This window comes from Acidimicrobiales bacterium, assembly GCA_041394265.1.
Taxonomy (GTDB): domain Bacteria; phylum Actinomycetota; class Acidimicrobiia; order Acidimicrobiales; family SZUA-35; genus JBBQUN01.
The window spans coordinates 230,687-461,372 of sequence record JAWKIO010000006.1; the positions used below are offsets into that span (position 1 = coordinate 230,687).

A 230,686-nucleotide genomic window follows, 5' to 3' on the forward strand; every position below is an offset into this window, starting at 1 on the left:
ACGATCATCGCCGAGACGCCGAGGCCTTGCTCGACGAGCTGCTGCCCCACACCGGCGGGGCCTGGCGGATCGGCATCTCGGGAACTCCCGGCGTCGGCAAGTCCACCTTCATCGAGGCCTTCGGACTCCACCTCGTGTCGCAGGGCCACCGCGTTGCGGTCCTCGCCGTCGATCCCACGTCGGCTCGCACCGGCGGCTCGATCCTTGGCGACAAGACCCGAATGTCGGAACTCAATCGACAGCCGAACGCCTACATCCGCCCGTCGCCCGCTGGCGGCTCCCTCGGAGGAATCACCCGCAAGACTCGCGAAGCCGTGCTGCTGTGCGAGGCGGCGGGCTATGACGTGGTGCTGGTCGAGACCGTCGGTGTCGGCCAATCCGAGATCGCCGTCGCCGACGTCACCGATCTGTTCCTGCTGCTGCTGGCACCCGGGGGTGGCGATGACCTCCAGGGCATCAAGCGCGGTGTGATGGAGCTGGCCGACCTGGTGGTGATCAACAAGGCCGACGGCAGGAACGAAGCGTTGGCCAGGCATACCGCTGCCGACTACCGCCAGGCCCTCCACATGGTCCGCTCGAAGTGGCCGGGACATCCGACCGACGTGGTGATGTGCTCGGCATTGCACGGCACCGGTGTACCCGAGATCTGGACCGCCCTGACTGATCTCCACGAGCGCCTCGCCGACGACGGCCACATCGATCGCTTGCGCAGCGAGCAAGCGGTGAAGGCATTCTGGGCCGAGGTCCAGGAGCGGCTGATCGATCAGCTCCTGCGTACCAGCGCCGGGTCCGGGGCTGCGGAGACGCTCGAGGCAGAGGTCTCGGCAGGCAGACGGAACGCGTCATCGGCAGCGCGCTCGCTCATTCCGTAGTCGACCGGCTCACCGGTACGGTGGCAGCCAATGAGCAAGCACATGATCCAGGTGTTCATCGGCACCAAGGCCCAGTACATCAAGACGGCGCCTCTCCTTCGGCTGATGGACGAGCGCGGCGTCGACTACACCCTCATCGACTCGGGTCAACACGCCGACATCGCCAGGACCATGCGCCAGGAGCTCGGCGTCCGTGAGCCGGACGTCATCATCGCCGACGATGGCGACATCTCGACGATTCCGGATGCGATTCGTTGGGCGGCCAGACTGAGTACCCGCCTCGTCCGGGCCAGCAAGCTTCGTGACGAGGTCTTTGGCGGCGCCGGCGGCATTTGCGTGGTGCACGGCGACACCCCGTCGACACTGCTGTCGGCACTCATGGCCTGGCGTGCCGGGCTCCGGGTCGCTCACATGGAGGCCGGGCTGCGGTCGCGCAATCTGCTCCACCCTTTCCCCGAGGAACTGATCCGGATCTTCGTGATGCGGTTCGCCGACATCTGCTTCGCTCCGACACCCGACGCGGTCGAGAATCTGCTCAGCACTCGGCACCGGGGCGAGATCATCGCCCTCGACGGCAACACGTCGATCGAGGCGGTCAGCCATGCGACGGCCACCGGGGACACCGTCACCAGCGGTCCGGCGGTCGTCACGATGCATCGCGTCGAGAACCTTCGGAACGCCAAGCGGGTCGAGGGCTGGTTGTCTGCCGTCGAGAAGGTGGCCGACCGCTATGACGTGCGCTTCGTGATGCACGAGCCGACCCGCAAGGTGCTCGAGCCCATCGGTGGCCTCGACCGGCTCCGTAAGGCGGGAGTCGAGGTCTCACCGCTCATCAGCCACACCGAGTTCGTCGGGCTGCTCAGCGCAGCGCCGTTGGCGATCATCGACGGAGGCTCGATCCAGGAAGAGTGTGGCTACCTCGGACTGCCCACCCTGTTGTGGCGGGACCACACCGAGCGTGAGCATGGCATCGGCAGGAACGTCGTGTTGTCACACTTCGACCAAGACGTTGTCGACCGCTTCCTCGACGAACTCGAAGAACTCCGACAGCCGGCGCAGCTGCCCGATGTCACGCCGAGCGTGCAGATCCTCGACGAGCTCCTCGCTCGATTGGGTTGAACCTCCCGAAGATCACGAGCCGGATCCGTCGAACAGCGCGACGACTTGTTCCGCTCGATCCTGGATGTTCCATCGGCGCAGGACATCATCACGAGCCGCCGTGCCGAGTGCCCGTCGGCGCTCGTCGTCATCGAGGACCGCTCGAAGCAGCTCACCGAGACCATCGACCGGCCCGAGGAGCCCAGTGACGTCATGCTCCACTGCTTCGGCTAGCGGAGCAACGTCGCTGCCGATCACGACATTGCCGGCCGCCATGACCTCGAGCGCCGTCTGCGAGATGCCGAGAACCGACACGCCGGTACGAAACGGGAGGAGCATGATGTCGCAATCCCCGAGCGTCTCCAGCAAATCGACCTCATCGAGGAATCCTTTGACCGTCACCCGCTCATCGCCTTCGAACCTGTGTCGAGCCTCCTCCTCGAACTCGCCGGTACCAGCGATGATGGCTGTGAGACGGGGTTCTCGATCGAGAGCGTCACGGATCAGGTCGAGAGCGATGTCGGCGCCCTTCACGCGATTGAGGTGATTGACGAATCCGATCGTGAGACCTTCTGACTCGGTTGCCTGATCGGGAACATCGACGCCTGGCAGGAGCAGACCAACAGGTCGACCGAGCTGCCCTGCGAGCTGATCACGGAGCGATGTCGACGTGGCGAGTACCGATTCGAATCGCGAGAGCGCACGCACGAAGAACCGGTTGCCCCTCCCGTCCACATGAGTGGCCTGGAGGAAGATACGACGAGCCGAGCTCCGGCGCAGAGCGAGCGAGAAGGCCTCGACATAGGGCGCCGCCTTGCGCTGGTCGTAGATTCCCGACACGAAAACGATCCCGTCGAGGTCGAGACTCCGAGCCTTGTGACCGGCGGCCACCGGAAAGATGCCAGCGCACCGATGAACTGCGTGACCGTCGAGCGTGAGGAACTTGTCGTCGCCCCACGAGCGGGAGGTGATGACGTGCAGCTCGCACCGACCAGCGAGTGCCCGGTCGAGGACTCGAAGGAACCCGATGATTCCCGAGACCCGCTCGAGCGGCGGGTAGTACTTGACGACGACGCCGACGCGCCTCATCAGCCAACGTCGGGCCGGAGGGTCACCAGAAGATAGCCACCGAACCGGCGGGCAATTCCGGAGTCTGCCAATCGGCGATCGAGGAACCGGATCAGCGAACCGAGCACCGGAGCGGTGTAGAACTGCCCGGTTGCCGCAAGCACGCGGATCCCCCGCACCGCCTCGATGTGCCAGCCGGCCGGAACGTAGCCCTCGATGTCTCGTACCGTGTCGTGGCGGACGAAGACCGGCTCATGACCACGTTTGCGGGTCATGATCCGATAGGTCAGCCCTTTGAAGCTGAGCGGGTTGTAGAACTCGACCAACATGGTCCCCCCGGGTCGCACGACCCGGGCCAGTTCCTCCAGGCCACCAACGATGTCGGGAACGTGCGGCAGAACCTTGCACGAGTACGCGACGTCGAACGAGTCGTCGGGAAACGGCAGATCGTTCACGCTCGCGTTCGCAACGTCGAGCCCTTTGGCCTTGCTCACCCCGGCCATTCCCAGCGAGAGGTCGATGCCCACGGCCCGAGTCGCGACTCGTGAGGTGCGCTCGAGGATCAAGCCGGTGCCCACGCCGATCTCGAGGATGTCGCCACCCCGGGCGTAGGTCTGAATCCGCTCGACCTCGAGGTCGTTGATCAGCGAGTAGTACCCCTCTCGCCGCTCACCTTCGTACCAAGTCGAGTAGTCGTCGTAGTAGCCGGCAATTTTCGATCGCTTGTGGTCGTCGGTCAACGTGCTCCCTTTCCGGGATCGAACCTTACCCAGCCTCATTGCGTGTGGTGGGGACGGCGGCCATCCGATCTCGCACGACAATTGCGAGATTCGCCGCGAACAGCACGACGAGCCCAGCGACACGGTCTGCCGCTGCCGCGCCTACGCCAACCGCAGCGTCGAGATCGACGAGGGTCGCAACGGCACCCGAGAGCGCCTCTCGAAGCCCGATCCCCGCTGGAAACACACCGGCCGCACTGGCGATCGCACCCGAGACTGCGAGAGCGAGGCCCTGCGATGGGCGAACAGCCACCGACAGTGCGACGAGAACACCGTAGGCCCGAAGCCCGGCAACGATGGTGAGCGTCGCCTCGATTGCCGACATCCGAGCGATGTGCGCTCGGGTTGCGCCGTGCCTGATCCCTGTCACGACACCCAGGGCCCAGACGCCCAGGCCGACACCGGCGCTCACGCCAGCGAGGACCCATGATCCGAGCAGTCCGAACCCGGCGCCGGAAACGATGCCGGAGAGTCCGAGCCAGATCAGTCCACTCGCGGCGTTGATCTTCGCTGCTCTGCCATAACCAGCACCACCGGCAGCGAGCGCCTGGGTTCGAACGAGCACCGCTCCGGGGACCGGAAGGAGGTTGGCCACGGTTCCGAGCACACTGATGCGCAGTGCCTCTGCAATCGTGACGTCTTGATCGCTGATCAGAGCCTGCGTCTGGAACTCCTTTGCATTCAGCCAGATCGTGAAGCTGGGAGCACAGATCCCAATGCCGATCATTAGCGGCCAGCGCACTCCTCCGGTATCGGGGAAGTTGCGGATGGCATAGACGACGGCCACGACCAAGAGCGCCAGCGAGAGCACAGAAGCGACCGTCTTCATCCGTCCCGTGGGCCGACGCAGCGCGGCCAGGGCGAGGATCAGGCGTCGCATGTCGTCACGAGCAGCGATCAACGAGATCTTCGCTCACGAGCGACGCCCGGCAGAGCTGATCAGCGGCCAGGAGCTGGTCCTGCAATTCGCCGGGCATGACCCAGATCGTCTCGTTCACACGTGTCTCAGATGCATACGGCAGCGCACGCCAGCGCTCGGCATCCGCCCAGTCCGTTCTCGAAATCACGACCTCGGTCGGGACTTGATCTGCTGAGCTGTCGAACTGGTGCAAATCGTACTCGTGAAGCCAGTAGGCGTACCCATTGTTCCCATAGAGCGTCAACCGGTGAACGTCATAGGAGATCGATGCCGGGTCGAGGTCTTCGACGGCTGACTGCATCTCGATCGTCCGCTGCCATGGGCGATCGAGAGGCCGCATCGTGTGCATCTCTGCCCGCCAGGCCATCAGAGTGAAGGCGGCACCGACCAGCAGGAGTCGGGCCATCCACCACCGCGCTGGAGGGAAGAGCAAGATGACGAGCGACACGACGGCGGTGGCCGTCGCTTCCCACAGCGGAATTCGCTGATCTGATGGGTCGATCCATGGTGCGATCCCACCAACCGATATGGCAGCGATGGGGAGACCGCTGAGATAACCAGGTAGTGCGACGGTCTTGAGCGCCGCAGCGGCCACCGCAGTGACTGTCCCGCCGCTGATCAGCCAGCGAGCAAGTTCTCTCCGATTGGTGACCGTCACGACGACCGTCGCACCGGCAAGGACGCAGAACGAGAGAACGGCATCCCAATGCCGACCATAGATCACGTAGTCGAGACGACGATCCCCTCCGGCCACCGACACAGAGAAACCAGGCACGATGACAACCCCGAGGAAAACCAAGGCTGCGATGTACCACTGCTCGACAACGATCTCCTTCGCACGAGCCGCTCGCCATGACCGTCCGGCCAAGACGAGAACACCGATCGCAGCCAAGCCCAAAGAGCTCACCGTCATGTACCAGATCGGCCCGACGGTCGATGAAGCCAGCGACCTGGGTTGCAGCTCGCCAAAGTACCCAGCGCCTTTCGAGAATCGACTGAACCCAAGCGTGTAGAGGTTGGACTTGAGCCAACGATGAACGACTTCAGCAAGAAGGACGGTGGGCACCATCGACACGAAAACACCGAGAGGTCGCCAGGTGCGCCAGACCGCAACTGCAGCGAGTGCCATCAACGAAGCAGCCGCGATCATCGCCAGACCTCGGCCGTGAATCCAGAACATGCTCCCACTCGCAAGACCTACAACGAGGGCTGAAGCGAAGTTTCGTCGCTCGACCCATCGAACGACGGCGACAGCGGCCGTGAGACCCACCAGCGAATAGAACGACTCCGAGTAGGCGTAGCCCGCCATGATGGATCGCCCCGGATACAGCGCTGCGATGGTGGCGACGGCGATGCTCGCTGGATGATCCAGATCGAAGACCCTGCGTGCCAGCCAAGCCAATGGCAGCACCTGCAGCGCCCCGAGCACTGCGATGAAAACCATCACCGAGCGGTAGAGCGTTCCTGGGTCGCTGATGAGTGCAGTCAACGGAACGAGCGCCAACGACCAGCCGGAGTAGTAGAAACCCATCGGCCCGATTCGCACGCTCGAGCCCTGCTCGACGATGGCCCGGCTGTTCATCAGGTAGCCGATCTCGTCCTCGAACACCATCGGCCCCGCTGCATCCCTCGACGCGATCAGGTGAACGGCGAAGACGACTGTCAGTCCGGTCAGCAAGAGAGCCGCCCGTTGGGCATCGACTCGTCGCGTTGGATTGACGTGGTGATCCTGCAAATCAGCTCTCGGTCCCTCGGGGTTCGACAGAGGCTATAGCGGCGGCCCGCCCGCTTTGCGGGACCCTCGCCCTCGAGGTGCGTCGATTGATTGACGATCTGGGCCATGATGGTCGGATGTCAATCATTCGCAAGGGTCTCGCAGCGGGGCGACGCGCTGTAACCGACCAAAATGGCGAGCTCGTCACACTGATCCATGCCATCAAGAACGAGATCGTTGAACGCCTCGATGCGATGGCCGGGCAGTCGGATGCGCTGCAGCGCTCGGTCAACGACCAGCTCGCGCTCCAGGCCACGCAGCTGTCGCACCTGGAGGCCCAGGTGCATGCCGCCCGTGACGAGGTGGGGTTCGCCCGGACCGCCATCGAAGCCCAGATCGAGCGGGTCGCACCCTCGGTGCGGCTCCACGAGCTGATCGGCGCGCCGTTGCCCCAGATCGACCAGACCGCCAGTGCCTTCCTCAACTACGCCAACTCGCATCGCGGACCGCTCGCCGATGCCGGGGTGTGGCTCAACAACCCCGTCGTGATCGAATGGAAGGAGGCCGACGCCGTCATCGGTGCCGTCAACGAACGGATCGTCGAGCAGCCGTTCACCTTCGCCGCACTCGGGCAGCTCCAGCCAGGTTCGAAGATCCTCGACATCGGTGGCGGTGAGAGCACGGTTGCCTTCTCGCTGGCATCGATGGGACATGAGGTCACCGTCATCGAGCCACAGGGTTACCCCTTCAGTCATCCGAACCTGACCGTGTTCGAGCGGCCGTTCGAAGAGTTCGAGCGTGCAAGCGACTTCGATGCCGTTGTGCTGCTCTCGACGATCGAACACTTCGGGATCGGCGCCTACCGGGGCAACCCCGCAGCGGCCGAGACCGCCGACCTCGACACCATGAGGCTGTTGAAGGAGGTCGTGCGCCCTGACGGACTCCTCGTGCTGACCACCCCGTACGGCCCGGCCGCAGTGAACGATCTGGAACGAACCTACGACCTCGATCGGCTGCAAAGGCTGCTCGACGGATGGTCGATCGATCAGGTCAGCATCGCCCGCCGAGACGACGCGTGCACGTGGAGTGTCGAGGCAACGGCGCTCGAGCCGCCACGGGGACCGGGCCGAGTGGTCATGCTCACCGCACACCCCGAGGCATGACCGTCGTCTTCGATCTGATCGGCTTCCAGAACCGGGAGCACGGTGAACGAGGGATCGCGCGATATGTCCAGAATCTGGCGCTGGGACTGGAGCGAGTCGATCCGGAATTCGTGGACCACTACCTCGTGCATCCGCATGTGCCGCTGCCGCAGGGAATCGAGCCCCTGATCACCTCGGGCAAGCTGCTTCGCTCCGACCGATTGCTCGACTGCGTCGATCACGCTGCGGGCGGTCTGTTCATCGCCGGGTCGGTCTTCGAGCTGCAGGAGCCGCTGTCGACCATCTTGCCGGCGTGGGCTCGTGCGCCGCAGTGGCGTACGGCTGCGGTGCTCTACGACCTCATTCCGTTGCGCTTCGCCGACTGGTATCTCTCGAATCCGGTGGTTCGCTACGAGTACGACACGAGGGTCGCCGCCCTGCGGCATTTCGACCACCTCCTCACGATCTCGGAGGCGACGGGACGCGACGCTGTCGAGTTCCTCGGGATCGGCGCTCATCGGATCACCACGATCTGGGCCGGGGCCGACGCTCAGTTCCGTCCGCCCACCAGCAGCCATGTCGAGGTGGCCCGCGACCTCGCCCGCCGGATCGAAGGGCTCCGTCCTTCCTATCTGATGTTCCCGAGCGGCATCGAGCGTCGCAAGAACATCGACCGCTTGCTCGAGGCCTACGCCGGCCTCCCGAGCGAACTCCGCCGCAAGAACCAATTGGTCTTGGTGTGCCGCACGACCGACCACGAACGTGTCGAACTCAGCCGCACCGCCGAACGCCTCGGTATTGCCGACGATCTCCTCGTCACCGGGTTCGTGAGCGACGACGACCTGGTCTCGCTCTACCAGGGCGCGGAACTCGTGGTCTTCCCCGCGATCTACGAGGGATTCGGCCTACCAGTCCTCGAGGCGATGCAGTGCGGCGCCCCGGTCATCTGCTCCGACTCGTCATCACTCGTCGAGGTGCAGACCGACCCGGCCGCCCGGTTCGATCCGAACTCGGTGGATGCCATCGAGCGAGCCCTCGTGGGAGCCCTCGGCGACCCCGTCGAGCGCGAGCGGCTGCGGTCGCTGCCACCACCCGACTTCAGCTGGGAGCGTTCGGCCCGGGCCACGATCGACGGTCTCACCACACTTACAGCGCCGACCCACCTCCCGGAGCGACGGCCGTCGCTCGCGTTGGTGACGCCCCTCCCCCGCCAGCGCTCCGGGATCGCCACCTATGCTGCTCGGCTGATCGAGCACCTTCGCGACGATCTCGACATCACCGTGTTCGTCGAGGGCGAACTTGACGACGTCGACGCGATCGATGGCGTCGCCATCCAACCGCTCCGGTTGCTGCCCGCATTCATCGAGCGCGGTGCAACCTTCGACGAAACGCTGTACTTCATGGGCAACTCGTCATTCCACGTCGATGCGCTCGAGATGCTCGAACGAGTGCCCGGCGACGTGCTCCTGCACGACGTCAGACTGTCCGGTCTCTACTCCGAGGTCAGAAGGCTCGCTCCCGAGCGGTTGCCGTACGCCTCCATGGGCGCCGCACTCGAGGAGATGTATCCCGAGCGTTATCGACGCTCGGTCGTGGCGAGCCCCGACCTGTGGCCCGAGACGGCCGCCCGATTCGGCATTCTCATGTCGGCTGCCGTCGCACGCCGGGCGAAGCGCCTGTTCGTGCACTCGCGCTACGCCGCGACACTCGTCGAGCTCGACGCCGGCCGTCGCCCCGAGCATCTCTTCGACATTCCGTGTCCAACGATCGATCCTGTCGACACGCCTCGTGCGTCCGCACCGCTCATTGCGAGCTTCGGCATCGTGGCCCCGGTCAAGCAACCGGTGCTGCTGATCGAGGCCCTTGCGCTCGTTCGGGCGTCGGTCCCGGCGGCGCAACTGGTCTTCGCCGGAGGCTGCGATCCTGCCTACCAGGAAGAACTCGCCACGTTCGCCGCCGACCGAGGAGTCGCTGAGGCCGTGCGATTCCTGGGGCACGTCGACGATGATGAGTTCCAGGCCCTGCAGCAGGAGGCAGCGGTGGCAGTGCAGCTTCGGGCATTCACCAACGGTGAGTCGTCGGCTGCGATCACCGAAACCTTGGCGGTCGGGCTCCCGACGATCGTCTCCGACCTCGGTTCGATGGCGGAGCTCCCACGTGATGTGGTCGCCCATCTCGATCCCCAGGCCGACGCCGCCGAGCTCGCATCGCTGATCGCCGCGCTTCTGGAAGATGCCGAGCAACGTGCATCGCTCGGTCGCCGCTCACTGGAGTACGCCGCGGCTCACTCGTTCGAAGCGGCTGCCGAGGTCGTTCGCCAGCTGGTGGTCGGCACTCAGCGATCCTGAGAGCCGAGCACCCGGTTCAACTCCTCTTCGAGCCGGTTGATACGGTCGACGATCGGCTGCAGCTGCCAGCCCGTGACCATGCGAACCGCTCGTTTGGCGTAGGCGGCCGCCGGGCGATGTGAGGTAGCCGGGGGCAGCGACAGCCGCTCGCCGAGATCGAGGGCCTGCGACCGATCCGTGCCCATCGCCGTTCGCACGTGGCGTTCGATGGCCTCGGTGGTCGGGTCGATCCTGGCGACCGGTGCGGCAGTTGGATCGTTGTCTGATGCCCCTGCCATGCCCGCACGCGACCGCATCACCGCTGCGAGTTCATGGTCGTCTCCGAAGGTCTGTGAGCCTTTACGGAGCTGACCCTCGAGCCCTCCGACCTGTGAGGCGATCACGGGACGGCCGATCAGGTTGGCTCGCTCCAGGACTCCCGACGAGAAGATCTCGCGATAGGGCAGCACGACGGTATCAGCAGCGCGGATCCACAGATCGAACTCTGCGTCACTGACGAATCGTTCGTGGAAGGTCGCTCCCGGCACCGCGTCGATCTGCCGGCGCAGCGAACGTGCATAGGCAACGAACTCGGGAACGTCGACGCGAACCGAACCCACGACGTGCAGTTCGGCTCTCCCCTCTAGCCCCGCCTCGGCGAACGCTCGAACCGCTCGGTCGAATCCCTTGTGGGCCTGCAGGAAACCAATGGCAAGGAAGACGTGCCCCGTGGTCGACAGGCCCAGCTCGATCCGGGCGTCATCCTGGGTGGCATTGGCATGCGATGCGAAGTACCGCCCATGATCGACCAGGACCACCTCGGAGACATCCAGACCGAATGTTGCGCAGAGTTTCTGGCGCTCGGGCTCGGTGTGGACACTCACGACCTCGGCCGCTCGAAGCGCCCGAGCACCCGCACGTCGCTCGAGCGGATTGCGCTCAGCCGGTCCGTACTCCACTTCGTGGACACGCAGCTCCGTCGGCCGCCGACGGCAGACGGCTTCAAGGGTCGACCACGCGGCTACTCGCTCGATCGGGTTCCGGCAAGCCCCATGGAGCAGCTCCGGGAAGAGTTGGATGACGATCTGATCGATCCCGTCGAGCTGTCGCAGCAGGCGCGTCCAGCCCTTCGGCCCGCCGAGCACGAGGTGACGGTGCGCGGCGCTCGGCGTTGGTGACAGGACCTCGATGTCTTCCCCCGCCCGCATACGGGCGACGACTTCCTGCGCCGTGTAGGTGGCGATGCCGTCGCGCGACGGCGGATACGGCGAGATCATCAGGGTGGTCATGACGGCGCCCCCGTCCACTCGAACAGCGTCTGTTCGACACGATCGAGTACATCCTCCCAGCGATAGTGGGCCAACACGTATGCCCGACCGGTTCGAGCCAGATCGCCGGCCAGCTGAGCGTCGGACCCCAGCACCTCGAGGAAGCCCAGCAGTTCGTCGAGCGAGCGGTAACGAACACCCGCCCCACTCCGCTCGACATGCCAGGAGACGACGTCGCTGGCCGCGTTCGCGATCACGGGCGTGCCGGCGAGCCATGCTTCCAACACCGTGAGCGAGAAACTCTCGAGTGCTGAAGGCTGGACGTAGGCCCGCGCTCCGGCCATGGCTGCGTTGCGCCCGTCTTCGCTGAGCAAGCCGACATCGTGCACCCGACCGGCGAGGTGCGCAGGGTGTCCGGTATCGCCGACACCGGACGTGACGAGATCGAGCTGTCCGCCCGCCCCGACGTAGTGCTCGAACGTGGCGAGCAGATCGGTCCAGCCCTTGCCCCACTCCCGACGACCGGCGTAATAGAAGAAGTCGCGCTCGAGTCCGTGGGACGACCGGAACCCGTCGACGTCATAGTGCTCGGGCACAGCAACGCCAGCGCCGATCTCGGCACGACGCCGCGGCAGCGTGAACAACTGCTCGGCGAGCTCCTGTTCCGGACGGGTCAGGAACCACAGGCCGCGTGCCCCGCCGAACAACGGAGCGAAGATCTCCTGCCTTGCCGGTGGTTCGTCGTGCAGACAGGGCATCAGGATGGTCTTCTCAGGCGCAATCTGACCGACGGCGAACGTGGTCCAGAACATGTACGGGGCGAAGACCAGTGCCCGGTAGTCGGCGCGGTGCACCGCCACGTGGTGCCACAGGCCGCTGACTCGGAGACTGTCGTTGATCCACAACTGCTGGTCGACCAGCGACACCCGTTCGCCGCTCAGGATCGCGTTGCCGATGTGCTGCCGGTGCCGTCCATCGGTGTCGGTTTGTGTCGGGAACCGTCGAACGGTCATGCCATCGACCGAGCTGACCCCCTCGGGATACTCGTTGGCCCACGTGAAGTGATCGCGAGCACAGGTCGTGAGGATCTCGACGTCCCAGCCCCGCTTGGCCAGGCCGCGGCCGATGTCGGCCACGACCGCCTCGGCACCACCGATCACCTCGCGGCCGAACCGAGGCGGGACGAGACCGATGCGCCCCGATCGTTCGCTCACGACGTGTGCTCCTCGACATGGATCTTCAGCTTGACGCGTCCGGTGATGGGGCCGCCGCTGTCGACGTCGAAGGCAGTCTGCTGTTCACTGCGTGCGTACTCGAACGTCTCGGTCTGATCCTGCAGCACGAAGCTGACCAAGTAGCGACCATCCATCAGCGGGAGATCGTCGATCACGAACTCGATCATGGCGTCGCCGTCGGCATGGACCACGTCGCCGCCCCGAATGTCGTGCGTCGATGCGTTGTAGAGCAGCACTCCATCGTGGCTATGCATGATCATCCGCCCCCGAATACCGCCGACGGGGCCGGCCGTTCGGTAGTGGACCTGCAGGCGGACCTGATCGCCCGGACGGAACGCGTCACGCCCATCCGACGGGGGAACAACGACGGTTCGGGTGATCACGACGCCCTCGTTGACCGGGACGTCCTCCTGCTCATCAGGCTGGTCGGGCAGGACGATGCCCTTGTTGGCCAATGAGCGACGATAGATCGTGACCGCCTTGCCGACATCGCCGACATGCAGCACGCGTCCGTGGTCCAGGACCACCGAGCTGGAGCACACCTGCCGCACTTGTTCGGGCGAGTGCGTCACCAGCAGGATCGTTCGACCGTCGTTCTGGAATCCACGCACCCGTTCCATGCATTTGCGTTGGAAAGCTTCGTCGCCAACGGCGAGCACCTCGTCGACGAGCAGCACATCGGGTTCGAGGTTCACCGCGACACCGAACCCGAGACGTGCGTACATCCCCGACGAGTAGTGCTTGACCTGCGAGTCGATGAAGTCGTGCAGCTCGGAGAACTCCACGATGTCGTCGAAGATCTGGTCGATTCGTTGGCGGCTGAAACCCAGAATCGAACCGTTCAGGTACACGTTCTCGCGGCCGGTGAGATCAGGATGGAACCCAGCACCCAATTCGAGCAGGGCCGAGAGCCGACCGCGAACGGCCACCGAGCCCTCGGTCGGACGGAGTGTGCCGGCAATGCACTTCAACAACGTCGACTTGCCCGAACCGTTGTGGCCGAGGATGCCGATGGTCTCACCTGCCTCGACCTCGAAACTGACATCGTCGAGCGCATTGAACGACTCGACCGAGTTGTCACGCAGCGTGAGCAGCCGATCCTTGAGTGTCTTCGCCGGCTCGGAGTTGCGCTTGAAGGTCTTGGTGACGTGTCGGACCTCGACCGCGAATTCGGCCACTAGAGCTCCTCGCCGAAGTTGGCCTCGAGGCGTCGAAAGACCCGGAATCCCAGCATCAGGACGACGAGGCCGACACCGATCTCGATGACGAGGTTCTGGAGGAACCACCAGCCGTCGTGCATGAGGAAACCGAACGTGTCGGTCTGCACCTGGGGGTCGAAATTCTCGGGGTTGTAGAGGACCCGCTGGAAGGTCGTGACGACGGGGATCATCGGGTTGAGAAGCGTCAGACGTTCCGCACCGAGCCCCCAGCGGTCGGTCACGGCGCGTGCGACGAAGTCGTACTGGTAGACGATCGGCGTGAACCAGAACCAGGTCAGCACGCCGAGCTCGAGGAAATGCTGGACGTCGCGGAAGTAGACGTTGACCGCCGAGAGCAACAGACCGAGGCCGGTGCCCAGCAGCAGCGCCACCAGCAGCGCCGGGATCAGGAGCGGTAGCAGATCCCACGCCGGTGCCTGCCGGAAGGCGCTCAGCCCGATGAGCAGCACGATCATCTGGAACCAGAAGGTGACGAATGAGGCTCCGACCGCGGAGAGCGGGAGGATCTCGCGCGGGAACCACACCTTCTGCACGAGTGTTGCGTTGCCGGTGATGGAGGTGGTGGCCGCTGTCATCCCCATCGAGAACAAGTTCCAGGCCTGGAGGCCCGACAACAGCAACAACCCGTAGCGCGGGGCGCCGCTCGGCAGGATCACGCCGAAGACGAGGCTGAAGACCGCGAGGTACAGCAACGGGTTGAGAAAGGTCCACACGATGCCGAGCACGCTGTTCTTGTACTTGACCTTGATCTCACGCATCGTGAGGTTGACCAGGAGTTCGCGATAGCGCCAAATGTCGCCCAACCGCGAACTCAGCCCGACGTCGTCGGCGCTGTTCTCGAGGACCGTCTTGGCGCCCGAGGTATCAGGAGTTGTCATAGACCGTGGAGTGCCTGACCGTTCGCGAAGCGCCGGACGGGGGCTCGCTCGATGATGTTGTTGGGGTGGTGGTCGTGGTGGTCACGGTACCGGGCTCATAGTGCGACGGGGGCACGCCCAGTTGCAGCTCCACTCGGCGAACTCGTTCCAGGATCCGCTGCGACACCATCCGATGACTCGAGATCAGGTCGGCAACGACAGCAAGTACGGCGACCTGCAGCGAGCCGAGCACGAGCACGGCACCCAGCACGATCGATTGGAGGTGTCCGGATGAATCGCCATTGAGCAGCCAATCTGCTGCGAACGGGATGAACGCCACCAACCCCATCACGAAGAGCACGGCAGCGATGGTGGAGAAGAACTTGAGCGGTTCGTAGGCCGCGAAGACTCGACCGATCGTCAAGATGTTGCGACGGATGTAGCCCCACATCGATCCGAACAGCCGGGACTCTCGCATCTTGGCGTTGGTGTCGACCGGGATGGAGGCAACGGCGGCGTTCATCTTCCCCGCCTGGATGAGCGACTCGATCGTGTAGGTGTATCGATTGACGACGGTCAGCTGGATGGCCGCTTCGCGGTCGTAAGCCCGGAACCCCGACGTTGCGTCAGGCACCTCGGTCTCCGACGCTCGGCGCACCACCCAACTACCAAGCAGTTGGAGCCGGATCTTGAGCCGCGAGAACTCCTCGACACCCCGCACGTTGCGGTCGCCGACAACGAGGTCGGCGCGTCCCTGCAGGATCGGCGCCACCAGCATCGGGATGTAGCTGGCGTCGTACTGGTTGTCGGCGTCGGTGTTGACGATCACATCGGCGCCCAGCTTGAGACTGGCATCGAGCCCAGCTTGGAACGCAGCGGCAAGCCCCCGGTTCTGGGGCATTCGAACGATGTGGTCGACACCGTGTTCCTTGGCGACTTCGATCGTTCGGTCGTCACTGCCGTCATCGATCACCAACCACTCGACGACATCGAATCCAGGCACTGCTCTCGGAAGGGCCCCCAGTGAGGTGGGAAGCTGCGACTCTTCGTTGAGACAGGGAATCTGGATGATCAGTTTCAACGGCCGGTCCCTCCATTGGCGACGCCTCAGCCTAGCCCGGGGGCATCAGCCAGAGGCGGAACGCTCAGCGAGTGGGTGCACCGTGTCGCCGAGGCACGACGTGCTGGCTGAGCGCCCACGTGGATTCGTCGCCGGTGTAGATGCCGGCAGGGGTCCGGTCGACGATCGAGGACACCTTTCGCGCAACCACGAAGAGTGAGTCGCCGCGCATCCGCTGGTCGTACCCACCGTCGATGATCAATTCGGTGACCTCGGGTTCGTCGGGGAACCACACGTCGACCGTGGTGAGAAGGTCGAGATGGAATCCGGCGCGGCGGACCATCGTGGCCAACATCGAAGGGGTGAACTCCTGGTGATGGCGATCCATCGAACCCTCCCGCTCGAAGAGCGGGTAGTTGAACGGATGCCGTCCGTTCAGGGCCTGAGCGATCGAGTGACGGCTGATGATGTTCGGTGTGGTCAGGACGAGGAGCCCACCGGTGCGCAAGACACGGTTGAAATCCACGAGCAGCTGTACCGGATCGGTCGGCATGTGTTCGATGATCTCACCGGCGAGCACGAGGTCGAACATCTCGTCGTCGCACGGGAGCCGGTGCCGCTCGGCGTCGTACCAGACCTCGGCCTTGGCACCCGCGTCAACCCAGAAACCCGAGGCAGGCCGGGCGTCGGCGTCACGATCCTCGGCGAACAGTGTGCCGGCGACCCAATAGCCGAGATCGGTCAGGTAGCGGATCGTGAGCGGGAAGGCCGATGCGTCGAGGGCCCGCGCACCGAGTGGGGCCTGCGGCACCAGCGACAGTGTCTCGACGAATCGTTTGCCGTGGGCTGCGACATAGCCGTCCCAGCTCTCGGGAACGATCGGTTTGGCGGCATCGAGCCGACGCGCCACCTCATCGTTCGACAGGCACTCGCCGTCGAGCGTGGTGTGGCGCCGACCATCGGAGCCGGTGCTCAGATGACCATCGACGATGGTCGGCGCACCGACCGTCGACCAGTCGGCCACCAGCTGCTCGGCCTCGGAGCGGCTCGCGACCACCAGCCCCCGATGACCGCTTGCCGACAGGCGTTCGGCCATCTGGCCGTCGGCGACGACCACCGCAGCCGAGAGGCAGAGCCTGGCCAGATCGGCGAGCGAACGGTCGAGGTGTCCTTCATCGAGCTCGACGATCTCGGGGACCCGTTGCGACATCAGGCAGTCGGTGTCGAGGGCGGGCCGAGCCGATCGATGAACGCCAGGGAGAAGGACAGCTCCTCGCGGAGCTGGGCGATCTCGGCGCGCAGTTCGGCGATCTCGGAACGCAACTCCACCACCTCGGGGCTCGGGCGCGAGTCGCCGGCAGCAGTGAGATGCACCACCGCTGCGTCGGGCCGACCGGCGACGAGTGCGGCGAGAGGGAGGAAGCGGGAAGGGATGTGGTCAGCAAGTGGGTTCGACATCAGGTGGCTCGTTCGGCAGGGATCAGCTCTGGGTGGACTGGTAGAACTCGTCGGAGGTGCCGAGCTCGGCGGCCACGACGAGATCGTCGGTGAGGGCGATCCGCTCGGCGGCGGCGTCTCGTCCGGCCGCGTCGGCCGGGCGGCCGAGCACCCGGAGGTAGAGACGGTCGGCGCGATCTCGGCGGGACTCGATCGAGACGTAGAAGCCCGAGGCGACGTCGGGTGGTGACACCGTGGGCTTCGCCATCTGCTGGACCCAGTACGCAAGGCCCGCAGCGTCGGGTTCGCGGTGCAGGAGGTCTCGATACAGCGCCCGAACGAACGGCTCGGGACTCCCACCGGTGCGCTGGTAGTACTCCTGCGAACCGTAGAAGTAGATGCCGAGTTCGGCATACGGCGTCTTCTTCCCGACCATGATGTCGAGCCAGTACGCGCTACCGATCTCGTCGGGTGCCCGACCGAGTGAGGTTTCGTAGAGCTCGTCGACCATCACGCCCGCGAACTGGGGTGTCTTCGACAGCGCCGAGGTAAGTTCGGCCCGGCTGGCACCGTTCTGGAGTCGGTCGTACCACACCGACAGCTCGGCGCTGCTCGGCGGGCCACCGGTGTAGACCTGATAGGCCCCCTCGATGAACTTGGCGGTCGGTGTTCCCACCAGGTCGGACCGGTACACCACACCGGGGGTGAACCAGTCCGACTTCAGCTGATAGTTGAAGGCTGCTCGGACTTCTTGCCCGCTGAGAAGCTTCGAACCATTCTCGAAAATGGCCTTGGCCTGCAGCACACGACCCCCGTCGCCGTGAGGGTCGAGGCCGTTGCGTTGGGTGACATCGAGCGACAGGAGGCGGCCAAGGCCGTAGCGAGCCTCGATGGTGGAGGTCGACAATCGAGCGGTCCAGGTGCTGTTCGGATTGGCCGGAATCGAGTCGCCCTCGTCGATCACGGCGGTGAAGTCACCACCTGCGGTGTAGCCGCCGGTGCTGGAGGAGAACTCGGTTCGGGCGATCGTGCCGAGCGGCGTCAGCCGGACCATGCCGTCGGTGGCGGCGATGGCGGCATCGGTGGACGGCGCCGTGACGGCTACGCCGTTGCGATAACGCCCCGCATAGACCTGACAGGTGGTGGTGTCGCAGGTGTCGGCATACTCCTGCTGACGAGTGTCGCCGGCCATGGCATACGAGCGAGCAGCAACCGCCTGCGCTTCGAGTGCCGGAGCGAGCCACGAGGCCGACACCTCCTTCGGCACCACGCCCCGCAGGTACTCCTGCATCGTGGTGGTGTTGACCGTGGCCAGACCGGTGAGGCGATTGGCGGAGGCGACGCCTCGATCGAGGATCGTCAGCGTGCCGCTGTAGGAGGTCCAGTTGGCGCCGTCACAGATGGCGAGCAGACCGCTGCTGGTGTCGGCCGGGTTGGTATCGCCGACGGTGAACGACGTGCCGGCGGGCAGCGGGACGGACTCGCTCCATGGGCCAGCGCACGAGGTGGCGGTCTGGAACGTGAACCCACCGTTGCCGTTGGCGGCGACGAGCAGGGCCTGGGTTGCCGGAATCGGGAGCGGGGTCCCTACGGCATCGCTCAGTGTGAGCGTGCCCTCGGGAACGAACACATACAGCGACTTGTTCCGGCGAGAGACCAGGTCGACTCGCACCGCCGCGGCGTTGACGGGCGCACCGGCGGGGATGGTGCCGGCGGTGGTGCCGCCGTAGTAGTGGTCGAGGATCTGGGCCGAGGTCCAGCCCTGCTGGGCGTACCCCAGCGCACCCCACTGCCCCATGCCGCGGCCGTGTCCCCAGCCGCGGCCGGTGAACTCGATCTCGGCCTGGGCCGATGCGGCAGAAGCGGGGTTGGCCGGCACGACGAGCGTCAGCAACACCGTGAGGGCGGCGAGCAGGCCGAGGCGTCGTCGAAGCAGACCGGAAGCAAACATTGTCGTCACGATAATCGTCCTAGTTGGTTGCTCGGGCGATGTACTCCTCGGAGCCCGCCAGGATCGCCGCAAGATCGATGTCGTCGCCGGTGCTCAGCCACTCGGCCCAGTAGTCGAGCCCGGCGGGGTCGGTGTCTCGCCCGAGGACCTTCTCGAAGAGGCCCGACACCCGATCGCGACGCGACTCCAACGATGCATAGAAGCCGGCGGAGACGTCGGCCGGTCGCGCTCGGCGACGCTCGATCTGATCGATCCAGAACGCCCGACCCGTCGGGTCGGCGTCTCGGTGCAGGAGTTCGCGGTAGAGCGCATCGACGTAGGCACCGGCCGAACCCGCCTGGGCGAAGTACTCACTCGAGCCGTAGAAGTAGGTACCGAGCTCCTGCATCTTCATGCCGAGGCGGAGCTGCTCGACCCAGTAGGCCCGCCCGGCCGCATCCGGCGCCCGCCCGAGCGCCGTGGTGTAGATCTGGCTGACCACTGCTCCGGCCCATGCGTCAGACGCTGCGAGCATGTTCGCGACATCGGCTGCGCCGTCGTCATCGACCAGCCGGGTCCAGTGGTCGAGCTGAGGCCCGGCCAACGTGTCGCCGACGAATGTTCGGTAGAGCGCCAGCGCCAACTTCGAGTCGTCGCTCGTTCCGAGATCGGGACGGAGCTTGTAGCCGACCGCAGACGCGTCGACGGCGATCGGCTGACCGACCGTGGTCGAGATCGGACCGGCATACGGCACATCACCGAATGGGAGCAGCCGCCCCTCGGCGTCGAGGACGTAGCCGCCGTAGCCGGTGGCCGAGGCCAGGATGGCTCGGGCGTCGGAGCGGGTGCCGCTCTTGACGGCGAGGCTCGGGGCACCGCCGAACGGTTTCAGCGACATGTCGGCACCGAGTACCCAGCCGCTCGTTCCATCGGGCCGCATGGCAACGCCGATGGCGTTCGTGACCGATGGCGAAGTGACCGACGGAGCGGATCCCACCGGCGAGAGGTGGCCGTTGCTGGCAACGACGTAGCCGTTGCCGGCGGTGTCGAGCGCCATCGCCCGTGCAGTCCCGTTGGCCGGCTTGTCGCTGACCGAGCGACCCGATGCCCCACCGAAGGCGACGATGTCGCCGTTGTTCGTCAGGATCCAGCCACCACCGCCGGATGCGACGGCCAGGTCGACCACGGTGGCGCCGCCGGCCGGCGCGCCGCTGATCGCCGGTGCGCCACCGTAGGGGCGGAGCGTGCCGGCCGAGGTGAGGACGTAGCCGTGGTCGCCGCTACCGGCGATGGCGACTGCTCCGCTGCCGATGGTCGGCATCGGATCGGGAACGTTGGCCCCCATGGCCGGACGCACCCCGCCGGCAGTGTCGACGACCACGACCGAGACACCGGACTCGGCCCCTTCCCAGGCGGGGAAGACGTAGGGGGCCGTGCCGATCTGCTGTCCGGTGACGCCGACCGTTGTGCGGAAGCCCGAAACCAGCGGGTAGGCGCGCGAGCCCGGACACGAAGACTCGCCGAGATCCCGGTGGCCAAGAATCGTCGGCACCTCGACCCACTGCTTCGCCGCGAACTTCATGCCGGGGCCGCTCGACCGATTCTGCAACCACGCTCGACCCAACGGGTCGACGCCGTACAGCCCGAGCTTCCAGGCGGCGAGCCGCTGGACCGAGGCGGCCGTGGCGGCAGAGACATCGACGGCGGCCGGACTTCCGCCCTGCTGGTGCTGCCCGAGGATCGCGATGCCGCTCGTCCAGGTGTTGAAGCCTCGGGTGTGGCCACCGATCACCGGCTCGTCGGTGCCGCCGCTGCGGGCCTCCCAGATGATGCCGAAGCGATCGACCACGAAGTTGTAGGCGATGTCGCACCAGCCGCGAGTGCCCACGTGATAGCGATAGATCCCTCGCAGGAGGTCGTCGACCTGGTCGGCGCCGTAGTCGTTCGTGTTGACCGTGTGGTGCACGACGACGGCCCGGACACTGTCGGCGTAGTAGGGACCGAACTCGCATCCCTCGTTCTGCGCCGCCCAACCGGCAGTGGCCCAATCCGAGCGAGGACGAATGGTGGGGCGAGCGGCGGCGAGGTTGCCGACGATCGGTTCACTGATCGACGGATCATCCGCAACGGCAAGGTTGGCCGCTGCCGGAACGTCGAGCGAGGTCAACGCCTCGACCCGGACCGTGCGGAGTCCCCCGCTCGGATCGCTGAGTTGGATCGCGGTTGCGCCGTCACCGATCCAGACCGGGCCGACCGATCCAGCGGCCGCCGGAACCGAGCCTTCGCCACCGGCGATGCCGTCGGGAGCGTCGTCGCTCTCGACTTCGATCTCGATCCACTCCCCCCAGACGCCGTCGTTTCGGCTCCGGAGCTCGAGCGTGGATGCCCCCTCGATGCGATCGAGGATCAGCATCTGCGGGGCGCCGGCAAGGTCGACCTCGACGGTTGCCGCTGTACGCAGCGCCGCGTTGCCCTCGGGGGCAGTTCCGGCATCGATCGAGACCTCGTAGTGCCGGATGTCGAACGATCCATCGCTCGCGACCCCGTCGACGGCGTTCACCGTGACCGCCGGTGTCAACGCTCCTGCGCTGGGGCTTGCGACCAACGACGACGAACACAGCCCGATGACCGCCGCGATCGACATCGCCCGCCGGGCGCGCCGAGGCAGACCTGGCGTGCGACGCAGGCGAGCAGTGTGACGTTGACGCACGAGGGGCGGACTCGAGATCGGGGTCGTCGATGAAGTCATAGGCGGCAAGCGGCGACTGTAGGCCACCGGGTTTGGCGGACGGCGTCGGCTCCCAAGACCGTGAGCAAATCCACCCACCGGCAGATCACCGTACGCGAGAACGCCCCACCCAACGGGGTGAGGCGTCTCGTGCTCCGAGGCGGAGGCGACAGGACAGACGGTGGCCGGTCGCCGTGTCGATCAGACGCCCGCCGGCTCTTTGACCTTCGGCATGCAGAGGCCGTCGAGCTCGACCACCTCGATGAGCTCCCGGTTGGCGTAGGTGACCGGGTTCTCGGGGTCGATGTTGAGCTTGTACTCGCGGAACGACATCTCGAGCGCATCGAACGCAAGGAGACGACCACGCAGCGAGTCACCAAGTCCAAGGATGAGCTTGATCGCCTCGAGCGCCTGGATCGAGCCGACGATGCCCGGCAGTACGCCCACCACGCCGGCTTCGGCACAGCTGGGTGCCAGCTCGGCGGGAGGAGGTTCGGGGAGCAGATCGCGATAGGTCGGGCCATTCAGCGGATCGAATACCGTGACCTGGCCCTCGAACCGGAAGATCGAGCCGTGCACCACCGGGATGCCGAGCTTCACCGACGCATCGTTGAGGATGTAGCGGCTCGGGAAGTTGTCGGCTCCGTCGATCACCACGTCGTAGCCGCTGAGGATCTCCTCGATGTTGTCGGCCGACAGTCGGGTGTCGTAGGTGTTGACCACGATGTCGGGGTTCATGCCCTCGATGGTCATGCGAGCGGAGTCGACCTTGCGCACGCCGACGCGATCGAGGTTGTGGAGGATCTGGCGCTGCAAGTTCGACTCGTCGACGACGTCCATGTCGACGATGCCGATCGTGCCGACACCGGCGGCGGCGAGGTACAGCGCCGCCGGCGACCCCAGGCCACCGGCCCCGAGCAGGAGCACCTTGGCTTCGAGCAACTTGATCTGACCGGCTTCGCCCACCTCCGGCAGGAGCAGGTGACGGGAGTAGCGGTTGCGCTGGTCGGCGTTGAGCGAGGTGGGCACGTACCAATCACGCCCCTCGTCCTTCCACTTGTTGAAGCCGCCGTCCATCGAGACGACGTTGGTGTAGCCGAGCTCGGCCAGCGACTTGGCGGCGAACGCGGAGCGCACACCACCTGCGCAGTGGATCACGATGGAGGCGGACTTGTCGGGAAGCCGGTTCTCGACCTGGGCTTCGAGATTGCCCCGCACGATGGTGACGGCGCCGGGGATGATGCCTTGCGCCACCTCGTCGGGTTCGCGGATGTCGAGCATGATCGATCCGTCGGCCCGCATCGCCTCGCCCTTGGCCGTGTCGACCTCGACGATCTCGGCCTTGGTCTTGGCAAGCAACTCACGGAAGGTTGGCATGGGCGGTCCTCTCGATGAAGGGGGAAGTGAATACCCTAGCAAGTCACTCAACAATTGCATGACCCGGCGCATTCCCGCTCGGGCCGACGAGATTTCAGCCGAACAGTTGCGGAAGCACGTCGGAGATCGACCCTCGCACCACGACATCGGCGAGGTCGTCCATCTCGGTCGGCCCCCCGTTGACGATCACGATCGACGCGCCGCGGCTACGGGCAATTGGTACCACGTTCGCGATGGGATACACCGACAGCGTCGACCCGATCGCCAACATCAGATCGCATTCACGTGCCGCTCGGTCGGCTCGCTCGAGATCCTCGACCACCAGGCTCTGGCCGAAGCTGATGGTCGACGACTTCAAGATGCCGCCACACGTCGGGCAGTCGGGATCGGTCTCACCCAACCGCACGCGATCGAGCGCCACCTGCATCGGGTCGCGGTAGTCGCACCCCAGGCACACCACCTCGCGAATCGAGCCATGGACCTCGACGATCCGCTCCGGGTCGCTCCCCGCTTGATGATGGAGCCCGTCGATGTTCTGGGTGATGAGGAGATGCAGCTTGCGACGGGCTTCGAGCCGCAGGAGGGCCAGGTGGCCGGGGTTCGGCTCGGCGGCCCACACGGGCGAATCGAGGCGCCCCATCCACGATCGACGCCGCACCTCGGGGTCGGCGATGTAGTTCTGGATCGTCGCCTGCTTCTCCGCTCCAGGGTTCTTGGTCCATACCCCTTGAGGACCCCGGAAATCCGGGATGCGGGAGTCGGTGGAGATACCCGCTCCCGTCAGCACGACGACCCGTTCGGCGGCGTCGATCAACGCGGCGGCCTCGGCAGCTGCGGTGGGATCGGCGGCCAGCGCTTCGGTGTAGGGGTCGAAGTCCATGGCGCGAACGTACCCCAGGCACGACCCTGACGACGGACCGTTCCCTCACCGCACACGGGAGCAAGCCCCCACAGCATCGATCGCGCCGCATACGATCGTCGGCGTGGAACTGCCCGCATCGCAAGCCGAGATCGAAACCGCCAAGACGCTGACCGCCATCGACGAACTCGGCCGCCGGGCCCGTGGCGAAGACACCGGCCTCCCCCACCCGTTCGAGACCGACCGGAACCTTGTCACCTACCTCTCGGCCGCCGAGCTGGCGTCGACCGGCGGCGGTGTCGCAGGACCCGTCGGCCGCATCGGACGCCGCATGCTCGCCTGGCTGCTGCCCAGCCAAATCGCCTACAACCAAGCGCTGGTCGATGTCATCCACCAGCTCGACCACCGCGATCGTCAGCAGCGCGAAGAGATCGCGAACCTCCAGCAGAAGGTGGCCGCGCTCGCCGACGCGATCGACGCCAACGACCGGTGAGCTCGTCCCGGCCGCCGCAACGGATCGGCGTTCTCAAGCCCGACTTCGGCTCGTCGGGAGGCTTCGAGCGCCATCTCGACGGGCTGCTTCGTGCGTTGGCGAGCGACGAGTGGCGCTTCGAGATCGTCACGATCCCGGTCGAGCGCACGATGCGCCTCTACGGACTCCTGCTCGATCAACCCATCCGTGACCGCCACGACGAGTTCTTCCTGTGGGCCGCCCTCGCGGAACGGGTCCAGCGCCTCGACCTGTCGGCCTACGACGCCGTGCTCACCACGCAGCCGCCGACCTATCTCGCGAACCACCCTCGCAAGGTGGCGCTCTTCTACCATCACCCACGCCAGTTCTACGACCAGGCCGACCTGTTCGCCGACAGCGGGTTCGTCGATCCCGAGATCCACGCAGCTGCGGTCGCCGCGGTGCGATCGGTCGAGGCAACGGCGCCCAACACCGTCGCCCACTGGCTGGCGGGGTCGAACGAGGTCGCCGGTCGCTTGCGATCGTTCTGGCACGTGCCCGACGACCGGATCACGATCCACTCGGCGCCTCCCACGTCGGTCCCGAACTCCATCGCGCCGTATGACGCCGGAGGACCGGCCATCGTCGTCGGACGACTCGAGTGGCCCAAGCGCCAGGAGCTGGCCATCGCCGCCGCCTGGGTCCGCCCGCACGACTGGCCGCTCGAGATCGTCGGCGATGGCAGCCGACTCGGTTTCGCCCGCCGCCTCGACGCCACCCTCGCCGCCGACCCGACCCTGGCCACCCGCCTCGACGATCGAGCACTGTGGATGAACACGGCAGGCGGCTCGCTTCCTATCGATGCCGCTCAGGGGGTTGCAGCCGACGCATGTTCGGAGGCGACTGCGTCGCCCGTCACCTTCCTGGGATCGGTCGATGACGAGGAGCTGACTGCGGCCTATGCCCGGGCGTCGGTCGTGATCACGCCGACATCCCACGAGGACTATGGCCTCACCGTTCTCGAAGCGATGGCCCACGCTCGACCGGTGATCGTGTGCCGCGACGGGGGCGGCCTCACCGAGTTCGTCGTCCACGGCGAGAACGGTCTCATCGTCGACCCAACGGCCGAAGCGATCGCCGCCGCCGCCAGCGAATTGCGGGCCGACCCACAGCGTGCGGAGGCGATGGGTCGTCACGGTCGAGATACCGTCGCTGGCGTGACCTGGGAACGAGCCGTCGAAACCGTCGCCGCTGCCCTTCGCTCCACCCTCGACGGTGGGCACAGCAGCGATCCGTCCGACGCGGGGGTGGATCACCCATGACGACGGCGACGGACGGGCCCGCCATCTCGGTCGAAGAACTCACGGTCGCCTACGACGGACCCGATGTCCTGCGATCGATCACCCTCTCGGTCGGACAGGGTGAGCAACTTGCACTCCTCGGTCCGTCGGGCTGCGGCAAGACCACGCTGCTGCGCGCCATCGCCGGGCTCGAGCGGCCGAGCGGCGGCACGATCAGCTTGCGCAGCACCCCCGTCGCCGGTCCGGGTCGCCATGTCGCCCCCGAGCAGCGACGCGTCGGGCTCGTCTTCCAGGACTGGGCGCTGTTCCCACATCTGTCGGTCGGCCAGAACGTCGCCTACGGGCTGCCCCGGAGTCGTCGCCCCCGACGCGGCTCACGATCGGCCGACGTCGACGAAGCACTGGAGATGGTGGGCCTGGCCGGCTTCGCCGATCGTGCACCACACACGTTGTCGGGCGGCCAGCAGCAACGCGTCGCTCTGGCTCGAGCACTTGCTCCTCGGCCCGATGCCCTGCTGCTCGATGAGCCGTTCTCGAACCTCGATGCGGCAATGCGAAGCGAGGTGCGCACCGAAGTGCATCGCCTCCTCGTCGAGCTCGGGATGACCACCGTCCTCGTGACGCACGACCAGGACGAGGCGTTCGTCCTCGGAGATCGTGTCGCCGTGATGCACGACGGCGCCATCATTCAACTCGGGACACCGACCGAGATCTACGCCCGCCCCGCCAACCGGTGGGTTGCCGGCTTCGTCGGCGAGGCCAACTTCGTTCCCGGACAACTCGCGGGGACGGTGGTGAGCACCTGCATCGGATCACTGCCCGCGCCCACGACCACCCTGGTCGAGGGCGAGGTCGACGTCCTCGTCCGCCCCGAGGACTTCTCGATCACGCACGGCGGTGATCACATCGTCGAACTGGTCGAGTACTACGGGCACGACACGGTCTACGACGTGATGATCGACCACCACCTTCGGGTGAGGATTCGTCAACCCTCGACCCCTCGTCACGAACGAGGCGAGCGAGTCACGGTGGGCACGCTTGGACGCCCGGCCTGCGTCTACCCTCGGTGAGGTGCCGCTCGCTCCAGGACCTCTCTCCACAAGCCCTCACACCAAAAGGTCCCTCCCCGCAACTTGTTAGGCGAGGTTGACACTTTCATTGAAGTGCTGCCTACAGTACCGCCACATGCAGAAGCGTTTCGTCATCGCCGCCGCTCTCGCGGCCTCCCTCACCGCCGCCGCCTGTGGAAGTGGCGACTCCGAGCCGACTGCCGACAGCGGCGCACCCGCCGCCGACGGCTCCTTGACCGGCACGACCATCACGGTCTATTCCGGTCGAGGCGAGGACCTGATCGGCGAGGTGCTCGCCGAGTTCGAGCGGGAGACCGGGGCCACCGTCGAAGTCCGCTACGGCGACTCCGCCCAGATGGCGCTCCAGATCGACGCCGAAGGCGATCAGTCGCCGGCCGACGTCTTCATCTCACAGAGCCCTGGCGCCGTCGGCTTCCTCGACGACGCCGGCCGCCTCTCACCGCTGGGCGAAGCGACGCTCGACCGCGTGCCTGCCGAGTACCGAGCGAGTGACGGGAACTGGGTCGGCATCACCGGTCGAGTCCGCGTGCTCGTCTACAACACCGAGCTGGTCGACCCCGCCGACCTGCCGGCGTCGGTACTCGACCTGACCGATCCGTCCTACGCCGGACGCGTCGGCGTTGCCCCGTCGAACGGATCGTTCCAGGACTTCGTCACGGCGATGCGCTCCGAGCTCGGTGACGAAGCAACGGCGGAGTGGCTGGCCGGCATGGCAGCGAACAACTCCCCGAACTACGCCAAGAACTCGGCGATCCTCGACGCCGTCGCCCGAGGCGAGGTCGAGATGGGCCTGGTCAACCACTACTACCTCTTCGCCGCACTCGATGAAGACCCGACCATCCCGGCTGCCAATCACAGCTTCGAGGCCGGCGACCTCGGCTCCCTGCTCATCGTCACCGCCACCGGCGTGGTCGACACCACCGACCAACCCGAAGCGGCCGAGGCGCTGATCGCCTTCTTGTTGTCCGACGATGCCCAGCGGATGTCCTCCGACGCCGAACGCGAATACCCCCTGGTTCCCGGCGTCGCCCCATCCGAGGGCCTGCCGCCGCTCGCCGACCTCGTCAGCTCGACCTTCGATCTCGGCACGCTCGCCGACGGCCTCGCCGGCACCCAGCAGCTGATCGATGACAGCGGCATCACCCAGTAGGCCACGCCGCCAGCGCATGCGTACCCGGCCGCCATCCCACGGCTGGCTACCGGCCGTGAGCCTGGCGATCGGCGTGCTCTTCGCCGGTCCGCTGGCCTATGTGGCCTGGTCCAACATCCGTCTCGGCTCCGACCTCACCACTCTTCTTCGGTCGGGCCGAACCCTCGAACCCTTGGGCCGATCGGTCCTCCTCGCCACGGCGGTGTCGGCGACCTCCACGGTCGCCGGCACCGTGCTCGCGTGGACCATCCACCGCACCGACCTGGTCGGGCGACGAGTGTGGGCGGTGCTGGCTCCACTTCCGCTCGTGTTCCCGTCATTCGTGGGTGCGACGGCGCTGATCAGTGGCTTTGCCACCGGCGGGCTCGTCGAGCGAATCACCGACCCGATCGGCCTCGGCCCGCTCCCACCGCTCGCCGGCTTCAGCGGCGCGTGGCTCGTCCTCACCATCTTCACCTACCCGTACGTCTACCTCCCGGTCGCCGCCCGACTCCGTCGGCTACCGACGTCGCTCGAGGAGAGCGCTCGCCTCTTGGGCCGGAGACCGATCGGCGTGTTCACCTCGATCGTGCTGCCGCAAACGGCGTCGGCGATGTCGGCCGGCACCCTGCTCGTCTTCCTCTACACGATCAGCGACTTCGGCGCCGTCCAACTCCTGCGCTACGACACGCTCACCCGGGCGATCTTCACCAATCAGCTGGCTGACCGCGCCACCTCGATGGCGATGGCCCTGATCCTCGGCGCCGTGGCCCTCGCCGTCGTTGCGGCCGAGCGCCGGCTCGTTCGATCGACCCCGGCCACCTCGAGTCGAGCGGGCTCGGGCGGCCTTCGGTACCCACTCGGGCCGTGGCGAGCACCGGTCACCGCGACCGTCGTTGTGTTCTTCGCCGCCACCCTCGTCGGGCCGATTGCCTCGCTACTCCATTGGCTCATCCGAGGACTCCAGCGACAACGGACGACGGGAGCCACCGCCGTCGACGTCGACGGCCTCGCCACCGCCGTCACCAACACGGTCACCGTCAGCGTGGTCGCCGCCATCGCCACGGTGCTCGCCGTCCTGCCCATCGCCTACCTCACGGCCCGCCACCGGTCACGCATCGGCAGCGTCGCCAACGCGCTCGTCGTTGCCGGGTTTGCACTCCCAGGGATCGTCATCGCCCTCGCCATCATCTTCTGGGTCCTCAACGCCCCGCTGCTCGCCCGGTTCTACCAAACCCTGCCGCTCCTGGTCTTGGCCTACGTCATCCACTTCGGCGCCCAGGCCACCCGAGCCTCGGCCGTGGCCGTGGCGAGCGTGCCCGAAGTCCTCGATGAGGCGGCACGCATGCTGGCCGCCGGGCGCTGGCGTCGGCTCGCCACCATCGACCTTCCGCTGATGGCACCCGGGCTCCTCGCCGCGGGCGGCCTCGTGCTGCTGTCGACCATGAAGGAACTGCCGGCCACGTTGCTGCTGAGTCCCACCGGCTATGACACCGTCGCCACCCGCATCTGGGCGTCGATGGAAACCGTGTCGTACGCCCAGGCTGGCCTCGACTCGTTGGTCCTGCTCGCCGTGTCTGCGGTGCTGACTTGGCTCCTGGTGATCCGTTCGAGCGACCGCTTCGATTGAGGGTTGACACCGTTTATCTCGTCAAACTACGTTTATCTACGTTCATCTGGTGGTGAACGCATCGGGTAGCGACTACCCCTCCTTCTTCTCACATCCTTGGCGGGACCATCATGACCAACGAACGCACCACATCGGCGACTCCACCATCCTCCACTCCACCATCCTCCACGCCCCCTCCCCCACCCACGACCCGAGCCGGCGAGCCGTCATCCTCGACGCCACCGCCGAGTGCGGTCGGCGAGGGCACCGAGCGCACCACTCCGAGCCATCCCTTCGACACCCTGGTGATCCGGCCTTGGGACGATCCGCTGGTCGAACAGCTGGGGTTCGATCCGCGGTCGAGCTATGTCGAGCGGTACTGGACGTCGATCCTCGGTCCTTCCGCCACCCTGCTCCTTCGCCGACTCGCCACCGGGCTCGAGATCGCCCCTGACGGCTTCGAACTCGACACCGTCGCCTGGGCCCAAGAACTCGGCATCGGCATCCGTGGCGGCAAGAACGGCCCCTTCTGGCGCTCGCTCGACCGATTGGCCCGCTTCGGCGCCACCCAGCGCAACGGGGCCCTGGTGGTCGTCCGCCGCAAGCTGCCGCCGCTGAATCTGCGCCAGATCGAGCGACTGCCGCCCCACCTCCAGCAAGCGCACCACGCCTGGACCGCCCGCCAGAACGTGCGCCGCGACCCAGGCACCCCCAGCGAAGCCGCCTGACGCCGCAAAGCTCAGGGCGTCTCAACAACCCCGGCAAACCTCGGGGGCTCCCAGCACCTCGCTGCGGGGAGCCCCTGAGCTTTCTGGATCTAAGGGGAGGCTCTTCGCTTTGGACGGCGGTCGACGACTCACCCCCACGCCGATCTGGGGGATGTCCTGGGTGTGTGACGGGTCTCATCGAGCCGATCATCGAGACATGATCGCCCCGTCCGACCCACCGCCGCCGTCGCCTTCGAACCGGCTCCCAGATCGACCGCTGCCGCCGGCGCGGCCCAACGATGCCGCACTGGCGGCGAAGCTGATCGGCCTGCCACTGCTGTGGCTGGTCGGCGGTGCCATCGCGCTGATCATGTACGACCAGCACGTCTGCGACCCGAGCTCGTTCATGTGCGTCCGGCTGTCGTCCACCGAACTGGCGCTGTGGTTCGCCGGCTCGCTCGGCGTTCCGGCACTCACCACCACCGCAGCGCTCACCTCGGGCTCGACCCGCGAGCGCCTGGTTCGAGGCCTGATCGTGGCCGGCATCGTGACCGCTGTCGCATCCGCCGTGGCGTTGGTCCTCGCCGCCTGACCCCGCGCCGACCCGAGAGCGTCGAGCGAGTTCACGACCCTCCGACGCCGCAAAGCTCGACTTCGGGGTCACACGCGTTCGTAGCCGGGCTCCGGAGGGAAGGAGCCCGGCCACGAGATGCGCAGGCCGGGACCGATCCGTTCGACGCCGGAGGGAAGGAAGTCGAACGAGGCGGCCACGGTGCTTGTCCCAAAGGACCAGCGCCTGGTGAACCATCCACCGCCCAGGCGGGGTCGGTTCGTGGTTGTGACGCCGCAGGTTTCCGAGAAGTCGCGAGATTCTCGAGATTCTTTTCGAGGCTCAGTACGCCCCGTCTTGGCGCAGCACGGCCGGGATCGTCCGCAACAGGATCGACAGATCAATGACCAGCGACCAGTTGTCGACGTAGTAGAGGTCGAGGCGGGTGTACTCCTCGAAACCGGTCGAGCTCCGGCCCGACACCTGCCACATGCCGGTGATCCCGGGGCTGACACGAAGACGGCCGTAGAGGTCGTCCTCCCACGAATCCATCTCCGACCACAGGGCGGGCCGCGGGCCGACCAGGCTCATCTCGCCACGGACCACATTCCACAGCTGGGGCAGCTCGTCGAGCGAGGTCTTGCGGATGAACTTGCCGACGCTCGTGATCCGGGGATCGTCCTTCATCTTGAACAGGGCGGTGTCGCCGGTGTCCATCGTGGCCCGGATAGCCTCCGCGTCGACCACCATGCTGCGCAGTTTGAGCATGTCGAAGGGGACGCCGTCGCGGCCGACTCGGCTCTGGCGGAACAGCACCGGACCACCGTCGTTGCGGCGGATCAGGAACGCCAGGACCGCCAGCACGGGGGCGGCGCACACCAGGACCCCGAGCGACACCACGATGTCGAACGTGCGCTTGGCGACCGCACGCCAGCCTCGCCGCATGACCGGCTCGACGTACACCACGGGGAACCGACCGAGCGGACGCACCGTGAGTCGACCGGGATCGATGTCGATCAGCGTCGAGCTGAGTTCGACGTGGATGCCGTGTTCGACGAGATCTCGCACCAGGCGGTTGCTCGCCCGTGTCTCGATCGACGAGGCAGCAACGACGGCACCGAGCGCATCGTTGGAGCGGGCTTCGGCCAGCACTCGAGTGGTCAGCTCGGTCCGGTCACTGATCTTGCGGGGATCGACGCTGGACACCACCTGATAGCCGAGCTCGGGCTCGGCTTCGAACATGGCCGTGAGCTGGCGGGCCTCTTCGTTGGCGCCCACCATCACCACGCGACGGCACAGCTCTCCGGCTCGTCGTCGTCGATCGAACCCCGAACGGGCCACTTCGCGCTCGATGCCGATGGCAATGCCACCGAGCAGTGCCGAACCGGCGAGCCAGCCTCGGGAGACGTCGAGACCGAAACCGAACGCCACGACGGCGACGGTTGCGGCGGTGGCGACCGACGCGTCGAGGATCCGTCGAATCTCATCGGCTCGGCGGGTGATGAACCGGGAGCTGTACAGCTTGGCCTTGGCCAGCCACAGCCACCACGAACCGAGCATGACGAGCATCGCGATCCAGCGGTCGCTGCCAGGAGCCACGACGAACGTCATCGCCGAACCGCTCGCCGCGGCGGCGAGGAGATCGACCACGAACAGCCGGCTCTTGGTGCTGACGATCGAGAACGAGGCGCGCTCGACGTCAGCCGATGCTCCCGCTCCGATGCGTTGCTCCACTGATGCCACTGCGACCCATTTCCACGCGTGCTCTACGTGGTGGAAGGTCGGCAGGATCGGCAGCGCCTTGAGCAGCCGCTCCGAATTTGAGGCGTTCGACCGGAGCGGTCGCTAACAGCGGGTGCAGGCGCTACCAGTTCGAGACGGTCTCGGCCAACAGTCGGACGCCGAAGCCGGTGGCACCCTTGGTGATGACGCCGTCGTCGGCCTCGGTCATGGCCGATAGTCCGAGGTCGACGTGGGCCCAGGGGATGTCGGCGATGAATTCTTGGAGGAAGAGGCCGGCGACCAGCGCCCCGCCGTAGGGCCCACTCCCGATGTTCTTGAGGTCGGCGACGTTCGACTCGAGCTGGGGGCGGTACTCCTTCGGCAGCGGGAGACGCCAGACTTTCTCGCCGGTGCTGGCCGACGCGGCCAGCACGCGATCACACACGGCGTCGTCGTTGGCCATCACGCCCGCGTAGCCGGCGCCGAGCGCAGCCGATACGGCCCCGGTCAGCGTGGCGATATCGATGATTGCGTCGGGTGTGGACTCCGCTGCGTATGACAGGGCATCGGCGAGGACGAGCCGGCCCTCGGCGTCGGTGTTGAGCACCTCGACGGTCTTGCCGTTCCGAGCTCGGAAGACATCGCCGGGGCGGAAGGCGTCGCCGTTCACCATGTTGTCGGTGAGCGGCACATACGCCGTCACGGCCGCCTTGCAGCCGTAGGTGCCGAGCAGGCTCATGGCGCCGACGACGGCGGCACCGCCGGCCATGTCGACCTTCATGGTCATCATTCCCGCGCCCGTCTTGATCGACAGGCCACCGGAATCGAACGTGATGCCCTTCCCGACGAGCGCCAACTTCGCCGTGGGCTTGGTCTTCGGGGTGTAGGACAGGATCAGGAAGCGGGGCGGGTGGGTGGAGCCCTGGTTGACGGCGAGGATGCCGCCCATCTTCTCCTTGACGATGCGCTTCTCATCCCACACCGTGGCCTTCAACCCCGATGCCGCCGCCACCTCCTTGGCCTTGGCCACGAAGGCGGTGGGCAACATGGTGCCGCCCGGTTCGTTGACGAGATCGCGAACCATACGTACGGCCTCGACCGTGGCCAGCCCGATCTCGAACGCCGCCTTGGCGCCGCGACCGGACGCCACCACGGTGATGCGATCGAGCACCCGATTGTCGGCACTCTTGAGCGCCACATACCGATACGTCGCAAGACCGGCGCCCTCGACGACCGGGGCCACTCCCGCCAGCGGCTCGTCGTCGGTTGCGAGTTCGGTCGCCATGGTGATCGCCACGTGCTTGTGGGACGAGACGGCCCGGACGTAGGCGGCGGCCGCTCGCCGCAACACATCGGCGTCGACGGCCGAGCGTTCACCGAGACCGACCAGCACCTCGACGGCCGGTCCCTCCTGGCCGTGCAAGACCAGCGTCTGCCCCACCTTTGCTTCGAAGCCGGCCAGCTTGGCGGCCGTGGCGATCGGCTCGGTCAACCCCGAAATGGCGTCGGCGGTGAGGGGGCGATCGATCGCCGTGGCGGTCTTGGGCGTGGCGGTGGCATGGCGGAGGGTGGACATACTCACAGACTCTACGTTCTCGCCGACTATGATGGAGGCATCGCCGTGTTCCGAAGGGCTGCGTCCCGAGGTGCACGGCGGGTCCTTTGCCAGAGGGTGTGGGACCGACGATTGCGCATCAGTCGAGACTGCACGATCCGACGACGCCGAACAATCGTGGCTCCCGCTGGGCGCCTCCTTTCGAAACGAGCATCACCCATGGTTGACCGAAGCCCGAGCGCGCTGCCGCTCAGCGACCGCAGCGAAGCATTCCTCACCGCGATCAGCGAACGTGTCGTCATCTACGACGGAGCGCTGGGCACCGGCGTCCAGCGTCGTGGTTTGACCGCTGCCGACTTCGGAGGCGAGGAACTCGAGGGCTGCAACGAGTACCTGGTCGTCACTCGGCCCGACGTGATCGCCGACCTGCACCGCGGCTTCCTGTCGATCGGCTGCGACGTCATCGAGACCGACACCTTCGGCGGGTTGGCGATGACCCTCGCCGAGTATGGGCTGGCGGACCGGGCCGACGAGCTCAACACCGCAGCCGCCCGCCTGGCTCGTGAGGTCGCCGACGAGTTCTCGACCCCCGACCGGGTTCGCTGGGTCGCCGGTTCCATGGGTCCGGGCACGAAGTTCCCGAGCCTCGGCCAGGTCCGCTACGACGAGATGAAGGACGGCTTCGAGCAGCAGGCCGCCGCACTCCTCGAGGGTGGCGTCGACCTCCTCATCATCGAGACGATGTTCGACCTGCTCACGATCAAGGCGGCGATGAACGGCTCGCGCCGGGCCATGGCCAAGGTCGGCCGCCAGGTCCCGCTCCAGGTCCAGGTCACCATCGAGCTCACCGGGCGCATGCTTCCGGGCACCGAGATGCAGGCCGCCCTTGCTGCGATCGAGCCGCTCGCTCCCGACGTGTTCGGGCTGAACTGCGCCACCGGACCGGCCGAGATGTACGAACACATCCGAGTCCTGTCGCAGAACTCGAGCGTGCCGATCTCCGTGATTCCCAACGCCGGTCTGCCGTCGGTGGTCGACGGCGAGATGCACTACGACCTCACCGAGGAACAGTTGGCCGAGCACCTCGCCGGCTTCGTGACCGACCTCGGTGCCAACATCATCGGCGGATGCTGTGGCACCGGACCCGAGCACCTCCAAGCCGTGATCGATCGCTGCGCCGATCTCACACCCGCCGAGCGCACCCCCACCCGGCTCGCCGGCGCCACCTCGATCTACTCGTTCGTCCCGTTCCAACAGGACACCTCGTTCCTCATCATCGGCGAGCGGACCAATGCGAACGGGTCGAAGAAGTTCCGCGAGGCCATGCTCGAGGGCGACACCGAGACCATCGACAAGATGGGCAAGGACCAGATCGCCGAGGGTGCGCACGTGCTCGATGTCTGCGTCGACTACGTCGGACGCGATGGCACCCTCGACATGGACGAGACGGCCAAGCGGTTTGCCACCGGTGTGGCGGCCCCACTGGTGCTCGACTCGACCGAACCCCAGGTGATGGAGGCCGGCCTCAAGTGGCTCGGCGGCCGCGCCATCTTGAACTCGGCCAACCTCGAAGACGGCGAGGGTGAGGGCTCGCGCTTCGATCGCGTGATGCGCCTGGCCAAGGAGTACGGCGCTGCCGTGGTCTGCCTGCTCATCGACGAGGAGGGCCAGGCGCGCGATGTCGAGTGGAAGATGCGCATCGCGCATCGGATCCACGATCTCGCCGTCGACCGCTACGGCCTGTCGCCGAGCGATCTGATCTTCGATGCGCTCACCTTCCCGCTGTCCACCGGCGACGATGACCTCCGCCGCGACGGGATCGCCACCATGGACGCCATCGCCCGGATCAAGGCCGAGCTGCCGGGCACCTTCACCACCCTCGGACTGTCGAACATCAGCTTCGGCCTGAACCCGGCGGCCCGGCAGGTGCTGAACTCGGTCTTCCTCCATGAGTGTCTGGCCATCGGCCTCGACTCGGCGATCATCCACGCCGGCCGCATCCTTCCGCTGTCGAAGATCGACGAAGACCGCAAGCGGGCAACGCTCGACCTCATCTACGACCGCCGGGGAACCGCAGGCGGCGACGGAACCGACCCGAAGTACGACCCGCTCGCCACCTTGCTCGAACTGTTCGCGGACGCCACGGCGATCAAGGCCGAGGTGGTCGACAAGACCGGCTGGACCGTCGAGCAGCGCCTGCATCAGCGCATCATCGATGGCGACCGCGACGGGCTGACCGGCGATCTCGACGAAGCGCTCGAGACGATGAAGGCGCTCGAGATCGTCAACGATCACCTGCTCGGCGGGATGAAGGTCGTCGGTGAGCTCTTCGGCAACGGCGACATGCAGCTGCCGTTCGTGCTCCAGTCGGCCGAGACCATGAAGGCGGCCGTCGCCTACCTCGAGCCACACATGGAGCGCATCGAGGGCGAGCACTCGGCCAAGGGACGAGTGGTGCTCGCCACCGTCAAGGGCGATGTGCATGACATCGGGAAGAACCTCGTCGACATCATCCTCACCAACAACGGCTACGAGGTGCACAACCTCGGCATCAAGATCTCGGTCACCGAGATGATCGACAAGGCGCTCGAGATCGGCGCCGACGCCATCGGCATGTCGGGCCTCCTCGTGAAGAGCACACTGATCATGCGGGAGAACCTCGAAGAGCTCAACCGGCGCGGCCTGTCGAACATCCCCGTGCTGCTCGGCGGCGCTGCCCTCACCCGCAGCTACGTCGAGCGCGACCTGCGCGAGGTCTACGACGGTCGGGTCTTCTACGGTCGTGACGCCTTCGAAGGCATGCACACTCTCGACAAGCTGGCCGAGATGAAGGCGTCGGGCATCGACGATCCCGACTTCGGCACCGTGCCGGCCGGGCTGCTGCTCGAGAACTTCCGGACCACGAAGGAAGCAGTCGACCCGTCGCTCCTCCCCGCTCGGTCGCCCGAGGTCGAGGCCGACAACGAGGTCTTCACTCCCCCGTTCCTCGGCTCACGAATCGTGAAGGGATTGTCCGTCGACGAGATCGCCACCTGGGTCAACGAGACGGCCTTGTTCCGCCATCAGTGGCAGTTCCGTCCCGAGAACGGTGAGTCCGACGCCGAGTTCAAGGACCGCATCCGCCCGCTCTTCCGCCAGCAGCTGGCCGACGCCAAGGCATCAGGGATCCTGAACCCGGCGGTCGTCTACGGCTACTTCCCGGCGAACGCCGACGGCAACGACGTGATCATCTGGACCGACGAGACCCGAACGGTCGAGCGGGCCCGGTTCTCGTACCCCCGGCAGAGCGAGGCGCCGCACAAGTGCATCGCCGACTTCTTCCGACCGGTCGGCCATGGTGGCGCCACGACCGAGGGCGACTACGCCGCCTTCCACATCGTCACCATGGGACGCACGGTGTCCGATGTCGCCGCCGAGCTCTTCGCCGCCGACAAGTACCAGGACTACCTCTTCCTCCACGGCCTCGGTGTCGAGATGGCCGAGGCGCTGGCCGAGATGTGGCACGCCCGCATTCGGGCCGAGTGGGGCTTCGGCGACGAGGACGAAGACGGCCTGCTCGGACTCTTCCGCCAGAGGTTCCGCGGCGGTCGCTACTCGTGGGGGTACCCGGCATGTCCCGACCTCGAGGACAACGCGCTCGTTGCCGATCTGCTCGAGGCGAGCCGGATCGACGTCGAGTGCAACGAGGACACCGCCTGGCAGTACCAGCCCGAGCAGACGACCAGCGCCATCATCTGCCACCACCCCAAGGCCAAGTACTTCGTCGCCCGCTGACCGGACGGGCGGACGGGGTCAGGACCCGGGGAGGGTTTGCTCGAGGGTGAGCGTCGGGGCGAACAGGTCGCCGAGGTGGTGGATGCGATCGAGGACCTCGAAGGCGGTGAACGTGAGCGGTGCGCCGTCGGCACCCTCGGTGACCTCGTCCCAACTGATCGGGGTCGAGACCGTGGGCTCGGGCCGAGCCCGTAGCGAGTAGGGGGCGATCGTGGTCTTGTGTCGCGAGTTCTGCGACCAGTCGATCAGCACCTTGCCCGGACGCTCGCTGCGTTTCATGTTCGTGAGGACTTCGGTCGGCCGCTGCTTCTCCAGCAACTGGCCGACCGCGAGCGCGAACGACGACACATGGTCGTGGGTGTGGGGCGTGTTGAGCGGTACGTAGAGCTGCATGCCCTTCGAGCCTGAGGTCTTCGCGAAGGCTTCGAGGCCGACGGCGCCGAGCACGTCACGAATGGCGAGGGCGATGGCGCAGCACTGGGTGATGGTGGCGGGGGCACCGGGATCGAGGTCGAAGACCAGCATCGTGGGTGTCTCGAGATCGCTGCACCGAGCCATCGGCGAATGCAGCTCGATCGCGGCCAGGTTGGCGGTCCACACGAGCGCGGCGGTCTCGTCGAGCCGGCAGTACTCGATGGTGCCATTGCGATCGCCCGGCCCGATCGCCACCGACACCCAGTCGGGCCGATGCGAGGGGCACCGCTTCTCGAAGAACGACTTGCCCTCGACCCCATCGGGGTAGCGCCGCAACGTGAGCGCGCGATCCCCGATGTGCGGCAGCATCACCGGCGCAATGCGGGTGTAGTACTCGATCACCTGGGCCTTGGTGAACCCCGTGCGCGGGTACAGCACCTTGTCGAGGTTCGACAGCGTGAGCGTCCGATCCCCGACCTCGACGGTGACCTTGGCGGCCATCGATGATCAGCTTCAGGCCGACTCGGCCTGGTCCTCGCCGCTCTCGCGCTTGGCCTTCGCCGCCGCCACGCTCGCCTCGAGCGCCGCCATGAGATCGACGATCTCGGCCGTTGGGCCGCTGTCGACGGCCTCGACCTTGGTGATGTCGCCCTCGGCCTTGGCCTGGATGAGCTCCATGACCTTCATGCGGTAGGTGTCTTCGTAGGCCGACGGGTCAAAGTCGGCGGCCAGCGACTCGACCAGTTGGGCGGCCATCTGCTTCTCGGCGTCTTTGACCTCGACCTCGTCGAGATCATCGAGCCCGGGGATCTCGGCCGGATCGACCAGCTCGTCGGCGTAGAGCATCGTCGACAGCATGAGGCGACCGTCGACCGGCCGGATGGCGGCGAGATGCTGCTTCGAGCGCATCACGAACGTGGCGATCCCGACTCGGCCGGAAGCCTCGAGTGCCTCGACCAGCAGTGCGTAGGGCTTGCGCGCCATCTCGTCGGGAGCGAGGAAGTAGCCGCTCTCATAGAAGATCGGATCGATGTCGGCTTCTTCGACGAAGTCCACCAGGTCGATACTGCGTGACGCCTTCGGAGCGATCGACTCCATCTCCTCGTCGGTGAGGATCACGTAGTTGTCGTCGCCGAGGTCGTAACCCTTCACGATGTCGGCGTAGGCCACCTCTTCGCCGGTCTTGGCCGAGGTGCGCACCATCTTGACCCGTGAACCGGTCTTCGAATCGATCTGGTTGAACCGGACCGTTTGATGGCTGACCGCGCTGAACAGCTTCACCGGGATCGAGATGAGACCGAAGCTGATCGCTCCGCTCCAGACGGTTCTCGGCATGGTGGGGTCCTTTGGTTGGGCCGTCGGTGGTCGTTCGAGCGCTAGATCGACAGGATGGCACGGGCCACGAGGTCGGTGCCGAACGCAGTCAGAATGGCAAGGTACAGCAATCCCGTCGCTGCCATCACTGCGGAATATTGCCGTTCCTTGAGGGCCAGGTGGGTCACATAGACCAGGCCGATCGTGGTGACGGCGCTCGCCACCCAGAACCAACCGAGCATCCCGCCGTAGCCGTCGTCGATCGTGCCGTTCAGCGCCGAGATCATGCCGGTGGGTACCAAGAGCAGGACGACCTCGGGCAGCCACCAGATGGCGGTCCACTTCACGAGTTCGAGAAGTGGTCCCCGACTCAAGCCGGGCTGCACCAGATACCAGTGACCGAGAAGCATGGCGTCGCTGACCGCCCCGAGGAACAGTGCGCCAACGATCATGCGAGCCACCTGGAGCCACGCCGGTTCACCAGCGGCAATGCCGGCCGCCACCAGTCCGACCATGCCGATGGCCGGTGCCACCAGGTCGAGCCGGGGATCGAACTCGGGTCCGTCGGCCGTCTTGGCCTTCGCCTCACGATCGATCCCGGTCATCGCTGCCACCCGAGCCGACCGTTCCTCGGCCAGCTCGCGTTGGCCGGCCACGCCCACCGCACGGCGGCGATACGACTGGACGAAGGCGACGGCAGTGGCCAGCACAACCCCGGCCGATGACAGCTCACGCACCGGGCGCAGCCCGTAGATCACGCCGAGGAGAAAGGCGCCCAGCGCCATCAGGCCGAACGTGATCCGCATGGTCCAGCCGTAGCCGAGGCCGACCTCGCGACGACGGGTGGTCACCCAGGTGAAGAGAAGGCCGCCGGTTGCCCACTGCAGGAGCACCGACGCGCCATGGAGGTCGAACAACGGGTCAGGCCTCGACCACGACGAGAGACCGCTCGGCGTTGTTCAGCGATCGAGGACCGTCTTCAGTTGCCACCACGATGTCTTCGAGCCGGGCGCCCCAGCGTCCAGGCACATAGAACCCGGGCTCGATCGAGAACGCGTTGCCAGCGAGCAAGGTCTCGGTGTTGCCTTCGACCAGGTACGGATCTTCGTGGGCTTCCACGCCGATGCCGTGGCCGATGCGGTGAGCGAAGTACTTGGCGAGATCGTTGTCGGCCAAGCGATCACGAGCCACTCGGTCCGGGGTCTGTGCCTCGGTACCGACGACCGCGGCGGCGGTCGCCTCGGCCTGCGCCTGCTGCAACAGGGCGTAGGACTCGGCGAACTCAGGATCGGGCGTCCCGGTGTAGACGCAGCGTGTGATGTCGGAGCAGTAGCCGGGCTGCCCGTGGGGCTCGGCGGTGGTGCCGCCGAAATCGCAGAGCACGACCTCGTTCGGTTGGATGACTCGATCACCAGCGTGATGGTGAGGGCTCGAGGCGTTCGGACCGGACGCCACGATGGCGAAGTTCACCCGGTCATGCCCCTCGGCGATGATGCGCCGGCCGAGCTCGGCCGAGACATCGGCTTCGGTTCGGCCGATCAGCGGGATCTCGCCAGCCTGCAACGCGGCGGCAATACGGTCGACCCCGCTGGCGGCCCGTTGCAGCGCCTCGATCTCGGCCGCGTCTTTCACCCGCCGCAACGCGCCGACCACGTCGGTGGCTCGCCGCCATGATGCTCCGGGGAGGGCGTGCTGGAGGTCGACCGTGAACCGGCTCCACGTATGGTCGCCGATGGCGACGGTGGAGCGCCGGCCGACGAAGTCGGCGACACGCTGAATGGGGTCGTCAGTCTCACCCCAGCCGTCGATGTCGAACAGGTCGGGGTGCTCGACGACGCGAGCGGTTTCGAACGAGGGGATCACCAGCCGGGGGCGATCGTCGACCGGCACCACCAGCATCGTGAGGCGCTCGAGCGGCATGGCCTCGTAGCCGATCAACCAGGGCAGATCCGGCCCGACCGACAGCAGCAGGACGTCGACGCCCTGCTGCTCCATGGCCGCCCGAACCCGTGACATTCGCTCAGCAAACATGTCCAGAGGGTAACGGCTGGTCGTGCTCGACGGTGGGTTCGCAACCGCCGGAGGCGGCCTGAGACAAACCTGACGATTGTTGGGCCGAACGGCCCTTCAAGGCGACCGACAGCAACCGATGGACATAGCGAAGCGGGAACCTGAAGCGGAGTAGGAGTGAGTACGGGACATCCATCTGGGGCAACCCACGTGACGTTGGACGAACGCGCCGGTAGCCGGGCCAACAACAGCACCGACTACGACCGGGTCAGGGCGAGACTGACCCAACGCGCCGACGTCATCAGCACTCGTGCGAATGAACGGCTCGACGCCGTTCGCCGTTCGTACGAGATCGATGACCGTGCGCTCCTGCAGACGCAACGCGAAGTAGGGCGCCAGACCAACGACGGTCTGGCGCCCTCCACCGCCGAGTTCTGGCGATCCGTCGCCAGCCCCCTTGCTGATCGTCTGGCGGACGCGGCCAAGGCCGTGATCGACGAGGAATTCGAGGAGTTCGCCGCCGCATCGGTCCGCTTCCGACGCAGTGTGCGCTCGCTCGGTCCGACCGGGCCGGGAGTCTTCGCGTTGGCCGAGGCCGACGTGTCACTTGCACTCGACGTGATGGGATCGATCATGCTCGACCCGTCACCACTCGACGAGGTTGGGGAACGGTTCCAGCGCCGACTCCGTCGGACTGCATCACGTCGGTTGCTGCCACGCTCGTTCCTGATCTCGCCATCGGAAACCGAGCGGATCATCGATCGGGTGGAACTCGAACTGCTCGACCATCCGCCCTACTCGCACTGCGACAAGCTGCTCGTCGCCTTCGAACTGGCCCATGCCGACGTTCGGGCGTACGTCCGTGACCACATCGCCCGCCTCCGGCTCATCTCCGGTCGCAAGCTCCACGGCGAACTCGAATAGCCGGGCTGCCGCCCGATCGGCGGACCGAGCCTCAGGCCGTCGCTGGCGGCGCCGGCCACGATGCCGCCAACAGGCGGGCTGCTTCGTCGGCGGTCACGCCGAGCCGCTGGAGTTGCTCGGCCGCCGCAGCGATGACCGCACCGACTCGATCGTCTCGCCGCTCGGGCGCACGCAGTACGAACGAACCGTGGCGCCCGCGGGTCTCGATCACCCCGGTGGCCTCCAACTCCCGATACGAGCGAGCGACCGTGCCCGGTGCAAGGTCGAGGTCGCGGGCCAGCTGCCGAATGGCAGGGAGACGATGGCCGATCGGCATCGTCCCACCGGCGATCAGATCACCGATCTGGTCGACCAGTTGCTGCCACGGCGGCACCGGGCTGGTGTCGTCGAGATGGACGATCACGCCGGCACCTCGGTGGTGACGACCTCATCTGGCTGTCGGCCCGACGCCGGTCGCAGGCGGTGCCGGTAGATCACGACCCCGTTGTCGAGGCGGCCGAAACCGAGTAGGGCGCCAGCGCCGACCATGATCACGACCCACGAGATCACCACGATCCCGAGCATCACGATGCCGGCCGGGTCGTGCACCACGGTGAGTTGCCAGAACAGCGTGCCGATCACGAGCAGCGGCACGCCGTAGCCGATGCCGGTGAGGGCCGAGACATCGGTGGCGCGCAACGCGTCATCGGCGCGGACCATGTCGAGCGAACCGAACGACTGTCGGCGAGCCACGACGAGCCGTTGGGCGATCAGCACAACGGCCATCACGGCAGCAGCAGGGACGACTCGCCCCAGCGCGACCAGACCGTCGATTCGCTGGCCATCGTTGGTTCCCGGGAAGAGAGCGGAGGCGATGGTGAGCAGCACCATGACGGCAACAAGGATTTCGCGGTCGAATCGGCTGAACGCCGGCCGATAGTCGTCGACGCGTCGCTCAGCGAGGGAGGCGTTGGTGGTCGGCGATGTTTGCGGCCACAACGCAGCAACGACCACAGCGAGGGTCCAACCTGCGATCAGGAGGGTCAAGAAGGGCAACTCATTGCTGCGGTGGGCATCGCGGGTATACCCCATCCAAGCCATCTGGGGCACCGAGTACGCAACGACGAACCCGATCGTGCGAATCGTCTTTCTTCGCGCCAACGAGCGGGTCACCAGGTTGACCGCCTCCGGCGTCGGTTCGAGGTCGTAGTGCTCGAACCACCTAGCGATGAAGGCAGAGGTCGGGAACCGCCACCTTCGCACCACGGCCACGATGGCCGGGATGATCGCGACCAAGAGGAAGAACACGACACCGTTGGTGTCGTAGCCGGAGATCCATGAGTCCATGCGGCGAGCATGCGCCTTTTGTATCGATGTGTCAATACATCGATACAAAGTTCGTGATCTGTCTCGTCCAGTCGTTCAGGTCCGCCGCCGTCGATGCGACCGAGAGGGTCGAGCCGGGAATGAGCCGGTGCAACTCCTCGGCGGTCGACATCGGATGGCCGGGGTCACCGGTCCAGGCCAGGATCAACGTGGGGACGGCGATGCTCGCGATTGCGTCACGACTTGGGAGGTCGGCGCTAGCGGCACCCCGAAGGGCCACGGCCAGGCGGGCGGTGTCCCACGCCCGTAACACCTCGTCGCGCCGGTCGTGGTACGCCTCGTCGCCGACATAGGGGTCGGGCGGTGCCATCGCCCGCCGGGCGCTGATCATCGGTTCGACGCCCTTGTGTTCCACGACCTCGGCGCTCGTCAGGTACTGGGCGGTTTGGGCCGCTCGGGTCTCCCACCCGGTTGGCGGGATCATCAGGATCAGCCCGGCGATCCGACCGGGCTTGGCGACGGCGGCGTGGAGCGCCGTGGCGCAGCCCATCGACGCGCCGCCGCTCAGGTAGGTCTCGATGCCGAGTTGCTCGGTCAGCTCGAGCTGATCCTGGGCGAGTGCGTCCCAGCCGTAGTCGGACAGCTCGGGGGTCGTGGTGGACTCACCGTGTCCACGGGCGTCGTATCGCACGAGGTCGGCGGGTACCTGACCCCAGTCGATGGTGCCGGCGAGATCATCGGCCGCTCGGCTCATGGTGAGGCCGTGCCCCCATACCAGTCGGGGTCCGGTGCCGACCCGATCGAGGGCGATCTCGGCGCCGCGCACGTGGTGGATGCTCATCAGTGGCCTCCGTCGTGGTGATGGTCGCGACCATGGTGGCGGTCGTGATCATGGTGATGGTCGTGATCGTGGCCGGGCGGTCGAGCCGCCAACTCGTGGATCCGCTCTTGCCACTGGTCGGCGGTTGCGATGCCCGACGCCGAGCAGACGTCGCCCAGTGCGTCGCTCCAGCATCCCCAGTAGTCGTCGACGCCGGCCGCATCGGCGGCCCCGATGCGGCCGATCAGCGCTTGCTGGAAGTCGGCCCAGGTCACGTGGTCCGCCTCGACGAGCGCGGCCGTGACGCCGAAGACCCGACTCTGCCATGGCGCATCGAAGACGAGTTCACCATTCGACCTGGGTGGTGCCGTCGGTCCGTCGAGGGCGAGGACGAGCTCAGACACTGGTCGGTTCCCCGCCCTCGACGCCGGCGAGGCGAACACCGATCATCGCGTCTCGGTGCACCAAGGCCGCCAACTCCTCCTCGCCGTAGGTCTCGGTGTTTGCAGGGCGTTCGGGCAGCACCAGGTAGCGGATTTCGGCCGAAGAATCCCACACGCGGATCTCGGTCGATTCGGGCAGGACGGTGCCGAACTCCGCGAGTACCGCTCGGGGCTCTCGCACCACGCGGGCCCGGTACTCCGGCGACTTGTACCACGCCGGCGGCAATCCCAGCACCGGCCAGGGATAGCACGAGCACAGGGTGCAGACGACAACGTTGTGCACCCCATCGCCGTTGGGGACGACGACCATCATCTCCCCCTGTGCCCCACCGAACCCGAGTTCGGCGATCGCCGAGGTGCCATCGGCGAGGAGCCGCTCGCGGTAGTCGGGATCGGTCCACGCCCGAGCGACCACCTTGGCCCCGTTCATGGGACCGATCTCGGTCTCGTAGCGAGCGATCAGGGCGTCGATCCGCTCCGGCTGCACGAGTCCGGCATCGACCAGGAGCGATTCGATGGCCTCGATTCGCAGTGCTGGGTCGGACGAGGGTTCGGTCATGTGCGCTCCAGGTAGGGCTCGAAAAGGTCGATTCGAACTCGATGCGTACCGGCGTCGGGCCACAGGTCAGCAGCCGCGAAGTCGACGGCATAAACCCATTGCGGGTCGGGTCCCTCACCGTGGGCGTGGCGATCGGGAAAGATCCACCCGCCGCGACACGCCACCACCTCACCGATGCGCTGCTCGGCATAGGCCGGGAGCCGGGTGTGGCGACCGTCGGTGCGCTTCGGAAGGACGCGGACCCACTCGCCGACGCCGAACCGGGGCGGGTGTTCGGGTGAAGCTTCGCTCCCCCGTTGGGCCGGCGGCACCGCGTCGGTGGTTCGCTCCGTTTGACCCACCGGAACTCGCCCGCCGAGGGCAGCGTCGACCGCATCGGTGGCAATCACTCCGCCCTCGATCAACATCCGCTCGGCATTGCGGACCCACTTGGCCCAGTAGTCGAGCTCGAGGTAGCGATCGGGGTCCTCGCGTTCGATCCCGTGGCGGAAGGCGTCGGTGTTGAATCCGGACACGGCCTGCGCGAACTGGGTCACGGCGAACGCTCGACCCTGCCAGGACTCGTGAAACGGACCCCGATCGTCGATCGGCACCGGACCGAATCCCGACGTCCCGCCGAGATCGTGCACACCGCTTGCTCGCTGCCTGTGCTCCATCGAGGGCGAGTCTGTCACGTTTGACGGCATCCTGGCAGGGTGCACCCCCTGAGCACCGTGCTCCTCCTCCTCGGCTACGGCCTGTCGATCCCGATCGTGGCGCGCCTGACCCAACTGAAGGCCACCCGAAACCGTCTCGCCATCGTTGGCCACCAGGTCGGGATGACGCTGGCCCTCATCGGGTGGGCCACCCGCGGCCGGGTCGCGATGGCGATCCTCCACCTGCTCTGGATGATCGGGGTCCGCATCTGGTTCGGCAACGGCCGGGCCCCTCGCTCCTGACACGACCTCGGGCCGGCAACCGACGCACACGAATCAGACAAATTCTGCGAACTCCGGCTCATGGCCTTCGGGCTCGCGACGAAACTCCGACCAGGAGGTCTTCACTCGTGCGAGTTCTCAGTGTGCAAACCGAAGGCGGAAGCGGGCTCCCTGCCCTCGAGCTGCCCGGACATCGAGATGATTGGTACGTCGACCACGCGCTCTCGCTGCGTCAGGCGATCGAGCGGCTCAAGTCGGCCAAGTACGAGCTGATGGTGATCGACTTCCGCCAACCGGTCCGCCAGGGCGTGGAGTTCCTCACCAAGGTGCGCACGCACATGCCGAGCGTTGCTCGCATCGCCGTGGTATCGCTCGGCGACTCGAACAGTGCGGAAGAGGTCTCGTCGGTCTGCCACGACGTTGTCGCGCTCCCCGGCCTGGCATCGACCATCCGCGACGCCGGTGAACGAGCCGTCGCCGTCCTGGCCAGCGACAACCCCGGCGCCCTCACCCACATCATGCAGCGCCTCGACCGGTTGCCGTCTCGGCCCGGCCTCTACAGCGAGCTGCGACAAGCGGCCCAGAACGGGAGCTCGCTGTTCGAGATCGGACGCATGCTCGAGCAAGACGTCTCCATCACCGCCCAGCTGATCAACATGGCCAACTCGGCGTTCTTCGCCTTCAACTCGCCGGCCCGCTCGGCCAGCGAAGCGGTGACCCGTCTCGGCCTGAACTGCACCACCGGTGTCGTCCTCGCCACCGAGGGCGCCAGCAACCTCGGACCCGAACACCGTCGGCTCGTCGAGAAGACCAACCAACACTCGATCGAGCTCGCGAACCTCGCCCGAACCGTGGCCGGCGAAGACGACCGCCTGTTCCTCGCTGCCGTCCTCCACGACATCGGCCAGGTGGCCATGCTCGTGTTGTTCCCCGACAGTGCGTACGACCTCTACCGACAGGTGAGCGACGAGTCCGAGCAGACCTGGCGCGAGCGTGCCTTCGCCGGCGTCGATCACGCCTCACTCGGCGGCTACCTCCTCCGGCTCTGGAAGATCGACCCGATGGTCGCTCGCATCATCGAGCTCCACCACGAACCGTGGAAGGCTCGCGACGACGACCCGCCGGAAGTGGTCGACTACGCCACACTCTTGGCCTGCCTCCATCTCCTCGACGAGGACGCCGTGATTCCCGAAGCGGGCGACGACGAGTTCGTCCAGCTGGTGCACGACCTGCGCGAGGCGTTGGCACCGATGCTCAACCACTGAGCGTCCCGCCGTCCGGGCATCACCCGACCGCTTTCGGAAATCGATCGTCGACATTGGCCGATGGCCAGACGGTGCGGCTATGACATGCGCATGGACGTCACCACCGCTGTCAACACTCGCGCCTCGATCCGTTCGTTCCTGCCGACGCCCGTCGCCGACGAGCAGATCGCCGACCTCCTCCGCACCGCCTCTCGGGCCCCGTCAGGCGGCAACGTACAGCCATGGCGCATCTACGTGGTTAACGGTGACGCGACGAAGCGACTCGTCGAGCGGGTGGCCGCGGCCGAACCCGAGAAGCCGCTGTACGACGTGTATCCAGCGAACCTCTGGGAGCCGTACCGCACCAACCGCTACAGCCTCGGCGAGGCGATGTACGAGACCATGCAGATCGGGCGAGACGACAAGGCCGCACGCTATGCCCACCTCGCCCGCAACTACGAGTTCTTCGGCGCCCCCGCGGCGATCTTCTGTTTCCTCGACACCAAGATGGGGCCGCCGCAGTGGTCCGATGCCGGCATGTTCCTGCAGACGTTCATGCTGCTCGCCACCGAGGCCGGGCTCGACACCTGTGCCCAGGAGGCGTGGGCCAACTGGCCGCAGACGGTGAAGGACTTCGTGGGCGCCCCCGACGACGAGATGCTGTTCTGCGCCGTCGCCATCGGCCACGCCGACCATGACGCCCCCGTCAACTCACTACGGTCCGAGCGGATGCCGATCGAGGAGTTCGTCACCTTCGTCGGCTGATCGGGATGATCCTGTCAGGCGGACGCTGACACACCAGCTGATGCCCTCACACCAGCTGACGCTGACACACCAGCTGACGCTGACACACCAGCTGACGCTGCGGCCTCGGCGGCATGATGCGACGACCGTGTGAGCGGGCTCGACTCCACGTGGGCGAAACCAAGCACCGTTTCGCCGTAGGCCTTCAGCTCGTCGAACTCGTCGGGCGTCCACCACCGGTGCACCGGCAGGTGGTGCGTGGTGGGGCGCAGGTACTGACCGATCGTGACGATGTCGACGCCGGCGGCTCGAAGATCGACCAGGGTCGCCCGCACCTCGTCGGGAGTCTCGCCCATCCCGACGATCATCCCCGATTTGGTGGTCATGCCGTGCTGCTTGGCCCGAGCCAGAAGCGCCAGACTCCGGGCGTACCCGGCCGATGGCCGCACGGCGCGCTGCAGGCGTGGCACCGTTTCGATGTTGTGGTTCAACACCTCGGGATGAGCGTCACAGATGGTCGCCAGATCGTCGGCCGAACCCTTCAGATCCGAGATCAACACCTCGACCCCGACGCCCGGCGTTCGCCCATGGATCGCCCGGACGGTCTCGGCCACGATCTGCGCGCCGCCGTCATCGAGGTCGTCTCGGGCCACCATGGTCAGGACGGCAAAGTCGAGACCGAGGTCTTCGATGGTGGCGGCGATTCGCTCCGGCTCGTCGTGATCGACCGCCGCAGGCTTCTGGGTATCGACCAGGCAGAAGCCACATGCCCGGGTGCAGCGCTCGCCCAGGAGCATGAACGTTGCCGTGCCCTCGTTCCAGCATTCGAAGATGTTGGGGCATCCCGCCTCCTCGCACACGGTGACCAGACCCCGCTCGCGCGACACCTTCGACAGCCGACGGAAGTCGTCGCCGGTCGAGAGCTTGACCCGCATCCACTCGGGCTTGCGGGTGCTGACGTCGAGTCCATCGGCGACCCCGGCGGCATCCAGACGACGGCCCAACTGCACCGGCACCCCGGCACGTTCCGGCCGGATCGCCTCACCCGGACCTTCGCCTCGGGTGAACGGTGCGAGGTCGCTGGTCGAGACCCGATGAGCGACTTCGTGGCGCTCTACTGGACGGCCGGGAGCGAAGTGGTGAGCGGCGTGTCGGCCGACGACCTCGACCACCTCGCTCATGGCGACATCGATCCCCTCCGCCGCAAGCGAGGTGACCCCACGATCGGCGATGCCACAGGGAACGATGTGGTCGAACCAGGTCATGTCGACATCGACGTTGAGCGCGAACCCGTGCATCGAACGTCCCCGAACCAGTCGCACACCGATCGCAGCGATCTTGCGAGCGTCGGGCCCGTCGGGATCGACCCACACGCCGGCGCAGCCCCGAATCCGTCCGGTCTCGAGCCCGAGCTCAGCCAACGCGTCGATGATGGTCTGCTCGACACTGGTCACGTACGCAACCGTGTCGGCCATGCCACCGCCTCGTCGCCCGGCCACGGTCAGGATCGGGTAGCCGACGAGCTGACCGGGCCCGTGGAACGTGACATCACCACCACGGTTCGCCTCGACCACCTCGGCCCCGTAGTGGGTCGGGTCGACAAGGAGATGCTCGGGCTTGGTGCGGACTCCCAGCGTGTAGACCGGCGGATGTTCGAGTAGCAGGAGATGATCGGCGGTGCCGCCGACCATCTGCTGCTGGAGATCGAGCGCCTCGGCGTAGCCGATCTTGCCGAGCCACCGCAGGTGCAGTGGCTCGGCGTTCGCCGACCGGTCGTGCTCAGAGGCGGAGGGGTGCGACATCGAACTGCTTTCCGATTCGGAGATGACCATGATGGCGCACCGGGCGGCAACGGCCGTGATCGGCCGTCGGCTAGGCCAGTTCGGCGGCCCAGTCTCGGGTTTCGATGATCTCGGACACCCGTGCGAGGAAGGCCGCAGCGTAGGCGCCGTCGATCGCTCGGTGATCCCAGGCCATGGCCAGGACGCCAACCGAGTGGATCCCGATGCTCTCGTTGCCGAAGGCGTCTTCGATCACGACCGGCTTCCGCTTCACCGCGTCGGTCGACATGATGGCGACCTGGGGCTGGTTGATGATCGGGAACTGCATCATCGTCCCGTAGCTTCCGGCGTTGGTGATGGTGAAGGTGCCACCCTGGAGATCGTCGGGCGACAGCTGCTTCGACCGGGCACGACGGGCGACATCGGAGATGTCACGGGCGATGGCGCGGAGCCGCTTGCCGTCGGCCTGCCGCACGACCGGAGCCAGGAGCCCCTGGAAGTCGAGGTCAACCGCAATCCCCATGTTGATGTCTTGGTGGACGATCAACTCGCCATCGCCGACCGATGCGTTGAGGTGGGGGTATTCACGAAGCGCGTCGATGATGGCCCGCGAGATGAACGGCAGGTAGGTGAGGCTGAAGCCCTCTTGTTCCTTGAACGCCTTACCCTGCGCCTTGCGGACCTGGTCGACGTTCTCGTAGTCGACTTCGATCGCGGTGAGGGTGTGGGGCGCAACCGCCTTGGACATCACCATGTGTTCGCCGGTGCGCAGGCGGATGTTGGTGAGCGGCACCACGGTGTCGCGAGCGGACGCCTGGACGGCCGGTGCCTGCGGGGCAGGGGCGGGAGCCGGTGCAGGTGCAGGAGCGGGAGCCGGTGTCGGGGCGGGGGCGGCTGCCGGGGCCTGCGGTGCCGGAGCGGGGGCCGGAGCCGGAGCGGGGGCCGGAGCCGGCGCGGGCGCTGCCGCCGGAGCGGCTTGGGCCTTGGTCGCCTCGATGTGGCGCTGCACGTCGTCGCGGCTGATCCGACCGCCGAGGCCGGTGCCGGTGATCTGATTGACGTCGAGGTTGTACTCGTTGATGAGGTGACGCACGACCGGCGAGAGGACCCGACGGGTGGCGTCGTCGCCCGCCGGAGCGGGCGCAGCGGCGGCAGGCGCAGGAGCGGGGGCCGGAGCGGGTGCTGGCGCCGGAGCTGGTGGCGGCGCGGGCGCCTCGGCAACAGGTGCGGGGGCCGGCGCCGGCTCGGGAGCCGGCGCAGGAGCGGGAGCCTCGGCCGCTGCAGCCGGTGCGGGCGCCTCGGCAGCCGGAGCCGGTGCTGCGGCACCGTCGCCGACGACGGCGAGGACGGTGCCGACGTCGACGGTGTCACCTTCGGGCACGCGGATCTCGGTGATCGTGCCGGCGATTGGCGACGGGACCTCGGTGTCGACCTTGTCGGTCGACACCTCGAACAGCACTTCGTCGACGGCGATGGTTTCGCCGACCTGCTTGAACCAGCGGGTGATGGTGCCCTCGGTCACGGTCTCGCCCAGCTGGGGCATTTCGATATCGGCCACGTCGGGTTGGCTCCTGTTGTTGATGAGTGCGTGCGGGTGTGAGTGTCGGCGGGTGATCGGCGGCGATCAGCCGTGGAGTGATCGCCCGGTGAGTGCGAGTACGGACTCACCGTAGAGCTCGCTCATGGTCGGGTGTGGCTGGATGAACTGAGCGACCTCGTCGACGGTGGCTTCCCAGTTGACGGCCATGTAGCCCTGGCCGAGTTGTTCGGTGACCCATGGACCGACCATGTGCACACCGAGGATCTTGCCGCCCGTGCCGTCGGGCTGCTTCTCGGCGATGATCTTCACCAAGCCGTCGGTCTCACCGACGATCATGGCCCGACCGTTGCCGGCATAGCGATGCTTGGAGACGACGATGTCGTAGCCGGCCTCGCGGGCCTGTGACTCGCTCATACCTGCGAAGGCGACCTCGGGCTGGCAGTAGATGCACCACGGCAACTTGGAGTAGTCGACCGGGATGGCCTGCTCGCCGAGGATGTCGGTGATGGCGACGATGCCCTCCATGAACCCGACGTGGGCCAGTTGCGCCGTGTTGATGACGTCGCCGACCGCCCACACGCCGTCGACGGTGGTGCGGCAGTACTCGTCGGCGATGATGAAGCCACGCTGGTCGACGCCGACCTGGGTGACGTCGAGGCCGAGCGACTCCGACAGCGGCCGGCGGCCGATCGACACCACGACGGTGTCGGCCTCGATCGTCTGGCCCTCGCCGAAGGTGACGGTGACCCCGGTGTCGGTGGTGGTCTGGCCGGTGACGCCGACACCGGCGAAGACGTCGATGCCACGTTTGGCGAAGTTGCGCTCGACGACTCGGACGATGTCGTCGTCGCAGTTCAGCAGGATCTTGGGTGCGGCTTCGATGATCGTGACCTTCGAACCGAGATCGGCCATCATCGACGCGAATTCACAGCCGATGGCACCGCCGCCGATGACGACCGCCCGCTTGGGCAGCTCCTTGATCGAGAGCATCTCGTCGGAGGTGACGATGTGCTGGGCGTCGATCGGGAAGCCAGGAATGGTGCGGGGAACCGAGCCGGAGGCCAAGATGATGGCCGATCCGGAGATCGAGACGTCGCCCGATGCGCCCCCGCTGATGGTGACGGTGGAGTGGTCGGCGCCGAGGGTGCCCTTACCGTCGAACAAGGTGACCTTGCGGTTCTTGAGCAGCCCGGTGACACCGCCGACGAGCTTGTCGATGATGGCCTGCTTGCGCTGCATCGTGGTGTCCCAGTCGAGGCCCTTCGCCTTGGCCAGCACGCCGAACTCGGCGGCGTGGTTGACCGTGCGCTGCACCGCTGCCGTTTCGAGCAGCTCCTTGGCCGGGATACAGCCGACGTTGAGACAGGTGCCGCCCATCTTGTTCATCTCGACGAGGGCGATGTTCAGCCCGGCCGAGGCCCCGTAGAGGGCCGAGGCGTACCCACCGGGGCCACCTCCGATGACAACGACGTCGAAATGTTGGCTGGTCAGGGGAACCACCTCCGGAAGGATGCGAGCATGCCGAGCCTAGCCCGCACGACCCCGACTTCGTTTGATCATCTGGCCCGGGCGTAGTAGGGCCGAAACGGGCTCACTGCCACCGCCCGGGACGGGCCCGTTGCCACCGCCCGGAACGGGCGTCATTGCCACCGCCCGGAACGGGCGTCATTGCCACCGCCCGGAACGGGCGTCATTGCCACCGCCCGGAACGGGCGTCATTGCCAGAGCACGACCTGAGCGGCGAAGGCCACGAGGATCATGATGCCGGTGATGAGCGAGAGCCCGAGGAGTAACCGTGTACTCATGGCGGTCAGGCTAATCGGGTGCCGTGCGATTGATCGCCCCGGTACCACAAGCCCGCCGACCCTCGTTCTACGCTGAGCTGCCGATGGACGTGCGAGTCGCCGCGCATCCACCACGGATCTTCGGACGGAGAAGCTCACATGGACGTCGTCATCACCGGATCGAGCGGTCTCATCGGCTCCGCTCTCCTCCCCGCACTCGAAGCCGCCGGCCATCGGCCGATTCGTCTGGTTCGGCGGATTCCCGCCCGCGGTGCCGACGAGATCCAGTGGGATCCGGCCAACGGCGAACTCGACGCCGAGTCGCTCGAAGGCATCGACGCCGTGATCCACCTGGCCGGCGCCGGCATCGGCGACAAGCGCTGGACCGAGAGCTACAAGCAAACACTGGTCGAGAGCCGAACCGGAGGCACCTCGCTCCTCGCATCGGCGTTGGCAGGGCTGACCACGCCACCCAAGGTCTTTCTGTCGGGATCGGCCATCGGCTACTACGGCGACCAGGGCGACACGGTGCTCACCGAGGCCAGTCCACCGGCCGACGACTTCCTCGCCGACCTGTGCGTTCAGTGGGAGGCGGCTGCGCAATCCGCCATCGATGCCGGGATTACCACCACGTTCCTGCGAACCGGCATCGTGCAGTCACCGAAGGGCGGCGCGCTGGCGAAGACCCTGCCGCTGTTCAAGTTCTTCCTCGGCGGCAAGTTCGGCAGTGGGCGGCAGTACTCCTCGTGGATCCACATCGATGACATCGTGGCGGCGCTGATCTTCCTCCTCGACGCCGAGGTGGCGGGCCCGGTCAATCTCACGGCGCCGAACCCGGTCACCAATACGGCCTACACCGAAGCACTCGGCAAGGTGCTCGGTCGGCCCACGCTGCTCACCGTTCCGGCGTTCGGCCCGAAGCTGCTGCTCGGCGGCGAGATGGCCGACGCCCTGCTGTTCGACAGCATGCGAGTCATGCCGACGGCCCTTGCCGACGCCGGCTTCGAGTTCCGTTTCACCGACGTCGAGGCCGCGCTGCGCGACCTCCTCGCCTGAGCCAGCCCAGCCGACCGTCCCAACGAAAGGACCCCCGATGACTGCCAGCTCGACACCCACGGGTGACAAGATCGTGTCGGCCACCCGCCGCATCGATGCCCCTGCGAACGTCATCTTCGACCTCCTCGCCAATCCGGCTCGCCACAGCGAGATCGACGGTTCGGGCACGGTCCGCGAGGGCCACGCCGACAATCCCAAGCGACTGGCACTCGGCGACCGGTTCGGCATGGACATGAAGATGGGCGTCCCGTATCGCATCTCCAACGAGGTGGTCGCGTTCGAGGAGAACCGGGTGATCGCGTGGCGCCACTTCGGCCACCACGTTTGGCGCTATGACCTCGAACCGGATGGCGATGCCACCATCGTGACCGAGTCGTTCAACTGGGGCGTCGCTCGTTTCCCGCCGTTCTACGAATGGATGGGTTATCCGGCCAAGCACGAGAAGAACATGGCCGCCACGCTCGAGCGCCTCGAGGCCGTGGTGACCGCGAGCCGCTGATTTCGCGCAACGAGCGCTCAGATTCGGCCGGTGAGGTGCCGATAGGAGTACCCGATGGGACTCTTCAACCTCAAGAAGTCAAAGAACAAAGAGGACGATTTCGAGGCGTCGGATGCATGGCTGATGGGCCTGGCCGGCGACGATGAGTACGACAACGACGGCGATTCGAGCATCCATGCCGGGCTGGCCTCACTGGCGCCGCTCGATGACGACCTCGACGCCGAGGAGCGGCTCCAGGCCGGCGCCGTCGAGGGGCACGCGCCACAAGCGCACGGCCTCGCGCCGCAAGCGCACGGCCTCGCGCCGCAAGCACACGGCCTCGCGCCGCAACCGCAGAGCCGCCCGACGACGGCGCAGGATCTGCTCGACGCCGACGACGTCGACCTGTCGAGCTGGCATTTCCCCGATCTCGCCGAAGAACCCCCATCGAGCGACGAGACGATGCTGCCGCCCGACCTGGGTCAGGATCCGCTCGCCTCGGGTCCGGCCGGCGGGACCACCCTGTTCGATGAGCGCCATACCAACAGGGCGAGCTTCTCACCCTACGGCGATGACGAGGAAGTGGCCGACGCGATCCTCGAGAGCGCAGATGGCGACCATGATCAACCCGATGACGGCTTCCTGGTGAAGTCCGGCGGTACTGCCAAGGGCTTCGGCGCCGATCTCCTCGACGGCGCCGACGCGGCGACCGAGCCGGTATCTCACGCCAGTCACGATCTCCACCACCTCGTCCATGACGACATCGAAGACGCGATCATCGACGACGAACCACACGGTCACACCGCCGAGACCATCGAGTCCACCGCCCCGCGTGGCCGCGAAGCCGATCTGCTCTGCGAAATTCTCGGGGTCGAGCCCGGCGCCACGTGGGCCGAGTTGCGTGCCGCGCACGCAGCCGCGATGTCGGAGTACGACCCACGGCTCGAATCCGACGAGGATCGCATCGCCCTTGCCTGGGCGATTCGGCGGGAGATGAACTCGACCTACGCCACGCTTCGCCTGTTGGCCGCGGCGTAGGTCACTCGATCACGATCACACTCGAGCCGGCGTCGTCGAGGGACGCTGCCAAGGTCGGGTCACCGACCACGATCGCTCCCGCGACCACCGATCGCAGCCACGCGTTGCGTTGCTCGACCGCCTTGCCCGGCTGCGTTGGATCGCCGTCGAGCGTGACCACCCACTCGGCGTGGTCGACGAGGGCGTTGAACCGGTTGCGATCGGCGGGTGGCCACTTGTGCGCCGGATCCTCGAACGGGAGCACGACCCCGAGCCGCACACCTTGAGCCCGTGCTCGCTCGGCACCCACCAGTTCGACGCCCCGACGGAGTCCTGACACCGCAACGTCGCGTCGCGGATCGAGTCCACCGATCGCATGGAGCAGCGCGTCGGTCTGGTCGCGGTCGAGGTCGGTCGATCCGACGATCCAGACCGCTTCGTTCGGGTTCCACGGCGCCTCGGGTTGGTCGACCGCTCGACTGGCGTCGCCCGAACTCTCCGTAGCGGCGCCGTTGCCGTCGCGTACGGCGGCACACGCCTCGACGGCGAGCTGATCGACGAGATCGTTCATCCGGTCGCCCGAGTGGCCCTTCACCCAGGTGAACGAGATCTCGTCCTTCCGATCGAGGTAGGCGGCGATGAGCGGCTCCCAGAGGTCTCGGTTGGCGACCGGCTTCTTGGCGGTGTTCCGCCACCCTCGCTTGATCCACCCCTCGTACCAGCGATCACGGAAGCAGTTCACGACATAGGTCGAGTCGGACACGATCTCGAGCGGACCCTCGTTGGCCGTGATGGCCTCGAGCACCGCCTGGAGTTCCATGCGCTGGTTCGTCGTCTGCGCTTCCGCGCCGCTGGCGTGCGTCCGCTCCGGTGCTGCCCGATCGCCGAGCGCGGCACCATCGACGGCCCAGGCCCAGCCTCCCGGACCCGGGTTCCCCGAACAAGCACCGTCGGTGTAGACACGCATCGCGACAGGGTGCCACGGTGGCGGCACGAGGTGCTACGCCGGCCGAGTCGATCCACCATCACCCGGTGAATCGACAACCAGGTCGAAGGACGAGACGCAGCGTTCATAGCCGGAATCGTCCGATGACACCAATCGACTGCCCGGCGAGGCACAATGGTCGACATGACCATCGACGGTTTCTTGAACCAGCTCCCCGACATCGATCCCCAGGAGACGGCGGAGTGGCTCGAGTCGCTCGACGCCGTCAACGCCGAACGGGGCAAGACCCGCGCCCGGTACCTGCTCGGCCGCATGAACGAGCGGGCTCGCGGCCTCCAGCTCGGCAACTCCGAGGCGGTCTCGACCGACTACATCAACACCATCCCCACCGAGCAGCAGCCGTTCTTCCCCGGCGACGAACACCTCGAGCGGCGCATCCGAGCGTTCATCCGCTGGAATGCCGCCGCCATGGTGGTGCGAGCCAACAAGACCGCCGACGGCATCGGCGGTCACCTGTCCACGTTCGCCTCGTCGGCTTCGCTCTACGAGGTCGGCTTCAACCACTTCTTCCGGGGCAAGGAAGACGGCCTCGCCGGCGACGCCGTCTACTTCCAGGGTCACGCCGCTCCTGGGGTCTATGCCCGTGCCTTCCTCGAAGGGCGCCTCGACGCCGACCAGCTCGACCACTTCCGCATGGAGGTCGGCGGCCAGGGGCTGTCCAGCTATCCCCATCCCCGACTCATGCCCGACTTCTGGGAGTATCCCACGGTGTCGATGGGCCTCGGCCCGATCAACTCGCTGTATCACGCTCGCTTCCTCAAGTACCTCAACAACCGCAAGATCGAAGACACGACCAAGAGCCGGGTCTGGTGTTTCATCGGCGACGGCGAGACCGACGAACCCGAAACCCTTGGCTCCATTTCACTCGCCGGGCGTCAGGGCCTCGACAACCTCACGTGGGTCATCAACTGCAACCTGCAGCGTCTCGACGGCCCGGTGCGTGGCAACGAAAAGGTCATCCAGGAACTCGAAGGCGTCTTCCGCGGCGCCGGCTGGAACGTGATCAAGGTGGTGTGGGGCTCCAAGTGGGACGAGCTCCTCCAGCGCGACGTCGACGGTGTCCTCGTCAACAAGATGAACACCACGGTCGACGGTGAATTCCAGCGCTACGCCGTCGAATCCGGCGCCTACATCCGCGAGAACTTCTTCGGCCCCGATCCCCGCCTCCGTCGTATGGTCGAGCATCTGTCCGACGAGGACCTGCGGGCCCTTCCCCGCGGCGGCCACGACTACCAGAAGGTCTACGCCGCGTACAAGGCCGCCACCGAGCACACGGGCCAGCCCACGGTCATCCTGGCCAAGACGGTCAAGGGTTGGACCCTCGGCCAGGGCTTCGAAGGTCGCAACTCGACCCACCAGATCAAGAAGATGACCAAGAAGCAGCTGCTCGAGCTGCGTGACCGCCTCTACCTGCACGACGAGATCCCCGAGGACTCACTGGCCGACGGCGTACCGCCGTACTTCCGACCGGCCGAGGGTTCCGCCGAGCATCAGTACATGATGCAGCGTCGCACCGCACTCGACGGCTCCGTCCCGGTGCGTTCCACGGTCGTGCGTCGCCCGCTCACACTTCCCGACTCCGCACCGTTCGAGACGTTCCACGCCGGGTCGGGTGGTCGTGAGGTCAGCACCACGATGGTGCTCACGTCCTTGCTGCGTGAGCTCATGCGCGACGAGAACTTCGGACGTCGTGTGGTCCCGATCGTTCCCGACGAGGCCCGCACGTTCGGCATGGACTCGATGTTCCGTGAGTTCGAGATCTACGCCCCGTTCGGCCAGCAGTACGAACCGGTCGACCACGAGCTGCTGCTGTCCTACTCCGAGTCGGCGCAAGGCCAGATCCTCGAAGAGGGCATCACCGAGGCGGGTTCTACCGCCTCGTGGATCGCCGCCGCCACGAGCTATGCGCACCAGGGCGTACCGATGGTGCCGTTCTACACGTTCTATTCGATGTTCGGCTTCCAGCGCGTGGGCGACCTCATCTGGTCCGCCGCCGACTCCCGAGCCCGGGGCTTCCTTGCCGGAGCCACGGCCGGGCGCACCACCTTGATGGGTGAGGGCCTCCAGCACCAGGACGGCCACAGTCTCGTGCTGGCCTCCACCGTGCCGGCGTGCCAGGCCTATGACGCCGCCTTCGCCTACGAGCTGGCGGTCATCATCGAAGACGGCCTGAAGCGGATGTACGTCGACAACGAGGACATCTTCTACTACCTCACCGTCTACAACGAGAACTACGACCAGCCGGCCATGCCCGAGGGTTCGCGTGACGGCATCCTCGCCGGTCTGTACCCGTGGGCGCCGGCACCGGCCGACCTCGGCATCCGAGCCAGCCTCATCTTCTCGGGCACGGCGCAGGGTGCGGTGCGCCACGCCCAGACCGAGCTGGCCGAGCAGTGGGGTGTCGGTGTCGACCTGTGGAGCGCCACGTCCTACAAGCGTCTCCGCGAGGAAGCGCTCGAGGCCGAGCGCTGGAACCGCCTGCATCCCACCGCCGAGCCCCGGATCCCCTACGTGACGCAGCTACTCGGGCAGGGGCAGGGTCCGGTCGTCGCCGTCACCGACTTCATGCGGGCCGTGCCCGAGTCGGTTTCCCGCTTCGTTCCCCGCCGGTTCACGGCGCTCGGCACCGACGGCATGGGCCGCAGCGACACCCGCGAGGCCCTGCGCTCGTTCTTCGAGACCGACATGCCGAGCGTGGTCGTCACCGTGCTGGAGCAGCTCGCGCTCGACGGTGTGGTGGATCGCCAACTCGTCGCCGACGCCATCGCCCACTACGGCGTACCGACCGAGGATGACGCGCCCTGGAACCGTTGAGTGTCACTGGGCTCTGACACACTCTTGGGATGAACGATCCCGCACATCGACTCGAGACCATCGATCAGCTCCAGGCGCTCTACCGAGCACCCAACGAGCGGGTCAAGGCAAAGAAGACTTCCGTCATCGATCCGGCAGCGGCCGCGATCATCTCGACCACCCCGTTCTTCCTCGTCGCGACCGCCGATGCGGCCGGCAATTGTGACGTGTCCCCTCGGGGTGGCCCGTCGGGCCAGCTCCGCATCCTCGACGACTCGACCGTGGCGTTTCCCGATCTGTCGGGCAACAACCTGATCGACACGCTGCGCAATATCATCGACAACCCGCACTGTGGGCTGCTCATCCTCACGCCGGGGACCGACGAGACGCTCCGCCTGAACGGCCGGGCCCACATCTCGACCGACCCGGAGCTGCTGGCCCGGTGGGACGAACTCGTGCGCAGGCCGAAGTGTGCCGTCGTGATCGAGCTCGACGACATGTTCCTGCATTGCGCCAAGGCGTTCCGGCGAGGCGAGGTGTGGCAACCCGAGAGCTGGGCCAAGTATGCCTCGCTCCCCGACCACGCCGAATCGTTCCTCGCCGCCACCGGCATGAGCGCCGACATCGCCGACGTGCGGGCCGGTCTCGAGGCCTCCTACGCCGACGACCTCGCCAACGAACGCCCCATCTGACCGGGTGCGCTACTCGGCCCGGTCGGCGAACACGTGGATCACGCCGGAATAGCAGGCGACCCACACCTCGTCGTTGAACGAGTCGTAGGTGATCCCGATCGGGTGATGGGCGGTGTCGAGGTTCTGCAGGATCTCGAAGTCCGAGGTGCGCACCTTCGACATCGTGTTCGACTCGTAGTTCACGACATACAACGCCGTGCCATCAGCAGAGATCGCCATGCTGCGCGGTGCAATCCCGGTGGACACCCGGTCGACGACTTGGCGGCTGGCGAGGTCGATCTTGATCACACGCCCTTCACCGTTGAGCGTGGCGTAGAGCGTGGTGTCGTCGGGGCTCAACACGAGGTGCCTCGGTGACTGTCCGACACCCTTCATCCAGTCGAGCTCGAACGTGGCCAGGTCGACGATGGCGATGTCGCTGCCGCCCATCACGGTGACATAGGCACGGGCCGAGTCCGACGTGATGGCGATCCCCCGAGGGTGACGGCCGAGCTCGATGGTGGCCACGGTGGTCTCGGTGGTCAGATCGATCACGCTCAGGTCGAACGTGCACCAGTTGGTCACCAGCAGCAACCGATCGTCGGGACTGACCGCCACATACTTCGGCACCGACCCCACCAGATAGGCCCGATCGATGACGGCGCTCGGGTCGGCGACCTTCGACAGGTCGAGGCGATAGACGTAGCTCGGATCGCCCTCGTCGTTGTTGCAGCTGTCACCCGGATCGGCGTTGAACCCCTGCCCGTACATCCGGTAGTTCGACACGTACGCGAACTGGCCGGTCGAGCCGAACGCCGCTTCGACCGGCGCGCCCTGATAGCTGCCGGACGGCACGTCATGGCCGAACGCGGCGAGGTCGACCGAGTCGGGCACCGTGGCGACCAGTGACTTGTCCGCGTCGAAGACCGAGATCGTGTGGCGATACATCATGTTCTGCGCGATGTAGAGGCCGGTCTGCGACGCGACAACCGATTTCGAACTGAGGTCTCCGGTGAGATCGGCGACCTTCTCGAGCGTCCGCTGATCACTCGGGACCGGTGGGGTGGTCGTGGTCGTCTCGACGGTGGTCGTCGTGGTCTCGACCGTCGTCGCGGTGGTCGTCGTGGTTGCCGCCTCGGTGGTTGCGACCACGGTCTCGGTGACTGCGGTCGTCGCCTGTGCCACCGTGAGTTCATCGGCGCCGGCGCCGACACAGCCGGCGGCAGCGAGTCCGGCGAGCATGATGACGCCGAGCGGCTGGCGACGGTGCCGACGACGATGCACAGGTGGTGAGTCCTCCACCCCTCCATCGTGCCCGCCCCCGAGTGATTTGGGACGGATCGGGTCGCTGGAAGTGGAAGATCCGGCGGCGTCGGGCACCGTGTCGAGATGCCCGTTCGCTTCACCGATCCGCCCGGCCCTGAAGACCTCGTCAATCGAGATCCGCTGGCGCTGCTGATCGCGATGCTCCTCGATCAACAGGTCCCGATCACGTGGGCGTTCGCCGGGCCTGCCCGTCTGGCCGAACGCCTGGACGGCGGACTGTCGGCCGAGGTCATCGCCGAGATGGATCCCGGCGACTTCGTCGCGCTGGCCGCGGCCAAGCCCGCCATGCATCGCTACCCCAAAGCGATGGCCATCCGCATCCAGGCACTGTGTCGCACGATCGTCGACGACTACGGCGGTGACGCCGGTCGGGTGTGGCACGACATCCCCGACGCACGCGAGGTGCGGGAACGGCTCGAGTCGTTGCCGGGCTTCGGCACCGAGAAGGCGCAGATCACCGTGGCGGTGCTGGCCAAACGATTCGATCTTGCGTTGGTCGATCTTCCGGCCGGCGCCGGCCCCTTCGCCGACGATCAGCCTCGGTCGGTCGCCGACATCGACGGGCCGGCCTCCCTTGCGCTGGTGAAGGAGTGGAAGAAGGCACAGCGGGCGGCCGGGCGATCCAAGGCCGACCCCACCGTCTGAGGTCTACTCGAGCGCGTTGCGAGTCCGCTCGAGCCAGCCGAGCAGGATCGCCAGCGCCCGTGGGTCGTGGCGGAGCTGGTGGCCGGCACCCTGGATGACCCGGAGCTCGGCCGCACCGTGGGCTTCGGCCACCATGCGGGCGTCGAGTTGGGGCACCAGTTCGTCCTCGGAGCCGTGCAGCACGGCGAGGTCTCGCGGCGAGTACTTCTCCGCTCCGAGGGTGGCCCGGATCTGGGCCAGCTGTTTCTTCCACGCCACGAAGTCGGGCGGATAGGCCGCCGTCTTGATGACGCCGATCTCGTGGGCATGGGCGAGGAGCCGCTCGGGGCGGCTGGCCCAGTCGTCGAAGTCCGCCGGCGAACCGCACACCGCCACCCCCGACACGTGCTCGTCGGTCGATGCTGCGACCAGACCGACGGCACCCCCAGTCCCGAATCCGCAGACGAAGACCGGGCGAGTCGGAGCGAGTCCGCGCAGATGATCGAGCCCGGCGTGGACGTCGTCGACCCAACCGGCGAGGCTGAAGTCACCGGTCGACGAGCCACAACCCCGAAACCTGAGTGACAACGCCGTCCACCCCATCTCGGTGGCGATGCGGTCGGCCAGCTCCGGCAGGTCGTTGGCGAGATCGGAAGCCGCTACCGCCCCCGACGGAAAGCCGTGGAGCAGCAGGACCGACGCCAGTCCGCCACCGCCGCCGACACCGGGACGGGCCAGATGTGCTTCGAGTACCGCCCCTTCGGTGGAAGGGATCGAGATCTGCTCAGTCAGCGCCGGTGCCTCGGTACGGCGTGAAACCGCGGTTGCGAGCTTCGGCGAGCGTGTCCGGGCCGAAGCACAGGTAGGTGCCGGCCGCCATCAGCTCGTCGATGAGCGTGGTATCGGTCATGGCATCGATGTCGTAGACGACCAGGTTGCGCTTGTCGCCGACCCACTGGTGATGCTCGAACTTGATTGGGCGTTCCATCGGCTCGCACTCTAGCCGGTCGTGTTGCGGCGAGCGGCCCTCGACGTGGAGCCTGCACCGCCGGAAAAACTGCGAGCGTCGGAGCCAGCGGGCGCTGACTCCGACGCTCATCTATCCCGGTGACGTCGACCGAATCGGTCGACTTCGTCGTTGGAATTCACTGGAACCACATGACCACTTCACGACGAGTGGGACCGGCTCGCCAGATCATGTGCCGGTGACCGAGTTGGATTGACCAACCCCCAGTGGACGAGCTAGCGCTCGGCCACCTCCAAGGTCCCCTTGCTTTGTTCAGACAGTTGGACCACCTCCTTCCTCTTGGTCCGGTCAGTGTGACACACCGGACCGCACTCGGAAAAGGCATTAACGCGCCATGACGACGAGTCCTACGGGTGGCTCGTCGTTTCGTCGTCGTCGGCCGCCGAGGGCAGCATCGGGAGTTCGGCGAGGTCGGCCTGGACTTTGACCGGGTCTTCGATGTGGATGGCCCCCATGACCTGCAGATAATCGCTGTGGGCCTGGATGATGGCGGCGACCTGCTCTGGGGTGACGGCGAGGTGGTTGACGTCGGCTCGCTCCAGCACGTAGCCGATGGCGTCGAACTGCTCGAACACGATCGGCCCTTCGGCAACACCCTCGGGCGAGAAGTCATACGCCTGGATCCACTCGAGGTGCATGCGGAGCACTCGGCGCAGGTCGTCGTAGGAGATCTCGGCCGTGATGTGGTCCGGAAGGGCCTGAGCGCAGAACTCGATGGCCTCATGGGCGTCGACCACGATCTGGTCAGGCATGGTCTCGGTCTTGCCGACCGCCCAGCCGGTGAACGCGAACCCGAGGGCGACGATCAACACGGCGGCGACGATGAGAAGTGCGATGGCCACGCCCCAACGCTAATTGCTCGGGATGCCAACGCGTGGATCGACCGAGTCGGCTCCAAAACAAGGCGTTCCCCGCCCACCGAAGTGAGCGGGGAACGAAGCAGAAACTCGGATCGGCGAAGCCGAACCGGGATCAGAGCCCGATGCGCTGGGCCAGCTGCTCCCGGTGATAGGCCGGATCACCGAACATGAGCTCGGAGCTCTTGGCCCGCTTGAAGTAGAGGTGCGCCGGGTGCTCCCAGGTGAAGCCGATGCCACCGTGGATCTGGATGTTCTCGGCCGCAGCGTGGAAGTACGCCTCCGAGCAGTAGGCCTTGGCCAGCGAGGCAACCGACGGCAGTTCGTCGTTGCGCTCGGCGGCGCACCACAGGCCGTAGTAGGCAGCCGACTTCGCCGACTCGACCTCGAGGAGCATGTCGGCGCACTTGTGCTTGATGGCCTGGAACGAGCCGATCGGGCGACCGAACTGGACGCGGTCCTTGGCGTACTGCACGGCCATCTCGAGCACGAACTGGGCACCACCGACCTGCTCGGCGGCAAGCGCGATGGCCGCGAGGTCGAGGGTCTTGACCAGGGTGTCCCAGCCGCCACCATCGGTGCCGATGAGCTTGCCCTGGGCACCGTTGAGCTCGATCTTGGCCTGCTTGCGGGTCTGGTCCATGGTGGACAGCGCCGTGGCGGTCACGCCGGGATCGGACGAATCGACGGCGTAGAGGCTGATGCCGGCGTCGGACTTGGCGGCAACGACCAGCAGCGAGGCGGTGGCGCCGTCGATCACGAAGCTCTTGGTACCGGTGATCTTGCCGGAGGCGTCGGCCGTGGCGGTGACGGCGGAGTCGTCCCACTTGCCGTTCTCTTCGGTGTAGGCCAGCGTGGCGATGGTCTCACCGGAAGCGATGCCAGGCAGGTATTCGGCCTTGGCGGCATCGTCACCCGACTCGAGGATGGCGAGGCTGGCGAGCACGCCGGAGAAGAACGGGGCGCACAGCAGGGCACGGCCCATTTCCTCGAGCACCACGCCGAGTTCGACGAAGGTGTAGCCCTGGCCGCCGAACTCCTCGGGGATGATCAGGCTGGGTAGACCCATCTGCTCGGCCATCTGGCTCCAGACCTTGGGGTCGTAGCCCGAGTCGGTCTCCATCATTTCGCGCACGGCAGCTTCAGAGGACTTCTCCTCCATGAACTGACGGACGAACTGGCGGAGCTGTTCTTGTTCTTCTGTGAAAGCGAAATTCATGCGGGGTACTGAAGCACACGGTTCGTACCGTTTCCAAATGGGATTGTGTACACACGTGCTACACGTCGGCGAGTCGGAGTAGGGTGAGCGGCATGATCGAACGAGTCGGGGTCCGAGAGCTCCGCAATCAGGTGGCCGCGCTCGTGCGTCGAGCCGGTGATGGTGAGCGGCTGATCGTCACGGTCGACGGTCGCCCGCTGGCCCAGCTCGGCCCCATCGAACCACCGGCCGGACAGGCCACGCTCTGGGACCTCGCCGGGGCCGGACTGATCGAGCCGCCCCGGCGCCATGACCGCCCCGCCGCTCCCCCGCCCATGCCCGTGCCCGCCGATGTCCGGGCCGATCGCCTGCTCGACCAGGTGCGAGGGCGATGACCGACACCCAAACGATCGATGCTGCGCCAAGCGTGCTCGTCCTCGACACATCTGCCCTGCTCCGTCGCTACATCGCCGACGCCCATCGCCCACTCGTCGTCGATGCCATGAACGAGGCCGAAGCGTGGGCGGCCTCGGCCGTCGCCCGGACCGAGCTCCAGCTCGGACTGTTCGCGGCCGCGGTGAGCCCTCGATCCCGAGACGAGCTGTGGGCTGCGGTGCGCAACGATTGGGAAGCCATGTGGGAGATCCCACTCGACCGTCGCTGCCTGGCCCGGGCCACCGAGATCGGCGCCCGCTACGGACTCTCGCTCGTCGATGCCCTCCACCTGGCCGCCGCCGACCGCCTCCCACGCCCGGTGCGCTACTGCACATTCGAGCGCCAGCAGATCCCGGCCGCCGCCGAGCTCGGCTTCGAGGTCATCAGCCCCTACGGCTGAGCACACTCCGCCGTCGCCTGCGACCCCATCACCCGTCGGGACAGTGAAATGGGACGAAATCGACCATTCATGGTCGGTTTCGTCCTCTTTGGTCCGACCCCGAGTGGTTCGGGCCCGACTACCGTCGACTCAGGCGTTGGCCAGTTCGTCGGCCAGGAGGGACGCAAACAGCTGCTCGTCGTCGCCGACGGCGGGCCGTGCGCCGCGAACCATGCTCGCACGAAGCGTTCCGGTCGCCGTCGTCGCCACGTCGGTGATGTCGATCGCCGTCACCGGCCGTGTCGAGGTGAACCAGGCACCCGAGCGGCGAGGCCGAGCGACATCGGCGAGCGAGCGGTCGGAAGTCGGCACATCGGTGACCGGGACATTGGCAACCGGGACGCTCGTGGCCGGGACATTGGCGACGGGGACGCCGGCGACCGAGAAGTTGGTCGGCGGATGGGCGTCGATCAAGGCCTCGGGTGCTGCCGCCAGGGCGATCTCGTAGGCGGAGCGCAGCTCGACGAACGCATCGGCCGAGTCCGCCGATGACGACGAGACCCCGAACGCGTCAGGATGAGCCCCTTTCACCAGGGCTCGAAAAGTGGTCTTGATCTGCTGCTTGGTCGCGCCCGGCTCGAGGCCGAGCACGGCAAGGGCCGTGCTTCCATCCATGGAATGCCGTCCTCCGTGACGGATCTGCACCCCGACATCCTGCGGGGCGTACTGCTGCACCCTGCAACGTGCGGGGCGTACTGCTGCTGAAGCGAGATCCTTCTCACCTCACTCGCAGTATCGACCCGTCACCCTCCGTCGTGAGACACGCGTCAAAGAGATCACGAACTGTCGGGCGTTCGAGCTCAGACTGGTGAACCGTCGACACTGGAGCCCGGTTCCGGGCTTCAGTGTCGACAGTTGGGCAAAGTGGGCTTCAGCGTCGACGGTTGGCTGCGGTGGTGGCCTGGTTGCGGAGCGGGGGACTCAGACCTTGGGGGCGATGGCGTCGCCGGGGAGGGGGCCGTCGGGGTAGAGCGAGGCCTGGAAGCGGCGCATGCCGGCGAGCCAACGGTCGATGTCGGTCGCCTTGCGCTCGACATAGGTGGCGACGCCGGGATGGGGCAGCACCCAGAACGTCTCGTCGCGCATCGCCTCGATGCACTTCTGCGCCACCTCCTCCGAGGTGACCACACCATCGGCAGCGGCCACGCCGGTCTCGAGGCCGTCGTCGCCCATCGCCGCGTTGCCACGATCGGGGCTGTTGATCACGATGTTGGTGGCCACCGCCTGTGGGCACAGCACCGACACTCGGATGCCCTGGTGGTGATGGGTGATCGACAGCCACTCGGCCAACGCCACCGCCGCGTGCTTGGTGATCGAATACGAGAGCGATCCGATCTGGGTGAGCAGGCCGGCAGCCGACGCCGTGTTGAGCAGGTACCCCTCACCTCGGGCGATCATCGATGGCAGCACGGCCCGAGCGGCGTAGATGTGGGCCATGACGTGCACGTCCATCATCTTCTGAATGCGCTCGTTGGTGTCTTCGACGCCACCCGAGGTCACGAACCCGGCGTTCGAGACGAACACGTCGATCGGGCCCTGGGCCGACTCGACGGCCTCGACCATGGCGACGATCGCCGCCTCGTCGGACACATCGATGGCGAAGGCCGTGCCGCCTACCTCGGCGGCCACTCGCGCGGCCTGTTCCTGGCTCAGGTCGGCGACCACGACATGTCGGGCCCCCTCGGCCTTGGCGGCGCGAGCCAGGGCCTCCCCGATACCCGATCCTCCACCAGTGATGACGACGACTCGATCCTTGAGCTCCATGACGCCGCACGGTAGAGAACAACCTCGGTCGACACCAACACCGTCGCGCTCTGCCGGTCGCCGACCCTTGGCTGTCGTCCCGCCCACCCTCGACCGCCCGTGCCCTCGGATCGTTCCTACCCTCGACCATGCGTGCTCATCGCTGTGCTTCACTCGGCCGATGACCGCTCGCTGCGCCATCGCGTTCGTCCTGGCGCTCGTCATGTCGCTGGCTCCTGCCTGCAGCTCATCATCGACAGTCGAGGAGCCGGCCGCGCCGACGGGGTCGTTCTCGGCGGCGACCTCCGACGAGTCCGACTCCTCCTCCGCCGCGACGCCGGCCACAACGACGACCTCGTCGATGGCGCCGACCTCGACGACCGACGAGCCCGCACCGACGAGCGTCGACTTCCGCACCGGCGCCGAGGTGCTGGCCGACCGTCGGTTCGACATTCTTCGTGGACAGCGGGTCGGGCTCATCGTGAATCAGACCTCGCTCGTCGACGGCCGGCGCCTGATCGATGTCGTCGCCGAGCAGGACGACATCGAACTCGTGCGCCTCTTTGCTCCCGAACACGGGATCGACGGCTCGCTCGCCGCCGGCGTGTCGCTAGCGGATTCGATCGACGATACGACGGGCGTCCCGATCGCCAGCCTCTATGGCGACACGAGGCAACCGACCATCGAGATGTTCGCCGATCTCGACGTGGTCGTCTTCGACCTCCAAGATGTCGGCTCACGGTCGTACACCTACATCTCGACCATGGGCCTGGCCATGCAGACGGCGGCGGCAACGCAAACCGCGTTCGTCGTCCTCGACCGACCGAACCCGGCAGGCGGTGAGCGAATCGGCGGGGCGATTCTCGACCCGTCGCTCTCGTCGTTCATCGGCATGTACCCGCTGCCCAACGTTCATGGACTCACGGTCGGCGAGATCGCAACGCTGATCGTCGAGCAGGCGTGGCTGGATGGCCTGGACGGTCTCGACCTGACAGTGGTGCCGATGCAAGGCTGGACTCGCGATCAGATGTGGAGCGATCTGGAACGGGACTGGGTTGCCCCGAGTCCGCGGCTGCCCACCGCCGACAGCGCCCTCCTCTACGGCGGGACCGTGTTGCTCGCCGGCACCTCGATCTCGGACGGGTCGGGGACGCCCACCCCGTTCGAACTGGTCGGCGCTCCGTTCATCGAGTCGGGCGACGAGCTCGCCGCCTTGCTCGATGCCCGCTCCCTTCCTGGCATCCGATTCGAGGCGGTCACCTTCACCCCCGAGGCGATCCCGGGGGTGTCGCCCAAGCCGCTCCACCAGGGCGTGGAGCTGGACGGCGTACGACTCGTCGTCACCGACGTGCATGCCGTCGACCCGGTCCGGGTGGCGATCGAGGTCCTCGTCGCCATGCAGGCACTGGCGAGCCCCGGCTCATCGATCATCATCGACCCGGCATCGTTCGACCTCGTGGCCGGCACGACCGATCTCCGACAGTGGATCGAGCGCGGCGACACGGCCGACGACATTCTTACTCGACTCCAGCCGGCGCTCGACGACTTCGAGCGGCTCCGATCGTCCGCTCTGCTCTACGACTGAGCAAGCGGGAACGCGAACGTCAGCGCCCGTACTACGTCAGCCGCACTCTTCGAAGTTGTTCGGCGGTGACGGGATGCCTTCGGTCTCGACCTGGGTGCGGAACTGGACCAATTCCGGGAACTGTTCGAAGAAGTCGAGCTTGGGTTGCACGCTCGGCGCGACGTCGAGGTCGAATACGAAAGCACTGAAGCTCTCGGCGAAGTCCTCCTCCGGGTGGCTGGCGGCGTACGGCCCGAGATAGGTGGGATTCAGCGAGCACCGATCGTCGGCGCCGTCTTCGTCGGCCATCGTCGGATCGGGGATCGATGACAGCTCCTCGCCGGTCCAGAACGAGTCGATCCAGCGCATCACATAGGAGTCGGCCAGCAAGCAGCCGTTGCCGTTGAAGAAGGTGTCGCATGCATCCTCGGCGACATCGACATCGAGTTGGTCCGGTGTCTGGGCGAACACATGCGCCACCTCGTGGGCCAGCGTGAGTCGCAGTTCCTCGGGGTCGTTCTCGGCCAGCGGCAGATTGATGGCTACCACGAACTCTTCGTTCGACGCCCCGATCATCGAGGCGAACGCAAGGGTGTCACCATCAGCCTGATCGAAGCCGGCAACGAGGTCGATATCGGCCAGTTCCTCGGCGGGTGTGATCGCGACCAGCTCGTCCCATGCCCGTTCGAGTCGGGGATCGTCCGAACCAAAGCACAGCCCCACGATCTCGCCGTCATCGACCGCCAGTGCCGAAACGAGCGCACCGTCCTGCTCACCGATGGTTTCGCGGTCGCAACCCAACGCATCGACCTTTTCGAGGTCGGCCGATGCACTATCGCTCGATCCGGTGTCGGTCACCCCGCTGTCGAATTCGTCAGTACCGAGCTCGTCGTCGGCCGAACCGGTACACGCCGAAGCAACGACGGCCAGACCGACCACCATCGACATGAGGCGAACAACGAGGTGAGCGCCGTGTGACCGGCCACGTACCAGCGACAACTGCATGGTCGAGGAGGCTACGGTCTCGGTGATGGAGAACGTCGACATCGTGGTCATCGGGGGCGGCATCGCCGGCGTGAGCGCCGCCTACGCCCTGGCTCGAGCCAACATCGGATCGGTTCGCCTGGTCGAGACCGAACCAACGCTCGCCTTTCACACCACCGGGCGCTCGGCCGCCCAGCTCATCGAGAACTATGGGGCTGCGCCGATCCGCCAGCTCACGATCGCCAGCCTCGGGTTCTTCCACGACACGCCCGACGGCCTCGTCGATACACCGCTGCTGACCACGCGGGGCATCCTCACCGTCGGCGCACCGGGCACCTCGGACCGCATCCAATCCGAACTCGAGGCCGGCCAGGCCATGAACCCAACGATCGTCGAGGTCACGCCCGACGTCGCCATCAATCTGGTGCCCGTCCTCCGACGGAGCGAGATCGAGCGAGTCATCTGGGAGCCGCAGTCGGCCGACATCGATGTGGCCGGGCTGCACCAATCCTTCGTGCGAGGCATGCGAGCCGCCGGCGCCACAGTCGCCACCGCCACCAAGGTCGACTGTGCCTCGCCCGACGGCGGGCACTGGCGGGTGGAGACCACCGACGGCGCGTTTGCCGCCGGGCACGTCGTCAACGCCGCCGGCGCCTGGGGCGACCTCGTCGCCGCATCGTGCGGGGTCGAGCCCGTGGGCCTCGAACCCAAGCGACGCACCGCCTTCATGATCAAGAGCGGCTACCGGGACTCGGCGCACTGGCCACTGTTCGGCGATGCCAACAACTCGTGGTACGTGAAGCCCGACGGCCCGCAGTTCATGTGCTCACCGTCCGACGAGGTGCCCTCAGAACCCGTCGACGCCAAGCCCGACGAGCTCGACATCGCCATGGCGATCGACCGGATCAACCAGTACACCACGCTCGAGATCCGCTCGATCGCCTCGTCGTGGGCGGGGCTGCGCACCTTCTCACCCGACCGCTCGATGGTCATGGGCCCCGACCCCGACCACCCCACCTTCCACTGGTGTGTCGGGCAGGGCGGCACCGGCATCCAGAGCTCGCCGGCTGCCGGTCAGCTCATCGCCGACCTCCTCGCCACCGGCGCACCGGGCCCGCTCTTCGACTCGCTGACCAAGCCCCTCGATCTCGCCGGCCTCACTCCCGCCCGCCTCCGCCCGTAACCCCCGCAACTTTGGAGAGTTGATGCCGCTGAGAGGTGTCAACTCTCCAAAGTTGCGCCCGAGGGGGTGGGTCAGCGGTTGACCTTGACCTCGCGGAAGGGGATGTCGGCGTCGACCGACGGCTCCTTCGGCAAACCGAGGGTGCGCTCACCGACGATGTTGTGCTGGATCTCGTCGGTACCGCCGGCAATCGAGGCCGCCGGGGTCGATACCAGGATCTCGGACACCACCGGGTCGTCGGCGTCGGCGGCCGCCAGCATCCCCTGGGCGCCGGCGATGGCGGCGTGGGTGGCATTCGAGCGACGGGCGATCTCGGACCCCAGGAGTTTGGCGATCGACCCTTCAGGTCCGGGTCGATGCCCGGCGGCACGAGCAGCCGCCGCTCGGGCGACGGTCCACGACGCCACCCGGTCGAGCGAGGTGAGCCCGGCGACGCGCTGGCGGATGATCGGGTCGTCGGCCACGCCATTGGCTTGCGCGCTCGGTAGCGCCTTGTCGACGCGCCCGGCTCGCTGGGGGTACCAGATGTAGGTGCGGTTGTAGGCCTCGTGCTCGGCGGCCGCTTCCTGCCTCGTTCGACCGACTCGGCTGCTGCCGATCGTGGCTCGAGCGCCCAGGCCTCGTTCGTACGAGAGCGTCGTGAGCGCGCCCCGCCAGCCGTCACCGACCTCGCCGACCACACTGGCGTGATCAACCCGAGCGTCGGTCAGGAAGACCTCGTTGAACGAGGTGTGCCGGTTCATCTGATGGACACCTCGGACCTCGACGCCGTCCTGGCGCATCGGAAAGGCGAAGTACGTGATGCCTCGGTGCTTGGGCTGATCCCAATCGGTACGGGCGAGCAGCATCCCGTAGTCGGCGGTGTGCGCCCCCGTGGTCCACAGCTTCTGGCCGTTGACCACCCACTCGTCGCCATCGCGCTCGGCCCGAGTGGTGAGACCGGCGAGATCGGAGCCGTTGCCCGGCTCGCTGAAGAGCTGACACCAGGTGATGCGGCCGGTCACCATGTCGCGGAGTAACCGACCCAGCAGGTCCTCCGACGCCAGCGCCAGCAGCGTCGGAGCTGCCAACGTCATTGCCGAACCACCGGCGGTGCCGACGATGTCTCGCTCCCGCATCCGTGCTCGCACCGCCGAGCCGGTGGTTTCGTCGAGCCCGCGGCCGAACCACTGGGTGGGCCAGGTGGGACAACCCCAACCGCTGTCGGCGAGGAGGTCACGCCATTCCATGAGGGGGCGGTCGTCGTCCCAGTGTCCGTCGATCCAGTCGTCGAGTTCGGCGACCGTTGCCTCGATCGTCATGGCGAGACTGGTCCGAGCGAGAACGTCCTCATCCGGCCGACGCTATGGCACGACCACCGCACCGTCCAGATCGACCGAAACCGCCTCGACCGCGCCCGACCCGGACAATGCGTCGGTGACCGCCTCGACCCGAGCCTCGTCGCACAACACGCCGACCGATGGCCCCGACCCCGAGAGCCAGGTGGCGAGGGCACCGGCGGACTGTGCCGTCGCGATGGCGTTGGCCGAACCGGGCAGGCCGGCGAGACGCTGCGCCTGATGCAGTCGATCATCGACTGCCCGAGCGAAGAGCGCGGCGTCGCGCTCGTAGAGGGCGGCCACCAGCAGTGCAGTCTGGCCGATGTTGAACACGGCGTCGGCCCGGGCGACCTCGCTCGGCAGACCCGAGCGGCTGGCATCGGTCGAGGACTCGGTGTCGGGCACCCACAGCAGCAGACGGCCGGGGAACGAGCCGTCGATGCGATGATGCGTGTCGTCGCCCACGATGTGAATGCCGCCGAAGACGGACGGGGCGGCGTTGTCACCGTGGCCCTCGAGCTCGCTCACTACCTCATAGGCCCGGCGACGGGCCTCGTCGATCGGCCGTCGGGCTTGCACCCCGGCGAGCACTGCGGCAGCCGCACGCGCCGCGCCGGAGAACCCCATGCCTCGCCCCGGTCGCAGGTCGAAGGCGAACCACACCGGTCCGCTGCCTCCGGCGGCCCGATGCGCAATCGTCACGAGGTGGTCATCACCGCACGCCGAGTCGGTCTGATTGGCGAGTCCGGTCAGCGGTCCGGCGTCGCTCACCCACGCATGACGGTCGATTGCCGCGCCGAGCACATCGAAGCCGGGTCCGAGGTTGGCCGAGGAACCGGGAGCGCGAACGGTGGTCATTCGTGCAGGTTAGACACCATCGAGGCGGCGGGCTCGCACGCCGGTCAGACGAGCAGGAGGAGCGCGCCCACGACGAGTGATGCCAGCACCAACCCGTCGAACACCGCAGCCGACACCCGGGTCACGAACCACTTGCCGATCACGATGCCGGGTGGGATCAGGAAGGCCACCGGCCACAGTTGCCGAATCAGCTCGACATCGAAGAGCCCGGCGGCAAGGTAGCCGGGCACCTTGGTCCAGTTGATCACCGTGAACACCATGGCCGACGTGGCCACGAACTCACGGGGTTCGAGCCGTCGACCGAGCAGGTAGACCTGGATCGGAGGGCCGCCGACGTGAGCGATCGTCGAGGTGATCCCCGCAGTGACACCGGCCGCGACACCGTGCACCGGCCGGATCTCGAGCGGCACTGTCCGGATACGTGGCTCCAGTAACCGGTAGGCCGCGAACGCGAGCGAGATGGCGACGATGAACAACTCGAGCAATCGCTCCGACATGGATCGCAGGAACAGACTCGCGACCGCCACACCGACGAGGCCACCCGGGAGCAGGGCGACCACCGACGGTCGGTGCCACTTGCCCCAGTGCGCCCAGAGGGCGCTGACATCGCCCAACATCAGCAGCGGAAGCAGCAATCCGACGGCGATCTTCGTTGGCAAGGCGGTGGCGACCAGCAACGTCACGACGGGTCCGAGGCCGCCGACGCCGCCCTTCATCAGCCCGATCAACAGGGCGGCCGCAGCCACGGCGACCACGACCCCGACCGTGACCTCGGGCGACGCCCCCGTCGCCGCATCGGTGCTGGCCAGGAGCCACGGTGGGAGCAGAACGGTGGCCATCGCGGTGCCACGGTACTGGGCGGGACCAACCGACGGATACAAGCACGCGGCAAGACCTGAGGCTCGGGCCGCGGGTTGTCCCGCATCTGTCCTTCGCTCTGACAGCTGTGACCGTCGACACTACTGTCACCGCCATGGAACTCAACGGTGCACACGTCCTCATCACCGGTGCCTCCCGTGGCATCGGCGCCGCCCTGGCCCGGGCCTACGCAAAGGAGGGGGCAAAGGTCTCCCTCGTGGCCCGTAGCACCGACGCCTTGAAGTCGTTGGCCGACGAGCTCGACGGCTTTGCGTTCACCGCCGACCTCCTCGATCCCGACCAGGTCGACGAGCTGATCGCTCGGGTCGAACTCGAAGCCGGACCGATCGATGTGCTGGTCAACAACGCCGGCCTCGAAACGTCCGAGCCGTTTGAAGGCATCGGCACCGAGACCATCCGAGATGTCGCCCGCCTCAATTTCGAAGCGCCGATGGTCCTCACCCGCCAGGTCCTTCCCGGGATGCTCGCCCGGCGCAAGGGCCACATCGTGTTCCTCTCCTCGCTCGCCGGTACCGGCGGGTTCCCGGGGCTCGCTGTCTACGCCGGCACCAAGGCCGGCGTCAGCAACTTCGTCGCCAGCCTGCGGATGGAGATGCGCGACACCCCCATCACCACCACGGTGGTCGCACCCGGGCCGGTCGACACCGAGATGTGGGATCACATCGAAGACGCCGGCGAGTATGCCGACATGCTCAAAAGGCTCCGGCTGTTCCAGCTGATCCCGAAGAAGTCGCCCGAGCTGATCGCCAAGCGCACCGTGGCGGCGACCAAGGCCGAGCGGCGCCATGTCCGCACACCTCGGCGACTGCTGGTGAACCACCTCCTGCGCGAGGCACCCACGCGAATCACCGAGTCGCTGTTGAGCGGGGTGAAGGTCGGCCCCGTCGTCGATGCCCTCGAGGCCGACCCAGCCACCTCGGCGAAGGGCTGACCCCGATGCACATCGACGTGATGACCGGCGGCGGCCAGTGGAAGCCGATGGCCGACTACGCCCGCTCGCTCCAAGACGCCGGGTTCTCCGGCATGTTGTTCACCGAGACCTCCAAGACCCCGTGGATGGCGATCACCGCAGCTGCCATGGCCGCCGAGGAACTCACCTTCACCACCGGCATCGCCGTTGCGTTCCCCCGCTCCCCCATGGTGTCGGCGGCCCTCGCGTGGGAACTGGCCGAGAACACCGGCGGGCGGTTCCGCCTGGGGCTCGGGTCGCAGGTGAAGGCCCACGTCGAGCGCCGATATGGCGTCGAGTTCGCCCCGCCCGGTCCTCGCATGCGTGACTACCTCCTCGCCGTGCAGGCCTGCCTGTCGGCCTTCCGCCGGGAGTCCAAGCTCGACTACCAGGGCGACTACTACCAGCTCTCGCTGCTGCCCGAGGCGTGGACACCGCCCAACCACGATTTCGGCGACATCAAGGTCGACGTCTCGGCCGTCGGGCCCTACATGACCCGCATGGCCGGCGAGGTCGCCGACGGGATCCACGTGCACCCGCTGCACTCGGTCCCCTACCTCAACGATGTCCTGCTCCCGAAGGTCGCCGAGGGTGCCGAGCGGGCCGGGCGCCCTGCCTCCGCCGTCGACTTGATCATCCCGGTGTTCACCGTTGTCGGCGACACACCCGAGGAACAGGCCGCCACTCGGGCCCAGGCGAAGTCGCAGATCGCGTTCTACGGCTCCACGAAGAACTACGGCTTCCAGTTCGACATGCTCGGGTTCGAGGGGACCAGCGCCAAGCTCAACGAACGGTTGAAGGCAGGCGACATCGCCGGCATGGCCGATCTCATCACCGACGACATGCTCGAGTACTTCGCCGTGACTGCGTCGTGGGCCGACCTCGGCCCGAAGCTGGTGGAGCGATATGAGGGCCTGTCCGAGCGGCTCGTGATGTACCAGGCCGAGGCCACGATCAAGGCCGACCCGAGCACACTGCCCAAGTGGGCCAAGGTCGCCGAAGCGGTCCGTGCCGCCTGACTCCGCCGTAAACATCTCCGATGCCTGAGTGCCGTCTGCGGCACCCAGTAGGAGGAATCACCGGCGGAGCGGGGACCGAGCGGTACCGGTGCGGCGGACGAGGCGTCAGCCGCCGTCGGTGGACCAGTGCCAGGGCTCGGAGGGCAGATTGAAGTAGCCGAAGCGTTCGGCGTTCTCGGCCAGCCAGCGGAACTGGACCGAGTCACGGCCGATGGCGACGGTGTCGACGTGGAAGTCGATGGCGGTGCCGAACTCGTGGCGGGAGGTGCCGGGAATGGCGGTTGGCGGGCTGCATGCCGACGCCGGCGTGGTCCAGATGTCGGCACAGTGGGCACGGCGCAACTCGATCTGCGCCTCGTGACTCCGCCACCCCCACCCGTCGAGGCTGACCCCGTCGGCCGCGGCCGCCGCCAGCATCGCACTGGTCTGCTCGACCATCGACTGCTCCACCACGATGCCGCCGACCTTCCACAGATCGAGCTCGGTGCCGTCGAACGCCGTGACACCCTTCCATGGCGCTTCGTCGCCGAGGGTCAGTGCCGCCACCGGCGCCGGACCGACGACGATCTCGTCGTCGGGACCCAGCGGTCCGAGGTCGGCGGTGTCGATGACGTTGCCTCCACGATCGAACCGGGTGACCACGACCCCGTCGGCGTCGGCCACCAGCAGCGCCAGATCGTCGATGCCGTCGCCATCCCACTCGCCGACCACGAGGCCGCCGACGGCACCGGGCGCCGACAGGGCCGCTGAGACATCGATGGCTCGACCGTACGGTCGGCCGAGGGCGTCGATCCGCCGGACCATCGCTCGTTGTCCGCCGACCTCGAGCGTCGCCTCGTCGGGCGTCCCGTCACCGTTCCAATCACCACTGACTGTGGTGTCGCCTCGTGCCGCTGTCACCAACTGGCCAGTTGCGCTCGGCGCCGGCGGACCGATCAGCACGGGCGCCGGTTGACTCCCCGGCACCTGCTCGACCCCTGCCACATCAACGCCGGCAGCACTGTCGTCGGCAGTAACGCCGCCGGCGGTGTCCTCGCCAGCAGTATCGCCGCCGGCCGCATCATCGCCCGCCAGACCGCCGACGGGCTCCGCAGACGCACCACCGTCGACCGTCGCCTCGGTGGGAGTGATGGCAAGACCGACCACGTCGAGTTCACGACGCTCGGGCGCCGGCCGCTGGGCGAGTTGCCACGCTGCGGCGGCATCGATCGATTCGATCACCCAATCGTTGTAGTCCTCGGTGCCGAAGTAGGCCGTGAGCGCGCCCTCCAGATCGGTGTCGACCGACGCCGCACACAGACGGTTGGCAGCGCTCGCCGCCGCATCCCACAGGTTGTTGGGGTCGGTGGTCCCGTCACCGTTGCCGTCGACACCGAACTGGACCCAGGTTGCCGGCAGGAACTGCATGGGTCCGACCGTGATGTCGGCGTCGGCGACGCCGTCGATTGCGCCGGCATCGGTGTCGGGCAACCGCCCACTCGGGGCCGTCGGGGCGAGCTGTTCGTAGACGATCGTCGGCTCGCTCGCTCCGTCGGACAGCAGCCGGGAATCGCCGCCGACGCGGGTGTGGTCTGAGGTGACCGCACCGATCCCGGCGACCACCGAGAAGGGCACCGGACAGGGAGCAGTGGCGGCGGCGTAGTCGTAGACCTCGGCCACGTGCTCGGGAATCGCGTCGGCGTCGGACGGATCGAATGCGGCGGCCCCGGCAACGTCGACGACGAGCACGCCGCACACCGTGAGGATCATGCCCGCAACCGCGAGACCCGCCGGTCTGACCATGGCGTGATGCTACTGCCGTCGGTCGAGACTGGGGGGTAGCCCCCATTCCGTCCGGTGGTACCGGGCACTACAACGTTGGTGACCAGGTGCACGCATGGCGAGCGAAGCCGACTCGCTTGCTAGTGTTCGCCCACGGAGGGAATGCAATGGCGAGGGAACGACGACACATCGGGAGCTACCGCGACGCGGAACTGATCGGTCGAGGAGGCTTCGGTTCGGTGTACCGGGCCGACGATCCCGATCACGGGCGGCAGGTCGCCATCAAGGTGCTCGACGTCGAATTGGGCGACACCGAACGGCGCCGGTTCGACCGCGAACGCCGGTTGATGGGCCAGCTCGCCTCCCACCCGAACATCATCTCGGTCTACGACTCGGGCTACACCGACAACGACGAGGCGTACATCGTCATGGAGCTGGCAGCCGAGGGCTCGCTCCGTGCCGAGCTCGAGCGACGAGGCACCTTCACCTGGCAAGATGCCGTGGAGCTGATGAGTCCGGTTGCGTCGGCCGTGGCCGCAGCCCACGACCGTGGCATCGTCCATCGTGACATCAAGCCCGACAACATCTTGATCGACGACTATCGCAATCCTCGTCTCACCGACTTCGGCATCGCGGCACTCACCAGTGGCGCAACGTCGACACAGGCGGCATCGGCCACCCTTGCGCACGCGGCACCGGAGGTCCTGGACGGCAAGCAGGGCAGCGAGGCCACCGACGTCTACGCTCTGGCCTCCACCCTTCACACGCTGATCTCGGGCTCGCCGCCGTTCATGCGCTCGAGCGACGAGGGGCTCGGTGTCATGATGCGCCGCATCATGGCCGAGCCACCGCCTGATCTGCGCCCGCTCGGCGTGCCCGACGCCGTCGCCGAGGCGATCGAGTCATCGCTCACCAAGGATCCCGAGGCTCGGCCGCTGACCGCCGCCCAGTTCGCCGAGGCCATCATGGCGCCACTGCGCCCGGCCGCAGCACCCGATCAGACGTCGTCGCACACCACGACACCCGACGCAGCGACAGGCGCCGGCCTGGGTGATCATCCAACCATCACCGAACCACCGGCAGCGTTCGCCGCACCATCGGCGCCTTCGTCGGGTGCCACGATGGCCGTCGGCGATTTCGGTCCCGCCGGTCACTCACCGGTCGAACCGCCGGCCGATGCCATCCCGGTGCTGGTGGCGGATGCACCCAAACGACGAGGTTGGCTCCTGGCCACGATCGGCGCCATCGCCATCCTCGGAATCGTCGGAGCTGCGTTCGCGCTGCGAGGCGGAGACGACGGAGGTGCCGACGACGAGGGCACCACCCTTGCCGCCGACGCGTCGACCACCACCTCGACGACCTCCACCACTTCCACGACCGAAGCGACGACCACGACCACGACCACGGCGGACGACGGCGCTCGAGCGACGGGAGCCCAGGCGTTGGGGAAGCCCTCGATCTCGATCGACTGCCCGATCGAGATCGAGTTGGGGTCGACCCTGATCTGCAGCATCACGACCGCCGGCGTCACCGGTGGCGAGTGGCGCCTCCCGGGCTTCTTGTCCGAACCGCTGCCGCTGCAGACCATCAACGGGGTCAACGACATCTTCCTCGAGCCCACCAACGGTGAAGCCGCCGGGCGGCGCTACACCATCACCGCCACCGCCACCACCGACGCCGGCGACGAGATCAAGGCGACTCGAACCTTCCTGATCAACGTGCCGACGGTGAGCATCGATTGTCCTGACAAGATCGCTCCCGGCGACTCGGTCGTGTGCGAGATCATCTCCGAACACGCGGTGCGTGGCTCGTGGGAGATCCCCGGCTTCGGCGGTGATGTGCTGGAAACCATTCCGGGTTCGAACGCGATCTTCATCAATCCGAACGAGAGCGTGATCGGCCAGACCTTCACCGCAACGGCGACCGTCGAAGACGACTACGGCCTGACGGCCACCGCCAGCTCGGACTTCACGGTGACGGCGTCGGCCGGCTGACGACGAGCGCGGCGGCAGCGCCTTCGCCCAGCGTTGCCGGCACCTCCACGACCGAGCGCCCGGCGGCCGACGCGACCTCGATCGAGGCCGACGCAGGGTCGAGTGCGATCCGTTGATCTGCGGCGGGCCACGCCGCCGGCGGATCGTGAAGCCACAACGTCCCGCCCTGCCCACGGCCCGATGACCGCAGGGCCAGCAGCTCATCGGGGCCGAAACCTTCGGGCAGCACCACGAGCACGCCGTGCTCGAGCACCTCGGAGGGAACGTCGCTCGGCGAGCCATAGATGGTCAACCCGCCGACCGCGAGCGGAGCGGCGTTGGTCGACAGCACCGCCAGTGGGAGTGTCCGATCGAGCACCAGCAACTCGACGATGATCGAGCGGAGGAGATCCTCGCCGAGGCGCCCCGAGATCGCGAGATCAGTGGTGAGACGGGCCAACTGGACGTGGACCGGTCCCAAGGGGTCCCCGCCGAATCCGAGCGTGGCCCAGCCGTGGCCGGGGCGGCCGCCGGTCACGGGGGTGGCAGCCTCGGCGAGATCGATGACGACGGCACCCGGCGTGGCGACCCGACGCATCGGGTCGTCGACGAACAGCCAGGTCGACCCCATCTCGATCAACGAACCGCTGGTCACCTCGACCGTCCCGTCGACCGGCACCCGATCGACCTTGGTTCCCGTCGTCGAACCGAGGTCGGTCAGTCGAAGCTCGTTGCCGTTACGGTCGATGCGCAGGTGGACACGTGAGGCCGCAGGGTCGGGAACGACGACATCGACTCGATCACCCGATCGACCGACCGTGGTCGAGCCCTCGTCGAGTGCCGACGCGGTTCCGGCGTTGGGTCCGCTCACGACGACGAGGCGTGGTGCTGCCATCGATGCGACGATGGCGGAGATGTCGACCGTGACGTTCGGCATCAAGAACGGTTCGACGTCCGTCGCCGACTGATCGGAGGGTCCACTCTCGCTCGCCTCGGTGGCCGCTCGATCGTCGGACAACACGGCGCCCTTGGCGACGGCGTACTTCGGGTGGGTGTCGACGACCACGGAGATCCCTAGTGCGTTGAACAACCGTTCGGCCACCATCGGCACTCGCGACGACCCGCCGACGAGCAGCACGGCGTCGAGGTCGTCGTTCGCCAGGTCGGCGGTGTGGATCGTCTCCGCGAGTGTGGCGATCGTGCTCGTGACGTAGGGCTCGATGCGTTCTTCGAAGTCGGACCGCGAGATGAGGACGTCGGTCGCTACGCCAGGCAGCACGACGGGCACCGTGGTTCTGGCGTCGAAGGACAGGCCGATCTTTGCTCGGGTGCACTCCTCACGCAGGCGGGCCACCGCCCGCTGCACGCCGACGTCGTCGGGATCGAGCTCGTCGAAGACCGAAGGCATCGTCTCCATCACGAGATCGAACACCACCTGATCGAAGTCCAGGCCCCCGAGCTGATCGAGACCGGTCGGTCGCCCAAGGATTTCGTAGCCGGTCTCCGAGCGGCGGATGACGGTTGCGTCGAACGTGCCCCCGCCGAGGTCATAGACGCCGATGGTCGCGCCCGGCTCCATCCGTGCCCGTTCGTGGTAGTGGACGGCAGCCGCCGATGGTTCGGGCAGGAATCCGACGGGGGCTGACCGCCTGCTCGTGGCCTCCCGCAGCAGCCCCAGGCGGTGGGCCGACCACGTGGCTGGGTGCGTGACCACGACACGCGAGGGCTCCTCTCCCTCGATCTGGGACACCCGGTCGACGACCCATTCGTACAACAGCCCGGTCAACTCCGACGCCGTCCACCGATCGTCGCCGATGATGAACGGGGTGTCGTCACCGAATCGTCGTTTGAACTCTCGAGCGACGAGCCATGGGCGGGTCGCCGCCACCGACAGGGCCTCGGCGCCGACGGCGATGCCGTCGCTCGTCCTGGTCAGCACCGAGGGAATGGCGACACTGTCGTGAGTCAGATCGGCCATGCGAACACCGGCGCCGTCGGCAATCGCCGCCGCCGTGAAGGTGGTCCCCAGGTCGATCCCCAGCTGGTAGCTCATCGGCGCGCTCCATCATCGAGTTGGGCCAGGGCCGCGAGATCGCGAGCGTCGACCATCGACGCCGCAAGGGCGTGCTCGACGAGCCGCAGCCGCCGGTCCTTGGCCTCGACGCCGACATTGCCACGAAGCCCGGGCACACCGAGCTCGCTCAGGCGGCCGCACAGATAGTCGAGCTTGCGTTCGAGCTTCTTCAACGACCATCCCAGCCGTTGGGCGATTTCGGCGTTCGCCGCGATTGACGGTGCATCGAGTGGCGGGGTGACCAGCCACGGTTCGGCCAGTGCGGTCAGCAGCAAACGCTGGTCGTCATTGAGTCGCAGGGCGCCGAACGGCTGGGTGTCGAGTGCGCCCGACGCCGCGGCGGGCGGGGGCGGGGGGATCACCGGGTCATGGAGGTGGAACTCGAGTTCGTAGTTCGAGGCGCCGGCTCGGAACCGAACGATCCCACCGCTGCCGACGAGCGGTTCGGCTGCCCCGGGCGGGACCCGGCTTGATCGGCCGTCGGCATAGTTGATCCCGAGATCGACCGTCGCACCGTCGTTGCGCAACCACCAGCCGCGCTCGTGATGGACGAACGAGCCGACGATCCGATGCATGTAGAGGTTCGCCTCGTCGATCACCACCGAGGCATTGCGTCCGAAGGTGAGCACGTCGTCGGGAGCGACGTCGAACCGCTCATCGATGAACTCCACGACCAGGCCCTGTCCCACTCGCATCCCTCCCCGACTCATTGTGCACAACACCAGCCCACCGTGCACGAACTGGCGGCAGTGAGATGACCTTTGGGTGTTGGCCCCCAGTTCCCTGTCGGCGGATCTCTGCTACAACATCACCACGGAGGGTGAGGTCGTGAGCATGGCCGATGTCGATCTTGGCATTGAGGGAATCGAGGGTGCGACCGAGATCGGTCGAGGCGGGTTCGGTGTGGTGTATCGGGCGGTCGAGACCGAACTCGACCGCACGGTCGCCATCAAGGTGCTGACGGGCGACTTCGACGACCGGGCACGAGTCCGGTTCGATCGCGAGCGCCGGGCGATGGGGTCGCTGTCCGGGCACGCCAACATCGTGACCGTGTACCGGTCCGGGTTCACCCAACGTGACCAGCCGTTCATCCTGATGGAGTACCTGGCCGGCGGCACGATCGCCGACCGGCTCCGTCGTGAAGGCCGGCTGCCCTGGCCCGACGTCGTCCAGCTCGGTATCGAGATCGCCCGGGCACTCGGAGCAGCGCACCGCCTGGGCGTCCTCCATCGCGACGTGAAGCCTGGAAACATCCTGCTCGGCGCAACTGGGTTGGCCAAGCTCGGGGACTTCGGCATCGCCCGCCTCCACGGGGCGCCCGAGACCAAGAGTGCCGTGATCACCGCCAGCGTCGCCCACGCCCCGCCCGAAGTGCTGGGCGGGGCTCGCCCCGACGAGCGAGCCGACATCTACTCGCTCGCATCGACGTTGTTCGAGCTTGCCTGGGGTGCGCCGGCATTCGTCCGTCCCGACGACGAATCGCTCGTGCCGATGATGAGCCGCATCGTGATGGAGCCGCCTCCCGACCTGCGTGCCGTCGGTGTCCCCGACGCCGTCGCCCGGGTGATCGACACCGCGATGGCCAAGAACGCCGAACAGCGGATCCCGACCGCCGACGGTTTCGCCGAGGCACTCGAACGTGCCCGAGCCAGCGACGCAGCGCCGGCCGCCGCGCCGCCGAGCGGTGGACAGCCCACGATGGCGGTAGCGCCCCCGAGCGACGGCGCCCAACCGTCGACCGGCGTGCCGCCCTTCGCTCCGTTCGCCAGCCAGCCCGCGCCCGGTCGGTCGTCGCGGACTCCGTGGATCATCGCTGCGGCCGCCGCCGTGCTGGCGGTGCTGGTGGGCGTGGTCGTCGTCGCCACCCGACCCGGCGACGACACCGGCAGCAACCTGGCCCAGCTTCGCACCTCCACCGACGCGACCGACCCCGACGCCACCGCCCCCGACACCGACACCGGCGACGCAACGCCGAACTCGACCGACGCCGAGCCGACACCAACGTCGACGCCGACAACGGCATCGCCACCGTCGACGCCGCCGTCATCGGCACCGGCGGCCACCGCTCCTCCCGCCCAACCCGGGACACCGGCGGCCACTCGCCATGTCGTCAACGACAGCGGTGCGATCAGCGTGCTCGTCCCGGCGGCGTGGGACGAACAGACCGGCGACGCCAGCACGTTGTTGGTCACTCCCGACCTGGACGCGGCGCTGAACGACGAGTGGGTCAAGGGAGTGCTCCTCCAAGCCGTCCGCAACACCCCGGAGCTGAACCCTGGCGGCTTCGCCCCCGACGTCACCCTGAATCAGCTCATCGCCGACAGCGAGTGCGTGACACGCGAGCGCGGTCCCTACGCCGACGCCAACTTCATCGGCTCGTACGCCGTGGTCGACCAGTGCGGCAACTCAGGACTGTCGAACTACTACCTCGTCGCCGCCCCGTCCGATCTCAGCATGGTCGTCCTCGTGGCGGTGGCCTTCGAGTCGCCCGCCGAGGATGCCATCGTCCAGCAGATCTTGGACAGCGCCGTCTGGAGCATCGGAGCCCTGCCATGAACCCTCCCCCTGCGAACGACGCCGAACCCACACGATCTGGCCAGCTCACCGATCAACTGGTCGGCACCACCCTCTGGACCGACCAGTTGCTGCACTCGGCCGGCATCGACATCGTCGACCGCCCGATCGTCAGCATCGGTGGCGGGCTCGGTTCGTTCGCCCTCGCCGACACCCTACGGATCGCCGGCCTACCGGCCCCGCACATCGCCGTGCTCGGTCCGGGAGCCATCCCGAGCCGCACCTACCGCTACCTCGCGGCCAACTCCCAGATTCCCGACCACGAACGCCTGCGTTCCGATGCCGGCTCGACCATGGACAACATCTGGGGGTTCCCGAGCTACGCGTTCCGCGAAGCGGCCTCCGCACGGGGCCTGAAGGACAAACTCGCGCCACTGTGGTCGGTCTTCAGCGAACCGTTCGGGGCTGACTACTACACACCACGGGCCGGCGACGTCTATCGCTCGATCGACCGCGAGGCCGAACGAATCGGTTGGGACTCGATGCTGCACACCGGCGTCGTCCGTATGGTTCGGCGCCGCCACGGCGGTGGCTACTTCTCGATCCTCACCCAGCAGCGCTCCGACGGCACTGCCGTCCGCACGGCATATCGCAGCCAACATGTGCACGTGGCCGTCGGCTACCCGGGCGTCAAGTTCCTCCCGGACCTGCAGGCCTATCGCGAGCAACATCGCGACTTCAGCCGCGTGGTCAACGCCTACGAGCCCCACGAGCACGTCTACGCCGAACTGCGCCGCCGACCGAGCACCGTCGTCGTCCGCGGCAGCGGGATCGTCGCTTCTCGCATCCTGCAACGCCTCCTCGACGATCGTGAGGCGGGCCTGGCCAACACCACCGTGGTCCACCTGTTCCGCAACTACGTGAACGGGCCGCAGGGTGAGCGCATCACCTTCCGTCGCCCGGGTGAGAACGGCTGGGCGTACCAGGGGTTCAACTTCCCCAAAGCAGCGTGGGGCGGACAGCTCAAGGAGCGGCTCGAGCGACTCGACGGACCAGGCCGGGCGGCCCTGATCGCCGAGATGGGCGGCACCAACACACCACCACGCCAGTCGTGGAAGGACCAGCTCCAGCGAGGACGAGAGGGGCGCTGGTATCTCGAGCACGTCGGCCAGGTTCGCTCGGTCGAGCCCGGCCCCGACCAGACCGTCGTGACCACGATCGAAGCCGATGGACACCGCTACTCGATCGCCGCCAACTTCGTCATCGATGCCACTGGACTCGAGTCCGACATTGGCGAGCATCGCCTGCTCGCCGACCTGCTCGAGCACGGAGGCGCCAGACGCTCCGCCTACGGACGGCTCGAGGTATTGCCCTCGTTCGAGGTCGACGGCACTCGCAGCGACCCCGGGCGGTTGTATGCGAGCGGTTCGATCACGCTCGGTGGCTACTACGCCGGGGTCGACTCGTTCCTCGGCCTCCAATACGCCGCGCTGGCGATCGCCGACGATCTGGCCAAGCACGGATCGGTTCGCCGGATCGGCGCCGGCCGGTCGCTGGCCCAGTGGTGGCGCTGGTTCCGCCACCTTCCCCCGACCGACGACAGCGGAGCAACACGATGACACCGACCCTCTGGGGACGCCTCCAGACCCGCATCATCCTGCTCCTGACCGTTGGCCTGGGCTGGACCATCATCGTCACGCCCTTCCTCCCTTCGGGGGGAGCGCCACTCGGTGAGGTGTACCGAACGACGCTGTCGGCACTCGCCGTGGTGCTCGTGGTGGGTGTCATCTTCTGGGAGCCGATCTACCACGGGCTGCAACAGCTGCGGTGGGAAAAGGACTGGCCCACGGGCATCGGCCTGGTGACCGGCATCAGCGAAGGCGTGTCCACCCTGGTCGTGCTTTCCGTCCTCCGCGACGTTCCCACCACGGCGTTCTGGCTTCACTTCCTCAGCACCTGGTTCCTGGTCTGGATCACCCTGCACGGTCCGTTGCGAATCGTCGCCCTTCGCTGGAGGTATCGCGGTGGCCGCTTCGTCTGATGGGCAACGCTGGGATCAGGCCGCCATCGACGCTGCCCTGGCCGACGGGCAGCGGGCTCGCCATGCCCACACGAAGCGTCGGTTCGTGACCAGCCTCGCCTTCTCGGGTGCGGTCACGCTGATCTGGTTGCTCTCGGTGACGCTCGCCCAACAATGGGGACGGGTCGCCGATCACTGGGTCTCGGCGCTGACCATGGTCTTCGGCAGCTTCGTCGCCGGTGCCACCCCACAGGGTGGCGGCGCCGTCGCCTTTCCTGTCTTCACCAAGGTGCTCGACGTCCCCGCCGAGGCGGCGCGCAGCTTCTCACTGTGCATCCAGACGGTGGGCATGGGCTGTGCGTCGGCGTCGATCCTGATCAACCGGAGAACCATCGAATGGCGCTCCGCCCTCACCGGTGCGGGAGTCGGCGCGTCGACCATGCTCGCCACGCTGCTGCTCCTCGGCGATCGCACCAAACCGTTCTGGCCGGTCGACCTCCCCGGCCCGTACGTCAAGGTCACGTTCACCATCGTCTTGTTGTCGATGGCATGGGTCGTGATCCTGTCGCGCCGGGTGCCGGTGCGATCCGTGACCGACCGATTGCCAGATCTCCACCTCCGGCTCCGTATCGCCCTGGTCGTGGCGGGAGCGATCGGTGGCGTCGCTGCCGCACTCGTCGGCTCGGGCGTCGACCTCATGATCTACCTGTTCGTCGTGGTGCTCTTCGGAGTTCGTGCCGGCGTCGGCGTGCCGACCAGCGTCGTCGCGATGGCCCTGGTCTCGATGGTCGGATTCGTCGTGCTCGGCCTGCTCGACGGCCAGTTCGCAACGGAGATCAGCCGTGACGGTCTGGTCGCGGCCATCGGTGGCGAACAGCTCACCACGCCGCTCACCGTGCGCCAGGGCGACCTGTTCGGCATGTGGCTGGCGGCGGCGCCGATCGTCGCCTGGGGTGCACCGGTCGGCTCGATCGTGGCCTCTCGGATGACCCCCACTGCGCTCGTCCGCCTCGTCGTCACGCTTTCCGCAGGCGAAACACTCAGCACGATCATCTTCCTCGACGACTTGCGCACCGATCGAGGGCTGCTGATCTACGGACTCGTCGGCTCGTTGGTTGCGCTCGGCGGTCTCACCTTCGTCGCAAGCCGTCGCCAGCGGCTCTTCGGCCTGCCACCGCTCGAGGGCACGAGCCTGCTCACCCGCAACAACGTCGAGGTCGATTCGAGCTATGTCGAGGACCTGCGATGAGGATCGAGGAATCATGAACGCCACGGGCATTGCCGACTACGTCTTCGTCCAACATCTCGGAGCAGGCAACCACGGCGAGTTCTGGCTCGCCACGCCGCCCGCCCGACTCGGGCGCCCGCCCGGCGAACACGTTGCGGTGAAGACCCTCGCCCAGCGGGCCAGCGACAACGATTTCGCCCGTATGGCCAACGAGCTGCGGGTGTATGCCAGCATCACCTCGCCGTTCCTTCTCCCTGTCCTCGACGCCGGCCATCAGAACGGGCGGTTGTTCTACGCCACGCCCTACTGTCCCGACGGCTCGCTCGGCCAACCCGCCCGCCCGCACGGGCGGGGCGAGGTGCGCCAAGCCGCTGCCGATGCCGGCCGAGCGGCCCACGAACTCCACCAGGCCGGCGTCGCCCACCGAGACATCAAGCCCTCCAACATCCTGCTCGCCGGAGGCCGAGGACACCTCTCCGACCTCGGCCTCGCCCAGGTGATCAATCCGGGGCAGACCGTCACGGGCATCGGCCCGGTCGGCACCATCGAGTACCTGTCCCCCGAGGTCGTACGGGGCGATCGGGCCTCCCGGGCGTCCGACATCTGGGCCCTCGGGGTCACCCTGCATCGGGTCCTCACGGGCCGCCCGATCTACCAGGATCTGCCCACATCGTCGCTGCGCGACGCGCTGCGCCAGGTGCTGCAGGATCGCCCGCTGATCGATGCGGGGTTGTCCGAGGCCGAGCGGGCGGTGATCGCCCGATGCCTTGCCCTCGAGCCGGCTGATCGCTACCCCACCGCCGAGGCCTTCGCCGACGACGTCGAGAGGATTGCCGACTGATGACCCCGCCACCACATCGCACCATCGTCGTGCCCGGCACCGGCGTAATCGTCCGATGGCCCGGTGCCGTCGTCGTGATCGGCGGCGGCGAGCAGGCCGCAGCGAAAGGACTCGCCCATCTGACCGAGGGACATCCCGAGACGCCAGCCGCCGGCATTCTGATCGAACGCATCCGATCGCTCCACTCGCACGATCTGGCCGCGGCGATCGTCACCCCGGCCGGCATCCGCCTCCTCCGCCATGGAGCGGGCTCGGTCGGCCTGCTCGACGCCACCACCGTCGCCGGATCGAGCGACAGCAATCACCCCGTCGAATTCGACGTCGAAGCCACCGCCACGCCCCTCTGGGTCGGGCTCGGTGACCAGCCCGAAGTCGACTCGATCGGCCGGCACCTGTTCGATCTGGAGCACGGCATCGTTCCCGGTCGTGGTGTGATCCTCGATGCGCAGGCGCCGGTGGTCGACCCGACGCCGGCCCCGGCATCGTTCGAGCTGGTCGATCTCTCGGGCGCCGCCAACCACGAGCGAGCGCCGCTTCCCGAGGCCGACAGCGGTCCCGCATCGAGCGACGACGCTGCCCACGTCGACACCGCACCCGACGAGGTCATGGGGATCGAGTGCAGTCGGGGTCACTTCAACAACCCAATCGCCGCCTACTGCCAGGTATGCGGCATCTCGATGGTGCATCTCACCCACTATCTGGTTCCCGGTCCCCGGCCCACACTCGGCTACATCGTGTTCGACAGTGGCGCGACCTATGCGCTCGACCAGCCCTATCTGCTCGGCCGCGAACCCTCACCCGACCCGGCCTCGGGTCTTCGGCCGCTCGTCGTCGACGACGTCGATCACACGGTGTCGCGGGAGCACGCCGAGCTGACCTTCGACGGTTGGGACGTGGTCCTCGCCGACCTCGGTTCCACCAACGGGACGTTCCGCTGGGATCCGGCGACGGCTCGGTGGGAACGAGTCGTTCCCAACCATCCGGTGGTGATCGCGCCGGGCGCCTCGATCGCTGTCGGTCGCACGACCTTCGTCTACGAAACGGTGGCCCGTTCGGTCTGACCAGGACCAATCGATCGAGCTACCCTCGGCCCACATGGCGGAGGTCGATCTCGGCATTCCCGGATACGAATGGCGATCGACGCTCGGTCGAGGCGGCTCGGGAACCGTGCACGAGGCCTTCGACACGGTGCACGGACGCACCGTTGCGGTGAAGGTGCTCGACACCATGATCGACGACACGATCCGACGCCGCTTCGATCGAGAGCGCCGGGCGATGGGCTCGCTCGGATCCCACCCGAACGTCGTGACCGTTCTCACCTCCGGCTACTCCGCTCACGACCAGCCGTATCTCGTGATGGAGCGTCTCGAAGGCGGTTCACTGGCCGACGTGCTGCGATCCGGGCCGCTCACGGTCGACCAGGTGGTCACCATCGGCGTTCAGCTCGCCGATGCGCTCGCAGCTGCCCATCGGTCCGGCATCGTGCACTGCGACGTGAAACCGGCCAACGTGCTGTTGACCGACGACCACCGGCCGCAGCTCACCGATTTCGGGATCGCTTCGATCGCCACCGACCGTTCGATGCGCATGACCGTCTCGGCCACACCGAGCTATGCAGCACCCGAGATCTTGCAGGGACGCGATCCCGATCAGCGGGCCGACATCTACTCGCTGGCCGCGACGTTGTTCGCCTGCCTCGATGGCTACCCGCCGTACGGCAATACCAGCGAGACCATGCTCGGTGTGCTGTACCAGATCATCAATGCGCCCGTGCCAACGCTCGAGCGGGCAGGCGTTCCGGCCCACGTCGGCGCCGCATTGCGGCAGGCGATGGCGAAGGATCCTGAAGATCGCCCGGCCACGATGGCCGAGTTCGCCGACCTCCTGACCGGCACCACCGCAGCATCGGCGTCGACGCCGGTACCAGCGGTGACAAGTGTGGTCGGTCCCGACGTGGGTGTCGCGCCGTCGAGCGGGCGACGCCGTCGGACGCTGATCCTCGGCACGGCGGTGGCGGTCGTGGCGGCAGTGACCGCGGCACTCGTCGTTCGAGCGGCCACGCGGGGCCCGGATCAGGTGGCCATTCCCGATGTCGGCGGCATGCCGTTGGTGGAGGCGACCGGCGCACTCGAACAGGTCGGCCTGGAACCCGACCACGACCCTGCGTGCGACTCGGCGATCGCCCGAGCCACCACACCGGCGGCCGGGAGCGAGGTCGACACCGGCGCCAGTGTTGCCGTCGACATCGATGCCTGCATCGTGCCCGACTTCGTCGGCATGCGGCTGCCCGAGGCCATCGACCTCATCATGACGATCGATGGCCTGTCGATCTCGTGGGACGACTACTGCGATGATCTCGTGCTCGGCCAGGACCCGGCGCCGGGTACGGCGCTCGACTTCGGCTCCAGCATCGCCATCGAGCTGCGTCCCTGTTGACCTTCGAGCATCGACATGCGGCGATCGACGGCAGCTCAGTCGATCCGGAACAGGTCGAGTGCTTCGGGATTGGCCAGTGCCTCGAGGTTCTTGACTGGTCGCCCGTGCACGACCTCGGTGACGGCCAGTTCGACGATCTTGCCCGAACGGGTGCGCGGGATGTCGGTGACCGGCAGGATCAGCGCAGGAACGTGACGGGGCGAGCACTGGGTGCGCAGCGCCATCTTGATGTTCCGCTGGAGGTCGTCGTCGAGGGCTTCTCCTTCGGCCAGCCGGACAAAGAGCACGATGCGGGTGTCGTTGTCGTACTCCTGACCGATGGCAATCGACTCGATCACCTGGGGGAACTGCTCGACCACTCGATAGATCTCGGCAGTGCCGATCCGAACACCCGACGCGTTGAGGGTGGCATCGGAGCGTCCGTGGATCACCATGCCACCCTCGGGGGTCCACGAGGCGAAGTCGCCGTGAGCCCACACATTGGGGAATCGGTCGAAATAGGCGGCGTGGTACCTGCTGCCGTCGGTGTCGCCCCAGAACTCGAGCGGGGTGGATGGGAAGGGAGTGGAGCACACCAGCTCGCCCTTCTCCCCCACGCCGACCGGCTGCCCGGCGTCGTCGAAGACCTCGATCCGCAAGCCGAAGGCCGGCCGCTGGATCGCTCCGGAGTACACCGGCTTGGTGGGATCGCCGGCGACGAGACAGCCGCAGAGATCGGTGCCGCCCGACATCGACTGGAGGTGGACGTCGGACTTCACCGAGTCGTAGATCCAGGCGAAGCCCTCGGGGCTCAACGGCGAGCCGGTGGAGTTGATGGTGCGAACGTGCTCCAGGCGATGCGACCTCATGGGATCGAGGCCCGCCTTGAGCGAGGAGTCGATGAACTTGGCCGAGACACCGAAAAGGGTGACCTCGTCGGCGTCGGCCAGGTCGTAGAGCGCCTCTGGCCCCGGGTGGAACGGGCTGCCGTCGAACAGCACGATCGACGCCCCGGTGGCAAGCACACCCACGAGCCAGTTCCACATCATCCAGCCGCACGTCGTGAAGTAGAAGACGCGATCGCCGGGACGGATGTCGCAGTGGAGCAGGTGCTCGCTCAGCAGCTTCAGCAGGGCGCCGCCGCAGCGGTGGACGATGCACTTCGGCTTCCCGGTGGTGCCGGACGAATACAGGATGAAGATCGGATGGTCGGCGGGGAGACGAACGAACTCGAGTTCAGCACCGCGATGCTCGGCGATGGCGGCCGACCACGCCGTTGCCCGAGGCACGCCCGACAGGTCGGGTCGTTCACCGAGCGCGCCGACCACGAGGACGTGTTCCACCGACGGGAGCCGGTCGACGATCTCGGGGAGACGAGCAAGACAGTCGAAGGTCTTCCCGCCGTATTCGTAGCCGTCGGCGGCAACCAGCACCTTGGGCGTGGTCTGTCCGAACCGGTCGACGACACCCTCGGGACCGAAGTCGGCCGAGGTCGAGGTGAAGACGGCGCCGACCGCGTTGGCCGCAAGGAAGGCGACCACCGTTTCGGTCACGTGCGGCATCCATGCAGCCACGCGGTCGCCCGGCTCGACCCCGACCGAGCGGAAGAAGGCCGCCATCGCTGCCACCTCGGCTCGGAGCTCGGCCCGATCGACGAACCGCTCCTTGCCGGACTCGGTGCGAGCGATGATGACCGGATCGGTCGCCCCCTCGCGTTCGGCCAGAAGGTTCTCGGCCACGTTCAACACGGCGTCGGGGAGGAATCGCCAGTCAGCGAAGCGATCGGCTTCGGCGACGAGGCGCTCGCCGGGATCACCGATTACGCCGGCAGCATCCCACATCGCTCGCCAGAATGGGCCGGGCTCGTCGACCGACCACTGCCACAGCTCGTCGGAGTCGGCGGCCTCCGGGCGGAACCGTCGGCGGAACGCATCGAGGTTCGACCCGGCGATGCGTTCCGGGGTCGGGGTCCACAGCGGTGCAGCTGCGGGCTCGGGAGTGGCAGCGGTCGTGGTCATGTGTCGCTCGTCGATTGGTCGAAGTTGGATCGCTCCGCATTCAGTCGGTCGATGACGGCATCGAGGGCGTGCGATGGGTCGTGCAGGCGGGGGCTGATCTCGGTGACCGACGCAAACGGTGGCGGTTCGGAGAACCCGAACCCTGTCGCTTCCGTCGGTGACCCCACCTCACCGAGGTCTCGACCGGCGACGATTCCCCACCCGCTCAGGATGCGGCGCAACTTCTTGGTGCGATACCACTCGTAGACCCCGGTCGGGCTGACGCCGTAGGTGTCGACGTTCATGGTCTTCTTGGCGATCGGGGCCTCGATGCGGCGAGTCACCCACGTGGGTCGGGGCGGGAACGGGGCCGCCCGTCCGACGCTGAACTCGAGCTGGGCCCGAGGCCACGCCGCCTCGAGCAGCGGGTGCTCGGTTTCGGGCGAGTACCGCACGGCGAGGCTCGGGGCGACGATCACGGAATCGAACTGGTACACCGAGGTGATGAAGCACTTCGAGCGCTCGTCGGCGACGAAGAGCGTTCGCCAGCCATCGGGCTCGGCCCACATGATGTCGTTGAAGGGTCCGATCGGTGACTCGTACCAATGGCCGATGACCACCCGATCGCCGCTGGCGAACCCCGCTGCTCCGATGACCCCGTCGAGGTCGAAGTAGCGATCGGTCGCCGAGGTGTTGCTGTCGCTCGTCACGAGATTCATTGTGCCCGGTCACACACCCGCGGTCGTTGATGGCGCGGACTCGACCGAGCGAGGTCCGTGCGTCGCCACTCGTCCCGGGAGATCGTGGCCGACCATCCCACGAAGGAGCCGAGCCGTTTCGAGCAACTCGCCCAGATCGATGCCGCTGTCGATGCCGGCGTCGTCGAGGAGATGGACGAGATCTTCGGTGGCCAGGTTGCCGCCGGCACCGGCGGCGAACGGCGACCCACCCAGCCCGCCCACGGCGGTGTCGAATCGGCGTACGCCCAGCGACATGGCCGTCCACGCATTCACGAGGGCGGTGCCCCGGGTGTCGTGGAGGTGCAGCCCGACGTCGGGTCCGGTGGCTGCAATGACTGCCTCGACGCGGGTCGGTGTGGCCATGCCGGTCGTGTCGGCCAGCGTGACCCGGTTGACACCCTGGTCGGCAAGCCGGGCGATGATGCGCGGCACGTCCTTGGTCGGCTCGTCACCGGTGTAGGGCGAACCGAAGACGCACGAGATGACACAATCGACCACCCGACCATCGGCCACGGCGACGATGTCGGAGATGGCGGCAAGGGAGTCGTCGACGCTCTGGCGGATGTTCTTCTCGTTGTAGACCGGGCAGGCCGAGATGGTGACGGTGAGCGCATCGGCCCCGGCGTCGACGGCCAATTCGGCACCCTTGCGATTCGGCACCAGCGCCCAGTAGGTGACCCCGGCTCGACGCTCGATCGAGGCCATCACCTCGCCCGCCCCTGCCATCTGCGGGACCGCCTTGGGAGAGACGAAGCTGACCGCTTCGATGTCGGACAGACCGGCGTGGCTCAGGGCGTCGACCAGCTCGACTCGACGCTCGATCGCGACGGGTTCCTCGGACTGCAGACCGTCGCGTGGGCCGACGTCACGGAGCTCGATGCGGGACATGCCGCGACCCTACCGCGCCGCCCGGGTACGGGCGCATGACCACCGCCCGGGTACGGGCGCATGACCACCGCCTGGGAACGGGCGCAGAACTCGGCGGTCGACTCAGTCGTCGGCTCGATACACCAGCTCGCCGCCGATGATCGTTGCCGCCACGCGGCCATCGTCGTCGAGCACCACGGCATCGGCGCGCAAGCCGGGCCACAGCTCGCCCCGGGTCTGGTCGACGAGCACGTCGGCCGGTCGGGCCGACGCGGCCCGGTGGGCGGCGCCCGTGGAGCAGCCGGTGAAGGCCGCGAGGTTGCGGACGCCGGCGTCGAGACCCGCCACAGCCCCGGCAAGGGTGCCGTCGTCGAGGCGGTGCACTCGTTGCTCGGTCATCCCAAGCGGAGCGACGGCGTCGCTGACCAGCACGAGGCGGTCGGGCGCCAACCGCCAGGCGATGTCGACCAGTGGCGGCGCAACGTGCTCGCCGTCGACGATCAGCCCGAAGAACGCTGAACACCGTTCGCTCAACAGGGTGGCAGCGAGCCCGGGATCACGGTGGTGCAAACCGACCATGGCGTTGAACAGATGAGTCCCCATGGTGGCGCCCCAGCCGTACGCCAGATCGGCGAACGGTTGCGCGGCCGCCGTGTGCCCGAAGGACACGACCACGCCGCGGTCGACCAGCGTGGCCACCGCACGCTCGGCCCCTGGCAGTTCCGGATCCAACGTCACCAGTGCCACTCCGTGTTCCGGTGCGTACCAGTCCGGCAACTCGTCGGGGATCGGCTCGAGCTTGGAGCGGGCATGCGCGCCTCGCTTCGCCTCGCTCAGCCAAGGACCCTCGAGGTGCCAACCCAGTGGCTCAGCACCGACGTAGTCGACCGGGCGCCGTTCGAGTGCCGCCAGCGCCTCGGCGACGTGGGCGTGGCCGTTGGTCGTGAGCGTTGGTAGGAACGCCGTGACACCGATCGACGGCAGCCGCTCACCCAGCTGCCACACCGCCGCCGGGTCGGATTGGAGGTCGATCCCGAAGCCGCCGTTGATCTGGAGATCGATGAAACCGGGACCGACCCGGTTGCCCTCGGCATCGAGCACGATGTCGGTGTCGTCGGCAATGAGCGCCTCGACATCGGGCCCCTCGGTGATGCGGACGACCTCACCATCGTTGATGGTGAGGTCGCCGTAGACCCACTGGTCGGCGGGATCGAGGAAGCGCCCGTTGCGGATGAACGAGACCATCAGGCTGGGCCCTCGACGAATCAGTCGAACAGGTCGGGCTCTTCGCGACTGATCCAGTCGTAGAGCGGCTGGAAGTTGAACCAACCGGCGTCGTGCGAACCGACCTGGCCTGCGGTCTTCTCCGCCTGGTCGGCGTCGATGAGCACCGGCTTGTGACCGGTGGCCTCGGCCAGGAGCTGAGCCTGACAGGTGCGCTCCATGGTGATGAACCACCAGGTGGCCTCATCGACCGTATGACCGACGGTGAGATTGCCGTGGTTCGACAAGATGGCAGCCTTGGCCCCGCCGAGGGCCGCGCCGATCCGATCGCCTTCGGACGTGTCGAGCACGACGCCGGTGTAGTCGTCGAACACCACGTGGTCCTGGTAGAAGGCGCACGAATCCTGGGTCAGCGGGTCGAGCGGGCGACGCAGCGACGACCACGCCTTGCCGTAGACCGAGTGGGAGTGCGCGGCGGCAACGACGTCGGGTCGGGCGGCATGCACTCGGGAGTGAATGGCGAACGCGGCACGGTTGACCGGATTGGAGCCGACGACGACGTCGCCGTGATGGTCGACGCAGATGAGGTCGGACACGCTGATGTGCTTGAAGTTCATGCCGAAGGGGTTGACCCAGAAGCGATCGTTGAACTCGGGGTCTCGCACGGTGATGTGGCCGGCAACGCCCTCGTCGAAGCCGAATCGCCCGAACAGGCGGAACGACGCCGCCAGTCGTTCGAGTCGATGCCGGCGCGTCTCCTCGACACTGTCGAAGGTGGGTGCGGACATCCGGGTCGAGAACCCGCCACTGGCGAACTCCTCGACGGTCGATGGTGCCTCGGTTGCAGTCATGGCGCCGAGCCTACGTCAGGTCGCCGCCACCCACCCAGCCGCGTACAACTCGCAGAGGTCAGGCGGTCTCGGTGATATGGCTCGACAGATCGAGGTGCTCGATGGCGTCGTCGCGCAGCTTGAACTTCTGGATCTTGCCGGTGACGGTCATCGGGAACTCGTTGGTGGTCATGACATAGCGCGGCACCTTGTAGTGCGCGATCTTGCCCTTGCAGTACTCCTTGACCTCGTCGAGGGTCATCTCACTGCCGTCCTCGGTCTGGATCCACGCCATGATCTCCTCGCCGTACTTGCGGTCGGGGACGCCGACCACCTGCACGTCGCGCACATTGGGATGGGTGTAGAGGAACTCCTCGACCTCGCGGGGATAGACGTTCTCGCCGCCGCGGATGATGAGGTCCTTGATGCGGCCGACGATATTGACGTAGCCCTCGTCGTCCATGACAGCGAGGTCGCCGGTGTGCATCCAGCCGTCGGCATCGATGGCCTCGGCGGTCTTGTCGGGGTCGTTCCAATAGCCGACCATGACCGAGTACCCCTTGGTGCAGAACTCGCCCGAGGTGCCACGCGGAACGGTCTCGCCCGTTTCCGGGTCGACCACCTTCACCTCGATGTGGGGCTGAACTCGCCCGACGGTGCCGACCTTCTTGTCGATCGGGTCGTCGGTAGCGGTCTGCGTGCTGACGGGCGCCGTCTCGGTCATGCCGTAGGCGATGGTCACGTCGGTCATGTGCATCTTGTCGATCGTCTGGCGCATGACCTCGATCGGGCACGGTGAACCGGCCATGATCCCGGTGCGGAGCGAGCTGACGTCGTAGCCATCGAAACCGGATTCGGCCAGCTGAGCAATGAACATCGTGGGAACGCCATACAGGCTGGTGCAGCGCTCGTCCTGCACCGCTTCGAGGGTGGCGACCGGTTCGAACGACGGAGCAGGAACGATGATCGCCGCGCCATGTGTGGTGCAACCCAGCGTGCCCATCACCATGCCGAAGCAGTGGTAGAACGGCACCGGCACGCACACTCGGTCCTGCTCGGTGTAGTCGCAGGCCTCGCCGACGTTGTAGCCATTGTTGAGGATGCTGCGATGGCTGAGGGTGGCGCCCTTCGGGAAGCCGGTGGTGCCCGAGGTGTACTGGATGTTGATCGGTTCGTCGGGGCTGAGGGTGGCTTCGACCGCCTCGACGTCGGCCGAGGTCTTCTGATCCGCAAGCGCCATCAGCTCGTCCCAGCTCGGATCGCCGATGAAGATCACATGCTCGAGCTCGGGCAGGTCACCCCGCACCTCGTCGATCATCGCCCGGTAGTTGCTGGTCTTGAAATCGGTGACGGCAACGAGACCACGACAGCCCGACTGGGCGAGCGCGTACTGGACCTCGTGGGTGCGGTACGCCGGGTTGATGTTGACCTGGATGATGCCGAGCCTCGCCGTGGCGAACTGCGTGAGCACCCATTCGGTGACGTTCGGCGCCCACACACCGATGCGGTCGCCCTTGACGAAACCCTTCGCCAGCAGCGCCCGGGCGAGGAGATCGACTTCGGCCCACAGCTGGTCGTAGGTGTACCGAGTGCCGGGCGTGTCGCCGTGGGGGCGAACGATCAGGGCATCGCGACTGCCGTGATCCGCCACGGTCTGGCGGAGGTTGTCACCGATGGTCGTGGTGAGCAGCGGCGGCTCCGAGGCGCCGATGGTGTGGCTGAGGCTGGTGTCGATCGCGGTCATGGGCGTGATGGTAGTCACACCGTCAGTGACCCGTCAGCCGTCGGTGCCGGTGGTGGCGGTCAGCCCGAGGGTGCGGACAGCGCGCCGATCGCGGCCAGGGACGAGATGAAGGCGTTCGCCCTGGGCCATCGGGCAGGGAGGCGCAGTGTTGGTCGTCCGGACCGGTTCGCTATCCAAGACACTGAAGCAATCACCCCGTTTCCCGACGATTCGCCAACCTCGCCACCGCTCGAGCGTTCGTCGACCAGTTCATGGAGCACTACAACCATCAACACCGGCACTCCGGTATCGGCTACCACACCCCATCCGATGTCCACACCGGACGAGCCGCTGCCGTCCAAGCAGCACGACAAGCCGTCCTCGACGCCGCCTACCGCGAGCACCCCGCACGCCTCCATCGGCCACCCCGAGCACCCCAGGTCCCCGACATCGCCTGGATCAACAAACCCAAGGAGACCAACCCAGACAACTGAACAACCAGATGTCTCATCACGACGGACACCCACCGACTCTCCGATGGCTGTCATACCCCGTGGTCATACTGTTTTCATGGGATTCGGGTCGGCGAAGGATGCGGGGAGGAGGGGGCGGATCACTGCTGATCCGTCGACGCCGTATGTCGCCCAGTTGGCGAATCAGCTCCTCACGTTCTCCTCGATGCACGATGTGGAGGATTTGTCGGCCGATGAGATGGCTGAGCTGTTGTTGGTGATGGCCAACGCCGCGGAGCATCTGGAGACCCAGACCGGCCAGTTGGCGTTGGCCGCGCATCGGCGTGGTGTGGGCCGCCATCTCGGTTCGAGGTCGACCGGGGCGTGGCTGGCGCATCGGGCCAAGGTCACCCCAGCGCATGCCCATCGGATGATCCGCCGGTCAGAGACCGAGTGTGCCCTTCGGGCACCCCGAGTTGTTCGCCTGAGGCTCACAACGTCGCGCCGCTGCAAGCTCGCAACGTCCAGCGGCGCGATGTTTCGAGCGCAGCGAGAAACTCGGTAAGAGAGGAGCGAAGCGACGAACGGCGCCGATCCGGATGGGGCGTACGAGAAGTATTTGTTGAATCTGGAGCGGCGGTTCTATCAGTCGTCGAAAGACCTGGACGGGAACTTCCATTTGGCCGGGCGTTTGGATCCGGTGAATGGTGAGATCTTCGATCAGCTGGTGTCGAAGCGGGCAGCGGAGTTCTTCGACGCCGATTGGGCGAAAGCGGTGGCGGAGGCAGCGCCGGGTGAAGTGATCACCAAGTCGATGCTGCGCCGGAGTGACCGGCAACGTCGCCTCGATGCGCTGGTGTCGTTGGTGGTCGACGGGTCATCCACGCCGGAGGGGGCACAGCGTCCCGAGCCGTCGATCATCTTCGGTTTGGATGTGTTGAGTCTGTCGGAGTTCATCGCCCAGATGCTGCATGCCGATCTCGGCGACTGGGCACCCGACACCGACACCGCCGGCGCGGCCGCTGCGGATGCGAACGCGGCTGGACACGCCGACGCTGCCGCCGGCGAACGCACCGCAGCGTCGGCGGCTGCCGGCGAAGCGAGCGGCGACACGGCCCCGCCCGCCGACAACGGCACCGAGGAGAGTGGCGGCTCGGCGAAGTCGGCGTCCGACCTGAACGACGACGCCGCCACTGGCAACGCAGGCAACGGGTCCGACGCTGCCGCCAACGGCCGTGCCGCTGACAACGAGCCCGCCACCAACCCCACGGCCGCCAGCCCGTCCGGCGGGCTGTATCTACCGGATCCGCCGTACCCGGTGCCTTCCGGCCCGTCCACAGCGGCCGCGGTCGATCCGATGCGACGCTGCGAGACCTTGCGGGGCACACCGATCCCGTTCCGGATCATGCTCCAACACCTGTTCGAAGCCCGCATCCGCCGGATCGTCTACACCGCACCCAACATCATCATCAACGCCGGCCAGTCCCGCCGCCTGTTCACCACCACCCAGAAACAACTCATCAAGTTCCGCGACCGGTGCTGCACGTTCCCCGGCTGTCACCGCGACGCCATCTACTGCGAAGCCGACCACCTCCGAGCCTTCGTCGACGGCGGCCCCACCGACCTCACCAACGGCCAATGCCTGTGCCGCTACCACCACAACCTCAAAACCCGGGCCAAGTTCTACTGCGAACCCCTGCCCGACGGGACGGTCGGGTTCTTCCTCCCCACCGGCATCAAACTCGAGTAACCCCCAGCGAGCACTCTCGAGCACGCCAACTGCACCATCCGCACCACGCACCGACCCGAACCGGCGTTCGAGGTCGGCACCGCCGCGCTCCAACTGGCGTTCGACCTACCCTCCATCCACCGATCGGCTTCTGAAGGGTTTCCTCGGCGGTCTTGGGCGGCTCGTGGGCGTGAGGACGGGCTGGACCGGTGGTCGGAGCGCGTCGATGCAGGCGTTGGCGTAGCGGGCGGTGGTCGACGCTCGGCATGTCACCGCCGGCTGCCCGCTGATCATGCTCGCCCAGATCCCGATGTTGTGGCCTAGGACCGAACACCCGAGCCAGGCGGCGTTGGCGTGGAAGTGCTCGGACGGGATGTGCTCGAGCTCGGCGTCTTCTTTCAGATCCCGGATCGCGAGTTCGGCCACGGCATGCTCACGATGGAATCGGTCGGCCTCGACCATGCCGATGTCATGGTCGGATGTGATGAACGCGTGGTGGCGCCAATCAGTCCACAGGCTGGCCTGAGCTCTATCGGTGAGCCGAGTCCGACGCACGATCGGCCGGACCGTGCGTTGCCTGCGGCTTTGCCAGTGGAGTCGTCCGTTTCGGTGACCTGGGCCCGACCGCCGAGTGTGTCGTCGTTGCATTGCGACGCCCCATCGTCGACGCTCGAGATCGCTCGGCGCATCGCCTCGTGGAGCCGGACCGTGACCGACCAGCCAACCTCATGGGCGTCGAGACGGTCACAAACGGTGGATCGCAGGCGCTCACTGCGCGAGCGAGTACGCCTGACGTTGTACGTCGGCCAGCCGTTCGGCCAACGTCTCGGTGAAGATCCTCATGGCGTCGCGGTCGGCTCGCTTGCCGTCGGGACGGACCGGAGGGTCGAGCGGTTCACCCACCACGACCCGCACGTGGGCCCGGCGGATCCACTTGGCACCTGCTCCCATCGCCGTGTCGGTGCCCGCAATGCCGATGGGGATGACCCGAGCGCCGGTGCGGGCCGACAACCAGGCCGCGCCGTCGAACAGTTCGCCGAGTTCGACACCGGAATCCTGCCGGGTGCCTTCGGGGAACACGATCATCGACTCGCCCCGGTCGAGCAGCGACTTCGCTGCCGCCAGCGCCTCACGGTCGGCCTGGCCCCGCCGCACCGGGATCGCGCCCAGGGCGGCACAGAAGTACTTGACGACCGGGACGACGAACAACGACTCCTTGCCCAGCGCACGAATGCGCCGCTTGCTGAAACACGCGACCACGACCGAGTCGAGATTCGAGCGGTGCACCGGCGCCAGGATCATCGGGCCCTCGAGGTCGAGTCGCTCCGAGCCGACGCACTCGGCCCTCAGCCACGGGAACAGCAAGGTCTGCACCGTCCACCGCACAGCGGCGTAGACCCGCAGCGACGACGCACGGTCACCCACATCGAAGGCCCAAGCCCGCACGGCCTTCGAGTCGATCGTCTTCTTGGTCGGTGTTCCAGCCTCAGCCACGCACGACATCATGCCTGGCAACGGCGTTGTACGGTGGCACCGATGCCAGGAACGTCGCCACCAACCGCCGCGACGGTCCTGCGGTCACTGGTGATGCCCATCTATCTGCCGGCGCTGGCGGTGCAGACCGGCACGGCGATGCTGCTGCCGATCCTTCCGCTCTATCTCCGTTCGATCGAGCTGTCCTACAGCTCGATCGCGTGGGTCCTCGCCGCAGCTGGGGTTGGGGCGATGGTGGCCCAACTCCCCTTCGGCCACCTCCTGGCCCGACGGCCCGAACAGGTCGTCATGCTCGCCTCGGTGGCGGTGATGGCCGCCACGACCGGGGTGTTCGGCTGGATCGAGATCACGGCCGTGCTGTTGATCGCCCGGCTGCTGTGGGGTGTCGGGTCGACGGGATGGTTGTTGTCGCGTCAGACGGTCATGACCCGGGCGACCAGCAGCAGCGTGCGTGGCCGAGCAATGTCGCTCTTCGGCGGCACCACCCGCCTGGGCTTCTTCATCGGCCCGGTCCTCGGCGGTTTCGCTGTCGAAGCCCTAGGCTATCCCGCAGCGTTCCTGGCCGCCGGCCTGGTCACGGCGCTCGGCATGCTTCCCCTGCTGACGAGTCGCCAACCGCTGCCCTCGACGGTCTCGCCGGCGACAAGCGAAACCGAGCGCAACGACCTCGAGGTTCCCGATGCGGTCGAGGACCCGATCGAACGCACTTCGCATTGGCCGATCCTCGTCCCGATGGGAATCGCCCAGATTCTCGTCATCGCTGCTCGGCAGGGCCGCCAGATCGTGATCCCACTGATCGGTGAAGGACTCGGACTAGACCCGGGCGACATCGGCTTGCTCGTCGGCATCGGCACGTTCACCGACTTCCTCCTGTTCCCGATTGCCGGCTACGTGATGGACCGATTCGGGCGGCTCGCCGCCGTGGTGCCTGCTTTCTCGTTGGTCGGCATCGGTCTGATCTGGCTGGCCACCGTCGACACCTACGCCGGCGTGGCGGGTGCTGCCGCGTTGATTGGTGTCGGCAACAGCTTCGGATCGGGCACCATGCTCACCCTGTCGAGCGACATCGCTCCACCCCAAGCGACCAGCCAGTTCTTGGGCACGCTCGGAGCGATCCGCGACTTCGGCAAGATCGTCGGGCCGATCGTGGTCGGGGTCCTGGCCGACACGTTCGGACTCGGCGCATCATCGGCGGCGCTGGGTGTCGGGTCGTTCATCGCCGTTGCCATCTTCGTGTTCGGCGTCGGCGAGACCTCCCAGCACCGGGCGCCGAAGACCACCCCTCGTCCGGTGGCGTGACGGGGTCGCCTCTCGGCTGACCCACGAACCGGGTCGGCAGGGCCCGCCGGGCGTGCTACACCGTGCAGCCGGGCGTGCTACACCGTGCGCATGCCCTTCATCGACGTCGACGGCCTGCAGATGTACTACGAGATGCACGGCGACCCCGAAGCACCGCCGGTCCTGATGATCAGTGGCACCGGCAACGACTTGCGATGGTCGCAGCCCGACCGGAACCCGATCAACAAGGCGGGCTACGTGTGCCACTTCGACCAACGCGGCCTCGGCCAGACCGACAAGCCCGACGGTCCCTACACGATGGCCCAGTACGCCGATGACGCCGCCGGTCTCGCCGCAGCGCTCGGCTGGTCACGGTGCCACGTGGTCGGGACCAGCTTCGGGGGCATGGTGGCGCTCAATCTCGTGCAGCGCCATCCCGACCTCGTCGACCGATTGGTCTTGAACTGCACCTCACCGGGTGGCGACCATGCCTCGTTCCCTCTGCACACCCTGACCGACCTCCCACCCGACGAGCTCCTCGATCGGCGCATGCGACTGACCGACGGTCGCTACGACCCCGACGCCGACGAGCCGCTGCCCGGGATCCCGCGAGTGGTCTACGACGCCATGCTGGCACGAGGCGCCAACCCGCCGTCCGGTGAGGCGGCCGCCGGAGCCCGCCGCCAGCTCGAGGCCCGGGCCGGCCACGACGTCAACGCAGCCCTGCCCGCCATCGCCTCGCCGACCCTCGTGTGCGCCGGGCGCTACGACCACATCGCTCCACTGTCCAACGCCGAAAAGCTGGCCAACGACATTCCCGACGCGGTCCTCCGAGTCTTCGAGGGTGGCCACCTGTTCATGATGCAGGACCGCGACGCGTTCGCCGCGATCACCACGTTCGTGCAGACGGGTCAGCGCTGAGCGTGGGATCGACGATCGAGCTCGATGATCGGCTGGGCGCGCTGATCACCGAGTTGACCGATCGTTGGGTCGCCGAGCACCACCTGCCCGGTGTCGTTGTCTCCGTCTTCGATCGCACCGACCACCTCCCCACCGTCGCTCGAGGATCGATCGATCACCGCACGTCGGTCGCTCCGACCGAGCGATCCAGGTTCCGGATCGCGTCGATGACCAAGAGCTTCACCGCAGCGGCGGTGCTCGCACTACGCGACGACGAAGTGCTCGATCTCGATGCGCCGATCGCCCGGCTCGCTCCCAGCCTCGCTGGCGTCGTCGGCCCGACGAGCGACGCACCGCCCGTCACGCTTCGATTGCTCCTCACCATGTCGGCCGGCTTCGCCACCGACGACCCGTGGGCCGACCGCCTGCTGGACGCCGAGCCCACGGTCATGGACGACCTGTTCGAGCGGGGCGCCCACCATGCGCACCCGACCGCCACGGCCTTCCAATACTCCAACTATGGGTTCGCCATGGCCGGCCGTGTCGTCGAGGAGGTCACGGGCGCACCGCTGCGCGACCACGTCAGCGCGCGACTGTTGGAACCGTTGGGCATGACCGACACCGGCTGGGACCCGCCCGACGTTGGTGCAGCGACCGGGCACCGATGGCTTGCTCCGATCCATGACGGTGACGAGGGTGCGTGGCAGGCCGAGCTCCCTCCGCTCGCCGACGGCGGAGTGGCACCAATGGGCGGCCTGTGGAGCTCGATCGAGGATCTCCGTCGCTGGGTGCGATTCATGCTCGACGCCTACCCGGCGCGCAACGATCCCGACGATGGGCCGCTCCGCCGATCGTCGCGCCGCGAGCAACAACAGATCCATCGGTCCCACGGCAATCCCGGCATGGCGAGCGGCTACGGCATGGGGTTGCAGGTCGTCCACGATGAACAACTCGGCACCGTGGTCACCCACAGCGGCGGCTTGCCGGGGTTCGGGTCGAACATGCGCTGGCTGGTCGACCACGGGCTCGGCATCGTCGCCCTCTCGAACCTGACCTACGCCCCGATGGCGCAGCTCAACATGGCAATCTTCGACCGTCTCCCCTCGCTCGCCGGAAACGCTCCGCTCACCGTGCCGCCACCGTCGGCGCCGCAGGTCGAGGCCGCCCACCGGTTCCTCATCCGAGTGCTCGAGCCGATACTTGGCGACGAGCCGCCCGACTGGTCCGTCGATTCGTCCGACTCGGGTTGGGCGATCAATGTCGAGCTCGATGAACCATTCGATCGTCGGGCGGCCCTCATCGCCCGAGACCTGGCCCGGCTCCGCCGCGGTCTCGACACCCTCTCGGGCAACGAGGTGACGTTTCGCTTCGGCCCGCTCTCGATCCAGCACGGCGCCGCCGGCTCGTTCACGATCGAGCCCGTCGAACGCGTGGTACCGACGGCGGCTCGCGGCCACCGCTCGAAGATCGGTGCGCCACCCACGCACCTCACGGTGGCCTTCACCCTCAGCGCCGAGTCCCCACCCAAAGTGCAATCCCTCACCATCAGCTAGGCCCACGGCGAGGCTGCCTACTCCCCTGCTCGCCACGCGCCCAGTGATTCGGGCGGTCGACGAGTCGGGTCACCAGGTGTCGATCATGGGCCGCTTCTTGCCCTGACGCTTGGGTGGGGAGCCGGCGGCGGTGAGGGTGGCGGCGATGATGCGGCGGGAGTCGGCGGGATCGATGACGTCGTCGATCTCGTGGTGGTCGGCCATGCTCACACCCTTGCCGACTTCGTACATGCGGTCGACCCGTTCCTGGTAGGCGGCGGCCCGTGCTTCGGGATCCTCGATGGCGGCCAGTTCGTTGCGGTAGCCGAGCTTGACCGCACCCTCGAGCCCCATCCCGCCGAACTCCGAGGTCGGCCAGCCCACGGTCATGATGGGAAACTTGAAGCCGCCGCCGGCCATCGCCTGCGCCCCCAATCCGTAGCCCTTGCGCAACACGATCGTGGTGAACGGCACCGTGAGGCTGGCGCCGGTGACGAACATGCGTGAGGCGTGGCGCACCAGCGCCGACTTCTCGACCTCGGGGCCGACCATGATCCCCGGCGTGTCGCAGAGGAACACGATCGGTAGGTCGTGGGCGTCGCACAGCTGCATGAATCGCGACGCCTTGTCGGCACCGTTCGGGTCGATGGCCCCGGCCAGATGGGTCGGGTTGTTGGCGATGACGCCGACCGGCTTGCCCTCGATCCGGGCGAGTGAGGTGATCATGCCGACCCCGAAGTCTTGACGGAGTTCGAGCACCGAGTCGGTATCGAACATCTTCTCGATCACCTCGCGCACGTCGTAGATCCGCAGCCGGTTCTCGGGAATGATGTGGCGCAGTTCTCGCTGGTCGGTGCACGACCACTCCTCGAGCGGCCCCTGGAAGTACGACAGGTACTGCTTGGCGACCCGTACGGCCTCGGCTTCGTCGTCGACCACGATGTCGATGACCCCGTTGCGGCTCTGGACATCGATCGGGCCGATCTCGCTCGGATGGAACACGCCGAGCCCGCCGCCCTCGATCATCGCCGGGCCGCCCATCCCAATGTTGGAGTCACGGGTGGCGATGACCACATCGGCGCACCCGAGCAGCGCGGCGTTGCCGGCGAAGCAATAGCCCCGATTGATGGCGACGGTAGGCACGAGACCCGACAGTTCGGCCCACAGACCGAAGGCGAGGCAGTCGAGTCCGGCAACACCGGTGCCGTCGGTGTCGCCGGGACGACCGCCACCACCCTCGGTGAACATCACGAACGGCAGCTGGAGCTTCTTCGCCGTTTCGAACAGACGGTCCTTCTTGGCGTGGTTCATGTGCCCCTGGGTCCCGGCGAGCACCATGTAGTCGTACGACGCCACGGCGCACTGGGCCTCCTCACCGGGGAACAGGTCGCCGTTGATGCGGGCTAGGCCGCCAACGAGACCGTCGCCGGGCGTCTTCTCGATCAGCTCTTGGACCGAGCGGCGCTTGCGCTGCGCTGCGAGCACGAGGGCGCCGTACTCGACGAAGGTGTCGGGATCGACCAGATCGGCGACGTTCTCCCGGGCGGTGCGACCGCCTCGCTCGTGGCGTTTGGCCACGGCCTCGACGCGTCGGGCATCGAGGCCGATCTCGTGGCGCTCGATCACCTCGGCCAGGTCGGGCCGAATGTGGTCGAGATCGATCTCGGACGAGGCTGTGACGGCCTCACCGGCGACATCGCCCTCCTCGATGGCGATCAACTGGTGGCCCTCGAAGATGGCGTCACCCACGCTCACGTTGACGACCCGGACGACGCCCGAGACGTCGGCCTCGATGACGTGCTCCATCTTCATGGCTTCCATCACGAGCAGCGGCGAACCCTTGGTGACCTCGGCGCCGACCTCGACCCCGATTGACACGATCGTGCCTTGCAGCGGCGCGCCGATGGCGTGCATCCCCTCGGCCAACGGCGCTGCCGTCGCCGAGGTGGCGGTGTCGCTGCGCGCCGTGCGGCCAAGATCCAACACCGCCAGCGGATCGGCACTCGCCAGGTGGCGACCGGCGTGGCCCGGCGTCGGGGCACCAGCGTCGTCGCCGGCGCCACGGGCGGACGTCAGCTCTTCCGCAGCGGCGATCACCTCGGGGGCGATCGCGTCGATCAGTCGGGTCGAGATGGTGTTGGCGGCCACGTCGGGCCGCTGCACCAACGCCCGACAGAAGTCGAGGTTGGTGGCGATCCCTCCGAGGGTGAACTCGCCGAGGGCGCGATCAGCACGACGCAGGGCGGCTGCCAAGCCTGCGGGGTGGTGCACGATCACCTTGGCCAGCAACGAGTCGAACGACGGCGAGGTGGTATAGCCCGGATAGCCGTGGGTCTCGGTGCGGATCCCGAGGCCCGACGGGATGGCAAAGGCCGAGAGCGTTCCGCCGGTGGGACGCGACGTGCCGTCTGGCTGCATCGTCTCGGTGTTCACCCGCACCTGGATGGCCTGGCCCCGAGGTTCGATCGGCTGGTCCAGACCGACATCGGTGAGCGTCGCCCCACCTGCCAGCTCGAGCTGGGTCTGCACGAGGTCGATCCCGGTGACCTCTTCGGTGACGGTGTGCTCCACCTGGAGACGAGGGTTGGCTTCGATGAAGTACCAGTTGCCGGTGTCGTTGTCGACGAGGAACTCGAACGTCCCGAGGCTGCGATAGCCGACCCGCTCGGCCATGGCGACGGCAGCCGAGCACAGCGCAGAACGGATGCCAGGATCGAGCCCGGGAGCGGGCGCCATCTCGATCAGCTTCTGGTGCTGGCGCTGCAGGGTGCACTCCCGTTCGCCCAGGTGGGTGACGTTGCCGTGCCCATCGGCGACCACCTGGACCTCGATGTGCCGGGCGGTGCGAACCAGCTGCTCGGCGAACACGTCGGCACGACCGAAGGCAGACGCTGCCTCGGACCGGCACCGCTCGAGCGACTCCGAGATCGACCCACGATCCTCGATCACACGCAGACCACGGCCCCCGCCTCCACCCACCGCCTTCAGCAGGATCGCACCATCGTCGCCGAGCGAGTCGAGAAACGCCTCGGCCTCGCCGGCGTCGGCGAGCGGCGCCGTACCGGCCAACACCGGCACGTGGCAGGCGACAGCCAGCAGCCGGGCCGCCGACTTGTCGCCGAACGCTTCCAGGACGTCGGCGCCGGGGCCGACGAACACGATGCCCGCCTCGTCACACGCCCGGGCGAAGTCGGCGTTCTCGCTGAGGAAGCCGTACCCGGGATGGATGGCGTCGACGCCCTCGGCGACGGCAACGGCGATGATCGCCTCGATGTCGAGATACGCCGCCGCTCCCCGCGCTGCCAGCGGGACCGAGCGCGTGGCCTTGCGTCGGTGGAGCGACTCGGCGTCGTCGGTCGAGTACACCGCGACGGTGTCGATACCGAGCTCGTCGGCGGCACGCATGATGCGGCAGGCGATCTCGCCTCGGTTGGCGATCAGGAGCGTTGAGAAGGTCACCGTCGGAGTCTGGCCGTTGGCCCGACGCACGATCAAGACGGTGCCGTGGGGGTCGGCGGCGACTCGGGCCGGAGCGCGAAGAGGGTGGTCACTGGGGGAGGGAATCCCAGCGACCACCCGGTCCGTCAATGTAGCGCACAACTCGCTCGTGAGCGTCGGCAGGACCCATCACATCTTCTCCGGGTCCTCGAGGCACCAGGGAACGTCCTGGTCCCACGGTCGCGCCCCCGAAATCGGCCGACCGCCCCGCACCGCCACTCATAGCTGTTGACGGCGCGCCGAACCTTCGATCGTTCTGTCAAGAAGGCGAAAGGGATGCCGTGGACGATCTCGAAGGCGATGGCGAACTCATCGAAGCGTTTGTCGTCGAGTCGCGCGAGTCACTCGATGCGATCGATGATGCGCTGCTGGACCTCGAGTCCAAGCCCAACGATCTGGAACTCGTCCGCGAGATCTTCCGTCGAATCCACTCCGTGAAGGGCGCCAGCGGCTTCCTCGGCCTGGTGACGGTCGAGAGCGTGAGCCACTCGGGCGAGCACCTCCTGTCGAAGGTCCGTGACGGCGAGATTGCGTTCAACGAGGAGATCGCTTCTGCGCTTCTCGAGACCGTCGACACCCTGCGCACGATCTTCGACCAGCTCGAGAGCGACGGCACCGAAGGCAGTGCCACCTATCAACCGCTCCTCGACCGGCTGGCCCAGCTCCGCGACGGTGACGCCGCCGAAGTCGGAAGCCTCGATGACGCGAATGAGCCGGCGACCGTCGACGAGGAGCCGACCTCCGCTGTCGGCGACGGCGTCGAACCGGCTGACAACGATCTGCCGCCCATTCCCAACCCGCCGCACGCCCCCAATCCCATCGGCGGCAGGTCGCCGGTCGGACGGGTGCTCGTCGAGGGCGGGCTCATCACCGAGGCTCAACTCAACGAAGCGCTCGACTTCCAGCGCGCCGGTGATCATCGCCGCCTCGGCGAACTGGTCGCCGCTCTCGGCTACACCACCATGGGTGAGGTCGAAGCACTGATCAACGCCTTCCTCGACAACTTCGGTGCCGAGATCTCCGATCCGGAGACCCAGCAGCGGACGAAGGCGAACGCCGATTCGAGCATCCGAGTCGATCTCGAAGTGCTCGATGGCATCGTCGGTCTCGTCGGCGAGCTGGTGCTCGCCAGGAACCAGATCGTCCAGGCCACCGACTCCGGCGCGACCGACATCGGCCGCATGGCCTCGGAACTGGCCTACATCACCTCGTCGCTGCAGGAGCAGGCGCTGCGTACCCGAATGCAGCGGATCGAGAGCGCATGGCGCTCGCTGCCCCGTGTGGTTCGCGACGTCTCGAAGGCCACCGGCAAGGGCGCCCAGCTCGTCATGAGCGGCGAAGGCATCGAACTCGACCGCACGATCATCGAGGCCATCCGAGACCCGCTGGTGCACCTGGTCCGCAACGCGGTCGACCACGGTCTCGAATCCCCCGAGGTGCGGGCCGAAGCCGGCAAGCCCGCTCAGGGCACGATCCGCCTCTCGGCCATCCAGGATGGTGGCCACGTCATCATCGAGGTCGCCGACGACGGTGGCGGCATCGACCCCTACCGCATCGCCCAGTCCGCCCTCGAGAAACGCCTGATCACCCAGAGCGAACTCGACACGATGACCGACACCGAACGGGTCGAGCTCATCCTTCGCCCGGGCTTCTCGACCGCCACCGAGGTCACCAAGATCTCCGGCCGGGGCGTCGGCATGGACGTGGTGGCCTCCAACCTCAAGGAGATCCGCGGGACACTCGAGATCCGATCGGAGCTGGGCAAGGGAACCGCCATTCGTCTGGCGATCCCGCTCACCCTGGCCATCGTGCCGGCGCTCGTGGTGTCGAACGGCGACCAGATCTTCGCCATCCCGCAAGCCAGCGTCGTCGAGCTCGTCCGTCTTCAGGGGGACGACCTTCATGAGCGGATCGAGTGGATCCACTCCGCACCGATCCTGCGCCTCCGCGAGCAACTGTTGCCGCTGATCGAACTCGCCGACGTCCTCCAGATGCCGGTGCCGCAGGACCGGAACACGCTCACCGTGATCGTCGTCCAGTCCGGCGACCAGCCCTTCGGCCTGATCGTCGATTCGGTCACCAAGGCCGAGGAGATCGTCGTCAAACCGGTGTCCCGCCAGGTCCAGCAACTGGGTGTCTACGCCGGCGCCACGGTGATGGGCGACGGATCGGCAGCCTTGATCCTCGACATCACCGCCATTGCCCGCGAGTGCAACCTCGCCTCCTCGACCGGTAGCACCACCGCCACCGGTCCGGAAGAAGTCAGCGACAAGCAGTCCGTTCTGACCGTCATGGTCGGCGAGCGTCGCATCGGTCTGCCGACCGCCGACCTCGAGCGTCTCGAGAAGATCGCTCCGACGGCGGTCGAGTGGAGCGGCGACCAGATGGTCGTGCAGTACCGCGGCCGGCTGCTGCCTGTGGTCTACCTCAGCGAGTTCAGTGACCGATCCGGTCGCCGCAGCAGTGACCAGCCGCTGCGGGTCGTGGTCACGAGCGAACGAGCGGCCATGTCGGTCGGCCTCGTCGTCGACTCGGTCCTCGATGTCGTCGCCATCGACCCCCAGGTTGCCGACGAGATCGGCACCGAGGGTCGCACCGGTGCCGCCGGATCGATCATCCACAACGACGAACTCGTAGAGCTGTTGGACATCCCGACGCTCATTGCGCACTTGTTCCCCAACCTCGATCGGCAGATGACGACCGAGCACTCTCCCATCCCCCAACTCGATCAACTGGCCGGCTCGGCCGTCTGAAGCACCAGGAGCACACCCCGAACATGGAACGTCTACAGAACCTGCGAACCGATCGCGCCGTCCTCGGCGTGCTGATCGTGGGCCTTGCGCTCGTCACCTTCATGACGATCACCGGCCGCAGCGCGATCAACAAGGCGACCGAAAACGTCGACTTCATCAACGGCAAGATCATCACGCCAATGCGCGACTTCAAGGTGCTCAGCGACCTCTACGCGGTCGAGGTCATCGACACGGTCAACCGTGGCTCGGCCGGTATCTACACCGCCGAAGAGGTCGTCAGCCATCTCGAGACGGCTCGGACCGATGGCACCGCCACATGGGAGGAGTACCACACGTTCCTCCTGGAGAACCACGCCCCCGACGCCGATCTCTGGGAGGAGCTCGATGCCAATGTCGCGGCGGTCAATGCAGCCCTCGACACCGCCATCGCCGACATTTCGGCCAATGGCGAGTCGGCGATCGAGCGCTATGACGGCGAACTCTACGACACGGTCGACCCGCTCACGGCGAAAATCGACGAGGCGCTCGCGATGTTCGACGAGGACGCCCACGCCCTCGCCGAGGAGGTCGTCGACCACGGCAACGGGGTCAGCAAGGAACTGTGGTTCGGGCTGATCGCCAGCTTCTTCCTGGTCGGTGGCGGCGGTACCGTCCTCGTCCTCGCCATCCGCAAGGGCATCTTCGCCCGTGAGGAAGCGGCCAGGGAGTCCACTCGCCTGGCGCAGATGGTCGAATCGTCCTCGCTCGGCATGATGTTCGCCGACGCCGACATGATCGTGCGCTACATGAACCCGGCCCAGACCGCCCTGATGCGAAAGGTCGAGTCGCACCTCCCGATGCGAGTCGACGAGATCGTCGGCGGATCGATCGACCGGTTCCACAAGAACCCGGCCCACAACCGCTCGATGCTGGCTGGACCACTGCCCATCGACGCTTCGCTGGACATGGGCGACACGTCGCTGTCGCTCGTCGTCTCCGAAATCAAGACGCCCAGCGGCGAGCTGCTCGGCTACCTGACCTCGTGGTCCGACGTCACCGAGCAGAAGCACGCCGCTCGTGCCGAGCGCGAAGCGTTCGAGCGCACCGCCGAACTCCTCACCGAGGTACGGGCCAAGGCCGCCGAGCTGTCGAACAGCTCCGACATGTTCACCCAGATCAGCGTCGAGCTGGCGTCGGGGGCGACCGAAACGGCCGCTCAGGCCTCCAGCGTGTCCGCCGCTTCCGAAGAGGCATCGGCCATCGCCCACTCCGTCGCCGCCGCCGTCGAGCAGCTGCAGGAGAGCATCGGCGAGATTGCGCGAGGCGCCAGCGCCGCCACCAAGACGGCGACCGAGGCCGCCGACGTCGCCAACCAGACCCGACTCACCATCGAGCAGCTCGGCACGTCCTCCGAGGAAATCGGCAAGGTCGTCGAACTGATTTCGTCGATCGCCGAGGACACCAACGTGCTGGCCCTGAACGCCACGATCGAGGCGGCACGAGCCGGCGAGGCAGGCAAGGGATTCGCCGTGGTGGCCAACGAGGTCAAGGCGCTCGCCGGCGAGACCGGCAAGGCGACCGAGGACATCAAGGCCCGGGTCATGCGGATCCAGTCCGACACCCAGGCTGCGGTCGACGCCATCATCAAGGTCGCCACCGTGGTCGACCAGATCAGCTCGACGCAGCAGTCCATTGCAGCGTCGGTCGAGGAACAGACGGCGACCACCAACGAGATCTCGGCTGCGGTGTCCGACGTGGCCACCACCAGCGCCGAGATCACCGAGAACATCTCGAGCGTTGCCGGTGCGTCGACCCAGACCTCGAACAGCGCAGCACAGACCCAGGAGGCCGCTCGCGGTCTCGGCGAGCTGGCCGCTGCCCTCGCTGCCCTGTCGAACAACTCGAGCCGATGAAGACCGTGGCTGCGGCGACGTCGACCCTGACTCAGCATCGGGTCTGCACCTTCTACGTGGGTGAGCAGATCTACGGGCTCGACGTCCACGCCGTGCGGGAGATCCTCAAGACGCAGGCGACCACCCCTGTCCCCAACGCCACCGCGGCGCTGTCGGGGCTGATCAACCTGCGGGGCGAGATCGTCACCTCGATCGACCTCCGCAAGCGCCTCGAGCTCCCCCCAAAGGAGGTCGACGAGGCGACCATGAGCGTCGTCGTCAGCCTGGCGGACGAGGTCATCAGCCTCATCGTCGACCGGGTCGGCGAGGTGGTGGAGTTGGCCAACGTTCGACTCGAGCCGGTGCCGGCCACCGTCCCCGCGGTGATCCGTGACATGGCGCTCGGCGTCTGCCGAACGCCGGCCGGACTCGTGCAGTTGCTCGACGCGTCAAAGCTCGTCATGAGCGAAACCGACTTCTAGAGGACGACGGAGACCAGCCCGCCATGATCTGCGCCGCACTCCAGCGAGCAACCGCCCGAGCTTCGCTCCGGGCCGCTGCCACCACCGCCGGTGTCCCCACCGGCACCATCACTGCCACGGTGTCGGCGTTCGCCGGTCGATCGGTCGAGCAACTCGGCCAGTTGCTCGTCATCGACGCCACGCTGGACGGTGCTGCGGCCTTCGTTGCCGGACTCGTCACCAAGCCCGGCTGTCCGGACCTCCTGATCTTGACCGAACGGTCCGACCCCAAGCCGGGTTGGGCGGGTGTTCGAGCAAGCCAGTTCGTCCCGATGCCCGACGACGCCGATGCGGTCGGCAACGTGGTCGTCGCCCGCCTCACCAAGGCGAATGGCACGGCCAAGCCGACGGGTCCTCTGGCATCCAGCACCCCGCCGGCCTCGCCGGCAGGCTCATCGAAGCCGCTCGCAGCGACAGCTGCTGGGGCCGCACCCGTTGCTGCTGCGCCGGGCGGGTCCTCGTCGTCGTCCGACGGCACGTTTCGGCGTCGCGAACTCCTCGCCATCGGATGCTCGACGGGTGGGCCGAAGGCGCTCGGGGTGCTGCTGCGGGGATTGCCTGCCGACTTCCCCGCGCCGATCGTGATCGTGCAGCACATGCCGACCGGCTTCACCCGCATGCTTGCCGAGCAACTCGATGCCGAGTGCTCACTCACGGTTCGTGAAGTCGAAGGACCGACCGTCGCAAAGCGCGGCGAAGTGTGGATCGCGCCCGGTGATCACCACATCCGCCTCATCAACACCAACGGGTCGATCGTCCTCGACGACGGGCCCGAGGAGAACAACTGCCGTCCCGCCGTCGACGTGCTGTTCCGCAGCGTCGCCGAGACGTACGGCCGCCGAGCCGTCGGCGTGATCCTCACCGGCATGGGTGACGACGGCAAGAGGGGCGCCGAGGCCATGGCTGCCAAGGGCGCCCACATCATTGCGCAAGACCAGGCGACCAGCGTCGTCTGGGGCATGGCAGGAGCCGTCGTTCGCGCCGGTGTCGCCTCGAGCGTCCTGCCAATCGATCAGATCGCCGAGGAGACCCTGATGAACTTCCGACCCAAGCAGACGGCGGTGGCATCGTGAGCGGTGTTGTGAGCCCCGAGAGCTTCCGCCTCCTCCAGCGCACCCTCGCCGACAACGGCGGCATGGTGCTCGACGAATCCAAGGCCTACCTTGTCTCGATGCGCCTCGGCCCCGTCGCCAAGGAACTCGGCTACGACGACGAAGAGGCGCTCGTTCGCGCCGTCGGCATCGGCCAGCCCGGCACCAAGACCCGAGTGGTCGAAGCCATGACCATCAACGAGACGTCATGGTTCCGTGACCCCTCGTTGTGGGAGCAGATCGAACGCAGCCTCATCCCGCAGCTTCTCGAGAGCGCCCGCACCCTGCGGCGGCTGGACATCTGGGTGGCCGCGTCCTCAACCGGTCAAGAGGTGTACAGCGTTGCGATGCTGCTGGCCGAGATCCTCGGCAGCGACTTCGACAAGTGGCGGATTCGCCTCGTCGCCTCCGACCTGTCGTCGGAAATGGTCGAGCGAACCCAGCAAGGAACGTTCAGCGGCCTCGAGATGAGCCGGGGACTGTCACCCGCCCGCCGCAAGCAGTTCTTCGACCCGGTCGGCTCGGGCTATCAGATCAAGAGCGAACTGCGTGCGCTGGTGAGCGCCCGTCAGAACAATCTCGTCGATCCCAGTCAGGTCGTGCGCGGGCCGTTCGATCTGATCCTGATGCGCAATGTGCTGATCTACTTCACGCCACAGGCCCGCCAGGAGATCCTCGGTCGACAGGCCGAACTGCTGCGGCCCCATGGCAAGTTGATCCTCGGCGCATCGGAAGGCGCGCTCGGCGTGCCCGATTCGCTGCGGGTCTCCCGCTTCGGCCGGCTCGTGACCTACGAACGTTCCGACGAACCGGAACAACCGACACGAGCAGCTGCGCCCGCGTCGACGCTGGCCAGCTCGACCATTCCTGCTGCGACGGCGACGGCCGCCGCCCGCCCGGGAACCACCCGGCTCGCCGCGGCACCGGCCCCAGCCGAACGTCGGCCCCTCAGCACGCTGACGCCACCTGCGACCACGCCGAACGAGCCCTCAACACCAGCCAAACCAAAGGCCGACGAGGACGACGGACTCACGCCGATCGAGCGGCTACGCGCACTACGCAAGAGCTACAACCTCGACAAGTGATCGATCGGCGGGCTCCGCCCGCCGATCTCCACTACCGCCGACGCCGCTGGCGCTCCACTACCGCCGACGCCGTTGGCGCTCCACTACCGCCGACGCCGTTGGCGCTGTGCCGTGCGATACAGGATTAGGTAGTAGGTGCCGATCAGCGTCGAAGCGGCGAAGCGCAGGAGCGAGCCCGCCACATTGCCGTCCATGATCGCCTGCGCCGTCATCCAGGTGCCATAGCCGATCGACGTGACGACGATCATCGCCGACACGAACACGGTCACGTCCCACCGGGGCGAGACCGCCCGTGGGGCGTTCGGCATCGGTGGCGTCCACACTCGCTCGTTCACACCTGACTCGGGCATTCCGCACCTCTCTCGGAGATCCATTCGGCACTGTGTTTCTCACGCGGCGCCGTCTTCGCCAACCTACGACCAGCCGTATCGAGCGGCCCAGTGGAAGGTTGCCCGGCGGGGCAGAGCCAATTCACCCGGACCCGCCCGGCGGGTGCCGAGCGGCTAACGTCGCCGCCATGCGCTACGTCGTCTTCGCCCTGGACAAACCCAACTCCCTCGAGCTCCGCAAGAGCACGCGTGAGGCCCACCTCGCCTACCTCTCGCAGTTCAACGTCGCCGCCGGCGGACCCCTGCTCGACGACGATGGCAACATGTGTGGATCGATGGTCGTCTACGAGGCCGATTCGAAGGCCGACGTCGAGGCGGCGGCCGCCGGCGACCCGTACGCCCAAGCCGGGTTGTTCGAGTCCGTCACGATCCGCGAGATCAACACCGTGATGTGGCCGTCATGATCGACCTCACCCAGACCCTGCACTGGAACGACACCGACGTCGAGGTCCACAAGGTCGTGGTCGGCCCCTACGACAACAACGTGTTCGTCGTTCGATGTCGTCACACCGGCGACGCCGTCCTCCTCGACGCCGCCAACGAGCACGACCTCCTGCTCGAGCTCGCCCGTGAACTCGGTGTGCGCACCATCCTCGAGACCCATGGCCACTGGGACCACATCCAGGCCGTGCCGGCGATCCGCGACGCCGGCTTCGAGGTGGGCGTCACTGCCGCCGACGCTGCCATGCTCCCGAGCTACGACTACCTCCTCGAAGACGACACCATGATCGAGGTCGGCCGGGCTCGCCTCCACACCGTCACCACCCCGGGTCACACCCCGGGTTCGATCTGCTTCAAGCTCGTCGACAAGCCGCTGCTTTTCACCGGCGACACCCTTTTTCCCGGTGGGCCCGGCAACACTCAGGGCAACGCCGAGCACTTTGCCGAGATCATCCAATCGATCGACGACCGACTGTTCCCCTACGCCCCCGACACCATCATCCTCCCCGGTCACGGCGACAACTCGACCATCGGTGCCGAACGCCCCCACCTCCAGGAGTGGATCGACCGGGGCTGGTGACCCCACCGGGCACGACGATCCGATGACGGCGAGATCCCGACGTTGGAAAAGTCTTTCACCTGGTGAATAATCCGGCGATGACGAGAACCCCGGATGCGACGGTCGATTCCGCTACCCCGGTCCGGCAGGGCACCGCCCGAGACGTTCTCGCCATCGCCTCGTTCCGCCGTATCTTCCTCGCGTCGGTGGCCTCGAGTACCGGCCGGTGGATGCAGAACGTCGCCCTCGGCATCTTCGCCTACAACCTCGACGGCTCGAAGAGCTTCACGACCCTCGTCGTCGGCGTCCAGATGTTTCCGCTCCTCGCGCTGTCGCTGCCCAGCGGCTCCCTCGCCGACACCGTCGACCGCCGCAAGCTCCTGATCGTCACCCAGGCCTGGCAGGCCGTGTTCGGCGTCATCCTCGCCTGGCAGGTGTGGGACGGCGAGATCGCGCCGTGGGTCCTGCTCTCGATCGTGTTCGCCATCGGCGTCGGCCAGGCCCTCTACGCTCCGACCTTCACCGCCGTGATCCCGACCTTGGTCGGTCGCGAGAACCTGGCGTCGGCCATCGCGCTCAACTCGATGATGATCAACGGCAGCCGCATCCTCGGACCGATCCTCGGGTCGGCGACGCTCGGCATCATCAAGATCTCCGGCATCTTCCTGGTCAACTCCGCCACCTATCTCATCATCATCTTCGTGCTGGCGATCACTCCCATTCCCACCGTCGTCCGTGACCACCGACTCTCGGTGTCCGACCGACTCTTCGGCGGCTTGCGAGTGGCCTTCCGCTCGCCTCAGGTGGGTGGATCGCTGCTGGTGATGGTCACGTTCTCCCTCCTGTGCCTGCCGTTCATCGGCCTGCTCCCCGCCATCGCCGAGGAGAGCTGGGGCGTCGACTCCGAAAGTGCCACCTACGGCATGATCTACGCCGTGTTCGGCGCCGGGGCCCTGGCCGGAGTGACCGCCGTTGCCTCCGGGCTCGGCCGTTTCGATCGAGCGCTCGTGGTGCGCTGCACCCTCGCGCTGTTCGCGCTCGCCCTGGGCGCCATGTCGTTCGTGACGACGGCCGCCCTTGCGTTCCCCGCCATGTTCTTCGTCGGTCTGTTCTACTTCACCATGCCGACCGTGCTCAGCACGTTCCTGCAGGAGCACCTGAGTGACGAGGTCCGGGGCCGGGTGATGGCCCTGTGGATCGTCTCCTTTGGCGGGATCATCTCGATCACCAACCTGTTCGCCGGCCGGATTGCCGACGCCACCTCGCTGCACGCCGTTCTGCTCTTCGGCGCCGGCGTCGCCATGGCGCTCGCCGTGCTCGCTCGGCTCCGCCCCGGCCCCATCGCCGGCGAGGAACTGCTGCGCTGAGCAGACGCCCAGCCAAACCCTCGCCTGGTGAGGCCGCGAAAATCTGAGAAATCTCGCGGTGCGGACATTTCTCCTACGCGGATAGTGCAATTACACTCGAACCCATGTCCGCCCCACTGTTCGAGATCGTCGACCTCCACGTTTCCACCGTCGCCGACGGCGTCAATCCGGCCACCGAGATCCTCAAAGGAGTCTCGCTCACGGTGAACGAGGGCGAGATCCACGCCCTGATGGGCCCGAACGGTTCCGGCAAGTCCACCCTCGCCTCGGCCCTGCTCGGCTCCCCCGAGTACGAGGTCACGAGCGGATCCATCCTCTTCCGAGGCGACGACATCACCACCTGGGACACCGATGTGCGGGCCAAGGCCGGCATCTTCCTCGCCTTCCAGTACCCCCAGGAGATCGCTGGGGTCAGCGTGCTGAACTTCCTGCGACAGGCGCTCAGCGCCCGCACCGGCATCGAGATGAGCGTGCTCGAACTCCGCCTCGCCCTGATGGACTGGATGGGTCGACTCCAGATGGACGACTCGTTCATGAATCGTTACGTCAACGAGGGGTTCTCCGGTGGTGAGAAGAAGCGCAACGAGATCCTCCAGATGGCCATTCTCGAACCCGAGATGGCCATCCTCGACGAAACCGACTCCGGTCTCGACATCGACGCCCTGCGGGTGGTCGCCACCGGTGTGCAGGAAGTCCGCAAGGAGCGCCCGAAACTCGGTACCTTGGCCATCACCCACTACCAGCGTCTCCTCGACCATCTCCAGCCCGACGTCGTCCACGTGTTGATCGACGGCACGGTCGTCGCCACCGGCGGTCCGGAACTGGCGATGCAACTCGAGACCGAGGGCTACGAGAGCTTCCGATGACCCCCACCTCCAGCGTCGACCCGAGCGAGCAGATCACCGAGGCCACCGGTTTCGACGTCGCCGCTATTCGGGCCGATTTCCCGATCCTGGCCCAGCAGCAAGACGGCAAACGGTTGGTGTTCCTCGACTCCGGGGCGTCCTCGCAGCGGCCCCGCCAGGTCATCGAGGCCATGTCGACCCTCTACGAGACCAACTATGCCAACGTGCACCGTGGCGTTTACCAGCTGGCCGAGCGTTCCACCAGCGCGTATGAAGCCGCCCGTGCCTCGGTGGCCCGCTTCATCGGTGGCCATACCAACGAGGTCGTGTTCACCAAGAACGCCACGGAGGCAATCAACCTCGTCGCTCGTTCGTGGGGCGGCGCCAACCTCGGCCCGGGCGACGCCGTGGTCCTCACCCTGCTCGAGCACCACGCCAACATCGTGCCCTGGCAGATGCTGGCGCAGGAGAAGGGCTTCGAGATCCGCTGGATCGGCCTCACCGACGACGGCCAGCTCGACCTCTCCAACCTCGATCTGCTGCTCGACGGCGCGAAACTCCTGGCCTTCACCGCCATGTCGAACGTGCTGGGCACGCTCACGCCGGTGCGTCATCTGGCCGACGCCGCCCACGCGGCCGGCGCCGTGGTCCTGGTCGACGCCTGCCAGTCGGTCCCCCACCAGCCGACCGACGTGATCGCCATGGGCGCCGACTTCATGGCCTTCAGCGGCCACAAGATGCTCGGCCCCAGCGGCATCGGTGTGCTGTGGGCCCGAGCCGAGCTGCTCGACGCCATGCCACCCTTCCTCGGCGGGGGCGGCATGATCCTCAACGTCACCACCGAGGGCTTCACCACTGACGCAGCACCCCAGAAGTTCGAAGCCGGCACGCCGCCGATCGCCGAGGCCGTCGGGCTCGCCGCTGCCGTCGCCTACCTCGAGAACATCGGCATGGCCGCCATCCGCCGCCACGAGGTCGAACTCACCGCCTACGCCTTGCGCACCCTGCGTGAACGCCTCGGCGACGACCTATCGATGCCGGGCCCGACCGAACCAGCAGCGCGGGGCGGCGTCCTCAGCCTGGCGCTCGCCGACGTCCACGCCCACGACGTCAGCCAGATCCTCGACGAAGCGGCGGTCTGTGTCCGCCCCGGGCATCACTGTGCCAAGCCGCTCATGAAACACCTCGGCGTGGCCGCCACCGCACGAGCCAGCCTCTACCTCTACAACGACACCGACGACATCGACGCCCTCGCCGACGCGCTCGTCACCGCCCGCGACTTCTTCGCCCTCTGATCACTCGCTCAGGAGACTCCCCCATGGCCGGACTCGAAGATCTGTACCGCGAGATCATTCTCGACCACTACCGCTCGCCCCGAAACAAGGGCGAACTCGAGAGCCCGCCCGCCCACCGGGCCGAAGGCTTCAACCCGCTGTGCGGCGACGAGATCGTGCTCTACGTCGATGTCGACGACGCCGGTGTGATCACCGACATCAAGATCGGCGGGCAGGGTTGCTCGATCTCGCAGTCGGCCGCCTCGATGATGTCGGCGTCGGTCAAGGGCAAGACCATCACCGAGGCCCGAGCCCTCATCCGTTCGTTCAAGGCGATGATGTCGATCCACGAGACCGAGATCGGTGGCGACGGCAGCGAATCCGAGGCCGAGCACACCGAGGTCGCACCACCCGAGGAACTGAAGCTCGGCGATCTCGAGGCGTTGCGCGGTGTGGTCAAGTTCCCTGCTCGCATCAAGTGCGCCACGCTGTCGTTCAACACCCTGGCCCAGGCCATGGACGATGCCGAGGCCGCCGGCTGACGAGGGTTTTTCGCGCCAGGTCGGGCATGCTCTCGTGATGGCCGACGACACCTCGAACGCAGCACCCGAACGCCGACCCTCACCGATCGACCGGGCGTTCCTGTCCGCGGGCGACGAGATCGGCCACCTGATCCTCGTTCGTCACGGCCAGCAGCAGTGGCCCGATCCGAAGTCCTCGGTGTCGGGCGACTGGGTGGATCCGCCGCTCTCCGAGATCGGACGGGCCCAGGCCGAATGTGTGGCCGATCATCTGGCCGGTGAGTCGATCGCCGCCGTCTACAGCTCGGCACTCCTGCGGGCGAACGACACCGGCAAGGCCATCGCCTCCCGCCACGGGCTCGACGTCGAGGTCATCACCGAACTCGAGGAGATCCACATCTTCCGAGATCTTCCCCAGGATCGGCAGGCGGTCGACACCCTCGGCGAGAAGGCCATGGCGGGGATCGGCGAGCGGTTCGTCCAGACCCAGAAATGGGACGCCTATCCCGCCACCGAATCGTCGAACGACTTTCGCCGCCGGGTCAGCCTGGCCGTGGAATCAGCGGTGGTCAGCCACCCGGGCGAGACCGTGGTGGTCGCCTGCCACGGTGGGGTGATCAACGCCTACCTCGCCGAAGTCCTCGGCCTCGGCATCGACATGTTCTACCGACCGGTGCATGCCTCGTCGCACCGGGTGCGGTGTGCCAATGGTCGCCGCATCATCGACGTGTTGAACGAGCAGCACTACCTGGCGGCGGCCGGGCTCGTCACCCACTGAGGCTGTTCACACCTCAGGCGAACGGGTCGGCGAAGGGATCGTCGGCCAGCGCCGGGCCACCGGCGGCCACCGGTTCTTCGGCGTAGCCGGCATAGCCCGTCTCTTCGAGTTCGTCGGCCAGCTCGGGGCCACCGGACGCAAGGATCTGGCCCTTGGCGAGCACGTGGACCACGTCGGGACGCAGTTCCTGCAGCAGCCGGGCATAGTGGGTGATGACGAGTACGCCGAGTCCGCTCTCCTCGGTCATGGCTTCGACCCGGCGTGAGACGTCGCGTAGGGCATCGACGTCGAGGCCTGAGTCGATCTCGTCGAGGATGGCGAACTTGGGCTCGAGCACCCCTAGTTGGAGGGTCTCGTTGCGCTTCTTCTCGCCCCCTGAGAGGTCGACGTTGAGCGGGCGGGAGAGGAACTTGTGGTCGAACCCGATGCGATCGGCTTCCGCTCGAATGCGGGCGTCGAGGCCGGCAACATCACGGTCGGCGGCGGCGAAGGAGTTGGCGAGCAGATCGCGCAGCGAGACCCCTGGCACTTCGGTGGGGTATTGCATACCGAGGAACAGGCCAGCTCGAGCCCGCTGCCAGGTGGGCAGGGCGAGCAGGTCGACACCGTCGAGCGTGACCGAACCGCCGGTGACCTCGTAGCCGGGCTTGCCCATCAGCACATGGGAAAGCGTGGACTTGCCGGCGCCGTTCGGACCCATGACGGCGTGGACCTCGCCCGATTCCACCGTCAGATCGATACCACGCAGGATCTCGTTGCCGGCGACCGTCGCGTGCAACCCCTTGATCACCAGTTCGCTCATGCTTCGTTCGCTCCCATAGCTCCACCACTTCCGGTTGTCGTCGTTGCTTCGACGGGGATCACTTGATCGTCACCATCACATCGCCGTCCACGACCGACACTCGGTAGGTCGGCACCGGTTTGGTGGCCGGCAGGCTTTGTGGCTCGCCGGTCTCGATGCTGAAGACGGCGCCGTGGCGCCAGCATTCGATCGTGCGGGCATCGGAGTCGATTTCGCCCTCCGCCAACGAGACGTCGGCGTGGGTGCATCGATCACCGATCACGAACACCTCGTCGCCGAGGCGAATGAGTGCGAGTCGTCGATCCTCGACGTCGAAGCGGCGAGCTGCTTGCGGGGCGATGTCGTCGAGTGCGCAGAGACGAATGGTCTTGCCGCTCATGCCGGCGACGCCCCGGCGTCGGCCCGGGTGTGCTCGGCATCGCGAGCGTCGAGCTTCTCACCGATCAAGCGATGGACCTCTGCCGTGACGGCCTCGGACCGGAACCGGCCCATGACCTCCTCGAAGAAGCCGGCAACGACCAGCCGGTCGGCGGCTCCCGGCTTCACGCCCCGGGCGTGGAGGTAGAAGAGCTGGTCCTCGTCGATCGGGCTGACGGTGGAAGCGTGGCTGCACCGTACGTCGTTGTTCTCGATCTCGAGGTTGGGTACCGACCAGGCCCAGGCGTTGTCGCTGAGCTTGATGTTGCGGTTCGTCTGGTGAGCGTTCGAGCCGGCGCCTTCTTCATGAATGTGGATCAGGCCGGTGTAGATCGAGCTCGCCGTGTCATCGGACGCCCCCTTGAACAGCAGATCGCTGGAGGTGTTGGGAGCACGATGATGCTGGAAGGTGCGGAAGTCGAGGGTCTGGTCGCCGTCGGCGTAGTACACCGCCGCCAGGTCGCCGTGCGCGCCCCGCCCGATCAGGTCGGTATCGGTGCGAACTCGGGTATAGGCACCGCCGAACGCTGCAATGGCCGCCCGGGACGTGGCCTGCTCGCCCACCGTGGTCATCATGCGCTGGGACTGCCACAGTTGATCGCCGAGGTCTTGCACGACGGCGTACTCGACGATCGACGCGTTGCCGACCTCGATCTCGCTCCACGCGATGGCGAGTCCCGGACCATCGCCCGAGGTCTGATGTTCGACAATGCTCACCGAGGCCGAGTCACCGACGGTGACGACGATGTGAGGGAAGGCGGCCATCCCGTCGCCGAGATGGTGATTCCGCACGACGATCGGCCCGTCGACGTACAGGCCGTCGGGCACGGTGATCCGCAGGGCCTGGTGAGCGAACGCAAGGTGCAGGGCGTCGAGCTTGGTGTCGGATGCCGTCGGCTCACGGCGTTCACCGTCGAGGACAGCGACAGACAGGCCCTTGGCCGACCAGCCGGGATCGACGCTCACCTCGTTCACCCGACCGTTGATGATCACGATGGTGGCGACGGCATCGTCGAAGTCGAGCGGCGACGCAGGCGCCGTACCGATGGCCTGGTGAAGTTGCGGGCGGTAGGCGTCGACGTCGAGATCACCGATGGGGCTGTAGCGCCATTCCTCGGTCTCGGCCGACGGCATGTCGAGCTCGGCTGCGGCAGCGGCCGCTCGCTGACGGCGCTCGGCAAATGGCCCAGTGGCTCCGAAGACGGGAGTCAGGACGTCGGGGGCGAAGTGCTCGGTCACGGGGATTAACACTATCGGCTTAGGAGAAATAGATGCGACCTCAGGAAGGTGCTAACGACCCGAGCGTTTGCCGAAGGGCCAGATCTTCGACCAGACCGAACGCTCGGAGGCCCGACGGCGGGCATCTTCCGCTTCGACCTCGGCCTTGATGGCTGGGCCGGCGGCGTTGATGATGTCTTCGGCGCTGTCGAGCAACGCCCCGATCGAGGGATCCTGCCCGAGACTGTCGGGCGCATCGGGCGTTGCGGGCGTGATGAGCGACCCGTGGCGCCAGTTGACATCGGCCAGTCGGGGTTCGAAGCCAGAGCAGTCGGCGGGGCAGGCCCATGGCGCCTCGGGCGCGAGGTCGATCGCACACTTGCGCACCGTGTCGCCGCTCGGATAGCTCCGGCTCTGAAAATGCTTGCAGTTCTGGCGCATCCCCATCCCGCCAGTGTGCCAGCTCGCTCGCCGCTGGTGGTCGCACCCGTCGCCCCACGCCGGCGACGAGCGGGCCGACCGAGCCTGCGGTCTACGATGACGCCATGCCCACGCCCCACATCAGCGCTCATGCCGGCGACTACGCCCCCACCGTTCTCATGCCGGGCGACCCACTCCGGGCTCGCTACATCGCCGAACACTTCCTCGACGAGCCCCGGCTGGTCACCGAGGTCCGCAACATGCTCGGCTACACGGGAACCTTCCAGGGCATGCCGGTGTCGGTGCAGGGTTCGGGCATGGGTGTGCCCTCGTTCCAGATCTACGCCACCGAGCTCATCAAGGACTACGGGGTCGAGCAGATCATCCGCGTCGGCTCCTGTGGCGCCCTCGCCGACTCGCTGCAACTCGGCGACGTGGTCTTGGGGATCGGCGCCGGCACCGACTCGACCGTCAACCGCATGCGCCTGGGTGGGCGGGACTTCGCCGCGGTGGCCGACTACACGCTGCTGTCCAACGCCGTCGCCAGTGCGGAACGGCTCGGTCTGCATCCCGTCGTCGGCACGATCTTCACCTCCGACTTCTTCTACGACCCCAACGACGACACCTTCGCCCTCCTCGAACGCTACGGCTTCCTGGCCGTCGAGATGGAGGCTGCCGGCCTCTACGGGCTGGCCGCCGAATACGGGATCCGTTCTCTCGCCATCTGCACGGTCAGCGACCACATCAAGCGGGGAGAGGCGATGTCGAGCGAGGATCGTCAGCACTCCTTCGACGACATGATTCGCTGCACCCTGGAGTCGCTGCTCCCCTGACTCGGGAACCCTCCCCGGAATTCTTCGAGGTTTTTCGCGACCTTTGCGAGCGCCCGACGTCACACTGTCTGCCACGTTTTTGAACGGCCATGCCGTTCGACCGACCAAGCAGAAGGAGTCACATCATGGGCATGTTCGACAAGGCGAAGGAACTGGCCGATCAGGCCGAGAAAGCCGTCGAAGAGCACGGTGACAAGTTGCCGGGCGGACTCGGCGACAAGGCGAAGTACGCGCTCGACAAGGTCGACAGCATCACCGACAAGATCCCCGGCCAGAAGGACTGAGGTTCTCGGCCACCAGTTCCCCCGGCCGGACGCAGGGCGACGGCTCCGGCCGGGGAACACGGTGCGATGCGTCGGGCGACCCATCGCACCGGGCGACACCAGGGCGACCAGGAAGCGGAACCTTCGGGTTCCGCTTCTCTGTGCTTGGTCAAAGCCACGGGGAGTTCGGAGCGCAGCGAGGAACTCCAAGAAACTCCCGAAGCCCGCCAGGGCTGAAGAGTTTCAGCCGACTGATCCTTCCATCTGGAGCTCGATGAGGCGGCTCCATTCCACGGCGTATTCCATGGGAAGCGTGCGGGTGACCGGCTCGATGAAGCCGTTGACCACCATGCCGATGGCCTGCTCCTCGGAGAGGCCTCGGCTCTTGAGATAGAACAGCTGCTCGTCGGCCACCTTCGACACCGTGGCCTCGTGGCCGATCTGGGCGTCGTGTGATCCGATCTCCATGTAGGGGTAGGTGTCGGACACCGATTCGTCGTCGAGGATCAGGGCGTCGCACTGGACGTGGGACTTGCACCCGTAGGCGCCGTCTTCGACCCGCACCAGGCCTCGGTAGCTGGATCGGCCGCCGTCCTTGGAGATCGACTTCGACACGATCTTCGACGTGGTCTCGGGAGCCAGGTGCACCATCTTTGCGCCAGTGTCCTGATGCTGGCTGCGCCCGGCGTAGGCGACGGACAGGACCTCGCCGGTGGCCTTCGGACCGGCCAGCCAAACGGCCGGGTACTTCATGGTGAGTCGGCTTCCGATGTTGCCGTCGATCCACTCCATGTGACCTTCGGCCTCGACATAGGCCCGCTTGGTCACCAGATTGAAGACGTTCGACGACCAGTTCTGGATCGTGGTGTAGGTGACGTGGGCGTTGGGCTTGACCACGATCTCGACCACGGCCGAGTGCAGCGAATCCGAGGTGTACACCGGAGCCGAGCAGCCTTCGATGTAGTGCACCTTTGCGCCCTCGTCAGCGATGATCAGGGTGCGCTCGAACTGGCCCATGTTCTCGGCGTTGATCCGGAAGTACGCCTGGAGCGGCATCTCGACCTCGACGCCCGGCGGGACGTAGATGAACGATCCACCGGACCACACCGAGGAGTTGAGGGCCGAGAACTTGTTGTCGTTCGGCGGGATGATCTTGCCGAAGTATGGCTTCACGATCTCGGGGTACTCACGCAGCGCGGTATCCATGTCGGTGAACAGCACGCCCTGGGCCTCGAGGTCGGCCCGATTGCGGTGGAACACCACCTCGGACTCGTACTGGGCGGTGACGCCGGCGAGGTACTTGCGCTCAGCCTCAGGAATCCCCAGCTTCTCGTAGGTGTCCTTGATCGCGTCGGGGAGGTCGTCCCAGCTGTCGACCTGCCCGTCGGTCGGCTTGATGTAGTAGTAGATGTCGTCGAAGTAGATCTCCGACATGTCGCCGCCCCAGTTGGGCATCGGACGCTTCTCGAACTGCCGGAACGACTTGAGCCGGAAGTCGAGCATCCAGTCGGGCTCGCCCTTCATCCACGACATCTCGCGGATGATCGCCTCGTTGAGCCCCTTCTTGGGCTTGAACACGTAGTCCTCGGCGTCGCTCCAGCCGAGCTTGTACTTGCCGAGGTCAAGGGTGTCTGGCGTGATGGTCATCGTGCCTCCAACGGATTTCTACTACGCAGATAGTAACAAACCCGATGCAGCACACCACGAGTCGGGCCACATCGGACGCGGCCGCGGGCGCAACGCCAGGATCTGACGCTTGTGTGACCGCATTTTGAATCACGGCGTTCGAAATACCTCACGCAGCGTTCGGTCCGTCCGAGGCTGTGCCCATGCCAGACGCGCCGCTCGCGCCCTCTCCAGCCGGCGCCATGCCGTCGAATCTCGGCTCCGACGTGCTGTTGTCGTCCATGGACGTCGCCAGCATCGCCATGGGCATCGTGTCGCTCGACGAGTCCGTCTTCCTCACACTGAATCAGTCGATGGCCGACCTGCTCGAACTTTCCATCGCACAGACGCTCGGTCGGAAACTGACCGATTTCCGTCCTGGCCCAGCGGGTCGTTTTCGCAGCCAGCTGGAACGATCCGGGGGACGCCCGGCGCAGTTCCGCAACATCGAGGTCACGACGGCACTCGGCAACACCCTGCATGTCGACGCCACCCTGGCCCACTACGGCAACTACGACGGCGTGCCCGCGCTCCTGGTCGTACTGGCCGACGCCAGCGTCAGGGTCGCAGCTCAGAACCAGGCTCGCCGCCTCATCCGCGCCGCCGACAGGGTCAGCGACCTCGTGTCGATCCACGACCTGCAGAACGGCACGCTGTTGTACTGCAACGATGCCTTCACGGCCGCCACGGGTGTGCGGCCCGGCGACCGTGACAACCCGGTCGAGGGGATGAGTCCCTCTCAGCTCGACATCCTCGACGCCGAGGTGATTCCGGCGATCGAACGTGATGGCTCCTGGACCGGCACGCTGGAGATGGACCTCGGCGACGGCGTGCATTGGCTCGCCGGCACGATCGTCGGCGAGAGCTCGCGACCCGGGGCGACCGGTCTGCGGTTTCTCACGAGTGTGCTCACCGATGTCACGAGCGATCACTTGCGAGCCGAGGTCCTCGAGTTCGAAGCCACGCACGATCGGCTCACCGGCTTGTTCAACCGGTCTGGCGTCGTGGAGTGGCTCAACGCCCAGCGCCCCGACCGCGGCGACTCGATGGCGATCTGCCACCTCGATCTCGATCGATTCCAGGAGATCAACGACGTGCTCGGTCACGAGATCGGTGACCAGGTCATCTGCGAGGTCGGTCGCCGCCTCGACGCCTCGACGAGGCCGAACGATCTGGTCGGTCGGCTCAACGGCGACGAGTTCGTCGTGGTCTTTGCCGACGTGGAAGGCCCCCAACACGCCTGCCTGCTGGCCGAGCGGCTCAAGTCCGACGTGTTCGGCCGACCGATCGTCGTCGATGGACACCCGATCTCGACCACCGCGTCGTTCGGGCTGTCGGTGTCGGGAACCGGCTTCGTTGGCGAGAGCTTGTTACGAGCCGCCGACGTTGCGCTCTACCGGGCCAAGAACCTGGGCCGGTCCCACATCGAGGTCTATACCGCCGAACTGCAGGTCGAAGCGGCGCGCCGCAGCACGATGATCGAAGACCTCCGCGAAGCGCTCGACGCCAACGAGCTGACGGTGTGGTACCAGCCGATCATCAGCTTCGCCACGGGGCGCATCGTCTCGGTCGAGGCGCTCGTACGCTGGCCGCGGGCGGACGGCACGTTCATCTCCCCCGAGGAATTCATTCCGGTCGCCGAGAGTGTCGGCCTCGTCCGCGACGTCGACCGGTTCGTGCTCGACCGCGCACTCGGCGAGATCGGCGGACTGATCGCGAGCGGTCACCGTCTGGAGCTGCACGCCAACCTCTCCGCCACCCGGCTGGCCGACGCGACATTGCCCCACGAGGTCGGCCGGATGCTTGCCAACCATCGATTCCCGGCCGACCGCCTGTGCCTCGAGCTCACCGAGACGGCGCTGGCGTTCGATCCGAACAAAGCAGAGACCATCGTTGCCGAGCTTGCCGAGAGTGGGCTGCGCCTGGCGATCGACGACTTCGGGACCGGGTACTCGTCGCTGGCTTCGCTCCACCGCTTCCGACTGCATGTGCTGAAGGTGGATCGCAGCTTCGTCCAACTGCTCGACGAGGACTCCGAACGAGCCAATCCCATCATCGCCACGATCCTCCACCTCGCGGAGTCCCTGGGACTCGATGTCGTGGCCGAGGGCATCGAGACCGAGCGGCAGCGCGCCTACTTCGCGGACAGCACCGCTACGTACGGCCAGGGCTACCTGTTCCACCGGCCGATGCCGTTCGACGCGCTGCGCTCGTTCGTCACGGCGCAGCCCAGCGAGAACGTGGCGGTCGGCCCATGACGCCGACACGGCACCATCGAGCCGGAGCGTTGGTGCGAGCCACCAAGGCGGAGCCGGCGATCAGTCGAGTCGACGAAGCTTGGTCGGATAGGTGCGGGCCCGCTGGAGGTAGGAGTTCATGCCCTGCGAGATCATGGCCGGGTCGACGCAGTCGAGTCGGATCTTGGCAGGGATGCCGAGCGCCATGGCTCCCGACGGGACCTCGGTGTCGTTGGTGACAACGGCGTTCGAACCCACGAGCGCACCGGAGCGCACGATGGCCCGGTGCAACACCACCGACCCATTGCCGACGAGCGAGTTGTCCTCGATGGTGCAACCCTCGAGGTGGACGATGTGGCCGATCACACAGCCGTTGCCGACGGTGGTGGGCCACTCGGGGGTGGTGTGCAGCACCGAACCGTCCTGGATCGAGGTCTGCGATCCGATCTGGATGTAGCCCTCGTCGCCCCGCAGGACGGCACACGGCCAGACCGACGATTCCTCGCCGATGCGCACATCACCGATGATCACCGCCTCGGGATGGATGAAGGCGGAGGTGGCGATGGTGGGCTCGGCGTCACCGAGGGCGTAGATGGGCACGCCAGGGGTTATAGACCGCGCACGTCCTGGATGTCCATGACGAGGGCGGACACCGACAGCGTCACGAGTACGGCGATCGTGAGGTACGCGACTGGCTCGAGCCGACGGACGTCGAACCGCACGCTGGGGTCACGTCGAACGATCTGCCCCAGTTTCTCTCCGGCGGCGACGATGGCGTGTGCGCCGTCGAGCGGCGGCAGCGGCACGAGGTTGATGGCACCGATGGCGCAGCTCAAGATGGCGAACCACCGCAGCGACATGGCGACGCCGCTCTCGACCACGTGGCCGGTGAGTTCGGCCTGGGAGACGGGCGACATGAACCGCACCGGCGCTTCGGCGTCGGTGTTGAACGTGGCACCGACGTAGCCCCCGACGTTGGTGGCGAAGAGCCACAGCGACTGTGCCGTTCCGGCGATGACCTCCCAGGTCATGCCGAACCCGGTACCGATCGCGGCGGCGACGGTCGCACCGTCGAGGATCTCGGCGGCGGCGAACGCAGCGATTGCCATGGCGATGTTGACCAGCGGGCCGGCCAAGATCGTGGCGAGGCGACCGGCGTGGCTCGCCGCACGGTAGGTGTCGGCCTCCTCGATGCCGTCGGGGAGCGCCGAGGTCGGGGTCATGCCCCAGATCTTGACGTAGCCGCCGAGGAACAGTGCCTTGACCCCGTAGCGGCAGCCGTTCCGCTCGATCGCCACGACCTCGGGTCCGAATCCCCAGAAGAACTCGGTGGGCTTCATGCCGGCGCGCCGGGCGAGGAGGAGATGTCCGAGTTCGTGGACGAACACGATGACCGCGATGAAGGCCAGGAGCAACAGACCGGTCGGGGCCCAGAACCAAAGACACACCAACGACAGCACGGCCGCCACCGCCCACAGGGGTGAGGCGGAGACCGTCCACCCACCGGATCCTGCAGAGGTGGGGACGTTGGTAGCAGCAGTGGTCACGGAGCACCCTTTGCAAGGTCAGGCCGAGCGCATCGCACACGTCTCGGCGACGAGAACGCAGCTCACCAACCGCCGTTGGTGGGTCGCGGGGCCCATCGAAGCACGAGCGCTACGGCGTCCACACGGGCGACTTGACCAGTCAGGAATCTTTACCCACACTCCCGAAGGTGCCGTAGCGGCCCTTGTGGAAGACCATCGGACCGCTCTCGCCCTCGACGGTGTCGAGGTGTTCGACTCGGCCCACGATCAGCTCGTGATCGCCGAGGAGCACGACCTGGTCGAGTCGGCAGTCGATCACGGCATGGATATCGGGCAGGACCGGGCAGCCGCTGGCCATCGACGGGGTCCAGGAGACGCCGGAGAACTTGTCATCGGCCTTCGATGCCATCACGCCGCACAGGTCGAGCTGGTCGGCGTTGAGGACGTTGACACAGAACGCGCCCGTCTCCTTGATGACGGCGCCTGACGACGAGTTGGTGCCGAGGAAGAAGCCGACCAGCGGCGGGTCGAGGGAGATCGAGGCGAACGAACCGATGGCCACGCCGACCGGCGACGAGGAGGTACCCGAGGTCACCACGGTGACGCCCGTGGGGAAGTGCCCGAGGACCCGCCGGAACTCGGCCGGGTCGATGATGGGATCGTGGTCGCTTTGGGTGGTGGTCTCGTCCGTCATGGCGCACACCATAGAAGCGCGCGTGTCAGGCGGCGAGTCGATGCCCCGATCGCAGTTGTAGTCCCTCGGATGCGGCCATCACCTCGGTGCCGGCACCCACCCACCCCTGTGCGTCTCGGACCGCCTGGGCGATCCATGCATCGTTGTGGGAAGGATCGTGGTGGAACAGCACGAGGCGCCGAACCCCGGCGAGCTTTGCGACCTCGGCGGCATAGCGCACCGTGGAGTGTCCCCAGGTCGCCTTCGACGCGAATTCGTCGGCGTCGTACTGGGCGTCGTGGATCAGCAGGTCGGCACCCCGGCAGAACTCGACCACCGACGCCGGGACGTCGAGCGAGCCATCGACGGGCTGCTGGTGATCGGGGATGTACACCACCGAGGCGTCGCCGTTGTCGATGCGGTAGCCGTTGGTTGGGCCGACGTGCTCGATCGAGGCGACGGTGACCGTCGAGGAACCGATGTCGATGCGTCCGCTGCTCATCTCGATGAACTCGATCTCGCAGGGGAGGATCGACAGGTCGACGGGGAACAGCGGTGGGCGGATGAACGACGAGATCTCGGACTTGAGGTCGGACCCCGGCTGCTCGGGCCCGATGAGGCGAAGGTTCGCGTTCTCACGCAGCAGCGGCACGAAGAAGGGAATGCCCTGCACGTGATCCCAGTGGAGGTGGGTGACCAGCGCCGTGCCGGCGAAGGTGGTGTGGTCGGGGCCGGCCATGAGTTCGTTGCCCAGATACCGAAGCCCGGTGCCGAGGTCGAGCACGATCGGATCGTCACCTTCGGGTCCGCGCACCAGGACACAGGACGTGTTGCCACCAATGTTGTTGGTGGTGTCACACGAACACGGGGTGGACCCGCGAACGCCGTAGAAGGTCACGTCGAGCATGTGTGGAATCGTCCCCCGATCCATCCCTTCGAGCCGGCAATCCCGAAGGCTGGCAGTGACGGTAGACCAACTGATTGCGTCGGGGAAGACCGTGTGAAGAAGGTCTCACCATTGGGTTACGTTTGCCTGATGTCGATCTCACAGCCGCCATTGCTCCCTGAGGGCCTCGTCGCGTTCGTCAAGCGCGACTGCCCCACCTGTGAACTCGTGATCCCGGCGCTCACCCAGCTCGATACCGGGCCCGGCGTCACCGTGATCACCCAGGACGACCCGGCCTTCCCCGCCGGACTCGATCCGATCGACGACACCGATCTGACGCTGTCGTGGCATCACGACGTCGAGACCGTCCCCACCCTGATCTCGATCGTCGACGGGGCCGAGACCGATCGGACCGTGGGGTGGTCGCGGGCCGAATGGGAGCGGCTCAGCGGCGTTGCGGAACTCGCCCCCGATCTCCCCGAGCATCGCCCTGGTTGCGGCTCGCTCTCGGTCGACCCACTCCGAGTCGACGACCTCATGGTGCGCTTCACCGGCTCGAAGCTGCGGAGTCGCCGCATCGAGTTGGCATCGATGGAGGACGAGATGGAAGCCGGCTTCGACCGTGGCTGGTCCGACGGACTCCCCGTGGTCCCGCCGACCGAGGCTCGGGTGCTCCGGATGCTGGAGGGAACGACTCGCGCTCCCGACGAGATCGTGGCCACGATCCCACCCGACCTCAACGAGGTGACCGTCGAGCAGATCGCCATCAACGCGGTGATGGCCGGGTGCAAGCCGGAATATCTCCCGGTGGTGTTGGGCGCCGTCGAAGCGGCCTGCAGCGACGAGTTCAACATGCATGGCCTGCTCGCCACCACCTACTTCTCGGGTCCGATCATCGTCGTCAACGGACCGATTGCGCAGCGGATCGGCATGAACGCAGCCGGCAACGTCCTCGGTCAGGGCAATCGCGCCAACATGACCATCGGCCGAGCACTCCAACTCGTGGTACGCAACCTCGGTGGTGGTCGACCTGGCGGTGTCGACATGGCAATGCACGGTTCACCGAGCAAGCTCGGTCTGGCGTTCGCCGAACTCGAAGACGGCTCACCCTTCGAGTCGCTGGCGGTCGAGCGAGGTATTGCACCCGGACGCGACGCCGTCACCCTGTTCGCCGGCCAAGGCCCCACGCCGATCGTCGACCAGCTGTCGCGTGATCCCGACTCCCTCGCCCGTTCGATCGCTGCCGTGCTCCGCAGCTGTCACCACCACAAGCTGGCGATCGGCATGGACGCCCTCCTCCTGATCTCGCCTGAGCACGCCCGGGTGTTCGCCGACGCCGGTTGGGACAAGGCTCGGCTCCGCTCCGAGCTCGAGGCCCTCCTCATGCTCGACGCCGACCCGATGCTGCGTGGAGTCGGCGGCATCACCGAGGGGCTGCCGCCGACAATGGCGGGAGCGACGGTGCCGAAGTTCCGGCCGGGCGGCCTGCTGATCGCCCACGCCGGCGGCGACGCCGGGCTGTTCTCGTCGGTCCTCACCGGCTGGGTCGGCGGCCCGATGGGATCGGAACCGGTCACCCGGGAGATCAGCACATGACCGACGATCGCCACCTCGAATGGGTCGTCACGCATGGAGTCTGGCAGACTCGCATGCACCAGGGGGTACAGCCATGAGTTCACGAACCGTCCTCGATCCCACAGCGGGCAAGGTGGCCCAGGCCGTCGAGCCGGCGATGCGCCTGGCCACGCTCGAGGGCAAGACCGTCGCGCTGCTCAACATCTCGAAGCCCCGCGGCGACAAGTTCCTCGACCGCATCGAGCAGCGCCTGACCGAAGCCGGTGCGACGGTGAAGCGCTATTCGAAACCGACCTTCACCAAGCCGGCGCCGGTCGATCTCCGCCACGAGATCGCCACCAACTGTGATGCGGTGATCGAAGCGCTTGCTGATTGAGGCAGCTGCACGTCGTGCAGTGTGCACGACATCGCCGACCTCGAGCGCCGCGGCGTTCCCGGGGTCTTCGTTGCCAGCTCGGTCTTCGTCGATGCCGCGCAAACGCAAGGTGCCGCGATCGGGTTCCAGCCCGAGCGGTTCTTCGTGCCCCATCCGATCCAGGACCGCACCGACGACGAGATGGCGGCCATGGCCGACGATGCGGTCGACGCCCTCGTCGCCCGGATCACGCTGCTGGGCAGCTGATCGGTCGTCACGGCCGGCTGCTCCTCAGGGCAGTCGAAACTGATCACCCACCACGACCGCCAGGCCGTCGGCGACCACCGTGCCGGCGACGGCCGTGGCCCGTTCGGGCTGGTCAGGCCAGCCCATGATGCGGGCCAGGTCGCGGCGTTGCACCGGACCGACGCGGAGCGCGTCGACGAGCCGCCCCCTCCCCTGCCGGTCGGATCCGTCGAATGCCGACTGGCGTTTCGAGACCGATGCTGACGCCGACGCTGGATCCGGAGCAGCGAGATCGGCGGCGAACCAGGAGCATTCGTGGCGCAGCGGGCAGGCCTCGCAGCGCGGGCGGGGGCGGCAGCACAGCGCCCCGACCTCCATCAGCGCCTGGTTCCACGCCCAGCCTTCGCCGGTGGGCACGAGGTCGTCGGCCAGTCGTTGGACCTCGGCCGGCCGGAGCGTTCGGCCGCTGACTCGGGCGAGCACGCGACCGATGTTCGTGTCAAGCACCCCGTCGTCGCACTCGTAGGCGAACACCCGGATGGCCCGGGCGGTGTAGGGGCCGATGCCGGGAAGGTGCAGCAGCGCCGCGAGGTCAGCGGGGACGACGCCGTCGTGTTGCTCGGTAATCACCGTGGCTGCCCGGTGCAGGTTCAGCGCCCGGCGGTTGTAACCGAGCCCCTGCCATTCATCGATCACGTCGCCTGGCGATGCGTCGGCGCAGGCCGCCGGTGTGGGGAATCGCTCGATGAAGCGGGCCAGCCGATCGATCACCCGAGCGACCTGGGTCTGCTGCAGCATCAGCTCCGACACCATGATCGTCCATGGGTCGCGAGTGGTTCGCCATGGGAGATCTCGGCCCTGCTCGCCGAACCAGGTGAGCAGGGCCGGAGTCGACCGCTCGATCAGTCGGCCCAGATCTCGTCGCCGTACGGGCGCTGCCGGACGGGGCCGGCCTCGCGCTTCCAGACCATCACCTTGCGCTTGAAGTAGCAGACCTCTTCACCGCGCTGGTTGATGCCCTTGGTCTCGACGGTGACGATGCCGCGGTCGCCCTTGGACGACTCCCGCTTGTCGAGCACCCGGGTCTCGGCGTAGATGGTGTCGCCGTGGAAGGTGGGCATCGAGTGCTTGAGGGTCTCGATCTCGAGGTTGGCGATCGCCGCTCCGGAGACATCGGGCACGCTCATGCCGAGCACGAGCGAGTACACCAGGTTGCCGACCACGACGTTCTTGCCGTGCACGGTCTCCTTCTCGGCGAACCACTGATTGGTGTGCAACGGATGGTGGTTCATCGTGATCATGCAGAAGAGGTGATCGTCGGCTTCGGTGATGGTCTTGCCCGGCCAATGCTTGTAGATGTCGCCGACCTCGAAATCCTCGAGGTAGCGGCCGAAGGGGCGGTCGTGCACGGTCATGGAGTCTCCTGAGATCACGGTTGTGCGTTGCGTGGCAACGGCCGTGCAGCGTAGGTGCGAGTCGCCCCTCGGCGCCACCCTCGTGCGTGGCAGGCGCTCGACGCGGGCAACGTCGCTGCTTGGACGAGCGCCACGTCATCCATCCGTGGACTCCCCACCCGGCTGGATCGGTTCGACCCCGGTGAGCAGGAGGAACTGCTGTCGGAGCGTGTCCTCGTCGGGCGAGCCGATCGAGGGCATCGGAATGGCGACGTCGAGCAGGCCCCAGGCAATCGTCTCGGCGGCGTGCTCCCGGGCTTGGAGATGCCAGGGGGTGTCGGGGTCGGCCCAGACGTCGAGTCCGACGAGCTCGAGAAACGCCGCCTGCGTCTCGGCGTCGATGTTGTCCTCGATCCAGGGATGCGCCAGCTCGTGGAGAATGACCCGCTTGGGGACGACCTTGTAGTACTCACAGGCGTCGGACGAGCAGGCCTCCTCCTCGTGGAAACACAGGTACACCCGCCACTCGTCGCCCTGGTGGATCGCTCGTCCGCGCACATCGCTGCAGAAGTCGATGTACTGGGTGAACGTGATCGCTCCCAGTTCGTGCGCCGGTTCCAACCCGGCCTCTCGGAATCGGCCGATCGCCCACTCGACCAAGTGGTCGAGGTGTTCGGTGCTGTTGTAGAGCTCGATGCCGTCGCCGTCATAGAGGATGAACCCCGTCACCGTCTCGAGGTCCTCCGCCGGGAAGAACGGTTCGTCGAAGTTCAGGTTCTGACGCGACCACCAGCCATCGGGAAGGTCGTGGGCGGCCAGGCAACGCCGGGCATCCTCGACCTCTCGATAGCGAACCTCGGTCGACACCTTGCCTTCGACGAGGTCGAGCCGCACGGCCACTCGGCTGGGGCAGCCAACGCCGTCGTCGCCGCTCACCAGCATGAGGACACCCTCGAGCTCGAATCGCCTGGCCAGCAGCGGATACACCTCGAGACCTCTCGCCCCGAGTTCGTCCATCGTCCACTCGGTGCTCGCCTGGGCACCGGCCCGGGCAGCGACCTCGTCGAAGCCGCTGAGAATGGTCTGGTCGATCGAGTCGATGAGCTGCACGTCGTCTCGATACATCGACGGCGAGAGCTCACCGCTCGTCCAGTCCTCCACCCACTGTCGGGCGAGCGCTTCGGCCCCGCTCGGTATCTCCTCGTGGTCGTACCGTTCGCGCCAGGTATCGACCGAGAACGCAGCAAGCATGCGCTCCGCCCCGTTCAACCCGATCGGTTCGAGGATGTTCACGATGTCGGCCGGGTGTTCCAACAGGCCCACGTCCATGCCGGACGGCGCCCAGTCGAGCCGCCCCAGCGTGAGCGTGCCGGAAGTCGAGACGTAGGCAACGTTCCGTTGATCGAACGCCAGCTGACCCTCCGGGAGGAGCCGGTACATGAACGCGAAGGCGAAGGCCGCGTGGTACACGCCCGCACCGGGGATCATCGGCTGGTAGTCGAACTTCACATCGGGATCCCAGAAGTATTCCCAGGCCACGCCACCCTGCTCGACGAGCATCTCGTCCATCGCCCGATGCCAGATCAGGGCCTCTTCGGCCCACGGAAGCGGTTCCGTGGTCGACGACTCGCCGCCGCTCTCGACGATCGGATCATCGGGTGCACATGCCGCGACGAGGAACACACACAGCAGTGGGATGAAGAGCACGTTGCGGGCCCGAGTCCTCATGTCCTCATCGTCGGGCGCACCGCGTCCTCTGACCAGGGTCGACCGGCTCTCGACCGCCACACGAGGTGGTTCCACCCGACCATTCGCCGCTCGGCGCCGGATCGCTCTACCATCCTCCGCCATGACGACTCCAGATCTCCAGGACGCCGCCAACGCCATCACCGTGGCCAGCGACGTGATCACGACCGCCGTTCGCACACTTGCCGAGACCTCCTCGATCGACGCCGACCAGGTACTGGCCTACGACATCGCGCATGCAACGGCAGCGATCCAGACCGCCAAGGCGATGCTCGACTACGGCGCCAAGGGCGAGATCGAAGCCAAGCTCACCTGCGTGTTCGCGGCCGACGCCATCGCCGACCTCGGCGGCAAGTTGTGGGGCCGGGAGAAGGCCTGGGGCGTGGAGCCGACCGCCCTCGACGCCACCCGGCCGTTCGTGTCGACCTGGCGAGACGCTGCCACTCTGGCCGCGCTCGCCGGCGAACGGGGGCCCCGCCACCTCGATCAGGACTTCGAACTGGTGCAGGACACCTTCCGCCGGTTCGGCGCCGAGGTGATCGCTCCCAAGGCCGAGCACATCCATCGCCACAACGAGGACATCCCCGAGGAGATCATCTCCGGGCTGGCCGAGATGGGAGTGTTCGGACTCTCGATCCCCGAGGAGTACGGCGGCTTCGCCAGCGGCGGCGAGTCGGACTACTACGGCATGGTCATCGCCACCGAGGAACTCAGCCGGGCGTCACTCGGTGCCGGGGGCTCACTGATCACCCGCCCCGAGATCCTCGCCCGTGCCCTCGAGGCCGGTGGTACCGACGAGCAGAAGAACACCTGGCTTCCCCGCCTCGCCAGCGGCGAGATCATGAACGCCGTCGCCGTGACCGAGCCCGACTACGGGTCGGATGTCGCCGGTGTGAAGGTCACCGCGACTCGGGGCACCGGGCCGGGCGGCGAAGACGGCTGGCACATCAACGGGGTCAAGACCTGGTGCACCTTCGGGGCCCGGGCCGACGTGCTGATGGTGCTCGCCCGCACCAACCCCGACCGCAGCCTCGGCCACCGCGGCCTGTCGATCCTCATCGTCCCCAAGGAACGAGCCGACGGCCACGGCTTCACCCAGACCCAAGAGGGCGGAGGCAAGATGGAGGGCAGCCCCATCGACACCATCGGCTACCGGGGCATGCACTCCTACGAGATCGCCTTCGACAACTGGTTCGTGCCGGCGGAAAACCTGATCGGCATGGAGAACGGTGAGGGCCGGGGCTTCTACTACCAGATGGCCGGGTTCGAGAACGGCCGACTCCAGACCGCGGCCCGGGCCGTCGGTGTCATGCAGGCGGCCTACGAGGCGGCGCTCGACTACGCCGAGAACCGCAAGGTGTTCGGCAGCCCGATCATCGACTACCAACTCACCCAGGCCAAGCTCACCCGAATGGCGGCCATCATCCAGGCGTCACGCCAGTTCGCCTACGGCGTCGGCGAACTCATGGCCAAGGGCGAGGGCAAGATGGAGGCCACCCTGATCAAGGCCTACGTGTGCAAAGCCGCCGAGTGGGTCACCCGCGAAGCGCTGCAGATCCACGGTGGCATGGGCTACGCCGAGGAGTACGACGTGAGCCGCTACTTCGTCGACGCCCGCGTGCTGTCGATCTTCGAAGGCGCCGATGAGACCCTCTGCCTGAAGGTCATCGCCCGCTCACTCGTCGCCGACGTCGCAACCTGAGTGTCAGAGCGACACCCCACCCCGAACTCGAGACCCATGGCGGCAGAACTGTCGCTCTGAGCCTCGAGAACGGGTGGAGGTGTCGTGATAGGTCTCAGGTTGCAGCGCAGCTCGGCTCGTAGGGTCAGCCCAGGACGCTGTGGAGGGCGTCGAGCGTGCGCTGCCAGGCCAGCGCCGAGTGCTCGGCCGAGTAGACCTCGGGGCGAGTGTCGTTGAAGAAAGCGTGCTCGCCACCGGCGTAGATGTGGAATGTGGCGTCCTTGCCGAGGCCCTCGAGGGTCGTGGCCAGTTCGGCCGCCGCCTCGGGGCCGAAGAAGCCGTCGTTCTCGGCGATGTGGGCAACCACCTTCGCCTGCAGCGCCGACCACTCGGGCTGGGCGTTCTCCCACGGGATCACGCCGTACCACGGCACGGCAACCGCCACGGCGTCGGGCCGCTGGCAGGCGAGCGTGAGCGTGAGACCGCCACCCATACAGAAGCCGGTCACACCGATCGAGTCATGACCCGACTCGGACTTCACGAACTCGACGGCGCCCGACAGATCGTTGGCGGCCCGACCGAGTTCGAGCGCCATCATCTCCTTGCCGGCCTCGTCGGGCTCGGACACCACCGTCCCGTGGTAGAGATCGGGGGCGAGAGCGACGAAACCCTCGGCAGCGAAGCGGTCGGTCACCTCCTTGATGTGATCGTTGAGTCCCCACCATTCCTGGATGACGACGAGTCCGGGGCCGCTGCCACCTTCGGGCCGTGCGAGGTACCCGGTTGCGGTGCTGCCATTGCTTGCGAATTCGACCATTGCTCCCATGGCATGGAGACTAGGCGCCATGACCAACCGAATGCCTGCCGTGTCGCTGGCCGCTGTCCCCGGCCGCCGTCTGTCCACCATCGAACTCGTGAAGGACATCGAACAGCGCGGGTTCTCCGGCATCTACTGCCCGAGCTTCGGTGACGCGATGGGCCTGTGCCTGAGCATCGCCCATGTCACCGAACGGCTGCATTTCGGCACGTCGATCCAGCCGATCTATCTCCAGCATCCCGTCGCCCTCGCCACGAGCGCGGCGTACCTGCACGAGGTGTCCGAGGGCCGGTTCCATCTCGGTATCGGTGTGACTCATGGTCCGGTCATCGAGCGGCTCGACGTCACCACGGGACGGCCGCTGGCCGATATGCGCAACTATGTCGGCACCATGCGCAAGGTCAGCGATGGCATGGGCGGGCTCCCTCCGATCACGCTCGCCACGCTTCGTGACAAGATGGTCCAGCTTTCTGTCGAGATCGGCGACGGTGCCGTGTGGGCCAACGCGTCACGGTCGGCCATGGCCCACTCGCTGTCGCTGATTCCCACCGAGCGCCGCTCCCCTGCCGATGGCGACACCGCGCCGTTCTTCGTCGGCAACATGATTCCCACCGTCATCGACGACGACATCGACGCCTGCCGGGCCCGCAACCGCAAGACCCTGCGGAGCTACGTCGCCCTCCCGAACTACCGGAACTACTGGAAGGCGGCGGGCTACGAGGAAGAGATGACGGCCGCCGAAGTGGCCATGGCAAACAACGACAGCGACGCGCTGACGGCAGCGATGACCGATCGCTGGCTCGACGACTGCACGTTGTCCGGCCCGGCCGGCCGGATCCGCGACGAGATCGAGGCCTGGTTCGACGCCGGCGTCACCACGCCGATCATCGTCCCGTCGTCGGTCAACGGCGGCCAGAACGTCGCGTTCGCCGAGTTCTTCGCCCTCTACGCCTGACCGTCTGCACAACGGCGGGGCCAGGGAACATTCCCGAACAAGCTCAGGGCCTTCCAGCAGCGGGCTGCTGGGAACCCCTGAGCCCTTCGGGGTTCGCTGGCAGGCCCTTGGATTTGGGGCGCTACGAGGTCAGATGCCGAGTTGGCGGGAGGCGAGATCGCGCATGATCTCCTCGGAGCCGCCGCCGATGGCCTGGACCCGGACTTCTCGGTAGAGGCGCTCGACGGTGTCGCCACGCAGGTAGCTGGCGCCGCCGAGGATCTGGGCCGCCTCCCGAGCGCAGAACTCGAAGCCGAGCGTGGCCGCGACCTTCGCTTCGGCGATCTCGGCCACCGGATCGTCGCCCTGGTTGAGCCGCCACGACAGCAGTTCGATCCACGCATGGTTGGCATTGATGGTGCGGTCCATCTCGACCAACTTGTGCCGGATGACCTGGTGCTGGGACAGCGACTTGCCGAACGTCTCCCGCTCACGAGCCCAGGCCAACGCCTCGTTGTAACAGCACCTGGAGAACGCCACGGACTGGGTGGCCAGATCGATGCGCTCAGCGTTGAAGTTGTTCACGATCATCGAGAAGCCGGCGTTCTCCTCGCCCAGCAGGTAGCGCTGTGGGACGCGCACGTCATCGAAGTAGAGGGTGGCCGTATCGGAGGCCAGCCACCCCATCTTGTCGAGTTTGGTGCGCTCCAGGCCCGGCGTGTCGCCCGGGATCACGACGAGCGAGATGCCTCCGGGCCCGTCGACGCCGGTCCGCACGGCGGTCGTGAAGTAGTCGGCTCGCATGCCCGACGTGATGAAGGTCTTCGACCCGTTGATGACGTAGTCGTCGCCGTCTCGTCGTGCGGTGGTCTTGATCCGGGCCACGTCGGAACCGCCCGACGGCTCGGTGATCGCCAGCGCTGCGATCTTGTCGCCTGACTGGCACGGCGTGATCACCTCGGCCTTCACCTCATCGCTGCCGAACTTCTGGATGGGCGGGAGGCCGATGTAGTTCGAGAACAGGGCGGCGACGACGCCGCCCGAACCCGCCATGCACAGCTCCTCCATCAGCACGAGGCGCATGAGGGCATCTCGCTGGCCGTGGCCGCCGTACTCGGCATCGAACCCGTCGCCGAAGATCCCGATCGCTCCGGCCTGGCGATAGAGCTCCCGCGGCACCTCACCGGCCAGGTCCCACTCGTGCACGTTCGGGGTCACCTCGTTGGCGGTGAACTGCCGCACGACCTCTCGATAGGCGGCGTGGTCATCGGTGTAGAACGGGCTCGAAGCTGACATGCGCCGATCATGGCAGAGCCTCGCCGTCGGCTCTACTCGATCGGACTCAGCGAGCCAAGATCACTTCACCGGACGCAGCAACTCGGTGGCGAGCGGGGTCGTGCTCGACGGCAGCTCGGCCACCAGCTGCACCCCGTGTTCGGTGACCACTCGATCGACCATTCCGAGCCCGATCACCTCGGTCGGCGCCAACCACTCCGGCAGGTCGGGATCGGTGGTGCGCTCGACAATGCACTGGAAGTACGCCTCGGGCAGATGCCGCCCGCGACCGCTCACGAGCCAGATGGGGGTCGCAGTGGCTCGAGCGACGGCGGCCGCGGTGAACGATCCGGTCTCGACGATCGCCGCAGCCTCGCCGACGGCGACCGCTTCGATGATGACGAGATCACTCGCTCCTATGGCTCCGGCGATGCGCTCGGGATCGATCGACTCGGCGAGGACGTCGGCCCGATCGAAGCGATGGACGACCGACCGAGCCTGACCATCGACATCGACCGCCAGGACCTCGACGTCGCCCCGGCGCAGCAAGCCCGACACGGTCTGGTCGGGCCACCCGACGATCACGACCCGAGCACCGTCGCCGATCGCCCCGGCCACCTCACGCGGCGTGGGGTCGTCGCGGTGTCCGAGGATGGCGTCGCGGGCAGCAGCACGAGGATCGGTGGCGGTCGCCATTCTCGCCGCCAGATCCCAAAGGGGTCCGATGCCGGGTTGGCGGCTGAGCAAACGGCGGGCCGCGGTGAGCAGACCAGCCGAGTCGTTGGCGAAGAATCCCAGGGCAGAGGCAGATTCCTGCACCAGGAGCGAGGCATCGGCGCCACTGGCCCGGGCGACGTAGCGCAGCTGTTCGATCGGGTGCACGGGGCGATGCTAGTCCCCGCCACGAGTCACCTCCTGACCGAACGTTGCAGCAAAGTTCGGAGTCGGCTCCAAGGTGCGCTAGCCTCGCTCGCCGTGGCTGATGGTTCCGTGACAACCCCACTGAGCGACATCGAACTCGATTCGATCCAAGGCAAGGGCTATCCCATCCGGGATTGGCTCACCTCGTACCCCCTGCTGGTGGTTGCGCTCGACCCGTACACGCACGAGAGCGCGTGGATCCTCGAGACCGCCGCGGCGTTCCTCCGTCACTACACCCCAGCCGACATCCGGGTCGGCTGGCTGGTCGCCGCCGACGACGACGACTGCCGCCGCTTCATGGGTCCGCTTGCCGAGGAGTTCATCACCTTCGCCGACCCCGACCGCACCGCCATCACGGCCCTCGGTGTCGAGCGGCTCCCGGCGCTCGTGCACGTGCGCAACGATCTGACCGTGCGAGTGGCCAATGGTTGGGATCCCGATGTCTGGCGCGGCATCGCCGAGTTGCTCTCGGTCGAGCTGTCGTGGAGCCGTCCGATGATTCCGGCGCCGGGCGACCCCATGCCCTACAGCGGCACGCCTGCCGCCGGCTGATCCGTTCTCGGTGGCCGGCCGCCAGCTCGATCGCCTGATCGACGTCTTCCGACGGCGACGACCCACATCGGGCACAGCACTCGCCCTCACGACTCGAGACCTGTCGAGCGAATCCGACCGGGAGCAGCTGCGTTCCTGGATCGACCACAGCATTGCCGGCCGCGGCGGTGAGGCTGCGGCACGACGACGTGCCGGCGACGTGGTGGCGGCGTTCCTCGACCTCGACACCGCAGGCCAGCACCGGTTCCTGGCGCTCCTCGCCGACGAGTACGGCCACGACCGCCACGAGGTGGATACGGCGATGGCCGAGGTCGCAGCGGCCACCGACGGCCAGCGCCATCACGCCGAGCAGCGACTCCGCCAAGCACTTCGTCCTCGTCGTTCGACGCTGCTGCGACGCATTCTCGGTCTCAACGGCGGCCTGGCGTTCACCATCGAACTACGCGAGTCGCTGATCGACATCCGCAACGAACGCCCAGAACTCCGCCAGCTCGACGAGGAGCTTCGGACACTCCTCAACGACTTCTTCGACCTCACCACCCTCGAGCTCGAGCATCTCGACTGGGACACACCCGCCAGCCTGCTCGAGAAGCTCATCGAGTACGAGGCGGTGCACACGATCGAGTCGTGGGACGACCTCAAGCGCCGGCTCGGACCGGGCCGCCGCTGCTACGCCTTCACCCATCACTCTCTGCCGGGCGAGCCGCTGATCTTCGTCGAGGTGGCGCTGACCCGCGGCCTGGCATCGAACATCACCGACCTGCTCGATCCGACCACCGAGCGAGTCGCCGCTGCCTCGGCCAACACCGCCATCTTCTACTCGATCTCGAACTGCCACCCCGGCCTCGCCGGCGTGTCACTTGGCGACCTTCTGATCAAACGGGTGGCCACCCTGCTCAAGGCGGAGCTGAGCGGCATCGAGACCTTCGCCACGCTGTCGCCGATCCCTGGCCTTCGCCGCTGGCTCGCCGTCAACGAGCCCGAACTCATCGCCGAGCTCGACGCCGTCTCGCTCGATGATCGAATGCGGTCCATCGAGCCGTGGCGTGACACGCTGCTCGAGATGACCGCCCGCTACCTGCTCGAAGCCAAGCGCCCCAACGGGGCAGTCTCGGATCCCGTCGCCAACTTCCATCTCTCCAACGGAGCGATCGTCGAACGACTCAACTGGCTCGGCAACCCCACGACCACGGGCTGGGAGCGGAGCCTCGGCATGATGGTCAACTACCGCTACGACCTGGCCGCTATCGAGACCAATCACGATCGATACGACGCCGAATACATCGTGGCGGCCTCCGATGCGGTGCGTCGGCTGGCGGCGAGCACGACCACCGACCGATCGAACTGACGCCGATGTCGGAACGACGTGGCCTCCAGGCAGCGTGGGTCGTGGTCTCGCTGGTCATGGCCAGCGCAGCGACCGCCCAATCCTTCGGCCGGTTCACCTACGGCGTGGTGCTGCCCGACATTCGCGCCGATCTCCTCGACGGATCGAACAGCATCGCCGGGGCCCTCGGCACCGTCAACGTGGCGGCCTACTTGATCGGCACGTTCGCCGTGTCCGCAGTGTCCTCTCGGCTGAATCAGGTCGATCTGATCCGAATCGGCATGGTGCTCTCCACCGGTGGCCTCTTCGTGGCGTCGTTCGCCACGAATGCGTGGCTGCTCGGGCTCACCCTCTTCTCCATGGGGTTCGGTGGTGCCATGATCTGGATCCCCTCGCCCCGGGTTGGGGCCATGGCGCTGTCGGAGAAGCGGCGAGGGCTCGGGGTTGGCCTCGTCGGCTCCGGGATCGGCATGGGCATCGTGGCGGCCGGCTGGCTCGCCACCCTGATGGGCAACCGCTACGGCACCGACAGCTGGCGGATGGTGTACCGGGTCGAGGCCATCTTCGGCCTGGTGGTGCTGGCCCTCGGGTCGGTGGTGTTCCGCACCGGCGAGTCGACCACGGGGACATCGGGCGGCTTCGGCGGCTTCGGTGCGCTCGCCACGATTCCCGGCTGGAAGGCGTTGACCGGCGCGTATGCCTGCTACGGCTTCTTCTACCTGCTGGTCATCGGCTACCTGGTCGCACGACTCGAGGACGACGTCGGCTTCAGCGAGGCGCGGGCGTCGGCGATGTTCTCGCTGATCGGACTCGGGGCGACGTTCGGCGGTCTCCTGCTCGGTCCGTTGTCCGACCGGATCGGACGACGCCAGACGATGATGTGGGGGTTTGCGACGTTCGCCGGCGCGATCGGTGCGATTCTCACCGGGCAGGAGCTGATCGTCGCCGTTGGTTCGCTGGTGGTCGGGCTGATGTTTGCCGGTGTGCCGTCGACCATTGCTGCCTACATCGTCGACACCACATCACCCGAGCGCTACGGCCAGGCGTATGCCGCCGCCACCTTGGCGTTCGGCGGCGCCCAAGCCATCTCGCCCCAGATCGGCGGCCTGATCGCCGACCTGTCCGGCTCGTTCACGCTCGTCTTCGTGGTTGCCCTGGTGATGGCGATGCTTGCCGCCGGCGTGTCGAGCCTGCTGCCGACCGACCCGCCCCGCCCGGCCGACGCCCGCCCGTAGCGCGCCGCCCGAACGGTTCGTGCCCGCCAGCATCTCCTCTGCGTGGGTACCGCGAACGGCATCCGGGCGTCACCGATCCCATCGGCGCGGCCCACAGCTCGCATCTCCTCTCCGTGGGTACCGCGAACGCCACCCAGACGTCGCAGATCGAGGCGGCCCGAGCCCGGGACCGCCGACTCCTCTCCCTGAGCGCCGTCCACGGCACCCAGACATCGCAGACCCTCCGCAATCCGAGCGACGCCCGAAGACCTTTCGGGGACGATCATCGGCCTCGTCGATCGGCTGCCGGAAAGCGGGGCTCGCTATCGTCGCGGTCGTGGCTACCTCGTTCGACCCCGACGACCCCGGACCCGCCTTCGATCGCTTCATGGCGGCGCGCCATCTGGCCACGCTCACCGTGCTCCGACCCGATGGGTCGCCTCAAGTCACACCCGTCGGCTTCACCTACGATCCATCGCGCCGTCTCGGCCGAGTCATCACCTGGGCCGACTCCTACAAGGCGAAACACGCCGGCTCCGGCGGTCACGTGGCGATCTGCCACGTCGACGGAGGTCAATGGCTGACGTTCTATGGCACTGCCACCGTGAGCAACGAGCCCGACGAGGTCGCAGAGGCGGTCGAGCGCTACGCCAACCGCTACCGCCAGCCCAAGGAGCGAGACGACCGGGTGGTCATCGTGGTCGAGGTCGACCGAATCATCGGCCGTCTCGCCGACTGACCTCGCTACCGTCAGACCGGCTGACGCCTGGTCGCACCATGCGACGCCGAGAGCCTCCGGCCCCGCTTCGGCGCGCACCCTGACGAACGCGGGACGTGTTAGCGCAATGACTGGCAGCCACTGCGACGAGGACACCGACGCTTCCGGGACCTCGCCGGTGGCCCCTTGAAAGTGGCGCATGCCGGCTCCGACGAGCTGACGCAGACCCCGGCATCGACCCCTCTCGAATGGCGGTAACGAGTCGGTCAACGAGAACGGGGCCTTGAGTCGTCGGCAGGCACAGCCCACCGGCTCGTGCCCAACGCCATGGCCATACAAGACGACAGTGCGTGCGGCCCATCGACCCGACTCCTGCCCTTCCACGCCCGGGATTGACGATCGTGCTGACGGACTGACCGATCGTCCGCTTTGCCCGGAAAGCGGCCGCTCGGTGCCCCAAGGGCGGTGATCGAGTGGCCGACTGCTCCCTCGGATCGCTGGTGCACGAACCGGCACTCATTCACCTTTGAGTCAAGTCAATACACATATAATTCTTGACGAATAATTGCTTCGGTGTTGTTTACGGTACACATGTTCGTTATCCTTGGCCCATGATCCTCGGCGGGACCAACAACACGGCGGACGGATCCGGCGACCTCACCGGGCTCTCACGCGCCGAACTCCATGAACGGATGCTGGCCGCCGAAATAGCGGCCCGGCAGGCCAAGGCCGACTACTACGAGCTCTGCGCCGAAGCCAAACGCCGCAAGAGCCCGTCGATCCACCAGCACCGCAACGAAGCACTCTGGCTCGCCGACTCACTCCGCATGGCCAAAGGCGCTGCCGGCGCAACGCTCAACCGAGGCTCGCTCATGTTCACCACGCACCCCGAACTCGGGCACGCGTTCCGCGACGGACGCATCGGGGAACACCACCTCGACCTGTTCTGGCGAATCTGGAACAAGCCATGCCTACGGCCGTTCCTCGCCCGCGACATCGACGGGCTACTCAGATTCGCCAGCTACCCGTGGTACGAGTGCCGGGAACTGTTCGCCACATGGGAAGAACTGGTCGACCCGATCGACCCCAACGACCACGCCGCCAAGGCCTACGCGGATCGGTCCATGGTCACCACCGACCCCTTCCAACAACAAGTCCTGTTGGAGGTCCTCACCACGACTGCGGTGTACGCCACCGTCGAACCCGCACTCAAGGTCCTGGTCGACGAACTGTTCGAAGCCGACTGGGCCGAAGCACGAGCACGCGTCGGCGACGACGCCACCATGGACGACCTCCTCCGCACCGACACCCAACGGCGACACGACGCCCTCTTCCGACTCATCCGCAACGGCATCGGTGCCGACCCATCCACTACCAACGTGTGCGCCGACATCGTCGCCGACCACCAGACCTTGGCCGACGAAGCCGAACAACGCGACGCCGCAGCCAGAGGCGAAGAGCCTGTGCGTCGGCCCCTCACGTCCGAAGAAGTGATGGAACGGGTCACGACCCGCCGCTGCCACACCACCCACGGACGCTCGATCGCACCGGCCGATGCGCTCGATTTCGCCATCGCCGGACGCGTCCAACTCTTCGTCATGAACACCGCCACCCGCGACTTCACACGATCCGAGAAACAACGACTCTTCGGCCGGGACCAACGCATCGGGGCCCTCATCCGAGACCGGCACTGCCAGAGTCCAGGCTGCGACACCTCAGCCGTGCACTGCCAAGCCGACCACACCATCCGACACACCGACGGCGGCCCCACCGTCCCCACCAACCTCACCACCGTCTGCGCCCCATGCCATCGACACAAAACCCGGCTCGAAAACCTCGGACTCTGGCACCCGAGTACCTGACCCAACTGAACCACCCGGCACCCCGCCCCAGGCGGGGCCACCGCCGCGCCACGGCGGACCGATGCTACATCTGGCCCGAGCCGTGGGGCGCTCTGCCGAGGTTGTCGCCGTGGGCTCGATCGATACGGCCACCCGATCCGTCGTCGGCAACGACCCGGCGCACTCGGGAAACGAGGGTGGGTATGGCCCGCCGCAACACTCTGAACATTGGCCAACGGTAGTCGGCCGCCCGTCACTGAAGTGGTCGACGTGCGCCCCAGGCGGGGCCACCGCCGCGCCCGGCAAGCCCTTGAGCAGGGGGACTGGGCCGAATGGACCAGATTGGGCGATTCTTCCCTCCGACTTGTCAAGTCCGCAGGATTTCGTACCGTAGGGATCCTCAGTCGCTCAACGGTGCGCGACGAGAGGAAAGAGATACATCATGCAGTCCCCGATCGATCCTGTTCGTCTGCTCGGCCGCCAGTCGACGGTCCAGACCTCCACCACGAACCTTGTCGGGACCATCGTCGCCGCCGGCAACCGCGGTGTCGACATCGCCGCACGGGGCGTGGTGACGCACGTGCCCGCCAGCGAAGTGCTCGCCATCACCGTTCCGTGATCTGACTCGACGTCGACTCGCATGATGAACCGGCCTGGTGCCGGTTCATCGTCGCGTCCGGAGGTCGGAGCCGGGGGTGGATTTGCCCACGGTGCGACCCTTCCGCTCACGATCGTCGCTGCCGATAGAAAGGGCGTGAGCGTTTCCACCGAGCGAGCGGACACCCTGGTTGATGCCAGCCGTCTCATCGCCGCGTCGCGCTCAACCGGCGAGATCATCACCCTGGCGACGACCGCACTCTGCGACTTCACCGATGCGCTCCACGCCCAGTTCATCGATCCCACGGTCCCCACGACGGCACCGGCGACGGGTGCAGTGACGCATGACGTTCGCGGCCACGGACGCACCCTGGGGCGCTTCGAGCTGGTCTTCCCGACGGACGCTGCTGATCCGTCTCCCGAAGACCACGAAACGATCGGGCTGATCGCCATGGTGACCGGCACAGCGCTGGCGCTCGCCGGGACCGCGCTTGCGGCCTCGGCTCCCGCGCCCGATCGCCGGACCACATCGCGGGGCGACCGGCGACGGATGGATCGAGATTTCATCGACCACACCCGCAACGGCCAGGTCGGCTTCATCGTGCTCCGCCTGCGGTGTCCGCTCGATGAGTCGATGTCCGGTGAGGCCGTCGCACTGGCTGCGGCGACCATCATCGACGAGGCGATCCGCCAGAACGACGTCACCTATGTCTCGGGCCCGTCCGAGGTGTCGATTCTGCTTCCCGGCGCCACCAAGCCGGAGTCGGCGATGGCGGCCGATCGGATCCGGGCCCACCTGATGACTGCGTGGGGCCAGCGTGCTCCGCTCGAGCTGATCGGTGGCGTCAGCGCCGGGCGGCACGAGGATCCGCAGCGGCTGGCAGAACGGGCACTCGACGCGCTCGATGAGGCGGCAACCATCGGCGTCAACGCGATCGTGACCGATCTCGGCACCTGAGCGATCCCGCTCACACCCGATGGTCAGCAACCGAACCTGAGGTGGACCCTTCGGCGGCGACCGTATGGACTGAGCGCTCACCACCAATGCGACCCTTCGACTTCGAACAGATCTTCCGGCAGGCGCCGACGGCCTTCTCCGTCGTGGACCTCGACGGGCATCAACTCGATGGCAGCGACCACTACTGGGAGCTCTTCGGGATCGACCCGTCGTCGGTCGACCCCGACGACGCCGTCATCAACCGATTCACCGACTCGAACGACGCCGAACTGACGCGCCAATACTTCGAGCAGCTGGCAACGGGTGCACTCCGCGATGTGGATCTGGAGAAGCGCTATCGACGGGCCAACGGCGAGCGATTCTGGGGGAGGTTGCGTGCGAACCCGATCCTCGACGACGACGGCAACATGGTGGCCATCGCCGGGGTCATCACCGACATCACCGCCGAGCGCGAGGCACGCGACGCCCTCGTCGCCTCCGAGGTCGAACGATCCAAGTCCGACCAACGGGTGGTCGCCAACGCCATCCGTTCGTTCGTCGGCAGCGTCGAACACCAAGCCCGCTCCCCACTGCATTCGATCCTCGGCCTCACAGAACTCCTGACCCAAGGCAGCGTGTTGAGCGAGAACCAATGCCAGGCACTGCATCAAGAGGCGCTCCGGCTCCAGCAGATCATCGAGGAGGTCTCGGCCTTCTCACATCACGAGCTCGAGACCACCGTCTCGCCGGCCGATCCACGACGCCGCCGCCTCGACATCCAGTGGAACGCCGCGCTCGAAGCGGCAGCAGCGGAACAGCGCCGAGTCGACGCTGCGGCACGTGCGGCGGCAACACCGTCACCCCACGTACTCGTGGTCGACGACGGCGAGGTGAATCGGCTGCTCGCCGTCAGCCAGCTCCATCGCCTCGGCTACCGAGCCTCGACGGCCAACAATGGGCTGGAGGCCGTCGCTCGCGCCGGCCAGGAGGCCTTCGATGCGATCCTGATGGATTGGCACATGCCCGTGCTCGACGGCGTCGAGGCGGCGCGGCGGATTCGTGAGCAGGAGCCGGCGGGGACGAACGTACCGATCATCGCGATCACCGCATCGGTGGTGGCCGGCGACCAGCACGATTGTCTCGACGCCGGGATGGACGAAGTGCTGGTCAAGCCGGTGCCGATCGAGGCCCTACGTGCCGCACTCGCTCGCCATGTGTCACTCGCACCGACGCCTACCACCCCAGTCCCGTCGCCGTCGCGACGGATCAACCAGGCACCCACCAGCATCGACCGGCGGGCACTCGACGAACTCGAACTCGAGACCGGCGATCGCAGTGTTGTGGGTGTCATCATCGACACCTACCTCGACGAGCTCGAGCCACGACTGTCCACCATCGGCGCTGCCGCCGACGTGATGGTGAGCGGGGATCAGGCGGCTGCGAAGGAGCTGATGCGCTCGTCGCACACGCTCAAGTCGACCGCCGCCCTGGTCGGCGCCACTCGCCTGTCGCACCTGTGCGAGCAGCTCCAGGTGTTGGCGAGCGATCGTCCCGGCCCCGAGGCCGTTCGGCTGGCAGAGCTGGTCGTTGCCGAGGCCCGTCGGACCGCCATCGATCTGCAAACGGTGCGCTCGACGCTCTGATCAGATCAGATCAGGCGGCCTCGACGGATCGGGCGGCCTCGACGACAGATCAGGTGGCCTCGACGGCCATGCGGTAGCCGATACCCCGAACCGTCTTGATGTGGCGGATGCCCGAGCGGTCGATCTTCTTGCGCAGGTTCGCGATGTGGACGTCGACGAGGTGGTCGTCGCCGACCCAGTTCGGCCCCCACACGATCTCGATGAGCTGGGACCGGGAGAACACCATGCCCGGCCGTTCGGAGAGCGCCGCCAGGATTTCGAACTCGATGCGAGTGAGGCCGACGTCGAGCCCGTCGAATCGGACCTCGCGAGCGGCGGGGTCGATCACGAGGGCGCCGAACCGGCGCTGGGCGCCGTCGTAGAGCGGGATGCCCATCCGAGGCCGACGGAGCATGGCCCCGATGCGGGCGACGAGCTCGGCGGCGGAGAACGGCTTCGTGAGATAGTCGTCGGCACCGACGGCAAGACCCACGACCTTGTCGAGTTCGGTGGCCTTGGCCGTCACCATGATGATGTACACGTCGCTGATCGCACGGATTCGACGGCAGACCTCGAGGCCGTCCATGCCCGGGAGCACGAGGTCGAGCAGCACCACGTCGGGCTGCACCTCGTCGAGCAGTTCGAGCGCCTCGCTGCCGTTGCCGGCCAGATGCACGCGATACCCATCGTGTCGAACAGCACCCGCCAGCAACTGCTGGAACTCCGGGGTGTCGTCGACGACGAGCACGTCGATCAGGCGACTTCCCGCGACGGGAGATTCGTGTGACAGAGCCATGTCGTGCAGTGTCGGCACCGACGTCGCAGTTATTCGGTTCGTTCTTGACCTGCTGTTGATCGAACCAGCCCGACCGGTGGTGCCTGTTCAGAGGTCCTCGGGGTCGTCGAGCCCGCCCGACTCGAGCACCCAGCCCAGCCGCTGGTCGGCCCGGAAGCGCCACCACCGACCATCGGGATCGAGCCGGAGCTGGGCATCGCCGCCGAACACCACGTTGGCCGATGTCCGGGTCTTGCCGCCGAGCGCTCGCTGGCCCGGTTCGAGGTCGGGCGCTGGGGCCGGCCAGGAACGATCGCTCACGTGGAGCCCGGCGACACCACCGACGTTCCAGGCAATGGCCCGGGCCTCGAGCGCGTCGGGATCGTGGCCGATACTGGCGGCCAGGCGTTCGAGCGCCGGCTGATCCTCGAGATGCAGGGCCGCTCGTCGGGCGATGTCTTCGTCGAGGTCGAGGTGGAGCCCGGTGACCGCACCCGTGGCGAGCGTCGCCGTTGCCCGCTGGGCGGCGTCGCCGATCAGCGCTTCGATGTCGCTGCGATCGATCCCGGCATCGGCGGGGGCGAGAGGCAGTGAGCGAGTGGTGCCCGGGCGTCGTGGCACCGGGCGGAGCGCCGGTAGCGGGGCTGGGCTCCGAGCGAAGCGTCGCTCGGCGTCGACGCCGGGGTCGTCGCCACGCGGCTGTTCGGATCGCACATAGTCGACACCGGTCGCATCGGCTCGCGCTCGGCGCAGCGCATCGACGAAGGGCTCACGACCCCAGCTCCGCAGCGTGAGCAGCAGATAGGGGTCGTCGCCGAGCACCTCGGCGATCATCTCGCCGAGTGCGGCCAGGTGACGGCAGCGTTCGCCCCAATCGTCGCAACTGCAATCGAGCGACAGCTCGGCGGCGCTCGGCACGAGCGAGACCCCGGCCTCGACCCAGTGGGCGTCGTAGGCCGCAGGCAGCTCGCCGACCAGCACGCCGGCCAACAGCGCCGGCTTGGCAGCAGCGATCGCCACCATCTCGCGACGCTGATCGGCGCCGAGTGCCGCTGCGGTGATCCGTGCCGAGTGTGCGCCCCGGTCGGCGAAACGCACGATCACGGAACCCGGGCCGAACTCCATGGCGTCGACCGGCGTGGTGCGAGCGAGCGACCGAGCACCCCGGAGCGTGGCGGGGTCGAACCCCATCTCGAGATGCAGCACCGATCGCCAGCGATCGACCCACCACGAGCTCACATCCCCTCCAATCGGACCAGGGTGGCCAAGGCGTCGTCGTCGAGCTTGGCGAACCACGATGAGCCGTTGCCGATCACCCGATCGGCCAGCTCCCGTTTGGCCTCGAGCAGGGCGGCCACACGGTCTTCGACCGTGCCTTCGGTGATGAGGCGATGCACCGTGACGGCCCGATCTTGGCCGATGCGATAGGCACGGTCGGTTGCCTGATCCTCGACCGCAGGATTCCACCACCGGTCGTAGTGGATCACCTGGGTGGCCCGGGTGAGGTTGAGTCCGGTGCCGCCAGCTCGCAACGAGAGCAGCAAGACGCCGAGATCGCCGGCCTGGAATCGATCGACGAGGCATTGGCGGGCCACGGGCGACAGGCCACCGTGGAGCAGCCCGGCCTCGATGCCCCGATCATCGAGATGCGCGGCGAGGAGCTCGGCCATGGCAACGTATTGGGTGAACACCAGCGTGGCCTCACCATTGGTTGCCGCCGCATCGAGCAGGTTGTCGAGTGCGTCGAGCTTGCCGGACCGGTCGACGAGCGGCCCGGACTGTCCGAGGTAGTGGGCGGGGTGGTTGGTGATCTGCTTCAGCGCCGTCAACAACTTCAGCACCATCCCCTGCCGTACCAGCCCTTCGTTGGCCTGCACATCGGCGAGGACCTCTTCGGTGGTGGCTCGGTAGAGCGAAGCCTGCTCGGCGGTCAGCGGCACGATCACGTTCCGCTCGATCTTCGCCGGCAGTTCGGGCGCGATCCCCGGGTCGGTCTTGCGCCGGCGCAACAGGAACGGTGCCGTCGCCTTGGCGAGGCGCACGGTGGCGGATCGATCGTTGTCGCGCTCGATCGGCAGCGCGACGTCTCGACGGAACCGGTCGAGTGGCCCGAGGAGACCGGGGATCGCGAAGTCGATCAGCGCCCACAGCTCGGTCAGCTGATTCTCGATGGGCGTGCCGGTGACAGCGAACCGTACGTTCGACCGCAGCATCCGCATCGCCCGTGCCGAGCGGGAACGGGCGTTCTTGATCTGCTGTGCCTCGTCGGCCACCACGAGGTCGAAGGGCAGCGTCGCGAGGTGCTCGGCGTCGGATCGCACCACCCCGTAGGTGGTGATGACGATGTCGCCCGGCTGCAACGAGCGGAGCCGCCGGCCGGCCCCGTGGTAGCGGCGCACCCGGCACGATGGAACGAACCGGCGAGCTTCTCGCTCCCAGTTCGCCATGAGCGAGGTGGGGCACACGACGAGGGTCGGCCCGCCGCGCTGGGCGTGGAGGGCGAGGATCTGCACGGTCTTGCCCAGACCCATGTCGTCGGCCAGCACACCGCCGAGGTGGTTGGCGGCGAGGTTGGACATCCAGGCCAGGCCCTGACGCTGATATGGCCGCAGGGTGGCACACAGTCCCGGTGGCTCGCCTGCCTCGGCCATTGCACCCACCCCGGAGGGCGACAGCGACGCCAGCACCTCGGCGAGATCGCCCTCGATGCGCAGCTCGACCGGCTCGGCGGCGTCGCCGGCGTCGGGGTCGTTCCAGCTTCCGGCGAGCCCGGCCGCCATGGTCTCGCCGATCGTGAGTTGCGGCGGTGGCTGACGGAGCCGCTGGCGCAGGGCAGCGTCGATCCGGACCCACCGGCCCCGGATCGGCACCACGCTGCGCTTGGCGAACGACAACACCTCGAGCTCGTCGGCGGTGAGCGCCAGGCCGTCGAGCAGGTACTCCCAGTTGACGGTGAGGAGGTCGTCGAGACTGCCGATCGCCGGACCGCCACCCTTGGCGGCGCTGGTGGCGACGAGGCGTCGATCGAGCGACGGCGCAACGAGGCTGGCCGGCCATCGCACCTCGATACCGGCCTCGGCCAACGCGTCGAGGGAGTCGAGGAAGTCATCGAGGTCGTCGTCGCCGAAGTCGACCTCGGTGGGGCGGGCGTCGTCGATCGAGGTGGCGAACAGTGGCGAGATGGCCGCCGCCCGGCGGAGCCCGGCCAGCAGGTCGATCTCGGCCTGGTCTCCCAGGAGGCGGAGCACCTCGGCCGGGGTGTTCCACAGGTTCGCGGCATCGACGAGCAGCGACGGATCCTGGCGGCTACGGAGCTGGAACCGCAGGGTCCAATGCTGCCGGCCCGGATCGATGGGCTCCGGCGGCGGCACAGGCGGCGCCGTCGGGTCGAGCGGCGAGTCCTGATCGATGTTGGCTTCGGTGATGACCAGCTCGTCGGGCGGATCGACCGTGACGGTGAACACCGCCGCCGCACAGTGCTCGGTGGCGATGTCGGACACCCATGGACGCAGGTGAGGAACGCGGGTGGGTTCCAGCTGGGCGAACAGTGGTGACGACGCAACGGCCGCCGCGCCGGAGGAGCGCACCATCCGGTCGGCGATGGCGTCGTAGCAAGCCCGGATGGCGAACGACGGATCGACGATGGTCTCGCGCCCGGCGACCGGCCCCACCGCCGACGGCACACAGTGGCCGATCGCCGGAAGGGCGTCGGCGAGTTGGGCGACGAGCTGGTGATCGGCCGGGTCGAGCGGGTCGACTCGCCAGGCATCCCAGCCGTTGGCGCTCACCCACGGCAACAGACGACCGCGAGCCACCAGACCGAGGCCTGAGCGCAGAATGGCGCCCCACACCGTGACCGAGCGGGTGGACTCCTGTCGCACCGAACGGCCGCCCAGCACTTCGATCGCGTCTCGGATGGGGAGACGCCGGGCGGCGACCGCCGTGCGCAGCGGGCCCGAACCGAACGGCACCACGAGTGCAACGTCGATCGGCTTGTAGCGCGAGTCGGAGCGCGCCATCGGCAAGCCACCGACGTCGGCAGGATCCCACAACGCAAAGTAGGAGGCTCGGGGAGGATCGAGCGGGACGAACGTGGCCTCCCACGACGGCTCGATGGTGTCGATGTCCTCCACGACTCCACAGCGTAGGGGAACATTCGTTCGCTTCTACCGATGGTCGACCGAACTTCGTGTATGCTCGCCCGTCGACGGCGACGCAACTGCCCGCCGCCAAATCGAACTCGACCGGGGTTCGCAACTCATGGAGGGAAACATGAAGATCAACCGAGCCATTGCTCTCGCGTGTGCCTGCGCCATTGCGCCGTTCACCGTCGCCGCTTGTGGCGATTCCTACGACCGGACCGAGTTCATCGACGAACTCGTCCAGACCGGCGCCACCGAGGAGCAGGCGACCTGCATCACCGACCGGGTCGAGGCCGAGATCGGCATCGACCGGCTCAACTCCCGAGGCAGCGATCTCACCGATGAGGAAACCCAGATCCTCACCGACGCGACGTTCGACTGCATGTTCGGCACCGACGAAGGGTGACGATCGCGTAACAGCGGCGGCCACGGCCGCCGACGATGTGCTAGCACGACGGTGTCGACCAAGTGGGACACCGTCGTGCGAGCCATGACCTCCCGGGTGGTCGCCGCCAGCGCTGAGCGTGCACGCCGAGGTGGGAGCAGTGTTGACGGAGACCACACGGTCGACGCGAGGTCGACCGTGTGGACCTCAAGGCTGTGTGCCCGTGCGCAGGATGTTCTCGGTCGAGTCGACGAACGAGTTCAGCATGACGTTCCTGCTGACACCGTTGGACAACTGCTCCTGCCAGTACGCAGCGCCAGCGGCGTCGGGTTCACGGTCGAGCACGTTGCGATAGAGCTGGGCGATGGCCACCGCATCGGATGGGTTGGTGCCGTAACGCTGGCGATACTCGGCCGACACGGCGAACGAGTCGATCATGGCGTCGAGGGTGAGCCCTCCGGCCTGTTGCGCCGCCCAGTAGCGGTACCCGAGCTCATCGGGGAAGCGGCCGAACACGGCCCGGTAGAGGCGAATCAGCTCGCCGGCGGCCGACGTCTGCGGCGGTGCCGTTCCCGTGGCCTCGACCGCGATCGACGATTGTGCGGCGGCCAGGACGATCGCGGCGGTCGAGGTGTTGCCGGCCTGACTGATGATGCTCACGATCTCGCCGGCCGTGACCGGACGACCCAGGATGCCCGAGAGCGCCTGCTCGACCACTTCCTCGGGCGTCATGTCTGCTCTGAAGCGAGCGGCGCCCTCGCTCGATCCGAGGAGTCCACGAGCGACGGTCTCGAGCGAGTCCCCGGCGATGAGGCGAGAGATCCAGAACGAGCGACCGGCGGCATCGGCACCTCGGCCCGTCACCGCGACGTACAGACGGTCGACACTGTCGTGCAGCGGACGGTCGGCCTCGGTCCAACGCAGCCAGAGGGGGTCGGAGGCACCGGTGGCGGCGGCCACGATCGGGCCGACCGGCTGGCACTGGTCGCCGACACACGAGGCGATGTCGACGAGCATCGTGGTGAGGTCATCGCTGATCTCGACCGGTGTGACGCGCTGACCGGGGGTGGCACTCTCGATGGTCTGGGTCCACTGGCGTCCGTCGCCCACGTCGATCATCTGGATCATCCGAGCGTCGTCTGGCGACCGCTGAGCGAGGAGCTGTCCGCTCGTCGCGATCTCGACGGTGGTGCCGAGCTCGACGTCGACAGGGACCAGCTGGATCAGCCGGGTGGCAATCGTGGTGCGATACAGGTGGATGCCTGCCGCCACCCCGCCGACCTGTGGTGAGGGTGAGGCGAAATAGACCGACGAGCCATCGGGGGTCAACGCTGCGTCGACGATGGTCGTGGGTTCGACGGTGACCTTGGTCAGGGTCGACGCAGCCACGTCGAACACCCCCAGCTGGCCGATGGCGGTGTCCTCTCCACGCCAGATCAACACTCGGCCACCGTCGTCGCTGATGTCGATGGGCCGGCTGGTCGAGCCGGCGTCGCTCGGCAGCACGACCAGCTGTCCGGTCGACCGGTCATACCGATGCACAAGCAGCCCACGACCGTCGGCGGCCGGCGCGGCGAACGCCAGGAAGCGGCCGCCCCCCGAGAGCACGATGTTCGACATGGGCTGACGCACGGGCAGGGCGACGATGCTCGGTCCGGTCGACCCGATCAGTCGCAGGGTTTGCCCGGCATCGAGCGTGGCCACGACGCTTCCATCGCTCGCCATCGCCACCTCGGACACCGCCGCGCCGAGGGGAACGATCGAGTCGTCGGTGGTGTCGAACCGCGCCAGCGAGTCGACACTCGACACCACCGCATTGGTGACATGGACGGTGCCATCGGCACTCAGCGCGTGCGGACGTTCCCCGCGGCCTCCGGCATCGGGGGCGTCGACCCCGCCGACGGCTCCCACCGGTGCCGCGGTGGCCGCCACGAGCGCAAGCGACGAGCCAATGGCCCACAGTGCCGCGGACGGCCTCGATCGACGAAAACGATCCAACATGATCACACCACCTACTCCTGCCCGTTCGCGAGACTAGCCCGACCTCGTGCGCGAGAAACCGGCCTACCCGGATCGGTGTGTGAGCAACCGTGCGATCCGACGACGTCCGCACCGGCCCCGACCGTGCCTAGCCTGGTCAGGATGCGCGCCGTGACCGATCCCGTGGCAGCCCTCCTGGGGACTGCCGGCATCGAGGCCACCTTCGTGCCGTCGGATCCGCCTCGGTCGAGCTGGCTGGCGTTGTGGCACCCCGCCCAGCTCCTCCCCGATGCCGACGCATCACTGCGGCTGGCCCTCCCCATCGATGAGCGCATCGTGGCGACCGAGGCGGCCGTGCGGCGAGTCTCGTTCGCCGATGCCATCGATGCTCTCGTCGCGATCGATCCCACCACGGTGGGCGCCTCCGTCGCTGCCCTCGCCACCGCCGTGCGGTGGGCACTCGGTCAGATCGCAGCGGGCTCGATCCGCCCGGGCCTCACGCCCAGCGGACGCGACACCTGGCAACTCGGCCCGCTGGCGGCATCGGCTCGCGCCGACTTCGACGCCATCGCCGCGGCCTATCCGGCCGCTGGTCGGGCGACGATCTCGCGGCTGTCGACCGATGCCGACGGTCGCGACATGCCGCTCATCCCCACGGGCCGGCACACCGTCGAGGCCATCGCCGACGCCGTCGCCGACACCCTGGCCCGCACCAGCGCGCTACCGCAGGCCGTGGGTCACGACGCCTTTGCCACCACCCGTCCGGTCACGATCGACGCTCGGGCCGCCATCGAGTCCTACCAGGGTCTGGCCGGTGACCGCGCCCCGCTCGTGACGCTCCGACTCCGCCCGCCGTCGCCGCTCGACCTCGACGGCGACTTCACCGCATCGCTGGCATTCCAACACCGCGACGACGCCAGCGTCGTCCTCCCCGTCGGCGCGCTCTGGGAAGCACCACCACGGATCCGCGAGCGACTCGCCACCGCCGAGGCGGAGTTGTGGTCGACGCTGCGACGAGCGGCGAAGATCTGGCTGCCGATCGGCCGGTTCCTCGATACCGACCGACCGAGCGAGCTCAAACTCGACGACGACGAGGTCGACGAACTGCTCGGACCGATCGCCAACCGGCTCGGCGCGGTCGGCCTGTCGATCCTTGCGCCCAACGATCTGTTCGCCGCGCTGTCGTTCCGCCCGGTGCTCGTCGGTGCGCCTACGTCGCTCGGCGGCACCCGCCTCGACCTGAGTTCGCTGCTCGAACTGCAGTGGGAGGGCTCACTCGACGGCGAACAGCTGACCGACACCGAACTGGCCGAACTCGCTCGGTCGAAGCGATCGCTCATCCGCCTCCGAGGTCAGTGGATCAAGCTCGACGATCGATCGATCCAGAGGATGCGAGAACGGCGTGCCGTCGCGGCAACCTCGGCAGTGGCCGCCGCCCTCGGTTCCGAACTCGTGATCGACGGCTACACCATCGATGTCTCCGACCTCCGCCCGCTGCGCGACCTTGCCCAGCGATTGCGCTCGATCGACTCCAACGAGCAGCTGAGCGCTCCCGAGGCGCTCGACGGCACCCTGCGGCCGTACCAGGAGCGGGGTCTCGCCTGGCTCGACGAGATGGACCGGCTCGGGCTTGGCGGCATCCTCGCCGACGACATGGGTCTGGGCAAGACCGTGCAGGTCATCGCGCTCCACCTGACCCGGATGGCGAGCAACGACGCCGACCGTCACAAACCAATGCTGGTCATCTGCCCGGCGTCGGTCGTCGGCAACTGGGAACGAGAGACCAAGCGATTTGCCCCGGGTGTGCGAGTCATCCGCTATCACGGCGCCACCCGCACGCTCCCCGATGACGGCGTCCGCCCCAGCGACGTGGTGCTCACCACCTACGGTGTCGCCCGCCGTGATCGCGTACTCCTGGCCGACACCGATTGGGGCATCGTCATCACCGACGAGGCCCAGGCGATCAAGAACCCCAACTCCCACACGGCACGGGCCATGCGGGCGATCGGGCGCACGTCGACCCGCATCGCGCTCACCGGCACGCCAGTGCAGAACCAACTGACCGATCTGTGGGCGATTCTCGACTGGACCACCCCCGGCCTGCTGGGCCCGCTCGAACGTTTCCGGTCAGAAATCGCGACAGCGGTCGAGCGCGACCGTGACCCGGTCGAGACCGAGCGCCTCAACCAACTCCTGCGACCGTTCCTCCTCCGCCGCCGCAAGACCGATCCCGACATCGCACCCGACCTCCCGCCGAAAACCGAGACGAACGAGATCGTTCCGCTCACCGTCGAACAGGCGGCGCTCTATCGGGCCGTGGTCGACGAGACGATGGCGAACATCGCCGGCAGCGAGGGTTTCGCTCGCCGCGGTCTGGTCCTCGGTCTCGTCACCCGTCTCAAGCAGGTCTGCAACCACCCTGCACACTTCCTCGGAGAAACCGGGCCACTCCCCCGCCGGTCGGGCAAGCTCACCGCCGCCACCGAACTGCTCGAGGTCATCCGCCAGGAATCCGATGCGGCCTTGGTCTTCACCCAGTACGTCGCCATGGCCGAGCTCCTCGACACCTACTGGCAGCAGCTGGGATTCCGGACACTGGTGCTGCACGGCGGCCTCTCGCTCACCGAACGAGATGCCCGCGTGGCCGCCTTTCAGCGGGGCGAGGCCGACGTCTTCATCATCTCGCTCCGTGCCGGCGGCGTCGGACTCAACCTCACTGCCGCAACCCATGTGCTGCACTATGACCGGTGGTGGAATCCGGCCGTCGAGGATCAGGCGAGCGACCGAGCCTGGCGCATCGGCCAGACTCGTCCCGTGCAGATCCACCGACTGGTCTGCGAAGGAACGATCGAGGACCGCATCGCCGCCATGCTCGACGACAAGCGGGGTCTCGCCGACGCCGTCGTCGGCTCGGGCGAGGAGTGGATCTCCCAGCTGAGCGACGACGAGCTCGAGCGCCTGGTTTCGCTGAGTGGCGACCGGTACGGCGGGGACGACTTCGCCGACGAGGCCGACCTCGTCGGCGACGAGGGGACACCATGACCGAGACGAACCGACCCTCGGCCGTCTGGGGGCAGCGCTGGCTCGAAGCGCTCGAGCGTGACCCGAGCTACGGCCTCGACGCACTGTCGGTTGGTGAGCGTGTTGCTCGCGCCCACGCCGAACCCGACGTGCAGATCAAACCGGGCGAGGCCCAGGTGGCCGTCGCCGCCGGGCCTCGTCTCCGCTATCACACCAGCCTGTTCACCCCGGTTTTCGACAACGCTGTGTGGAGCGCCTTCTTCGACCATGTGGCCACGAGTCCCGCCCGCTCGGCAGCGCTGGCGAGCGGCACGCTGGACGCCACTCTCGACGACGACCTTCGACTCCTCGGCATCGATCTGCTTCCTCAGCCCGGCGAGGTGACCACATCGTGTGACTGCGCAGGCTGGTCGAGTCCGTGCAAACACGTTGCCGGCGCGCTCGTCGCCGTCGCCGATGCGATCGACGACGATCCGATGCTCTTGCTCGCACTCCGCGGTCGGAGCCGGGCCGACGTCGCCGCCGCCATCGAGGAACGCCGGGCCGACATCGCCGGCGTCACCGGCGTCGACGAGCTCGCTTCGCAAGCATGGTTACGCCCGACACGCCCGCTGCCCGTCCTCGACCGCTCGCCGATCGAACCAGGGACGGCGCCGTCGTGGGGCGCACCACCGTCGACCGCGCCGTTCTCCGCCGCAGGACTCGAACTCATCAGCTCTGATCTGATCCATCGAGCGGCCGACATGGTGAACCGCCAGCACCCGACCTGGCTCGAGCTCGACCCAGTGACCGATCTCGCCCGACTCGCTCATGCGTTTCCCAAGCCGAAGGATCGCAAGCGCATCGCCGAGCACTCCGGGGTCTCGGCCCGCGAGCTCGGAGCGAGAGCGGCGGCATGGGCCGTGGCCGGCACCATTGGGGTTCGAGCCCACGTCGGCCCACTCGACACCCGCCGCATCGCTGCCGACGCGCAGCTGCGCCGAGTCGATGTCGACGGCGCGGCACAATGGTTGCGCTTCGAAAAGCGTTCCGGCCGGTGGCTCCTGACCGACGGCCCCGTCGACGATCCGGAACAGCTCCTCTCGTCCGACCCGATCGGGTTCTGAAGGCGTCAGGCGGCCTCGGCGGCGAGCGCCTGATGGATCATGGCAACGAGCGGTTCGCTCGATCGCCCCTTGGGCACGAAGCCGTTGGCCCCGGCTGCCAGCGCGCTGACCTCGTCGACACGGGCCGTCACCATGCTCCCGGCCGCCGCGCTGGTTGCGATGATCACGAGATCGCAATAGGCGTCGTTCGCTCGTAGCTCCCGACACAGGTCGAGTCCGCTCTCACTCTGGAGCACCACGTCGAGCACCACGGCGTCGGGCACCGCCTGCGCGAGGGCGGCCCGAAGGCCGGGACCGTCCGAGGCGATCCGGATGTGGAAGCCGGCTTGACGCAGCACATGGGCCAGGTAACGCCGGAACAGTGGATCGTCGTCGACGACGAGCACGTCGAGCGGGTTCGGAGGGGCGTCAGGTGCACGCACCGCAGGGGCGTCGTGTGCACGCACCGCAGGGGCGTCATGTGGTGGCATTGCCACGGTCATCGACCGCCTTCGCCGGTTTCTTGGGTCAAGATTGTTTCAATCCACTACGGTGCGCCCGGCGGGAACGACCGCCGGGGGGAACCGATCGATGGAACACCGTCAGAAACACGGTAGGGAACACGACCAGGAACAGGGTGACGGCTTGCCGGCCGACCAGGTCAAGCTGTTCAGCTTCAAGGTGTGGACCTACCGCATGGGCGAGCAGGTGTCGTTCACGATCCACCTCGGCGACCTTCTCGGGTTGTATCGAGCGATGGCAGGCCAAGGCCCGCTGTCGAGCGCCGCATTGGCGTCTTCGCTCGGGTTCGACGAGCGCTTCGTGCGCGAGTGGTTGTACGGGCAGGCCGCCGCCGGGCTGGTCGAGTTCCGCTCCGCCGACGAGCACGTGTTCGAGTTGACTGACGTGCAGGCGGCCGTGCTCGCCGACGAGGAGCACTCGATCGCCTTCGCCGCCGGGGCGTTCAGTGGCGGACCCCAGCGCGCTGTCATCGACGCGATTGCCGAGTCGTTCCGGACCGGTGTCGGCCTCACCTACGAGCAGCAGGGCCCGGCCACCGCAGCGGCGATGGGCCGGATGACCGGGCCTTGGTCCCGCCAAGCATTGATCTCGACCATCCTCCCGTCGCTCGACGGCGTCGTCGAGCGGCTCGAGCAAGGTATCGACGTCCTCGACATCGGCTGTGGTGCCGGGCTCACGCTCTGCCTGATCGCCCAAGCCTTCCCCAACAGCCGCTGCGTCGGCTACGACCCGTCGGAGTCGGCGGTCCGCCTGGCCCGCAGCCGGGCCAAGGACCTCGGGCTCACCAACATCGATTTCGTGGTCGCCATGGCCGACGACGTGCCGCCCGACCCTCGATTCGATCTGGTGCTCACCTTCGACTGCCTGCACGACATGCCTCGTCCCGACCTCGCCGCCGCCTCGATCGGGGCGGCGATGAGCGCCGATGCCACCTGGCTGATCAAGGACATCCGGTCGTCGGGCAGCTTCGAGACCGATCGTCGGAACCCGTTGCTGGCCTTGTTCTACGGGTTCTCGATCGAAACCTGTCTCCAGTCGGCGCTCTCCGAACCGGGGGGACTCGGACTCGGCACGCTCGGCCTGCACGCCGAGCGCCTCGAGGAGCTCACGACCGCTGCCGGGTTCCCCTCGCTCCGGGTCCACGACTTCGACGATGCGGCGAATCTGTATTACGAGGTTCGCCGCTGATGGATTGAGCAACTTGGCTCCGTAGGAGCATCCCTGGAGCACACGAGCCGGCCCTAGGCTCGTGGGTACCCAATGTGTCCGGCTCGATTTGCGAGCATCACCCTTGGGCGGCGTCAAAGGCATACACTTTTTGAAGTCATGAGACGACGAAGTGTCGACCATCTGGTCCCGAACGAACAACGCACCCTGCGCGCTGCCTGGCAGCTCCAGCAACAGGGCGTCACCGAAATCCACGGCTATCTCCTGGCCCGGCAACTCAAGGACCGCTCGGAGGGGGCGCCGGTCATGGCGTACTCGACGGTCTATCGATGCCTCGAGCGACTCGAGGAGCGCGGCCTGATCGCCTCGTTCGAATCGAGCGACGTTGCGTCGGGAGGTCCGCCCAGACGCATGTTCACCATGACCGAACGCGGCACCGCCGTGGCCGCCGCCCTGCCGCCCGACGACTCGGGTTTCGATCTCGGCGACGCGTCGAGCACCTCCTAAACCACGCTCGGCGCCCGATCGCCGGACGCTGCGCGTCGGGCCGACCACGAGGGGTGAAAGCCTCACGATTTGTGTCGAACATGCCCGCCAATGCGCCATCGAGCGTCCATACTGTTGGTTTGTTCAATGGTGTGGAGGCGCACATGTGGGGTGAATCGACAGCGCGACGCGCGCTTGTCTTGGCAGCAGTTCCAGCGTTTTCGTTGGTGGTGGGCGTCGGGAGCGCGGCAGCACAGCCGATCTTCCAGCCGACGTTCAGCGACTCACAGCTGTGTGTCACCGTCGATCTCGACAACGCGTTGCTGCAGGGCCCCATCGAGTACTCGCCCAGCCACGCCGTCGATCTGCCCGCTGGCGAGATCGTGATCCCCGAGGCCATCTCGTGGGACGAGTACCCCAACCGTGAGCTGACGCCCACCCAGGTCAGCGAGCGCTGGGAGCTCGAGTTCCTCAACGCCGACGGCGAGGTCATCGCCACCTCCGACGCCGTGCCCGACGTTGCCGACGGCGTGCGGCGAGCCGAATACATCGGCGCCCTCGGCAGCGTGACGCTGCCCGAGCCGGCCGCCGCTGTTCGGGCCCATCACCGCACCGACCTTCCCTTCGACCCCACCCCCGCCAGTGTCCACGCCTCCGGTGTCACGCTGTGTTGGGAAGAGGGCCTGACCCCGCCGGTGTGCACCGACGCCAACGGCGACGCCATCGATGCCAACGCCGACGGCACGTGCCCCACCGAGCCGGCCGTGTGCGTCGACGCCAACGGCGACCCGCTCACCAATGCCGACGGCACCAATGTCGTGGAAGACGCCAACGGTGATTGCCCGGCGGCGCCACAGTGCGTCGGGGCCGATGGCACGGCCACCGAGCCCCAGGCCGACGGAAGCTGCCCGCCGTCGGGTCCGGTCCTCCCGCAGTGTCTCGGGTCCGACGGCACCGCTGTCACCCCCAACGCCGACGGCACCTGCCCCGAGCCCGAGCCTGCCGGCCCGGTGGTGACGCCGTCGCAGCCATCGCCCGCCCCGGCGCAGCCCCAGGGCGGCCAGCTGCCGGTCACGGGCAACGAGTCCATGATCCTGCTGCTCTCGGGTTTGTGGCTCCTCGCCGCCGGCACGACCGCCACCATGTTCGTGCGCACTCGCTGATCGCTGGGTCTTCCCGGGGGCCGCGATAAGTTGGCGGCATGGCCGAATTCGCGTATCAAGACGTCTTCCCGCTCGGCGAGGACACCACCCCCTACAGGCTCCTGACCACCGAGGGCGTCGAGGTCGTCGACCTCGGTGGTACCGAGTTTCTCCGGGTCAGCGACGACGCAATCCGTCTGCTGACCGCCACGGCGATTCGCGACATCTCGCACCTGCTGCGGCCCGGTCACCTGGCGCAGCTGGCCAAGATCCTCGACGACCCGGAGGCATCGGCCAACGATCGCTTCGTGGCCACCGAGTTGCTGCAGAACGCGAACATCGCGGCGGGCTTCGTGCTCCCCGGCTGCCAGGACACCGGCACGGCCATCGTCAAGGGCAAGAAAGGCCAGTACGTCCTCACCAGTGGCGACGACAAGGCACCGATTTCCCAGGGCATCTTCGACACCTACCAGTCGTCGAACCTGCGCTACTCCCAGATGGCCCCCCTCAGCATGTGGGACGAGAAGAACACCGGCACCAACCTGCCGGCCGAACTCAAGATCGAGGCCGTGCCCGGCAGCGCCTACAAGTTCTTGTTCATGACCAAGGGCGGCGGTTCGGCCAACAAGAGCTACCTGTTCCAAGAGACCAAGGCGCTGCTCAATCCGACCAGCCTCAAGCGGTTCCTCGACGAGAAGCTGCGTCTGCTCGGCACCTCCGCCTGCCCGCCGTACCACCTGGGCCTGGTGATCGGCGGCACGTCGGCCGAACAGGCGGTCGAGACCGCCAAGCTCGCCTCGGCTCGCTACCTCGACTCCCTGCCCACCTCGGGCTCGGCGTCGGGTCATGCCTTCCGTGATCTCGAGATGGAAGCCGAGGTGCTCGCGCTCACCCAGTCGTTCGGGATCGGCGCCCAGTTCGGCGGCAAGTACTTCTGCCACGACGTCCGCGTGATCCGTCTCCCCCGCCACGGAGCGTCGCTCCCGGTGGGAGTGGCCGTCAGCTGTTCGGCCGATCGCCAGGCGCTCGGCAAGATCACCGCCGAGGGCGTCTTCCTCGAACAGCTCGAGACCGACCCGGCGAAGTACCTCCCCGAAGTCACCCACGACGACCTCGGTGGCGAGACGGTGCGGATCGATCTCAACCAGCCGATGGCCGACATCCGAGCCGAGCTCTCCCGTCACCCGGTGAAGACCCGCCTGTCGCTCACCGGCACCCTGGTGGTCGGACGCGACATCGCGCACGCCAAGATCAAAGAACGCCTCGACGCCGGCGACGAGATGCCGGAGTACCTGAAGAAGCACCCGATCTACTACGCCGGTCCGGCGAAGACGCCCGACGGCTACGCCTCGGGCTCGTTCGGCCCCACCACGGCCGGCCGCATGGATTCCTACGTCGACCAGTTCCAGGCAGCGGGCGGTTCGATGGTCATGCTCGCCAAGGGCAACCGCAGCCAGCAGGTCACCGACGCCTGCAAGCGGCACGGCGGCTTCTATCTCGGCTCGATCGGCGGCCCCGCCGCTCGTCTGGCCAAGGACTCGATCCGCTCGGTCGAGGTCTTGGAGTATCCCGAACTCGGGATGGAGGCCATCTGGAAGATCGAGGTCGAGGACTTCCCGGCGTTCATCGTGGTCGACGACAAGGGCAACGACTTCTACGCCGAGACCTCCCGCCCGGTCGATCTCGGCGTCAAGCGCTAAACGCGCCGCCCCGCGGCTGGGAGTTGTGAGCGCCAGCGAGCAACTCCAAGAGACTCCAGAGGCCCCCAGGGCCGAAGAGTTTCAACCCACAAGGGTCGAGCCACCGTCGACGACGAAGATCTGGCCGGTCGCGTACTTGTTGCGCAACAGCGCCAGGACCGCTTCGGCACAGTCGTCGGGGGTGGCCGACCGCCCCATCGGTGCGGTTGCCGCCACCGACTCGTGCAGCGGCCCCCAGGTTTCGGTCCACGGGGTGGCCACCAGTCCGGGGGCAACCGCATTGATCCGCACCGGACCCTGTGACTTGGCGAGCAGGACCGTCATGTGGTTGAGCGCCGCCTTGGTCATGGCGTAGGCCACCGACGAGCCGACCGGGCGCACGCCGGCAATCGAGGTGATGTTCACGACGGCACCGTCGTCGCTGGACTTCAGCAGTGGCATGGCGGCCTTGGTCAGCCACCACGTGCCGTAGACGTTGACCTGGAAGGTCTTGTCGAAGATGTCGTCGGTGAGCGCCTCGAGATCCTTGTGGGGCACGACGGTGGTCCAGCCCGCGTTGTTGATCAGGTAGTCGAGCCGTCCGAACCGCTCGACGGTGGCGTCGAGGAGTGCTTGGCCCTGCGCCTGGTCGGCGATGTCGGCGCGGACATAGATGCTCTCGCCGGGCAGTGCCGCCGAGACGGCCTCGCCCGCCTCGACCGACGACGCCGAGTTGACGACGACCTTGGCTCCGAGCTCACTGAGACGGTGAGCCGTCTGCTCGCCGATCCCGCTGGACGATCCGGTGACGATCGCGACCCGACCGTCGAATTCGTTGTTGGTGTTCTGGGCGTTCATTGGTGACTCCGATGGCTGGTTGCGTGGGCATTCACCACAGCGGCGAGGCAGTTGGTCAGCTTCTCCGCGTAGGCAAGATGCAGGAATTCGTTGGGTCCGTGGGCGTTCGCTTCCGGGCCGAGGACGCCGGTGATGACGAACTGGGCGTCGGGGAACCGCTCACCGAGCATGCCCATGAAGGGGATCGAGCCGCCCTCGCCGAAGCGCTGCATGGACTTGCCGAAGCTGGCGAGCGACGCCGCTTCGAGCGCGTCGGCCAGCCATGGGGCGAGATCGGGAGCATTCCACCCGGCACCGGCCTCGACCCCGTCGAAGGTCACGATGGCACCTGATGGCGGGTCACTGGTCAGCACCTGGGCCAACTCGGCTTCGACCACGCTCGGGTCGACGGTCGGCGGCAGGCGCAACGACAGTTTCAGGACCGTCTCGGGGCGCAGCACGTTGCCGGCCGAGCGAGTCGAGGGCAGCCCGTCGGCGCCCGTGACCGACAGCGCGGGGCGCCAGGTGCGAGCCAGCAGGGCGTCGGCCGGACCAGTGCTCATCAGCTCGAGACTCGGAACCGTGGCGAACGGCTCCATCGAGCCCTCCCCCAGTTCGTCGGCCAGCGCTTCGGCCTCGGCGACTCGATGGGCAGGAATCTCGCACCATGCCGAGTCGAGCAGGACCCGCCCGGTGGCGGCGTCTTCGATGCGATCCAGCAATTGGCGAGCCAAGCGGAACGACGAGGGCACCACGCCACTCGCTGCTCCGGAGTGGATGCCTTCGGTGACGACCTGCACGCCGAGCTTGCCGCCGACCATGCCACGCAGCGACGTGGTGAGCCACAGCGTCTCGTAGTCGATGCAGCCGGAGTCGAGACACAGCACCAGGTCGACGTCGCCCAGCTCATCGGCCAGCGCATCGACGTGGGCCGGCAGGTCGGGCGAACCCGATTCCTCGGACGCCTCGATGAGCAGCAGACAGCGGGCGTGCGATCCGCCGGACTGCTGGACCGCTTCAATCGCGGTCAGACTGGCGAAGGCGGCATAGCCGTCGTCGGCACCGCCCCGGCCATACAGGCGTCCGTCCTCGATCACCGGGGTCCACGGGCCGAGATCGTCGCGCCAGCCGACCATCTCGGGTTGTTTGTCGAGGTGCCCGTAGAGCATCACGGTGGTGTCGACGGCCGGGGTACCGAAGGGATCGATCTCGACGAGGATCAGCGGGGTGCGCCCCGGCAACGTGCGAACCTCGATCCGGCGGACACCGGCGACCGGGCGAGATTCGAGCCATGCCGTGATGTGGTCGACCGCCGCCTGCAGGTGCCCCGTGGCCACCCAGTCGGCATCGAATGCCGGCGACAACGCCGGGATGGCGATGTACGCCTCGAGCTGAGGGGTGAGGTCGTTCGCCCAACGGTCGGCGATGAACGTCGAGGCAGCGGCGGTGTCCATGAGCTTCCTTGGTCTGGCGGTCAGCCGGGGAGGGCGCCGCAGTCGTAGGTGGCGGTGAAGTACTTGTCGAAGAACTGGTCGGTCAGCTCTCCACCGACGAGCACGTCGAGATCGTCGTCATCGATCTGGTCGACCAGCGCAGTGGCGACACAGTCGGCGGCATCGGCCTCGAGGTCTCGCTCGAGCAGCATGGCAACGAGCTGATCGTGCACGTCGCCGGTCTGACCACAGTGGAACTGCGCTCGGTACTGGGCTTCGCCGAACGCGGCCGTGGGGGTCGGCGCCTCCAGTTCGAGTTCGACGCCCTCGACCTCGAAGGCATCCACGAGTGCGCCGACGACGCAGGCTGCCTGGTCGTCGGTCACCTCGGGATGGCTCGCCTGATACGCCTCGACGAGGTCGTCTTCGGTGAGCGGAGACGAGCAGGCACCGGCCAGCAGCACGATCGCAAGCGCGGCCCGGAATGGGGGTCTCAGTTGACCATCCGATCGCGGCCTTCCCAGAACGGTGCCCGGAGCTTGTATTTCTGGAGCTTGCCGGTGGCGGTGCGCTCGAGGGCGTCGCGGAACTCGATCGAGGTCGGGCACTTGTAGTGGGTGATCCGCTCCCGGCAGAAGCCGATGAGGTCGGCCTCGGTGGTGGTGCTGCCCGGGGTGAGCACGACGAGCGCCTTCACGGTCTCGCCCCACTTCTCGTGAGGCACACCGATCACGGCCACCTCGGCGACGTCGGGATGTGAGAACAGGGTGTCCTCGACCTCGATCGACGAGACGTTCTCACCGCCGGAGATGATGACGTCCTTCTTGCGGTCGGTGATCGAGTAGTAGCCCTCGTCGTCCATCTGGCCACCGTCGCCGGTGTGGAACCAACCGTCACGCAGCGCCTCCGCGGAGGCCTCGGGGTTCTCCCAGTAGCCCTGCAACACGTGGTTGCCCCGAGCGAGGAGTTCACCGTCGGCCGCAACGCCCATCGTGATGCCGATGGTGGGCGCACCGGCTCGACTCAGCTTCTGGGCCCGCTCCAGTCCGGACAGGTCGTCCCATTCCTGGCGCGAACGGCTCATGGTGAGCAGGGGCGCCGTCTCGGTGAGGCCGTAGATCTGGATGAACTCCCAGCCCAGCTCGCGCTCCATGCGCTCGATCACCGCGGTGGGCGGCGGGGCGCCGGCGACGACCATGCGCACCTTGTCACGGCCGGGGATCTCGCCCTCCCAGGTGGAGGCGGCCTCGAGAACCGCCGCCACCACGGCCGGGGCGCCACACATCAGCGTGACTCCCTCGGCCTCGATGCGACGCAGGATCTCGGCGCCGTCGACCTTGCGCAAGACCACGTGCTTCACGCCCATCCCGGTGACGGTGTAGAGCATGCCCCAGCCGTCGCAGTGGAACATGGGCAAGGTGTGGAGGTAGACGTCGCGGTCGGTGACCGTGGCATGCCAACCGAAGGTGACGGCGTTGGTCCAGCGGGCCCGATGGGTCTGCTCGACGCCCTTCGGTCGGGCGGTGGTGCCCGAGGTGTAGTTGATCGAGGCGATGGCGTCCTCGTCGGGGGTCCACGGTTCCGGCGTGCCCTCACGGCCGAACCACACGGCGTCGGACTCCTCGCCGATGATCCACTTGTGCTTGCACTCGATCCCGGCGAGATCATCGGCGAGTTCGGGGTCGATGAGCAGGGCTTCGGCGCCACAGTGCTCGACGATGTATTCGACCTCGGGCGCCGACAGGCGGAAGTTGATCGGCACGAAGACCCGCCCGTTGCCCGACACTCCGAAGAACGACGCCAGCATGCGCCCGGCGTTGTGGGACACCATGGCCACCCGAGCGCCGAAACCCAGTCCGAGCTCGTCCATCGCCACGCCCATCGAGCGCCGCATGTCGTTCATCTCGGCGTAGGTGAGTCGTCCGAGCGACGGCGCCGGCTGATCGGGCTCGTCGACGATCGCGACACGGTCGGGATAGACCGCAGCAGCGCGATCGAGGAAGTCGTTGATCGTCAGTGGGACCTTCACAGCAGTTCTCCGGTGTCGGTGGGCTCATGCGACCTGGCGGCCCGAGGCGCCCCCGAAGGTAGTGCACAGTTCACCCCGACGAAAGCAGTCGAGAAACGAGCCCGCGGTCCGGTCGCCGGTTCCGTTTCGTGGGCCGTTCGGCCCATGCTGGTCGAGATTCGGTGCTGTTCGTCCCGCGTTCTGCTTGATCTTGCGTCGTTGCTGCCGACGGGCATCGGGTGACCTTCTCAGCGCCACCGATCGGTTCCGGCGAGTGGCTGACCACCGGGCCGCTCGGGCCTGCGCATCTCGCCGGACGAGTCTCGATCATCGTGTTCTTCTCGATCAGCAGCGAGGCGTCGTGGGTGCGCCTGCGCCAACTCGAGGACCTGAGCGCCGACATCGGCGACACACTGGCCATCATTGCCGTCCACAGCCCTCGCCACCCCGCCGAGCGAGACGTCGAAGCGGTCAACCGTGTCCTCGACCGGGCCGGCGTCACGTTCCCCGTCGTCCACGATCCGGATCTGACCACCTGGGCCCGCTACTCCCCCGGCGGCTGGCCGTCGACCGTGGTCATCGACCACAAGGGCAAGATTCTGGGTATCAGCCAGGGCGTGGACGACCTCGACGTGTTGTTCGAGGCGGTGAGCTTGGCCGAGTCGCTTGCGGTCGCCGAGCGCCCCACGCCCGACGCCGATCACCTGCGCCCGCTTCCCACCCCGACGCCCAATCGCCGCTCGACCGATCGTGGCCTGTCGTGGCCCGGCGGACTGTGTCTGCTGTCGAACGGACGGGTGGCCATCGCCGACTCCGGGAACGACCGGGTGCTCATCGTCGAACTCGACGCCGCCGCCACGACCGCTCGTGTCCGACGCATCCACGGCGGGTTCGATCGTCCATCGCAGGTCTGTGAACTCCCCGATGGATCACTCGCTGTGTCCGAACCGAAGAACGGTCGGGTGATGCGGCTGGTACAGGACGAGTTGTCGCTCGCCAACGGGGTCGAACCCGAGGTGCTGGTCGACGGCTTCCTTCGACCTCGTGGCCTCACTGTCGACGCCGACGGTTCGCTCGTCATTGCCGACGCCGGCGCCGATCAGCTGTTCCGCCGGCGTGCCGACGGCACACTCGGTCCCATCGCCGGGTCGGGACGCACCGGCTGTGCCGACGGCCCGGCCGGTCGAGCTGACCTCGCCCAGCCGATTGCCGTGACTCGCGCCGAACGTGGCCTGACCTTCCTCGATGTCGCTTCCAGCAGCCTGCGGTTGCTGACCGACGATGGAGCGATCCACACCGTCACCGGCGGTCGACTCGACCAGGCCGGTTTGGTGGACGGACCGGCCGATTCGGCGGTGCTCGACCGGCCCATGGCCCTGGCGACGCTGGCCGACGGGTCAGTGGCGATCGCCGACACCGGCAATCATCGCCTCCGAGTGCTGCGCAACCGCAAGCTGACCACGCTCGGTGTCGCCGGGCTCGATCAGCCCGAGGCGATCATCGAGTTCGATGAGGGCCTCCTGCTCGTCGCCGACGCTGGCAACCACCGGATCGTCATGGTCGACCTCGAGAGCCACCGGGTGTGGGCCGTCGCAATCGACGAACCCGAACGGCGCAGTGGCCGGGCCTCGACCGGATCGAGCATCACGGGCTCCGCCGACTCGACCGTGCTCATCGAACACCCGACCCCCGGGCCCGGTCCGTGGCGAGTGTCGATCTCCTCGAGCCCGGATCACCTCCTCGCCTGCCCGCTGCGAGTGGTTCGCTCGACCGCCGGCGACCCCGTGTCGGTCCGCCTCGGCGAGCCCGGCCGCGGTCGGATCGCCGTGCACGTTGCCGGCAAGGACCCCGCCACCGCCCGGGTGCAGGTCCGCCACCTCACCGTCCTCGACCGCTGACCCACCCCAAACCCCAGCAACTTTGGAGAGTTGACACCTCTGAGCGGCATCAACTCTCCAAAGTTGCGCTTGGTTGCTAGGTCTCCAAGGGGCGGACGATGCTGGCCAGGTCGGCCAGTTCGCTCGACCAGTCGTCGGGCTCGGTGACCGGGATGATGACGAACTTGGAGAAGCCGACGTCGACGAACCGGCCGATGGCGGCCGGTAGTTGCTCGGCGTCGGGGACGATGTCGGAGGGCTCGGCGTCGGGATTGCGAGCCTTGACGATCGCGGTCATGGCGTCGGACACCGGCTCGCCGGGTCGTCGGTAGGGAATCAGCGCCCCGAAGTGCTCGGGGTCGATCTCGCGCTCGTGCTCGGCGGCGATCGCCTCGATCGTGACCCGGGCCTCGGAGACCTGCTTCGGCGTGCAGAACGACGGCAGCCAACCGTCGCCCATCCGCCCGATGCGCTTCAGTTCGAGCGGGGCGATGCCGCCGAGCCACACGTCCATCGGCGACTGGATGGGTTTCGGCCTGATCGTCACGTCGTCGATGGTGAAGCGCTTGCCGGCGTGCGACACGTGGTCCTCAGCCCAGAGCCGCTTCATCAGCGGCAACGCCTCGTTGAACCAACCACCGCGATCGGTCCGCTCCACGCCGAACGCCTGGTGCTCGGCCGAGTTGGCGACCCCGAGCCCGAAGGCCGGCAGCAGCCGCCCGTTCGACAACCGATCGAGACTCGCCAGCGACTTCGCAAGCACCACGGGATTGCGCCCGGGAAGCACCATGACCGACATGCCGACCTTCAGCTTCTTCGTGCGGGCCACGGCGAACGCCATGCCGACCAGCGGGTCGGGGCACTCGCCCGTGATCCGTTCCGACAGCCAGAGCGAGTCGAATCGCTCCCGTTCGAGTGCGTCGACCAGTTCGCCGAAGCGGTCCTGATCGTTCGTCTCACTTCGTGTCCCGAGTCCGTACCCCACGCGAATCTTCACCGGCTCAGACTCGCACGCTTCGCCCTGCGCCGCACTTCCGGTCAGCTCGACCCGTTCGCCCCCTTTGATACGGCTGGACCCGTTCGCCCCATCGATGCAGCGCGGCTACGTTCGGCCGGGTGAAAACAGGACTCGCCTTCGCCAACACCGGACCATTCGCCAACCTCGAGGGGCTCGTCGACCTCGCTCAGTCGTGTGAACGGGCGGGCATCGAATCGCTCTGGACCGTCGAGCACGTGATCTGGCCGACCGAGTACGACTCCGCCTACCCCTACTCACCCACCGGCAAGATGCCCGGCGACAAGACCTCGGCCATCCCCGACCCGCTGATCTGGTTGGCGTTCGTCGCCGCCCACACGACCGAGCTCGTGCTCGGTACCGGGATACTGATCCTGCCCGAGCGCAATCCGGTGGTGCTGGCCAAGGAGGTCGCCACCCTCGACCACCTGTCCAAGGGTCGGCTCGAACTCGGTATCGGGGTGGGCTGGCTCGAGGAGGAGTTCGATGCGCTCGGCGTGCCGTGGGCCGCTCGGGGCAAGCGCACCGACGAGTACATCGCCGCCATGCGTGCCCTGTGGGCGAGCGACGACGCCGACTTCGACGGCGAGTTCGTGTCGTTCACCAACGTCAGCTCCAACCCGAAGCCCACCCGCTCGGTCCCGTTCGTGATCGGGGGCCACTCCGAGGCTGCCGCCCGCCGCGCCGGACGTCTGGGCGACGGCTTCTTCCCCGGCAAGGGTTCGATCAGTCAGCTGCGCGAGCTGTTCGACATCGTCCACCAGAGTGCCGCCGACGCCGGGCGTGACCCGCTCGCCATCGAGATGACCGCCGCACACCCCGGCATCATGGGCGATGATCCGGTCGGTGCCGCCCAGGAACTCGCCAGCATCGGTGTGACCCGCACCATCCTCCCGGCGTTCCTCCTGCTCGGCGCCGAGGGCGCCGAGGCAAAGGCCACCGAACTTGCCGAGAAGATCATCGCCCCCATCGCCAACGTCTGAGCAACCTCAGCCCGAGGACCCTCCACTCCGAAATGGGACAAAACCGACCGCTCGTGGTCGGTGTTGTCCCATCTGGGCTGGGCTGGGCCATCGGTCAGGCCACCAGGCCGTTGTCGATTCGGAACCGGGCGGCGGCGACGATGTGGTCGACGAATCGGTCGGGGTGGTGGGCCTGCCACCACGTGACGTAGAACATCCGCCAGCCGACGCTGCCGAGGTGGATGTCGCGCACGTTGTCGGCGTCGACGACCTTCGGGCCCCAGTGGAAGGTCTGGCTGTGGCCCTCGATCCCGATGAGTACGTTCGGAATGGCGACGTCGATCCGGTAGACGTGCCCGTCGACGACCACCTCGTACTGGAGCTCGATCGGCGGCAGATCACGATGACGGAGCAGCCGCTCGATGACTCGCTCGAACCAGGAATCGGTGACGCCGTCCGCACGCCTCGGGTCGTTGAGCACACGGTCGAGGGCTGCCACACCTCGGCTTCCGGCTGCACGATGTCGATCGGCCGTCTCTCGAAGCCAGGCCATCGACGACGTGCGAGAGAACTCGTCGACCGCCCGCTCCACCAGATGAGGTGAGTCCCAGCCCAGCTGACAGACCGCAGCGGCGCGGCTCACGACGGGCAATCCGTCGACCGCAGTCACGTCTCGCGCCGGATCGATCGCTGCGCTTCGACGGATGTCGATGCCGCTGACGCTGGTCTTGGCCTTCGACGGGAGCCAGATCGATGGCGTCGGCGGATGCTCCGGGATCAGCCCGTGCAACGCCGCCGCCGAACCATGCGAGAGCACCCCGCCAGTTGACGTGCCGTCGCGATGATCCTGCCGAGTGGCCAGGGTGGCGACGTGGAGCTGTTGTCGCTGGGTCGGCGGCGCCGAACGCAGCAGGTAGACCCTGGGGTGAGGTCGCAAGAGCTGGCCCTGCTCGACTGCCCGACGAAGCCGGCGCTGTTCGATTCCTGCAGTGGCGGCCTCGGATGCATGGAAGGTGCCGTGTCGAGAGGCCGCGAGCTCGACGACGGCATGCCACGCCGTGTCGTTTCGCATGGCCCGAACGCTAGCCACGCCCAGTGACAGCGGCGGACTCCACCCGATCGATCCGGCCCAAATGGGACGAAACCGACCACGAACGGTCGGTTTTGTCCCATTTCGATTGGTGGGGACGGCTGGGTCAGAGGCAGCCGGTGGCGGTGACGATGCCGTCGGATTCGGTCACCGTGCGCTTCGAACCGGCGGGGGCGGCGGCCGCCCAGTCGTCGAAGGCGGTCCCGAACTCGGCGGTGTCGGCCTCGGTGTCGCCGGTAACGGTGACGGCGGTGCAGACCTGCCCGGCCGAGCGCCAACTCACGTAGCGGTCGCCACCCCAGCCGTCGCCGACCTCGGGGCCGAACCAGAGGTTGAACGTGACCTCGCCCAGGACCCCGCGATCGAACGCGTCACCGCTCGGCGAGTCCTCGGCAACCGGCAACGCCGGTTCGCCGCTGTCGTAGGCATCGAGGTGGAACACCTGCTCGGTGGTGGTCGGTGGCGAGTCGAAGAGAGCGTCGACCGCGTCGATGCCGCCGGCGTCGTAGATCGCCTGCACGAACGACGCCCCATCGGTGTAGGGCGAGATCTGTAGCTGGAGGACGAACATCGGCACCGTGAACAACAGGTCCAGGTCTTCGGGAGCGATCGCCCCCAGTTCGAGTGCGTCGAGCTCGGACTGTTCGGCAGGCGTCAGGCTGGCCCGCCACGCCTGTTCGACGAGCGTCGCACTGCCCTCCACCACGTGGAGGAAGCCACTGCCGATTTCGTCGTCGCTCAGGTCGTACTCCGGTCGGGACAATTCGAAGTACTGGTCGTCCCAGGCATGCGTCAGCTCGTGCACCATCACCATCTGGGTGTAGAGGTTCACCTCGGTGCCGTTGACGTTGAGCTCCCCGGTCTCGGTGTTGTAGGCGCCCACCACCCCCAGCTCGAGCGTGGTCCGCAGCGCGTCGGCGAGGTCGACGTCGGGTTCGATGAGCCCGAGCGACCGCAGCGAGTCGCCGCTGTTTCGCAGATCCTCCTCGGCATCGGCGAAGTCGGCGAGCAGGAACTCGTCGAACGCCGCCTCGTCGATGAAGTTGACGGTCGGGAAGGTCTTGAACGGGCGACCGCCCTTGAACTCCTCGATGAACGCCACGGCGTCGCAGACCTCGATGATCGTGCCCTCAGGACAGCCGTCGACTGGCGTCCCGGCCGTGGTCTCGTCGCCGTCATCGTTCGACTCGGGCGAAGCGGTGCCCTCGGCCGACGAGGTGAGTCCTCCCGTCGCCGCCTCGGCGTCACTGGTTCCGAACCGCCGACCCGTGACGGCGACCAGGGCGACCAACACGAGTGCGGCCGCAGCAACGGCAGCGAGCGCCAGTCGTGCCCCTTCGGGCACGCGCCCCGCGGTGGGCGGAGGCGATGAAGGTGGTGCGGGAACGTTCATGACGAGGTCAGTATCGGCGGCGAAGCGGGTGCGCTGTAGTCCGCCGATGGTACCGAGCGAACCACTCGAGGTCGGGTCGCCCGAAGGCTGCGGAGGTCCGGGTGGTGGCAGGATTCTTTCGATAGGTTTTGGCCCATGACGACCGACAGCCTCGGTGAGCTGGGCGAGCGCATCCGCCAGCTGGCTCGTGTGCCGAATCTGCTGGTGGCGTGCGACTACGACGGCACGATGGCCGAACTCACCGATGATCCGATGCAGGCGTTTCCGCATCGCAATTCGGTGGCTGCGGTCCGGGCACTGGCTGAGCAAGCCAACACGCACGTTGCTGTCATCAGCGGTCGCAGCCTCCGCGACCTCGCCACGCTGTCACGCTTTCCCGAGGAGATCCGCCTCGTCGGCAGCCACGGCAGCGAGTTCGACCTCGGGTTCAGCGCCGAACTCTCCGACGAGCTGATCGAGCGTCGTCGCCAGATCACCGAGGCGGTGCAGGCAATCGGCGCTCGCCACGGCGCCCGGGTCGAAGGCAAGCCCACCGGCGTCGTCCTGCACTTCCGCGGCCTCCCGCCGGAGGTGGCCGATGCCGCACGGGCCGAGGTCGTCCGCGGTCCCGCCGGTCTGCCCGGTATCAGCACTCGTAACGGCCGCGACGTGGTCGAGATGTCGGTGATCCAAACCAACAAGGGTTGGGCGCTCGACACGATCCGATCACAGGTGGGCGCCAGCGCCGTGGTCTTCGTCGGCGACGACGTCACCGACGAAGACGCCTTCCGCACCCTCGCCGGGCCCGATGTCGGTATCAAGGTCGGCGAGGGCAAGACCGCCGCCGGCTTCCGGGTCCACGACATCGAGACCGTTGCGCAGATCCTGGCGCTCCTCGGCGAGCTCCGCTCCGACTGGCTGCGAGGCTCGGGACTCGTGCCGCTCGAGGAACACACGATGCTGTCCGACCTGCGCACGGCAGCGATCATCTCGCCGACGGCGAGGATCAGCTGGTTGTGTGCTCCGCGCATCGATTCGGCCGCCGTCTTCGCCGAACTGCTGGGCGGCCCTTCGGCCGGATACTTCGCCATCACCGACGCCAACGGCGACGGCCCGATCGACCAGCGGTATGTCTCGGGCTCCATGATCGCCGAGTCCAGGTTCAACGGGTTCACCCTCACCGACTACCTCGACGTCTCCAACGACCGCTCACAACGCCTCGCCGGCCGCTCCGATCTGCTCCGAGTGCTCGAAGCGTCCGCTAGCGGCAGCGGCGGCACGGCCCGCATCGAGTTCGCACCGAGGCTCGACTTCGGTCGTTTCCCGACACGGCTCGAAATCCGCGACGACGGCGTCGCCGTCATGGGCACTGCCGACCTCATGGTGCTCCGCTCCCCCGGGGTCGAATGGACCCTGATGCCCGACGGCCACAATGTCACTGCGGTCGGCGTTGCCGATCTGTCGAACGGTCCGGTCGCCCTCGAGCTTCGCGCCGGCACCGGCACCTTGCGCGAGGACTCTCGGACCGAACCCGATCGACGCGACGAGACCGAGCGTTTCTGGCGCTCGTGGCTCTCCCAGCTCGAGCTCCCGGGCATCGAGCGCGAGCTCGTCGGCCGCAGCGCACTCACCCTGAAGGGTCTCTGCCACGGCCCGACGGGCGCCATCGTCGCTGCCGCGACGATGAGCCTGCCCGAGCACCTCGGCGGCGTCCGCAACTGGGACTTCCGCTACTGCTGGCTGCGCCACGCATCGCTCACGGCCTCGGCCCTCGCCCGCCTCGGGTCCCACGTCGAAGGCATGGCGTTCCTCGACTGGGTGCTCAACATCTTGTCGACCCGCTCCGACCCCGAGCGCCTGGCCCCGCTCTACAACGTCACCGGCCGCCACCTTCCACCCGAGGCCGAGATCACCGAACTCCCGGGCTACGGCGGGTCCCGCCCGGTCCGGGTGGGCAACGCCGCCGAGGGGCAGGTCCAACTCGACGTCTTCGGCCCGATCGTCGATCTCGTGCACACCCTGCTGTCACGGGGCGAGGCGCTCTCGTCGGAGCACTGGCGTCTCGTCGAATCGATGGTGCTCGCCGTGTCGCGACGCTGGACCGAGCCCGACCACGGCATCTGGGAGATCCGCAAGCCCCCGAGACATCACGTGTACTCCAAGGTCATGTGCTGGGTGTCGGTCGACCGGGCCATCTCGATCGCCGACCAGTTCCTCGATCGGGAACCGGCGGCGTGGGTCGATCTGCGGGCCGAGATCGCCACCGACATCCTCACGCACGGATGGAAGCCCGATCGGGGCACGTTCACTGCGGCCTACGACGGTGACGACCTCGACGCCTCGGTACTCGCTGTCGGCCTGAGTGGTTTGCTCCCGCCCGACGACCCGCGCTTCGTCTCGACTGTCAACACCGTCGAGCGTGAACTCCGCAACGGCAACACGGTCTATCGCTATCTCGAAGACGACGGGCTCCCGGGGCGCGAGGGCGGTTTCCACCTCATGACCTCGTGGCTGATCGACTCGCTCGACCTCGTCGGCCGGCGAGACGAGGCCATCGAGTTGTTCGGCGAACTCTGCGCCCTCACCGGCGGCACCGGGCTCCTCACCGAGCAGTACGACCCGGCCAGCCGACGAGCCCTCGGCAACCTCCCGCAGGCCTACAGCCACCTCGGCCTGATCAACAACGCCCTGAACCTCGATCGATAACCGCCAGAGCCCGCCTCTCTCCCCGGCAACTTTGGCGAGTTGACACCGCTGAGCGGTGCGAACTCTCCAAAGTTGCCAGAGCCCGAGCGAAGCGAGGTTGCTCTGGCGGAACGAGAAGTACCGCCTCGGCGCAGCCGAGCCCACGCCCTGCCGGAGAGTGGCTATTCGGGGAGGAGTGGGCGGCGGCGACGGATGACCAGGAGCAGCAACCCGGTGCCGGTGCCGAGGAGCATGAGCGCCCAGATCACCATGTTGAGGGTGCTGGAACCGGTGAAGGCGAGGATGCCGCCGGTCGACACCGGAGCGCTCGCTCCTTCGGTGCTGGTGGTCGTGGCCGGCACGCCCAGCTGATCGGCGAGGGCGCTGCCCGGCACCGCCAGCTGGTCGTAGATGCCCTCGATCAACGTCGGTGACAGCGGAACACCGTTGACGAGGTTGCCACCCGACACCGCGGCGTCGTTGACGATCGTGCCGGTCGCCGTGGCGGCGACCTTCACGGTCAGGTCGACCGTCCACTGGTCATCGATACCGAGCACATTGGGGTTGGTGCAGGTCACGATGCCGGCGGCTGAGGTGCAACCTGCACCAGCGGCAGTGGTGCTGGCCGACACATAGCTCAGCGATGGCGGCAGATCGTCGACCACGGTGATCGGGCCCCGAGTGGCCGACGGCCCCTGGTTGGTCACGACCAGGCGGTACACCGCCGTCTTCCCCGGCTCGAGCTTGCCGACGAGCGACTTGTCGACGTCGAGCACCGAGAGGGGCACATCGGTCGGGTCGTCGTCGGTGTTGTTCAGCTCGTTCGGATCGAGGGTCGGCGAGCTCACCGATGCCGAGTTGGTGATCGAGGGCACGGCGCCCAGGTCGGCGACGACGTCGATGTCGAGCGTCGTGACCGAGCCGACCGCCATCGCGATGGGCGAACCGGTCGAGTCGACGTAGTCACAGGTGACCGTGCGACCGACGATGCCACACTCCCAGTCGGTACCACCGGCACGCTCGAAGGTGACGCCTTCGGGGAGCACGTCGGTGACCCGAACCGGGGCGGCGGCGATGCCGGGCCCGGCGTTGGTGACCTCGATGGTCCACGTGTTCGACTCGTCGATCGTGAAGTCACCGAGGTGGCGCTTGTCGATCCGGAGATCGGCCTCGATGCGGTAGCCGAAGTCGATGTCGGGCTGGTCCTCACCGTCACCGATCGTGACGTCGATTTCGTTGGCGGTGGTGGTGCCGTCGAAGTCGAAGGTCGGTGCCGAGCCGGCAGGCAGCGTCGAGGTCACGATCGTCACCGTGTAGTCGGCGGCGGGCAGGAACTCGAAGCCGTAGGTGCCGTCGGCTGAGGTGTCGACGATCTCGGTGAACACGAGCCCCGTGATCGGATCGACGCCGCGCAACCGGACCTCGACGTTCCCGAGCAGCGGCTCGCCGGGGTCGATGACCCCGTCGCCGTTGTCGTCACGCCAGACCGTGTCGCCGAGCGAGCCGGTCCCGGCATAGGAGAAGTCCTGATCGAGATCGTCGGGCGTCGTGGCGTCGAGCGTTGTGCTCGACGTGTCGACCGTGCCGATGCCGTCGGCGTCGAAGGTCGCCTCGACCCCATTCGGGAGCGTGGCGGTCACCACGGTCACGGTGTAGTCCCCGTGGGGCAGCCCGTCGAGCAGGTAGTTGCCGTCGGCGTCGGTCGTGACGGTGACCGACAGATCGTTACCGCTGGTCGGGTTGGTCCACACGATCGTCACGTCGACATTGGGCAGACCAACGTCGGTCGAGTCGAGCACCGGGGTGCCCGAGTGGTCACGATCGAGCCAGACCGTGTCGCCGATCGAGCCGGCGCCGTTGTACCCGAAGTCCTGCTCGAGGTCGTCGGGGGTCGTGGCGGTCAGCGTCGTGATCGACACGTGCGGTGTGGACGTGCCGTCGGCATCGTGGGTCGGGACGAACCCGGCCGGCAGATCGGCGTTGTCGACCGTGATCGTCAGCGCCGTGTCGAACGGCAGGTTGGCGAAGCCGTACTGCCCGTTGGTGTCGGTGGTGTCGACCACCGTGACCAACGAACCGTCGGGCCCGGTGTAGGTGAGCGTCACGTCGATGCCACCGAGGGCGACCTCGTCGCTGTCGAACACGCCGTCGCCGTCACGATCGAACCAGACCGTGTCGCCCACGGAACCGGCGCCGGTGTACGAGAAGTCCTGATCGAGACGATCAGGGGTCGCCCCGTCGAGTGCGGTCGTCGACACGTGGACCGAGCCGACACCGTCGGCGTCGAAGGTCGCAACGGTCACGCCGCTCGGCAGGGTCGCTGCCACCACGTCGACCGAGTAGGGGCCATACGGCAAACCGGCGACGAGCCACTCGCCATTGGCATCGGTGGTGGCGTTGTAGACCAGATCGTCGGCGCTCTCGTCGGCCAACGTGCCGGCATCGTCACCGAGGACCCCATCGAAGCCACCGAACGTGACCACGATGTCGATCCCGGCCAGGGGCTCGTCCTGACCATCGAAGACGCCGCTGCCGGCAGGATCGGCGGCGCCATCGGCGTTCTCGTCGAACCAAACGGTGTCGCCGAGGGAGCCGACGCCGGTGTAGGCGAAGTCCTGGTCGAGACGATCAGGTGTGGTCGCGTCCAGCGAAACCACCGAGGCATGAGCCGAGCCGACACCGTCGGCGTCGAAGGTCGCCACGAGTCCACCCGGCAGGGTGCCCGGGTCGACGACGACCGAATACGAGCCGTCGGGCAGGTTCGGCACCAGATAGGTGCCACCGGAGGCCGTCGTCGTGGTGATCATCACGTCGCTGCCCTGCGGGTTCGTCCACGTCACGGTCACGTCGGCCCCGTCGATGCCGGGCTCGCCGCCATCAGGGGTCGCCGTTGCGGAGCCGTCGATGTCGAACCACACGAGGTCGCCGAGCGAGCCGACACCTCGATAGCCGAAGTCCTGATCGAGGCGGGTGCGAGACACTGTCGACAGCGTGACGGTGGACGTGTCGAGCGTCCCGACACCGTCGGCGTCGAAGGTGGCCACGAGACCGGCCGGCAACGTCGCCGAGTCGACGGTCACGGTGAACACGCCATCGGGAAGATGGTCGAACAGGTAGGTGCCGTCGGCGGCGGTGACGGTCGTCTGCGTGACGTCGTCGCCACCACCCAGGGTGTCGTCGGGTCCGAACCAGACGAGGGTCACGGTCACGCCGGAGAAACCGACCTCGGCCGTTCCCGCTTGCACGCCGTCACCGTCATGGTCGAACCACACGGTGTCGCCGATCCGGCCATCGGTCTCGCCGGTGTAGGTGAAGTCCTGGGTGAGATCGTCGGGCGTCGTGGCGTCGAGCACGGTGGCCGACACGCTGGCCGTGCCGATGCCGTCGGCGTCGTAGGTGGTCGCCGTGAGACCGGTCGGGAGGTCGGTGTCGTCGACGGTGACCGTGTACGAGCCGTGGGGCAGACCGGTCAGGAGGTAGTCACCTGCGCTCTGCGTGGTGAGCGTGGCGGTGAAGTCGTCGCTGTCGCCGAACGTGCCGTTCGCACCGGCCCACACCACGGTCACGCCGATACCGGGCAGCGGCGCATCACCGGCGTCGAGGCTGCCGTCGGTCTCGGTGCCATCGATGTCGAAGAACACCGTGTCACCGATCGAGCCAAGACCGCGGTAGCCGAAGTCCTGTCCGAGGTCGACGTTGGCGAGTGTGGTCAGGTTCGTGATCGACACATGCGCCGTCCCGATCCCATCGGCATCGAATGTCGGGGCCATGTTGCCGGGCAGGGTCGTCGAGTCGACCGTGACGGTGAACTGGCCGTTCGGCAGATTGGCGAAGCCGTACGTACCGTCAGCCGCGGTCGAGGTGGTGAGCACCATGTCGTCGCCGTCGCCGGCGATGCCGTTGGGACCGTCCCAGGTGGCACGAACGGTGACACCGCCGAGACCGGGCTCGCCGGCATCGATCACACCGTCGCCATCGTGGTCGAACCACACCGTGTCACCGAGGCGGCCGGCACCGGTGTAGGAGAAGTCCACGTCGAGCTGGAGCTCGGACGGATCGAGGGTCACGTCGGCCACGTGCGCCGTCGCCAGACCAGTCAGGTCGTAGGTGGCGACGTCGAGGCCACTGGGCAGATCGCTCGCATCGAGCGTCACCCGATACTCACCGACCGGAAGGGTCGGGAAGAGGTAGTTGCCGGTGGCGTCGGTGGTGGTGAGGAAGTTGATGTCGTCGGCGTTGCCGAGGACGTCGTCCCAACCGGCCCAGGTCGCCGTGATGTCGATGCCGGGCAGTCCGTGCTCGCCGACACCGTCGGAGGCGTCGGTGGAGTTGTCCTCGTCCCACCACACCTTGTTGCCGAGCTGCTGGGTGCCGTCTGGCGTGTAGCCGAAGTCGAACGCCAGGTCGGCGATCGGACCGGACGGCAGCACGCTGTCGGCGGTCGTGATCTGCTCGACCGACGTGCCATCGAGCGTGGCGTCACGGTCGTAGCTCTCGGTCAGGCCAACAAGATTCGGTGAGGCCGAGTCGATGGTGACCGTGATTGGCATGTTCGACGGCAGGCCCGCCGAAGTCGGCACGCCGTAGGAGCCATCCGCTCCGGTCACGGTCGAGTAGCTCTGCGGAGCACCGGTGGCCGGGTCGTTCCAGGTGATGTCGACACCCACGTTCGGGATGCCGGGCTCGCTCGGATCTTGAACACCGTCGCCGTCGAGGTCGAGCCAGACGAAGTCGCCGAGACTCGTCGGCACCACCTCGATCGTGACCGAGTCCTGGTCATCCTCGAGCGGGGCGTCATTACCCGGAGTGGAGTCATCGTCGTACTGATCGACCGCTGCGGCCTGCGCGATGTTGGTCACCGAGCCGAGACCGACCAGTCGGGTCCGCAACGTGAGGGTTGCCGAGCCGCCATTGGCGATCGAGCCGACGGTCCAAATGTTGGTGCCCGAGTCGAACGAGCCCTGCGTGACGAGAACGACCGAGTCGAAGGCCAACGCCGCCGGGTCGAGCACGTCGCTGAGCGACACGTTGGTGGCGCCATCGGGACCGGCGTTGTCCACCACCACGGTGTAGTTCACGTACGAACCGAACCAGTACGGCCCGTTCGTCGCGTCGGCGTCGACTTCGACTGGTGTGATCGACTTGTCGACGGCGATGTCGACCCGGGCAATGTGCACCACGTCGGTGTCGCTTGCGCTGTAGGTCGGTGCCGGTGCGCCACCAGGACCGTCGGGGTCGCAGCAGCTCGTCGAGCCGCTGGCGTCCTCGCCGATCACCGACACGGCGTTGGTGTGCGGGTTGGTGGGGCCGGTGTGGGCCAGGGCGACCGGCGAGCTCGACACGAGCGCAGCCGACTGCGGCGTTGCGGTCATCGTGATGACGATCGACTGTCCCGGGGCCAGCGGTTGGGCCGCTCCGGCCACGAGGTCGGTCCACGACAGCGTCTCCACGTTCAGCGAGGCCGCATCGTTGCACAGCCCGGTGTCGGCCGAACACGACGGATCAACGGAGGTCGTGCCATACGGCGTGACGACCGACGCCGAGCCGAGGTCGTAGGTCCAGCCCTCGGGAAGGATGTCGGTGGCATCGACGTTGAAGGCCGAGGCGACCGGGTCGGTGTTGGTGATCGTCACCGTCCAGGTGAACGGCTGGTCGAGGCGAACGTCGTTGACGTCCTGGCCGGTGCCCGGCGCCTTGTCGACGGTGAGCGTGGGGAAGTGGACCTCGACCGTCACGGCATCGAGGGCGACGCCACCGCGGGTGGCGCTGGGGTCGTTGCCGTAGGTGATGATGTCGTTGTTCGCCGGATTGTCGAGGACGATCTGCGCCCGATCGGCACTCGAGAAGGCGTAGTAGGTCGATACCCCGGCCACGTTCGTCAAGTCCTCGCCCCGATCGAGATCGTCGGAAGCGGCAACCGTCGCGTCGTAGTCGAAGGCGGCGGTCGCAGCCGTCGACAGCGGACCGGCGACGGTCCACGTGATCGTCCGGTTGGTGTCGTTCCAGACACCGGTGCTACCAGACGAGCCGAGGACGGTGCCACCGGTGGTGGTCACCGGCGACCCAGCGGGAGCGTCGAGCGGCTGCAGCCCGACGGGAACGGTGTCGACGACGGTGATGTCGTGCGACGGGCTCGTTCCGGTGGCCGTGATGGTCACGTCGTAGCGCAGCGTGGTTCCGGCCTCGGTATCGCACCCGTTGGCGCCGGTGCCGTCGCCGTCGCCAACGTTGCCCGGCGTGATGTCGCAGGCCGGATTGGCCAGCGGCGACCCGTCGGTGTTGGCCACGTCCTTGTCGATTCGGATGCCCGGCTCGATGACCGTGAAGGTCTCCGAGTCGGCAGACGAGGTCACATCCCACGACACCGAGTTCGGATCGTCGTAGCCGACCGGCATCGAGGCCGGCGACTGGCCGATCTGTTCGCTGCCGTTCCACAGCAGGACCGCGTCGTTGGTGATCGAATCACCGGCGACTGCCGAGTCGTTGACGTGGGCGGTGTAGCCGACCGTGATCTCACAGTCGGTGTTGGCGTAGAGATCGCCGAGGAACCAGGCCGTGCGGCCGGTGACGCCACCGACGTCGTTGAACGTCTCGACGTCGCCGGTGTTGAGGCTGACGCCGGTCGTGAGCCCGGTGCCCGAGTTCAAGACCTCACACGACGCCGAAGCAGTGATCGAGTTGAACGAGTCGAAGTCGAGGCGGGACGGCAGTTCGTCGAACAGTGTGGTGTCGTAGGCGATGGTGTTCGCCGGCAAGGTCATGGTGACCTCGTAGTCGACCGGTTCACCCACGTTGGCGTTCGGGCGGTCGTCGGTGGGGTCGAGATCGTTGAACGGCTCGATGTCCTTCACGATCGAGGCGAGCGGCACGGCAATCGTGTCGGTGTCGCTACGAGCGTACGAGCGTGCGTTCGCTGCGTTCGGATCGAGTGTCGGCGTCAGGTCCTGATCGAGGGTGTAGGCGGTCAGGCTTGCGGTGTTCGTGAGGCTCGACGACGACACGGCCGGCTCGTCGACGGCCACCGCATAGGTGAAGGTCGAGGTTGCGCCCGGATCGAGTCGGTTCAGACCGGCGGTCCACGCCGTCGGGACCCAGGTGATGGTGCGATTGGTCTGTGACCACACGCCGTCGAACGAGCCTGCGGGGCTGACACCGGTCGACGGCACGAGGTCACCGTTGGAGGTGACCGGCACGCTGCCGGCACCCAATGGGGTCATGCCGGCCGGCACGGTGTCGACGACCGTGAGGTCGTGGGCAGGCGAGACGTTGGTCGGCCCGAACGGATTGCTGACCGCGACCTGATAGGTCACGGTCGCCCCGGGGCTGGCGTTGAGGCCGACCGGGCTGGTGTGCGTCTTGGCGATCTGCGGGTTGGGTTCGACGACGTACGAGTCGACCACCCCGGACTGGAGCTGAGGGTTCGCAACGCCGGCGGCGTCACGCCAGTTGAACTGCGCCCGGTTGCGCAACCGTGTCGCCGGGCTGGCGATGTTGCCCGGCACGTCGGTCACCCGGCCGTAGAAGGTGATGGTGACCTGGTCGTCGCCCGATCCCGAGGCGTTGGTGTAGGGCGTGGGAAGGGTGTAGGTCACGACCCCGCCGCTATGGGTGACGGCGTTGCCGGCGAGCGCGGCACTCCCGGTCGTCGACGTGGCGGTCGGACTGAGGGTCGAGACGGCACCGCCGAACAACCCTGGACCGTCGTGCCACACGATGCCCGTCGGGAGGGTGTCGGTGATGACGCCGTCGTAGACGCGGGTGCCATCGGGGATCGTGGCCGTCACCTCGTAGCGGATGATCTCGCCGATCGTCGCCCGGTTGGCAGCAGCATTGCCGCTCTCGGTGATACCGGTGGCCTGCGTCTTGGTGATCACCGGATCGGGCGAATCGAGGAACGCTGCGTCCTGGGCGGCATCGGTGTTCTCGCTGCCGCTCACGCGGAGCGCGGCGACGGTGTTCGACGGGAAGTAGTCGAAGGTGCCGGACTGGTTCGTCGCACCCTGGTAGGCGGCGACACCAGCGGTGTTGGTCCAATTGTCGCCGGCCGTGACGTTGCTGGGCAGTGAGAGGTCGTAGGTGAGCGTGAGACCGGCGCCCATCGTGGTCGCCTCCGGGACGGTGAGGCCCGTCCAGGTGATCAAGCCGGCCGAACATGTGCCGCCGTTCGAGATCGACGAAACGTCGGTGCAGCTGAAGTCGGTGGGAAGCAAGTCGCGGACTTCGGTGGCGGTGGCGTCGATGTTGCCCTGGTTCCACACGTCGACCCGGAAGGTCACGACGTCGCCGATCCGGACCTGGGTCGAGGTCGAGCCGCCACCGATCGACCCGTCGAAATCGGGTCCGTTGGCGGCGCCGTTGTTGACGTCGTTGACACCCTTGGCCAAACGCACCTCAGGCTCGGTCCAGACCGCAGCGGCCTGGTCACGCAGCTGGTAGACGAGGCCCCCGTTGTCGTTGTGGACCATCTTCTGCAGGTTGGCGTTGATGTCGTAGGCCTGACCGGCGGTGTTGTCGGTCAGCTCGGCGGCGATGGTCCAGCGGAACTCGTTGCCGCTGGCGTCCACGTTGCCCCCGCTGACGTCGAACACGACCTGCGAGGCCGAGCTCGACGCGACGGTCGTCGAGGCCAGCGTGTCGATCGACGCGACACGAGTGGCCGAACCGTCGATGTAGGCGTATCCCGGAGGCAACAGGTCGGAGATGGCGACACCCTCGTAGTCGACGTTCGACGGGAACGATGCCCCCAATTCGAAGCAGACGATGTCGCCGGGGCCGTAGCCGGGCTCCGCCGGGTTGCCGTCGGACCAGGTGATCGTGTTGTAGTCGGTCGCACAGGTCGCCGAGGTGACCGACGCCCCGTTGGCCAGCGGGCCGGTCTTCACCGACACCCGCTTGTCGAGCGACGGCAGCGCGTTGGCGAGGCCCGCCGAGGTGGTGTCGCCATCGATGCCGCCGTCAGGGTCAACCGGGTCGGCAGCGAGCGAGGCGTCGGCGACCGTGTCGGGCCCAGAGACCTCGGCCACGTTCGTCACCGTGTCGCCGGCGAGCACCGGTTCACCCGGCAGCGACGCATACGCGCCCCGGTAGTGGCTGCGTACGACGCTGGCGTAGGTGATGGTCAGCGTGCCGTCGGCGTCGAGATTGTTCAGCACGGCGTTGTCGGCGTCGGCAAAGTCCCACACCAGTTCGAACCGGCCGGTGCCATACGGGCCGCCGTCGGGAAGCTCTCGGACCCGGGCCACGTCGACCGGGACCCCGTTGATCGTGGACGCCACGGTGCCCTGGCCCGGGCAGTCGTTCGAGTCCCAATCCGACGACGCCGCGGTCACATCCGCGTTGTAGGTCCCGAGGAAGCACAGGGCCGACGGCATCAGGTCGCGCACGACGAGGTCGCTGAAGTCGCGATACTCCGACGTGGTGACGGTGAGCGTGGTGTTGACGATCGTCCCCTGGCTGAGGGAACCGGCCGAGGACTTGACGATGACGAGGTCCTCGGACTCGGTCGTGTGCGTGTCGCTGTCGGTACCGGTCGCGCCCGTCGGCACGTAGGTACCCGACGCCGTGGCCACATTGTCGAGCTGCTGCTCGGGTGCGGTCAGGAGTTCGGGGTCGGGGATGGTCGTCCGATCGGGCTCACCGGTCGAGGGACCGGTGTTGTTGTCGAGGTTGCGGCCCTGGTTCAGGCCCGCCGCCGAGGGCGGGCTGGTGGCGAACGGCCGGTTCTCGAACAGCGGGATGCCGGCCTGATACTGCACGGTGACGATCTGGCCCGGGGTCAGGTTGCCGATCGTCCAGTCGACGATCGTCTCACCACCGGCGCCGGTGTCGACGCTGGTCGGGGTACCCAGTGCCGTCGGGGCACAGTTCGAGCCGGTGGCGACCGGCCCCGAACCGACCCACTCCTCCCCCAGCGTGGTGTTGTCGGCAACGTAGTAGTTGTCGCACCCGAGGAACTCGAGGCCCGGGTCGAGGACGTCCTGCAGGGTCACTGCGTCGATCGGATAGTCCGGGTTGTTCTCGATCTGCACGGTGTAGAGGCCGCCGGTGGTGCCCGACGCACTGTCGAACCCGTTGGCGTGCACGCCGCGGAGCAGTTCGCCCGGACCGGTCTTGGTCACTCGGAACGGCACCACGTCGACGCTGTCGGTCGCCGTTGCGTTGCCGTCGAAGTCGCCGGTGAAGTCACCCGTCGCCGGGCTCCAGTCGGGAACGGTGAACGCGTCGAGGCTGGCGACCGCCTCGGCGGAGTTGAGGATGGTCGAACCCACGGGCACGGTCGACGAGCCGGAGTTTCCGCCCGTGAAGTCGGGGTTGGTGTCGACGGTGAGCGAGACGTGGGCTTGCGAGTCGGCGGGGAGATCAGCGACGTTCTCCCAGATGACGGTGGTCTCGCCCGGATTCGGAACGTCGGCGAGCACGGCAGTCGGCGACGGCGAGGCCGACACGTAGTCGACCCCCACGGGCAGCACGTCCCGGAACGACAGGTTGTACAGCGCAGCGTTCGAGGTCTGTGTCCCGGTGGCAGTCAGCGTGAACGTGATGTTCTCGCCGATCAGTGCCTCGCCGCCGACGTCGTCGGTCTTTGCCAGGGTGAAGTTGTCGGCCGGTGCTGCGGCCGCCGGCGTTGGCGACAGCAGCGGAGCGGATCCCGGCACGGCGCCGCTCAGCACGCCCATCGTGGCGACCACCGCCAGCAGTCGAGGTGAGCGCAGCCGTTTGCCCGCTCGCAGTACAGGATTCGAAGGACGTGACACGATGTCTCCGCAGATCAGGGTGCACGCGTCGTCGCACGCGTGTCAGACCCCTCGTCGGCTGTCCCCTGACGATTGTGAGCGCCCGTGCCCGATCCGACCGCTGTACGCGGTCGGCAGAGACGGTTGGCAGCGAGCGTCAGCCCTCGGCGTCGGCCAGTTCGAGTGCCGCCTGTTCCCACTGCTCGAGCAGCTCGGTCGCCTTCTCCTGCGCCGTCGCGTGCGTGGCGATCAGCTGCTTGAGCCGTTCGCTGTCGTCGTACACCTCGGGATCGGCGAGCTGGTTGGCCAGCCCGCTTGCCACGTCTTCGGCTCGCTGGGCCTGGCGCTCGAGGCGCTCCACCCGCTTGCGCAGCTCACGCGTGGCCCGGCTCTTGGCCTGACGATCCTCGGCGGCGATGCGGCGATCCTCCTTGCGCTGGTGGGTTGCCTTGCGCTCGGTTGGCCGCGCCGACGACGACCCGGTCGGCTTCGCCGTGCCCTGCACCGGCTGCGCCGGGTTGAGGACGTGTTCTTCGACGTCGAGATACTGCGTGGCCTTGCCGTCTCTGACCTCGACCACCGCCTCGACCACGTTGCGGATGAGGTGGCGGTCGTGGCTGACCAGCAGCACGGTGCCGGGATAGGCAGCCAGGGCGTCCTCGAGCACGTCACAGCTCGGGAGGTCGAGATGGTTCGTCGGCTCGTCGAGCACGAGGAGGTTGACCGGGTTGCACATGGTCTCGGCCAGGGCGAGTCGCGTGCGTTCGCCGCCGGAGAGTTCGCCGACTCTGCGGTCGACCGCGTCCCCCGAGAAGCCGAACGAGCCGAGCACGGTGCGAAGATTGCGTTGCTTGGGTTGCGCGCCGACCTTGTGACGGAACTCCTGCTCGACGGTCTTGTCGAGATCGAGGGCGTCGACCTGGTGCTGGGCGAAGTAGGCGATGTCGACGTTCGCGCCGATCTTGACCGCACCGTCGAGCGGGTCGAGGTCGCCGAGGATCGCCTTGAGGAGGGTCGACTTCCCGGCGCCGTTGGGGCCGATCAGGGCGATCTTGTCGCCCCGCTCTATCACGAGATCGACGTCGGTCAGGACCGGAACGCCGTCGTCATAGCCAAGTGTCGCGCCCTCCATCTCGACCACGACGCGTGACGATCGTGGCGGCTCGGGGAAGGCGAACTTGAGCTTGAGCTCTTCGATCTTGGGTGCCTCGATCGTCTCGAGCCGTTCGAGTGCCTTGATCCGCGACTGGACCTGGCGGGCCTTGGTGGCCTTGTAGCGGAACCGCTCGATGAACTTCTCGGCCTGGGCGACCTTGCGAGCCTGGTTGGCGGCTGCCGCCTCAGCCTGACGGATGCGATCCTCACGTTGGACGACGAACTCGGCGAAGCCGCCGACGTATTCGGTGGCGCCCTGCCAGGCGACCTCGATCACCCGGTCGGCCACCGCATCGATGAAGTCGCGGTCATGCGACACGAAGAGCAGGGCACCCTGCCAGGCAACGAGCTGCTGTTCGAGCCAGAGCACCGAGTCGACGTCGAGGTGGTTGGTCGGCTCGTCGAGCACCAGCACGTCAGGCTTCTGGAGCAACAACCGGGCGAGGGCGGCGCGCATCTGCCAGCCACCGGACAGTTCCGCCAGTGGACGATCCATGTCGTCGGCGGTGAAGCCCAGTCCGCCGAGGATGCGACGGGCGTCGGCCTCGGTCTGATAGCCGCCGATCTGTTCGAACTGGCTCTGGAGGCGACCGTACGCCTCGAGCGCGTCGTCGTGGGCGTCACCGGTGGTTTCGGCGATGGTGACGGTCAGCTCGTGGAGTCGCTCCTCGAGCTCCAGCACCTCCCCGGCCCCGGCCATGACCTCTTTGAAGACGGATTCCGACCAGGACTCGGTGAGCTCCTGGGGCAGGTAGCCGATCTGGCAATCCTTGGGCTGGGACACCTCGCCGGCGTCGGCCTCCTGCAGCCCGACGATGATCTCGAGCATCGTGGTCTTGCCGACGCCATTGCCGCCGACGAGCGCCACACGACGGCCGGGCATGAGCCGGAAGCCGACGTTGGAGAACAGCACACGCGCACCGTGTGACTTGGACAAACCCGAGACCGAAAGCACCCGTCAAGCGTAGAGAGCCAACGCCCACTTCCCCATTGGGTACGGCTGGGATGTTGCGCCGCGAAGCAAGCAACTCCGGAACCCAGCGCTGGGATGTTGCGCCGCGAAGCAAGCAACTCCGGAAGAGAGCGAGCGCAGCGAGCGAACGGCAGCGACCGAACGGCTAAGTCCAGGCTTCGGTGGTGTCGCGGTCGGCGACGCGGGGCTCCCGTAGGCGCAGCGGCTCGGCGTCGGTGAAGAGCTGACAGCGCACCTCGGCCTGCGACTGGGCACCCAGGTCGAGGTGGGGTGCCGTCGTCCACCAGTGATCGCCCCAGGTATCGGTGATGCCGAGCCGAGCAGCTTGCACGACGCTCACGAACCGATCGGTGAGCGGACCGTCCACCTCGGCGTCGTGGGCACTGTCGAGCAACCGTTGGCCCAGTCCGTGCGAAGCGTCATCGAGGAGCGCCAGATCATGAGTGGTGTCACCGGCACGCGTGGCACCGTAGCTACGGAAGCGATGCCGGCCGTCAGGGGTATCCGTCGGTTGTCCCGACAGCGGGATTCGCCCCACGCAATCACCGAGGAGTGCGGGGTCGCTCTGGCGCACCAGTCCGACGATCGGACGACGATGGCGGCCGATGCGTCCCCGGCGACCGGACCAGGTCGCCGTGACGAAGGCCTCCTGGCCGAGATCGGCCGCATTGACCATCCGGAGCTCGACGGTCGAGCGGGAGCGGAGCAGGGAGGCCGTCTGGGTGATCGATCCGAAGGCGATCCAGCACGACGACAGCGCCGGACGATCGTCCGACTCGCACTCCTCCTCCAACATCTCCCGACGGAAGTGTCCGGTGAGCCACTCCAGCGCCTCGAGATCCTCGTCGAGCGTGAGTGGCTGGGTGGAGCGAAGCATCGTCTCCTGGATCGCAATCAGTTCGAGATCGAGGACGTCGTCCCCTTCGAGATGGGTCTCGATGCCGACGGCCGCCGCCGACTGGGCGGCGAACGCCGAGAACCACAACCGTGACGAGCTGAATCGCCGGTCGCCGAGGCGGTGCCGATCGAACGCCACGACAGCAGACCGAGCGGCGTTGCCGGCGGGCGCCAGCAGGCGTGCGCCGTAGACGGCAAGTGTGGCGAGTGTGATGGGCAGCATCAGCGCGGCCCAGCGCTCGATGGCGTCGTCGCCAACTGGCTCGATGAACTGTGTGATCCATCCCTGGAACATCTTGGTGACCTCCCGTCCTTGGGTGGTGTGTGTGCGATTGTCGGATCGAGCGGCGTTGCCGACCGATCAGCCTTCGGGAGCGTCGGTGCTCCGTTCGGCGGTATTACGAGCTTGGTCGAGTCTGAACACTCACCTGGTTCGGTCCCGACTTCTTGGCGAGATACAGCTGTTGGTAGGCGCTCTGGATGAGGAGGTGGCCGACGTTCGGCTCCTGGAACTCGTCCACGATTGCGGCCCCGACGCTGACAGTGAGGTGCACCTCGACGCCCTGCGGCTCGAGAACGTACGGCGTCCGCTCGACCAGCAGGCGGAACCGATCGGCCGCCGGCGCCAGATCGCCGATCGAGGCGTGGGGCATCAGCAGGGCAAACTCTTCACCGCCCGTGCGGAAGAAGTCCTCGCCGTTGCGGCAGTGCCAGGCCAGCAGTTTGGCGACATGACGAAGCGCATTGTCGCCAACTCGCTGGCCGAAGGTCTCGTTGACGAGACCGAAGCGATCGAGGTCGAGGAACATGAGTGCCAGCGCGTCGGGCACCGGGCGACGCCGGCGGATGGCGATCTGGGTCTCGATGCCCTCCTCGAATGCCACTCTGTTGCTGAGTCCGGTCAGCGGGTCGACGCGAGAGTTGCGGGCCAACGACTCGTTCTCCCGCTCGAGTTCGGCGAGATGCTCCGCCTGATGCGACAGCATGGTGATGGCCTCGACCGACAACCGGTGCATGGCCTCGGCGGAACGGGCCACGACATCGGCGAAGTCGACGCCGGTCGCCAGCTCGACGCCGAACAGCCCCGACGTCTCGGCGATCATCGGCCCTAGCTCGACGAGCAGGCCTTCGATGCGTTCGCGGGGAAGCTCGAGCTCGGCTGCGGCTCGTTTGGTCAGTACCGACAGGGCACCGCCATCGGGCCGACCGCACAGGACCTCCTCGGCCAGCGAGGAGAGCCGGAGCGACAGCCGAAGCCGGCCGAAGAGCTCATCGGCGTCCGGCGGCACTGCGTCGATGTGCTCCGGATCGAGCGAATCGGTCGGCTCTTCGCGATAGCCGATGACATCGGCCAGGAAGTCGGGCAGTCCCCACTGGTGGAACAGCGCCGAGGTGAGCTGATCGAACGTGAAACCAAGGACCTCGCGCTGGGTGTCGGGCGACGGCCAATCGAGCCGGCACTCGCCGGCCTGGGCGTCGAGACAATCCCCGAACAGGCGGCGGAAGTCGTCGGGAGCACACTGTTCGACGACGAGCGAGCCCACGTTGCTGAGCAGGCCGGCCAGGAAGCTCTCGTCGGCATAGATCGGGTCGATCTCGGCCATGAACGCCCGGTTGGCGAGTGCGTTCACGAGCGCACGCCGCCGCACCTCCATCACGGCGTTGCCGTGCACGAGCGAGCGAGGGAACAGCCCGGTCAGGGTGAGCGACAGGGTGAGGAGCCGGACCGACTTGATGCCGAGAACCATCACCGCACGCTCGACCGACGCAATCTCACCCGGGAAGCTGTAGATCGACGAGTTCGCCATCTGCAGCAATTTGGCGGTGAGGGAGGCGTCGCGACCGATGAGCGTACTCAGCGCCTGGATCGACAGATCCTCGGTCGAGGTGTAATCGAGGATCTCGAACAGCAGCGCCGGCGGCGAGGGCAGCGCCCCGACATCGATCAGGAACGATCGAAGCGCCGCTCCCGTGTCGGTCTCGATGTCGGGGGTCGCAGACATCAGTGGCCGGCCCCGACCAGTTCGTTGGTCTCGGCGTCAGCGGACTCGTCACCCGTCGCGGCCTGGTCAGCAGCCATCGGCGGCACGCTTCGGATGAGCGAGGCTCCGATGACACCGGCGGCGACGGAGGCGAACAGCACACCGATCTTGGCGTCGGCGATGAGTTCCTCATCGGTGAAGGCGAGGTCGCTGATGAACAGCGACACCGTGAAGCCGATGCCGGCGATGCTGGCCGTACCGGCCATGAGCCGCCAGCTCGTGCCGGCCGGCAGGGTTGCAAGACCGGAGCGAACGGCGATCATCGAAGCGAGCAGGATGCCGACCGGCTTGCCGAACACCAGGCCGATGAAGACGGCTCGGCCGACGCCCGAGGTGGCGGCGTTGCCGACATCGGTGGCCGATAGGCCGACGCCGGTGTTGGCGAGGGCGAACACGGGGATGATCAGCAGGGCGCTCCACGGGTGCAGCGTGTTGATGAGACGGTCGCAGATGGAGATCGACTCGCGGGTCTCGAAGATGATCTCCTTGAGCTCTTCGAAGCTGCTCATCTCCGAGGCCTCGGCGACGGTGACGTGCGGACGGTGCGGGGTTGCCGGGGCCAACAGACCACAGACGACGCCGGCGAGCGTGGCGTGCACGCCCGATTCGAAGGTGAAGTACCAGATCCCGATGCCGAGCAGGACGTAGATCGGGGTCCACCAGACGCCGGCCTTGCGCAGGGCGACCATGAGCGCGACACCACCGATTGCCCAGCCGAGGCTGACGAAATCGAGGGACGAGGAGTAGAAGACGGCAATGACGACGATGGCGCCGAGGTCGTCCACGATGGCGAGGCTGAGCAGGAAGATCTTGAGAGGTGACGGGACTCGGTCGCCGAGCAGGCTCAGGATGCCGACCGCGAACGCGATGTCGGTCGCCATCGGGATGCCCCAGCCGTTGCCGGCGTCGCCGCCTCCGGCGAAGAGCACGTAGAAGACCGCCGGCACGATCATGCCACCCGCTGCCGCGAGCGCCGGTAGCGCTGCCTTGCGAGGGTCGCGGAGATCGCCGACGGCGAGCTCACGCTTGATCTCGAGCCCGGCGACGAGGAAGAAGATCGTCATCAGACCGTCGTTGACCCAGTGCACGAGCGACTCGTCCAGCTCCACCGGACCGATGGCGATGTGCAGGTGGGTGTGCCAGAAGTGGGCGACGTCTTCCGCCAACGGCGAGTTGGCCAGGGCGAGAGCGACCAGCGCCGCCACGATCAGCGCAACACCCGAGATGTTCTCGAGATGGATGAGTCGTCGCATCGGCAGACGCAACTTGTCGATCGGGACCGGCGGACGGTTCGCCGAACTCGACGTGACCGATGGGTGGTGGCTCACCTGTAACTCCTCGTTCCGGCATCGACCCTCGATGCCACCGTTGTGCATGACTTGCGTGGTTGTGACCGCAAAGGTGCGGACGTCGGAACCAGCCTCGGAAGCCGTGACAACGAAATGAGGCCTCCGCCGGAGCGAAGGCCTCATTTCTTCACGGTGTCGGGAACCGGCGGGCGGTGAGCGGCCTGTGGCCTATCGCTTCATGTTCACGATTTCCTGCAGGAGCTCGTCGGAAGCGGTCACCACTCGGGAGTTGGCCTGGAAGCCGCGCTGCGAGCGGATCAGGGTCGTGAACTCCTCGGCGAGGTCGACGTTCGACATCTCGAGTGCGCCCGCCGCCAACAGGCCTCGGCCACCGCCGCCGGCGGCACCGATCTGGGCGAGACCGGAGTTCGCCGACGTGGTCCACGACGTGCCGGTGACTCGGCTGAGGCCCTCGGGGTTGGCAAAGGTGGCCAGCGCCAGTTGGGCCATGGCCCGGACCCGGCCGTTGGAGTACGACCCGGTGATGACGCCGTCCTGCCCGATGCTCAGCGACTGCAGCGAACCCGACGACGAACCGTTCTGGTTGATGACGGTCATGGTCGAGTTGCCGCCGTACTGCGAGATGCGTCGGGCTTCCTCACCACCGAGGGTGAGGGCGATGGCTTCCGCCCCGGGGATCGCACCGGCAGCGATGTTCGCCGTGAAGTCGACCGGCAGGACCAGTTCGCCGTCGGCGCCGAACTGCATGATGTTGTCGGTGACCGGCACGGCGGTGGGCGGGTCGCCGTAGGACGCCGTCACCGTCCACTCGTCGGTGTTGGACTTGGTGTAGGTGATGTCGAGCACGATCGGGATGCCCTGGCTGTCGTAGACGGTCACCGAGGTGAAGTCCTGGGTTCCCAGTGCCGCATCGGCCGACAGGTTGCCACCGAGGTTGACCACGGTGGTCGCAACCGGCTGGCTGGCCTCGCCGATGGGGATCTTGATGTCGCCAACGGGCCGGTCGGTCTGGAGCAAGCCCGACGGGTCGGCCTGCCAACCCTGGACCATGCCGCCGTCGGCCGTGACGAGCTGACCGGCGGCGTCGACGAAGAACGCGCCCGCCCGGGTGTAGAGCTCAGCGCCCTGATCCTGGACGACGAAGAATCCGTCGCCCTCGATCGAGAGATCGAGATCACGGCCGGTGCGTTGGAGCGCGCCCTGGCTGAGGTTCTGGGCGATGGCGCCGATGCGCACGCCGAGGCCGATCTGGGCCGGGTTGGTGCCGCCGAGTTCGCCGACGGGTGCGCCGGCGCCCTCGAGGGTCTGGCTCAGCACGTCCTGGAAGATGGCGTTGGACTTCTTGAAGCCGGTGGTGTTGACGTTGGCGATGTTGTTGCCGACGACGTCCATCATCGTCTGGTGGTTTCGCAGGCCGGTCACGGCCGAGTACATGGATCTGATCATTGGATGTCCTGAGGGTGAATGCGGTGGAGAAGGGTGTCCCTGGTCGAGCCAGGGCGGTGAGGCAGATGATGAGGCAAGGGGTTCTCTTTCAGGCGATCTCGACAATCTGATCGAGGGTGAAGTCACCATCGGCGGTGACGAGGTGGACCTCGCCGCTGATGACCTGGGCACGTTGGACGGTCGTGGTCATGGTCAGGCCTTTGCCGTCCATGACACCGATCTCACGGCCGATGAGTGAACCGGCGGTGGTCAGGCTCGAATTCAGCGCGTTGGCTGCCGTCTGCTCCGACATCTTCTGGAGCTCTTCGATGGTGGTGAACTGCGCCGTGGTGGCGATGAAGTCGTCCGGGTCACTCGGATTCAGCGGATCCTGGTAGCGCAGCTGGGTCACCAGCAGTTTCAGGAAGGCCTCTCGATCGAGCTCGCTTCCAGCGGTGTCAGAGACGAGGCCGTACTTGTCGGTCACGGCGGTGCTCTGCACGGCCAGCGGGTTGACCGTGGCGCCGGCGACGGCGGAGATGTAGTCGGTCATGGGAGGAGCGCTGCTTTCGGGAGGAAGTGATGGACAGTGATGGGGGTGGCGGCATCAGAGCTGGAGGTCAAGTCCACCTCCGGTTCCGGCGGCGACGGCACGGGAGCGACGCACCGGGCGATCGTCAGGCTGGTGATCGGTACCGGATCCGGTCTCGCCGAACGGGGAGCCGCCCGGCGCACCGCCGTCGCCCCTCCCCTGGTCGGTGCCGCCGAATTGCTGGTGGGCGATGTCGACCGATGTCGGGTCGATGCCGGCCGACTGCAGCTCGGTGAGGAGACGGGCCCGATCGAGCCGATCCTGGGCGGCGGCGGTCTGCGTGACGATCCGCACGGCGACCTCGTCGCCGCGCTGCACCAGCTCGACCGAGACCGATCCGAGCTCGTCGGGCCGGAGCACGAGGTTGACCTCGTGGCGACCGGGCCCGTTCTGGCGAACGAGGTTCACCGCCTTTTGGACCTGCTCCCACACCTCGCCGTCGAACTCGGCGGCTCGCGGTGCGGTGACCGGCGTGGCAGCCGCGGGTGCGGGGGTCGAGCGCTGGGATTGGACGCCGGCGGCGCCGTCGACGCGGACGCCATTGGTCGCCGGTTCGGTCGTCGGTCGTGTGGTCTGGCCGGCGGCCGGCGCGGAGTCGACGACGACCGGCGGCTCGTTGCCGGTGTTGGGCTGAGGCGCCGGGTCGCCGCCGTCGTTCGAGGACTGCTCCTGGCTGTTTGCTGCTGCCGCCGGTGCGTCGACGATCGCCTCGGCAATGGAATCGGTAGAGGCCTCTCCCCCGCCGCTGTCGCCGGACGTCTCGACGGCGCCGTCGGGGACGACCTCGCCGACGGCAGCCTGCTCGGTCTCGGTGTCGGGCAGGAGCTGGGCACTCGCCCGGGCCACCTCGCCCGAGGGCAGGAGGTCCGAGCGACCCGCAGCGTCCTCAAGCATCGCCGCGTCGGCCGAAGGGTCACTGACGTCGGGAGCTTCGACGCGGATCGCGTCGCCGCTGACATCCTGGTCGCCGTCGGCACCGCTCGGCATTGCGGTGTCGGAGGCGTCGACCTCACCGGTGAGCGGTGACGCGTCGCCCGTCGTTTCGACGATGTCGATGGGAGCTACCGAGTCGGTGAGGACCATGACGGCGCCGACGACGGCGGCGGTCGTTGCGTCTACCGACGTGTCGTCGGCCTCGACATCGTCGGGCCCTGCATCGTCGGACACCTGCGCGGCGTCCGTCGTCGTGGTGTCGTCGCTGTCGTTGTCGTCGCTCGCCGATTCGACGTCGTCGTCACGACGGTCGGGGCGCTCGGCCCGGTCCTGACGATCGGTGCGATCGACCGGGCGAGGCGACTCCCGGCGCTCCGGGCGAGTCGGGTTCTCGGCTCGAACGTCGCGTTCGCCATCGGCACGGTGACGTTCGACCTGGGCATCGCGTTGCTGTCGAGCAGCGACCAGGGTCGGGTCGGCGGCGTGGCTGGGCACTCGGTCGGAGCGACGGGCGCCGAGCGAGCGATGCTCGTCGAGCAGGGCTTCGAACGCCGACGACGAGGTGGCGGCACCACCAACGGGAGCGTCGGCACCGGCGCCGCCGAGCAGCAGTGCCCGGAGCGAGTTCGCCGTCGGCGGCCGAGAGTTGAGGGGATGGTCGAGATTGGTCATGCGGCGTTGGCACTCCAGATCGCTTGGACTTGACGGACGTAGCGTTGGGTTTCGTCGAACGGTGGGATGCCGCCGTACTTGGCGACATTCCCGGGTCCGGCGTTGTAGGCGGCCAGAGCGAGCGAGATGCTCCCGAACTGGTCGAGGTTCTGACGCAGGTACTGGGCGGCACCGTCGATCGACGAGGCGGGGTCGGTCGGATCGACGCCAAGGCCGGCGGCGGTGGCGGGCATGAACTGCATGAGGCCGACGGCGCCGGCGGGACTGACGGCATCGGGGTCGAAGTTCGACTCGACCTGGGCGACAGCGGCCAGGAGCGCCGGATCGATGTCCCAGCGATTGCCCGCTTCCACGAACAGCGCCTGCAGCTCCTCGGGTCCGAAGGATCGATCGGCGTCGAGCGAGGTCCACGTGGCTCCGGACGGTCGCTGGGTGTCCACGACGCGCCGGATCGTGGTGATCGGGCGGTCGATCTCCTCGACCTTGACGACCTCGCCGGACCGCGGCGCGTGCACCATCTTGTTGTCGCCGAGGTAGATGGCGACGTGATTGACGGGTTCGCCGAACGCCAGCAGGTCCCCGGGGAGCGCATCGTCGATCGACCCCACTTCGATGCCCATCGTCGCCTGGTCACGGCTGACTCTCGGCATGTCGACCCCGATCTCCCGGAACGCGGTGCGGACCAGAGCCGAGCAGTCGATCCCCGTCTCGGGATCGTTGCCGCCCCAGAGGTAGGGGGTGCCGAGGTGATCCAGCGCCCCGAGTACGACGCCGTCGCCCAGATTGCGTTGCTGCGGTGTGGCGGTCGTGAGTGCGGCCAGCTGTGCCGTGTCCAGCGTGAGTGGTGCCGTGCTGTCGGCCTCGGTCGACGGTGCGGCCGCCGTCTCGGCGGTCGCGGTGGCGTCGGCCAGTGCGGCTGCGAAGACCTGCGCAGCCCGCTGCGCCGCAGCCCTGCCGTTGGCACTCGGTGTGGTCGCGGGCGCGTTGGCTCCCCCGCTGGCGGTACCAGCGGCGTTCGCCATCACGGCAAGCGTCTCGACTCCTCTGCGGAGCTCGGCCAATCCGACGGTCATGACTCAGGCGTGGCTCGTGGATCGGCGGGACATCGACAACTCTTCGATCAACGCCTCTTCCGCCTTGGCCGCCTCGATCGCGGCTTCCTCGGTGAGACGGTCGACCATCTTCTCGAGCGAGTTCGCCCGCTGCCGCTCGGCCTGCCACGTGGCGTACTCAGCCTCCAGATCGGCCATCGAAGCGTCGAGCAGGGCCCGGCGATGCGCCGAGGCGCGGAGGCCGCTCTCGACCAGGAGGCGGCCGAACTGGACGGTGGCGAGGTCGAGACGCTCGCCGGTCGCGGTCGGCGCTGCGAGCTGGGCTTCGGCCGCTTCGAGCTCGCGTCGGTTGGCCTCGACGGTGCGCCGCGCCTCGGCGACGACGGCCCGCTGCTGCTCTTCTTTGCGGCTCTGCATCTTGAAGATGCGCTTCATACGTTTGGTCTTTGCGTTGCTCATGGGGGGTCTCCTCGGGGTGGAGGTGTTTTCGTGTGGGGGTCGTTGGTGGCGCTGGCTCAGCCGGTGGGTCCACCGACGGCAGCGAGCAGTGCGGCCAGTTCCTGCCAGGCGCCGTTGCGATCGCTCAACTGGTGGAGTGGCTGTTGGAGGAAGTTGGTGGTCGCCGGGCGCAGGGCGATCGCTCGGTCGATCTCGGCGCTGCTGCCGGGCGAGTACGCGCCGACCTCGATGAGATCTCGAGCCTCGTCGAACACCGCCATGGCCTGGCGAATGTCCTGGGCGAGCTGGTTCTGCTCGACGGTGTTGACGCCCCCGGCGACCCGGCTGGCCGAGGCGAGAATGTCGATGCTCGGGAAGTGACCGGCGTTGGCCAGCCGGCGAGACAGTGAGATGTGACCGTCGAGAATGGACCGGGCGGCGTCGCCGATCGGATCGTTCAGGTCGTCGCCTTCGACCAACACGGTGTAGAAGCCCGTGATGGAGCCCCGGGCCGACGTGCCGGCGCGTTCGAGCAAGGTCGGCAGCAAGCCGAACACCGAGGGCGTGTAGCCCCGGGCGGTGGGGACCTCGCCGGCCGACAGACCGATTTCGCGCTGGGCCATGGCGAAGCGAGTGAGGCTGTCCATCAACAGCATCACGTCGCTACCTTCGTCACGGAACCACTCGGCGATGCGGGTGGCGAGGAAGGCGGCGTTGCGTCGGACGAGGGCGGGCTCGTCCGACGTCGCCACGATGATGACGGCCTCCTTGCGACCCTCGGGACCAAGGTCGTTCTCGAGGAACTCACGAACCTCACGACCCCGCTCGCCGACGAGGGCCAGCACCTTGATCGGCGCTTCGGTCCCGCGCAGCAGCATCGAGAGCAGGCTCGACTTGCCGACACCGGAGCCGGCGAGGATGCCGACTCGCTGACCTCGGCCGCACGACAGCATCGTGTCGATGGCGCGGACGCCGACCTGAAGCGGTTCGGTGACACGGGGTCGGTCCATGGCCGACGGCGGATCGAGGTGGATCGGCACCCGATCGGCGACGCTGAGCGGCGGGCCACCGTCGATCGGATTCCCCTGCCCGTCGATGACTCGGCCGAGGAGACCGTGCCCCACCGGGGCGAGGAGCTGGCGGCCGAGACCACGAACGGTTTCGCCGACAGCGCGGCCTCGCAGGTGGCCGTAGGGCAAGACGGTGGCAGCGGTCTCGTCGAGGGCCACGACCTCACCGATCACCGGTTCGGTCGGTCCACGATCGTCGCCCATCAGGACGAGGTCACCGATGCCAACGTCGATTCCGGCCACCTCGGCGTGGAGCCCGAGCACTCGCATGAGCGTGCCGGTCTTCACCGGACGGGCAGCCTCTCGCAACATCGTCGGCGACGCACTCAAGCCCAGCATCAGCGGCCTCCTGCGGTCCGGCCGGAGGTGCCCCGCGACGTGATGCCGAGGACATCGGCGACGCGACCGAGGGCGGCGTCGATCTGGCCATCGATGCGGGCCGCGCCGGCGTCGACGATGGCACCACCACGGCCGATGGTGGGGTCGGCGACCACCTCGTAGTCGGCACCGATCAGTACGGCGCCGACGTCGCCGAGCATCTCGGCGTCGGCCGGGTTGAGTCGGACGACGACCGAGGTGCGGCGCGGGATGAAATCGAAGCAGCGGCGGATGGCGTCGAGACCAGGATCGTCGGCGGTGTGGATCTCGCGATCGAGGATGAGTTGGGTGAGGTCGAACGCGAGGTGCAGCGCATCGTCGGAGAGGTCGGCGGCCACCCGACGGTCGGTCTCGGCCAGCTGGGCGATCGCGTCGGCCATGGCCGACGCCGAGGCGTTGACCTGGTCGCGCAAGGTCTGATTGGCGGCCTCGGCCGCCAATGCTCCGGCCTCGAAGCCCTCGCGGTAGCCGCTGTCGTAGCCGTCCTCGGCCGACGCGAGGCGAACGGCTTCGAGGTGTTCGGCCCAGGCGCCGGTCGGCTCGATCATGGCGTCGGGCGCCGGAGCGAACAGGTCGGCGACGGGCAGCGAGGCCACGTCGACGGCATCGCTCGATCGGCGCACGGTGAAGACGGAGTGGTCAGCTGACAAAGTCCGCTCCTCCCCGGTTGATCACGAGTTCGCCCGATTCCTCGAGGCCGGTGACGACGGCCAAGATCTCGGCCTGGGCCTCTTCGACCTCGGCGATGCGGACCGAACCCATCAGGCTCATCTCGTCGACCAGATTCTCCCTGGCCCGAGACGACAGGTTGTTGAGGAACAGATCGCGCACGACGGGGTCGACGCCCTTGAGCGCCATCGGCAAACGGTTCGCATCGACATTGCGCAGCACCATCTGGATCTGGCGATCGTTGAGGATGCGCATGTCGTCGAAGACGAACAGCTTGCCCTTGACCTCTTTGCCCAGATCCGGATCGACGGAGTTGAGGCCTTCGATGACCTTCTCCTGCAGGGTCTTGTCCAGCCGGGTCAACAGCTCGACGAGGGTGTCGGTACCGCCGGTCACTTCGAGGAATCGGTTCTCGAGCACCGGCGAGAGGCGCTCGCGGACGCCGGCTTCGACGCGTGCGAGCGAGGTGCTCGTGACCTGGTCGAGCGTCGCCAGGCGCACGCCGATCTCGGCCACCAGGGCCTCGTCGATCGAATCGAGGATCGCCGAGGCAAAGTCCGGCGACAGGTGCGAGATGACGAGGGCGATCGTCTGCGGATGCTCCATCGACAGGTGGAAGGCGATGACGTCGGGCGGAAGTGCGTCGAGGAACTGGAACGGGACCGACGGCGCCGTCTCGTCGAGCTCGGACAGGATCTCCCGGGCGCGGCGCTTGCCGAGGTTGGTGACCAGGTACTCCTTGGCCAACTCGACGTTTGCGATCGGCAGCGGCTTGTCGCCGTTCGCGAGCCGGGTGAACTCCTTGAGGATGGAGTTCGCCATGGGCATGTCGACGCTGCCGAGGCCGGCCAGCTCGCGAATGACCATGGCCACTTCGTGCTGTTCGAGCCCGCGCAGGAGGGGGCCCGACTTGTCGATCCCGAGCTTGAGGATGAGGATCGCGGCCTTGCGGGCGCCGGAGAGGCCCGAGAGGTCGTCGATCCCGCGTGCCGCCAGCGCAGCAGCGGTCGAAGCCGAGCCTGCGGGGATTGGACTTGCCGAGGGAAGGGCCGAGCTGGTGCTCACCGACGGTGTGGAGGTGTCGGCAGGGCTCATGCGATCGGCTCCCGTTCGCTCAGCCACAGGCGGAGCAGGTCGGCAACCTCATCGGGCTGGTTCTCGATCAGTTCGAAGATGTCGGCCTCGCGCTCGGCGATCTCGGCCTTGGCCGCCTCGATCTCGGCCTGGGTCTCTTCGGCGGTCGGCAGCGCTGCGAGGTCGACACCGTTCAGGTCGATCGACTCGATCACGTTGTCCTTCTTGCCCTTGCGGAGCATCAGGATCGAGAAGACGACGATGACCAGAGCGATGAGGGCCGTTGCACCGGTACGGATGAGGCCGATCAGGCTCTCGGTGCCCTGGGCCGACGCCGCCTCTTCCAGCGCCAGCGCCTCGGCTTCGGCAGCGGCGGTGTCGAACGGCAGGGCCTGCACGGCGACCACATCGCCACGAGCGGCCTGCACACCGACGGCGGCGCCGACGAGGTTCTCGAAGTTGGTCAGCGATGCTGCATCGTCGAGCCCGGCCTCCGCCAGCACGGTCTGGTCGAGCACGACCGCGACGGAGACCGACGTCGGCGTACCGGGCGCTTCGGTCCGCGTGGTGACGGTCTCGTCGTACAGGTACGCGTTGTCCGCCTCACGGAGGCGGTAGTAGAGCTCGTTGCCCTCGGCGATCGTCACCGGGTCGACGAGGTTGTCCTCGGTGCCGAGAAGTCCGGTGTCGAGCTGATCGTTGGGAGCGATGTAGTCCTCGGCGCGGGTGGTGTCGCTCTCGATGACCTGGACACCGTTGGCGTCGAGGACCGGCGTGCGCTGCCGGGTCTCGGACTGGCTCTGGCTGAAGTCGAGGGCCGCCGTGACCGTGACCCGCGCGTTCCCCGGACCGACGACACCTTCGAGCATGGCCTGCACCTTCGCTTCGAGCGCGTTCTGGTACTCGGTAGCGATGTCCATCGACGAGCCACCGGCCACACCGCCAACGCCACCGGTCACCCCGGGTGCGGCGTAGACGTTGCCGGCCGTGTCGCTCACGGCAACGTTCTCGGGCGTCAGGCCCTCGACCGATCCGGTGACGATCGCGATGATGGTCTGGACCTCGGAGTCGGTGAGTCGGCCCGAGCCCAGGTTCACCGAGACGGTGGCCTTCGAGTACACCTCGTCGTTGGAGAACAGGTCGGCCTCGGGCATCACGATGCTGACCCGGGAGGTCTTCACTGCGTCCATCCCATTGATGGTCTTTTCGAGCTCACCCTGCAGCGCCCGCTGATAGCCGGTGCGCTGATCGAACTCCGAGGTGGTGAAGCCGTTCTGGTCGAGGATCTCCCAGCCTTCGGGGCCGGAGCTGACACCGGCCTGGCTGAGTGCGATCCGCGTGGCATTCACCTGGTCGACGGGCACGTAGATGGATCGACCATCAGGCCCGAGCTCGTAGGGCACACCAATGGTGGTGAGCTCGGTCGTGATCTCCGCTGCGGTGCCCGAGTCGAGGCCGCCGTAGAGGAAGCCCATCTGGGTACCGCCGCCGAGCGTCGACAGGAAATAGATCACGGCGAGTGTGGCGAAGAAGGCGCCGCCGAGCTGTAGACGCTGTTGCATGGTCATCCGGCTGATCGAGGCGCCGACACCGTCCTTGACGGCAACGATGGAGGTTCCAGCCATGTCAGACCTGCATTCTCATGATCTCGTTGAATGCCTCGACGGCCCGGTTGCGCACGGCAACGGTCACCTCGGTCATCAACTGGGCTTCGGTCGTCGCCATCATGAAGTCGCTGATGGACGACAGGTCGCCGGTGGCGGCAGCTCGCGACGCCGCATCAGCGCGACGTTCGGCCGCACCGAGGGAATCGAGCGCACCGCCGATCTGGTCGGCGATGCTCGTGTCGGACGACTCGGCCGCTGCCGCGTACCGGGCGGATTCGACCCGACCACCGAGTCCGGCGACGCTCACGCCGCCTACGGGGCTGATCACTAGCGGCCCCCGATCTCGAGTGCTCGACGGTACGCGTCCCGAGCCCGCTCGAAGGCGGACACGTTCGCTTGGTACGCCCGCTGGGCGATCAGCATGTGGGTCATCTGGTCGGAAAGACTCATGTCGGGAGCTCGCACCATTCCTTCGGCGTCGGCGAGTGGGTGGGTGGGGTCGTAGATGGTGATGCCTTCGGGGTTGCCGAAGCGGGCTTCGGTCACGACGGCGCCTGCGGGTTTGCCATTGCGGGAGGCGGAGGACACCACGACCATGCGTTCCTGATACGCAGCTTCATCAGTGCTGCGGATCGTGTTCACGTTGGCGATGTTGTCCGAGACGGCGTCGAGCCAGGTCTGGTAGACGTCCATGCCGGACGTCGAGATGCCGAGGCTGCGGAAGATCTCCATCGACTACGACCAGGTCGCTCGGAGTTGGCGGTACTGGGCGTTCAGTGCCTCGGTCACCAGCTGCTGGTGGAGGTTGTTCTCCTCGAGGGCGGTGATCTCGTGGTCGAGACGGACGTTGTTGCCGTCGAAGCGGGTGGGATCGAGCGAGATCGAATGGGTCACCCCGGCGCGTTCGGGTCGGCCGTCCTGGATCGCACGGCGCAGCGACGCTGCGAAGTCGACCTCCTGGGCGAGGTAGCCCGGGGTCTCGACGTTCGAGATGTTGTTCTCGTGCGCCTGGCGCTGGACGTCGAGTCCGCGCAGTGCTGCTCCGAGCGTCTGGGTGGTGAGGTCGCTGATGAACACGACCACGCTCCTTTGTTGGACGAGGTTCGGCTGCCGTCGTCGTCTGTCGATGACAGGCGAAGTCGGCACGTACGGCGCCCGTCCATGGGCGTGACATGTGTTGCTTCGATCCGGACCGAATGGGGTTCGGATCGACCCGCTCAGCTTCCCGCTGGACTACAGCCTCGGTAGCCATTCGAGAATCGTGAGTGAGTCGTGCGTCTCATCTCTCGAAACGATCCCCCCAGGTCCAACGCCCCACCCCCGCCCCTCACCACCCGCACCCCTCACCTCGTCCGCCCGCGCCCCCACCTGCGGCCGCCAACCACCAACCGCACCCAGCCCAGCCCACCGACGCCAACCTTCGGGCCACCGTCCAAACCAGCACAACCTCCGGGGCTCCGCGCTTCAGGCCGAACGCAGGCTCGGAGGTTGTCAGAGATCGAACGGTGCCCCGGAGGTTGGGCCTTTGCTCGTCCCACACCCGCTGCCGATCCAATCTCGTCCATCTCTTGCTTTTTACTTTTAATTACGTTTAACTCTCCACATGGCGGAATCAGTGGATCAACGAATCGTTCAGCTCGCGGGCCTGCATCACGGGGCGGTCTCATCCAAGGAGCTGCAGCGAGCGGGCATCAGTCGATCGTCGATCACGAGCCGACAGCGCAGCGGGTTCTTGGTGCCGGTGGCCAAGGGCATCTACTCGGTACCGGCGATGTCCTCGCCTCTGACTGTCCTGGCTGCGGCTCAATTGGCGCTGCCGTCGTCGGTGGTCAGCCACCGCACCGCTGCTCGCCTCTTGGGTATGCGGGTTCGAGAGGACGGCGTGCACGTCACCTGCCCACCTGGTGCCCACCATGGCCTCGATGGCATACAGGTGCATGAGAGCCGGCGTCTCGAAACCGTCGATGTTCGACTCCTCGATGGGATTCGGGTGACGACCCCAGCTCGAACGTTGTGGGATCTCGTCAACGTCATGGGAGTGAACCTTCATCGCAATCTCACACAGGAGCAGGTGGCCGTCGGCGCACCAACAAAGGACGAGCTCATCGCCTGCCATCGAGCGATGGCGCGTCGAGGTCGCAAGGGGACCAAGAAGATGCGTGAGCTACTCATGTCGACCTTCGACGACGAGCCGTATCCCGAGTCCGAACTCGAGCGCCGTGTTCTGGTCGAGCTCGTTCAACGCAACGCCCCGCCCATGCATCGACAGTTCAAGCCGCCGTGGTACGACGGCATACGTGGCATCGTCGACTTCGCCGACCCGATCGGCAAGACCATCTTGGAAGCCGATGGTCGCCGGTGGCATGCCTCCGAGATCGCCCGTCGCTCCGATCTCCAGCGAGACCTCCTTGCTGGCAAGCACGGCTGGTTCGTCTACCGCATCGGCTGGCAGGAGGTCGTCCACCGCACCGATGCGATCATGGACGACGTCGTCGCACTACTCACGGCCCGACACAACGCAGCCCTCGCCGCCTGAACCTTCGGGCCACCGTCCAAAACCCAACAAGCTCCGGGGTTCCGTACGGCTGAGCGTACGGAACCCCGGAGCTTTGCTCGATATGGACGGCAGCCCGAAGGTTGGTGCTTGGTCGCCTGTGGCCGCCTGGGTCAGAGTTGGGTGGAGAAGGTGCTGCTGGCGTGCTGGGTCTGGTGGGTGCGGCGGCGCTGGATGGTGGTGCCGTTCGGCGAGACGCTGGCCATCTTCTCCATGATCGCCAGCTCGAGTTCACCAGCCCGTTCGAGCAGGCGCTGGGCTCGAGTCCGCAGCTCGTCGGGCACGGCGCCGGCCTCGGCGGGTGGGGCCCACGGGTTTGCCCAGCTGGGCGCGGTGCCGGACTCGGCTGTGGCGAGCTGCTCCTCGTGCCACTCCAGCGAACGCTCGAACTCATCGAGGATCTGGGGCCACGACTTGTGGTCGATGCCGATCATGCCGAGATCCCGGCGCTCAGCGCCGAACTCGCTGCCGTCGACGGACCGGCGAGGCCGGCGGTGGTCTGCCGGTACGCCTCGTGCCACGACTCGGCGAGCGGTTCGACCACGGCCCGGCAGTTCTCGACGAGGGCGATCGACTTCTTGGCGTTCGCCGCGGCCAGCTGCTCCGTCAGATAGACGTAGAGATCGGCGAGCGCTCCCCCGTCGGGCCAGGCCTCGAGGTCGAGGGCCATGTGGAGCTCGAACACGATCTCCTGGGCGTGGATCAGGGCGTTGTGCGCTTCTTCGATCGCCCGACGCTCGATGGCGTCGATCGCTCGGTCGAAGTCGAGCAGCATGCGGTCGTACAACATGGTGAGAAGGCGACCGGGAGGGGTGCTGGCCATGCCGTCAGAGCGGTAGCGGTTGGCAACGGAGGAGTTCATCGGAGGGCTTTCGAGGCTGAGCCGCCGAGAGGTGTTCGCCCGAGAGCGAACGATTGGGCTGAGGAGCGGCAAGTCTCCGGAGAGACGTGAGGAACAGGGACAGTGTCGGCGCGACCAAGCAGAGGATCAGACCGACGAGAACGAAGGGGCCGGGTGACTCACGCCCGCTGGCGTCAGCGACCGGCCGAGAATGGCGACAAGGCGTGACCTTGCCACCGAGATGAGCGACGAGGCGTGGCCCCGGCACTCAGAACATCAGCCCGAGTTGGTGCTCAGGCTGCCGAGCTGGCCGACGAGCCAGGCCGACTGGTTGTTGAGGCTGCCGAGCGCCACCTCGAGGGCGGCGTACTGGCGCTGGAGTGCGGCCTGGCGACGCTCGAGGCGGACCTCGTAGGCGTCGACCTGGCGGTTGAACGTGTTGACCTGATTGTCCTTGGCTTCCTTGGCGGTCGCCAGGTAGCCGGTACCGAACGACGAGGCGTTCTTCGCCACCTCGCTGATGCGGTCGAGGATCCCGGGTGTCGAGTCGACCTCGTCGTCGGGGGCGACGAAGAGGCGCTGCATGCCTTCGGGGTCGGCCTCGTAGGCCGAGATGAAGGCCGCTCGATCGAACTTGATGGTGCCGTCGGACTCGAGCGTGATGCCTGCTGCTCCACCCGAGATGATGGAGTTGCCGGCCACGGGATCGAGCAGCGCCCGCTGGAGCTCGTTCTGGGCTCGGCGAGGAGCCGAGCTCCCGGCCAGCAGGCCCGTGGTGCCGGCCTCGACATCGCTTTTCGTGCCCTGCTTGATGCGGGCGAAGAGCGTGCTGAGATCATTCACCAGCGACTCGACGGCGTCGGCCACCTTCTCGGTGTCCTTGGTCGACGAGATCGTCACCGGCGTCGTCGTGACCGCCGAAACGGTGGCGCTGACCCCGGGCATGATGTCCTTGAACGTGTTGCTCGCCGACGTGATGCTGTAAGGGTTGACGCCCTCGAAGGTGATCTCGGCGTCCTGCGCTGCCGTCAGCTGCTTGAACATGTCGACACCGGGCGTGCCGCTCAGGCCGGTGAACATCGACTGGTCGATCCCCACGGTGGCGGCAGCGCCGGTCTCGTTGGCCGTGAGCTGGAGGCGATAGCCGCTGCCGGTGTTGACAGCGACGGCGCCATAGTTCAGACCATCGGCGTTGTTGATGGCCGAGACGACCTCGGACAGCGTCCCCGACCCGAAACTCACCTGCTCGGTGTTCGCCGTGCCGAGCCGCATGGGGCCCGACATGACCGCAGCGATGCTGCCGGCGCTGGCGTTGAGCGTGACGGCAGTGTCTTTGGTCGTGTCGGTGATGGTGTTGGCCACCCCGTCGACCGTGACGATGCCGTCGGTTCCCGTCGCCACACCTTCGGTGAGGTTCCAGCCGAGCTCGGCCGCCGCCGATCCGCCCGTGACTTCGATCGTGTTGTCGCTGCCCTCGGCGATGGTGGACAGTGTGAGCTTGCCGGTGTCGTCGACACCTGCCTTCACGACGCCCTTTGCCGCCGGAGTGGCAGCAATCGCGGAGTTGATGGCGGCAGCCAGCTCCTCGGCGCTCTGGTATTCACCGGTGCCGATCGACAACGAGATCGAGCCCGCACCGGCGACGCTGAAGATCAGCTCGTTGTTGGTGCCGGTGATCTCGAGCGGGACCGGCTGCGGCAGCGCAGACGCCGTTGTCTTCGCCGCTGCCGACGCCTGCGTCACCTCGAAGGAGATGTCGCCGACGTTCAGGCCGGTCGCTGCCAACTTGTCGAAGCCCAGCTGCTTGGTGCCGGAATAGGAGAAGACCGAACCACCCGCCGCCACCACCGTGTCGGTGGAGGCGACGGTCTGGTTCGAGTAGATCGCCTCGCCACTTGCCACCTTGGTGACGTTGAACGCGAGGCTTCCCGTGGTGGCGCCGGAGGTGGCGGTCACCTTCACCGAGTCGCTCGAGCTGGTCGCCGACAAAGGCTGCCAGGCCGAGGGATACTTCATGGTGGCGGCCGCGGTACGAATACCGACGACCGAGGTGCGCAGACCGTCGAGTTCGGTGCTCGCCGACTTGGCGAGCTTGGCCCGATTCTCGAGGCGCTGCTGCGGGATGCGTTCGAGCTGCATCAGCTGAGAGATGATCGAGGTCGTATCGAGCCCGGTCACCAATCCATCTACTGAGCTCATGGCGTGGCTTCTCCTTCTTCCGTCGACGGGAACCGATGGTCGCTATCGAGCCGTACCGAAGTCCGGCGGCCCGAGAAAGATGACGACGAAGGTGGAGGAGGGCTGACGCAAAGGACGCCATGCGCCAGCCCTCAACCAAATCTCCTCAACCCAGGAGACGAAGGACACCCTGCGGCAGAGAGTTGGCCTGGCCCAGCATGGCCGTGCCGGCCTGCTGCAGGATCTGCTGCTTGGTGAAGTTGGTCATCTCGGTCGCCATGTCGGTGTCACGGATCCGGGACTCCGAAGCGACGATGTTCTCGGTGCTGACCTGGAGGTTGTTGATGGTGCTCTCGAAGCGGTTCTGGAGGGCACCCAGCTCGCTACGGGTGGTCGACACGGAGCCGATGGCAGTGTCGAGCGCCGTGATGGCAGCGTCCGCATCCGTCGTGAGGTCGAGGGCATCGATGTTGAGCCCAGCAGCATCGACATCGTCAATGCTGACCTCGATCGCTTCGCCGGCATTGGCGCCGACCTGGAACGACCCAGCGGTGCCAGAAGCGGCGGTCACGGTCCCGGTGAGGGCCATGTCAGCCAAAGGAGTACCGGTTCCGTCAGCGAGAACGAAGGTCTCGGTGTCATCCAGACCCGAGACTTCGAGGGTCAGGGTGGTGCCGGCGCCCAGGGTCTCGGCCTTGACGCTGACCTTGCCTGCGTAAGCGTTGCTGGCCGCCGACAGTGCCGAGTTGATGGCGCTCTCGATCGACGCAGCCGCCTCGGAACCGCTGACCGCCGCCATGGCGGGGAGGTCGACGGTGACGGCACCCGTTCCGTTGATGTTGATGGTGAAGTCGTCACCAGCGGTGTGGGTGATGCTGTTGTCGGCATCAAAGCCGGTCACCTTGGCCGGCGAGGTACCGAACGTGCCATCGAGCAGGTTCTTGCTACCGAACTTGGTGGTGTCGGCGATGCGGGTGATCTCGGATCGCAGCGCCGCGAACTCTTCCTGCGATGCCGCAATGGCGTTCGAGTCCTGCGAGCCGGTGTTGGCGGCCTGCACGGCGAGATCACGCATGCGGTTGAGCATGGAGTGAACCTCGGTGAGTGCGCCTTCAGCGGTTTGGACGACCGAGATGCCGTCCTGTGCATTGCGGGTGGCCTGCTTGAGGCCGGACGCCTGGGCCCGCAGACCCTGGCTGATCGTCAGACCAGCGGCGTCATCGCCGGCTCGGTTGATCCGGAAACCGGAGCTCAACTTCTCGAGGCTCTTCCCGAGGCTCATGTTCGAGCTGCTCAGGTTACGGTTTGCGTTGAACGCGGCGACGTTGTTGTTGATGCGCATGTCTCTAGGTTCCTTCCGTGGGAGACAAAGTGTCGTTTGGTGTTGTTTGCTTGAACCCGTCCATCCGTGGACTGCGGTTTCGCCACCGAAGACCGGTAGCTAGGGAGCAGCTTCGGTGACCTCTCCGGGGGTATGAGGCCAGCGCAGAATTTCTTTTCAGAATTTCCGGCTCCGCCCTCGGACCATCGCTGCGGACCGCGTCCGCCTGCTGCGCAGTTCTCACACGACCGAATTGAGAAACCCGCGCTTCAACGGCTCCACATTCGGAGCAGGCTTCCAACTCCTACGGAGTTCCCGCGGCGGCAGACTGAGGCCTCGCACCGGCAAGCTTCCAACTCCTACGGAGTCCTGCCCCCGGCAAGCCTCTGGCGCCTACGGAGTTCTCGCGGCGGCGAACTGTAGATCTGCGCGCCAGTTCGCGCCGGTTCCGAGCGCAGCGAGGCACCGAAGCGAACCCGTCAGAGCCCGAGCGAAGCGAGGTGAACGCTCTGACGGAACAGACTGAGCCCGGCGGAGCCGGTCGTGGCCCTTGGTCGCCGCAGGCGAAGAGCCGCAGGCTCTTACTGCATCACGAGCGACGTAATGAGCACGCGAACGACCTTGGCTTCGCCGTAGGCGGTGCGGATCTCGGTCGACAGTTCCTCTTTGAGGAGCTCGCGCTGTGCCGGGTTACCGAGCTGGGCGGCGGAGTACGAGCCGAGCTTGTCGACGATGATGTCCTTGGCGATGGCCGACTCCTTTTCGAAGTCCTTGGCGATCGTCAGCTCGTCGAGCACGACGGCGAACTGGATCCGGAGATAGGTGACGTCGGGGTCCTCGATGTTGAGCACCATCTCGGGCAGCTCGAAGATCTCGCCCTCGATCATGGGCACCGTGGTGGTCACCGCCGCCACTCCCCCGGCAGCGGCCGGGTCCTCGGCGGGCGGCGACTTGAGCACGAACTGGTAGACGAGGCCGGCAACGACGAGGCCGCCGATGGCCATCATCTTCGGGTCTTTGCCCTTCTTCTCTTCCTCGCCGTCAGCGTCGGCGGCCTTCTTCTTTTTCGCCATGTCGGTGATCTCTCGTGCGGGTGGGGTGAGCCGGTGCGCTCACGTGCGGGAAACTCGGTGGTCGAGGGCTCGAGGAGCGCTCAGCCTTCGAGACCGGTCTGGATGGGATCGATCTCGACGGGGTCGACGATCGAACCGACACCGCCGGTCCCGTCGCCGCCAGTGTCGGCACTTCCGGCGTCGGTATCAGTCGCGCCGGCATCGGACGCGGCGTCGGTCGACGCCTCGCTGCCATCATCGGGCAGCGCAACACCGTCACCGATGACGTTGTCATCGATGGCGTTGATGATGTCGACCGACGAGTCGACGAGTCCGTCGATCGTGATCACGACCTCGACTCGCCGGTTGACCGCCCGCCCCTCGGGCGTCGAGTTCGTGTCGCGGGGCCGGGTGTCGGACAGGGCGATCGCACCCATGCGGATCTCGGGAACGTCGCCGAACTGGTGGAACCAGCGCACGACGGCCGAGGCGCGAGCCCCGCTGAGCTCCCAGTTGCTGGGCCAGCTGGCGCCGGTCGGCACATTGTCGGTGTGTCCCTCGACCTCGATGAAGTTGTCGATCGTGTTCAGGACCACGGCGGTCTGGCCGAGCACGATCGGTGCGATCTCGTTGTCGAACGTGGCCTGGCCGGAGTCGAACAGCATCCGGTCGGGGAAACGAATGACGATCCCTCGCTCGTCGATCTCGACCGACACCGAGTCCTCGGCGCCCACGGCGCGGAAGCGTTCCTCCAGCATCTCGGCGACCTCTTCCGCATTCTCGGGGGTGACGGTCCCGCCGGTCTGCTGGAGTTCGCCTTGCACACGGTTGATGAGTTCCCGCACGTCCTCGCTCGGCACCACCGAGAGCCCGACCGTCAGGGCAATGCCGTTGCCCGACTCGAGCAGCGACGGGTTGTTCGCCTCGGCCGGATCGGAGATGCCGAGGGCGGTCACGATGCCGACCTTGAAGTCGGCGAACTTGGCCTCGTCGGTGAGCGCGAAGGCATAGAGCATCACGAAGAACGCCATGAGCAGGGTCATGCCGTCGGCCCATGAGGCGAGCCAGGACTCGTCGACGCCCTCGTCCTCCTCGGGGACCTTCTTCTCTCTAGGCACTCTTGGACTCCAAGACGGCCTCTCGGGCCGACGGAGGCAGGAAGGCGGCGAGCTTGCCGGCCACCGCCCTCGGGTTCGAGCCGGCCTGTACCGAGAGGATGCCCTCGATGATCAGCTCTCGGCTCTTGACCTCGGCTGCCGACAGCGCCTTCAACTTGCCGGAGATCGGCGTGAAGATCACGTTCGCGAGGAAGGCGCCCCACAGCGTGGTCAAGAAGGCCACGGCCATCGACGGGCCGAGGGCCGAGGGATCGTCGAGGTTGCCGAGCATGTCGACGAGGCCGATGACGGTACCGATCATGCCCATGGCCGGGCCCATGCCCGCAGCGGTGGCCCAGAAGCCGGCGCCGATCTTGTGGCGGGCCTGCATGTTCTCGACCTCGATCTCGAGCATCTCCCGCACGACCTCGGGGTCGGTGCCGTCGACGGCGAGCTCCATGCCACGACGGAAGAACGGATCGTCGATCTCGTCGAGTCGGGATTCGAGAGCGAGCAGGCCCTCCTTGCGGGCGAGGTCGGCGAACTCGACCAACTTGGTGACGATGTCGGTCGGGTCGGTCCCGAGTCCGCCGGTCAGCCCCTTCACGGCTGCCTTCAGACCGCCGATGGTGGCGGGCATCGTGTTGTTCGCGATCGTCACGCCGATGGCGCCGCCGAGCACGAGGATGATCGAGGGGATGTCGGCCAGGAAGATGGCGATGGGGTTGAGTCCGGCCATGAAGCCGGCGCCGAACACCGCACCGATGGCCACGAGAATGCCGATGATCGTTGCCGGATCCATTAGTTGTTCTCCCTACGAGCCGCGGCGGCGCCGGCCTCGTCATCGGTGTCGTCGGGGCCGACGATCAGGCGAAGTGGTGGCGTCGGATCGATGGGGTGTGATGTCGCCTCTCGATAGGCGACACGCAGGATCTCGGATCGATATTCGAGGACGAGATCGACGACCTCCTGGACGGTCTCGTGGACGAGCACCTTCTTGCCGTCGACCATGGTGATGACCGTGTCGGGGTTGGCCTCGACGCGTTCCATCAGATCTGGGTTGAGGGCCAGGGTCGAACCCGTGAGCCGTTTGAGGAGAATCATTGACCTTCTGCTCCGACGTTGGATGCCGGCATCCATGCCGACGCCTCCCAGCTTCGGAAGCAGGTCACGCAGTGTGAGGCTCCCCCACGCACATCTCGCTCGCCCGGCAGGAGCGCGACCCCTCGAACCGCCGGGGCACCGTCCAAAACGAGGCAACCTCCGGGGCTGCGTGCGCTCAGCGCAACGCAGGCCCGGAGGTTGTGGGAGTTTGGACGCAGGCCCGGAGGTTCGGCCAGGCGGTCCAGCGGGGGGTGTCCGGTCGACGCCCGAGCAGTGCGACCGGAAGCGTCAGCGCATGAAGTCGAGGAGGCTGCGGCTCATGGTGCGGGCGGTGGTCGACATCAGGGCTTCGTAGCCAGTCTCTGCGGCGCGCAGCCCCATGACCGCTTCGGCCAGGTCGGCGTCCTGGGTCTGCGAGATGCGATTGCGGGTGGCGACCTGCTCGTCGTCGAGGCGGATCTGAGCCGAGTCGAGTCGGTTCACCGAGGCGCCGATCTTGCCGAGCTCGGTCCGCACCAGCTGCATCGACGAGTCGATCGCGTCGAGCCCCTGGGATGCGGTGGCGGTGTCCCCCGACTCGAGGGCGTCGGCAATGGCGCCGAGCTGCTCGAAGATCGAGCCGTTCATCGGATCGGTCGGGTTCGAGGTGCCGAAGACGTTGGGGCCGGTGGCGTTGACCTGGAGGATCTCGTAGGTGTCGATCGCCCTGGTCACCGCACCGTCATCACCGAGGTACGTGCCGGCTGCGTCGTACGCCGGGGCCGATGCCGTGCCGCTGAAGATGGCACGTCCGCCCTGGGTCGTGTTGGCCGTACCGATGAGCTGATCGCGGATCTGGCGGATCTCGGCCGCGGCCGCCGCCGCAGCGTCGGTACCGGCGCCGGTGTTGAGGCCCTGCACCACGAGCGTGCGGGCCCGGGTCATCGAATCGTTGGCCGACTGCAGCGCTTGATCGGTCGATGCCAACCACTGGTTCGCGCTGGTGGCGTTCCGGCTGTACTGCTGGATCCGCGCGAGCCGGCGGCTGTTGCCGAGCAGCAGCGAGGTATCGGCCGGGCTTTCCGACGGGTTCTCGAACAGCAGACCAGACGAGATCTGCTGGTTGAACTTGTTGACCTTCGCCTCGGCAGCAGCGTTGAGTCGCTGGAACTGGGCGGTGGTGCTCTGGGCGGAGATTCTGCCGATCATGGTGCTGGCTTCCTTGCGTGCACTGGACTGGAGGATGGGGATCAGCGACCGACGAGGCCGGTCGAGTTGATCAGGGTGTTGAGCATTTCGTCGACGGCGGTCACCATGCGGGCGGCCGCCTCGTAGGCCCGCTGGGCGGACATGAGGTCGGTGAGTTCTTCATCGAGGTTGACGCCGACGGCGGCGTCGAGCGAGAACCGAGCGTGGTTCGCGCTCTCGGTGGCGATCTGGGCCGCGAAGTCGAGACGGTTGGTCTCGGCGCCGAGTTTGACGACGAACGCGTCGTACGCCTTGGCCGGTCCGTCGGCGGCGGAGCCGAGCAACGCCAGCTGGGCGGCCACGGTGCCATCGAACGTGCCGGTGGCGGTGCCGGAGGCGGCGAGGTACTCGGGGTGGTCGACCATGTCGGGATGCACAGTCACGCTCTCGGCCAGACCCCCGGTGATCGAGAACAGGTCTCGACCGTCGGTGCCGTCCTGACCGAAGCCGGTTGCGTGCAGCGTGTTCACATCGTCGACGAACTTCGTGGCGAAGGCATTCAGGTCGGCGACCAGATCGGGAATCGTCTCATTCGCCGAGCTCAGGTGCCCGGCAAGCGACCCGCTGCCGACGGACAGTTCCCGACCGCTCGGCGCCGTGATCGTGATGCGCTCCATGTTGAGCGGCGTCAGGGCGGCGTCGACCTCGCTGTCGACACCGATGTGGGTCGCGCGTCCCTCGGAGACGAGCAACTGCCCGTCGAGGCTGACATTGACCTCGTTGTTCTGGCCGTCGGTGACCGTGATGTCGACCAACTTGGCGAGCTGCGCCAACTGCTCGCTGCGCTGACCCAGCAGCGAGTTCGGCGTCGCTCCCCCGATCGAACCGGCCTTCACCTGGAGGTTGAGGTCGGCGATCGAGTCGACCAGCCGATTGACCTCGCCCACGATGGCGTTCACCCGATCGATGACGTCGGCGCGAGCGGTGTTGAAGATGTCGGCCTGCGAACGAATCGAACCGGCAACCTGCTCGGCCCGCTGCAGGGTCACCTGCCGGGTTGCGGGGTCGTCGGGTTCGTTGGCGAGATCGTCGAAGCTGTTGAAGAACTGGTTGAGCTGGTCGCTGAAGCTGCCCTCGCGCAGGGGTCCGAGCTGGGCCTCGATCGACTTCAGCGACTCCGACTCGGCGATGGCCTTGGCGGCATCGCCTCCCGAGTTGCGGAACGTGCTCTCGAGCAGCGCGTCGCGGCGACGAGTGATGCCGACGACGTCGACGCCATGTTGCAGTGCCTTGCCGCTGAAGATGCCGGTCGTACCCGAACCGATCGCGCCGAGATCCACCCGCTGCCGGGCGTAGCCGGGCGTATCGATGTTGGCGATGTTGTCGCCGATGACACCGATGCGCTCCTGATGCGCGTACAGCGCACTGGCAGCCGTGGAGAGGGCGGAGAAGTCGGACATCTCAGAGCCGGTTCTCGAACAGGTAGGAGTGGTCGGACCGCTCGCTGTTGCTGCGACCGGAACGGCCGTAGGTGGCGGCGGTCGGGGCCGCAGCTGTCGGCGCACCGACGCTCAGCAGGCTGGCCACGTTGGGCAGGTCGGCCTGGACCCGGCGGATGAGCAGGTTGCTGCGCTCGACGAGGGCCTTGGTCTTGGCGACGGCGGCGTCGATGGCGACGGCGTGCTCGGCAAAGATCTCGTTCCACGGCTCGTCGACGGCGTCGATGAGCTCACGCAACGACGGCGGCTGGCCGTCGGGTCCGACGCCGAGCAGGATCTCACGTTCGAGATCGAGTCGACTCATGCGAGCATTCGCCTCGTCGAGGAGATCGACCATGTGGTGGAGTTGGTCGTCGCGCCCATTGCTGATCAGCAGCATCTGGGTGTCGAGCAGGAAGTGCAGGCGGTCGAAGCCGCTGCGGTACTCCCACAACAACGAGGCGAGGCGAGGTAGTTCGGTGACGGCGAGGAGGTCTCCCATGGGACCAGAGTCGGACGGACCGGTCACACTATGAGGACTTCGCTGGGCCAACCAGCTGAAATGTTGTCGAAGGATGCGGAGGAGGCGCGCATCCCCGAGGTCGGATTCGGAGCCGGAAGGGCTCAGGCGATACGGCTGCGCCAGTCGTTGGCCGAGGCGAGCGCCTCGTTGAACACTCGCTGACGACGACAGACCTTCTCGTTGGCCGACTCGTCGCCGTCGTCGTTGCGGTACTGGGCGAGCACACCCGACCGCATCATCCGGATGGCATCTTCTTTGATCTGCGATGCCCGGGACTGGGTGACACCGAGCAGGGTCCCGAGCTCGGTCATCGACTTGCCCTCGAAGAAGTAGCCCATGATCACCAGACGGTGGCGCTCGGGCAAGGATCGCACCGCGTCACGCAGGTAGCCCAACACCTCACGATCGTCGAGATCGTTCTCGACCGGCGACCCCATGAAGTCGGCCAAGGTCTCGACGAGCGAGACCGAGGAATCGTCACCGCCGACCATACGATCGAGCGAATCGACCCTGGCCTTGGTGAGGTCGGCCCGGAGCCGGCTGAGCTGTCCCTTGTTCAGACCGAGCGACGCTTCGATCTCACCGGCCTTGGCCGATTCACCCTTGGCTCGATAGCCGGCGTCGAGCTGCTCGACCTGCCGCTCGAGCTCACGTACCGAACGGGGCGCCCAGTCGTCACGGCGCAGCATGTCGATGATCGAGCCCTCGATGCGGCGACCGGCGAAGGTCGAGAACGCCACTCCCCTGTCCGGATCGAACCGGCAGGTGGCTTCGATGAGTCCGATGGTCCCGGTCTGCACCAGGTCTTCTCGCGAGTAGTTCGACGCGAATCGTGCCGCCAGCCGTGAAACGATGTGCTCGACCAGCGGCAGATTCTTCTCCACCATGGCGCGCTGTTCGGCGGTGATCGTGAGTGATGTCATGCGTCCTCCAGGTTCATGCTGCTCCTTCGGACGACGTGCTTGTTGATTGAGCTATTTCCTTGCTTTAAGTCGAATGGACCATCTACAAGCAGGTATCTCCACTCACATAGAGGGTGTTGCAGCGACATTTTTCGCTGGTAACCGGGCCGGTGGGGGAGTGGCCGACCGGAAACGAGGGTGCATCGTCACGTGAACCTGAGGCGAGGCAACCCCAGCCTCGGCTCCCGCCCGACGAGCATGACCCTGCTCGTCGACCTCTTGAGAAAACCTCCACAATCGCCTCGAGGCCGTGCTCATACCGGCACCGCCGACGTCGACGCTGGGCAGGTGACGCAACCCGAGCACACCTCCGATGCCTCCGCTGGTGATGCCACCGATGTGGAGGAGCACGACGTCGACGCCGATACCGCAGGCGATGACGCTGCGGTCGACGACGCTGCAACGGCAACGGCCGACAGCAGTGAGCCGCGGCCTCATGACTTCGGTGTCGCCGGTTCCTGGCTGAATGGCGGCCGCTCGGCGGCGTTCCAGCAGTCGCTGCACGAGATGGTGCGCATGAGCGAGGACGTACTCGAGCTGTGGACCTCGAAGGTATCCACCGAGGCAGACGCCCTCGCCACCATCACACTCTCGGCACTCGGTGAGGATCCGGTGCACTTCGTCGAGGTGGCGCTCCCCGAGTCGGGCCAGTCGGCCTTCGTCATCTTCGACACGCCGATGGCCCTGTCGATCGTGACGCTGATGATGGGCGGCAACGGTGATCCGGGTGAGACCCGTCCGCTCACGCCGCTGGAAGCGGGCTTGCTGGCCGATCTCGCCATGGCGATGGTCGAAGAGTTCGCCAAGGAACTCCACCTGGGCCCCGTGAAGTTCAAGGCACATCACGCCGATCAGTCCACGATGCGTGACGGCGCCGCCGAGATCATGATGTCGTTCGGTTTCAACCTCAGCGGCAGCAAGGCGTCAGGGCGCTGTCGGCTGGCTGTCTCCCCCCTCAGCCTCCAGGCTCACATGGAGATCATCGACCGACGGATCAACGGCCGGCGGCGTAGCGAGAACGCTGGTGGCAGTGCCGCCGCCGCCGCGCTCCAGCCGGTCGTCGTACCCGTCGTCGTCGGGTTCGCGGGCATCCGCGTACCGGCCATGGACATGATGAGCCTCCAGCCAGGCGACGTCATCCGCACCGGCCAGAGCCTCGGCCGTCAACTGGTCGCGTCGGTCGGCAACGCCCCGGTGTTCACCGTCAAGGCCGGCCAGCGGGGCGAACGACTCGTCGCGGAAGTGCTCTCACTCCCCCAGCACGACTTTCCGGCCCTCGCCGCAACTGCCTCAACCACCACGAACGTCCGAACAGGAGCACCTTCATGACCACCATGGTCCTCGACAGCACCACCGCTCAAGCGCTGAGCAGTGCGCTCAGCGACCTCGGACTGGCCGTCGTTCCGACCGACCCGGGCGCAGCGATCAGTGCCACCGTCGGCCCGGTGCTCGTTGCCGAGGGATCTCGTGCCGGCCAGCCGCTCCCCGAGGCGCTCGTCGCCATGGTCGACCGCTCCGGCACCTCGGCCGACGAGGCGATCGCCGCGGCCACCGCTGCGCTCACCGCCGCCGTCGACGGCCTGTCCTTCTCGGCACCGGTGCCGACCGACGAGGTCGGTACCGCCGTCGCCTCGTTCCCGTCGATCTCCGAGGCGCTGATGATCACCGAGGGCGCCGAGACCGTCGGCGTCGTGCTCTGGATCGCCGACCGACGAGCCGACTCGGCGGCAGCACCAAGCAACCCGGCGGCGTCGACCCCGAGTGCCGGCAACACGGTGCGAGGCGCCGCGGCGATGAACGGCCTCGCGATGCTGCGAGACGTTGCGCTCGAGGTGTCGGTCGAACTCGGGCGGACCGACATGACCCTGGCCGAGGTCCTGGCCCTCCACATCGGCTCGGTCGTCGAACTCGACCGGCCTGCCGGCTCACCCGTCGACGTCCGGGTCAACGGCACGCTCCTCGCCCGCGGCGAGGTCGTCGTCATCGACGGCGAGTACGCCGTGCGCATCTCCGAGGTCATCGATCCCGAGGCCATCAGCTGATGTCGACCTTCTGGCTGATGCTGCGCCTCCTCACAGCCCTTGCCTTCGTCGGCGGGCTGTTGTGGTTCATGGCGCGGGCGGCCAAGGCCGGCCGTCTCGGCTTCCTCCTCGGCGGCGGCCCGACCCACGAGACGCTCGAGGTCACCTCGCAACGCCCGCTCGGGCGGAGCGCCTCGGTCGCTCTTGTCCGAGCCGGCGAACGCCACTTCCTCCTCGGGGTGAGCGACCACGGCGTCCAACTGCTCGCCGAAGGCGACGACCTCCACACGACCACGGCACCGGACGACGATCCCTCCGTCGAGATGATCGGTCAGGACGACCGCATCGATCTCGCCGACCACGAGATCGACGTCCACTCCCCCACGACCAACAGACAAGCGGCATCGAAGCACTTGTCGGCGATGTTCACGCCAACCCAACCACGGATGACTCTGATCGAATCGCTTCGGGAACTCACGGTACGCAAACCCTGACCGTCCCGGGCGAAGGGCCCGATGTCACCTCACTCGAGTGTCGACCGTGTCGACCTCCGCTTTCCAAAACCTCGCACCGGTGTGGTTCCTCGCGCCGCACGACGGCTGCTGCTGCTCCTGCGCGTCATCGCGGCCGGGCTGGCCATCGTGCTCGGCACGCTCGTCGTGTTCGGCGCGTCGCCGGCCGATGCCCAGGTCGTCACCCCGCCGATCACCGCCCCGGATCTCCCCACCCCGCAGGCCGAACGCACCGCCGAGGACACCGGACTCGGTGGCCTCCTCGATGACGGACTCTCCGGCAACGACGCCACTACCGACTCCACCGAGGACACGAGCAGCTCCAGCGATCTCGTGACGGTGACCGTGGGCGACGCCAACGCGGCTCCCAGCCAGTCGCTCATCCTCATCATCGGTCTCGGCATCCTGTCGCTGGCGCCGTCGCTCGTCATCATGCTGTCGAGCTTCACCCGGATCGTGATCGTGCTGTCGATGACCCGCAACGCGCTCGGCCTCCAGGGGGTGCCACCGAACCAGGTGATCACCGGGCTCGCCCTGTTCCTGAGCCTGTTCGTGATGGGGCCGACACTCGACCGCGTCAACAATGACGCCTTCCAACCGTTCATGGACGGCCAGATCCAACAGGGCGAGGCGCTCGACCGGGCGCAGGGTCCGATCCGCGAGTTCATGCTCGCCCAACAACCGACCGACGAGCTGACCATGATCCTCGACGCCCGGGGCGTGGATCAGCCCGAAACACCCGACGACATCTCGATGTCGTCGCTCATCCCTGCCTTCCTGCTCCACGAGCTCAAGGCGGCGTTCATCATCGGCATGGTCATCTTCATCCCGTTCGTGATCATCGACCTGATCGTCTCGGCGACGCTGATGTCCCTCGGCATGATGATGCTGCCACCGGTGTTCGTCTCGCTGCCGTTCAAACTGATGCTGTTCATCATGGTCGGCGGCTGGTCGCTGGTCGTCCAGACCCTGCTCGAGAGCTTCAAGGTCTGACATGGACCAAGCCGCGCTCCTCCAGATGCTGACCGACGCCATGTGGGTCGCCGCCAAGGTGTCCATGCCGATTCTGCTGACGTCGATCGTCGTCGGCGTCCTCGTGGGTCTCGTCCAGTCGATCACGCAGATCCAGGAGCAGACCCTCACCTTCGTTCCGAAGTTCCTCGCGGTCGGCGTCGTGTTGATCGTGTCGGGGTCGTGGATGATGCAGATGCTCGTCGACTTCACCCGGGAGCTGATCGCCCGCATCCCGAGCTACCTCTAGGGCGTCGTGGACTTCTCGTTCGAACCCGGGGTCCTGGTGGCCTTCGTGATGATCACCACCCGACTGGTGACCGTGTTCATCGTCGCTCCCCCATTCGCCGGAGCGCTGATGCCGAACCGGATGCGGATCGCCATTGCCGTCGCCCTGGGCTTTGCCATCGCTCCGGGCTCTGCGACCACCGCCGCCGGGGTCCTGCCCACCGATGTGCTCGGCCTGGTAGGCGCGGTGCTGTTCCAGGTGATCTGCGGCATCCTCCTCGGACTCACCATCCAGCTGCTCTTTGCCGCCGTGTCGAGCGCCGGTTCGATGATCGATATGGCGGCCGGCCTGTCGTCGGCCGCGCTGTACGACCCGACTACCCAGAGCCAGGCCGCCCCCGTCGGGCGGCTCTATCAGATGATCGGGATCACGATCCTGTTCGCCGTCAACGGGCACCTGCTGCTGATCAAGGGCGTGATCCGCAGCTACGAAGCGGCGCCCCTCACCGGCCTCCAGCTCGGCGAACTCGAACAGATGGTCACCGAAGGTGCCGGCCTGTTCTTCCTGGCCGCCGTCGAGATCGCGTTCCCGATCATGCTCACGATGGCCCTCACCGAGATCGTGCTCGGCATCGCGTCCCGGGCTGCACCCAAACTCAACGTGCTGGTGATCGGCTTCGCGCTGAAGTCGCTCATCCTCCTCCTGATCCTCTCGCTCACGCTTCCTTTGGTGCTCAACGGCTCCCAGACCCTGTTCGAGCAGGGTCTGCGCTGGGGCAGCCAACTCATCGGGGGCTGATCGATGGCGGGAGCAGGCGGCGAGAAGACCGAGAAACCGACACCGAAACGGCTGCGGGAAGCCCGCAAGAAGGGTCAGATCCCGAAGTCGGTCGACCTCATCCAGTGGCTGGTCCTGCTGATGTCGACCTGGTTCATCCCCCCGCTGATTCGCAACCTCGGGATCTCGATGCGAGCCGAGACCACCACACTCATGCACGCGGCCGCCACGGGTGAGATGGGGCTCGTCACCGAGCGCCTCGACGACATTCTCTGGTTGATGACCCGGTCCCTCCTGCCGTTGTTCGGGCTGGTCTGTCTCACGATCGTCGTCGGGCTCGGGCTCCAGGGCGGTGTGGTCCTCAGCACCGAGGGCATCAAGCCCAAGCCCGAGCGGATCTCGCCCAAAGCGGGCTTCAAACGACTGTTCTCGAGCGAGCCGCTCGTCGACACCGTGAAGTCGATCGTGCGCCTCCTCGTCTTGGCCGTGCTGTCGGCCACCGTGCTGCGGTCGATTCTCGAGGAGCACCTCCTGCCGATTCCCGTCGCTCTCGATGCCGCGGCGCTCCGTCTCGGTGACCAGATGCTGTCACTCGTGCGCATGGTTGCCTTCGCCGGATTGCTCGTCGGTGGCGGCGACTACGCCTACCAGCGGTGGAAGATCGGCAAGCAGCTGAAGATGTCGAAGGAAGAGATCAAACAGGAGTACAAGCAAGCCGAAGGCGACCCGCAGATGAAGGGCCGGCGACGTCAGGCCCACGCCAAGCTCACCCGGAACCAGATGCTGGCCGCGGTCGACGACGCCTCGGCAGTCGTGGTGAACCCGACCCACGTGGCCGTCGCCATCAAGTATCAGGAAGGCACCGGCGCACCACGAGTGGTGGCCAAGGGCGGCGA

General features: G+C 67.1%; 198 protein-coding genes and 2 pseudogenes (2 of these 200 cut by a window edge). 87 read left to right on the forward strand and 113 right to left on the reverse strand.

Annotated features, from left to right (window positions below; all coding sequences use genetic code 11):
• Together meaB and R2733_25395 are read left to right on the forward strand one after the other, a co-directional pair.
• Positions 1-872, forward strand: the 3' portion of a protein-coding gene (gene meaB, locus R2733_25390) for a methylmalonyl Co-A mutase-associated GTPase MeaB (GenBank protein MEZ5379854.1). Its footprint begins 82 nt before the window's first position; the window shows 872 of its 954 coding nt (coding positions 83-954); its start codon lies beyond the left edge, outside the window; its stop codon occupies positions 870-872.
• Between the two features lie 30 nt (positions 873-902).
• Positions 903-1,991: a UDP-N-acetylglucosamine 2-epimerase gene (locus R2733_25395; protein ID MEZ5379855.1), complete on the forward strand. Its 1,089-nt coding sequence runs from the start codon at positions 903-905 to the stop codon at positions 1,989-1,991.
• Between the two features lie 12 nt (positions 1,992-2,003).
• On the opposite strand, the gene R2733_25400 is transcribed toward R2733_25395, so the two are convergent.
• Genes R2733_25400 through R2733_25415 form a run of 4 tightly spaced genes read right to left on the reverse strand, consistent with a single transcriptional unit; the run spans position 2,004 to position 6,348 of the window.
• The gene (locus R2733_25400) at positions 2,004-3,059 is read right to left on the reverse strand and encodes a glycosyltransferase family 4 protein (GenBank protein MEZ5379856.1); all 1,056 of its coding nucleotides are present in this window, start codon (positions 3,057-3,059) and stop codon (positions 2,004-2,006) included.
• On the reverse strand, positions 3,059-3,778 hold the full coding sequence (locus R2733_25405) for a methyltransferase domain-containing protein (GenBank protein ID MEZ5379857.1): 720 nt from the start codon (positions 3,776-3,778) through the stop codon (positions 3,059-3,061). The genes R2733_25400 and R2733_25405 overlap by 1 nt, the downstream gene beginning before the upstream one ends.
• 25 nt (positions 3,779-3,803) lie before the next feature.
• Positions 3,804-4,697, reverse strand: coding sequence for a hypothetical protein (locus tag R2733_25410; GenBank protein ID MEZ5379858.1), 894 nt, complete (start codon positions 4,695-4,697; stop codon positions 3,804-3,806).
• Positions 4,698-4,701: 4 nt separating this feature from the next.
• Positions 4,702-6,348 (reverse strand): hypothetical protein, encoded by a 1,647-nt coding sequence (locus R2733_25415; GenBank protein ID MEZ5379859.1) that lies wholly within the window; start codon positions 6,346-6,348, stop codon positions 4,702-4,704.
• Positions 6,349-6,587: 239 nt separating this feature from the next.
• Between R2733_25415 and R2733_25420 the strand changes: the two genes are divergently transcribed.
• Entirely contained in the window at positions 6,588-7,613 is a 1,026-nt protein-coding gene (locus tag R2733_25420; protein ID MEZ5379860.1) for a DUF268 domain-containing protein, read from the forward strand.
• Positions 7,610-9,940: a glycosyltransferase gene (locus R2733_25425; protein MEZ5379861.1), complete on the forward strand. Its 2,331-nt coding sequence runs from the start codon at positions 7,610-7,612 to the stop codon at positions 9,938-9,940. Before R2733_25420 ends, R2733_25425 begins: the two co-directional genes overlap by 4 nt.
• On the opposite strand, the gene R2733_25430 is transcribed toward R2733_25425, so the two are convergent.
• The 11 genes from R2733_25430 to R2733_25480 form a co-directional block, all read right to left on the reverse strand.
• A complete protein-coding gene (locus R2733_25430) occupies positions 9,928-11,208 on the reverse strand; it encodes a glycosyltransferase (GenBank protein ID MEZ5379862.1) in 1,281 nt (426 codons plus the stop codon). The two genes, R2733_25425 and R2733_25430, sit on opposite strands and share 13 nt — an antisense overlap.
• The gene (locus tag R2733_25435; GenBank protein MEZ5379863.1) at positions 11,205-12,401 is read right to left on the reverse strand and encodes a glycosyltransferase family 4 protein; all 1,197 of its coding nucleotides are present in this window, start codon (positions 12,399-12,401) and stop codon (positions 11,205-11,207) included. Before R2733_25435 ends, R2733_25430 begins: the two co-directional genes overlap by 4 nt.
• Positions 12,398-13,600 carry an ABC transporter ATP-binding protein gene (locus R2733_25440; GenBank protein MEZ5379864.1) on the reverse strand — a complete coding sequence of 401 codons (1,203 nt, stop codon included), beginning with the start codon at positions 13,598-13,600 and terminating at the stop codon, positions 12,398-12,400. Before R2733_25440 ends, R2733_25435 begins: the two co-directional genes overlap by 4 nt.
• A complete protein-coding gene (locus R2733_25445; GenBank protein MEZ5379865.1) occupies positions 13,600-14,520 on the reverse strand; it encodes an ABC transporter permease in 921 nt (306 codons plus the stop codon). Before R2733_25445 ends, R2733_25440 begins: the two co-directional genes overlap by 1 nt.
• The gene (locus R2733_25450; GenBank protein ID MEZ5379866.1) at positions 14,507-15,580 is read right to left on the reverse strand and encodes a glycosyltransferase family 2 protein; all 1,074 of its coding nucleotides are present in this window, start codon (positions 15,578-15,580) and stop codon (positions 14,507-14,509) included. The genes R2733_25445 and R2733_25450 overlap by 14 nt, the downstream gene beginning before the upstream one ends.
• Positions 15,581-15,644: 64 nt before the next feature.
• Positions 15,645-16,769, reverse strand: coding sequence for a methyltransferase domain-containing protein (locus R2733_25455; GenBank protein ID MEZ5379867.1), 1,125 nt, complete (start codon positions 16,767-16,769; stop codon positions 15,645-15,647).
• Positions 16,769-17,017: a hypothetical protein gene (locus tag R2733_25460; GenBank protein ID MEZ5379868.1), complete on the reverse strand. Its 249-nt coding sequence runs from the start codon at positions 17,015-17,017 to the stop codon at positions 16,769-16,771. Before R2733_25460 ends, R2733_25455 begins: the two co-directional genes overlap by 1 nt.
• A 22-nt stretch (positions 17,018-17,039) precedes the next feature.
• Positions 17,040-18,947, reverse strand: a complete 1,908-nt coding sequence (locus R2733_25465; GenBank protein MEZ5379869.1) for a SpoIID/LytB domain-containing protein — start codon at positions 18,945-18,947, stop codon at positions 17,040-17,042.
• Between the two features lie 19 nt (positions 18,948-18,966).
• Positions 18,967-21,675 carry a DUF4214 domain-containing protein gene (locus tag R2733_25470; GenBank protein ID MEZ5379870.1) on the reverse strand — a complete coding sequence of 903 codons (2,709 nt, stop codon included), beginning with the start codon at positions 21,673-21,675 and terminating at the stop codon, positions 18,967-18,969.
• Between the two features lie 180 nt (positions 21,676-21,855).
• On the reverse strand, positions 21,856-23,031 hold the full coding sequence (gene moeB / locus R2733_25475) for a molybdopterin-synthase adenylyltransferase MoeB (GenBank protein MEZ5379871.1): 1,176 nt from the start codon (positions 23,029-23,031) through the stop codon (positions 21,856-21,858).
• A gap of 94 nt (positions 23,032-23,125) precedes the next feature.
• Positions 23,126-23,911: a Sir2 family NAD-dependent protein deacetylase gene (locus tag R2733_25480; GenBank protein ID MEZ5379872.1), complete on the reverse strand. Its 786-nt coding sequence runs from the start codon at positions 23,909-23,911 to the stop codon at positions 23,126-23,128.
• Between the two features lie 103 nt (positions 23,912-24,014).
• On the opposite strand from R2733_25480, the gene R2733_25485 reads away from it, so the two are divergent.
• The 7 genes from R2733_25485 (at position 24,015) to R2733_25515 (ending at position 30,770) form a co-directional block, all read left to right on the forward strand.
• The gene (locus R2733_25485; GenBank protein ID MEZ5379873.1) at positions 24,015-24,383 is read left to right on the forward strand and encodes a hypothetical protein; all 369 of its coding nucleotides are present in this window, start codon (positions 24,015-24,017) and stop codon (positions 24,381-24,383) included.
• Complete coding sequence (locus R2733_25490) at positions 24,380-25,663, forward strand: glycosyltransferase family 4 protein (GenBank protein ID MEZ5379874.1); 1,284 nt, start codon at positions 24,380-24,382, stop codon at positions 25,661-25,663. Before R2733_25485 ends, R2733_25490 begins: the two co-directional genes overlap by 4 nt.
• Complete coding sequence (locus tag R2733_25495; protein MEZ5379875.1) at positions 25,660-26,712, forward strand: ABC transporter ATP-binding protein; 1,053 nt, start codon at positions 25,660-25,662, stop codon at positions 26,710-26,712. Before R2733_25490 ends, R2733_25495 begins: the two co-directional genes overlap by 4 nt.
• A gap of 115 nt (positions 26,713-26,827) precedes the next feature.
• Positions 26,828-27,883, forward strand: a complete 1,056-nt coding sequence (locus tag R2733_25500; protein MEZ5379876.1) for an iron ABC transporter substrate-binding protein — start codon at positions 26,828-26,830, stop codon at positions 27,881-27,883.
• Between the two features lie 55 nt (positions 27,884-27,938).
• Positions 27,939-29,492: an iron ABC transporter permease gene (locus R2733_25505; GenBank protein MEZ5379877.1), complete on the forward strand. Its 1,554-nt coding sequence runs from the start codon at positions 27,939-27,941 to the stop codon at positions 29,490-29,492.
• A gap of 110 nt (positions 29,493-29,602) precedes the next feature.
• Positions 29,603-30,199: a hypothetical protein gene (locus tag R2733_25510; protein MEZ5379878.1), complete on the forward strand. Its 597-nt coding sequence runs from the start codon at positions 29,603-29,605 to the stop codon at positions 30,197-30,199.
• A gap of 196 nt (positions 30,200-30,395) precedes the next feature.
• A complete protein-coding gene (locus R2733_25515) occupies positions 30,396-30,770 on the forward strand; it encodes a hypothetical protein (protein MEZ5379879.1) in 375 nt (124 codons plus the stop codon).
• A gap of 300 nt (positions 30,771-31,070) precedes the next feature.
• Here the strand turns inward: R2733_25515 and R2733_25520 are convergent, their stop codons facing one another.
• Positions 31,071-32,471: a sugar transferase gene (locus R2733_25520; GenBank protein ID MEZ5379880.1), complete on the reverse strand. Its 1,401-nt coding sequence runs from the start codon at positions 32,469-32,471 to the stop codon at positions 31,071-31,073.
• A gap of 121 nt (positions 32,472-32,592) precedes the next feature.
• Complete coding sequence (locus R2733_25525; GenBank protein ID MEZ5379881.1) at positions 32,593-34,026, reverse strand: leucyl aminopeptidase; 1,434 nt, start codon at positions 34,024-34,026, stop codon at positions 32,593-32,595.
• 198 nt (positions 34,027-34,224) lie between these two features.
• On the opposite strand from R2733_25525, the gene metH reads away from it, so the two are divergent.
• Positions 34,225-37,779 carry a methionine synthase gene (gene metH, locus R2733_25530; GenBank protein MEZ5379882.1) on the forward strand — a complete coding sequence of 1,185 codons (3,555 nt, stop codon included), beginning with the start codon at positions 34,225-34,227 and terminating at the stop codon, positions 37,777-37,779.
• Between the two features lie 18 nt (positions 37,780-37,797).
• On the opposite strand, the gene ligD is transcribed toward metH, so the two are convergent.
• Genes ligD through R2733_25550 form a run of 4 tightly spaced genes read right to left on the reverse strand, consistent with a single transcriptional unit; the run spans position 37,798 to position 41,538 of the window.
• Entirely contained in the window at positions 37,798-38,694 is an 897-nt protein-coding gene (gene ligD, locus R2733_25535) for a non-homologous end-joining DNA ligase (protein ID MEZ5379883.1), read from the reverse strand.
• Between the two features lie 12 nt (positions 38,695-38,706).
• A complete protein-coding gene (locus tag R2733_25540; GenBank protein ID MEZ5379884.1) occupies positions 38,707-39,528 on the reverse strand; it encodes a Ku protein in 822 nt (273 codons plus the stop codon).
• A gap of 41 nt (positions 39,529-39,569) precedes the next feature.
• Complete coding sequence (locus R2733_25545) at positions 39,570-40,424, reverse strand: hypothetical protein (GenBank protein ID MEZ5379885.1); 855 nt, start codon at positions 40,422-40,424, stop codon at positions 39,570-39,572.
• Positions 40,425-40,428: 4 nt separating this feature from the next.
• Positions 40,429-41,538 carry a Xaa-Pro peptidase family protein gene (locus tag R2733_25550; protein ID MEZ5379886.1) on the reverse strand — a complete coding sequence of 370 codons (1,110 nt, stop codon included), beginning with the start codon at positions 41,536-41,538 and terminating at the stop codon, positions 40,429-40,431.
• A gap of 189 nt (positions 41,539-41,727) precedes the next feature.
• Here R2733_25550 and R2733_25555 point away from each other — a divergent pair, with 189 nt between their 5' ends.
• Positions 41,728-42,441 carry a hypothetical protein gene (locus R2733_25555; GenBank protein ID MEZ5379887.1) on the forward strand — a complete coding sequence of 238 codons (714 nt, stop codon included), beginning with the start codon at positions 41,728-41,730 and terminating at the stop codon, positions 42,439-42,441.
• A 31-nt stretch (positions 42,442-42,472) separates the two neighbouring features.
• Here the strand turns inward: R2733_25555 and R2733_25560 are convergent, their stop codons facing one another.
• From R2733_25560 to nthB, 6 genes are read right to left on the reverse strand one after another with little or no spacing between them, the layout of a single operon-like run.
• Positions 42,473-42,844, reverse strand: a complete 372-nt coding sequence (locus tag R2733_25560; GenBank protein MEZ5379888.1) for a GntR family transcriptional regulator — start codon at positions 42,842-42,844, stop codon at positions 42,473-42,475.
• Entirely contained in the window at positions 42,841-43,767 is a 927-nt protein-coding gene (locus R2733_25565; GenBank protein MEZ5379889.1) for a hypothetical protein, read from the reverse strand. The genes R2733_25560 and R2733_25565 overlap by 4 nt, the downstream gene beginning before the upstream one ends.
• Positions 43,768-43,798: 31 nt before the next feature.
• On the reverse strand, positions 43,799-44,587 hold the full coding sequence (locus tag R2733_25570; protein ID MEZ5379890.1) for an alpha/beta fold hydrolase: 789 nt from the start codon (positions 44,585-44,587) through the stop codon (positions 43,799-43,801).
• A complete protein-coding gene (locus tag R2733_25575; protein ID MEZ5379891.1) occupies positions 44,587-44,970 on the reverse strand; it encodes a nitrile hydratase accessory protein in 384 nt (127 codons plus the stop codon). Before R2733_25575 ends, R2733_25570 begins: the two co-directional genes overlap by 1 nt.
• The gene (gene nthA, locus R2733_25580) at positions 44,963-45,568 is read right to left on the reverse strand and encodes a nitrile hydratase subunit alpha (GenBank protein MEZ5379892.1); all 606 of its coding nucleotides are present in this window, start codon (positions 45,566-45,568) and stop codon (positions 44,963-44,965) included. The genes R2733_25575 and nthA overlap by 8 nt, the downstream gene beginning before the upstream one ends.
• Positions 45,565-46,224 carry a nitrile hydratase subunit beta gene (gene nthB / locus R2733_25585; GenBank protein ID MEZ5379893.1) on the reverse strand — a complete coding sequence of 220 codons (660 nt, stop codon included), beginning with the start codon at positions 46,222-46,224 and terminating at the stop codon, positions 45,565-45,567. The genes nthA and nthB overlap by 4 nt, the downstream gene beginning before the upstream one ends.
• Positions 46,225-46,263: 39 nt before the next feature.
• Here nthB and R2733_25590 point away from each other — a divergent pair, with 39 nt between their 5' ends.
• The 3 genes from R2733_25590 to R2733_25600 all read left to right on the forward strand — a co-directional run bounded on the left by R2733_25590 (position 46,264) and on the right by R2733_25600 (position 48,494).
• Complete coding sequence (locus tag R2733_25590; GenBank protein ID MEZ5379894.1) at positions 46,264-46,506, forward strand: hypothetical protein; 243 nt, start codon at positions 46,264-46,266, stop codon at positions 46,504-46,506.
• A 107-nt stretch (positions 46,507-46,613) separates the two neighbouring features.
• Complete coding sequence (locus R2733_25595; GenBank protein ID MEZ5379895.1) at positions 46,614-47,750, forward strand: HDOD domain-containing protein; 1,137 nt, start codon at positions 46,614-46,616, stop codon at positions 47,748-47,750.
• 90 nt (positions 47,751-47,840) lie between these two features.
• Positions 47,841-48,494: a nitroreductase gene (locus tag R2733_25600; protein ID MEZ5379896.1), complete on the forward strand. Its 654-nt coding sequence runs from the start codon at positions 47,841-47,843 to the stop codon at positions 48,492-48,494.
• A 14-nt stretch (positions 48,495-48,508) separates the two neighbouring features.
• Here R2733_25600 and lipA read toward each other — a convergent pair whose 3' ends face one another.
• The 3 genes from lipA to lpdA all read right to left on the reverse strand — a co-directional run bounded on the left by lipA (position 48,509) and on the right by lpdA (position 53,294).
• On the reverse strand, positions 48,509-50,275 hold the full coding sequence (lipA, locus tag R2733_25605; protein ID MEZ5379897.1) for a lipoyl synthase: 1,767 nt from the start codon (positions 50,273-50,275) through the stop codon (positions 48,509-48,511).
• A 70-nt stretch (positions 50,276-50,345) separates the two neighbouring features.
• Entirely contained in the window at positions 50,346-51,812 is a 1,467-nt protein-coding gene (locus R2733_25610) for a dihydrolipoamide acetyltransferase family protein (protein MEZ5379898.1), read from the reverse strand.
• A 66-nt stretch (positions 51,813-51,878) separates the two neighbouring features.
• Positions 51,879-53,294 (reverse strand): dihydrolipoyl dehydrogenase, encoded by a 1,416-nt coding sequence (lpdA, locus tag R2733_25615; GenBank protein ID MEZ5379899.1) that lies wholly within the window; start codon positions 53,292-53,294, stop codon positions 51,879-51,881.
• Positions 53,295-53,737: 443 nt separating this feature from the next.
• Here lpdA and R2733_25620 point away from each other — a divergent pair, with 443 nt between their 5' ends.
• The 3 genes from R2733_25620 to R2733_25630 are packed head-to-tail and all read left to right on the forward strand — an operon-like array spanning position 53,738 to position 56,150.
• Positions 53,738-54,634: a TIGR01777 family oxidoreductase gene (locus R2733_25620; GenBank protein MEZ5379900.1), complete on the forward strand. Its 897-nt coding sequence runs from the start codon at positions 53,738-53,740 to the stop codon at positions 54,632-54,634.
• A 37-nt stretch (positions 54,635-54,671) separates the two neighbouring features.
• The gene (locus R2733_25625; protein MEZ5379901.1) at positions 54,672-55,133 is read left to right on the forward strand and encodes an SRPBCC family protein; all 462 of its coding nucleotides are present in this window, start codon (positions 54,672-54,674) and stop codon (positions 55,131-55,133) included.
• Positions 55,134-55,187: 54 nt separating this feature from the next.
• The gene (locus tag R2733_25630; protein ID MEZ5379902.1) at positions 55,188-56,150 is read left to right on the forward strand and encodes a hypothetical protein; all 963 of its coding nucleotides are present in this window, start codon (positions 55,188-55,190) and stop codon (positions 56,148-56,150) included.
• Position 56,151: 1 nt separating this feature from the next.
• On the opposite strand, the gene R2733_25635 is transcribed toward R2733_25630, so the two are convergent.
• Positions 56,152-57,096 carry an RNase H family protein gene (locus tag R2733_25635; GenBank protein MEZ5379903.1) on the reverse strand — a complete coding sequence of 315 codons (945 nt, stop codon included), beginning with the start codon at positions 57,094-57,096 and terminating at the stop codon, positions 56,152-56,154.
• Positions 57,097-57,258: 162 nt separating this feature from the next.
• Here R2733_25635 and aceE point away from each other — a divergent pair, with 162 nt between their 5' ends.
• Together aceE and R2733_25645 are read left to right on the forward strand one after the other, a co-directional pair.
• Positions 57,259-59,949: a pyruvate dehydrogenase (acetyl-transferring), homodimeric type gene (gene aceE / locus R2733_25640; GenBank protein ID MEZ5379904.1), complete on the forward strand. Its 2,691-nt coding sequence runs from the start codon at positions 57,259-57,261 to the stop codon at positions 59,947-59,949.
• A gap of 29 nt (positions 59,950-59,978) precedes the next feature.
• On the forward strand, positions 59,979-60,620 hold the full coding sequence (locus R2733_25645) for a pyridoxamine 5'-phosphate oxidase family protein (GenBank protein ID MEZ5379905.1): 642 nt from the start codon (positions 59,979-59,981) through the stop codon (positions 60,618-60,620).
• A gap of 9 nt (positions 60,621-60,629) precedes the next feature.
• Here the strand turns inward: R2733_25645 and R2733_25650 are convergent, their stop codons facing one another.
• On the reverse strand, positions 60,630-61,901 hold the full coding sequence (locus R2733_25650; GenBank protein ID MEZ5379906.1) for a hypothetical protein: 1,272 nt from the start codon (positions 61,899-61,901) through the stop codon (positions 60,630-60,632).
• Between the two features lie 87 nt (positions 61,902-61,988).
• Here R2733_25650 and R2733_25655 point away from each other — a divergent pair, with 87 nt between their 5' ends.
• Entirely contained in the window at positions 61,989-62,570 is a 582-nt protein-coding gene (locus R2733_25655) for an HhH-GPD-type base excision DNA repair protein (protein MEZ5379907.1), read from the forward strand.
• 3 nt (positions 62,571-62,573) lie between these two features.
• On the opposite strand, the gene R2733_25660 is transcribed toward R2733_25655, so the two are convergent.
• The 4 genes from R2733_25660 to R2733_25675 all read right to left on the reverse strand — a co-directional run bounded on the left by R2733_25660 (position 62,574) and on the right by R2733_25675 (position 65,652).
• Positions 62,574-63,341: an alpha/beta fold hydrolase gene (locus tag R2733_25660; GenBank protein ID MEZ5379908.1), complete on the reverse strand. Its 768-nt coding sequence runs from the start codon at positions 63,339-63,341 to the stop codon at positions 62,574-62,576.
• Positions 63,334-63,537 carry a hypothetical protein gene (locus tag R2733_25665; protein ID MEZ5379909.1) on the reverse strand — a complete coding sequence of 68 codons (204 nt, stop codon included), beginning with the start codon at positions 63,535-63,537 and terminating at the stop codon, positions 63,334-63,336. Before R2733_25665 ends, R2733_25660 begins: the two co-directional genes overlap by 8 nt.
• Positions 63,538-63,923: 386 nt before the next feature.
• Positions 63,924-64,418 (reverse strand): hypothetical protein, encoded by a 495-nt coding sequence (locus R2733_25670; protein ID MEZ5379910.1) that lies wholly within the window; start codon positions 64,416-64,418, stop codon positions 63,924-63,926.
• Positions 64,419-64,548: 130 nt separating this feature from the next.
• On the reverse strand, positions 64,549-65,652 hold the full coding sequence (locus R2733_25675; protein MEZ5379911.1) for an acyl-CoA dehydrogenase family protein: 1,104 nt from the start codon (positions 65,650-65,652) through the stop codon (positions 64,549-64,551).
• A 92-nt stretch (positions 65,653-65,744) separates the two neighbouring features.
• On the opposite strand from R2733_25675, the gene R2733_25680 reads away from it, so the two are divergent.
• Together R2733_25680 and R2733_25685 are read left to right on the forward strand one after the other, a co-directional pair.
• Positions 65,745-66,026, forward strand: a complete 282-nt coding sequence (locus R2733_25680) for a type II toxin-antitoxin system prevent-host-death family antitoxin (protein MEZ5379912.1) — start codon at positions 65,745-65,747, stop codon at positions 66,024-66,026.
• On the forward strand, positions 66,023-66,466 hold the full coding sequence (locus R2733_25685) for a PIN domain-containing protein (GenBank protein ID MEZ5379913.1): 444 nt from the start codon (positions 66,023-66,025) through the stop codon (positions 66,464-66,466). Before R2733_25680 ends, R2733_25685 begins: the two co-directional genes overlap by 4 nt.
• Positions 66,467-66,595: 129 nt before the next feature.
• Here R2733_25685 and R2733_25690 read toward each other — a convergent pair whose 3' ends face one another.
• Together R2733_25690 and R2733_25695 are read right to left on the reverse strand one after the other, a co-directional pair.
• The gene (locus R2733_25690) at positions 66,596-67,120 is read right to left on the reverse strand and encodes a J domain-containing protein (GenBank protein ID MEZ5379914.1); all 525 of its coding nucleotides are present in this window, start codon (positions 67,118-67,120) and stop codon (positions 66,596-66,598) included.
• A 306-nt stretch (positions 67,121-67,426) separates the two neighbouring features.
• A complete protein-coding gene (locus tag R2733_25695) occupies positions 67,427-68,269 on the reverse strand; it encodes an SDR family oxidoreductase (protein ID MEZ5379915.1) in 843 nt (280 codons plus the stop codon).
• A 160-nt stretch (positions 68,270-68,429) separates the two neighbouring features.
• On the opposite strand from R2733_25695, the gene R2733_25700 reads away from it, so the two are divergent.
• Positions 68,430-69,833: a DUF1343 domain-containing protein gene (locus R2733_25700; GenBank protein ID MEZ5379916.1), complete on the forward strand. Its 1,404-nt coding sequence runs from the start codon at positions 68,430-68,432 to the stop codon at positions 69,831-69,833.
• A gap of 36 nt (positions 69,834-69,869) precedes the next feature.
• Here the strand turns inward: R2733_25700 and R2733_25705 are convergent, their stop codons facing one another.
• Positions 69,870-70,817, reverse strand: coding sequence for a hypothetical protein (locus R2733_25705; protein ID MEZ5379917.1), 948 nt, complete (start codon positions 70,815-70,817; stop codon positions 69,870-69,872).
• 25 nt (positions 70,818-70,842) lie between these two features.
• Between R2733_25705 and R2733_25710 the strand changes: the two genes are divergently transcribed.
• Positions 70,843-71,979: an FAD-binding oxidoreductase gene (locus R2733_25710; GenBank protein MEZ5379918.1), complete on the forward strand. Its 1,137-nt coding sequence runs from the start codon at positions 70,843-70,845 to the stop codon at positions 71,977-71,979.
• Between the two features lie 71 nt (positions 71,980-72,050).
• Here R2733_25710 and R2733_25715 read toward each other — a convergent pair whose 3' ends face one another.
• From R2733_25715 to R2733_25730, 4 genes and pseudogenes are all read right to left on the reverse strand, one after another.
• Positions 72,051-72,986, reverse strand: a complete 936-nt coding sequence (locus R2733_25715; GenBank protein MEZ5379919.1) for an acyl-CoA dehydrogenase family protein — start codon at positions 72,984-72,986, stop codon at positions 72,051-72,053.
• Positions 72,987-73,283: pseudogene (locus R2733_25720) on the reverse strand (acyl-CoA dehydrogenase family protein).
• Positions 73,284-73,322: 39 nt separating this feature from the next.
• On the reverse strand, positions 73,323-74,156 hold the full coding sequence (locus R2733_25725; GenBank protein ID MEZ5379920.1) for a hypothetical protein: 834 nt from the start codon (positions 74,154-74,156) through the stop codon (positions 73,323-73,325).
• Positions 74,157-74,200: 44 nt separating this feature from the next.
• A complete protein-coding gene (locus tag R2733_25730; protein MEZ5379921.1) occupies positions 74,201-74,995 on the reverse strand; it encodes a sulfite exporter TauE/SafE family protein in 795 nt (264 codons plus the stop codon).
• A 134-nt stretch (positions 74,996-75,129) separates the two neighbouring features.
• On the opposite strand from R2733_25730, the gene R2733_25735 reads away from it, so the two are divergent.
• Together R2733_25735 and R2733_25740 are read left to right on the forward strand one after the other, a co-directional pair.
• A complete protein-coding gene (locus R2733_25735) occupies positions 75,130-75,966 on the forward strand; it encodes an SDR family NAD(P)-dependent oxidoreductase (GenBank protein MEZ5379922.1) in 837 nt (278 codons plus the stop codon).
• Between the two features lie 5 nt (positions 75,967-75,971).
• Positions 75,972-77,003, forward strand: a complete 1,032-nt coding sequence (locus tag R2733_25740) for a TIGR03617 family F420-dependent LLM class oxidoreductase (GenBank protein MEZ5379923.1) — start codon at positions 75,972-75,974, stop codon at positions 77,001-77,003.
• Between the two features lie 105 nt (positions 77,004-77,108).
• Here the strand turns inward: R2733_25740 and R2733_25745 are convergent, their stop codons facing one another.
• Positions 77,109-78,785, reverse strand: coding sequence for a D-alanyl-D-alanine carboxypeptidase family protein (locus R2733_25745; GenBank protein ID MEZ5379924.1), 1,677 nt, complete (start codon positions 78,783-78,785; stop codon positions 77,109-77,111).
• Positions 78,786-78,931: 146 nt separating this feature from the next.
• Here R2733_25745 and R2733_25750 point away from each other — a divergent pair, with 146 nt between their 5' ends.
• Positions 78,932-80,758 (forward strand): serine/threonine-protein kinase, encoded by a 1,827-nt coding sequence (locus tag R2733_25750; GenBank protein MEZ5379925.1) that lies wholly within the window; start codon positions 78,932-78,934, stop codon positions 80,756-80,758.
• On the opposite strand, the gene R2733_25755 is transcribed toward R2733_25750, so the two are convergent.
• A complete protein-coding gene (locus R2733_25755; protein ID MEZ5379926.1) occupies positions 80,733-82,790 on the reverse strand; it encodes an Hsp70 family protein in 2,058 nt (685 codons plus the stop codon). The genes R2733_25750 and R2733_25755 overlap by 26 nt on opposite strands.
• Entirely contained in the window at positions 82,787-83,482 is a 696-nt protein-coding gene (locus R2733_25760) for a hypothetical protein (protein MEZ5379927.1), read from the reverse strand. Before R2733_25760 ends, R2733_25755 begins: the two co-directional genes overlap by 4 nt.
• 97 nt (positions 83,483-83,579) lie before the next feature.
• On the opposite strand from R2733_25760, the gene R2733_25765 reads away from it, so the two are divergent.
• Genes R2733_25765 through R2733_25795 form a run of 7 tightly spaced genes read left to right on the forward strand, consistent with a single transcriptional unit; the run spans position 83,580 to position 91,850 of the window.
• A complete protein-coding gene (locus R2733_25765; GenBank protein MEZ5379928.1) occupies positions 83,580-85,367 on the forward strand; it encodes a serine/threonine-protein kinase in 1,788 nt (595 codons plus the stop codon).
• On the forward strand, positions 85,364-86,944 hold the full coding sequence (locus tag R2733_25770) for a hypothetical protein (GenBank protein ID MEZ5379929.1): 1,581 nt from the start codon (positions 85,364-85,366) through the stop codon (positions 86,942-86,944). The genes R2733_25765 and R2733_25770 overlap by 4 nt, the downstream gene beginning before the upstream one ends.
• Positions 86,941-87,366, forward strand: coding sequence for a hypothetical protein (locus tag R2733_25775; GenBank protein MEZ5379930.1), 426 nt, complete (start codon positions 86,941-86,943; stop codon positions 87,364-87,366). The genes R2733_25770 and R2733_25775 overlap by 4 nt, the downstream gene beginning before the upstream one ends.
• Positions 87,350-88,594 (forward strand): TSUP family transporter, encoded by a 1,245-nt coding sequence (locus tag R2733_25780; GenBank protein ID MEZ5379931.1) that lies wholly within the window; start codon positions 87,350-87,352, stop codon positions 88,592-88,594. Before R2733_25775 ends, R2733_25780 begins: the two co-directional genes overlap by 17 nt.
• A 13-nt stretch (positions 88,595-88,607) precedes the next feature.
• Positions 88,608-89,414, forward strand: coding sequence for a serine/threonine-protein kinase (locus tag R2733_25785; protein MEZ5379932.1), 807 nt, complete (start codon positions 88,608-88,610; stop codon positions 89,412-89,414).
• Positions 89,414-90,475 (forward strand): FHA domain-containing protein, encoded by a 1,062-nt coding sequence (locus R2733_25790; protein MEZ5379933.1) that lies wholly within the window; start codon positions 89,414-89,416, stop codon positions 90,473-90,475. The genes R2733_25785 and R2733_25790 overlap by 1 nt, the downstream gene beginning before the upstream one ends.
• Before the next feature lie 34 nt (positions 90,476-90,509).
• Positions 90,510-91,850, forward strand: coding sequence for a protein kinase (locus R2733_25795; protein MEZ5379934.1), 1,341 nt, complete (start codon positions 90,510-90,512; stop codon positions 91,848-91,850).
• Between the two features lie 35 nt (positions 91,851-91,885).
• Here the strand turns inward: R2733_25795 and R2733_25800 are convergent, their stop codons facing one another.
• The 6 genes from R2733_25800 to R2733_25825 all read right to left on the reverse strand — a co-directional run bounded on the left by R2733_25800 (position 91,886) and on the right by R2733_25825 (position 99,231).
• Complete coding sequence (locus R2733_25800; GenBank protein MEZ5379935.1) at positions 91,886-93,847, reverse strand: acetoacetate--CoA ligase; 1,962 nt, start codon at positions 93,845-93,847, stop codon at positions 91,886-91,888.
• Positions 93,844-94,536: a hypothetical protein gene (locus R2733_25805; GenBank protein ID MEZ5379936.1), complete on the reverse strand. Its 693-nt coding sequence runs from the start codon at positions 94,534-94,536 to the stop codon at positions 93,844-93,846. Before R2733_25805 ends, R2733_25800 begins: the two co-directional genes overlap by 4 nt.
• Before the next feature lie 18 nt (positions 94,537-94,554).
• The gene (locus R2733_25810; GenBank protein ID MEZ5379937.1) at positions 94,555-95,454 is read right to left on the reverse strand and encodes a hydroxymethylglutaryl-CoA lyase; all 900 of its coding nucleotides are present in this window, start codon (positions 95,452-95,454) and stop codon (positions 94,555-94,557) included.
• A gap of 102 nt (positions 95,455-95,556) precedes the next feature.
• On the reverse strand, positions 95,557-96,678 hold the full coding sequence (locus R2733_25815) for a hypothetical protein (GenBank protein MEZ5379938.1): 1,122 nt from the start codon (positions 96,676-96,678) through the stop codon (positions 95,557-95,559).
• A 20-nt stretch (positions 96,679-96,698) separates the two neighbouring features.
• The gene (locus R2733_25820; GenBank protein MEZ5379939.1) at positions 96,699-97,508 is read right to left on the reverse strand and encodes a class II aldolase/adducin family protein; all 810 of its coding nucleotides are present in this window, start codon (positions 97,506-97,508) and stop codon (positions 96,699-96,701) included.
• A gap of 58 nt (positions 97,509-97,566) precedes the next feature.
• A complete protein-coding gene (locus R2733_25825; protein MEZ5379940.1) occupies positions 97,567-99,231 on the reverse strand; it encodes an AMP-binding protein in 1,665 nt (554 codons plus the stop codon).
• Positions 99,232-99,446: 215 nt separating this feature from the next.
• Between R2733_25825 and R2733_25830 the strand changes: the two are divergent.
• The 3 genes and pseudogenes from R2733_25830 to R2733_25840 all read left to right on the forward strand — a co-directional run bounded on the left by R2733_25830 (position 99,447) and on the right by R2733_25840 (position 101,412).
• A pseudogene (locus R2733_25830) lies at positions 99,447-99,704 on the forward strand (integrase core domain-containing protein).
• A gap of 76 nt (positions 99,705-99,780) precedes the next feature.
• Complete coding sequence (locus R2733_25835) at positions 99,781-100,227, forward strand: hypothetical protein (GenBank protein MEZ5379941.1); 447 nt, start codon at positions 99,781-99,783, stop codon at positions 100,225-100,227.
• A 57-nt stretch (positions 100,228-100,284) separates the two neighbouring features.
• Complete coding sequence (locus R2733_25840; GenBank protein MEZ5379942.1) at positions 100,285-101,412, forward strand: HNH endonuclease signature motif containing protein; 1,128 nt, start codon at positions 100,285-100,287, stop codon at positions 101,410-101,412.
• A 105-nt stretch (positions 101,413-101,517) separates the two neighbouring features.
• Here R2733_25840 and R2733_25845 read toward each other — a convergent pair whose 3' ends face one another.
• Both R2733_25845 and R2733_25850 read right to left on the reverse strand, forming a co-directional pair.
• Positions 101,518-101,853 (reverse strand): hypothetical protein, encoded by a 336-nt coding sequence (locus R2733_25845; protein ID MEZ5379943.1) that lies wholly within the window; start codon positions 101,851-101,853, stop codon positions 101,518-101,520.
• A gap of 306 nt (positions 101,854-102,159) precedes the next feature.
• Positions 102,160-102,885: a lysophospholipid acyltransferase family protein gene (locus R2733_25850; GenBank protein ID MEZ5379944.1), complete on the reverse strand. Its 726-nt coding sequence runs from the start codon at positions 102,883-102,885 to the stop codon at positions 102,160-102,162.
• 42 nt (positions 102,886-102,927) lie between these two features.
• On the opposite strand from R2733_25850, the gene R2733_25855 reads away from it, so the two are divergent.
• The 3 genes from R2733_25855 (at position 102,928) to R2733_25865 (ending at position 106,616) form a co-directional block, all read left to right on the forward strand.
• Positions 102,928-104,184, forward strand: coding sequence for an MFS transporter (locus R2733_25855; protein ID MEZ5379945.1), 1,257 nt, complete (start codon positions 102,928-102,930; stop codon positions 104,182-104,184).
• Positions 104,185-104,274: 90 nt separating this feature from the next.
• Positions 104,275-105,084: an alpha/beta hydrolase gene (locus R2733_25860; protein MEZ5379946.1), complete on the forward strand. Its 810-nt coding sequence runs from the start codon at positions 104,275-104,277 to the stop codon at positions 105,082-105,084.
• Positions 105,085-105,086: 2 nt separating this feature from the next.
• The gene (locus R2733_25865; GenBank protein ID MEZ5379947.1) at positions 105,087-106,616 is read left to right on the forward strand and encodes a serine hydrolase domain-containing protein; all 1,530 of its coding nucleotides are present in this window, start codon (positions 105,087-105,089) and stop codon (positions 106,614-106,616) included.
• A gap of 69 nt (positions 106,617-106,685) precedes the next feature.
• On the opposite strand, the gene R2733_25870 is transcribed toward R2733_25865, so the two are convergent.
• Positions 106,686-110,054, reverse strand: a complete 3,369-nt coding sequence (locus R2733_25870; protein MEZ5379948.1) for a carboxyl transferase domain-containing protein — start codon at positions 110,052-110,054, stop codon at positions 106,686-106,688.
• A 320-nt stretch (positions 110,055-110,374) separates the two neighbouring features.
• Here R2733_25870 and R2733_25875 point away from each other — a divergent pair, with 320 nt between their 5' ends.
• The 5 genes from R2733_25875 to R2733_25895 are packed head-to-tail and all read left to right on the forward strand — an operon-like array spanning position 110,375 to position 117,414.
• Positions 110,375-112,846, forward strand: coding sequence for a chemotaxis protein CheA (locus R2733_25875; GenBank protein MEZ5379949.1), 2,472 nt, complete (start codon positions 110,375-110,377; stop codon positions 112,844-112,846).
• A 23-nt stretch (positions 112,847-112,869) separates the two neighbouring features.
• Complete coding sequence (locus R2733_25880) at positions 112,870-114,738, forward strand: methyl-accepting chemotaxis protein (GenBank protein MEZ5379950.1); 1,869 nt, start codon at positions 112,870-112,872, stop codon at positions 114,736-114,738.
• The gene (locus R2733_25885) at positions 114,735-115,199 is read left to right on the forward strand and encodes a chemotaxis protein CheW (protein ID MEZ5379951.1); all 465 of its coding nucleotides are present in this window, start codon (positions 114,735-114,737) and stop codon (positions 115,197-115,199) included. The genes R2733_25880 and R2733_25885 overlap by 4 nt, the downstream gene beginning before the upstream one ends.
• A gap of 23 nt (positions 115,200-115,222) precedes the next feature.
• Positions 115,223-116,311, forward strand: a complete 1,089-nt coding sequence (locus R2733_25890) for a CheB methylesterase domain-containing protein (protein ID MEZ5379952.1) — start codon at positions 115,223-115,225, stop codon at positions 116,309-116,311.
• Positions 116,308-117,414 carry a protein-glutamate O-methyltransferase CheR gene (locus tag R2733_25895; protein ID MEZ5379953.1) on the forward strand — a complete coding sequence of 369 codons (1,107 nt, stop codon included), beginning with the start codon at positions 116,308-116,310 and terminating at the stop codon, positions 117,412-117,414. Before R2733_25890 ends, R2733_25895 begins: the two co-directional genes overlap by 4 nt.
• Positions 117,415-117,497: 83 nt before the next feature.
• Here the strand turns inward: R2733_25895 and R2733_25900 are convergent, their stop codons facing one another.
• A complete protein-coding gene (locus R2733_25900) occupies positions 117,498-117,764 on the reverse strand; it encodes a hypothetical protein (GenBank protein MEZ5379954.1) in 267 nt (88 codons plus the stop codon).
• Positions 117,765-117,931: 167 nt separating this feature from the next.
• Here R2733_25900 and R2733_25905 point away from each other — a divergent pair, with 167 nt between their 5' ends.
• From R2733_25905 to R2733_25935, 7 genes are all read left to right on the forward strand, one after another.
• Positions 117,932-118,207: a YciI family protein gene (locus R2733_25905; GenBank protein ID MEZ5379955.1), complete on the forward strand. Its 276-nt coding sequence runs from the start codon at positions 117,932-117,934 to the stop codon at positions 118,205-118,207.
• Positions 118,204-118,824 carry an MBL fold metallo-hydrolase gene (locus R2733_25910; GenBank protein MEZ5379956.1) on the forward strand — a complete coding sequence of 207 codons (621 nt, stop codon included), beginning with the start codon at positions 118,204-118,206 and terminating at the stop codon, positions 118,822-118,824. The genes R2733_25905 and R2733_25910 overlap by 4 nt, the downstream gene beginning before the upstream one ends.
• A 77-nt stretch (positions 118,825-118,901) precedes the next feature.
• Positions 118,902-120,170, forward strand: a complete 1,269-nt coding sequence (locus R2733_25915; GenBank protein MEZ5379957.1) for an MFS transporter — start codon at positions 118,902-118,904, stop codon at positions 120,168-120,170.
• Between the two features lie 104 nt (positions 120,171-120,274).
• A complete protein-coding gene (gene sufC, locus R2733_25920; GenBank protein MEZ5379958.1) occupies positions 120,275-121,036 on the forward strand; it encodes a Fe-S cluster assembly ATPase SufC in 762 nt (253 codons plus the stop codon).
• Positions 121,033-122,310: a SufS family cysteine desulfurase gene (locus R2733_25925; protein MEZ5379959.1), complete on the forward strand. Its 1,278-nt coding sequence runs from the start codon at positions 121,033-121,035 to the stop codon at positions 122,308-122,310. The genes sufC (R2733_25920) and R2733_25925 overlap by 4 nt, the downstream gene beginning before the upstream one ends.
• A gap of 23 nt (positions 122,311-122,333) precedes the next feature.
• The gene (locus R2733_25930) at positions 122,334-122,831 is read left to right on the forward strand and encodes an SUF system NifU family Fe-S cluster assembly protein (protein MEZ5379960.1); all 498 of its coding nucleotides are present in this window, start codon (positions 122,334-122,336) and stop codon (positions 122,829-122,831) included.
• A gap of 37 nt (positions 122,832-122,868) precedes the next feature.
• Entirely contained in the window at positions 122,869-123,588 is a 720-nt protein-coding gene (locus R2733_25935; GenBank protein ID MEZ5379961.1) for a histidine phosphatase family protein, read from the forward strand.
• Positions 123,589-123,601: 13 nt separating this feature from the next.
• On the opposite strand, the gene sufC (R2733_25940) is transcribed toward R2733_25935, so the two are convergent.
• Genes sufC (R2733_25940) through R2733_25955 form a run of 4 tightly spaced genes read right to left on the reverse strand, consistent with a single transcriptional unit; the run spans position 123,602 to position 126,472 of the window.
• Complete coding sequence (gene sufC / locus R2733_25940; protein MEZ5379962.1) at positions 123,602-124,390, reverse strand: Fe-S cluster assembly ATPase SufC; 789 nt, start codon at positions 124,388-124,390, stop codon at positions 123,602-123,604.
• A gap of 58 nt (positions 124,391-124,448) precedes the next feature.
• Positions 124,449-124,769, reverse strand: coding sequence for a non-heme iron oxygenase ferredoxin subunit (locus R2733_25945; GenBank protein MEZ5379963.1), 321 nt, complete (start codon positions 124,767-124,769; stop codon positions 124,449-124,451).
• A complete protein-coding gene (locus R2733_25950) occupies positions 124,766-126,046 on the reverse strand; it encodes a SufD family Fe-S cluster assembly protein (GenBank protein ID MEZ5379964.1) in 1,281 nt (426 codons plus the stop codon). The genes R2733_25945 and R2733_25950 overlap by 4 nt, the downstream gene beginning before the upstream one ends.
• 51 nt (positions 126,047-126,097) lie before the next feature.
• A complete protein-coding gene (locus R2733_25955; protein ID MEZ5379965.1) occupies positions 126,098-126,472 on the reverse strand; it encodes a hypothetical protein in 375 nt (124 codons plus the stop codon).
• Between the two features lie 98 nt (positions 126,473-126,570).
• Here R2733_25955 and deoD point away from each other — a divergent pair, with 98 nt between their 5' ends.
• Both deoD and R2733_25965 read left to right on the forward strand, forming a co-directional pair.
• Positions 126,571-127,278 (forward strand): purine-nucleoside phosphorylase, encoded by a 708-nt coding sequence (deoD, locus tag R2733_25960; GenBank protein ID MEZ5379966.1) that lies wholly within the window; start codon positions 126,571-126,573, stop codon positions 127,276-127,278.
• 125 nt (positions 127,279-127,403) lie between these two features.
• Positions 127,404-127,562 carry a hypothetical protein gene (locus R2733_25965; protein ID MEZ5379967.1) on the forward strand — a complete coding sequence of 53 codons (159 nt, stop codon included), beginning with the start codon at positions 127,404-127,406 and terminating at the stop codon, positions 127,560-127,562.
• Between the two features lie 222 nt (positions 127,563-127,784).
• Here the strand turns inward: R2733_25965 and sufB are convergent, their stop codons facing one another.
• Complete coding sequence (gene sufB, locus R2733_25970) at positions 127,785-129,188, reverse strand: Fe-S cluster assembly protein SufB (protein MEZ5379968.1); 1,404 nt, start codon at positions 129,186-129,188, stop codon at positions 127,785-127,787.
• Positions 129,189-129,370: 182 nt separating this feature from the next.
• On the opposite strand from sufB, the gene R2733_25975 reads away from it, so the two are divergent.
• Positions 129,371-131,464 carry an EAL domain-containing protein gene (locus R2733_25975; protein ID MEZ5379969.1) on the forward strand — a complete coding sequence of 698 codons (2,094 nt, stop codon included), beginning with the start codon at positions 129,371-129,373 and terminating at the stop codon, positions 131,462-131,464.
• A 60-nt stretch (positions 131,465-131,524) separates the two neighbouring features.
• Here the strand turns inward: R2733_25975 and R2733_25980 are convergent, their stop codons facing one another.
• The 4 genes from R2733_25980 to R2733_25995 form a co-directional block, all read right to left on the reverse strand.
• Complete coding sequence (locus tag R2733_25980; protein ID MEZ5379970.1) at positions 131,525-132,043, reverse strand: gamma carbonic anhydrase family protein; 519 nt, start codon at positions 132,041-132,043, stop codon at positions 131,525-131,527.
• Positions 132,044-132,051: 8 nt separating this feature from the next.
• The gene (locus R2733_25985) at positions 132,052-132,990 is read right to left on the reverse strand and encodes a site-2 protease family protein (protein MEZ5379971.1); all 939 of its coding nucleotides are present in this window, start codon (positions 132,988-132,990) and stop codon (positions 132,052-132,054) included.
• Between the two features lie 139 nt (positions 132,991-133,129).
• The gene (locus R2733_25990) at positions 133,130-133,663 is read right to left on the reverse strand and encodes a flavin reductase family protein (GenBank protein MEZ5379972.1); all 534 of its coding nucleotides are present in this window, start codon (positions 133,661-133,663) and stop codon (positions 133,130-133,132) included.
• Positions 133,664-133,688: 25 nt separating this feature from the next.
• Positions 133,689-134,549, reverse strand: a complete 861-nt coding sequence (locus R2733_25995; protein ID MEZ5379973.1) for an MBL fold metallo-hydrolase — start codon at positions 134,547-134,549, stop codon at positions 133,689-133,691.
• Positions 134,550-134,678: 129 nt separating this feature from the next.
• Here R2733_25995 and R2733_26000 point away from each other — a divergent pair, with 129 nt between their 5' ends.
• Together R2733_26000 and R2733_26005 are read left to right on the forward strand one after the other, a co-directional pair.
• Positions 134,679-136,124: a thioredoxin gene (locus tag R2733_26000; GenBank protein ID MEZ5379974.1), complete on the forward strand. Its 1,446-nt coding sequence runs from the start codon at positions 134,679-134,681 to the stop codon at positions 136,122-136,124.
• A gap of 136 nt (positions 136,125-136,260) precedes the next feature.
• Complete coding sequence (locus tag R2733_26005; GenBank protein ID MEZ5379975.1) at positions 136,261-136,725, forward strand: UGSC family (seleno)protein; 465 nt, start codon at positions 136,261-136,263, stop codon at positions 136,723-136,725.
• Positions 136,726-136,749: 24 nt separating this feature from the next.
• Here the strand turns inward: R2733_26005 and R2733_26010 are convergent, their stop codons facing one another.
• The 3 genes from R2733_26010 to R2733_26020 all read right to left on the reverse strand — a co-directional run bounded on the left by R2733_26010 (position 136,750) and on the right by R2733_26020 (position 139,826).
• Entirely contained in the window at positions 136,750-137,517 is a 768-nt protein-coding gene (locus R2733_26010) for an A/G-specific adenine glycosylase (GenBank protein MEZ5379976.1), read from the reverse strand.
• Positions 137,518-137,606: 89 nt separating this feature from the next.
• A complete protein-coding gene (locus R2733_26015; protein ID MEZ5379977.1) occupies positions 137,607-138,119 on the reverse strand; it encodes a MaoC family dehydratase in 513 nt (170 codons plus the stop codon).
• A gap of 135 nt (positions 138,120-138,254) precedes the next feature.
• Positions 138,255-139,826, reverse strand: a complete 1,572-nt coding sequence (locus tag R2733_26020; GenBank protein MEZ5379978.1) for a hypothetical protein — start codon at positions 139,824-139,826, stop codon at positions 138,255-138,257.
• 121 nt (positions 139,827-139,947) lie between these two features.
• On the opposite strand from R2733_26020, the gene R2733_26025 reads away from it, so the two are divergent.
• Positions 139,948-141,546 (forward strand): acyl-CoA dehydrogenase family protein, encoded by a 1,599-nt coding sequence (locus R2733_26025; protein ID MEZ5379979.1) that lies wholly within the window; start codon positions 139,948-139,950, stop codon positions 141,544-141,546.
• Between the two features lie 124 nt (positions 141,547-141,670).
• Here R2733_26025 and R2733_26030 read toward each other — a convergent pair whose 3' ends face one another.
• Positions 141,671-142,351, reverse strand: coding sequence for a dienelactone hydrolase family protein (locus R2733_26030; GenBank protein ID MEZ5379980.1), 681 nt, complete (start codon positions 142,349-142,351; stop codon positions 141,671-141,673).
• Between the two features lie 19 nt (positions 142,352-142,370).
• On the opposite strand from R2733_26030, the gene R2733_26035 reads away from it, so the two are divergent.
• Complete coding sequence (locus tag R2733_26035; protein MEZ5379981.1) at positions 142,371-143,297, forward strand: LLM class flavin-dependent oxidoreductase; 927 nt, start codon at positions 142,371-142,373, stop codon at positions 143,295-143,297.
• A gap of 129 nt (positions 143,298-143,426) precedes the next feature.
• On the opposite strand, the gene R2733_26040 is transcribed toward R2733_26035, so the two are convergent.
• On the reverse strand, positions 143,427-144,572 hold the full coding sequence (locus tag R2733_26040) for an acyl-CoA dehydrogenase family protein (GenBank protein ID MEZ5379982.1): 1,146 nt from the start codon (positions 144,570-144,572) through the stop codon (positions 143,427-143,429).
• Positions 144,573-144,632: 60 nt separating this feature from the next.
• Complete coding sequence (locus R2733_26045; GenBank protein ID MEZ5379983.1) at positions 144,633-145,433, reverse strand: hypothetical protein; 801 nt, start codon at positions 145,431-145,433, stop codon at positions 144,633-144,635.
• Positions 145,434-145,526: 93 nt separating this feature from the next.
• Here R2733_26045 and R2733_26050 point away from each other — a divergent pair, with 93 nt between their 5' ends.
• The 5 genes from R2733_26050 (at position 145,527) to R2733_26070 (ending at position 151,145) form a co-directional block, all read left to right on the forward strand.
• Positions 145,527-146,024 carry a hypothetical protein gene (locus R2733_26050; GenBank protein ID MEZ5379984.1) on the forward strand — a complete coding sequence of 166 codons (498 nt, stop codon included), beginning with the start codon at positions 145,527-145,529 and terminating at the stop codon, positions 146,022-146,024.
• 10 nt (positions 146,025-146,034) lie between these two features.
• Positions 146,035-147,372 (forward strand): malonyl-CoA decarboxylase family protein, encoded by a 1,338-nt coding sequence (locus tag R2733_26055; GenBank protein MEZ5379985.1) that lies wholly within the window; start codon positions 146,035-146,037, stop codon positions 147,370-147,372.
• Between the two features lie 5 nt (positions 147,373-147,377).
• Positions 147,378-148,586 (forward strand): MFS transporter, encoded by a 1,209-nt coding sequence (locus R2733_26060; protein ID MEZ5379986.1) that lies wholly within the window; start codon positions 147,378-147,380, stop codon positions 148,584-148,586.
• A 316-nt stretch (positions 148,587-148,902) separates the two neighbouring features.
• Positions 148,903-149,304 (forward strand): TIGR03618 family F420-dependent PPOX class oxidoreductase, encoded by a 402-nt coding sequence (locus tag R2733_26065; protein MEZ5379987.1) that lies wholly within the window; start codon positions 148,903-148,905, stop codon positions 149,302-149,304.
• Positions 149,305-149,894: 590 nt separating this feature from the next.
• A complete protein-coding gene (locus R2733_26070; protein ID MEZ5379988.1) occupies positions 149,895-151,145 on the forward strand; it encodes an HNH endonuclease signature motif containing protein in 1,251 nt (416 codons plus the stop codon).
• 64 nt (positions 151,146-151,209) lie between these two features.
• Here R2733_26070 and R2733_26075 read toward each other — a convergent pair whose 3' ends face one another.
• The gene (locus R2733_26075; GenBank protein ID MEZ5379989.1) at positions 151,210-151,353 is read right to left on the reverse strand and encodes a hypothetical protein; all 144 of its coding nucleotides are present in this window, start codon (positions 151,351-151,353) and stop codon (positions 151,210-151,212) included.
• Between the two features lie 213 nt (positions 151,354-151,566).
• On the opposite strand from R2733_26075, the gene R2733_26080 reads away from it, so the two are divergent.
• The 3 genes from R2733_26080 (at position 151,567) to R2733_26090 (ending at position 154,301) form a co-directional block, all read left to right on the forward strand.
• Positions 151,567-151,743: a hypothetical protein gene (locus R2733_26080; protein ID MEZ5379990.1), complete on the forward strand. Its 177-nt coding sequence runs from the start codon at positions 151,567-151,569 to the stop codon at positions 151,741-151,743.
• 135 nt (positions 151,744-151,878) lie between these two features.
• Entirely contained in the window at positions 151,879-152,679 is an 801-nt protein-coding gene (locus tag R2733_26085; protein MEZ5379991.1) for a GGDEF domain-containing protein, read from the forward strand.
• Positions 152,680-152,765: 86 nt separating this feature from the next.
• A complete protein-coding gene (locus R2733_26090) occupies positions 152,766-154,301 on the forward strand; it encodes a response regulator (GenBank protein MEZ5379992.1) in 1,536 nt (511 codons plus the stop codon).
• A gap of 49 nt (positions 154,302-154,350) precedes the next feature.
• Here R2733_26090 and R2733_26095 read toward each other — a convergent pair whose 3' ends face one another.
• The 3 genes from R2733_26095 to R2733_26105 form a co-directional block, all read right to left on the reverse strand.
• Positions 154,351-155,076, reverse strand: a complete 726-nt coding sequence (locus R2733_26095; GenBank protein MEZ5379993.1) for a response regulator transcription factor — start codon at positions 155,074-155,076, stop codon at positions 154,351-154,353.
• 87 nt (positions 155,077-155,163) lie between these two features.
• Positions 155,164-156,294 (reverse strand): hypothetical protein, encoded by a 1,131-nt coding sequence (locus R2733_26100; GenBank protein MEZ5379994.1) that lies wholly within the window; start codon positions 156,292-156,294, stop codon positions 155,164-155,166.
• Positions 156,291-159,188 carry an SNF2-related protein gene (locus tag R2733_26105; GenBank protein MEZ5379995.1) on the reverse strand — a complete coding sequence of 966 codons (2,898 nt, stop codon included), beginning with the start codon at positions 159,186-159,188 and terminating at the stop codon, positions 156,291-156,293. Before R2733_26105 ends, R2733_26100 begins: the two co-directional genes overlap by 4 nt.
• Before the next feature lie 139 nt (positions 159,189-159,327).
• Between R2733_26105 and R2733_26110 the strand changes: the two genes are divergently transcribed.
• Positions 159,328-159,603 (forward strand): hypothetical protein, encoded by a 276-nt coding sequence (locus R2733_26110; GenBank protein ID MEZ5379996.1) that lies wholly within the window; start codon positions 159,328-159,330, stop codon positions 159,601-159,603.
• Positions 159,604-159,789: 186 nt separating this feature from the next.
• Here R2733_26110 and R2733_26115 read toward each other — a convergent pair whose 3' ends face one another.
• Positions 159,790-161,583 (reverse strand): DUF4214 domain-containing protein, encoded by a 1,794-nt coding sequence (locus R2733_26115; GenBank protein MEZ5379997.1) that lies wholly within the window; start codon positions 161,581-161,583, stop codon positions 159,790-159,792.
• Positions 161,584-161,733: 150 nt separating this feature from the next.
• Between R2733_26115 and R2733_26120 the strand changes: the two genes are divergently transcribed.
• Together R2733_26120 and R2733_26125 are read left to right on the forward strand one after the other, a co-directional pair.
• Positions 161,734-164,604: a DEAD/DEAH box helicase gene (locus R2733_26120; protein MEZ5379998.1), complete on the forward strand. Its 2,871-nt coding sequence runs from the start codon at positions 161,734-161,736 to the stop codon at positions 164,602-164,604.
• Positions 164,601-165,689, forward strand: coding sequence for a hypothetical protein (locus tag R2733_26125; GenBank protein MEZ5379999.1), 1,089 nt, complete (start codon positions 164,601-164,603; stop codon positions 165,687-165,689). Before R2733_26120 ends, R2733_26125 begins: the two co-directional genes overlap by 4 nt.
• A 5-nt stretch (positions 165,690-165,694) precedes the next feature.
• Here the strand turns inward: R2733_26125 and R2733_26130 are convergent, their stop codons facing one another.
• Entirely contained in the window at positions 165,695-166,171 is a 477-nt protein-coding gene (locus R2733_26130; GenBank protein ID MEZ5380000.1) for a response regulator, read from the reverse strand.
• A 142-nt stretch (positions 166,172-166,313) separates the two neighbouring features.
• Between R2733_26130 and R2733_26135 the strand changes: the two genes are divergently transcribed.
• The 4 genes from R2733_26135 (at position 166,314) to R2733_26150 (ending at position 170,685) form a co-directional block, all read left to right on the forward strand.
• Complete coding sequence (locus tag R2733_26135) at positions 166,314-167,378, forward strand: class I SAM-dependent methyltransferase (GenBank protein ID MEZ5380001.1); 1,065 nt, start codon at positions 166,314-166,316, stop codon at positions 167,376-167,378.
• A 138-nt stretch (positions 167,379-167,516) separates the two neighbouring features.
• Complete coding sequence (locus R2733_26140) at positions 167,517-167,864, forward strand: PadR family transcriptional regulator (GenBank protein ID MEZ5380002.1); 348 nt, start codon at positions 167,517-167,519, stop codon at positions 167,862-167,864.
• Positions 167,865-168,043: 179 nt separating this feature from the next.
• The gene (locus R2733_26145) at positions 168,044-169,006 is read left to right on the forward strand and encodes a hypothetical protein (GenBank protein MEZ5380003.1); all 963 of its coding nucleotides are present in this window, start codon (positions 168,044-168,046) and stop codon (positions 169,004-169,006) included.
• 38 nt (positions 169,007-169,044) lie between these two features.
• Positions 169,045-170,685 (forward strand): fumarate hydratase, encoded by a 1,641-nt coding sequence (locus R2733_26150; protein ID MEZ5380004.1) that lies wholly within the window; start codon positions 169,045-169,047, stop codon positions 170,683-170,685.
• Positions 170,686-170,766: 81 nt separating this feature from the next.
• Here R2733_26150 and R2733_26155 read toward each other — a convergent pair whose 3' ends face one another.
• Genes R2733_26155 through R2733_26170 form a run of 4 tightly spaced genes read right to left on the reverse strand, consistent with a single transcriptional unit; the run spans position 170,767 to position 174,963 of the window.
• Positions 170,767-171,522: an SDR family oxidoreductase gene (locus R2733_26155; protein MEZ5380005.1), complete on the reverse strand. Its 756-nt coding sequence runs from the start codon at positions 171,520-171,522 to the stop codon at positions 170,767-170,769.
• Entirely contained in the window at positions 171,519-172,955 is a 1,437-nt protein-coding gene (locus tag R2733_26160) for a M20/M25/M40 family metallo-hydrolase (protein ID MEZ5380006.1), read from the reverse strand. The genes R2733_26155 and R2733_26160 overlap by 4 nt, the downstream gene beginning before the upstream one ends.
• 20 nt (positions 172,956-172,975) lie before the next feature.
• Complete coding sequence (locus R2733_26165; GenBank protein ID MEZ5380007.1) at positions 172,976-173,398, reverse strand: hypothetical protein; 423 nt, start codon at positions 173,396-173,398, stop codon at positions 172,976-172,978.
• Between the two features lie 29 nt (positions 173,399-173,427).
• Positions 173,428-174,963, reverse strand: coding sequence for an AMP-binding protein (locus R2733_26170; GenBank protein ID MEZ5380008.1), 1,536 nt, complete (start codon positions 174,961-174,963; stop codon positions 173,428-173,430).
• A gap of 218 nt (positions 174,964-175,181) precedes the next feature.
• Here R2733_26170 and R2733_26175 point away from each other — a divergent pair, with 218 nt between their 5' ends.
• Positions 175,182-176,840, forward strand: a complete 1,659-nt coding sequence (locus R2733_26175) for a hypothetical protein (protein MEZ5380009.1) — start codon at positions 175,182-175,184, stop codon at positions 176,838-176,840.
• A 76-nt stretch (positions 176,841-176,916) separates the two neighbouring features.
• On the opposite strand, the gene R2733_26180 is transcribed toward R2733_26175, so the two are convergent.
• Positions 176,917-177,816: an LLM class flavin-dependent oxidoreductase gene (locus R2733_26180; GenBank protein MEZ5380010.1), complete on the reverse strand. Its 900-nt coding sequence runs from the start codon at positions 177,814-177,816 to the stop codon at positions 176,917-176,919.
• Positions 177,817-177,935: 119 nt separating this feature from the next.
• On the opposite strand from R2733_26180, the gene R2733_26185 reads away from it, so the two are divergent.
• Positions 177,936-178,817, forward strand: a complete 882-nt coding sequence (locus tag R2733_26185) for an LLM class F420-dependent oxidoreductase (GenBank protein MEZ5380011.1) — start codon at positions 177,936-177,938, stop codon at positions 178,815-178,817.
• Between the two features lie 94 nt (positions 178,818-178,911).
• Here the strand turns inward: R2733_26185 and R2733_26190 are convergent, their stop codons facing one another.
• Positions 178,912-179,868, reverse strand: a complete 957-nt coding sequence (locus tag R2733_26190) for a type IV toxin-antitoxin system AbiEi family antitoxin domain-containing protein (GenBank protein MEZ5380012.1) — start codon at positions 179,866-179,868, stop codon at positions 178,912-178,914.
• Positions 179,869-179,992: 124 nt separating this feature from the next.
• Positions 179,993-181,279 (reverse strand): hypothetical protein, encoded by a 1,287-nt coding sequence (locus R2733_26195; GenBank protein ID MEZ5380013.1) that lies wholly within the window; start codon positions 181,277-181,279, stop codon positions 179,993-179,995.
• Between the two features lie 135 nt (positions 181,280-181,414).
• On the opposite strand from R2733_26195, the gene otsB reads away from it, so the two are divergent.
• Complete coding sequence (otsB, locus tag R2733_26200; protein ID MEZ5380014.1) at positions 181,415-183,964, forward strand: trehalose-phosphatase; 2,550 nt, start codon at positions 181,415-181,417, stop codon at positions 183,962-183,964.
• 161 nt (positions 183,965-184,125) lie between these two features.
• Here the strand turns inward: otsB and R2733_26205 are convergent, their stop codons facing one another.
• From R2733_26205 to R2733_26285, 17 genes are all read right to left on the reverse strand, one after another.
• On the reverse strand, positions 184,126-194,697 hold the full coding sequence (locus R2733_26205) for an SdrD B-like domain-containing protein (GenBank protein ID MEZ5380015.1): 10,572 nt from the start codon (positions 194,695-194,697) through the stop codon (positions 184,126-184,128).
• Positions 194,698-194,833: 136 nt separating this feature from the next.
• Positions 194,834-196,744 (reverse strand): ABC-F family ATP-binding cassette domain-containing protein, encoded by a 1,911-nt coding sequence (locus R2733_26210; GenBank protein ID MEZ5380016.1) that lies wholly within the window; start codon positions 196,742-196,744, stop codon positions 194,834-194,836.
• 205 nt (positions 196,745-196,949) lie between these two features.
• Positions 196,950-197,996, reverse strand: a complete 1,047-nt coding sequence (locus R2733_26215) for a hypothetical protein (protein MEZ5380017.1) — start codon at positions 197,994-197,996, stop codon at positions 196,950-196,952.
• 103 nt (positions 197,997-198,099) lie between these two features.
• Positions 198,100-199,704, reverse strand: coding sequence for an HDOD domain-containing protein (locus R2733_26220; GenBank protein MEZ5380018.1), 1,605 nt, complete (start codon positions 199,702-199,704; stop codon positions 198,100-198,102).
• On the reverse strand, positions 199,704-201,071 hold the full coding sequence (gene nhaA, locus R2733_26225; GenBank protein ID MEZ5380019.1) for a Na+/H+ antiporter NhaA: 1,368 nt from the start codon (positions 201,069-201,071) through the stop codon (positions 199,704-199,706). The genes R2733_26220 and nhaA overlap by 1 nt, the downstream gene beginning before the upstream one ends.
• A gap of 189 nt (positions 201,072-201,260) precedes the next feature.
• Entirely contained in the window at positions 201,261-202,487 is a 1,227-nt protein-coding gene (locus tag R2733_26230) for a flagellar hook protein FlgE (GenBank protein MEZ5380020.1), read from the reverse strand.
• Between the two features lie 100 nt (positions 202,488-202,587).
• Entirely contained in the window at positions 202,588-203,031 is a 444-nt protein-coding gene (locus R2733_26235) for a flagellar hook capping FlgD N-terminal domain-containing protein (GenBank protein MEZ5380021.1), read from the reverse strand.
• Positions 203,032-203,085: 54 nt separating this feature from the next.
• A complete protein-coding gene (locus R2733_26240) occupies positions 203,086-204,675 on the reverse strand; it encodes a flagellar hook-length control protein FliK (GenBank protein MEZ5380022.1) in 1,590 nt (529 codons plus the stop codon).
• Positions 204,672-205,748, reverse strand: coding sequence for a transglycosylase SLT domain-containing protein (locus R2733_26245; GenBank protein MEZ5380023.1), 1,077 nt, complete (start codon positions 205,746-205,748; stop codon positions 204,672-204,674). Before R2733_26245 ends, R2733_26240 begins: the two co-directional genes overlap by 4 nt.
• A 3-nt stretch (positions 205,749-205,751) precedes the next feature.
• The gene (locus tag R2733_26250; GenBank protein MEZ5380024.1) at positions 205,752-206,186 is read right to left on the reverse strand and encodes a hypothetical protein; all 435 of its coding nucleotides are present in this window, start codon (positions 206,184-206,186) and stop codon (positions 205,752-205,754) included.
• 56 nt (positions 206,187-206,242) lie between these two features.
• Complete coding sequence (locus R2733_26255; protein MEZ5380025.1) at positions 206,243-207,574, reverse strand: FliI/YscN family ATPase; 1,332 nt, start codon at positions 207,572-207,574, stop codon at positions 206,243-206,245.
• Complete coding sequence (locus R2733_26260) at positions 207,574-208,263, reverse strand: FliH/SctL family protein (GenBank protein MEZ5380026.1); 690 nt, start codon at positions 208,261-208,263, stop codon at positions 207,574-207,576. The genes R2733_26255 and R2733_26260 overlap by 1 nt, the downstream gene beginning before the upstream one ends.
• Positions 208,253-209,377 (reverse strand): flagellar motor switch protein FliG, encoded by a 1,125-nt coding sequence (fliG, locus tag R2733_26265; GenBank protein ID MEZ5380027.1) that lies wholly within the window; start codon positions 209,375-209,377, stop codon positions 208,253-208,255. Before fliG ends, R2733_26260 begins: the two co-directional genes overlap by 11 nt.
• Positions 209,374-210,981, reverse strand: a complete 1,608-nt coding sequence (gene fliF / locus R2733_26270; GenBank protein MEZ5380028.1) for a flagellar basal-body MS-ring/collar protein FliF — start codon at positions 210,979-210,981, stop codon at positions 209,374-209,376. Before fliF ends, fliG begins: the two co-directional genes overlap by 4 nt.
• A 1-nt stretch (position 210,982) precedes the next feature.
• The gene (locus R2733_26275) at positions 210,983-211,291 is read right to left on the reverse strand and encodes a flagellar hook-basal body complex protein FliE (protein MEZ5380029.1); all 309 of its coding nucleotides are present in this window, start codon (positions 211,289-211,291) and stop codon (positions 210,983-210,985) included.
• The gene (locus R2733_26280; GenBank protein ID MEZ5380030.1) at positions 211,291-211,695 is read right to left on the reverse strand and encodes a flagellar basal body rod C-terminal domain-containing protein; all 405 of its coding nucleotides are present in this window, start codon (positions 211,693-211,695) and stop codon (positions 211,291-211,293) included. Before R2733_26280 ends, R2733_26275 begins: the two co-directional genes overlap by 1 nt.
• Before the next feature lie 3 nt (positions 211,696-211,698).
• Entirely contained in the window at positions 211,699-212,040 is a 342-nt protein-coding gene (locus R2733_26285; protein MEZ5380031.1) for a hypothetical protein, read from the reverse strand.
• 526 nt (positions 212,041-212,566) lie between these two features.
• Here R2733_26285 and R2733_26290 point away from each other — a divergent pair.
• Positions 212,567-213,499 carry a type IV toxin-antitoxin system AbiEi family antitoxin domain-containing protein gene (locus tag R2733_26290; protein MEZ5380032.1) on the forward strand — a complete coding sequence of 311 codons (933 nt, stop codon included), beginning with the start codon at positions 212,567-212,569 and terminating at the stop codon, positions 213,497-213,499.
• A 131-nt stretch (positions 213,500-213,630) separates the two neighbouring features.
• Here the strand turns inward: R2733_26290 and R2733_26295 are convergent, their stop codons facing one another.
• From R2733_26295 to R2733_26350, 12 genes are all read right to left on the reverse strand, one after another.
• Positions 213,631-213,951: a hypothetical protein gene (locus R2733_26295; protein ID MEZ5380033.1), complete on the reverse strand. Its 321-nt coding sequence runs from the start codon at positions 213,949-213,951 to the stop codon at positions 213,631-213,633.
• Positions 213,948-214,379, reverse strand: a complete 432-nt coding sequence (locus R2733_26300) for a flagellar export chaperone FliS (protein ID MEZ5380034.1) — start codon at positions 214,377-214,379, stop codon at positions 213,948-213,950. The genes R2733_26295 and R2733_26300 overlap by 4 nt, the downstream gene beginning before the upstream one ends.
• A gap of 255 nt (positions 214,380-214,634) precedes the next feature.
• Positions 214,635-216,557: a flagellar filament capping protein FliD gene (fliD, locus tag R2733_26305; GenBank protein ID MEZ5380035.1), complete on the reverse strand. Its 1,923-nt coding sequence runs from the start codon at positions 216,555-216,557 to the stop codon at positions 214,635-214,637.
• Between the two features lie 145 nt (positions 216,558-216,702).
• Positions 216,703-217,878 carry a flagellin gene (locus tag R2733_26310; protein ID MEZ5380036.1) on the reverse strand — a complete coding sequence of 392 codons (1,176 nt, stop codon included), beginning with the start codon at positions 217,876-217,878 and terminating at the stop codon, positions 216,703-216,705.
• A 560-nt stretch (positions 217,879-218,438) separates the two neighbouring features.
• On the reverse strand, positions 218,439-218,930 hold the full coding sequence (locus R2733_26315; GenBank protein MEZ5380037.1) for a flagellar basal body-associated FliL family protein: 492 nt from the start codon (positions 218,928-218,930) through the stop codon (positions 218,439-218,441).
• Between the two features lie 80 nt (positions 218,931-219,010).
• Positions 219,011-220,027 (reverse strand): flagellar motor protein MotB, encoded by a 1,017-nt coding sequence (locus tag R2733_26320; GenBank protein ID MEZ5380038.1) that lies wholly within the window; start codon positions 220,025-220,027, stop codon positions 219,011-219,013.
• Positions 220,020-220,808 (reverse strand): motility protein A, encoded by a 789-nt coding sequence (locus R2733_26325; protein MEZ5380039.1) that lies wholly within the window; start codon positions 220,806-220,808, stop codon positions 220,020-220,022. The genes R2733_26320 and R2733_26325 overlap by 8 nt, the downstream gene beginning before the upstream one ends.
• On the reverse strand, positions 220,808-221,110 hold the full coding sequence (locus tag R2733_26330; GenBank protein ID MEZ5380040.1) for a flagellar FlbD family protein: 303 nt from the start codon (positions 221,108-221,110) through the stop codon (positions 220,808-220,810). The genes R2733_26325 and R2733_26330 overlap by 1 nt, the downstream gene beginning before the upstream one ends.
• A 288-nt stretch (positions 221,111-221,398) precedes the next feature.
• Entirely contained in the window at positions 221,399-222,298 is a 900-nt protein-coding gene (flgL, locus tag R2733_26335) for a flagellar hook-associated protein FlgL (GenBank protein ID MEZ5380041.1), read from the reverse strand.
• Between the two features lie 41 nt (positions 222,299-222,339).
• A complete protein-coding gene (gene flgK / locus R2733_26340) occupies positions 222,340-223,737 on the reverse strand; it encodes a flagellar hook-associated protein FlgK (GenBank protein ID MEZ5380042.1) in 1,398 nt (465 codons plus the stop codon).
• Between the two features lies 1 nt (position 223,738).
• The gene (locus R2733_26345; protein ID MEZ5380043.1) at positions 223,739-224,257 is read right to left on the reverse strand and encodes a hypothetical protein; all 519 of its coding nucleotides are present in this window, start codon (positions 224,255-224,257) and stop codon (positions 223,739-223,741) included.
• A 122-nt stretch (positions 224,258-224,379) separates the two neighbouring features.
• On the reverse strand, positions 224,380-225,201 hold the full coding sequence (locus R2733_26350) for a sigma-70 family RNA polymerase sigma factor (GenBank protein ID MEZ5380044.1): 822 nt from the start codon (positions 225,199-225,201) through the stop codon (positions 224,380-224,382).
• 327 nt (positions 225,202-225,528) lie between these two features.
• On the opposite strand from R2733_26350, the gene R2733_26355 reads away from it, so the two are divergent.
• The 7 genes in view from R2733_26355 to R2733_26385 are tightly spaced (at most 21 nt apart) and all read left to right on the forward strand, a layout consistent with a single transcriptional unit that may run on beyond the window.
• Positions 225,529-226,569, forward strand: a complete 1,041-nt coding sequence (locus R2733_26355) for a FliM/FliN family flagellar motor switch protein (protein ID MEZ5380045.1) — start codon at positions 225,529-225,531, stop codon at positions 226,567-226,569.
• On the forward strand, positions 226,566-227,282 hold the full coding sequence (gene fliN / locus R2733_26360; GenBank protein ID MEZ5380046.1) for a flagellar motor switch protein FliN: 717 nt from the start codon (positions 226,566-226,568) through the stop codon (positions 227,280-227,282). The genes R2733_26355 and fliN overlap by 4 nt, the downstream gene beginning before the upstream one ends.
• Positions 227,282-227,755, forward strand: coding sequence for a flagellar biosynthetic protein FliO (locus R2733_26365; GenBank protein ID MEZ5380047.1), 474 nt, complete (start codon positions 227,282-227,284; stop codon positions 227,753-227,755). Before fliN ends, R2733_26365 begins: the two co-directional genes overlap by 1 nt.
• A 21-nt stretch (positions 227,756-227,776) precedes the next feature.
• A complete protein-coding gene (fliP, locus tag R2733_26370) occupies positions 227,777-228,766 on the forward strand; it encodes a flagellar type III secretion system pore protein FliP (protein ID MEZ5380048.1) in 990 nt (329 codons plus the stop codon).
• 1 nt (position 228,767) lies between these two features.
• Positions 228,768-229,034, forward strand: a complete 267-nt coding sequence (gene fliQ, locus R2733_26375; protein MEZ5380049.1) for a flagellar biosynthesis protein FliQ — start codon at positions 228,768-228,770, stop codon at positions 229,032-229,034.
• A gap of 6 nt (positions 229,035-229,040) precedes the next feature.
• The gene (locus R2733_26380; protein ID MEZ5380050.1) at positions 229,041-229,811 is read left to right on the forward strand and encodes a flagellar biosynthetic protein FliR; all 771 of its coding nucleotides are present in this window, start codon (positions 229,041-229,043) and stop codon (positions 229,809-229,811) included.
• A gap of 3 nt (positions 229,812-229,814) precedes the next feature.
• On the forward strand, positions 229,815-230,686 hold the 5' portion of the coding sequence (locus R2733_26385; protein ID MEZ5380051.1) for an EscU/YscU/HrcU family type III secretion system export apparatus switch protein. Its footprint extends 283 nt past the window's final position; 872 of the gene's 1,155 nt are visible here — the first part of the coding sequence; its start codon is at positions 229,815-229,817; its stop codon lies off the right edge, out of view.

Excerpts from the sequence above, each read along its gene's own strand:
- R2733_25800 (MEZ5379935.1), bottom strand. The coding sequence starts at position 93,847 with ATGACCACGACCGCTGCCACTCCCGAGCCCGCAGCTGCACCGCTGTGG.
- nthB (MEZ5379893.1), bottom strand. The coding sequence starts at position 46,224 with ATGGAGCACAGGCAGCGAGCAAGCGGTGTGCACGATCTCGGCGGGACG.
- R2733_25695 (MEZ5379915.1), bottom strand. The coding sequence starts at position 68,269 with ATGGAGCTCAAGGATCGAGTCGTCGTCATCACTGGTGGAGGATCGGGT.
- R2733_25425 (MEZ5379861.1), top strand. The coding sequence starts at position 7,610 with ATGACCGTCGTCTTCGATCTGATCGGCTTCCAGAACCGGGAGCACGGT.
- metH (MEZ5379882.1), top strand. The coding sequence starts at position 34,225 with ATGGTTGACCGAAGCCCGAGCGCGCTGCCGCTCAGCGACCGCAGCGAA.
- R2733_26315 (MEZ5380037.1), bottom strand. The coding sequence starts at position 218,930 with ATGGCGAAAAAGAAGAAGGCCGCCGACGCTGACGGCGAGGAAGAGAAG.
- R2733_25815 (MEZ5379938.1), bottom strand. The coding sequence starts at position 96,678 with ATGGTCTCGTTCATCCGCAACGGGCGCTTCCTCGATCCCGCCGACCAG.
- R2733_26150 (MEZ5380004.1), top strand. The coding sequence starts at position 169,045 with ATGGCCGAATTCGCGTATCAAGACGTCTTCCCGCTCGGCGAGGACACC.
- R2733_25885 (MEZ5379951.1), top strand. The coding sequence starts at position 114,735 with ATGAAGACCGTGGCTGCGGCGACGTCGACCCTGACTCAGCATCGGGTC.
- R2733_26010 (MEZ5379976.1), bottom strand. The coding sequence starts at position 137,517 with ATGGTGTCGGAGCTGATGCTGCAGCAGACCCAGGTCGCTCGGGTGATC.
- R2733_25730 (MEZ5379921.1), bottom strand. The coding sequence starts at position 74,995 with ATGGCCACCGTTCTGCTCCCACCGTGGCTCCTGGCCAGCACCGATGCG.
- R2733_25525 (MEZ5379881.1), bottom strand. The coding sequence starts at position 34,026 with ATGTCCACCCTCCGCCATGCCACCGCCACGCCCAAGACCGCCACGGCG.
- R2733_26220 (MEZ5380018.1), bottom strand. The coding sequence starts at position 199,704 with ATGTCTGCGACCCCCGACATCGAGACCGACACGGGAGCGGCGCTTCGA.
- R2733_25410 (MEZ5379858.1), bottom strand. The coding sequence starts at position 4,697 with ATGCGACGCCTGATCCTCGCCCTGGCCGCGCTGCGTCGGCCCACGGGA.
- R2733_25700 (MEZ5379916.1), top strand. The coding sequence starts at position 68,430 with ATGACCGCTCGCTGCGCCATCGCGTTCGTCCTGGCGCTCGTCATGTCG.
- R2733_26075 (MEZ5379989.1), bottom strand. The coding sequence starts at position 151,353 with ATGTTCAGAGTGTTGCGGCGGGCCATACCCACCCTCGTTTCCCGAGTG.
- R2733_25910 (MEZ5379956.1), top strand. The coding sequence starts at position 118,204 with ATGATCGACCTCACCCAGACCCTGCACTGGAACGACACCGACGTCGAG.
- R2733_25890 (MEZ5379952.1), top strand. The coding sequence starts at position 115,223 with ATGATCTGCGCCGCACTCCAGCGAGCAACCGCCCGAGCTTCGCTCCGG.
- R2733_25925 (MEZ5379959.1), top strand. The coding sequence starts at position 121,033 with ATGACCCCCACCTCCAGCGTCGACCCGAGCGAGCAGATCACCGAGGCC.
- moeB (MEZ5379871.1), bottom strand. The coding sequence starts at position 23,031 with ATGCCAACCTTCCGTGAGTTGCTTGCCAAGACCAAGGCCGAGATCGTC.
- R2733_26350 (MEZ5380044.1), bottom strand. The coding sequence starts at position 225,201 with ATGACATCACTCACGATCACCGCCGAACAGCGCGCCATGGTGGAGAAG.
- sufC (MEZ5379958.1), top strand. The coding sequence starts at position 120,275 with ATGTCCGCCCCACTGTTCGAGATCGTCGACCTCCACGTTTCCACCGTC.
- R2733_25790 (MEZ5379933.1), top strand. The coding sequence starts at position 89,414 with ATGACCCCGCCACCACATCGCACCATCGTCGTGCCCGGCACCGGCGTA.
- R2733_25690 (MEZ5379914.1), bottom strand. The coding sequence starts at position 67,120 with ATGGATGGAAGCACGGCCCTTGCCGTGCTCGGCCTCGAGCCGGGCGCG.
- flgK (MEZ5380042.1), bottom strand. The coding sequence starts at position 223,737 with ATGTCCGACTTCTCCGCCCTCTCCACGGCTGCCAGTGCGCTGTACGCG.
- R2733_26190 (MEZ5380012.1), bottom strand. The coding sequence starts at position 179,868 with ATGCGAAACGACACGGCGTGGCATGCCGTCGTCGAGCTCGCGGCCTCT.
- R2733_25740 (MEZ5379923.1), top strand. The coding sequence starts at position 75,972 with ATGCACATCGACGTGATGACCGGCGGCGGCCAGTGGAAGCCGATGGCC.
- R2733_25975 (MEZ5379969.1), top strand. The coding sequence starts at position 129,371 with ATGCCAGACGCGCCGCTCGCGCCCTCTCCAGCCGGCGCCATGCCGTCG.
- fliF (MEZ5380028.1), bottom strand. The coding sequence starts at position 210,981 with ATGGCTGGAACCTCCATCGTTGCCGTCAAGGACGGTGTCGGCGCCTCG.
- R2733_25935 (MEZ5379961.1), top strand. The coding sequence starts at position 122,869 with ATGGCCGACGACACCTCGAACGCAGCACCCGAACGCCGACCCTCACCG.
- R2733_26060 (MEZ5379986.1), top strand. The coding sequence starts at position 147,378 with ATGTCGGAACGACGTGGCCTCCAGGCAGCGTGGGTCGTGGTCTCGCTG.
- R2733_25755 (MEZ5379926.1), bottom strand. The coding sequence starts at position 82,790 with ATGAGCTACCAGCTGGGGATCGACCTGGGGACCACCTTCACGGCGGCG.
- R2733_26290 (MEZ5380032.1), top strand. The coding sequence starts at position 212,567 with ATGGCGGAATCAGTGGATCAACGAATCGTTCAGCTCGCGGGCCTGCAT.
- R2733_26230 (MEZ5380020.1), bottom strand. The coding sequence starts at position 202,487 with ATGTACTCGGCCGTGACCGGCCTGCGAAACCACCAGACGATGATGGAC.
- R2733_25685 (MEZ5379913.1), top strand. The coding sequence starts at position 66,023 with ATGACCGACACCCAAACGATCGATGCTGCGCCAAGCGTGCTCGTCCTC.
- R2733_26245 (MEZ5380023.1), bottom strand. The coding sequence starts at position 205,748 with ATGACCGTCGGATTGGCCGAGCTCCGCAGAGGAGTCGAGACGCTTGCC.
- R2733_25510 (MEZ5379878.1), top strand. The coding sequence starts at position 29,603 with ATGACCAACGAACGCACCACATCGGCGACTCCACCATCCTCCACTCCA.
- R2733_25635 (MEZ5379903.1), bottom strand. The coding sequence starts at position 57,096 with ATGCGTGTCTACACCGACGGTGCTTGTTCGGGGAACCCGGGTCCGGGA.
- R2733_25445 (MEZ5379865.1), bottom strand. The coding sequence starts at position 14,520 with ATGACAACTCCTGATACCTCGGGCGCCAAGACGGTCCTCGAGAACAGC.
- flgL (MEZ5380041.1), bottom strand. The coding sequence starts at position 222,298 with ATGATCGGCAGAATCTCCGCCCAGAGCACCACCGCCCAGTTCCAGCGA.
- R2733_25480 (MEZ5379872.1), bottom strand. The coding sequence starts at position 23,911 with ATGGACTTCGACCCCTACACCGAAGCGCTGGCCGCCGATCCCACCGCA.
- R2733_25455 (MEZ5379867.1), bottom strand. The coding sequence starts at position 16,769 with ATGTCGCAACGGGTCCCCGAGATCGTCGAGCTCGATGAAGGACACCTC.
- R2733_25430 (MEZ5379862.1), bottom strand. The coding sequence starts at position 11,208 with ATGACCACCCTGATGATCTCGCCGTATCCGCCGTCGCGCGACGGCATC.
- fliN (MEZ5380046.1), top strand. The coding sequence starts at position 226,566 with ATGACCACCATGGTCCTCGACAGCACCACCGCTCAAGCGCTGAGCAGT.
- R2733_26090 (MEZ5379992.1), top strand. The coding sequence starts at position 152,766 with ATGCGACCCTTCGACTTCGAACAGATCTTCCGGCAGGCGCCGACGGCC.
- R2733_25900 (MEZ5379954.1), bottom strand. The coding sequence starts at position 117,764 with ATGCCCGAGTCAGGTGTGAACGAGCGAGTGTGGACGCCACCGATGCCG.
- R2733_26325 (MEZ5380039.1), bottom strand. The coding sequence starts at position 220,808 with ATGGATCCGGCAACGATCATCGGCATTCTCGTGGCCATCGGTGCGGTG.
- R2733_25810 (MEZ5379937.1), bottom strand. The coding sequence starts at position 95,454 with ATGTCCCGCATCGAGCTCCGTGACGTCGGCCCACGCGACGGTCTGCAG.
- R2733_25880 (MEZ5379950.1), top strand. The coding sequence starts at position 112,870 with ATGGAACGTCTACAGAACCTGCGAACCGATCGCGCCGTCCTCGGCGTG.
- R2733_25620 (MEZ5379900.1), top strand. The coding sequence starts at position 53,738 with ATGGACGTCGTCATCACCGGATCGAGCGGTCTCATCGGCTCCGCTCTC.
- R2733_26300 (MEZ5380034.1), bottom strand. The coding sequence starts at position 214,379 with ATGAACTCCTCCGTTGCCAACCGCTACCGCTCTGACGGCATGGCCAGC.
- lipA (MEZ5379897.1), bottom strand. The coding sequence starts at position 50,275 with ATGTCGCACCCCTCCGCCTCTGAGCACGACCGGTCGGCGAACGCCGAG.
- nthA (MEZ5379892.1), bottom strand. The coding sequence starts at position 45,568 with ATGACCGAACCCTCGTCCGACCCAGCACTGCGAATCGAGGCCATCGAA.
- R2733_26295 (MEZ5380033.1), bottom strand. The coding sequence starts at position 213,951 with ATGATCGGCATCGACCACAAGTCGTGGCCCCAGATCCTCGATGAGTTC.
- R2733_25860 (MEZ5379946.1), top strand. The coding sequence starts at position 104,275 with ATGCCCTTCATCGACGTCGACGGCCTGCAGATGTACTACGAGATGCAC.
- R2733_25515 (MEZ5379879.1), top strand. The coding sequence starts at position 30,396 with ATGATCGCCCCGTCCGACCCACCGCCGCCGTCGCCTTCGAACCGGCTC.
- R2733_25735 (MEZ5379922.1), top strand. The coding sequence starts at position 75,130 with ATGGAACTCAACGGTGCACACGTCCTCATCACCGGTGCCTCCCGTGGC.
- R2733_25400 (MEZ5379856.1), bottom strand. The coding sequence starts at position 3,059 with ATGAGGCGCGTCGGCGTCGTCGTCAAGTACTACCCGCCGCTCGAGCGG.
- R2733_26040 (MEZ5379982.1), bottom strand. The coding sequence starts at position 144,572 with ATGTCAGCTTCGAGCCCGTTCTACACCGATGACCACGCCGCCTATCGA.
- R2733_26035 (MEZ5379981.1), top strand. The coding sequence starts at position 142,371 with ATGACCAACCGAATGCCTGCCGTGTCGCTGGCCGCTGTCCCCGGCCGC.
- R2733_25845 (MEZ5379943.1), bottom strand. The coding sequence starts at position 101,853 with ATGGTCGAGGCCGACCGATTCCATCGTGAGCATGCCGTGGCCGAACTC.
- R2733_26115 (MEZ5379997.1), bottom strand. The coding sequence starts at position 161,583 with ATGTTGGATCGTTTTCGTCGATCGAGGCCGTCCGCGGCACTGTGGGCC.
- R2733_25795 (MEZ5379934.1), top strand. The coding sequence starts at position 90,510 with ATGGCGGAGGTCGATCTCGGCATTCCCGGATACGAATGGCGATCGACG.
- R2733_25835 (MEZ5379941.1), top strand. The coding sequence starts at position 99,781 with ATGGGATTCGGGTCGGCGAAGGATGCGGGGAGGAGGGGGCGGATCACT.
- otsB (MEZ5380014.1), top strand. The coding sequence starts at position 181,415 with ATGACGACCGACAGCCTCGGTGAGCTGGGCGAGCGCATCCGCCAGCTG.
- fliP (MEZ5380048.1), top strand. The coding sequence starts at position 227,777 with ATGTCACCTCACTCGAGTGTCGACCGTGTCGACCTCCGCTTTCCAAAA.
- fliQ (MEZ5380049.1), top strand. The coding sequence starts at position 228,768 with ATGGACCAAGCCGCGCTCCTCCAGATGCTGACCGACGCCATGTGGGTC.
- R2733_25460 (MEZ5379868.1), bottom strand. The coding sequence starts at position 17,017 with ATGTCGAACCCACTTGCTGACCACATCCCTTCCCGCTTCCTCCCTCTC.
- R2733_26240 (MEZ5380022.1), bottom strand. The coding sequence starts at position 204,675 with ATGACCAATCTCGACCATCCCCTCAACTCTCGGCCGCCGACGGCGAAC.
- R2733_25825 (MEZ5379940.1), bottom strand. The coding sequence starts at position 99,231 with ATGACCGCGATCGACACCAGCCTCAGCCACACCATCGGCGCCTCGGAG.
- R2733_25710 (MEZ5379918.1), top strand. The coding sequence starts at position 70,843 with ATGGAGAACGTCGACATCGTGGTCATCGGGGGCGGCATCGCCGGCGTG.
- R2733_26310 (MEZ5380036.1), bottom strand. The coding sequence starts at position 217,878 with ATGCGCATCAACAACAACGTCGCCGCGTTCAACGCAAACCGTAACCTG.
- R2733_26030 (MEZ5379980.1), bottom strand. The coding sequence starts at position 142,351 with ATGGGAGCAATGGTCGAATTCGCAAGCAATGGCAGCACCGCAACCGGG.
- R2733_26365 (MEZ5380047.1), top strand. The coding sequence starts at position 227,282 with ATGTCGACCTTCTGGCTGATGCTGCGCCTCCTCACAGCCCTTGCCTTC.
- R2733_25420 (MEZ5379860.1), top strand. The coding sequence starts at position 6,588 with ATGTCAATCATTCGCAAGGGTCTCGCAGCGGGGCGACGCGCTGTAACC.
- R2733_25470 (MEZ5379870.1), bottom strand. The coding sequence starts at position 21,675 with ATGACTTCATCGACGACCCCGATCTCGAGTCCGCCCCTCGTGCGTCAA.
- R2733_26195 (MEZ5380013.1), bottom strand. The coding sequence starts at position 181,279 with ATGAACGTTCCCGCACCACCTTCATCGCCTCCGCCCACCGCGGGGCGC.
- R2733_25775 (MEZ5379930.1), top strand. The coding sequence starts at position 86,941 with ATGACACCGACCCTCTGGGGACGCCTCCAGACCCGCATCATCCTGCTC.
- fliD (MEZ5380035.1), bottom strand. The coding sequence starts at position 216,557 with ATGAGCTCAGTAGATGGATTGGTGACCGGGCTCGATACGACCTCGATC.
- R2733_25855 (MEZ5379945.1), top strand. The coding sequence starts at position 102,928 with ATGCCAGGAACGTCGCCACCAACCGCCGCGACGGTCCTGCGGTCACTG.
- R2733_25785 (MEZ5379932.1), top strand. The coding sequence starts at position 88,608 with ATGAACGCCACGGGCATTGCCGACTACGTCTTCGTCCAACATCTCGGA.
- R2733_25915 (MEZ5379957.1), top strand. The coding sequence starts at position 118,902 with ATGACGAGAACCCCGGATGCGACGGTCGATTCCGCTACCCCGGTCCGG.
- R2733_25705 (MEZ5379917.1), bottom strand. The coding sequence starts at position 70,817 with ATGCAGTTGTCGCTGGTACGTGGCCGGTCACACGGCGCTCACCTCGTT.
- R2733_25715 (MEZ5379919.1), bottom strand. The coding sequence starts at position 72,986 with ATGGTGACCGGCCGCATCACCTGGTGTCAGCTCTTCAGCGAGCCGGGC.
- R2733_25600 (MEZ5379896.1), top strand. The coding sequence starts at position 47,841 with ATGGACGTCACCACCGCTGTCAACACTCGCGCCTCGATCCGTTCGTTC.
- R2733_25415 (MEZ5379859.1), bottom strand. The coding sequence starts at position 6,348 with ATGGTGTTCGAGGACGAGATCGGCTACCTGATGAACAGCCGGGCCATC.
- R2733_25995 (MEZ5379973.1), bottom strand. The coding sequence starts at position 134,549 with ATGCTCGACGTGACCTTCTACGGCGTTCGCGGGTCCACCCCGTGTTCG.
- R2733_25395 (MEZ5379855.1), top strand. The coding sequence starts at position 903 with ATGAGCAAGCACATGATCCAGGTGTTCATCGGCACCAAGGCCCAGTAC.
- R2733_26095 (MEZ5379993.1), bottom strand. The coding sequence starts at position 155,076 with ATGGCTCTGTCACACGAATCTCCCGTCGCGGGAAGTCGCCTGATCGAC.
- R2733_25990 (MEZ5379972.1), bottom strand. The coding sequence starts at position 133,663 with ATGACGGACGAGACCACCACCCAAAGCGACCACGATCCCATCATCGAC.
- R2733_25905 (MEZ5379955.1), top strand. The coding sequence starts at position 117,932 with ATGCGCTACGTCGTCTTCGCCCTGGACAAACCCAACTCCCTCGAGCTC.
- R2733_26025 (MEZ5379979.1), top strand. The coding sequence starts at position 139,948 with ATGACGACTCCAGATCTCCAGGACGCCGCCAACGCCATCACCGTGGCC.
- R2733_25955 (MEZ5379965.1), bottom strand. The coding sequence starts at position 126,472 with ATGGGGATGCGCCAGAACTGCAAGCATTTTCAGAGCCGGAGCTATCCG.
- aceE (MEZ5379904.1), top strand. The coding sequence starts at position 57,259 with ATGACCATCGACGGTTTCTTGAACCAGCTCCCCGACATCGATCCCCAG.
- R2733_25570 (MEZ5379890.1), bottom strand. The coding sequence starts at position 44,587 with ATGAGCATCCACCACGTGCGCGGCGCCGAGATCGCCCTCGATCGGGTC.
- R2733_26235 (MEZ5380021.1), bottom strand. The coding sequence starts at position 203,031 with ATGACCGACTACATCTCCGCCGTCGCCGGCGCCACGGTCAACCCGCTG.
- fliG (MEZ5380027.1), bottom strand. The coding sequence starts at position 209,377 with ATGAGCCCTGCCGACACCTCCACACCGTCGGTGAGCACCAGCTCGGCC.
- R2733_26215 (MEZ5380017.1), bottom strand. The coding sequence starts at position 197,996 with ATGTTCCAGGGATGGATCACACAGTTCATCGAGCCAGTTGGCGACGAC.
- R2733_25565 (MEZ5379889.1), bottom strand. The coding sequence starts at position 43,767 with ATGGACTCATGGATCTCCGGCTACGACACCAACGGTGTCGTGTTCTTC.
- deoD (MEZ5379966.1), top strand. The coding sequence starts at position 126,571 with ATGCCCACGCCCCACATCAGCGCTCATGCCGGCGACTACGCCCCCACC.
- R2733_25675 (MEZ5379911.1), bottom strand. The coding sequence starts at position 65,652 with ATGAATTTCGCTTTCACAGAAGAACAAGAACAGCTCCGCCAGTTCGTC.
- R2733_26130 (MEZ5380000.1), bottom strand. The coding sequence starts at position 166,171 with ATGACCGTGGCAATGCCACCACATGACGCCCCTGCGGTGCGTGCACAC.
- R2733_26330 (MEZ5380040.1), bottom strand. The coding sequence starts at position 221,110 with ATGATTCTCCTCAAACGGCTCACGGGTTCGACCCTGGCCCTCAACCCA.
- R2733_26080 (MEZ5379990.1), top strand. The coding sequence starts at position 151,567 with ATGCAGTCCCCGATCGATCCTGTTCGTCTGCTCGGCCGCCAGTCGACG.
- R2733_25495 (MEZ5379875.1), top strand. The coding sequence starts at position 25,660 with ATGACGACGGCGACGGACGGGCCCGCCATCTCGGTCGAAGAACTCACG.
- sufB (MEZ5379968.1), bottom strand. The coding sequence starts at position 129,188 with ATGACCATCACGCCAGACACCCTTGACCTCGGCAAGTACAAGCTCGGC.
- R2733_25550 (MEZ5379886.1), bottom strand. The coding sequence starts at position 41,538 with ATGTTTGCTGAGCGAATGTCACGGGTTCGGGCGGCCATGGAGCAGCAG.
- R2733_26110 (MEZ5379996.1), top strand. The coding sequence starts at position 159,328 with ATGAAGATCAACCGAGCCATTGCTCTCGCGTGTGCCTGCGCCATTGCG.
- R2733_25630 (MEZ5379902.1), top strand. The coding sequence starts at position 55,188 with ATGGGACTCTTCAACCTCAAGAAGTCAAAGAACAAAGAGGACGATTTC.
- R2733_25745 (MEZ5379924.1), bottom strand. The coding sequence starts at position 78,785 with ATGGTCAGACCGGCGGGTCTCGCGGTTGCGGGCATGATCCTCACGGTG.
- R2733_25725 (MEZ5379920.1), bottom strand. The coding sequence starts at position 74,156 with ATGACCACCGTTCGCGCTCCCGGTTCCTCGGCCAACCTCGGACCCGGC.
- R2733_26015 (MEZ5379977.1), bottom strand. The coding sequence starts at position 138,119 with ATGACCGTGCACGACCGCCCCTTCGGCCGCTACCTCGAGGATTTCGAG.
- R2733_26125 (MEZ5379999.1), top strand. The coding sequence starts at position 164,601 with ATGACCGAGACGAACCGACCCTCGGCCGTCTGGGGGCAGCGCTGGCTC.
- R2733_26250 (MEZ5380024.1), bottom strand. The coding sequence starts at position 206,186 with ATGAGCAACGCAAAGACCAAACGTATGAAGCGCATCTTCAAGATGCAG.
- R2733_26155 (MEZ5380005.1), bottom strand. The coding sequence starts at position 171,522 with ATGAACGCCCAGAACACCAACAACGAATTCGACGGTCGGGTCGCGATC.
- R2733_25625 (MEZ5379901.1), top strand. The coding sequence starts at position 54,672 with ATGACTGCCAGCTCGACACCCACGGGTGACAAGATCGTGTCGGCCACC.
- R2733_25770 (MEZ5379929.1), top strand. The coding sequence starts at position 85,364 with ATGAACCCTCCCCCTGCGAACGACGCCGAACCCACACGATCTGGCCAG.
- R2733_25750 (MEZ5379925.1), top strand. The coding sequence starts at position 78,932 with ATGGCGAGGGAACGACGACACATCGGGAGCTACCGCGACGCGGAACTG.
- R2733_25665 (MEZ5379909.1), bottom strand. The coding sequence starts at position 63,537 with ATGGAACGCCCAATCAAGTTCGAGCATCACCAGTGGGTCGGCGACAAG.
- R2733_25500 (MEZ5379876.1), top strand. The coding sequence starts at position 26,828 with ATGCAGAAGCGTTTCGTCATCGCCGCCGCTCTCGCGGCCTCCCTCACC.
- R2733_25945 (MEZ5379963.1), bottom strand. The coding sequence starts at position 124,769 with ATGAGCGGCAAGACCATTCGTCTCTGCGCACTCGACGACATCGCCCCG.
- R2733_26160 (MEZ5380006.1), bottom strand. The coding sequence starts at position 172,955 with ATGGACACCGCCGCTGCCTCGACGTTCATCGCCGACCGTTGGGCGAAC.
- R2733_25930 (MEZ5379960.1), top strand. The coding sequence starts at position 122,334 with ATGGCCGGACTCGAAGATCTGTACCGCGAGATCATTCTCGACCACTAC.
- R2733_25820 (MEZ5379939.1), bottom strand. The coding sequence starts at position 97,508 with ATGACTGCAACCGAGGCACCATCGACCGTCGAGGAGTTCGCCAGTGGC.
- sufC (MEZ5379962.1), bottom strand. The coding sequence starts at position 124,390 with ATGAGCGAACTGGTGATCAAGGGGTTGCACGCGACGGTCGCCGGCAAC.
- R2733_26345 (MEZ5380043.1), bottom strand. The coding sequence starts at position 224,257 with ATGGGAGACCTCCTCGCCGTCACCGAACTACCTCGCCTCGCCTCGTTG.
- R2733_25645 (MEZ5379905.1), top strand. The coding sequence starts at position 59,979 with ATGAACGATCCCGCACATCGACTCGAGACCATCGATCAGCTCCAGGCG.
- R2733_26255 (MEZ5380025.1), bottom strand. The coding sequence starts at position 207,574 with ATGCTGGGCTTGAGTGCGTCGCCGACGATGTTGCGAGAGGCTGCCCGT.
- R2733_26020 (MEZ5379978.1), bottom strand. The coding sequence starts at position 139,826 with ATGAGGACTCGGGCCCGCAACGTGCTCTTCATCCCACTGCTGTGTGTG.
- R2733_25680 (MEZ5379912.1), top strand. The coding sequence starts at position 65,745 with ATGATCGAACGAGTCGGGGTCCGAGAGCTCCGCAATCAGGTGGCCGCG.
- R2733_25655 (MEZ5379907.1), top strand. The coding sequence starts at position 61,989 with ATGCCCGTTCGCTTCACCGATCCGCCCGGCCCTGAAGACCTCGTCAAT.
- R2733_26280 (MEZ5380030.1), bottom strand. The coding sequence starts at position 211,695 with ATGGAGATCTTCCGCAGCCTCGGCATCTCGACGTCCGGCATGGACGTC.
- R2733_26070 (MEZ5379988.1), top strand. The coding sequence starts at position 149,895 with ATGATCCTCGGCGGGACCAACAACACGGCGGACGGATCCGGCGACCTC.
- R2733_25965 (MEZ5379967.1), top strand. The coding sequence starts at position 127,404 with ATGGGCATGTTCGACAAGGCGAAGGAACTGGCCGATCAGGCCGAGAAA.
- R2733_26140 (MEZ5380002.1), top strand. The coding sequence starts at position 167,517 with ATGAGACGACGAAGTGTCGACCATCTGGTCCCGAACGAACAACGCACC.
- R2733_26000 (MEZ5379974.1), top strand. The coding sequence starts at position 134,679 with ATGTCGATCTCACAGCCGCCATTGCTCCCTGAGGGCCTCGTCGCGTTC.
- R2733_25465 (MEZ5379869.1), bottom strand. The coding sequence starts at position 18,947 with ATGTTTGCTTCCGGTCTGCTTCGACGACGCCTCGGCCTGCTCGCCGCC.
- R2733_25540 (MEZ5379884.1), bottom strand. The coding sequence starts at position 39,528 with ATGCCGAGAACCGTCTGGAGCGGAGCGATCAGCTTCGGTCTCATCTCG.
- ligD (MEZ5379883.1), bottom strand. The coding sequence starts at position 38,694 with ATGGCCGCCAAGGTCACCGTCGAGGTCGGGGATCGGACGCTCACGCTG.